The sequence below is a fragment of the Paenibacillus septentrionalis genome (genome assembly GCF_042659865.1).
Lineage (GTDB): Bacteria > Bacillota > Bacilli > Paenibacillales > Paenibacillaceae > Pristimantibacillus > Pristimantibacillus septentrionalis.
In genome coordinates this window covers 576717-807402 of sequence record NZ_JBHSTE010000001.1, presented here as the reverse complement: position 1 = coordinate 807402, position 230686 = coordinate 576717, and the positions used below count along the sequence as shown (strand labels likewise).

Annotated in this window: 209 protein-coding genes, 1 tRNA gene, 1 riboswitch and 3 other annotated features (2 of these 214 only partly in view); of the genes, 165 read left to right on the top strand and 45 right to left on the bottom strand. The window is 44.2% G+C overall.

What is annotated here, in order from left to right; genetic code table 11:
* Together ilvB and ilvN are read left to right on the top strand one after the other, a co-directional pair.
* On the top strand, positions 1 to 290 hold the end of the coding sequence (ilvB, locus tag ACFP56_RS03725; RefSeq protein ID WP_379231252.1) for a biosynthetic-type acetolactate synthase large subunit. It extends 1456 nt beyond the left edge of the window; 290 of the gene's 1746 nt are visible here — the last part of the coding sequence; its start codon lies off the left edge, out of view; the stop codon is at positions 288 to 290.
* Complete coding sequence (gene ilvN, locus ACFP56_RS03720) at positions 287 to 772, top strand: acetolactate synthase small subunit (protein ID WP_379231250.1); 486 nt, start codon at positions 287 to 289, stop codon at positions 770 to 772. Before ilvB ends, ilvN begins: the two co-directional genes overlap by 4 nt.
* Before the next feature lie 18 nt (positions 773 to 790).
* On the opposite strand, the gene ACFP56_RS03715 is transcribed toward ilvN, so the two are convergent.
* Complete coding sequence (locus ACFP56_RS03715) at positions 791 to 1237, bottom strand: hypothetical protein (RefSeq protein WP_379231248.1); 447 nt, start codon at positions 1235 to 1237, stop codon at positions 791 to 793.
* Positions 1238 to 1420: 183 nt separating this feature from the next.
* Here ACFP56_RS03715 and ilvC point away from each other — a divergent pair, with 183 nt between their 5' ends.
* The 6 genes from ilvC (at position 1421) to ACFP56_RS03685 (ending at position 11606) form a co-directional block, all read left to right on the top strand.
* The gene (ilvC, locus tag ACFP56_RS03710; protein ID WP_379231246.1) at positions 1421 to 2413 is read left to right on the top strand and encodes a ketol-acid reductoisomerase; all 993 of its coding nucleotides are present in this window, start codon (positions 1421 to 1423) and stop codon (positions 2411 to 2413) included.
* A 251-nt stretch (positions 2414 to 2664) separates the two neighbouring features.
* The gene (gene leuB / locus ACFP56_RS03705) at positions 2665 to 3744 is read left to right on the top strand and encodes a 3-isopropylmalate dehydrogenase (RefSeq protein ID WP_379231244.1); all 1080 of its coding nucleotides are present in this window, start codon (positions 2665 to 2667) and stop codon (positions 3742 to 3744) included.
* Positions 3745 to 4046: 302 nt separating this feature from the next.
* Positions 4047 to 5558 (top strand): leucyl aminopeptidase, encoded by a 1512-nt coding sequence (locus ACFP56_RS03700; protein WP_379231242.1) that lies wholly within the window; start codon positions 4047 to 4049, stop codon positions 5556 to 5558.
* Positions 5559 to 5770: 212 nt separating this feature from the next.
* A complete protein-coding gene (locus ACFP56_RS03695) occupies positions 5771 to 8671 on the top strand; it encodes a 2-oxoglutarate dehydrogenase E1 component (protein ID WP_379231240.1) in 2901 nt (966 codons plus the stop codon).
* A gap of 6 nt (positions 8672 to 8677) precedes the next feature.
* On the top strand, positions 8678 to 9946 hold the full coding sequence (gene odhB / locus ACFP56_RS03690) for a 2-oxoglutarate dehydrogenase complex dihydrolipoyllysine-residue succinyltransferase (protein WP_379231238.1): 1269 nt from the start codon (positions 8678 to 8680) through the stop codon (positions 9944 to 9946).
* Between the two features lie 106 nt (positions 9947 to 10052).
* Entirely contained in the window at positions 10053 to 11606 is a 1554-nt protein-coding gene (locus tag ACFP56_RS03685) for an ATP-binding protein (protein WP_379231236.1), read from the top strand.
* Between the two features lie 136 nt (positions 11607 to 11742).
* Here the strand turns inward: ACFP56_RS03685 and ACFP56_RS03680 are convergent, their stop codons facing one another.
* A complete protein-coding gene (locus ACFP56_RS03680) occupies positions 11743 to 12591 on the bottom strand; it encodes a helix-turn-helix transcriptional regulator (RefSeq protein WP_379231234.1) in 849 nt (282 codons plus the stop codon).
* A 159-nt stretch (positions 12592 to 12750) separates the two neighbouring features.
* Between ACFP56_RS03680 and ACFP56_RS03675 the strand changes: the two genes are divergently transcribed.
* From ACFP56_RS03675 to uxaC, 3 genes are all read left to right on the top strand, one after another.
* Positions 12751 to 13881 (top strand): Gfo/Idh/MocA family protein, encoded by a 1131-nt coding sequence (locus ACFP56_RS03675; protein ID WP_379231232.1) that lies wholly within the window; start codon positions 12751 to 12753, stop codon positions 13879 to 13881.
* Complete coding sequence (locus ACFP56_RS03670; RefSeq protein WP_379231230.1) at positions 13881 to 14981, top strand: Gfo/Idh/MocA family protein; 1101 nt, start codon at positions 13881 to 13883, stop codon at positions 14979 to 14981. Before ACFP56_RS03675 ends, ACFP56_RS03670 begins: the two co-directional genes overlap by 1 nt.
* A gap of 111 nt (positions 14982 to 15092) precedes the next feature.
* Positions 15093 to 16499, top strand: coding sequence for a glucuronate isomerase (uxaC, locus tag ACFP56_RS03665; RefSeq protein ID WP_379231228.1), 1407 nt, complete (start codon positions 15093 to 15095; stop codon positions 16497 to 16499).
* A gap of 95 nt (positions 16500 to 16594) precedes the next feature.
* Here uxaC and ACFP56_RS03660 read toward each other — a convergent pair whose 3' ends face one another.
* Positions 16595 to 16819: a hypothetical protein gene (locus ACFP56_RS03660; protein ID WP_379231226.1), complete on the bottom strand. Its 225-nt coding sequence runs from the start codon at positions 16817 to 16819 to the stop codon at positions 16595 to 16597.
* A 145-nt stretch (positions 16820 to 16964) separates the two neighbouring features.
* Positions 16965 to 17873 carry a LysR family transcriptional regulator gene (locus ACFP56_RS03655; RefSeq protein ID WP_379231224.1) on the bottom strand — a complete coding sequence of 303 codons (909 nt, stop codon included), beginning with the start codon at positions 17871 to 17873 and terminating at the stop codon, positions 16965 to 16967.
* Positions 17874 to 18005: 132 nt separating this feature from the next.
* Between ACFP56_RS03655 and ACFP56_RS03650 the strand changes: the two genes are divergently transcribed.
* Positions 18006 to 19073 (top strand): branched-chain amino acid aminotransferase, encoded by a 1068-nt coding sequence (locus tag ACFP56_RS03650; protein WP_379231222.1) that lies wholly within the window; start codon positions 18006 to 18008, stop codon positions 19071 to 19073.
* Between the two features lie 77 nt (positions 19074 to 19150).
* Here ACFP56_RS03650 and ACFP56_RS03645 read toward each other — a convergent pair whose 3' ends face one another.
* On the bottom strand, positions 19151 to 19585 hold the full coding sequence (locus ACFP56_RS03645) for a hypothetical protein (RefSeq protein ID WP_379231220.1): 435 nt from the start codon (positions 19583 to 19585) through the stop codon (positions 19151 to 19153).
* Positions 19586 to 19588: 3 nt separating this feature from the next.
* A riboswitch (cyclic di-AMP (ydaO/yuaA leader) is annotated at positions 19589 to 19735 on the bottom strand.
* A gap of 167 nt (positions 19736 to 19902) precedes the next feature.
* Between ACFP56_RS03645 and ACFP56_RS03640 the strand changes: the two genes are divergently transcribed.
* Positions 19903 to 20862: an aldolase catalytic domain-containing protein gene (locus ACFP56_RS03640; RefSeq protein ID WP_379231218.1), complete on the top strand. Its 960-nt coding sequence runs from the start codon at positions 19903 to 19905 to the stop codon at positions 20860 to 20862.
* Positions 20863 to 20919: 57 nt separating this feature from the next.
* On the opposite strand, the gene ACFP56_RS03635 is transcribed toward ACFP56_RS03640, so the two are convergent.
* A complete protein-coding gene (locus tag ACFP56_RS03635) occupies positions 20920 to 21156 on the bottom strand; it encodes a ferredoxin (protein ID WP_379231216.1) in 237 nt (78 codons plus the stop codon).
* 314 nt (positions 21157 to 21470) lie between these two features.
* On the bottom strand, positions 21471 to 23072 hold the full coding sequence (locus ACFP56_RS03630; protein ID WP_379231213.1) for a bifunctional metallophosphatase/5'-nucleotidase: 1602 nt from the start codon (positions 23070 to 23072) through the stop codon (positions 21471 to 21473).
* A 189-nt stretch (positions 23073 to 23261) separates the two neighbouring features.
* On the opposite strand from ACFP56_RS03630, the gene ACFP56_RS03625 reads away from it, so the two are divergent.
* From ACFP56_RS03625 to phnE (ACFP56_RS03610), 4 genes are all read left to right on the top strand, one after another.
* The gene (locus ACFP56_RS03625) at positions 23262 to 24365 is read left to right on the top strand and encodes a phosphate/phosphite/phosphonate ABC transporter substrate-binding protein (RefSeq protein WP_379231211.1); all 1104 of its coding nucleotides are present in this window, start codon (positions 23262 to 23264) and stop codon (positions 24363 to 24365) included.
* Positions 24366 to 24474: 109 nt separating this feature from the next.
* Positions 24475 to 25257 carry a phosphonate ABC transporter ATP-binding protein gene (gene phnC / locus ACFP56_RS03620; RefSeq protein ID WP_379231208.1) on the top strand — a complete coding sequence of 261 codons (783 nt, stop codon included), beginning with the start codon at positions 24475 to 24477 and terminating at the stop codon, positions 25255 to 25257.
* The gene (gene phnE / locus ACFP56_RS03615) at positions 25247 to 26062 is read left to right on the top strand and encodes a phosphonate ABC transporter, permease protein PhnE (RefSeq protein WP_379231206.1); all 816 of its coding nucleotides are present in this window, start codon (positions 25247 to 25249) and stop codon (positions 26060 to 26062) included. The genes phnC and phnE (ACFP56_RS03615) overlap by 11 nt, the downstream gene beginning before the upstream one ends.
* A 14-nt stretch (positions 26063 to 26076) precedes the next feature.
* Complete coding sequence (phnE, locus tag ACFP56_RS03610) at positions 26077 to 26883, top strand: phosphonate ABC transporter, permease protein PhnE (RefSeq protein WP_379231204.1); 807 nt, start codon at positions 26077 to 26079, stop codon at positions 26881 to 26883.
* 78 nt (positions 26884 to 26961) lie between these two features.
* Here the strand turns inward: phnE (ACFP56_RS03610) and ACFP56_RS03605 are convergent, their stop codons facing one another.
* Complete coding sequence (locus ACFP56_RS03605) at positions 26962 to 28332, bottom strand: Glu/Leu/Phe/Val family dehydrogenase (RefSeq protein WP_379231202.1); 1371 nt, start codon at positions 28330 to 28332, stop codon at positions 26962 to 26964.
* Positions 28333 to 28503: 171 nt separating this feature from the next.
* On the opposite strand from ACFP56_RS03605, the gene ACFP56_RS03600 reads away from it, so the two are divergent.
* The 4 genes from ACFP56_RS03600 (at position 28504) to zapA (ending at position 36450) form a co-directional block, all read left to right on the top strand.
* Positions 28504 to 29667, top strand: coding sequence for a copper resistance D family protein (locus ACFP56_RS03600; RefSeq protein ID WP_379231200.1), 1164 nt, complete (start codon positions 28504 to 28506; stop codon positions 29665 to 29667).
* 359 nt (positions 29668 to 30026) lie between these two features.
* On the top strand, positions 30027 to 31061 hold the full coding sequence (gene pheS / locus ACFP56_RS03595; RefSeq protein ID WP_379231198.1) for a phenylalanine--tRNA ligase subunit alpha: 1035 nt from the start codon (positions 30027 to 30029) through the stop codon (positions 31059 to 31061).
* A 37-nt stretch (positions 31062 to 31098) separates the two neighbouring features.
* Complete coding sequence (gene pheT / locus ACFP56_RS03590) at positions 31099 to 33540, top strand: phenylalanine--tRNA ligase subunit beta (RefSeq protein ID WP_379231195.1); 2442 nt, start codon at positions 31099 to 31101, stop codon at positions 33538 to 33540.
* A gap of 108 nt (positions 33541 to 33648) precedes the next feature.
* The gene (gene zapA, locus ACFP56_RS03585) at positions 33649 to 36450 is read left to right on the top strand and encodes a cell division protein ZapA (RefSeq protein ID WP_379231192.1); all 2802 of its coding nucleotides are present in this window, start codon (positions 33649 to 33651) and stop codon (positions 36448 to 36450) included.
* A gap of 50 nt (positions 36451 to 36500) precedes the next feature.
* On the opposite strand, the gene ACFP56_RS03580 is transcribed toward zapA, so the two are convergent.
* Together ACFP56_RS03580 and ACFP56_RS03575 are read right to left on the bottom strand one after the other, a co-directional pair.
* Positions 36501 to 36896 carry a cytochrome C oxidase subunit II gene (locus ACFP56_RS03580; protein ID WP_379231190.1) on the bottom strand — a complete coding sequence of 132 codons (396 nt, stop codon included), beginning with the start codon at positions 36894 to 36896 and terminating at the stop codon, positions 36501 to 36503.
* A gap of 163 nt (positions 36897 to 37059) precedes the next feature.
* Complete coding sequence (locus tag ACFP56_RS03575) at positions 37060 to 37416, bottom strand: phage holin family protein (protein WP_379231188.1); 357 nt, start codon at positions 37414 to 37416, stop codon at positions 37060 to 37062.
* A 209-nt stretch (positions 37417 to 37625) separates the two neighbouring features.
* Between ACFP56_RS03575 and ACFP56_RS03570 the strand changes: the two genes are divergently transcribed.
* The 19 genes from ACFP56_RS03570 (at position 37626) to ACFP56_RS03480 (ending at position 55260) form a co-directional block, all read left to right on the top strand.
* Positions 37626 to 39986: an endonuclease MutS2 gene (locus ACFP56_RS03570; protein WP_379231186.1), complete on the top strand. Its 2361-nt coding sequence runs from the start codon at positions 37626 to 37628 to the stop codon at positions 39984 to 39986.
* A 24-nt stretch (positions 39987 to 40010) separates the two neighbouring features.
* Positions 40011 to 40433 (top strand): DUF350 domain-containing protein, encoded by a 423-nt coding sequence (locus tag ACFP56_RS03565; RefSeq protein ID WP_379231184.1) that lies wholly within the window; start codon positions 40011 to 40013, stop codon positions 40431 to 40433.
* A 135-nt stretch (positions 40434 to 40568) separates the two neighbouring features.
* On the top strand, positions 40569 to 41087 hold the full coding sequence (locus ACFP56_RS03560; protein WP_379231182.1) for a hypothetical protein: 519 nt from the start codon (positions 40569 to 40571) through the stop codon (positions 41085 to 41087).
* A gap of 89 nt (positions 41088 to 41176) precedes the next feature.
* A complete protein-coding gene (locus ACFP56_RS03555) occupies positions 41177 to 42451 on the top strand; it encodes an MFS transporter (protein ID WP_379231180.1) in 1275 nt (424 codons plus the stop codon).
* Between the two features lie 3 nt (positions 42452 to 42454).
* The gene (gene cysK / locus ACFP56_RS03550; RefSeq protein ID WP_379231177.1) at positions 42455 to 43372 is read left to right on the top strand and encodes a cysteine synthase A; all 918 of its coding nucleotides are present in this window, start codon (positions 42455 to 42457) and stop codon (positions 43370 to 43372) included.
* Positions 43373 to 43478: 106 nt separating this feature from the next.
* Positions 43479 to 43694 (top strand): hypothetical protein, encoded by a 216-nt coding sequence (locus ACFP56_RS03545; RefSeq protein WP_379231175.1) that lies wholly within the window; start codon positions 43479 to 43481, stop codon positions 43692 to 43694.
* A gap of 24 nt (positions 43695 to 43718) precedes the next feature.
* The gene (locus tag ACFP56_RS03540) at positions 43719 to 44078 is read left to right on the top strand and encodes a spore coat protein (protein WP_379231173.1); all 360 of its coding nucleotides are present in this window, start codon (positions 43719 to 43721) and stop codon (positions 44076 to 44078) included.
* 146 nt (positions 44079 to 44224) lie between these two features.
* Positions 44225 to 44725 carry an Lrp/AsnC family transcriptional regulator gene (locus ACFP56_RS03535; RefSeq protein ID WP_379231171.1) on the top strand — a complete coding sequence of 167 codons (501 nt, stop codon included), beginning with the start codon at positions 44225 to 44227 and terminating at the stop codon, positions 44723 to 44725.
* A gap of 15 nt (positions 44726 to 44740) precedes the next feature.
* Positions 44741 to 45955, top strand: coding sequence for an aminotransferase class I/II-fold pyridoxal phosphate-dependent enzyme (locus ACFP56_RS03530; RefSeq protein WP_379231772.1), 1215 nt, complete (start codon positions 44741 to 44743; stop codon positions 45953 to 45955).
* Between the two features lie 79 nt (positions 45956 to 46034).
* The gene (locus ACFP56_RS03525; protein ID WP_379231169.1) at positions 46035 to 46613 is read left to right on the top strand and encodes a cob(I)yrinic acid a,c-diamide adenosyltransferase; all 579 of its coding nucleotides are present in this window, start codon (positions 46035 to 46037) and stop codon (positions 46611 to 46613) included.
* Positions 46606 to 47655, top strand: a complete 1050-nt coding sequence (locus ACFP56_RS03520; protein WP_379231167.1) for an RluA family pseudouridine synthase — start codon at positions 46606 to 46608, stop codon at positions 47653 to 47655. Before ACFP56_RS03525 ends, ACFP56_RS03520 begins: the two co-directional genes overlap by 8 nt.
* Entirely contained in the window at positions 47652 to 48014 is a 363-nt protein-coding gene (locus ACFP56_RS03515; protein ID WP_379231165.1) for an arsenate reductase family protein, read from the top strand. The genes ACFP56_RS03520 and ACFP56_RS03515 overlap by 4 nt, the downstream gene beginning before the upstream one ends.
* A 1-nt stretch (position 48015) precedes the next feature.
* Positions 48016 to 49212: an aminotransferase class I/II-fold pyridoxal phosphate-dependent enzyme gene (locus tag ACFP56_RS03510; RefSeq protein ID WP_379231163.1), complete on the top strand. Its 1197-nt coding sequence runs from the start codon at positions 48016 to 48018 to the stop codon at positions 49210 to 49212.
* A gap of 14 nt (positions 49213 to 49226) precedes the next feature.
* Positions 49227 to 50120, top strand: a complete 894-nt coding sequence (locus tag ACFP56_RS03505) for a 5'-3' exonuclease (RefSeq protein ID WP_379231161.1) — start codon at positions 49227 to 49229, stop codon at positions 50118 to 50120.
* Positions 50121 to 50361: 241 nt separating this feature from the next.
* A complete protein-coding gene (locus tag ACFP56_RS03500; RefSeq protein WP_379231159.1) occupies positions 50362 to 50820 on the top strand; it encodes a chemotaxis protein CheX in 459 nt (152 codons plus the stop codon).
* 78 nt (positions 50821 to 50898) lie between these two features.
* Positions 50899 to 51684 carry an SDR family NAD(P)-dependent oxidoreductase gene (locus ACFP56_RS03495; protein WP_379231770.1) on the top strand — a complete coding sequence of 262 codons (786 nt, stop codon included), beginning with the start codon at positions 50899 to 50901 and terminating at the stop codon, positions 51682 to 51684.
* A gap of 43 nt (positions 51685 to 51727) precedes the next feature.
* On the top strand, positions 51728 to 53146 hold the full coding sequence (locus tag ACFP56_RS03490; RefSeq protein WP_379231157.1) for a DEAD/DEAH box helicase: 1419 nt from the start codon (positions 51728 to 51730) through the stop codon (positions 53144 to 53146).
* Between the two features lie 114 nt (positions 53147 to 53260).
* A complete protein-coding gene (locus ACFP56_RS03485; protein ID WP_379231155.1) occupies positions 53261 to 54016 on the top strand; it encodes an ABC transporter ATP-binding protein in 756 nt (251 codons plus the stop codon).
* On the top strand, positions 54016 to 55260 hold the full coding sequence (locus tag ACFP56_RS03480) for an ABC transporter permease (protein WP_379231153.1): 1245 nt from the start codon (positions 54016 to 54018) through the stop codon (positions 55258 to 55260). Before ACFP56_RS03485 ends, ACFP56_RS03480 begins: the two co-directional genes overlap by 1 nt.
* 130 nt (positions 55261 to 55390) lie before the next feature.
* On the opposite strand, the gene ACFP56_RS03475 is transcribed toward ACFP56_RS03480, so the two are convergent.
* A complete protein-coding gene (locus ACFP56_RS03475; protein ID WP_379231151.1) occupies positions 55391 to 56698 on the bottom strand; it encodes an aminotransferase class I/II-fold pyridoxal phosphate-dependent enzyme in 1308 nt (435 codons plus the stop codon).
* Between the two features lie 286 nt (positions 56699 to 56984).
* On the opposite strand from ACFP56_RS03475, the gene ACFP56_RS03470 reads away from it, so the two are divergent.
* Positions 56985 to 57770, top strand: a complete 786-nt coding sequence (locus ACFP56_RS03470) for a helix-turn-helix domain-containing protein (protein WP_379231149.1) — start codon at positions 56985 to 56987, stop codon at positions 57768 to 57770.
* A 123-nt stretch (positions 57771 to 57893) separates the two neighbouring features.
* On the opposite strand, the gene ACFP56_RS03465 is transcribed toward ACFP56_RS03470, so the two are convergent.
* The 7 genes from ACFP56_RS03465 to ACFP56_RS03435 all read right to left on the bottom strand — a co-directional run bounded on the left by ACFP56_RS03465 (position 57894) and on the right by ACFP56_RS03435 (position 65502).
* Positions 57894 to 58685 carry a phosphatidylserine decarboxylase gene (locus ACFP56_RS03465; protein ID WP_379231147.1) on the bottom strand — a complete coding sequence of 264 codons (792 nt, stop codon included), beginning with the start codon at positions 58683 to 58685 and terminating at the stop codon, positions 57894 to 57896.
* A 146-nt stretch (positions 58686 to 58831) separates the two neighbouring features.
* On the bottom strand, positions 58832 to 59935 hold the full coding sequence (locus tag ACFP56_RS03460; RefSeq protein ID WP_379231145.1) for a YheC/YheD family endospore coat-associated protein: 1104 nt from the start codon (positions 59933 to 59935) through the stop codon (positions 58832 to 58834).
* Positions 59895 to 60386 carry a GNAT family N-acetyltransferase gene (locus ACFP56_RS03455; RefSeq protein WP_379231143.1) on the bottom strand — a complete coding sequence of 164 codons (492 nt, stop codon included), beginning with the start codon at positions 60384 to 60386 and terminating at the stop codon, positions 59895 to 59897. Before ACFP56_RS03455 ends, ACFP56_RS03460 begins: the two co-directional genes overlap by 41 nt.
* 31 nt (positions 60387 to 60417) lie before the next feature.
* Positions 60418 to 61545, bottom strand: a complete 1128-nt coding sequence (locus ACFP56_RS03450) for a YheC/YheD family endospore coat-associated protein (RefSeq protein ID WP_379231141.1) — start codon at positions 61543 to 61545, stop codon at positions 60418 to 60420.
* Positions 61542 to 62918, bottom strand: a complete 1377-nt coding sequence (locus tag ACFP56_RS03445; RefSeq protein ID WP_379231138.1) for a YheC/YheD family endospore coat-associated protein — start codon at positions 62916 to 62918, stop codon at positions 61542 to 61544. The genes ACFP56_RS03450 and ACFP56_RS03445 overlap by 4 nt, the downstream gene beginning before the upstream one ends.
* 60 nt (positions 62919 to 62978) lie before the next feature.
* On the bottom strand, positions 62979 to 64109 hold the full coding sequence (locus tag ACFP56_RS03440; RefSeq protein ID WP_379231136.1) for a YheC/YheD family endospore coat-associated protein: 1131 nt from the start codon (positions 64107 to 64109) through the stop codon (positions 62979 to 62981).
* The gene (locus tag ACFP56_RS03435) at positions 64069 to 65502 is read right to left on the bottom strand and encodes a YheC/YheD family endospore coat-associated protein (RefSeq protein ID WP_379231134.1); all 1434 of its coding nucleotides are present in this window, start codon (positions 65500 to 65502) and stop codon (positions 64069 to 64071) included. The genes ACFP56_RS03440 and ACFP56_RS03435 overlap by 41 nt, the downstream gene beginning before the upstream one ends.
* Positions 65503 to 65656: 154 nt before the next feature.
* On the opposite strand from ACFP56_RS03435, the gene ACFP56_RS03430 reads away from it, so the two are divergent.
* Both ACFP56_RS03430 and ACFP56_RS03425 read left to right on the top strand, forming a co-directional pair.
* The gene (locus ACFP56_RS03430) at positions 65657 to 65959 is read left to right on the top strand and encodes a hypothetical protein (RefSeq protein ID WP_379231132.1); all 303 of its coding nucleotides are present in this window, start codon (positions 65657 to 65659) and stop codon (positions 65957 to 65959) included.
* A 190-nt stretch (positions 65960 to 66149) separates the two neighbouring features.
* Positions 66150 to 67514 (top strand): DRTGG domain-containing protein, encoded by a 1365-nt coding sequence (locus tag ACFP56_RS03425; protein ID WP_379231130.1) that lies wholly within the window; start codon positions 66150 to 66152, stop codon positions 67512 to 67514.
* A 9-nt stretch (positions 67515 to 67523) separates the two neighbouring features.
* On the opposite strand, the gene ACFP56_RS03420 is transcribed toward ACFP56_RS03425, so the two are convergent.
* Entirely contained in the window at positions 67524 to 67835 is a 312-nt protein-coding gene (locus ACFP56_RS03420; protein ID WP_379231128.1) for a YtpI family protein, read from the bottom strand.
* 139 nt (positions 67836 to 67974) lie between these two features.
* On the opposite strand from ACFP56_RS03420, the gene ACFP56_RS03415 reads away from it, so the two are divergent.
* Positions 67975 to 68736: an SDR family NAD(P)-dependent oxidoreductase gene (locus ACFP56_RS03415; RefSeq protein ID WP_379231126.1), complete on the top strand. Its 762-nt coding sequence runs from the start codon at positions 67975 to 67977 to the stop codon at positions 68734 to 68736.
* 193 nt (positions 68737 to 68929) lie between these two features.
* On the opposite strand, the gene ACFP56_RS03410 is transcribed toward ACFP56_RS03415, so the two are convergent.
* Positions 68930 to 69442: a hypothetical protein gene (locus tag ACFP56_RS03410; RefSeq protein ID WP_379231124.1), complete on the bottom strand. Its 513-nt coding sequence runs from the start codon at positions 69440 to 69442 to the stop codon at positions 68930 to 68932.
* Positions 69442 to 69771, bottom strand: a complete 330-nt coding sequence (locus tag ACFP56_RS03405; protein ID WP_379231122.1) for a YtrH family sporulation protein — start codon at positions 69769 to 69771, stop codon at positions 69442 to 69444. The genes ACFP56_RS03410 and ACFP56_RS03405 overlap by 1 nt, the downstream gene beginning before the upstream one ends.
* 308 nt (positions 69772 to 70079) lie before the next feature.
* Between ACFP56_RS03405 and ACFP56_RS03400 the strand changes: the two genes are divergently transcribed.
* The 13 genes from ACFP56_RS03400 (at position 70080) to ACFP56_RS03340 (ending at position 85395) form a co-directional block, all read left to right on the top strand.
* A complete protein-coding gene (locus ACFP56_RS03400) occupies positions 70080 to 73757 on the top strand; it encodes a DNA polymerase III subunit alpha (protein ID WP_379231120.1) in 3678 nt (1225 codons plus the stop codon).
* A 72-nt stretch (positions 73758 to 73829) separates the two neighbouring features.
* A complete protein-coding gene (locus tag ACFP56_RS03395; protein WP_379231118.1) occupies positions 73830 to 74327 on the top strand; it encodes a phosphatidylglycerophosphatase A family protein in 498 nt (165 codons plus the stop codon).
* A gap of 86 nt (positions 74328 to 74413) precedes the next feature.
* Positions 74414 to 74602, top strand: a complete 189-nt coding sequence (locus tag ACFP56_RS03390; protein ID WP_379231116.1) for a glutamate decarboxylase — start codon at positions 74414 to 74416, stop codon at positions 74600 to 74602.
* Positions 74603 to 74640: 38 nt separating this feature from the next.
* Positions 74641 to 75507 (top strand): acetyl-CoA carboxylase, carboxyltransferase subunit beta, encoded by an 867-nt coding sequence (gene accD, locus ACFP56_RS03385; RefSeq protein WP_379231114.1) that lies wholly within the window; start codon positions 74641 to 74643, stop codon positions 75505 to 75507.
* A complete protein-coding gene (locus tag ACFP56_RS03380; RefSeq protein WP_379231112.1) occupies positions 75500 to 76480 on the top strand; it encodes an acetyl-CoA carboxylase carboxyltransferase subunit alpha in 981 nt (326 codons plus the stop codon). Before accD ends, ACFP56_RS03380 begins: the two co-directional genes overlap by 8 nt.
* Positions 76481 to 76660: 180 nt before the next feature.
* On the top strand, positions 76661 to 78415 hold the full coding sequence (pyk, locus tag ACFP56_RS03375) for a pyruvate kinase (protein WP_379231110.1): 1755 nt from the start codon (positions 76661 to 76663) through the stop codon (positions 78413 to 78415).
* 245 nt (positions 78416 to 78660) lie between these two features.
* A complete protein-coding gene (locus ACFP56_RS03370) occupies positions 78661 to 79122 on the top strand; it encodes an acyl-CoA thioesterase (protein ID WP_379231108.1) in 462 nt (153 codons plus the stop codon).
* A gap of 16 nt (positions 79123 to 79138) precedes the next feature.
* Positions 79139 to 79531: an FxsA family protein gene (locus ACFP56_RS03365; RefSeq protein ID WP_379231106.1), complete on the top strand. Its 393-nt coding sequence runs from the start codon at positions 79139 to 79141 to the stop codon at positions 79529 to 79531.
* Between the two features lie 115 nt (positions 79532 to 79646).
* Complete coding sequence (locus ACFP56_RS03360) at positions 79647 to 81716, top strand: RNA degradosome polyphosphate kinase (RefSeq protein ID WP_379231104.1); 2070 nt, start codon at positions 79647 to 79649, stop codon at positions 81714 to 81716.
* 320 nt (positions 81717 to 82036) lie between these two features.
* The gene (locus tag ACFP56_RS03355) at positions 82037 to 82993 is read left to right on the top strand and encodes a sensor histidine kinase (RefSeq protein WP_379231102.1); all 957 of its coding nucleotides are present in this window, start codon (positions 82037 to 82039) and stop codon (positions 82991 to 82993) included.
* Positions 82944 to 83639, top strand: a complete 696-nt coding sequence (locus ACFP56_RS03350; RefSeq protein WP_379231100.1) for a response regulator transcription factor — start codon at positions 82944 to 82946, stop codon at positions 83637 to 83639. Before ACFP56_RS03355 ends, ACFP56_RS03350 begins: the two co-directional genes overlap by 50 nt.
* An 81-nt stretch (positions 83640 to 83720) precedes the next feature.
* Positions 83721 to 84647, top strand: a complete 927-nt coding sequence (locus tag ACFP56_RS03345) for an ABC transporter ATP-binding protein (RefSeq protein ID WP_379231097.1) — start codon at positions 83721 to 83723, stop codon at positions 84645 to 84647.
* Complete coding sequence (locus ACFP56_RS03340; RefSeq protein ID WP_379231095.1) at positions 84640 to 85395, top strand: ABC transporter permease; 756 nt, start codon at positions 84640 to 84642, stop codon at positions 85393 to 85395. The genes ACFP56_RS03345 and ACFP56_RS03340 overlap by 8 nt, the downstream gene beginning before the upstream one ends.
* A 136-nt stretch (positions 85396 to 85531) precedes the next feature.
* Here ACFP56_RS03340 and ACFP56_RS03335 read toward each other — a convergent pair whose 3' ends face one another.
* Complete coding sequence (locus ACFP56_RS03335) at positions 85532 to 87055, bottom strand: Ppx/GppA phosphatase family protein (RefSeq protein WP_379231093.1); 1524 nt, start codon at positions 87053 to 87055, stop codon at positions 85532 to 85534.
* 284 nt (positions 87056 to 87339) lie between these two features.
* Here ACFP56_RS03335 and citZ point away from each other — a divergent pair, with 284 nt between their 5' ends.
* From citZ to fni, 6 genes are all read left to right on the top strand, one after another.
* Positions 87340 to 88452 carry a citrate synthase gene (citZ, locus tag ACFP56_RS03330; protein ID WP_379231091.1) on the top strand — a complete coding sequence of 371 codons (1113 nt, stop codon included), beginning with the start codon at positions 87340 to 87342 and terminating at the stop codon, positions 88450 to 88452.
* A gap of 64 nt (positions 88453 to 88516) precedes the next feature.
* The gene (gene icd, locus ACFP56_RS03325; RefSeq protein ID WP_379231088.1) at positions 88517 to 89815 is read left to right on the top strand and encodes an NADP-dependent isocitrate dehydrogenase; all 1299 of its coding nucleotides are present in this window, start codon (positions 88517 to 88519) and stop codon (positions 89813 to 89815) included.
* Positions 89816 to 90078: 263 nt separating this feature from the next.
* Positions 90079 to 91032, top strand: a complete 954-nt coding sequence (gene mdh, locus ACFP56_RS03320; protein WP_379231086.1) for a malate dehydrogenase — start codon at positions 90079 to 90081, stop codon at positions 91030 to 91032.
* A 126-nt stretch (positions 91033 to 91158) separates the two neighbouring features.
* Positions 91159 to 93276, top strand: a complete 2118-nt coding sequence (gene recQ, locus ACFP56_RS03315; RefSeq protein WP_379231084.1) for a DNA helicase RecQ — start codon at positions 91159 to 91161, stop codon at positions 93274 to 93276.
* Between the two features lie 104 nt (positions 93277 to 93380).
* The gene (locus ACFP56_RS03310) at positions 93381 to 94337 is read left to right on the top strand and encodes a sugar kinase (RefSeq protein ID WP_379231082.1); all 957 of its coding nucleotides are present in this window, start codon (positions 93381 to 93383) and stop codon (positions 94335 to 94337) included.
* Positions 94338 to 94378: 41 nt separating this feature from the next.
* Entirely contained in the window at positions 94379 to 95437 is a 1059-nt protein-coding gene (gene fni / locus ACFP56_RS03305) for a type 2 isopentenyl-diphosphate Delta-isomerase (RefSeq protein ID WP_379231079.1), read from the top strand.
* A gap of 53 nt (positions 95438 to 95490) precedes the next feature.
* Here fni and ACFP56_RS03300 read toward each other — a convergent pair whose 3' ends face one another.
* Genes ACFP56_RS03300 through ACFP56_RS03290 form a run of 3 tightly spaced genes read right to left on the bottom strand, consistent with a single transcriptional unit; the run spans position 95491 to position 99024 of the window.
* Positions 95491 to 96594, bottom strand: a complete 1104-nt coding sequence (locus tag ACFP56_RS03300) for a Ger(x)C family spore germination protein (protein WP_379231077.1) — start codon at positions 96592 to 96594, stop codon at positions 95491 to 95493.
* Positions 96572 to 97690, bottom strand: a complete 1119-nt coding sequence (locus ACFP56_RS03295; protein WP_379231076.1) for a GerAB/ArcD/ProY family transporter — start codon at positions 97688 to 97690, stop codon at positions 96572 to 96574. The genes ACFP56_RS03300 and ACFP56_RS03295 overlap by 23 nt, the downstream gene beginning before the upstream one ends.
* Positions 97687 to 99024, bottom strand: a complete 1338-nt coding sequence (locus tag ACFP56_RS03290; RefSeq protein WP_379231075.1) for a spore germination protein — start codon at positions 99022 to 99024, stop codon at positions 97687 to 97689. The genes ACFP56_RS03295 and ACFP56_RS03290 overlap by 4 nt, the downstream gene beginning before the upstream one ends.
* 96 nt (positions 99025 to 99120) lie before the next feature.
* Here ACFP56_RS03290 and ACFP56_RS03285 point away from each other — a divergent pair, with 96 nt between their 5' ends.
* Positions 99121 to 99861 carry a class I SAM-dependent methyltransferase gene (locus ACFP56_RS03285; RefSeq protein WP_379231073.1) on the top strand — a complete coding sequence of 247 codons (741 nt, stop codon included), beginning with the start codon at positions 99121 to 99123 and terminating at the stop codon, positions 99859 to 99861.
* Between the two features lie 12 nt (positions 99862 to 99873).
* Positions 99874 to 100920 (top strand): MBL fold metallo-hydrolase, encoded by a 1047-nt coding sequence (locus ACFP56_RS03280; RefSeq protein ID WP_379231071.1) that lies wholly within the window; start codon positions 99874 to 99876, stop codon positions 100918 to 100920.
* Between the two features lie 178 nt (positions 100921 to 101098).
* Here ACFP56_RS03280 and ACFP56_RS03275 read toward each other — a convergent pair whose 3' ends face one another.
* The 3 genes from ACFP56_RS03275 to ACFP56_RS03265 form a co-directional block, all read right to left on the bottom strand.
* Entirely contained in the window at positions 101099 to 101695 is a 597-nt protein-coding gene (locus ACFP56_RS03275; RefSeq protein ID WP_379231069.1) for a DUF1349 domain-containing protein, read from the bottom strand.
* 66 nt (positions 101696 to 101761) lie between these two features.
* Positions 101762 to 102676, bottom strand: a complete 915-nt coding sequence (locus ACFP56_RS03270) for a class I SAM-dependent methyltransferase (protein ID WP_379231067.1) — start codon at positions 102674 to 102676, stop codon at positions 101762 to 101764.
* Positions 102677 to 102997: 321 nt separating this feature from the next.
* Positions 102998 to 103537 carry a phosphatidylglycerophosphatase A family protein gene (locus ACFP56_RS03265; RefSeq protein ID WP_379231065.1) on the bottom strand — a complete coding sequence of 180 codons (540 nt, stop codon included), beginning with the start codon at positions 103535 to 103537 and terminating at the stop codon, positions 102998 to 103000.
* A 124-nt stretch (positions 103538 to 103661) separates the two neighbouring features.
* On the opposite strand from ACFP56_RS03265, the gene ACFP56_RS03260 reads away from it, so the two are divergent.
* The 3 genes from ACFP56_RS03260 to ACFP56_RS03250 all read left to right on the top strand — a co-directional run bounded on the left by ACFP56_RS03260 (position 103662) and on the right by ACFP56_RS03250 (position 106325).
* On the top strand, positions 103662 to 104720 hold the full coding sequence (locus ACFP56_RS03260; protein ID WP_379231063.1) for a GerMN domain-containing protein: 1059 nt from the start codon (positions 103662 to 103664) through the stop codon (positions 104718 to 104720).
* Between the two features lie 213 nt (positions 104721 to 104933).
* Positions 104934 to 105674: a ribonuclease PH gene (gene rph, locus ACFP56_RS03255; protein ID WP_379231061.1), complete on the top strand. Its 741-nt coding sequence runs from the start codon at positions 104934 to 104936 to the stop codon at positions 105672 to 105674.
* Positions 105675 to 106325 (top strand): XTP/dITP diphosphatase, encoded by a 651-nt coding sequence (locus ACFP56_RS03250; protein WP_379231059.1) that lies wholly within the window; start codon positions 105675 to 105677, stop codon positions 106323 to 106325.
* Between the two features lie 71 nt (positions 106326 to 106396).
* Here ACFP56_RS03250 and asnB read toward each other — a convergent pair whose 3' ends face one another.
* A complete protein-coding gene (gene asnB, locus ACFP56_RS03245) occupies positions 106397 to 108241 on the bottom strand; it encodes an asparagine synthase (glutamine-hydrolyzing) (protein ID WP_379231767.1) in 1845 nt (614 codons plus the stop codon).
* Between the two features lie 141 nt (positions 108242 to 108382).
* Between asnB and ACFP56_RS03240 the strand changes: the two genes are divergently transcribed.
* Together ACFP56_RS03240 and ACFP56_RS03235 are read left to right on the top strand one after the other, a co-directional pair.
* The gene (locus ACFP56_RS03240) at positions 108383 to 108724 is read left to right on the top strand and encodes a hypothetical protein (RefSeq protein WP_379231057.1); all 342 of its coding nucleotides are present in this window, start codon (positions 108383 to 108385) and stop codon (positions 108722 to 108724) included.
* A gap of 72 nt (positions 108725 to 108796) precedes the next feature.
* The gene (locus tag ACFP56_RS03235; protein ID WP_379231055.1) at positions 108797 to 109384 is read left to right on the top strand and encodes an AAA family ATPase; all 588 of its coding nucleotides are present in this window, start codon (positions 108797 to 108799) and stop codon (positions 109382 to 109384) included.
* A gap of 76 nt (positions 109385 to 109460) precedes the next feature.
* On the opposite strand, the gene ACFP56_RS03230 is transcribed toward ACFP56_RS03235, so the two are convergent.
* Complete coding sequence (locus ACFP56_RS03230; RefSeq protein WP_379231053.1) at positions 109461 to 110093, bottom strand: pyridoxamine 5'-phosphate oxidase family protein; 633 nt, start codon at positions 110091 to 110093, stop codon at positions 109461 to 109463.
* Positions 110094 to 110197: 104 nt separating this feature from the next.
* Here ACFP56_RS03230 and pdxR point away from each other — a divergent pair, with 104 nt between their 5' ends.
* Entirely contained in the window at positions 110198 to 111709 is a 1512-nt protein-coding gene (pdxR, locus tag ACFP56_RS03225) for a MocR-like pyridoxine biosynthesis transcription factor PdxR (protein ID WP_379231051.1), read from the top strand.
* Positions 111710 to 111930: 221 nt separating this feature from the next.
* Here the strand turns inward: pdxR and ACFP56_RS03220 are convergent, their stop codons facing one another.
* The 3 genes from ACFP56_RS03220 to ACFP56_RS03210 are packed head-to-tail and all read right to left on the bottom strand — an operon-like array spanning position 111931 to position 115101.
* Positions 111931 to 112980 carry an ABC transporter permease gene (locus ACFP56_RS03220; RefSeq protein WP_379231049.1) on the bottom strand — a complete coding sequence of 350 codons (1050 nt, stop codon included), beginning with the start codon at positions 112978 to 112980 and terminating at the stop codon, positions 111931 to 111933.
* Positions 112955 to 113941 carry an ABC transporter ATP-binding protein gene (locus ACFP56_RS03215; RefSeq protein WP_379231047.1) on the bottom strand — a complete coding sequence of 329 codons (987 nt, stop codon included), beginning with the start codon at positions 113939 to 113941 and terminating at the stop codon, positions 112955 to 112957. Before ACFP56_RS03215 ends, ACFP56_RS03220 begins: the two co-directional genes overlap by 26 nt.
* 2 nt (positions 113942 to 113943) lie before the next feature.
* Positions 113944 to 115101 carry a COG1470 family protein gene (locus ACFP56_RS03210; RefSeq protein ID WP_379231045.1) on the bottom strand — a complete coding sequence of 386 codons (1158 nt, stop codon included), beginning with the start codon at positions 115099 to 115101 and terminating at the stop codon, positions 113944 to 113946.
* A 421-nt stretch (positions 115102 to 115522) separates the two neighbouring features.
* Between ACFP56_RS03210 and ACFP56_RS03205 the strand changes: the two genes are divergently transcribed.
* Positions 115523 to 116131, top strand: a complete 609-nt coding sequence (locus tag ACFP56_RS03205; protein ID WP_379231043.1) for an RNA polymerase sigma factor — start codon at positions 115523 to 115525, stop codon at positions 116129 to 116131.
* Positions 116115 to 116927 carry an anti-sigma factor gene (locus ACFP56_RS03200; protein ID WP_379231041.1) on the top strand — a complete coding sequence of 271 codons (813 nt, stop codon included), beginning with the start codon at positions 116115 to 116117 and terminating at the stop codon, positions 116925 to 116927. The genes ACFP56_RS03205 and ACFP56_RS03200 overlap by 17 nt, the downstream gene beginning before the upstream one ends.
* 53 nt (positions 116928 to 116980) lie before the next feature.
* Here the strand turns inward: ACFP56_RS03200 and ACFP56_RS03195 are convergent, their stop codons facing one another.
* On the bottom strand, positions 116981 to 117322 hold the full coding sequence (locus tag ACFP56_RS03195) for a WGxxGxxG family protein (RefSeq protein ID WP_379231039.1): 342 nt from the start codon (positions 117320 to 117322) through the stop codon (positions 116981 to 116983).
* Positions 117323 to 117533: 211 nt separating this feature from the next.
* Positions 117534 to 117610: transfer RNA gene (locus ACFP56_RS03190), tRNA-Arg, on the bottom strand.
* Between the two features lie 203 nt (positions 117611 to 117813).
* Between ACFP56_RS03190 and ACFP56_RS03185 the strand changes: the two genes are divergently transcribed.
* The 26 genes from ACFP56_RS03185 (at position 117814) to ACFP56_RS03060 (ending at position 150109) form a co-directional block, all read left to right on the top strand.
* Entirely contained in the window at positions 117814 to 118689 is an 876-nt protein-coding gene (locus ACFP56_RS03185; protein WP_379231037.1) for a hypothetical protein, read from the top strand.
* A 99-nt stretch (positions 118690 to 118788) separates the two neighbouring features.
* The gene (gene tig, locus ACFP56_RS03180) at positions 118789 to 120078 is read left to right on the top strand and encodes a trigger factor (protein WP_379231035.1); all 1290 of its coding nucleotides are present in this window, start codon (positions 118789 to 118791) and stop codon (positions 120076 to 120078) included.
* A 237-nt stretch (positions 120079 to 120315) separates the two neighbouring features.
* Positions 120316 to 120903, top strand: a complete 588-nt coding sequence (gene clpP, locus ACFP56_RS03175) for an ATP-dependent Clp endopeptidase proteolytic subunit ClpP (RefSeq protein ID WP_379231033.1) — start codon at positions 120316 to 120318, stop codon at positions 120901 to 120903.
* Positions 120904 to 120927: 24 nt separating this feature from the next.
* Entirely contained in the window at positions 120928 to 122190 is a 1263-nt protein-coding gene (gene clpX, locus ACFP56_RS03170; RefSeq protein WP_379231031.1) for an ATP-dependent protease ATP-binding subunit ClpX, read from the top strand.
* Between the two features lie 87 nt (positions 122191 to 122277).
* On the top strand, positions 122278 to 123387 hold the full coding sequence (gene ispG, locus ACFP56_RS03165; protein ID WP_379231029.1) for a flavodoxin-dependent (E)-4-hydroxy-3-methylbut-2-enyl-diphosphate synthase: 1110 nt from the start codon (positions 122278 to 122280) through the stop codon (positions 123385 to 123387).
* 372 nt (positions 123388 to 123759) lie between these two features.
* Entirely contained in the window at positions 123760 to 125466 is a 1707-nt protein-coding gene (lonB, locus tag ACFP56_RS03160) for an ATP-dependent protease LonB (protein WP_379231027.1), read from the top strand.
* Positions 125467 to 125504: 38 nt separating this feature from the next.
* A complete protein-coding gene (lon, locus tag ACFP56_RS03155) occupies positions 125505 to 127838 on the top strand; it encodes an endopeptidase La (protein ID WP_379231025.1) in 2334 nt (777 codons plus the stop codon).
* A gap of 6 nt (positions 127839 to 127844) precedes the next feature.
* Positions 127845 to 128525, top strand: a complete 681-nt coding sequence (gene yihA / locus ACFP56_RS03150) for a ribosome biogenesis GTP-binding protein YihA/YsxC (protein ID WP_379231023.1) — start codon at positions 127845 to 127847, stop codon at positions 128523 to 128525.
* A gap of 302 nt (positions 128526 to 128827) precedes the next feature.
* On the top strand, positions 128828 to 129418 hold the full coding sequence (locus ACFP56_RS03145) for a non-ribosomal peptide synthetase module (protein WP_379231021.1): 591 nt from the start codon (positions 128828 to 128830) through the stop codon (positions 129416 to 129418).
* 369 nt (positions 129419 to 129787) lie between these two features.
* Complete coding sequence (gene speD, locus ACFP56_RS03140) at positions 129788 to 130186, top strand: adenosylmethionine decarboxylase (RefSeq protein WP_379231019.1); 399 nt, start codon at positions 129788 to 129790, stop codon at positions 130184 to 130186.
* 220 nt (positions 130187 to 130406) lie between these two features.
* On the top strand, positions 130407 to 131783 hold the full coding sequence (gene hemA, locus ACFP56_RS03135) for a glutamyl-tRNA reductase (RefSeq protein ID WP_379231017.1): 1377 nt from the start codon (positions 130407 to 130409) through the stop codon (positions 131781 to 131783).
* Between the two features lie 68 nt (positions 131784 to 131851).
* A complete protein-coding gene (gene ccsA, locus ACFP56_RS03130) occupies positions 131852 to 132670 on the top strand; it encodes a cytochrome c biogenesis protein CcsA (protein WP_379231014.1) in 819 nt (272 codons plus the stop codon).
* An 18-nt stretch (positions 132671 to 132688) separates the two neighbouring features.
* On the top strand, positions 132689 to 133348 hold the full coding sequence (locus tag ACFP56_RS03125) for a precorrin-2 dehydrogenase/sirohydrochlorin ferrochelatase family protein (protein WP_379231012.1): 660 nt from the start codon (positions 132689 to 132691) through the stop codon (positions 133346 to 133348).
* Positions 133338 to 134285 (top strand): hydroxymethylbilane synthase, encoded by a 948-nt coding sequence (gene hemC / locus ACFP56_RS03120; protein WP_379231010.1) that lies wholly within the window; start codon positions 133338 to 133340, stop codon positions 134283 to 134285. Before ACFP56_RS03125 ends, hemC begins: the two co-directional genes overlap by 11 nt.
* Before the next feature lie 2 nt (positions 134286 to 134287).
* On the top strand, positions 134288 to 135850 hold the full coding sequence (cobA, locus tag ACFP56_RS03115) for a uroporphyrinogen-III C-methyltransferase (RefSeq protein WP_379231008.1): 1563 nt from the start codon (positions 134288 to 134290) through the stop codon (positions 135848 to 135850).
* Position 135851: 1 nt separating this feature from the next.
* The gene (gene hemB / locus ACFP56_RS03110) at positions 135852 to 136850 is read left to right on the top strand and encodes a porphobilinogen synthase (RefSeq protein ID WP_379231006.1); all 999 of its coding nucleotides are present in this window, start codon (positions 135852 to 135854) and stop codon (positions 136848 to 136850) included.
* Position 136851: 1 nt separating this feature from the next.
* Positions 136852 to 138144 (top strand): glutamate-1-semialdehyde 2,1-aminomutase, encoded by a 1293-nt coding sequence (gene hemL / locus ACFP56_RS03105; RefSeq protein WP_379231004.1) that lies wholly within the window; start codon positions 136852 to 136854, stop codon positions 138142 to 138144.
* Between the two features lie 17 nt (positions 138145 to 138161).
* Complete coding sequence (locus tag ACFP56_RS03100) at positions 138162 to 139127, top strand: RluA family pseudouridine synthase (RefSeq protein ID WP_379231002.1); 966 nt, start codon at positions 138162 to 138164, stop codon at positions 139125 to 139127.
* An 87-nt stretch (positions 139128 to 139214) separates the two neighbouring features.
* Positions 139215 to 140960, top strand: coding sequence for a LysM peptidoglycan-binding domain-containing protein (locus ACFP56_RS03095; protein ID WP_379231000.1), 1746 nt, complete (start codon positions 139215 to 139217; stop codon positions 140958 to 140960).
* 68 nt (positions 140961 to 141028) lie between these two features.
* Positions 141029 to 141270, top strand: a binding site (T-box leader).
* A gap of 50 nt (positions 141271 to 141320) precedes the next feature.
* Positions 141321 to 143957: a valine--tRNA ligase gene (locus ACFP56_RS03090; protein WP_379230998.1), complete on the top strand. Its 2637-nt coding sequence runs from the start codon at positions 141321 to 141323 to the stop codon at positions 143955 to 143957.
* A 29-nt stretch (positions 143958 to 143986) separates the two neighbouring features.
* On the top strand, positions 143987 to 145360 hold the full coding sequence (locus ACFP56_RS03085) for a bifunctional folylpolyglutamate synthase/dihydrofolate synthase (protein WP_379230996.1): 1374 nt from the start codon (positions 143987 to 143989) through the stop codon (positions 145358 to 145360).
* A 7-nt stretch (positions 145361 to 145367) separates the two neighbouring features.
* Positions 145368 to 146762, top strand: coding sequence for a UDP-N-acetylmuramate--L-alanine ligase (gene murC, locus ACFP56_RS03080; protein WP_379230994.1), 1395 nt, complete (start codon positions 145368 to 145370; stop codon positions 146760 to 146762).
* Positions 146763 to 146905: 143 nt separating this feature from the next.
* Positions 146906 to 148435: a hypothetical protein gene (locus tag ACFP56_RS03075; protein WP_379230992.1), complete on the top strand. Its 1530-nt coding sequence runs from the start codon at positions 146906 to 146908 to the stop codon at positions 148433 to 148435.
* A 75-nt stretch (positions 148436 to 148510) separates the two neighbouring features.
* Positions 148511 to 148753, top strand: a complete 243-nt coding sequence (locus ACFP56_RS03070; protein ID WP_379230990.1) for a DUF4321 domain-containing protein — start codon at positions 148511 to 148513, stop codon at positions 148751 to 148753.
* 27 nt (positions 148754 to 148780) lie between these two features.
* Positions 148781 to 149542, top strand: coding sequence for a Maf family protein (locus ACFP56_RS03065; protein ID WP_379230988.1), 762 nt, complete (start codon positions 148781 to 148783; stop codon positions 149540 to 149542).
* Positions 149543 to 149650: 108 nt separating this feature from the next.
* Positions 149651 to 150109 carry a PAS domain-containing protein gene (locus tag ACFP56_RS03060; protein ID WP_379230986.1) on the top strand — a complete coding sequence of 153 codons (459 nt, stop codon included), beginning with the start codon at positions 149651 to 149653 and terminating at the stop codon, positions 150107 to 150109.
* A 1-nt stretch (position 150110) separates the two neighbouring features.
* Here ACFP56_RS03060 and ACFP56_RS03055 read toward each other — a convergent pair whose 3' ends face one another.
* Positions 150111 to 150479 (bottom strand): helix-turn-helix domain-containing protein, encoded by a 369-nt coding sequence (locus tag ACFP56_RS03055; protein ID WP_379230984.1) that lies wholly within the window; start codon positions 150477 to 150479, stop codon positions 150111 to 150113.
* A 574-nt stretch (positions 150480 to 151053) separates the two neighbouring features.
* Here ACFP56_RS03055 and ACFP56_RS03050 point away from each other — a divergent pair.
* The 34 genes from ACFP56_RS03050 to yajC all read left to right on the top strand — a co-directional run bounded on the left by ACFP56_RS03050 (position 151054) and on the right by yajC (position 184461).
* Positions 151054 to 152100: a protein-glutamate methylesterase/protein-glutamine glutaminase gene (locus tag ACFP56_RS03050; protein ID WP_379230981.1), complete on the top strand. Its 1047-nt coding sequence runs from the start codon at positions 151054 to 151056 to the stop codon at positions 152098 to 152100.
* A 55-nt stretch (positions 152101 to 152155) separates the two neighbouring features.
* Positions 152156 to 152581 (top strand): chemotaxis protein CheW, encoded by a 426-nt coding sequence (locus ACFP56_RS03045; RefSeq protein WP_379230979.1) that lies wholly within the window; start codon positions 152156 to 152158, stop codon positions 152579 to 152581.
* A 13-nt stretch (positions 152582 to 152594) separates the two neighbouring features.
* Positions 152595 to 154592 (top strand): chemotaxis protein CheW, encoded by a 1998-nt coding sequence (locus tag ACFP56_RS03040; RefSeq protein WP_379230977.1) that lies wholly within the window; start codon positions 152595 to 152597, stop codon positions 154590 to 154592.
* 20 nt (positions 154593 to 154612) lie between these two features.
* Positions 154613 to 156202, top strand: a complete 1590-nt coding sequence (locus ACFP56_RS03035; RefSeq protein ID WP_379230976.1) for a methyl-accepting chemotaxis protein — start codon at positions 154613 to 154615, stop codon at positions 156200 to 156202.
* Between the two features lie 108 nt (positions 156203 to 156310).
* Complete coding sequence (locus ACFP56_RS03030; RefSeq protein ID WP_379230975.1) at positions 156311 to 156733, top strand: DUF4183 domain-containing protein; 423 nt, start codon at positions 156311 to 156313, stop codon at positions 156731 to 156733.
* Positions 156734 to 156810: 77 nt separating this feature from the next.
* Entirely contained in the window at positions 156811 to 157194 is a 384-nt protein-coding gene (locus ACFP56_RS03025; RefSeq protein WP_379230974.1) for a DUF4183 domain-containing protein, read from the top strand.
* A 281-nt stretch (positions 157195 to 157475) separates the two neighbouring features.
* Positions 157476 to 158159, top strand: a complete 684-nt coding sequence (gene radC / locus ACFP56_RS03020) for a RadC family protein (protein WP_379230973.1) — start codon at positions 157476 to 157478, stop codon at positions 158157 to 158159.
* Between the two features lie 41 nt (positions 158160 to 158200).
* Positions 158201 to 159229 carry a rod shape-determining protein gene (locus tag ACFP56_RS03015; RefSeq protein ID WP_379230971.1) on the top strand — a complete coding sequence of 343 codons (1029 nt, stop codon included), beginning with the start codon at positions 158201 to 158203 and terminating at the stop codon, positions 159227 to 159229.
* A 23-nt stretch (positions 159230 to 159252) separates the two neighbouring features.
* Positions 159253 to 160179, top strand: coding sequence for a rod shape-determining protein MreC (mreC, locus tag ACFP56_RS03010; protein ID WP_379230969.1), 927 nt, complete (start codon positions 159253 to 159255; stop codon positions 160177 to 160179).
* Positions 160176 to 160700, top strand: a complete 525-nt coding sequence (gene mreD / locus ACFP56_RS03005; RefSeq protein WP_379230967.1) for a rod shape-determining protein MreD — start codon at positions 160176 to 160178, stop codon at positions 160698 to 160700. The genes mreC and mreD overlap by 4 nt, the downstream gene beginning before the upstream one ends.
* Positions 160701 to 160758: 58 nt before the next feature.
* Positions 160759 to 161415, top strand: coding sequence for a septum site-determining protein MinC (locus ACFP56_RS03000; protein WP_379230965.1), 657 nt, complete (start codon positions 160759 to 160761; stop codon positions 161413 to 161415).
* A gap of 3 nt (positions 161416 to 161418) precedes the next feature.
* A complete protein-coding gene (minD, locus tag ACFP56_RS02995; protein WP_379230963.1) occupies positions 161419 to 162210 on the top strand; it encodes a septum site-determining protein MinD in 792 nt (263 codons plus the stop codon).
* 5 nt (positions 162211 to 162215) lie between these two features.
* Positions 162216 to 163361, top strand: a complete 1146-nt coding sequence (locus ACFP56_RS02990) for an FtsW/RodA/SpoVE family cell cycle protein (RefSeq protein WP_379230961.1) — start codon at positions 162216 to 162218, stop codon at positions 163359 to 163361.
* Between the two features lie 165 nt (positions 163362 to 163526).
* Complete coding sequence (locus tag ACFP56_RS02985; RefSeq protein ID WP_379230959.1) at positions 163527 to 164243, top strand: peptidoglycan DD-metalloendopeptidase family protein; 717 nt, start codon at positions 163527 to 163529, stop codon at positions 164241 to 164243.
* Complete coding sequence (locus ACFP56_RS02980) at positions 164236 to 165111, top strand: site-2 protease family protein (RefSeq protein ID WP_379230957.1); 876 nt, start codon at positions 164236 to 164238, stop codon at positions 165109 to 165111. The genes ACFP56_RS02985 and ACFP56_RS02980 overlap by 8 nt, the downstream gene beginning before the upstream one ends.
* A 31-nt stretch (positions 165112 to 165142) precedes the next feature.
* Entirely contained in the window at positions 165143 to 166354 is a 1212-nt protein-coding gene (locus ACFP56_RS02975) for an Rne/Rng family ribonuclease (RefSeq protein ID WP_379230955.1), read from the top strand.
* A 48-nt stretch (positions 166355 to 166402) separates the two neighbouring features.
* Positions 166403 to 166476: a sequence feature (ribosomal protein L21 leader region), on the top strand.
* A 16-nt stretch (positions 166477 to 166492) separates the two neighbouring features.
* Complete coding sequence (gene rplU / locus ACFP56_RS02970) at positions 166493 to 166804, top strand: 50S ribosomal protein L21 (RefSeq protein ID WP_379230953.1); 312 nt, start codon at positions 166493 to 166495, stop codon at positions 166802 to 166804.
* A gap of 9 nt (positions 166805 to 166813) precedes the next feature.
* The gene (locus tag ACFP56_RS02965; RefSeq protein WP_379230951.1) at positions 166814 to 167158 is read left to right on the top strand and encodes a ribosomal-processing cysteine protease Prp; all 345 of its coding nucleotides are present in this window, start codon (positions 166814 to 166816) and stop codon (positions 167156 to 167158) included.
* A gap of 16 nt (positions 167159 to 167174) precedes the next feature.
* Positions 167175 to 167483, top strand: a complete 309-nt coding sequence (rpmA, locus tag ACFP56_RS02960; protein ID WP_379230949.1) for a 50S ribosomal protein L27 — start codon at positions 167175 to 167177, stop codon at positions 167481 to 167483.
* 95 nt (positions 167484 to 167578) lie between these two features.
* Positions 167579 to 168304: a Spo0B domain-containing protein gene (locus ACFP56_RS02955; protein ID WP_379230946.1), complete on the top strand. Its 726-nt coding sequence runs from the start codon at positions 167579 to 167581 to the stop codon at positions 168302 to 168304.
* Between the two features lie 19 nt (positions 168305 to 168323).
* Positions 168324 to 169661 (top strand): GTPase ObgE, encoded by a 1338-nt coding sequence (obgE, locus tag ACFP56_RS02950; protein WP_379230944.1) that lies wholly within the window; start codon positions 168324 to 168326, stop codon positions 169659 to 169661.
* A 130-nt stretch (positions 169662 to 169791) separates the two neighbouring features.
* Complete coding sequence (locus ACFP56_RS02945) at positions 169792 to 170229, top strand: ACT domain-containing protein (protein WP_379230942.1); 438 nt, start codon at positions 169792 to 169794, stop codon at positions 170227 to 170229.
* 32 nt (positions 170230 to 170261) lie between these two features.
* On the top strand, positions 170262 to 171548 hold the full coding sequence (locus tag ACFP56_RS02940; protein WP_379230940.1) for a homoserine dehydrogenase: 1287 nt from the start codon (positions 170262 to 170264) through the stop codon (positions 171546 to 171548).
* Between the two features lie 4 nt (positions 171549 to 171552).
* Positions 171553 to 172536, top strand: coding sequence for a homoserine kinase (thrB, locus tag ACFP56_RS02935; protein ID WP_379230937.1), 984 nt, complete (start codon positions 171553 to 171555; stop codon positions 172534 to 172536).
* On the top strand, positions 172536 to 173432 hold the full coding sequence (gene pheA, locus ACFP56_RS02930) for a prephenate dehydratase (protein WP_379230935.1): 897 nt from the start codon (positions 172536 to 172538) through the stop codon (positions 173430 to 173432). The genes thrB and pheA overlap by 1 nt, the downstream gene beginning before the upstream one ends.
* Before the next feature lie 210 nt (positions 173433 to 173642).
* Entirely contained in the window at positions 173643 to 176645 is a 3003-nt protein-coding gene (locus ACFP56_RS02925; protein WP_379230933.1) for a LysM peptidoglycan-binding domain-containing protein, read from the top strand.
* A 131-nt stretch (positions 176646 to 176776) separates the two neighbouring features.
* Positions 176777 to 177400, top strand: coding sequence for a BofC C-terminal domain-containing protein (locus ACFP56_RS02920; protein WP_379230931.1), 624 nt, complete (start codon positions 176777 to 176779; stop codon positions 177398 to 177400).
* A 238-nt stretch (positions 177401 to 177638) separates the two neighbouring features.
* Complete coding sequence (gene ruvC / locus ACFP56_RS02915) at positions 177639 to 178142, top strand: crossover junction endodeoxyribonuclease RuvC (protein WP_379230929.1); 504 nt, start codon at positions 177639 to 177641, stop codon at positions 178140 to 178142.
* The gene (gene ruvA / locus ACFP56_RS02910; RefSeq protein ID WP_379230927.1) at positions 178139 to 178765 is read left to right on the top strand and encodes a Holliday junction branch migration protein RuvA; all 627 of its coding nucleotides are present in this window, start codon (positions 178139 to 178141) and stop codon (positions 178763 to 178765) included. The genes ruvC and ruvA overlap by 4 nt, the downstream gene beginning before the upstream one ends.
* A gap of 20 nt (positions 178766 to 178785) precedes the next feature.
* Positions 178786 to 179790: a Holliday junction branch migration DNA helicase RuvB gene (gene ruvB / locus ACFP56_RS02905; protein WP_379230925.1), complete on the top strand. Its 1005-nt coding sequence runs from the start codon at positions 178786 to 178788 to the stop codon at positions 179788 to 179790.
* Positions 179791 to 179802: 12 nt separating this feature from the next.
* Positions 179803 to 181902, top strand: a complete 2100-nt coding sequence (locus tag ACFP56_RS02900; protein WP_379230922.1) for a SpoIID/LytB domain-containing protein — start codon at positions 179803 to 179805, stop codon at positions 181900 to 181902.
* Between the two features lie 3 nt (positions 181903 to 181905).
* Positions 181906 to 182952: a tRNA preQ1(34) S-adenosylmethionine ribosyltransferase-isomerase QueA gene (gene queA / locus ACFP56_RS02895; protein ID WP_379230920.1), complete on the top strand. Its 1047-nt coding sequence runs from the start codon at positions 181906 to 181908 to the stop codon at positions 182950 to 182952.
* 22 nt (positions 182953 to 182974) lie between these two features.
* On the top strand, positions 182975 to 184108 hold the full coding sequence (gene tgt / locus ACFP56_RS02890; protein ID WP_379231765.1) for a tRNA guanosine(34) transglycosylase Tgt: 1134 nt from the start codon (positions 182975 to 182977) through the stop codon (positions 184106 to 184108).
* Positions 184109 to 184155: 47 nt separating this feature from the next.
* Positions 184156 to 184461 (top strand): preprotein translocase subunit YajC, encoded by a 306-nt coding sequence (gene yajC, locus ACFP56_RS02885; RefSeq protein ID WP_379231763.1) that lies wholly within the window; start codon positions 184156 to 184158, stop codon positions 184459 to 184461.
* A gap of 57 nt (positions 184462 to 184518) precedes the next feature.
* Here yajC and ACFP56_RS02880 read toward each other — a convergent pair whose 3' ends face one another.
* Entirely contained in the window at positions 184519 to 184899 is a 381-nt protein-coding gene (locus ACFP56_RS02880) for a TIGR04086 family membrane protein (protein WP_379230918.1), read from the bottom strand.
* Positions 184900 to 185077: 178 nt separating this feature from the next.
* On the opposite strand from ACFP56_RS02880, the gene ACFP56_RS02875 reads away from it, so the two are divergent.
* Complete coding sequence (locus ACFP56_RS02875; protein WP_379230916.1) at positions 185078 to 185806, top strand: DUF421 domain-containing protein; 729 nt, start codon at positions 185078 to 185080, stop codon at positions 185804 to 185806.
* Here ACFP56_RS02875 and ACFP56_RS02870 read toward each other — a convergent pair.
* On the bottom strand, positions 185803 to 187491 hold the full coding sequence (locus tag ACFP56_RS02870) for a putative polysaccharide biosynthesis protein (protein ID WP_379230914.1): 1689 nt from the start codon (positions 187489 to 187491) through the stop codon (positions 185803 to 185805). The two genes, ACFP56_RS02875 and ACFP56_RS02870, sit on opposite strands and share 4 nt — an antisense overlap.
* A gap of 153 nt (positions 187492 to 187644) precedes the next feature.
* On the opposite strand from ACFP56_RS02870, the gene ACFP56_RS02865 reads away from it, so the two are divergent.
* From ACFP56_RS02865 to ACFP56_RS02805, 13 genes are all read left to right on the top strand, one after another.
* The gene (locus ACFP56_RS02865) at positions 187645 to 187884 is read left to right on the top strand and encodes a post-transcriptional regulator (RefSeq protein WP_379230912.1); all 240 of its coding nucleotides are present in this window, start codon (positions 187645 to 187647) and stop codon (positions 187882 to 187884) included.
* An 85-nt stretch (positions 187885 to 187969) separates the two neighbouring features.
* Positions 187970 to 189205 carry a protein translocase subunit SecD gene (gene secD, locus ACFP56_RS02860; protein WP_379230910.1) on the top strand — a complete coding sequence of 412 codons (1236 nt, stop codon included), beginning with the start codon at positions 187970 to 187972 and terminating at the stop codon, positions 189203 to 189205.
* On the top strand, positions 189195 to 190130 hold the full coding sequence (secF, locus tag ACFP56_RS02855; RefSeq protein WP_379230908.1) for a protein translocase subunit SecF: 936 nt from the start codon (positions 189195 to 189197) through the stop codon (positions 190128 to 190130). The genes secD and secF overlap by 11 nt, the downstream gene beginning before the upstream one ends.
* A gap of 198 nt (positions 190131 to 190328) precedes the next feature.
* Positions 190329 to 190721 (top strand): cation transporter dimerization domain-containing protein, encoded by a 393-nt coding sequence (locus ACFP56_RS02850; protein WP_379230906.1) that lies wholly within the window; start codon positions 190329 to 190331, stop codon positions 190719 to 190721.
* Between the two features lie 30 nt (positions 190722 to 190751).
* On the top strand, positions 190752 to 192755 hold the full coding sequence (gene recJ, locus ACFP56_RS02845) for a single-stranded-DNA-specific exonuclease RecJ (protein WP_379230904.1): 2004 nt from the start codon (positions 190752 to 190754) through the stop codon (positions 192753 to 192755).
* A gap of 41 nt (positions 192756 to 192796) precedes the next feature.
* A complete protein-coding gene (locus tag ACFP56_RS02840) occupies positions 192797 to 193324 on the top strand; it encodes an adenine phosphoribosyltransferase (RefSeq protein ID WP_379230902.1) in 528 nt (175 codons plus the stop codon).
* Positions 193325 to 193511: 187 nt separating this feature from the next.
* Positions 193512 to 195698 (top strand): RelA/SpoT family protein, encoded by a 2187-nt coding sequence (locus ACFP56_RS02835; protein WP_379230900.1) that lies wholly within the window; start codon positions 193512 to 193514, stop codon positions 195696 to 195698.
* A 15-nt stretch (positions 195699 to 195713) separates the two neighbouring features.
* Entirely contained in the window at positions 195714 to 196166 is a 453-nt protein-coding gene (dtd, locus tag ACFP56_RS02830) for a D-aminoacyl-tRNA deacylase (protein ID WP_379230898.1), read from the top strand.
* Between the two features lie 213 nt (positions 196167 to 196379).
* Positions 196380 to 196627: a binding site (T-box leader), on the top strand.
* Between the two features lie 287 nt (positions 196628 to 196914).
* Positions 196915 to 198165, top strand: coding sequence for a histidine--tRNA ligase (gene hisS / locus ACFP56_RS02825; RefSeq protein ID WP_379230896.1), 1251 nt, complete (start codon positions 196915 to 196917; stop codon positions 198163 to 198165).
* Between the two features lie 61 nt (positions 198166 to 198226).
* The gene (gene aspS, locus ACFP56_RS02820) at positions 198227 to 200029 is read left to right on the top strand and encodes an aspartate--tRNA ligase (RefSeq protein WP_379230894.1); all 1803 of its coding nucleotides are present in this window, start codon (positions 198227 to 198229) and stop codon (positions 200027 to 200029) included.
* A gap of 30 nt (positions 200030 to 200059) precedes the next feature.
* Positions 200060 to 200797, top strand: coding sequence for a tRNA threonylcarbamoyladenosine dehydratase (locus ACFP56_RS02815; protein ID WP_379230892.1), 738 nt, complete (start codon positions 200060 to 200062; stop codon positions 200795 to 200797).
* A gap of 261 nt (positions 200798 to 201058) precedes the next feature.
* Positions 201059 to 201841, top strand: coding sequence for a class I SAM-dependent methyltransferase (locus ACFP56_RS02810; protein WP_379230890.1), 783 nt, complete (start codon positions 201059 to 201061; stop codon positions 201839 to 201841).
* A gap of 56 nt (positions 201842 to 201897) precedes the next feature.
* The gene (locus tag ACFP56_RS02805; RefSeq protein ID WP_379230888.1) at positions 201898 to 203211 is read left to right on the top strand and encodes a replication-associated recombination protein A; all 1314 of its coding nucleotides are present in this window, start codon (positions 201898 to 201900) and stop codon (positions 203209 to 203211) included.
* Positions 203212 to 203354: 143 nt separating this feature from the next.
* Here ACFP56_RS02805 and ACFP56_RS02800 read toward each other — a convergent pair whose 3' ends face one another.
* The 5 genes from ACFP56_RS02800 to ACFP56_RS02780 all read right to left on the bottom strand — a co-directional run bounded on the left by ACFP56_RS02800 (position 203355) and on the right by ACFP56_RS02780 (position 208099).
* The gene (locus ACFP56_RS02800) at positions 203355 to 203948 is read right to left on the bottom strand and encodes a DUF4362 domain-containing protein (protein WP_379230886.1); all 594 of its coding nucleotides are present in this window, start codon (positions 203946 to 203948) and stop codon (positions 203355 to 203357) included.
* A 277-nt stretch (positions 203949 to 204225) separates the two neighbouring features.
* Positions 204226 to 205098, bottom strand: a complete 873-nt coding sequence (locus ACFP56_RS02795; RefSeq protein WP_379230884.1) for a tetratricopeptide repeat protein — start codon at positions 205096 to 205098, stop codon at positions 204226 to 204228.
* A 34-nt stretch (positions 205099 to 205132) separates the two neighbouring features.
* Positions 205133 to 206095: an ATP-binding protein gene (locus tag ACFP56_RS02790; protein ID WP_379230882.1), complete on the bottom strand. Its 963-nt coding sequence runs from the start codon at positions 206093 to 206095 to the stop codon at positions 205133 to 205135.
* 311 nt (positions 206096 to 206406) lie between these two features.
* Positions 206407 to 207519 carry a copper resistance D family protein gene (locus ACFP56_RS02785; protein ID WP_379230880.1) on the bottom strand — a complete coding sequence of 371 codons (1113 nt, stop codon included), beginning with the start codon at positions 207517 to 207519 and terminating at the stop codon, positions 206407 to 206409.
* 1 nt (position 207520) lies between these two features.
* Positions 207521 to 208099, bottom strand: a complete 579-nt coding sequence (locus tag ACFP56_RS02780) for a copper resistance CopC family protein (protein WP_379231761.1) — start codon at positions 208097 to 208099, stop codon at positions 207521 to 207523.
* Positions 208100 to 208351: 252 nt separating this feature from the next.
* Between ACFP56_RS02780 and ACFP56_RS02775 the strand changes: the two genes are divergently transcribed.
* Positions 208352 to 209506, top strand: a complete 1155-nt coding sequence (locus ACFP56_RS02775; protein ID WP_379230877.1) for a hemolysin family protein — start codon at positions 208352 to 208354, stop codon at positions 209504 to 209506.
* Positions 209507 to 209586: 80 nt separating this feature from the next.
* On the opposite strand, the gene mnmA is transcribed toward ACFP56_RS02775, so the two are convergent.
* Positions 209587 to 210687, bottom strand: coding sequence for a tRNA 2-thiouridine(34) synthase MnmA (mnmA, locus tag ACFP56_RS02770; RefSeq protein WP_379230875.1), 1101 nt, complete (start codon positions 210685 to 210687; stop codon positions 209587 to 209589).
* Positions 210688 to 210861: 174 nt separating this feature from the next.
* On the opposite strand from mnmA, the gene cymR reads away from it, so the two are divergent.
* The 16 genes from cymR to ACFP56_RS02690 all read left to right on the top strand — a co-directional run bounded on the left by cymR (position 210862) and on the right by ACFP56_RS02690 (position 228949).
* Entirely contained in the window at positions 210862 to 211290 is a 429-nt protein-coding gene (gene cymR, locus ACFP56_RS02765) for a cysteine metabolism transcriptional regulator CymR (protein WP_379230873.1), read from the top strand.
* 15 nt (positions 211291 to 211305) lie between these two features.
* Positions 211306 to 212463 (top strand): cysteine desulfurase family protein, encoded by a 1158-nt coding sequence (locus tag ACFP56_RS02760; RefSeq protein ID WP_379230871.1) that lies wholly within the window; start codon positions 211306 to 211308, stop codon positions 212461 to 212463.
* A gap of 129 nt (positions 212464 to 212592) precedes the next feature.
* Positions 212593 to 213129, top strand: coding sequence for a PRC-barrel domain-containing protein (locus ACFP56_RS02755; RefSeq protein WP_379230869.1), 537 nt, complete (start codon positions 212593 to 212595; stop codon positions 213127 to 213129).
* Between the two features lie 12 nt (positions 213130 to 213141).
* The gene (locus tag ACFP56_RS02750; protein ID WP_379230867.1) at positions 213142 to 213345 is read left to right on the top strand and encodes a hypothetical protein; all 204 of its coding nucleotides are present in this window, start codon (positions 213142 to 213144) and stop codon (positions 213343 to 213345) included.
* A 114-nt stretch (positions 213346 to 213459) separates the two neighbouring features.
* Positions 213460 to 214530 carry an AI-2E family transporter gene (locus ACFP56_RS02745; RefSeq protein WP_379230864.1) on the top strand — a complete coding sequence of 357 codons (1071 nt, stop codon included), beginning with the start codon at positions 213460 to 213462 and terminating at the stop codon, positions 214528 to 214530.
* A 342-nt stretch (positions 214531 to 214872) separates the two neighbouring features.
* Positions 214873 to 217506, top strand: coding sequence for an alanine--tRNA ligase (gene alaS, locus ACFP56_RS02740; protein WP_379230862.1), 2634 nt, complete (start codon positions 214873 to 214875; stop codon positions 217504 to 217506).
* Positions 217507 to 217552: 46 nt separating this feature from the next.
* Complete coding sequence (locus tag ACFP56_RS02735) at positions 217553 to 217816, top strand: IreB family regulatory phosphoprotein (protein ID WP_379230860.1); 264 nt, start codon at positions 217553 to 217555, stop codon at positions 217814 to 217816.
* 13 nt (positions 217817 to 217829) lie between these two features.
* Positions 217830 to 218237 carry a Holliday junction resolvase RuvX gene (gene ruvX / locus ACFP56_RS02730; protein ID WP_379230858.1) on the top strand — a complete coding sequence of 136 codons (408 nt, stop codon included), beginning with the start codon at positions 217830 to 217832 and terminating at the stop codon, positions 218235 to 218237.
* 16 nt (positions 218238 to 218253) lie between these two features.
* A complete protein-coding gene (locus ACFP56_RS02725; RefSeq protein ID WP_379230856.1) occupies positions 218254 to 218544 on the top strand; it encodes a DUF1292 domain-containing protein in 291 nt (96 codons plus the stop codon).
* A gap of 1 nt (position 218545) precedes the next feature.
* Positions 218546 to 218860 (top strand): DUF1292 domain-containing protein, encoded by a 315-nt coding sequence (locus ACFP56_RS02720; RefSeq protein WP_379230853.1) that lies wholly within the window; start codon positions 218546 to 218548, stop codon positions 218858 to 218860.
* 80 nt (positions 218861 to 218940) lie between these two features.
* Complete coding sequence (gene mltG, locus ACFP56_RS02715) at positions 218941 to 220074, top strand: endolytic transglycosylase MltG (RefSeq protein ID WP_379230851.1); 1134 nt, start codon at positions 218941 to 218943, stop codon at positions 220072 to 220074.
* Positions 220075 to 220105: 31 nt separating this feature from the next.
* A complete protein-coding gene (locus ACFP56_RS02710; RefSeq protein WP_379230849.1) occupies positions 220106 to 221038 on the top strand; it encodes a peptidase U32 family protein in 933 nt (310 codons plus the stop codon).
* A gap of 26 nt (positions 221039 to 221064) precedes the next feature.
* On the top strand, positions 221065 to 222321 hold the full coding sequence (locus ACFP56_RS02705; RefSeq protein WP_379230847.1) for a peptidase U32 family protein: 1257 nt from the start codon (positions 221065 to 221067) through the stop codon (positions 222319 to 222321).
* Between the two features lie 186 nt (positions 222322 to 222507).
* Positions 222508 to 224604 carry a methyl-accepting chemotaxis protein gene (locus tag ACFP56_RS02700; protein WP_379230845.1) on the top strand — a complete coding sequence of 699 codons (2097 nt, stop codon included), beginning with the start codon at positions 222508 to 222510 and terminating at the stop codon, positions 224602 to 224604.
* Between the two features lie 217 nt (positions 224605 to 224821).
* Positions 224822 to 227005: a methyl-accepting chemotaxis protein gene (locus ACFP56_RS02695; protein WP_379230843.1), complete on the top strand. Its 2184-nt coding sequence runs from the start codon at positions 224822 to 224824 to the stop codon at positions 227003 to 227005.
* 108 nt (positions 227006 to 227113) lie between these two features.
* Positions 227114 to 228949: a peptidoglycan D,D-transpeptidase FtsI family protein gene (locus ACFP56_RS02690; RefSeq protein WP_379230840.1), complete on the top strand. Its 1836-nt coding sequence runs from the start codon at positions 227114 to 227116 to the stop codon at positions 228947 to 228949.
* 57 nt (positions 228950 to 229006) lie between these two features.
* Here the strand turns inward: ACFP56_RS02690 and ytvI are convergent, their stop codons facing one another.
* Positions 229007 to 230122, bottom strand: coding sequence for a sporulation integral membrane protein YtvI (ytvI, locus tag ACFP56_RS02685; protein ID WP_379230837.1), 1116 nt, complete (start codon positions 230120 to 230122; stop codon positions 229007 to 229009).
* Positions 230123 to 230285: 163 nt separating this feature from the next.
* On the opposite strand from ytvI, the gene ACFP56_RS02680 reads away from it, so the two are divergent.
* A protein-coding gene (locus ACFP56_RS02680) for a polysaccharide deacetylase family protein (protein ID WP_379230834.1) crosses the window boundary here: on the top strand, positions 230286 to 230686 show its beginning. The gene runs 934 nt beyond the window's last position; 401 of the gene's 1335 nt are visible here — the first part of the coding sequence; it begins with the start codon at positions 230286 to 230288; its stop codon lies beyond the right edge, outside the window.

Genomic DNA, 230686 nt, shown 5'->3' with positions numbered 1-230686 from the left:
ACAACCAGGTACTGGGTATGGTTAGACAATGGCAGGAGCTTATTCACGAAAACCGCTTCAGTCATATCGACCTAGCGGGAAGTCCTGATTTCGTGAAGCTTGCAGAGGCTTACGGAGTAAAAGGCTTCCGTGCAACAGGAAAAGACGACGCACGCAAGGTTTGGGAGGAAGCGATGAATCATCCGGGACCTGCTGTCGTTGAGTTTGTTGTACGACGCGATGAAAATGTATATCCGATGGTTCCTCAAGGCGGCACAATCGATCAAATGATTATGGGGGATGCAGAATGATGAAGCATACGATCGCAGTTATTGTGAACGATCAGCCAGGCGTTCTGCAGCGCGTGTCTGGTCTATTTGGTAGACGTGGTTTCAATATTGAGAGCATTACAGTGGGTGCCTCTGAAGAGGTTGGCTTATCACGTATGGTTATCGTCACTTCTGGCGATGACCATACGCTAGAGCAAATTACGAAGCAGCTGTACAAATTGATCGATGTCATTAAGGTTATCGATCTTAGTGCAAATCCGATGGTGTCACGTGAGCTGGCGCTTATTAAGGTACAAGCTGAGCATTCAGCTCGTCCAGAAATTTTAGGCGTTGTGGATACGTTCCGCGCCTCAGTAGTCGATATTTCCACTCATTCCTTAATGGTTCAGGTGGTAGGCGATACTGAGAAAATCGATGCTATGATTGAACTGCTCAAGCCTTACGGCATTCGTGAAATTTCACGAACTGGGGTTACAGCATTGAACCGCGGAAACGTAAAGTAAGTGGAAGAGGAAGTTCAACTATACGACTTTGATGACGATGTGCATTCGATGTAGTGGATTCGACATCGAAGCTTGAACGCTAGCGAAAACTCCGGTACTCACGTACCAAAAACGTACGCTGCGTTCCTCGATTTCTACTAGCGGCCAATCTTCTTGGTCCTGAAAGCCGAATAGTTGAACCTCTATTGGAAGAGGAAGTTCAATAGTCCGAAGTTGATTGCGAAGTAACGCGTTGACGTATACTCGGCATCGAATATGGAACGCTACCGAAGGGCAATGCTTTCGAAGTATGTTTTCTGCGAAAACATTGTAGCTCACGTACCAAAACCGTACGCTGCGTTCCTCGATTTCTACTAGCGGCCAATCTTCTTGGTCCTGAAAGCCGAATAGTTGAACCTCTATTAGAAGAGGAAGTTCAATAGTCCGAAGTTGATTGCGAGCTCCAGCGGAGCTTACTATCTCCATAAGCGCACCTCATTCCAAAAGAATGTTAAGCGATGGAGAAAGTAAGCGGAGCAATGAAGAAACTCTAGTAAAAACATGATATGATAGCTATAACCCCATTTTTGAACGGGGATGTAAGAGGGAGAGTGTCTCTTTCTTACATACCCGTTCAAAAGGGTCAACTTAAAGGAGGCAATTATAGAAATGGCAGTTACATTGTATTATGAAAAAGACGCTGATTTTAGCGTACTAAATGGAAAAACAATTGCGGTTATCGGTTACGGTAGCCAAGGTCATGCACAAGCACAAAACCTTCGTGATAGCGGTGCGAAAGTTGTTATCGGTCTTCGTCCTGGTAAATCTGCAGACGTTGCTAAAAAAGACGGTTTTGAAGTATTAACTGTTGCTGAAGCTACTAAAATTGCTGACATCGTTCAAATTCTTCTTCCAGACGAGACTCAAGCTCGTGTATACAAAGAAGAAATTGAGCCTAACCTTAAACAAGGCGCTGCGCTTATGTTCTCTCATGGCTTCAACGTTCATTTCGGACAAATCCAGCCATCTGCAGACAAAGACGTGTTCTTGGTTGCTCCAAAATCTCCAGGTCATATGGTACGTCGTACGTATGAAGAAGGCTTTGGCGTTCCTGGTCTAATCGCAATCTATCAAGATGCTACTGGTAAAGCAAAAGATCTAGGTCTTGCTTATGCTAAAGGTATCGGTTGTACACGCGCAGGCGTTATTGAAACAACTTTCAAAGAAGAAACAGAAACTGACCTATTTGGTGAGCAAGCTGTTCTTTGCGGTGGTGCAACTGCACTAGTTAAAGCTGGTTTCGAAACATTGGTTGAAGCTGGCTATGCACCAGAAATGGCATACTTCGAGTGCTTGCATGAGCTTAAGCTTATCGTTGACTTGATGTATGAAGGTGGACTAGCTACTATGCGTGATTCCATCTCCAACACAGCTGAATACGGCGACTATGTAACAGGTCCTCGTATCGTTACAGACGAAACGAAAAAAGCAATGAAAGCAGTATTGGAAGATATCCAAGCTGGTCGCTTTGCACGGGACTTCATCCTTGAGAACCAATCTGGTTTTGCAATGATGAACGCAACTCGTCGTAACGAAGCAGCTCATCCTATCGAGCAAACAGGTAAACAGCTTCGTGAATTGATGCACTGGATCAAAAAGTAATAACTACTAAACTTTGATTCCATATAGAACGTCCAGCCATATGCATATAGTGCGTATGACTGGACGTTTTTTTCGATGATCATTCAATCGTCCCTTTATAGTTGGAACCTATAATCTCAATAGATTTTATATCTTAGTCAAGTCTAGTACTTTAAGGTTATAATGGATAAAAGCATTCATATGAAGTTCGAAACGATTAAGCAATACGCTTAGCCAGAAAATGAACTAATAATGATTAAGGAGTGTCACACATGTCTGAAGTGAAAAAAATTGCTGTTCTTGGCGGAGACGGCATTGGTCCTGAGGTTGTAGGGGAAGCGCTTAAAGTTCTAAAGAAAACAGAAGAGCTATTTGGATATAAATTCGAAACGGAGCAAGCGTTGTTTGGCGGTATCGCGATTGACGAAAAAGGTACACCGCTTCCGCAGGAAACGTTGGATCTATGTCTTGCATCTGATGCGGTATTGCTTGGTGCTGTAGGCGGACCTAAATGGGATAGCAATCCGGCTGCACTACGTCCTGAAACAGGCTTGCTAGGCATTCGCAAGGCGTTGGGTCTATTCTCCAACATTCGCCCTGCAACTGTATTTGACTGCTTGAAGGATGCATCAACACTAAAACCGGAAGTGCTTGAAGGTACGGATCTAATCGTTGTTCGTGAGTTGACTGGCGGTATCTACTTCGGTGAAAAATCCCGTCGTGACACAGAAAATGGTCAAGAAGCAATTGATACTTGTGTATACAATGAGAAAGAAGTAGAGCGTATTGTGCGTCAAGCTTTCGATATTGCGATGACACGCAGCAAACGTCTTGCTTCTGTTGATAAAGCAAACGTGCTTGAAACTTCACGCTTGTGGAGAGAGGTTGTTATTCGTGTAGCAGCTGATTATCCTGAGGTGGAGCTTGAGCATGTATTGGTTGACAACTGTGCCATGCAGCTGCTTCGCCGCCCGGCAAGCTTTGATGTAATCGTTACTGAAAATATGTTTGGTGATATCCTTTCTGATGAAGCAGCAATGCTTACAGGCTCGATCGGAATGCTGTCCTCCGCTTCACTTGGTGAAGGCAGCTTTGGTCTTTATGAACCAGTACACGGCTCTGCACCGGATATTGCAGGTCAAGGCATCTCTAATCCGATTGCCACAATTCTGTCTGTAGCGCTTATGTTCCGTTTAACATTTGGCTACCACGATGCGGCTCAAGCTATTGAAGATGCGGTGAAAGAAGTGCTGGATGCTGGTCATCGTACTGGCGACATCGCCGTTGATAAGAGCAAGGCAATTGGTACAACAGCAATGGGTGATTTGATCATTGCAGCTATGAAAAAATAATAAGCTTTCCTATTTAAAAGGGTAATCATGTGCGCAGCATGATTACCCTTTTTTATATGTCTTCAGCTGCTCGTTCGGAAAAAGTAATGTGTAAGCACTAGTCATAAAGTGCAAACACGACTCGGCTCGAGTAAAAGACGTGTCATAAATCCATCATAAATGATTTGTATTTTTCAGCATAAGCCGCGTAAGCTATTATTAAGTAGGAAAATTTAAGCAAATTGCCTTATGATAAAAGAAGACGTACAATAGTATGGCATTATTATATTTATAGCTACTTACACTGGTTTAATGTTGGAGGGATGTTATTGGCTACATATAGATATGAAGATATGGCTTCTAAAGCAGATGGATTGATAATACCTGTTACGATAGCTGAGCTGGAAGCATTAAAGCAAGGACAGACGCTTGTCCAAGCAGCAATTGATGAACAATTAAAGCATATGCTGACAAATGGAGTATTGAAAGCAAAAACAGGGCAAACTGCGGCTATTGCTACGCTAGGCTTGCTGCCGCAGCAGATCGTTATTGTGCTTGTTATAGACGACGGGGCGGTGGAGCTGCGCGAAGCATTCGCACAAGCAGCCGTTCATGTTAGGAGCAACAAGCTGCACACGATAGCGATTGATATTAGTTCGAATGCTGTTTCCGAGGCATTGCAACAACAAAATGGTCTTCGTCATGGAGTGAAGGCTGCGCTGGAAGGGTTGAAGCTGGCGTTGTATGAGCGTTCATGGCTGCGTAAGGCAGAACAGACGTTTTTTGATCTGAAGCAAATTAATTTTGTACTAAATGACGATCAACTAAAACAGCAAAGCGATATTGAAGCAGCCGTGCGAGAAGCTGACCATATGATAGAAAGTGTAAAGCTCGCAAGAGACTTGACTAATATGTCGGGTAATGACTTGACGCCTGAACGACTAGCGTTTTATGCAGAAGAGATGGCGCAAAAGCTTGATCTCGATATTGAAGTACTGGATGAGTGGAGCTGCGCGGAGGAGCAAATGGGTGGCTTGCTTGGCGTCGGTCAAGGCAGTGTCAACCCACCGCGAATGATCGTTATTCATTACGAGGGCGATCCAGATTCCTCAGAAAAATGGGGACTTGTCGGAAAAGGCATTACGTTTGATACAGGCGGTATTTCGTTAAAGCCGTCTGCCAGCATGGAGGAAATGATTTCGGATATGGGTGGTGCCGCAGCTGTACTTGGTGCGATTCATGCGATTGCATCGATGAAGGTGAAGGCCAATGTGCTGGCTGTCATCCCTACTGCGGAAAATATGCCTTCTGATCGCGCGCTTAAACCAGGGGACGTGATTCGTACGATGAGCGGTTACACCGTTGAGGTTGTGAATACCGATGCAGAAGGACGATTAGTGCTTGTTGATGGAATAACGACAGCGATTAAGCGTGGTGCAACCAAGCTGATTGATGTGGCAACGCTAACTGGTGCTGTACTCGTTGCACTAGGAACAGAAGCGACAGGCGCGGTAACGAATAACGAGGAACTGTTCGCACAACTTGTTGCTGCATCGGAAAAAAGCGGAGAACGTGTATGGCAGCTTCCTGCATATGCTGATTACAAGAAATTAATCGAAAGTGACGTTGCTGATCTTAAAAACAGCGGCGGTCGCTACGCTGGATCGATTACAGCCGGATTGTTCATTGGACATTTTGTGGAGGATAAGCCATGGGTGCATTTGGACATTGCGGGCACTGCTTATCTTAAAGGTTCACGCAGATGGGAGCCAAAAGGAGCAACAGGTGTGATGGTCCGTACACTTTATGAATTAATATCTGAAAAAGATCGATAGAGCGAAAATAGGCTAGAAATCATTAGAATCTATACGTGATTTCGATGAAACCGATGCCAAAAGAGCTATTGAAGCCTTTTCATTATTGTACTAGAATATAGAGAAGTTACGAACCTGTGACAAGGTTTCGAGCTTCTCTTTTCAATATTAGTGCGTGAGCACGAATAACAATATCAAGATCGAAAAGTATAGAGAGGGTGGAATATACTGCAATGAGCATCCATGATGAGCGCAATTCTTCTCCTTGGAAGAGTTACTATGGTCCTAACTATGGTTATGTGCAGGAGCAATATGAGCTTTATTTGCAAGACCCGAATCTGGTAGACCCTTCCGTTCGTGAGCTATTTGTACGATGGGGCGAGCCTCCAAGCGAATTTGTTACTGAATCTGTAATCGATTCAGCGAGCAATGGCTCTTCAGCGCGAGCTTCGCTAATAGGAAATAACATCCAGCTAGACAATCATTTGATCCAAAAGGTAGTAGCTGCACACCAATTGATGCTGAATATTCGCCGTTATGGGCATCTTGGAGCAGATATTAATCCTCTTGATTTGAGCCCGAAAGCTGATACAAAGCTTTTGGAGCCGAAAACTTTTGGCTTAACAAAGCAAGATCTTGAAGCTATTCCTGCGTCACTTATTTGGAATAACGCACCTAACACGATTTCAAATGGTTGGGAGGCTATTTTGCGCCTGCGTGAAATTTACGCTCGTTCCGCTGCGTATGAATTTACTCATATCCATGATGAACAAGAGCGCGAGTGGCTTTTCAAACAAGCAGAATCAGGCTCATTCCCTGCGCCGTTATCTGCTCGTGAGAAGGAAGCGTTGCTTGAAAGACTTCTACAAGTTGAAATGTTCGAAAACTTTATTCATAAAACATTTGTTGGTCAAAAACGATTCTCCATTGAAGGATTAGACATGCTGGTTCCTGTACTTGATGAAATTGTTCGTACAGTTGCACACGATGGAGCACAGCATATTTTGATGGGCATGGCGCATCGCGGTCGTCTTAACGTATTGGCGCATGTTCTTGGAAAACCGTACGAAACGATTTTTTCTGAATTCCATCATTCACCGAATAAAGCGCTTGAAAGCGCTAAAAACCTAAATTATGGATGGACCGGTGACGTCAAGTATCACCTTGGTGCAGATCGCGCCGTTCGTGAAGGCGAAACTGTTCGCGCCAACATTACACTAGCGAATAATCCGTCACATCTGGAGTTTGTCAATCCGGTTGTAGAAGGCTATACGCGTGCTGCGCAAGAAAACCGTACAGCACCAGGATATCCGAAGCAAGATTTGCATGCTGCTGTGACAATTTGCGTACATGGCGATGCTGCATTTATCGGTGAAGGCATTGTTGCCGAAACGTTGAACTTTAATAATTTGGATGGATATCGTAACGGTGGTACAATTCACATTATTGCAAATAACCGTCTTGGCTTTACAACGAATAGTAACGATTCTCGCTCTACTCATTATGCGAGTGATCTAGCGAAAGGCTTCGATCTTCCGATTGTGCATGTAAATGCGGATGATCCAGAGGCTTGTCTTGCTGCGGTCAGATTAGCATGTGAATATCGTCTGCGCTTTAACAAGGGCTTCGTTATCGATCTAATCGGCTATCGCCGCTACGGACATAATGAAATGGACGATCCAGAAGGAACGCAACCATTGATGTACAAGGTGATTCGCAATCACCCAACGGTTAGTACGTTGTATGCGAACCAGCTTGTTGAGAAAAATGTAATGACGAAGGAGCAGGTTGAAGGCTTGCGCAACAAAACAGCGGACGTACTTCAACAAGCTTATGCTGCTATGAAGGCGAAGGAAGGCAAAAGACCGAAGCGTGAGAAGGCAGAGGGCTTTATCGTACCTGAGGATGTTAAAACGTCCGTTCCGATCGAGCAGCTTCGTGAAATTAATCTTGAAATGCTAAACCGTCCGGAAGGATTTAACGAATATAGCAAGCTGCAGCGTATTTTGCAGCGCAGAGCAGTGAGCTTGAACGATGGTGAAAAGGTAGACTGGGCGCATGCAGAAGCACTTGCATTTGCAACGATTCTCGCAGACGGAACACCGATCCGTATGAGCGGTCAGGATTCTGAGCGCGGAACATTCTCACATCGTCATATCGTCCTAAATGATAATGTCACAGGAGAGAAATTCTCACCTCTGCATTATATACCGCAAGCAAAGGCATCATTTGCGATTCATAACTCACCGTTATCGGAAACAGCGGTGCTGGGCTTCGAATATGGCTACAACGTGTTCTCTCCAGAGACATTTGTAATCTGGGAAGCGCAATATGGCGATTTTGCGAACGTAGCACAAGTTATTTTCGATCAATTTATTAGTGCAGGACGAGCAAAATGGTCACAAAAATCAGGAATCGCGATCCTATTGCCTCATGGCTATGAGGGGCAAGGTCCTGAGCACTCCAGTGCGCGTCTTGAACGTTTCTTGCAGCTTTCAGCTGATAACAACTGGACAGTTGCCAATCTGACTAGCGCTGCTCAATACTTCCATTTGCTGCGCAAACAAGCGAAAATGCTTGGCAGCGAGAACGTTCGTCCGTTGGTGCTGATGGCACCTAAGAGCTTGATCCGAAACCCGCGTGTTGCAGATCACGGCGTCGAGTTTAGCGAAGGCTCATTTAAGCCAGTACTGCCGCAGTTCAGCTTGACAGAAGCGAAGGCACAGCGTGATAAGGTTAAACGATTGGTGCTTGGTACGGGTAAGGTGATGGTTGATCTGGAGGAAGCAATGTCTTCTGGAACTCCAGCAGACTATGAATGGCTGCGTACTGCTCGCATCGAACAATTGTATCCATTCCCTCAAGCTGAAGTGGAACGCATTATCAAGTTGTTCCCGAATCTGGAGGAGATCGTTTGGATACAGGAAGAGCCTAAAAACATGGGCTCATGGTGGTACATGGAACCGAAACTTCATGCACTAGCTCCAAGCAAGGTGAAGGTAGGCTATATTGGACGCCAGGAACGTGCAAGTACGGCAAGCGGTCATCAATCGGTTCATGTAAGAGAGCAGCAAGAAATTATTTCAACGACGTTAAATGGCCAGCCATTTGAATCGAATATCGTTAGGGGGTAGCAACACATGGCAGATATTATTGTACCAGAGTTGGGAGAATCCATTTCCGAAGGAACGATTACGAAGTGGTTTGTTAAAGTTGGAGATACCGTAAATCAGGGAGATGTTTTGCTAGAGCTGGAAACAGATAAAGTAAACATCGAAATTAGTGCCGAAAGCAGCGGTGTTGTTGGCTCCATTCATAAACAAGATGGTGATGTAGTTCTAGTTGGAGAAGCAATCGGTTCAATCGGAGAAGGCTCCGGTGCTCCAGCTGCAGCACCTGCAGAGGCACAACCAACTGCAGAGGCAGCACCTTCGCCAGCACCTGCAGCTGAGCCAGCTGCGGCGGCAGTAGCAGTTGCAGCACCAGCTGCACAAGCTGGAGGCTCTTCAGCAGCGGTTACAGCGTCTCCAGCGGCACGCAAGCTTGCACGTGAGCAAGGCATTGATCTTAATCAGGTTCAGAATACAGATGCGATTGGTCGTATCTATCCAGACAATGTTCGTACACATAATCAAGCGCCAGCAGCTGCGCCAAGCGCTGCTGCCTCAAAGCCGGCTGCGGCGTCAGCTGCGGTATCCGCTGAAGGCAAGCAAGTAGAGCGCAAGCGCATGTCTCGTCGCAGAGCTACCATTGCGAAGCGTCTTGTTGAAGCCCAACATACAGCTGCTATGCTTACAACGTTCAATGAAGTTGACATGACGGCGATTCTTGACCTGCGCAAGCGCCGCAAAGAATCCTTCTTTGAAAAGAATGAAGTGAATCTTGGCTTTATGTCCTTCTTCACAAAAGCGGTAGTAGGTGCACTTAAGCAATTCCCATTGCTTAATGCAGAAATTGATGGTGAAGATATCGTTGTGAAAAAGTTCTACGATATCGGTATTGCGGTTGCAGCTAAGGAAGGATTAGTCGTTCCGGTTGTTCGTGATGCGGACCGTCTTGGCTTTGCTGAAATTGAAAGAAACATTAGCGAGCTTGCGAAAAAAGCACGTGCCAATACATTGACGTTGGATGAGCTGCAAGGCGGAAGCTTCACCATTACAAACGGTGGCGTATTCGGTTCCTTGCTATCTACTCCAATCTTGAATACACCGCAAGTCGGCATTCTCGGCATGCATAAAATCCAAATACGTCCAGTGGCAATCGACGAAGAGCGCATGGAAAATCGCCCAATGATGTACATCGCTTTGTCTTATGATCATCGTATTGTCGATGGCAGCGAAGCAGTTCGATTCCTCGTAACGGTTAAGGAGCTGCTTGAAGATCCAGAGCAGCTGCTGCTTCAAGGCTAATACTCATTTTCTATTAAAAAACCTCTTGATTTTTCCAAAATCAAGAGGTTTTTTGTGGTTAATAGCAAATATATATAGTGTGATAGGTTTGAAGGAGGTTTAAATTATGGAATTCTCGAATCATGCGGTAAATGCGAATAGAAATGCTTCTATGAAGCAGGCAGCAGGTCGCCAGTATCCATACTCCTACAATCAATCGAGCAGCTATATGAAATTTGAAGCATTAATTAAGGAACAATCAAATTTTTATTCTGTTTTGATGGATCATGTAGTTGCAGGTGTGTTTGTTATTTATGACAATACTTTTATTTACGTCAATTCTTATTTCGCTCAGCTACTCGGTTACGGCGTCGATGAAATAGTCGGTCAGCAGGTAGATCGCTTTATTGAAGAGGAGGATTGGCTCCTTCCCCAATCATTCGATAACATACTGGACAGTGAGATAACGAAGCGCCAAATTTTTAGATGGAACGGGAAACATAAAAATTCATCTATCGTATATTTTGAGGGCAAGAGCACATCCATCAAGCATGATGGTGTCATATACTTCCTATCAACGGTACAGGATGTGACGATCAAATACGAAAAAGAGCGCGAGCTTATTCGTAACGCAAAAATGTATCAGCGTATGCTGATGACTATACCTGAACCTATCTATATTACGGTGGACTACGCCATCATATTTGCGAATCGACACGGACTGGACTTGCTTGGCAAGCGTCATATTAGCGGCTTGTCCGAGCAGTCGTTTTTGGAGTATTTCGATATTAAGGATCGGGAAGACGTTATTCACGATTTTCAAAACGCATTGCTGCTTGAGGAGGCTACGCCATTTCGTCAGCAGCAGATGAAAATCAATGATCGAATTATCGAAGTTGAGCATTCAAGCGTTAAAATTGAAAACTACATTGGCCGCACCGCTATCCTAACCGTACTGCGTGATTTGACTGAGCGAAGACAGGATGAAGAGCGGCTTGTTCGCTCTGAGAAGTTGTCGGTAATCGGGCAGCTGGCAGCAGGAGTTGCTCATGAAATTCGTAATCCATTAACGGCGCTTAAAGGCTTCACCCAACTGCTGCGAAACAAGTATGCTGAGCACAGCTATTATTTTGATATTATGGGAACAGAAATTGATCGCATAAATTTGATCGTAAATGAGTTCATGACACTGGCTAAGCCGCACTATAATTCCTTTCAATTTAATGATATTGTTCATATTGTTCAAAGCGTGCTGTCTATACTTGAAACACAAGCTGCTCTGTATGGTGTTGAACTCGATTTTCAAGCACAAGAAAATTTGCCTAATTTATACTGCAATGAAAATCAGCTAAAGCAGGTTTTTATCAATGTGATAAAAAACGCAATTGAAGCGATGCAGGACGGAGGACGTGTGGAGATTACTATACGTTACGAGCCTGCCGAGCAAATCCTGCATGTAAAAATACAGGATCATGGCATGGGAATGCCAGAGGATGTGCAGAAACGGATCGGAGAGCCGTTCTTGACGACAAAGGAAAAAGGAACTGGACTTGGTCTGATGGTAAGCTCCCGCATCATTGAGGAGCATAAGGGTACGATGCTTATTACAAGCAGATCTGGAGAAGGCACATTAATCGATATCCAGCTGCCGCTTCAGATGGAGTATATGAACAATAACTAAGCGCTTTGCTTGTGCAATAAATTGAACAAGCTGGCAAGTAAGCTCAGTACGGCTTAGGTCGGAGAAAAGAACAGGAGTACTCAGAGAGTCAATCGTTGACTACTGGGCACTCCTGTTTTTATTGTCGATTTTCGGCCTAGAAGTTTGTGACCTGATTCTGTTTGCGGTACTGCTCGGCTGTTACACCTGTCGTTTGCTTAAAAGCTCGAGAAAAGTGAGCTAAGTGCTTAAACCCAACCTCCAAGCTGATGTCGGTTATTTTCGCCTGACTATCTACGAGCAGCAGCTTGGCCGCGTATATTCTTCGTTCTAGCAAATATTGAAAAATCGTAGTGCCTGTAACTTCCTTAAACGTTTTGCTCAAGTAATATTTATTGAGATGAAGCGCCTGCTGCAGATGGTCAAGCGACATATCCTGTGCATAATGCTGCTCGATGTACGTAATGACGTCTTGCGCATGCGTTTCCTTTGTTGAGGTATGAACGAGTCGTTCATTATCCATGGGCTGCTGGCATTGCTCATTAATAAACAACATGAATTCAACGAAAACGATATGACTTTTTTGATAGGAGTAAGAATCGTCTACTTGCTTTTCTAACTGAGTAAGCTTGTCCAGCAGCGATTCGCATTCCACCCTAGCCTCATCGGATAACGATAGATAGATATTTTTCAGCTGAGTAAATGGCGCCAGCAGGTTGCTTGTATAGCTGGGCTGCATATGCTTTTCGAAATACAGTGGATCAAAATGAATAATTGTTCGTTTATAAACATCCTGCTTTTCAAGCAGCGCTTTATGCAGCGTCATCCCATGCATAAGGATTAGATCGCCAGGTGTCAGCTTGTATATTCGATCATTTATAAGATAGCTGACTTGACCTTCATGGAAGTAGTAAATTTCATATTGATAATGAGTATGATAGACGAGCTTCTTCGGAATGTCTGTTAAGCAATTTACCGTAAAAGGCTTGGCTTGAATGACCTTCAAGCGATTCACTCCTTCCACATAGTCGATGCCCTAAGTATACACCAATCTCGGTTAAATGGATCTGGAAATGTGATAAATTGCAGCAAAGTTTCAACAAAATGAAAGTGCTATCATTAAAGTGTTATTGAATGAGGAACGAATAATAGCTGGAGGTTGAAGATGAAAAACGTACGCGTTGGCATAATCGGCTTGGGAAATATGGGAAAAGGGCACTTGTCTTATATTTTAGAAGGAAAAGTAAGTGGACTTGAGCTTGTGGCAGTAGCCGATGTAACAGACGCTGCCAAGCAATGGGCAAAGGAGCATTTGCCGCAGGAGGTAGCATTCTTTGAACAGCCACAGCAACTTATAGAATCGCCTACAGTCGATGGCGTTATTGTCTGCACACCACATTATTCTCACCCAGAGCTGGCGATTGAATGCTTCAAGCATAACAAGCATGTTTTGCTGGAAAAGCCTGCTGGCGTTTATACGAAGCAGGTTAGAGAGATGAATGAGGCAGCAGCCGGCAGCGGCGTTGTGTTCAGTATGATGTACAACCAGCGAATGAACCCTTTGTATCAAAAGCTCAAAAATCTAGTAGATAGCGGTGAGCTTGGAGATATTCGCCGTACCAACTGGATTATTACTGATTGGTATCGCTCTCAGCATTATTATGACAGCGGCTCATGGCGAGCCACTTGGGAAGGAGAAGGCGGCGGAGTGCTGCTGAATCAGTCACCTCATCAGCTTGACTTGTGGCAGTGGACAGTTAGCTTAATGCCAAAGCGTCTTCGTGCGTTTTGCTATTTTGGCAAGGCACGCAATATTGAAGTGGAAAATGATGTGACAGCATTTGTAGAATATGAAAATGGCGGAACAGGAGTCTTTATTACGACAACGATTGAGGCACCTGGTACGAATCGTTTTGAAGTAGTTGGAACACGTGGGAAAATTGTTATAGAAAACGACAAGCTCGTATTCAGCAGACTGCGAGAATCAGAAACAGAATATAATGAGCGCACGACAGAAAGCTTTGGCAAACCGGAATGCTGGACAATTGATGTGCCAATCCAAGGCGAAAATACAGGTCATCGCGGGATTACGCAAAACTGGATTGATGCGATTTTGCATGATACACCGCTCATCGCTCCAGGAGAAGAGGGGATTAATGGATTGATGCTATCCAATGCGATGCTGCTGTCTACATGGAACGACGATTGGGTAGAGCTTCCAATTGATGAGGATCAATTTCTTGAGCAGCTTCAGCAGCGTATTGAAGAATCACGCAAAGTGAGAGGTGAGCAATGATGAGTTCTGTCAATATGAAGGATGGCATGAATTATGCGCCGATTAGTCAATCTAAGCCAGTTGTGAAGCCAGGAGAATATTGCTTCGCAGCAGCTTGCTTGGATCACGGTCATATCTATGGAATGTGCAATGGCTTAATTGAAGCGGGTGCAACCTTGAAATGGGTGTATGACCCTAGTCCGGAGAAAGTAGCTGCATTCATTTCCAGATATCCTCAAGCTAAGGCAGCTCGAGATTTGCAAGAAATTCTGGATGATCCAGCTATCCAGCTAGTGGCAGCAGCTGCTATTCCGAATGAAAGAGCATCCTTAGGAATCCAGGTTATGAAAGCGGGCAAGCATTATTTTACAGATAAAGGTCCTTTCACGACATTGGAGCAGCTGGAGCAGGTGAAGCAGGTCTATGCAGAGACAAAGAAGAAGTATGCAGTCTATTATAGCGAGCGTCTTCACGTGGAAAGCGCGGTATATGCGGATCAGTTGATTAAGCAAGGAGCAATCGGGAAAGTTGTACAGATGATCGGGTTTGGTCCGCATCGTCTTAACGCGCCATCTCGCCCGGACTGGTTTTTCAAGAAGGAGCAGTATGGGGGCATTCTTGCAGATATCGCATCGCATCAGATTGAACAATTTCTCTATTTCTCGGGAAATAATGATGCGAAAATCATTAGCAGCACGGTAGGTAATTTCAACAATAAGCAATACCCGGAGCTGGAGGACTTTGGCGATGCTCATTTGATCGGAGAGAATGGTGCGGTTGGCTACGTGCGCGTTGACTGGTTAACGCCAGATGGATTGCGTACTTGGGGAGACGGCCGAACGGTGCTTTTAGGGACAGAAGGCTATATTGAGCTTCGCAAATACGTTAATATCGGCGCAGGTGATGGCGGAGACCATGTATTTCTTGTAAATCAGCAAGGGGAGAAATATATCAAAGTTTCGGGCTTAACAGGCTATCCGTATTTCGGGCAGCTAATACTTGATACTTTGCAAGAAACAGAGTACGCTATGACTCAAGAGCATGTGTTCAAGACCGCAGAGTTGACGCTTCTTGCACAAAATCAGGCATTACGTATCGAGCATAAGGCTCCGCTTATATAATTAAAGAACTCATCCTGTTGTACACTGAAAAGATTAGGCTTGAAGACATCGCTTGATTACAGATCATATAGAGGGTCGGCAAGGCATACAGATTGAAGGAGTGTAGGAACATTGAAGCCATTTTTAGATGAACATTTTTTACTGCAAAATGATGTAGCACAAACGTTGTATCATAACTATGCAAAATCAATACCAATCATTGACTATCATTGTCACTTAAGTCCGAAAGAAATTTATGAAAATGCCAGCTTTTCCAATCTAACTGAAGCATGGCTTGCTGGCGATCATTACAAATGGCGTGCCATGCGCGCGAATGGCGCAGTAGAGGAGCTTGTAACAGGAGGCGAAGGCGTTTCCGATTATGATCGCTTTGCAGCGTATGCTGCAGCACTTCCTCAAGCCATCGGCAACCCATTATATCATTGGTCGCATCTTGAGCTTCAGCGTTACTTCGGAGTGGATGACGTGATTAATGCGTCCAATGCACCGCACATATGGGAAAAGGTGAATGCCAAGCTTGCAACGGGGAAGTATCAGGTTCGCGATCTGATCCATATGTCGAATGTAAGCGTCATCTGTACTACGGACGATCCAATTGATTCGTTGGAATACCACAAAAAGATTAAAGAGCTTGAGCATTTCGATGTTCAAGTATTACCGTCCTTCCGACCTGACAAGGCGCTTGAAATCAATAAAGAGGGGTTTAGCGAATGGATTTCAGCCTTAGGTGAGGTTGTTGGAAGAGAAGTACACACTTACGATGTCTTGCTTGGTGCGCTTAGCGAACGCATTGACTACTTCCATGAAGTAGGCTGCAAAGTTTCTGACCACGGCATGGACTATGTGCCATATTGTGAAGCGACAAAGGAAGAGGCTGCACAAATTTTCTTACGCAAGCTTAACGGAGAGGCAATCAGCTTGAAGGAAGAGCAGCAATACAAAACGGTTACGTTTTTACATATGGCAAAGCAATATGCAAAGCTTGGTTGGGCGATGCAGCTGCATATGAATCCTACACGTAACAACAACACCCGCATGTATAAGCTGCTTGGTGCTGATCGAGGCTTTGATGCGATTAACGACGCGCCTGTTGCTGCTCCACTTAAAGGGTTGCTCGATGCGTTAGAGCAAGAGGATTTACTGCCTAAAACGATCGTGTATTCTCTTAACGCCAATGATAATGAAATTCTTGCTGCTCTTATCGGATGCTTCCAGGGCGGCGGCGTAGCTGGCAAGATGCAGCTTGGCTCGGCGTGGTGGTTCAACGATACGAAAAAAGGAATGATAGCTCAGCTGGAAAGCTTGGCTAGCTTCGGCTTGCTCGGACAATTTGTCGGTATGCTGACAGATTCCCGCAGCTTTTTGAGCTTTACGCGTCATGAATATTTCCGCAGAATTTTGTGCAATGTGATCGGTACCTGGGTTGAGCAAGGCGAGCTTCCTTATGACGAGGAGGAGTTAGGTAAGCTGGTACAAAATATTAGCTATTATAACGCTAAACGCTATTTTAATTTCTAAGCGATAGACTATAGACAATAAAGAAAGAAGGGCGTGTTCAGAATGTCGGAGAGCTGACTTCTGTTCACGCCTCTTCTTTTATGTAGGCTATTCAACTATGATGTTGCAGTAGGAAGAACATAGTTCAGCATTTGCGAGGCAATAATATTGCAAGCGAGACAGAGCAGATCACTATGGAACAATATTCGTCCAAGCATAAAGAAAGCTGTGCCTCCAACGATTTCAATCAAAAAGTAACGTTTAATCGAGCTCAATGTAAATACGAATACTTGAAATTCAGAAGTAGGCAAGCTGGTCAAGCTCGATGACAAGCCAATCACACATGACTCCTCCTAACATAATGTTCATACCTTCTAAGTGTATGATGAACAGGACGTCCAACATGTCAGCTACTTCGTGCATTGGATGTTAATATTCTGTCTCTTCAAGTGCTCACGCAGTCAGATGATTTCATAGCCAAGGGACTTAACGCTCAATTGCATAGACATCCTTGACGGTCTCAATAAAAAACTGAGCGCGCTTGGGGACATAATGGTCCTTAAGCCACACAATCCCGATATCGGACTGCAGCGCGTCATGAGATAGAGGAATCATTTTGACACGCGGGTCCATAAAGGAGCTCATGACAGAGCGGGGAAGCAGTGCAATGCCAAGTCCATCAGCAATCAACGCAATGGTAATCGCGACAGACGAGCATTCACAGACAATATTAGGCTTTACGCCATAACGATGACACGCTTCAATCAGCTGCTCATGCATATGTGTCGTTTGATCTGTTTTTAATGTAAGCAGCGGGTAGTCCGCTAGCTCCTCCAGCTGAAAGCTGGACTTCAGCTCGAACTGCTTCCAGCTTGTCGGTACAATGACGACAAATGGATCAGAGGGCAGCGGCATAATAACGAGATGTTTAGGGTCCATCAGCGCTTCAAAAGGCAAGCGTGCAAAAACCAGATCAATCGCATGTTTTTCGAGCTGCTCACCAAGATAATAATGGTCGCCCTCTAATATTTTGTAGCTAACTTGAGGATATTTTTTCCGATATTGTTCGATCGGCAGCGGCAATAAAGAGCTGCAGGAAAATACAGCACCGATAGACAGTACGCCGCGCACGCCCTGCTCAAGCTCTTTCATTTCTTCAATCGTTTCGTTAAACTGCGAATATAACGATTCTGCACGGTGCTTCAGATGCATTCCCGCATCAGTTAGCTTAAGTCCTTTTCCATGACGATCGAATAGCTTGACGCCAAGCTCGTCTTCCATTTGTTTGAGTTGACGGCTAAGAGGAGGCTGCTCCATATTCAATAGCTTCGCTGCACGGGTAATTTGACCTTCACGGGCAATCGTTAAAAAGTACTTTAATTGACGCATATCCATGTTAACGCTTCCCTTCAATACTTCCATACCTAAAAGGTATAACAAAAAAATCTAATAGATATTATAAATATACGTTAAAGCATGGTATCATTCAAATAACAATATCAATCGTTAAGAGGAGAGTACTTGATTATGGCACTGGAAATTACAATCGAGCGTTCGGCTCAATTGAAGCAAAAGCCTGATGAAAACAAGCTTGGCTTTGGACAATATTACACCGATCATATGTTTATTCTTGAATATACAGAAGGCAAGGGCTGGCATTCAGGACGTGTTGTACCTTATCAAAATATTTCACTGGACCCTGCCGCAAAAGTATTCCATTATGGACAGACTGTGTTTGAAGGCATGAAGGCATACCGTACAGAAGATGGCATTAAGCTTTTCCGTCCGAAGAAAAACTTTGAGCGTCTAAACAAATCAAATGCTCGTCTTAGCATTCCTCACTTGGATGAAGAGCTTGCTTATGAAGGCTTAATCAAACTTCTGGATGTGGATCGTGAATGGGTTCCATCTGCTGAAGGCACAAGCCTATATATTCGCCCATTTATTATTGCGACTGAACCAGCACTCGGCGTTAACCCATCGTTAAACTACTTGTTTATGATTATTATGTCACCTGTAGGTGCTTACTACGCTGAAGGTGTTAACCCGGTTAAAATCCATGTTGAGTCGCACTTTGTTCGTGCAGTAGCAGGCGGTGTAGGAGAGGCTAAAACAGCTGGCAATTATGCTGCTGGACTAAATGCGCAAGAGGAAGCAAAGGATCGTGGCTACTCGCAGGTGCTATGGCTGGATGGTGTTCATCGCAAGTACATTGAAGAAGTTGGAAGCATGAATGTATTTTTCAAAATTAACGGCGTGGTTGTTACACCGCAGCTTAACGGAAGCATTCTCAATGGGATTACACGTAACTCTGTAATTACGCTTCTTAAGCATTGGGATGTGCCGGTGGAGGAGCGTCGAATTTCAATCGATGAATTAATTGAAGCCCATCGTAATGGTCAGCTAGAGGAAGCATTCGGTACAGGTACAGCGGCTGTTATTTCTCCAATTGGCGAGCTTAGCTACAACGATGAGAAGTATGTCATTAATGAGGGTAAGACAGGCGAGCTGTCGTCGAAAATTTACGATACAATTACGGGCATTCAAAAAGGAACGGTCGAAGACCCATTCGGCTGGCTCGTATCTTTAGACTAGTATAGCAATCTAATAAAAACCCCTTACAGGCTTCGTGAACGACACACGGCAGCTTTTTGTAAGGGGTTTTCGTTTTTTTAGTACAAAGATAAATAGGATATGGCACGTCTTCGAAGTATTAATTCTTCATCGGCCTCCGCTTGTTGATGACCATCAGGCAAAAAGTTCAGCTGATGCAAAGCATTGGTAAACAAATAGATTGCTCTTTGGTCATAGGTAACAGATTGCTGCAGCGTAATAGAAATATGCTCGGTTAGAGTTGAGATTGTGGTAGGACCAATAAAAGGGGTAAGTTGATGCTCCCAATCCTGGAGATCAAAGGAGATATCAGAATCGTCGATAAAGATCTCACTCCAGCCATAACCGCGATTGCTTGATATTCGCAAGCATACGCGATAGCCATTCGCATCTACTGCAAGTGCCGGGATTACAAATACTTCGATACGTTGGATCTGAAGCATATCCGCTTCAGAATGCACATTTTGAAAATCATTCGATGGACAAATAGACATTGCACATCTCTCCTTTCACGCTGACGAGGTTAGCTGTCGGGTTCGGGCTAGAGAGTAGGCCCTACCTTCTGCCGAGCGGCATCTGGATTCACCCCTTAAGACGTTTGGTTCCCCCGCTTTTTCAATCGAAAAATTAAGCGAAATATACCTTTATTTTAAAGGTTTTGATCCAGTTTGTAAATGAAACCGTTTCTCTAATAAGATATACATATCAGGTGCAATCATGTGCACAATTATTTTTATTTTGCGTTATTTTTCAATTTCAAGTATGATGATAGAAAACAGAACTGACGTTCAGAGTAAAAGGAGTAACAGATATGCAGTCCAAAACGACACATTGTAAGATTGTTGATTGTACGATTCGTGATGGTGGTCTTGTTAATAATTGGGATTTCAGCGTTGAATTCGTTCAACATTTGTATAATAGCTTGAATGAAGCTGGCGTGGACTATATGGAAATTGGCTATAAAAATTCTCCTAAGCTTCTGAAGGGAGCAGATTCTGCAGGTCCGTGGCGTTTTCTAGATGATGATTTTCTACGTAAAGTCATTCCTAACAAAGGACAAACGAAGCTGTCAGCGCTTGTAGATATTGGTCGCGTAGATGAAAATGATATTTTACCACGTAGCGAAAGCATGATTGACCTAATTCGTGTAGCTTGCTACATTCAAGATGTAGACAAAGCGCTTGAGTTGGTGCAAATTTTCCATGATCGCGGCTATGAAACAACGATCAACATTATGGCGCTTTCCAACGTGCTGGAAAACCAGCTAGTTGAGGCGTTTAACCTGATTAATGAGAGCGTTGTTGATTTTGTATATATCGTAGATTCCTACGGCAGCTTGAAGCCAACGGATATGAGCTATCTTGTTGATAAGTTCCAGGAGCATTTGCCGAATAAGCGTTTAGGTGTACATGCCCATAACAATCTACAGCTCGCGTTCGCCAATACATTGCTAGCTGCTGGAAAAGGCGTAGAATTGCTTGATTCCTCTGTTTACGGCATGGGACGTGCTGCGGGCAACTGCAATACGGAGCTGCTTGTAACAGAGCTGCAAAACACGAAATACAACGTACGCCCTGTACTTGATATGATTGAAAAACATATGATTCCATTGCGTGATAAAGTGGAGTGGGGTTATATCATTCCATACATGATTACTGGCATTCTGGATGAGCATCCACGCTCAGCGATGGCTTTGCGCAGCTCCGATCAGAAGGATCAATTTGTTGATTTTTACGACCAGCTGACAACGCCTGAAATGGCCAGCAAATAACGTAAACGTATAAGCAGAACTACATGCTTACAAGTAAAAGCCCCTCATTTTGAGGGGCTATTTATTAAAGGGATGATTTGCAACCTTAACTGCAAGAGTAGGACAGCCATCATAGGCATCTTGCAAATCTTCATAAAGATAGCTTGGAATTTCCATAATCCCACGGTTTGAATCCCCATTGAAGATCACTTCAGCGTAACCATTATCATCTGCACCGTATATAGCAGGTGCTGCGGCATAACAGCCAGCGCATGCGATGCAAATATCTCTATCAATCCATGTATATTTACTCATATGATATTGCCTCCCCCTAAAATGGACACTAACCCTTTTTCTACTATCTCAAAATTAGAAGAGGGATTCATTTGCAAAATCGAACAATTCCTTCCTCATTTCTCCAAATTATATGGCATGATCTAGGTAATTACAACTAGAAAAAGGCCTTGACCAGAAAAAGACGAAGGTACAAAGGTCCAATAAAAGCCCCCGGTTATTATGGGACGGTTAGTTTCGGGAACTGGCTGTGCGGCAACTTGTTGTTCAACGTACGTATGCTAAGCAATTGATTAGTCAGATGTGAAGATCGCTCATTGGCTAGCAGCTCCCGTCTATATAATTCCGGTCTGATTGCTATTAACGATATGCCAGTTATGATTGACAGAGGCTCGTATATGACGTCTTTCTCGTATATAGTCAGCTATAAGCTCTACCATATCAATGGCAATATCCTTGACAACAGGCTTGCCTTGAAACATGTCGAATTCGCCGCCGCCGCTAGCGCGGTAGTTGTTCATGACCACTTCATACAGCTGCTCCTTTACTAATGGTTGATCGTTCTGCTTAAGTGTAATAACGCGTTGCCCAATAGGTTTCGAGATATCCAACGTGTAGGATATACCTTCCCACATATCGTAATTGTAATGCTGTGGCTTTGGTTGAAGGTAGGCATCATGAACGATTATATTACCTGTTTCGTTAATATCAAAATATTGTGCGGATTTCTCCAAAGCGGATCGAATATCAGCTCCTGAAATTCGCAGCACCTTTAAAGTGTTTGGATATTTGTAATTTGAAACGATATCACGCATCGTGATTTGCGTGTCAAAGCCTTGAGATTCGTTATCAAATAAAGCTGTACAGGAAATAGAAGCGCCAGAGATATCCATCTGTAGACGATTGATGAATTCTATGAATGGATGCTCACGTAATCGTACCTGTTCAGGCGTTGTTATACGCATATCGCCTTCTACGAAGCCAATCGGTTGATCGAGCCATGCTTGGGTTAAGGCTTCAACAGGGGCTACAAGCTGTTCAAAACGTTCATCTGGATCGAAATGTGCGGCTTCAATCAGCTCAGACTGACGCTCTGTTAATAGCCAGCCAGCCTCATTTTTTTCAAGCTGCAGCGTAACCTTTCCCAAATACCTGCCTTCACTAGCAGGCTGAACAATACATACTCCGTTGATTTTTGCGCCACAGATGGCCCGATGCTGATGACCAGTAAGCAATACATCGATTCCTTGCACCTGTTCACACAGGGCATATCCAACGTTTTCTCCCGTCAAAGCTTCCGTAGGCTTACCCGTTTCAATATCGCGCTCAAAGCCTCCGTGGTAGGCAACAATCACAATATCAACTTGCTCCACTTGCTTCATATGCTTAACCCACCGCTTTGCGGCTTGGATAGGATTATCGAAACGCAATCCTGCAATATGATCCGGCTGCTCCCAATTTGGAATATGGGAGGTAGTTAAGCCTAAAATACCGATGCGCACACCATTATCTAAAATTCGCACGATATAGGGCTTATCAAACAAAGGCTCCTCTGTTGCATAATCTATTATATTGGCACTCAGCCAAGGGAATGAGGAGGCTTTGGCTGCCTGCTGCAAATAGGAAAGCCCATAGTTGAACTCGTGGTTGCCAGGTACGGCAGCATCATAATTCAGTTCATTCATACAGGCAATGACAGGGTTCTCTAACTGAGAGCTTATTTTGGCATGATAGTAGGTAAGTGGTGTCCCTTGCAAGCAATCGCCATTATCGATAAGAAGCGTATTGGGCTGAGTTTGCCTTATTTCTCTTATAAGATTGGCAATTCGCGCCAACCCATAGCTGACCTCACGATGGTCTGCATAGCTTCGAGTCAACATAAAGCCGTGCAGATCACTTGTTTCTAAAATAACAATCTCGCAGGTATCATTCTGCATCGAGCATCTTCCTCAGTTATATTTTTTAACACCCACATTCTATCATATTCGGATAGCGAAACTACCAAAATAATATCTAATTTACAATATATTAACTTTATTTTGATATATAGTTAATTAATGACCCTTACACTGCTAGAGTGCAAGAAAACATAACATAGAAGATATGAATAGGTGGAGGGGTTTTTAATGAAAAAGAGATTTACACTATTATTGGCATCGGTGCTTACAGTAGGCTTACTAGCAGGCTGTGGCGCAAACAACACGCAAAATCAAAATACGAACACTACGAATAATGCAGCTACTCAACAGCCATCTACATCACCAGAAAGTACACCAGAAGAGACGAAGAAAGTGATCGATACTTTAAAAGTGAGCTTTGTACCTTCTAAGGATCCGGATGAAATTATTACGACGACAGAGCCACTGAAAAATCTATTAATCGAACAGCTTGGAGAGCAAGGCTATGAAGTTGGCAATGTGCAAATTGATGTTGGGACAACGTATGAAGCAGTAGGTGAGGCTCTTAGTGCGGGCACGACAGATATCGGGTTGATTCCTGGTGGAACATACGTGTTGTATGACGATGGTGCAGAGGTCATTCTAACTTCTACACGTAAAGCATTGTCCAACGACTCTGTTGACCCGAAAGAGTGGAACGAAAATAAGCCAACAGTTGGCCTAGACGATCAGCAGGCTACGTATTACCGTTCGATCTTCATAGCTGGTCCTTCTGAGAAAGGTCAAGAGCTGGCTGCGAAAGTAAACAATGGCGAAGAGCTGACGTGGGAAGACCTGAATAGTGCAAACTGGTCCGTGATGTCGACTTCTTCTTCTGCTGGATATATCTATCCTACGTTATGGCTGCAAGAAAACTACGGAAAAAAAATTACGGATCTAGCTCAAGTTACTCCAGCTGATTCATACGGTACATCATTCGGTCGTCTAGCAACAGGAATGTCTGATATTATTGTTGCCTTTGCAGATGCTCGTCGTGATAACGAAGAAAAGTGGACAACTGAATTTGGTCGCACAGCTTCGATCTGGGATGAAACGAATGTTATTGGTGTAACGGCTCCAATTTACAACGATACGGTAAGTGTAAGCAAAAACTCTCCAATTATGGATGATGAGCTGAAAAAAGCTATTCAAGAGGCATTCATCGCGATTGCTCAAACAGAAGAAGGCAAAAAAGTTATTGCAATTTATTCTCATGAAGGCTACCAAATCGCACAATCCTCTGACTACGATAATGAGCGTAAAGCCCAAGAGTTTATCCGTAGCATGAAATAATTAGCGTTCGCTAACATATCAAGCATGAATCATTAATGAGAACATCATCATTTCATGATGTTCTCATTTTATTACTCAAACTATATAGCTAAAGGAATGAAGGTTCCAAATGATTGAATTTATCGATGTTGAGAAGAAGTACAACAATGGTACAACAGCGCTATCCAATGTTAATCTGCAAATTAAACAGGGTGAATTTGTCGCGGTAATAGGGCTGTCCGGAGCAGGGAAATCAACCCTTATACGCTGTATCAACCGTATACATGATATTACAAAAGGTAAAATTATGGTCGACAATGTGGATGTGTCCAAGCTTAGAGGGAGACATATTCGAAAGTTTCGAAGAAGAATAGGGATGATCTTTCAATCCTTTAATCTAGTAACTCGCACAACAGTTATTAATAATGTCCTCGTTTCTTTTGTACCGGAGCTGCCAATGTGGCGCAAGGTGACGGGGATTTTTACGAAGCAGCACAGAACAAAGGCGTTGGAAGCGCTTGATAAGGTAGGGATTTTGGACAAGGCGTTCGTTCGAGTAGATCAGCTGTCTGGAGGACAGCAGCAGCGTGTTGCACTGGCCCGTACGCTTGCACAACAACCAGATATTATATTGGCTGATGAGCCTATCGCTTCCCTTGATCCCGTTACATCGAGAATTGTTATGGACGACTTCAAAAGAATTAATCAGGAAATGAATATATCCGTCATTATGAATATTCATCATGTTGAGATCGCGCTTGAATATGCAGATCGAGTGATTGGAATACGTAAGGGTGAGGTCGTATTTGACGGAAAAGCATCAAAGGTTACGCAGGCTATTTTACAGGAAATTTACGGTGGCAAATGGGAGTCGGATCAAGCGACGGAGGAGTTGACTGCTCATGTTCAATAAAATTTTTCCGCCTAAAAAAATAACACTTTCCAATGGCAAGGTCGTACATCAACAGCGTTCTCAAGTGCCGTTAATTATTTTGTTTTTAGTTGTATGCACCGTATTGTCTGCACAATTTACAGGCTTTAGCTTTGAAGTGTTATTTAGAAGAATCCATCAATTTTTCGTCATTATCCGGCAAATGATTCCGCCTGATTGGAGCTCTTTCCCAAGTGTTTGGAATCCGCTGATGGACACGATCAAAATGTCATTGCTCGGGTCGATGCTAGGGGCTTTTATTGCCTTACCTGTAGCGGTAGCAGCATCGTCTAATGTAACAACGTCTAAAGTTATTATTGTGTTTTTCAAAACGCTGCTTAGTTTAATGCGTACACTTCCAACACTAGTAAGTGCGTTAATCGCAACCTTTATTTTCGGTCTCGGGTTACTGGCAGGTACGGTAGCCATTATGTTATTTACAATTTCTTATGTCGGAAAGCTGCTTTATGAGCAAATTGAAAGTGTCGATATGGGAGCGTTCGAAGCGATGCAATCAATCGGGATGACAAGAGTTCAAGCCTTTCGCTATGCCATTTTGCCACAGGTGCTCCCGAGCTATATCTCTACATCGCTATACTGCTTTGAAGGAAATGTAAGGTATGCAGCTATACTTGGGCTTGTAGGCGCAGGGGGAATTGGACTGCTTATCAATGAGGGACTTGGCTGGCGAGATTATCCGGCTGTCGGCTTAATTATATTAGTGCTGATCATTACCGTATATGTCATTGAACGTGTCAGCGAGTATTTCCGAAAAAAGCTTATTTAAGGAGACTTTAAGCAATGAACCACATTGAAAAGCAATTGTCAGCAGCCCCTCGAAATCATTTGTATATTGGAATGATCGCGAGTATTTTAGCTGCTTTATTTATATGGTCGTTAACTGCAATAAATTTTAACAATATTGGGCAAGGCGGCCTCGTCATTGCCAAAAACATCATGTATGGGCTCACCCATCCGAACACTGATTTACTTTTTAATTTCACAAAAAATAGTGTACCTTATCTATTGCTTGAAACGGTAGCCATAGCATTTCTAGGTACTATTGTCGGTGCAGTTTTGGCTGTTCCGCTTGCTTTTTTGGCAGCGTCTAACATAGTGCCTAAACCCGTTTCCTGGGTTACAAGGCTGTTGCTGATTACGATACGAACCGTACCAGCGCTTGTATATGGTCTAATGTTTATCCGTGTGACAGGAACAGGAGCCTTTGCCGGTGTCCTAACCGTTGGGTTAACATCTATCGGAATGCTGGCCAAGCTATATGTAGATACGATTGAAGAGCTTGATACGCGTGTTCTGGAATCGATGTCATCTGTGGGCTGTTCCACCTTTGAAAAAATTCGATTTGGTATTATTCCTCAGCTCATGCCAATTTTTCTATCGGTCATCATTTATCGTTTTGATATGAATATGCGAGAGGCCTCGATACTAGGGCTTGTCGGTGCAGGTGGAATAGGCGCGCCGCTTATTTTTGCAATGAGGAGCTATAAGTGGGATCAAGTTGGCTCTATTTTGATTGGTTTAGTCATTCTCATTTTAATAATCGAGTTTATTTCCAATAAGCTGCGGTCCAATTTGGTTAGAGGCTAATTTGTTTGCTAGTCTGCTGCCTATTATATACATGTAAAGTGAAACAGGAGGAGATGCAATGGCACCTCCTCCTGTTCATTAATACAGCTTTCCTTGGCGATATAGAATGTTGCTTAATCTAGTAACCGCATGATTGTAGCAGCATTGACGCAGCTGCTGAGGTGTTCGGAAGTAATATGGAAGCACTTGATCCAGTGTCGTTTTCATTTTATCATAGAGCAGCTCGTAGACCTGCTCCTCGCTGAAAAACCGCGTATCCTTGCCCTGCAGCCATTCAAAATAAGAAACGATTACGCCTCCAGCATTAGCCAGGATGTCCGGAATGACGATTGCTTGACGCTGTGCAAGCACCTCATCTGCTTCACCCGTAATGGGCGCGTTGGCGCCTTCGACGATTACGTTCGCTTTCACGTTATGGATATTGTCCACACGCAGCTGCTCCTCTAATGCAGCCAAAAACAGTACATCTACGTCGCTATATAATACTGCCTCGCGATCCAGCACCTCTGCCTTCACATCAGCAAGTTGGAGCTGTTCCTCATTCGCAGGCAATTCCCCTTGATGAAGCTGACAATAATTAATCAGCTTATCGATCGGCAAGCCTTGCTCCTGATATAAGGTGACATTGCGATCACTAACAGCTACTACACGATGCTTGCCCTCACGAAACGCTTCAGCCGCAATAACAGACCCGACATTGCCGAAGCCCTGTATTGCCAGTGACAAGGGCTTGTTCATATATTTTTTCGCAGTTTCGACATAAGGATTTTGATGCAAATCAAGCAATGACAAATGTTCATTCACATAATCTAATACATATCTAAAGGAGAAATAAACGCCTTTTCCTGTTGCTTCTCTTCTACCAAGAGAGCCGCCGCATGAAATGCTTTTGCCAGTGAAAGAGCCAAGATAAGGCTTGCCTGGATGAATGCTTTTGTATTCTGCTGTCATCCAGTCCATTTCTCGTTCGCCTGTTCCCATATCGGGAGCAGGGATATCCTTGTCAGGACCTAAAATATCTGAGAAATACTGCACGTATTTTTTGCAAATCATGTACAATTCGCGCTCCGAAAATTGACGCGGACTAATGCTGACACCGCCTTTTCCGCCACCAAATGGAACGTCATGCAGCGCGTTTTTTAATGTCATTAGCGCGGCCAAATTCGTAACCTCATCCTCATTTACCGTTTCATGAAAACGAATCCCGCCCTTGTAAGGACCCAGTGCATCATTATGCTGGATGCGATAAGCAGGTATTCGTACAACAACGCCGCTGTCTAACGTGATGCGCAGAAAAGCTTTATGCATTTTGTTAGGAGTAGAAAGAATCGCTCCTAATGATTGAAACGCCTGCTCTCGTTTTGTACCATCAAGTTGTGGTAAGATAGTATTGTTTTCCAATAGCATACGCAATGATTGCTCTACAATTGCACTTGTTTGTCTGCCCAACGTATTCAGCTCCTTTTGTTCTTATGTCACATCTTTCCTTTAGCATATACGACAAAGCAGGAAAGATACACAGCTGCACAAAATGGATAGCGTCAAGTGCAGCATTAGTAATATCATACAATATTTCATGTCTATGTTGCGAAGCGAATTATAATTAAAGGGAGTGTCGAAGTGGACATCATCATGTACATATCCAATTTGTTGGTCTACTTGCTGCTAATTTTGTTTTCTGGTCTGGTTCTTGTTGACAGCTTTATTTCTACCGCAGTTAATGAGAAGCAGAGAGCATGGCATACTCGCCTGCTAAACAATATGAATAAAGGATTGGTGCTCGCAGTATTGTTAGCATTATTCTTACAGCTCATACAGTGGGTCGAGCAATTTGGCGGCAACCAGCTTACCGTTTTGCTGCTTGAAGGCGCAACAGGACGAGTGTGGCTCGCACTTATGGTCATAAGCACGATCAGTTTGTTTGTTGTTAAGAAATATATCCAAGCTCGTCTATTAGCTGCGCTGCTCCTGCTTTTGGTTGAAAGCATGAATGGTCATCCTGCAACAAGCAGCTTTTTAGTGCTCGTCGATTTTGTGCATCTCGCTTCTATTTCGATATGGGTTGGCGGCATTGTTTATTTCATCCTTCAGATTAAAGAAGGAAAAGATGCGGTGATTGCGTTTATTCAGCCATTTACGAAGCTGTTATGGCTGACGATAGCGCTTGCCAGCGTAAGTGGTGTCGTGCTGACGGTATTTATTTTGCCAGATGCAAGCTACCTGTTCTATACAAGCTGGGGGCAGTTATTGTTGATAAAGGTGGCAGCAGTATTGCTTGCCCTATGGTTTGGCTACAAGGCAAAAACCTATGTCGTTGCTAACGAGAACGTGTCAAGACCACGGGCACTGCTCTATGAGTTTGCTACAATGGCTGTCGTGATCGCGCTTGCAGCAATAATAAGCTCGATTAGCCCAATGCCAAGCTTTGATCGTGCGATTAATGTACATCAAATGGGGGATGAACTACATTACACGGTGAAGCTGTCACCCAATGCGCCTGGTCCCAATTCGTTAAGCGTGACATTATGGTCGCTTAAGGAGGAGGGCGAAATTGCGAATGTGCAGCTGTCAATCGTAGCGAAGGATAAGCCGCGAACCTCTGAGCGACTATTTGAGCTGGATTCGATCGAGTTAGAGGATCATATCGAATTTCCCGGCTTTAACGAAAGCAGATTTGTTTTGGAGAACATGAGGCTGCCTTATCCGACGAAATGGCAGGCAGAGGTTGTCATCAGCTTCGTAAGCGGACAGCAGCGACAGTTTAGTTTTGAATTTGAAAATTAATTCAAATATTCGATAGTTGCATGACCATCTGCTTTTGCATATAATATTATTCATACTTACCTATATTGTGAACGCGTTGAAAGAGATAAGTACGCAACTGCAACCTATACAGGAACGCACAGCCATAGATTGAGAGCTGTACGATAGTCATTGCCTGCGGAAATTCACTCTGGAGCATGTGCTTGAACCTTCTATTGCTGTAGAAGTATTAGAGCGACACGTCCCCCTACGATACAGGGAGCTAAGAGATGACTCAAAAACAGGTCATCTGAATTAGGGTGGTACCACGGTTCTTCCGTCCCTTCGGGGAGGAGGAGCCTTTTTTTGTATACTGGTATAGCATAATGGAGGGAATCGCGATGAAGGAAAAATTAGAAGCTTTACGAATCGAAGCGCTTGCTGCGTTGGAGCAGATCGACCAAGCAAGCTCGCTTCAAGAGCTGCGCGTCAAATATTTAGGTAAAAAAGGTGCGCTGACGGAAGTGCTGCGCGGCATGGGAGGTTTAAGTGCTGAGGAGCGTCCTGTCATTGGTCAGGTAGCCAACGATGTGCGTGCTGCGATTGAAGAGGTAATTGAACGCAAACAGAACGAAATTCAGCAAGCGGAAACCAATCGCAGGCTGCGTGAAGAAACAATCGACGTCACGCTGCCAGGCCGTCAGCTTCCTGCTGGCGCTGTTCATCCATTGAACAAAGTAGCGCAGGAGATTGAGGATATTTTTGTTGGCCTGGGCTATTCCATTGCCGAAGGTCCAGAGGTAGAAACAGACTACTACAACTTCGAGGCTCTGAACCTGCCGAAGGATCATCCTGCCCGCGATATGCAGGATACGTTTTACATTACTGAGGAAATTTTGATGCGTACGCAAACGTCTCCTGTACAGGTACGTACGATGCAGGCGCATCGAGGTGAAACGCCAATCCGCGTCATTTGCCCAGGCAAGGTGTATCGCCGTGATGATGATGATGCAACGCATTCCTTCCAATTCAATCAGGTTGAAGGATTGGTAGTCGGGAAAAACATTCGTATGAGTGATTTGAAAGGTACACTGCTTCAGTTTGCACAGCAAATGTTCGGTGAGCATACGCAAATTCGCCTTCGTCCAAGCTTTTTCCCATTTACGGAGCCTAGCGCTGAGGTTGATGTAACTTGTGCGCAATGCGGCGGTTCTGGCTGTCGGATGTGCAAAGGGACAGGCTGGCTGGAGATTTTAGGTTGCGGCATGGTGCATCCGCGCGTGCTGGAGATGGGAGGCTATGACCCAGAGGAAGTAACAGGCTTTGCTTTTGGTATGGGGATCGAGCGTATTGCATTGCTGAAATACGGCATTGACGATATCCGTCACTTCTATACAAATGACACGAGATTCTTATCTCAATTTGCACGAATGTGAGTACCATACCAACGCGATGAAGAAGGGAAGATAATGAATGAAAGTCTCATATAAATGGTTGGAGCAATACGTTGATCTATCAGGCGTAACAGCCTCTGAGCTAGCTGAAAAAATGACGCGTGGCGGTATTGAAATTGATATCGTGGAAAGCAGAAACAGCGGAGTATCTGGAGTTGTTGTAGGTTATGTGAAAGAAAAGCAGAAGCATCCAGATGCCGATAAGCTTAATGTATGTAAAGTTGATGTAGGCAGCGGTGAGGAGCTGCAAATCGTTTGCGGCGCTCCTAATGTCGATGCTGGGCAGCATGTGCCAGTCGCAGTTATTGGAGCCAAGCTTCCGGGCGATTTCAAAATTAAGCGCGCGAAGCTACGTGGTGTGGAATCACAAGGCATGATCTGCTCGGCGAAGGAGCTAGGCTTAAATGACAAGCTATTGCCGAAGGAGCAGCAGGAGGGGATTCTTGTATTGCCTTCAACATTAGCACTAGGTACGCCGATTGAACAGGTGCTAGAGCTGGATGATGAGGTGCTTGAGCTAGATCTTACGCCGAATCGCTCTGATGCGCTAAGCATGCTGGGGGTTGCTTATGAAGCAGCAGCATTGCTTGGACGCGAAGTGAAGCTGCCTCAAGTTGTTATTGTGGATACAACTGCTCAAGCAAGTGAGCATGTTTCGGTAACGATTGAGAATAAAGAGCTATGCAGCCACTATTCTGCTCGTTATATTCAAGGCGTGAAGGTAGCAACGTCACCGCTATGGCTGCAAAACAAGCTGATAGCTGCAGGCATTCGCCCAATTAACAATATTGTAGACGTTACGAATTTTGTAATGCTTGAATACGGACAGCCGCTTCATGCCTTTGACGCCGATAAAATTCCTGGTGGACGCATTATCGTGCGTTCTGCTGCTCAAGGGGAGCTTCTGGTCACACTTGATGATCAGGAAAGAAAGCTTGAGCCGCATATGCTTGTCATTGCAGATGAAACCTCGCCAATTGCGCTTGCCGGCGTTATGGGCGGTGCAAGCACGGAGGTAACAACTGAAACCGTGAATATCATATTAGAGTCTGCCCGTTTTGCTGGCAGCACGGTTCGCAAAACATCACGTGATCTAGGGCTTCGTTCAGAATCAAGCCTTCGTTTTGAGAAAGAGGTAGATCCAGCGCGTGTTATCCCTGCGTTAAACCGAGCTGCGGCACTAATCGCTGAGCTTGGAGAGGGCTTGGTGCTTGAAGGAATCGTCGAAGAAGTTGTGAGCGACATTCAACCGAAGAAAATTGAGGTATCTCTGGAGAAAATCAATCGCGTACTTGGAACTTCTTTATCAGGCTTAGAGGTAAAAGCGATTCTGGCACGCCTCGGCTTTGCCTATGAGAGCAACGATAATGAGCAATACGTCGTGGAAGCGCCGACTCGTCGTGGCGATATGACACTAGCAGTCGATGTGATTGAGGAAATTGCCCGAATCTATGGTTATGACAACATTCCGACTACTCCGATTCACGGTGAGGTTATCCCAGGTGCATTAACGAAGCCGCAAAGCATTCGCAGAGAGCTTCGCAAGCGCTTGTCAGATTCCGGCATGCTTGAAGTGATCAGCTATTCCTTCACAAGTCCGAAGCATACGACACTGTTTCCTGATTTGACGCCAAATGAGAATGCAGTGAAGCTGCTCATGCCAATGAGTGAGGAGCGCAGTGTGCTGCGTACGAATTTGATTGCTCAGCTTATTGATATTGCAACGTATAACCGCAACCGCAAAAATGAATCATTAGCATTGTTCGAGCTAGGATCTGTTTTCCACACGGATGAAAACGAGTTGACTAAGCTGCCGGATGAAAAGCATCGTTTTGCTGCATTGTTAACTGGCAATCGCACACATGCTGGCTGGAACAGCCAAGCTGTTGCTTACGATTTCTATGATGCCAAAGGTGTTGTAGAGACTATTGCGGAGGCACTGGGCATTAGCGAGCTCATTAGCTATGAAGCAGCTCAACCTGAGCAATTCCATCCGGGTCGTACTGCTGCAATAGTATTACTGGCAAATGATGAGAAGCAAGTAATCGGTTATATCGGCCAGCTGCATCCAGAGCTTCAGCGCGAAGCTGATTTGGATGATACCTATGTTGTTGAGCTGGAGCTTGCTCCATTGTATGAACAGGCGAGCAGCGATATTGTGTATAAGGCTCTTCCTCGTTATCCTGCGATTACGCGCGATATAGCTGTAGTCGTTGAAGCTGGGGTACAAGTAGGAAGCTTGATTTCGACTATTAAACAAACAGCTGGTGAGCTTCTCGAGTCTGTTCAGGTGTTTGATATTTACACAGGCGAGCGCCTGGGAGCAGGCAAGAAGAGTGTTGCAATCTCTCTTGTTTATCGCCACAAGGAGCGCACGCTGACAGATGAAGAAGTAACTGAGCTGCATGAGTCCGTTGTTCAATTATTAGAACAATCTTTTGCTGCAGAATTGCGCAAATAGGCAGGAAACTATAGAAGCCGCATCGAATAAGTTCCAAGTGAGCTTAAGATGCGGCTTTTTGCTGTGGATACAGCCTAGCTACGGACAAGATGGAATGGGGGTACAAGCATGGACACAGAACAGATCGTGGTACATGTTGATATATTTGGTAGTCAGTATAAATTAAAAGGACACTCCAGTGTTGAATATATGAAATCAATCGCTACTTCGATTGATGAAATTATGCATAAATTAGCTAAAAATTTTCCCGTTCTGGATACACATAAATTAGCGGTTCTTGCCGCTGTTCAAATAACAGAAGAGGTTTTTCGGCTTAGAAGGGAAAACAGTCGTCTGCAGGCAGAGGAAGCACGACTTCATATAGCTGAGAAGCAGCTGGAGGAAGAAAAGCTGAAATGGCAGCAGCTTCACGAGCAGTATGAGCTTTATATGAAGCAGTCGGCCCAAGAATTGAACCAGCTGAAGGAAATCCACCAGCAGCAGCTGGAGCAGGAAAGGCATTTGCTTGATGCACGATTGGAAGAGGAGCGTAAGCTGTTTGCAACAGAAAAAGACGAACTAACTGCTGAATTTACAACAGAGCGTGCTCAGCTTGAGGCGTCTCATGCAGAGCAGCTGCAAGAAGTTATTGCCAAGTCAGAGCAGCTTCATACTGCGCTGGAGCAAACAATCGCACAGCTGAAGCTAGAGCATGAGGCTTCGCTTGTTGAGCTTCATAAGCAATATGATGAAGAAAAGCGTATCGCGCTTGTCAATCAAAAAAGCAGGTTCGAGGCTGAGCTTGCCAAGCAGAAAACAGATTATGAAACGTTAGCAGCAGAAAAAAATCAGCTGAAGCAACAGCAGGATGAAAAGGTTGCGACATTATCTGAGCAGCTGAAGCAAGCGCAAGAGCAGCTATTAGAAGCACAATTATTGCATGAGCAAAACATAGAGGCATTAAAGCAGGAGCTGCTGGTTAAGGAGCAGGAGCTTGCGCTTGAGAAGGAGCAGCTGCAGCTGCAGACGGAGCAAGTGAAGCGATCGCTGACCGATGAACAACAGCGTTGGCAAACTGAAAAGGAGCAGCTGCAAGCTCTGATCGAAGAGACTAAGCAGCAGCTCCATCAGCAGAAAGACAGCTTTGAACGTCGCCTCGCTCAGGCTGATGAACAAATTTTGGCGGCAATGGAGCAGGAAGAGGCGCTTCGCTCTGATCTGAATGAGGCTTCACGCGCTTACGCGGAGCTGGAAGAGCAGCGAATACAGCTTAATGAGAAGTATGAGCAGGAGCTAGAGCAGCTGAAGCAAATACAGCAAGAAGAAATAGAGCGGCAGAAGCAAGTTTTAGCACAAGAAAAGGAACAGCTGCTCCAGCAAGAAAGAGCAGCACAGGAAGTTGAGCTTGAAGCGCTTCGCAAGCAGCTGGAACAAGCTCATCAGCAGGAGCTGGAGCGACGGAAGCAAGCTTATATGCAGGAAAAGGAACAGTTGCTGCATAAGGAGAAAGACGCTAAGCAGCAAGAGCTCGAAGAGCTGCGTGTGCAGCTTAAGCTATCTCATGAGCAGGGGCTACAGCAGCTAAGCGAGCAGCTCAAGCTGTCGCATGAGCAGGAGCTGCAGCAGCTAAGCGAGCAGCTCAAGCAGAAGCATGCACAGGAGCTGCAGCAGCTAAGTGAGCAGCTTGCGTCTGTCAAGGAATACAATGAGCTGCAAGAACTTGAGCTGCAAGAAGCTCAGCAATCTTTGCAGGCTGTCGAGGCAAAGTGGCAAGCTCAGCTGGCGGACGAGCAGGCGAAGACCGAGCAGCTTATAAACAAGCTGTCTATAGTAGAATCAGCAGAGCGTGAAGCACAACAAACGATAGAAGCATTGAAGCAGCAATTAATAGATGAGGGTTTAAAGCTGCTGGCGATAGAAGAGCAGGAGGAGCTGCTTAGGAAGTCGGAACAGCAGCACAAGCAACAAGTTGATGAACTGCGCGAGCAAGTGAAGATTCTTCAATTCAACATAGCCGAGCAGACTGCAGCATATGAAGCAAGACTTAAAGCAGCCAGCGAAGAGGCAGAGCAGAAGCTCGGAGAACAGCAGCATATGCACCAAAATGAACAGGAGCTGACATTGCTTCTCATTCAAGAGCTGGAAGAAAAAGCAGCACAGCTTGAGGCCAAGCTTCAACAACAAACATTAGAGGCGCGTGAGCGTATCCAGTATAATGAGCAGCTTGCGGAGCAGTTGCAGGAAGAGTTGAATGCTGAACGAGCGAGCGCAAAGCAGCAGCTTGAAGCAATTGAAGCAGCCAAGCAGAAGCTAGTGGAAGAATTGCAAAGGCTGGAGGAAGAATTGGAATTCAGCGCAGCTGTTCAAGCAGATCTTGAGAAGCAGTTAGCTGAGCAGCAGGCGGTCTCGCAGCAGATTGAGCAATATAAGCAAGCGATACAAGAGCAGGAAGTTCGTATTGCAGAGCTTCAGCAAACGCATGAACAGTTGGAGAAAAAGCAACTGCAGGATGCAGCCAAGGCTGAGGAACTGCTGCAGTATTTGGAATTGAATGCTGCGAAGGAACGAATGACCGCAAATCAAGTTGAGATGGCACAAGAGCGCATCCAAGAGCTGGAGGCAAGCTTGAACAGCCATCGACAGCGAGATCAAGAGCTTCAAGAAGAAGTCAAGCAGTTGGAGGCACAGCTGCACCAGCAACAACAACGTGTAAAGCAAGTTGAACAGCAGGCAGCTCTATACGAGGAGCAGTTGGCGTTGCAGGAAGAGGCTGCTGCTGCATTGGCCGAGCAGCAGGCTGCTACAGCAGATACAGATCGATTGAGTCAAGAGCTTAGTGAGCTTAAGAGTCAATATGAGCATCTTCAGCGTGAGTATGCGAAGCTGCAAACAGAGTATAATGAGTGGATTGAGCTGATCGAGCAGGGCTAAGAGAGCGCATAAAATGCTCCTGTCGCAGGACAGGAGCATTTCTTGATTGATTAACCAACTACGACCAGCTTTGTAATCATCGTGCGATGTCCTTGTCCACAAGGGATCGAGCAGCGGATTTCATATGTACCTGGTTCATTTACTGTAATTTCTGTTGGCTTGTTGTTTACAATATTGTTGTATTGGGTATTCAATATTTCGATGCCATGAACGCCCTCAATAGAGTTCACGTTCAATTCGATTGCTTCACCAGCACGAATCGCATAGTATTCCTTATCAAACTCCCAGTTGGAAGCAACAATTTCTAGTGATCCGGTGGCGATTTCTTCTTCTGAAACTTGAATTGGAGCTTCTGGCTGTGATTTGCTTCCACCTGTATCTGAACCGCACGCAATAAGCACGCACATCATAACAGCAGCAAAAACAAGGACTAACCATTTCTTCATACAATATAACCCCTTTGTTTGTATTATCAATTATCATTGTATCTCATTACAGCACTTTATGTAATGATTGCCAGTGAACAGCTATTGACAAAGTGTTGAACTTTTTATAAAGCAAGGTCCTTCAACCGCAATAGGCTGAAGGACCTTGTCATTGTTGAAATGGTTACTTTTTACGATCAGCAGCTTCATAAGGGTTGCCGCTTGGAATAAAGAGATCGATAATCCCGATCACAAGCGCGGCTAAAATCGCGCCCAAAATGGAGACAGAAACGCCGCCAACAATAAATTGTGCAAGCCAGATGACTAAGGCGCTGACGATAAATCCAACGATTCCACGACCAAATGGGGTAACCTTTTTACCGAAGACTCCTTCAATTATCCAGCCAAGTGCAGCAATTACGAGTGCAAGCAGTAGTGCGCTCCAAAATCCACCGACTGTAAATTGAGGAACAATCCAGCCAACTAGCATAAGCACTAAAGCAGAAACTACAAATCGAACGACATGTCCAAGAAAGCTCATTTTAACTACCTCCATGATTTCTTTGTAAACTTCATGTTGTACGAAAAATCTATAATCAGTGTTGCCAAAATACAAAATAATATGTATCGCATAGTACAAGAAATGAAACTTTAAGCTATAATAATAAAGCGTGAGAATGCTTCGATACACTTTTCAATTGGAGAAAAGATGCTTATTGAAGGTTAATGAAACGTTTAAGGAGTGTTATCGTGGATTCTAAAATATTGACAACACTTGAGTATTCCAAAATAATCGATCGGCTTAAGGCGCATGCTGCAACTTCACTGGGCAAAAGCAAAGTTGAGGCGCTTTTCCCTGAAACTGATTTGGAACAAGTGAAGCAATTGCTGCAGCTTACTGATGAAGCTTATGCTGCTGATCGTCTTAAAGGTGCAGCCCCGTTTGGCGGCATTTTCGATTTATCATCTTCACTACATCGTGCACGGATTCACGCAACTTTGAACGCCTCTGAGCTAATGGAGGTAGCTTCTACCTCACGAGGATCGCGTCGCGTGAAACGTTTTATAGAGCAAGTGAATGAGGAACATCCAATTCCTTCTTTATTGACGTATGCTGAGCAAATTAGCGAGCATCGTGAGCTGGAGGAAGAAATTTTAGCCTGCATCGACGAGCAGGGGGAAGTAATGGATTCCGCAAGTAATGAGCTGGCTGCTATTCGAAGAGAACTACGCGGTGGAGAAGCGCGTATAAGAGAAAAGCTCGAGACGATGATTCGATCCTCGTCTGTTCAAAAAATGCTTCAGGAATCGATCATCACGCTTCGTAATGACCGATTTGTTATTCCGGTTAAGGCGGAGTACCGTTCGAGCTTTGGCGGTATTGTTCATGACCAATCAGGCTCAGGAGCAACGCTATTTATTGAACCAGAGGTTATCGTTGCAATGAACAACCGTCTGCGTGAGCTGCGCGTACAGGAGATTCGCGAGATAGAAAAAATACTACAGCGACTGACTGCACTCGTTAGTGATTGTGTAGAAGATTTTTTATATGATCAGGATCTAATCGGTCATATCGATTTCACGTTTGCCAAGGCAAGACTGGCACATGCACAGCGTGCGATTATGCCAAAAATGAATGATCGGGGCTACATGAAGCTTAAACGCGGCCGTCATCCGTTGCTTGATCCGAAAAAGGTTGTACCGCTTGATTTGGAGCTAGGTAATCAATATCATTCCATCATTGTTACCGGTCCTAATACTGGTGGTAAGACCGTTTCCTTAAAAACAGTTGGACTTTTAAGCTTAATGGCGATGTCCGGCTTATTCGTACCAGCCGATGAAGGAAGTCAGCTTTGTGTATTTGATGCGATATTTGCCGATATTGGAGATGAGCAGAGCATTGAGCAAAGCCTAAGTACATTTTCCAGTCATATGACCAATATTATTCGAATTTTGGAACAGATGACCTCTAAAAGTCTCGTATTGCTGGATGAGCTGGGAGCGGGGACAGATCCTTCAGAAGGCTCGGCGCTTGCAATCGCTATTCTTGAGCATATTCACGCGAAAGAATGCAGAGTGATTGCGACGACGCATTACTCTGAGCTTAAGGCATATGCCTTTAATCGCAAGGGCGTCATTAATGCCAGCATGGAGTTTGATATTGCAACCTTAAGTCCTACTTACCGCTTGCTTGTTGGTGTACCTGGACGAAGCAATGCATTCGCTATCGCCGAGCGACTTGGCTTAAGCACAGCTATTATAGAGCGTGCCAAGGGAGAAGTAAGCGAAGAGGATACGAAGGTCGAAAATATGATCGCTTCCCTTGAAGAGCATCGATTATCAGCAGAGTCTGATCGAGAAATAGCCGAAAAGTTGCGACTTCAGATGGAGCAGCAACGTATTAAGCATGAGCAGGAGCTTGCTCGCTTTGCCGAACAAAAGGAAAAACTTCTTGAAAAAGCCCAAGCTGACGCGGATGCTGCCGTTAGCAAAGCTCGCAAGGAAGCCGAGCAAATTATTACTGATTTGCGCAAGCTTGCTATGGACGAAGCCGCTTCTATTAAGGAGCATAAGCTGATTGAGGCGAAGCGTAGATTGGATGAGGCTCGGCCTGAGCTTAAGATGAAGCCAAGACCACCGCGAGACGGGAAAAAACAAAAGCTGTCTGCAGGTGACGAGGTCAAGGTATACAGCCTGAACTCCAAAGGACATATTGTAGAGCTACATGGCGAAGAAGCAACCGTTCAGCTCGGCATTATGAAAATGAAAGTGAAGCTTGACGATCTGGAGCTTCTACAGGCGAAAAGCCAGCAGCCTGTGCAACAGCAGAAGCAAGCTGCAAGCCTGAAGCGGACAAAGGATGATACCGTTCGTATGGAGCTTGATCTGCGCGGTGAATCCTTGGAAGAAGCGATTATCGAGGTCGATCGCTTTCTAGACGAGTCTTATCTGGCAGGGATGGGACAGGTATATATCATTCATGGAAAAGGCACAGGCATATTGCGTGCAGGCATTCAACAATACTTGCAGCGTCATAGCCTAGTCAAGTCTTATCGCACAGGCAATTATGGGGAAGGTGGCAATGGTGTTACCGTTGCTGAGTTAAAATAGTCGAGATGAAGTGAGGGGAGAAACATGGATCCGGAAATCGACTGGTTGTTGGAAAATGAATATTTAACATCCATCGTGTACGTATCGGTTGCAGTATTGTCATTAATTGTGTTTTTATCGATTTTCGAGCTAGTCGCAAGGTATCGCTGCTGGCATGAAATTAAAAATGGCAATTTGGCAGTTGCAATGGCAACAGGCGGGAAAATCTTCGGTATCTGTAATATTTTCAGATTTTCTATTTCGATGAACAGCTCGATCTACGAACAATTGCTTTGGGGCGCATATGGCTTTTTAATTTTAATGATAGCGTACTTTTTGTTTGAGTTTTTGACGCCGATATTTAAGATTGATAAAGAATTGGCTAGTGATAATCGTGCAGTTGGCTTTATTGCCATGGTCATTTCCATTTCGTTATCGTATGTCATCGGTTCGACCATTTTAATTTAATGAAGGCAGGTGTTCATGTGAAGTACTTACCTAAGGTACTAACGATCATATCGATCCTGTTCTTTTTAATAGGAATAATTTATGTATCGAACATGAACTAATCGTGTTTATGTTCCAGAGAGGAAGTAATGAGTAATGGAAACAACAACAATTTGTCCTTGGTGTGAGTCAGATATTGTATGGGACCCGGAGATTGGACCTGAAAAATACTGTCCGCATTGTGATAACGAAATTAGCGGTTATCGCACACTTGAATTTGATGCCGATTTTGACAACGAAAATTCTGAACAAGTCGATCCAATGGACCATGATCTTGAGGACGAAGATAACTGGGATGATGATGATCGGGGCATTTTACGATCCAAGCGCGAAATCGCTGCAAACAGTGCTATTCAGAACTTGCTTAATGAGCAGTACGAGATGCCCGAATGCGTCAACTGTCGTGAATATATGCTTGAAGCAGGGCAGCAAGTGATTGGACAGCAAGGAGAATTTGAAGCAAAGATTGCGCCTGAAACGGAAATGCCGCTCGTCCGTTCTACGATGAAAGTCATATGGTATGTATGTCCTTCCTGTTATCGCACGGACAGCTACTTAAGCTTGGAAGACCGCAAGCAAATGCTAGATGCGTTGTCTCCGGCTGAAGAGCAATAAAATATTGGAAACGATGTGCCAAGGGTATGAGCACTTTCGTTGAGGGGTAACTTATTGTGAGCAATTACAATAAGTGAGGAGCGATAGACATGGCAAAAGTGTTAGATCGACAGGCTCTGCTCTTGCTCGCAATTTATGTATCCTTCGGTTTTGCAAATGCCCTTTCAGGCACCTTTATTCCGGTATACTTATGGAAAGCAAGTGGATCATACTTAACAGTAGCATTATTCGCACTCGCGCAATACAGTATAGGGGGACTGACCTTCTATCTGTGCGGCAAATGGATTAAAGAAGGGAATAAACTTAACTGCCTGCGAGCGGGATGTTTGCTCTCAGGCGTTTTTTATTGCTTAGTATTATGGATGCAAGAATCAGCAAGTCAGCTTCCTTTTATACTTGGAATAATTAGCGGGGCAGGTCTTGGCTGCTACTGGGTAGCTTATAACCTCATTTATTTTGAAATTACAGAGCCAGATACGAGAGATCGCTTCAATGGAACACAAGGGCTGCTAGGAGCGGGCTCAGGTATTATTGCGCCTTGGATGTCAGGCTTGCTTATTAGCTGGCTAGCGGGTCAGAGAGGCTATACGCTTATATTTACCGCTTCTTTACTGATTTTTGCCTGTTGTGGTGCATTAAGCTTTTTCATTAAAAAGCGTCCGCCGCAAGGAACCTATGATTGGCTGTATCCTCTAAAGCGGTGGCGCAACCATACTGAGGAAAACAAGCAATGGCGATATGTATTTGGCGCAGTAACGATGCAGGGCATACGCGAGGGTGTATTTATGTTCCTCATTAATCTGGTCGTATTCGTGGCCACTAGAGACGAGGCCAAAGTTGGTACCTATACACTCGTGGCTTCTCTTACTTCACTTGTAAGCTTTTGGCTTGTAGGTCGATTTATTAAGCCAAGCTTTCGAAAGTACGCTATGCTAATTGGTGTAATTTTTTTAAGTCTTGTCATCATTCCATTTTTTTGGAGAATCGACTACCGCGCATTGATTATGTTTGGTGTAGGGACTTCGTTGTTATATCCGCTCTATATTATTCCAATTACTTCAAAGGTATTTGATATGATTGGTTCAACCAAGGAATCGGTAGCGCATCGCGAAGAGTTGATTATCTTCCGAGAAATTGCCCTTACGTTAGGTCGTGTCGTAGGCCTAATTCCATTTTTTATTTACGTGTTATGGGTTAATACTGAAGTAGGATTGGTATGGGTCTTGCTGTTGGTTGGCTGTGCTCCTATTATTGGCTGGTTTTTTATGCGCCCGTTATTTCATATACAGCACAAACGCTATAGTGGAGATGACGTCGGAAAAACCCAAGCAGTATTAAAGCCAAAACCACAATCGGAGGCTTAATATATGGTAAAAGTAGTAACCAATGTTTTAGAACTTGTCGGCAATACGCCAGGTGTAGTTCTTCAGCGAATTACGCCAGAGAACTGTGCCGAAATTATTGTAAAGCTTGAATATATGAATCCGAGCGGAAGTGTGAAGGATCGTGCTGCTTATAATCTGATTGCAGAAGCAGAAAGACTAGGCATATTGAAGCCTGGTGCTACGATTATCGAGCCTACTAGCGGCAACACGGGGATCGGTCTAGCGATGAATGCTGCCGTCAAAGGGTATCGCATGATTTTAGTTATGCCAGACAATATGACCAAGGAAAGAATTGCCTTGTTGAAAGCTTATGGCGCTGAAGTTGTACTTACGGATGCTTCTAAGCGCATGCCTGGAGCGATAGAGAAGGCGGAGGAGCTGCAAAAACAGATTGAGAACGCATTTATTCCGAATCAATTTCAAAATGAAGCCAATCCAGACATTCACCGTAAAACGACTGCGCTTGAAATTTTAGAGCAATGTGAAGGCCGACTGGATGGCTTTGTTGCTTCTTCCGGTACAGGAGGAACCATAACTGGTACAAGTGAAGTACTTAAGGAGAAGCTCCCAGAGCTGTATGTAGCTGTCGTTGAACCAAAAGGCTCGCCTGTGCTGTCTGGCGGTCAACCAGGACCACATAAGCTTGTAGGCACGAGCCCAGGCTTTATTCCAAAAATACTTAATACAGCTATATATGATGAAATTATACAGGTTGCTGATGAGGACGCGCTCCAAACGATGCGTGCACTGGCTATGAAAGAAGGACTATTGCTAGGCCCTTCCTCAGGAGCTACCGTATGGGCAGCAATAGAGCTAGGCAAGCGACTTGGAAAAGGGAAGCGGGTTTTGTGCGTCGCGCCCGATACGGGAGAGCGGTACTTAAGCATGAATATATTTTAAGTACACTGGCACGAGGTGTGCCGGCCTTCTAACTATTGTCAGCATAGAGATTTGCCTTGGAGCACAAGCTAAAGGAGTAGTATATGCACAATAGTGAGGAGGGCTTATGATGCAGCCAATGACGAATAAAGAGCTTGAGTATGTAATTGACTCCATGTCTAACGAAGACTTATTGATGAAAACTTCTGCAGCTGCTGCAGCAGCATCCACCCATCCGGAAGTGAAGCGCTGCTGTGAGCAAATGACAAAATTGCATCAAACAAATTACAACACACTTATGCAAGCACTGCAGCAGCATCAATCTGTTGCTCCAATGAACTAATTTCAAGATTTGGAGGGTTAAACGATGGCAAATAATCAATTACAGCTAACGGAAGATGATTTGGTTGGAGTAGTATTGTCGGATCTTAAGCGTGTGGTGCGCGAATATGCTACCGCTGCTACAGAATCGTCGTGTCCAGAAACACGTCAAATGTTTACGAATCTGCTTAACAGCACGCTAATGATGCAAGGTCAGCTTTTTACAGCAATGTCGCAAGCAAACATGTATGAAGCGCCAAGCACAGCACCTAAAAAAGAATTAGACAAGCAAATTCAATCCTATACACAAATGGCTCAACAAACACAATCGTGGCTTCAGCAAGGCATGCAGGCTGGTGCGTTTAGCATGCAGGAAGGCAACCAAATGCAGTCTACAACGCATTAATGTGTCATTCTCAGTTAAAATGAAGCTCATGCAGCATAAAAAAGACCCATTAGGGTCTTTTTTATCTTTGCAGGATTAACCTATTCGGTGTAAAATAACGTACATAGCGTTTTGCTATACCACAAAACGTGGGAAGGGGTAATTTCATGACAGGTATTTCAGATTTTCAATTAAAAGTGCTAGCGCTTCTTCAAGAAGACGCCAGAATCAAGCCAGAATTAATGGCCACAATGCTAGATGCATCAGTTGATGAGGTCAAGGATGCGATTGCCGCCTTGGAGCAAAACCATGTGATCGTGAAGTACGCTACAATCGTAAACTGGAGTAAAATGCATGATGAAAAGGTTACGGCCTTAATCGAGGTACAAATCACACCTGAACGCGGTCGCGGCTTTGACAGAATTGCTGAATCGATATATTTATATCCTGAAGTAAAATCGTTATATCTAATGTCGGGTGCTTACGATCTTCAGGTCGAAATTGAAGGAGATAGCCTGAAGGAAGTTGCCTCATTTGTATCGAATAAGCTGTCAACAATTGAAGCAGTTCTTTCGACTAAAACTTATTTTATTCTAAAAAAATACAAACAGGATGGCATTATCTTCGAAGAGCATGAAAGTGATCATCGGATGATGGTGTCCCCTTAAGAAGGGTGAAACGTGATGACAAAGGAAGCATCGCAACGATCATCCGTACCTGTGCAAACACGGCAAATGTCTGATTATCTTAATCCAGCAGTTCGCAATATTAAACCATCAGGGATTCGTCGTTTTTTTGATCTTGTTAGCACACGCAAGGATGTCATAACACTTGGTGTAGGAGAGCCAGATTTTGTTACACCTTGGCATGTACGCGAAGCGGCAGTCATGTCTTTGGAACGAGGAAAAACACAATATACCTCTAATGCAGGTATGCCAGAGCTTAGAGAAGCGATTTGCAATTATTTAGATTCTAGCTTTCATGTGCAATACGAGCCAAGCAATGAGGTAATTGTCACCATTGGTGGCAGTGAAGCGATTGATCTTGCGCTGCGCGCATTAATCACACCAGGCGATGAAATTTTGATTCCAGAGCCTTGTTATATTTCTTATTCGCCAATTACAACGCTAAGTGGCGGCGTGTCTGTAGGAATTGAAACGTATGCCAAGGATCAGTTCAAGCTGACGGCTGAAGCATTGGAAAAGACGATTACACCGCGATCTAAAGTCCTAATTTTATGCTATCCAAGCAATCCTACTGGTGGAATCATGACCTATGAGGATTGGCTGCCAATTGCTAAAGTTGTAGAAGAACATGATTTGATTGTTATTAGTGACGAAATTTATGCAGAGTTGACCTATGGCAGCAAGCATGTTAGCTTCGCTGCAATGCCTGGCATGAAGGATCGCACCATTCTGGTAAGCGGCTTTGCCAAAGCCTTTGCCATGACAGGCTGGCGCTTGGGCTATGCATGCGGACATCCAGATCTTATAGCTGCCATGCTGAAAATTCACCAATACACGGTAATGTGCGCACCAGTAATGGCTCAATATGCTGCAATCGAGGCTTTAACGAACGGACTTGAGGAAAAGGACCGCATGGTTGAATCGTACAATCAGCGTCGTCGCCTTGTCGTTCAGGGCTTCAGAGATATTGGACTTGAGTGCCATGAGCCGCAAGGAGCATTTTATGCCTTCCCTTCTGTTAAGTCGTTAGGTTTGACGAGTGAGGAGTTTGCACAGCGTTTGCTGGAGGAAGCAAATGTTGCTGCAGTTCCAGGTGATGTGTTTGGTCTCGGAGGAGAAGGACATCTGCGATGCTCTTATGCAACGAGTGTCGCTAACCTTACAGAGGCGATTGATCGAATTGGACAATTCGTATATAAGCTGAAGCAATAGTTTCAGCATCAAGCTGCAATAGGCTCGACATCATTGTCGAGCCTATTGCCTATCATAAAGATAATAAGGAGGCACTAGAATGAAGCTGTATACGCGTGGTGGGGATAAAGGAATGACAAGCTTGATTGGCGGACGAGTATTGAAAACGGATCCGAAAATTGAAGCATATGGCACGATAGATGAGCTCAACAGCTTTGTTGGGCTAGCAGCAGCTAAGGCAGGAGCCAATGAACAGACAGCCTTCATTGCAGAGCAGCTTGAAGACGTTATGCATGAGCTATTCGATTCAGGCTCTGATTTGGCCTACGCCGTTCAGAGTCATCCATACAAGGTGGGTGAGGAGCCAATCACTCGCCTGGAGGCATGGATTGATGAGCATACGGCTGCAAGCCCCGAGTTAACGAAGTTTATCCTGCCTGGTGGCTCTGAATTATCGGCAGCCCTTCATGTATGTCGAACGGTATGCCGCAGAGCAGAACGACAGACGGTAGCGCTGGCTCAGCAAGAACCAATCAATGAGGCTGTTCTGGCCTACTTAAACCGCTTGTCTGACTATTTTTTTGCTGCGGCAAGACGTGCGAATGCTTTACTGCATGTTGGGGATACACAATATATTAGAAGTGCGGACGTATTTAAAGGGAAGAAAAAGAATGAGTAAATGGACAGGGCGAGTAATCAAGCATTTATCAGATGATGACAAGCCCGCGCGTCAATGGGGAACAGCAGAAAATAGAGAATTATTGAAGGATTATTATCCACCGCTAACGGTAATTGCCACTCCTGAAGATGAGGGAAAGACAATCCGCGACGTCCTTGAGCGAGCATTTGGCGTTTCAAGCAAGCTACTTGCAGCTGTGCGCATGACGGACTATGGTTTGACAATCAATGAGGAACGTGTATATATTTCTGCCCCCGTTCAAGCAGGAGAGGTAATAAGGCTTCGTATGCTAAAAGAATACTCAGAGGATATTATGCCGCAGCCTATGCTACTTTCCATTGTATACGAGGATGATTTTTTGTTGATTGTGAATAAGCCCGCAGGAATCGTTGTACATCCAACTCATGGACATTATACGAATACACTTGCTAACGGCGTGACTGCCTATTGGCAGCAGCAAGGCAAGCAATACCGATTTCGTCCAATTCATCGTCTGGATGAAGAAACATCAGGGCTTGTAGCGATAGCTAAAAACCCGTATATCCATCAGCAGCTATCAGAGCAGCTACAGCAGGGCAAGGTGGACAAGCGTTATGCTGCAATCGTATACGGCGCCCCGATTCCTTCAGAAGGCTGTATTGAGGGCCCTATCGCGCGTGACCCTAACAAACCCCATTTGCGTATTGTGACGAGTAACGGAGCTCCATCCAAGACGATCTACGAACTAAAGGAGTCTTATTGTGGGGGGAATGCCGATTCTAATGTAGCAAGTCTCATCTCTCTTAAATTGCTGACAGGGCGAACACATCAAATTCGAGTACATATGCGAAGCATCGGACACCCTTTAATAGGCGATAAATTATATGGAATCGAGAGTGTGAAAAAGGAGCAGCTAGAGCACCTGATGACCAGGCATGCGCTTCATGCTGAGCAGCTTGGATTCTACCATCCGATGACAAAGCACTATATGAGCTGGCAGGCTCCAATGCCAGAAGATATGGAACAGCTTATACGATATATGAAGAAAGGAATAGAGCAATGAAAAAACTGACGATCTATGAATATCCGAAATGCGGAACCTGCCGCAATGCCGTTAAAACTTTAAAAGCGCTAGGCCGTGAGCTAGACCAGCGGCATATTGTTGAGAATCCGCCCACAGTGGAAGAGCTGAAAAACCTGCTCGCGATCAGCGGAGTTGAATTAAAAAAGTTTTTTAATACATCAGGTGATGTATATCGTTCTATGGGGTTAAAGGACAAGCTGGCATCATTATCCGAACAGGAACAGCTTGAACTGCTGTCTTCCAATGGCATGCTTATTAAACGTCCTATTGTAACCGACGGTGTGAAGGTAACGATAGGGTACAAGGAAGAGCTTTATAAGGAAGCTTGGGGGGAATAGTATGGTCCAATTGTTATCGCAGCTCGGCTCTTCGATTTTTTCTGAGGTAGCAGCGTGGAAACGTCAGGCGATTGCCAACGGAATGGATGTTATTGATCTGGGAATCGGCAGCCCGGATCAAGCCCCTTCACTCAAGGTCAGAGAGGCACTGTCGCAATATGTGCTGAAGGAAGACATGTACGCCTATCCTGCGCTGAAAAGCGGACTCCCGTTCCGCAGCAAGGCCGCTGAATGGATGGAGCATCGTTTTCAGGTGAAATTGGATGCTGCTACTGAAATATGCACGCTGGCAGGCTCGCAGGACGGTCTGGCTCATTTGGCAATGGCGATAGCGGAACGAGGCAGTCTTGCCATCGTTCCAGATCCAGGCTATCCGATCTATACGGCTGCTTTAGCATTAGCAGGCGTTGAGCCATATTTTATGCCATTAGTAGAGGAGCACCAATATTTGCCGCAATTGGAGTGTATCCCAGAAGAAGTATGGGAGCGAGCATCCTTTATATTGCTGAATTACCCAAATAATCCGATAACGGCAGTTGCTGATCTTGCTTTCTTCGAGAAGCTTGTCGCATTTGCCAAGCAAAAAAAGATATTGATCGTACATGATCTAGCTTATTCTGAAATGGGATATGACGGATTTCTTCCCCCAAGCATTATGCAGATTGATGGAGCAAAAGAAATCGCGGTTGAATTTCACTCCTTATCCAAGAGCTTTAATATGGCAGGCTGCAGAATTGGATTTATGGTCGGACAAAAGCAGGCGGTTGCGGCTTTAAGTGAATTGAAGGCCAATATTGATTACGGGGTTTTTGATCCAATACAGGATGCAGGCATCGTTGCCTTGGATGAAGCGATGTACGATACTCAATTTGTACGAGCAGGTGAAATCTATCAACGAAGAAGAGATGCATTTATTGCTAGATTGCATCAGGCTGGCTGGAACGTAGCTCCGCCATCGGCCACGATGTTTGTATGGGCAAAGCTGCCTAGCTTGCAGAATGGCGACCGTCCGGATGGAAGCTGGAGCGCACGCGTATTTGCCAAGCGCTGTCTGGATGAAACGGGAGTTGTTGTAATTCCAGGAGATGCCTTTGGCAGTCAAGGGGATGGATATGTTAGAATTGCTTTAGTAGAAAGCGAGCAGCGCTTAATAGAAGCCGCGGAGCGTTTGGCGGCATTTGTTTCAGTGCACGCTTGAAGGGGAGATGAACAATGACCGGAAAACGTCGTTATTTATTGGTAGACGGTATGGCTATTTTATTTAGAGCTTATTTTGCTACATCATTCACCGGGAAGATTAGAAGGACAAGCAGTGGCATACCTGTTAATGGTGTACATGGCTTTGTTCGTTATTTCGTAGATGCGATTCAAACCTATCAGCCAACTCATGTTATATGCTGCTGGGATATGGGGTCTACGACGTTTCGTACGGAGCAATTCGGTGATTACAAGGGAAATCGCCCACAGGCTCCTGAGGATTTGATTCCTCAATTTGATCTGGTTAAGGAAGTCGTTGAGAGCTTCGATGTTCCGAATATTGGATTAGAGGGCTATGAAGCAGACGATTGCATGGGCACACTTGCTGTTAAGCTAGGTCAGGAGCATGAGGTCGTTATTGTGACGGGAGATCACGACATGCTTCAGCTTGTAGCAGATAAAGTACATGTAGCGATTATGAAAAAGGGGATCGGCAACTACCAGCTATATACACCTCAGTTTTTACTAGATGAGAGAGGACTTACACCTGCTCAGGTTATTGATGTTAAGGGGTTGATGGGGGATTCAGCCGATAACTATCCGGGGGTAAAAGGAATTGGCGAGAAAACAGCTTACAAGCTTATTCAGCAATTCACCTCGATTGAAGGCTTGTTGGGTAATTTGGATCAGGTATCTCCTACTATTCGCAAAAAAATAGAAAGTGATCTGGATATGCTTCACTTGTCTCGAAAATTGGCGACCATTCATTGCGAAGCACCGCTTGATGAGCTTGATGATGCGCATTGTGCATGGTGTATCAATAGGGATAAAATTAATCAAAAGTTTACAGAGCTGGAGTTTGGCAGCTTAGTGAAGCTAGTTGATCAACTAGAACCAATCGAAGTATAACGAATATATTAATATGGATTTTACGCAAACAGCTAATTCTTATGTCATGGCTATATTGACAGAATTAGCTGTTTTTATTGGTTTTTCATGAGACAAGCATAGGTATTTAGTGCGTAATCTTGCGCTTTTCTTCGAGGGTCAAGCCCTAATGTTCGGAAAAATTAGTATACTTGACCTAAATGATAGAGTATAATACAGGTATTAGGCTTGATCGCAGATTTGATAGAGGGGAGTAACTAAGGTGAAGGCAGAGTATATTAACCCGTTTTTGGAATCCGCTCAGTCGGTTATTGAGCAAGTCGTTCAAGTGCGTCCCTCAACTGGCGCAGTCTCAGTTAAGGACATCAAGTTTGTTGAGCAATACATTTGGATTCATATTGGTGTGAACGGTCATATGAATGGAGATATTATTTTTGGATTAAAAGAAGATGTTGCCCTGAAGATGATATCAGCAATGATGGGTGGATATGCGATTTCGGAGCTTGATGAAATGGGTAGAAGTGCAATTTCAGAGCTTAGCAATATGATTAGTGGCAATGCAAGTACTATTCTGTATAATCAGGGCTTAGCGGTTGATATTACGCCTCCGCGGATTGTAGAGATGGCGCAAGCTGCTGGCTTTGAATCATCGAAAGCACTGGCTGTTCCATTAATTATTGATGGGATTGGCGAACTGGATATTCAAGTGCTCGTTTCATAGTGAAAAGCTCCCCAGAGGAGCTTTTTTTATTGGATATTTTGCTTAATAGATTGGAATGAAGTACACTGTTGAAGGGTGATGCTATTGTTGGACCATAAAGTAATCGTCATTACAGGAGCCTCAAGCGGAATTGGCGCATTATTGGCTAAAGAAACAGTCAAGCAAGGCGCAACAACGATTATTACAGGCAGAAATGAAGAGCGTCTACAGAAAATTGCTTCGCAGCTTGGTGAAAAAGGTCGATATTATGTTATGGATGTAAATCATGCTGCGCGTATTCAGGAGGTTTTCGAACAGATTTTACATAAATATGGTCGCATTGATATTGTTGTAAACAATGCGGGCTATGGACAGTTTGCCAATATTGAAGAGCTTAGCCTTGAGCAATATGAACATATGATGGACACGAACTATATGGGCGTTGTTCGCTGCACGAAGGCTGTGTTGCCGCTGATGGAAGCAGCTGGTTCAGGACATATTATTAATATAGCATCTCTTGCGGGTATGATTGGATCTGCCAAATCAACCTCATATTCTGCAACCAAGCATGCCGTTCTCGGATTTACTAATTCCTTACGAATGGAGCTTCGTGGTCGGAACATTCCAGTTGCAGTTTCTGCGGTTAATCCAGGTCCAATTCGTACGCCATTTTTTCAAATCGCGGATCCAGGCGGAACGTATGTCAACAATATTGATTGGCTGATGATGGAGCCGGAATACGTTGTGAAAAAGATTATAAAACTAATGCATACCAGAAAAGCAGAGCTTAATTTGCCTCATCTTGCAGGGATCGGATTAAAGCTGTATGGGTTGTGTCCTCGCTGGATTGATAGCTTTGCCGGGAAATGGATGAACAAAAAATAGTGAGTCGCTCAATATGGATCGAGCAAAAAGGAAGGAAGTTATGATGTCTAGTCGTACGTGGTCGGAACTTGGTATTAATGAACCATTAGTAAGGTTGCTTGAGGAGCAACAAATTATAGAGCCAACTCAGGTGCAGCAGGAAGCGATTCAGGCGCTGCTTGCTGGCAAGGATATAGGCGTCAAGTCACAAACGGGAAGTGGAAAAACACTTGCGTTTTTATTGCCGATGCTCCAGAAAATCGATATCTCTTCGAAGGCGATTCAGGCGGTTGTACTGGCACCCACACAAGAATTAGCCATGCAAATTGTAAGAGTTGCAGATACGTATGCTGATGCTCTAGGTGTCAAAGTACAACAGCTGATCGGGGGTGCAGCGGTAAAGCGTCAAATTGAGAAGCTTAAGCTCAATCCGCATTTAGTCGTTGGGACACCAGGTAGAATGAATGAGCTCGTTAAAAGCAAGAAGCTTAAGCTGCATGCCGTCAAATTTCTAGTTATTGATGAAGCTGATCAAACCTTCGAGCTTGGTTCGCCTGCAGATATCGAGAATTTGCTGTTCAGTATTAACAAGCAGCGTCAGACTGCATTTTTCTCAGCAACGTATCCAGATCTTATGGAGCGATATGAACGAAGATGGATGAGTGAGCCTGAACGAATTGTTATTTCCCCTGCGGAAAAAGTGGCATCGACAATTGAACATTATTATGTTGTATGTGATCAACGCTCAAAGCTTGATTACACTCGGCGTTTGCTGCGTACGGTAGATGCTAGACCAGCATTGTTGTTTGTCAATGATACGAACCAAATTTCAAACTGGGAAGCAAAGCTGAAGTTTGAAGGATTTAAAGTTGAGGCGTTGTATGGAGAAGCAGACAAGCAGCGTCGTGCTTCAACCTTAACGGCTTTTCGTGAAGGAAAGCTGGATGCTATTCTTTCCACGGATGTAACAGCTAGAGGGATTGATATTGCTGATTTGCCGCTAGTTATTCAGATCGAGCCGGCGATTGACGCTGATCATTATGTGCATCGTGCTGGGCGCACGGGAAGAATGGGGAAACAGGGACTAATGATCTCTATTGTGACTTCGAAGGAGAAGTTCATAATGGACAAATTTATGAAGCAGCTCGATATTACGATAGAAGAGCGCATGCTGTTTAGAGGCAAATTACTAAATGAATCGCAAGTATCAGAAGCTACACGTTATGTGCCGAATAAATCAGGTAACGCGAAGCGGCCAGCTGCAACGACGCCTTCTGTCTCAGCCAAAGCAGTTGAGGGTGCTTCTATGCAACAAAAGGCGGAGATTAAAGGGCAGACAGAACAGAAAAATCGTGTGAAAATCGACAAAAAATCCCCAAAAGCTCCAACAAAAGCTCCAACAAAAGCAAAGAAGAAGAACGAAGGTAAAAACAAAGGTGCGCCTAAATGGCTAAAGGAAAAAAGAGAGAATAACGGACAATAAGATGAGCTACATCAAAAAGAGACTCGTCCAAGGCGCGTATATGTTTGCGTTTGGACAAGTCTCTTTTTGATATTGTTCAAAAAATTCGTTAAACTTAACATTAGAGGTGAGCATATGAGTGCAGTTTTGCGTGTTGAACAATTAAGTGGAGGCTATAGCCCCAAGCGTTCAATTATTCATGATCTTGATATCGAGATCAATGAAGGAGAAATGGTAGGACTGATCGGTGTTAATGGGGCAGGTAAAAGTACGACAATCAAGCATATATTAGGATTAATGACGCCACATCAAGGCAGAATTACGATTAATGGTACAACTTTGGACGAGCATGTAGAGGATTATCGGAGCAGCTATACCTATGTGCCGGAAACACCTATATTGTTTGATGAATTAACCGTAGAAGAGCATCTAAGATTAACCGCGATGGCTTATGGAGTTCCTGAGCAGCAATATGTGGAGTTGACTGAAAAACTGCTAGAACGCTTTCATATGGTAAAAAAGCGCAAGGCTCTTTCAGCGCATTTATCAAAAGGAATGAAGCAGAAGGTAATGATTATGAGTGCACTGCTTGCAAAGCCATCGTTGTTCATTATTGACGAGCCTTTTTTGGGCCTTGATCCATTAGGGATTCGCTCATTGCTAGAGGATCTTGTTGAAGTGAAAAGGAATGGTTCAGCGATATTAATGAGCTCTCATATTTTATCTACTGTGGAGCATTATTGTGACCGTTTTATTATGCTGGATCAAGGCAGAATCATCGCACATGGTACACTAGACAATATGCTCCAGCAGGCTTCTGAACATTCCAAGCGTGCCGTTTCAACATTAGAGGAGGCCTTCTATGCAATGCTAAACGGAGGCGAGGCCTAATGACGGACCAATCAATTTCTATAGAGTTGTGGCGTAAGCGAAAGCATGAGTTTGCCAAAGTGATCGTGCCTTATCTCATGTACATGGCACGAAGCGGCTTCCCAGCCGTTTTGGCGCTTGTTGGAATACTTGCCGCTCTGCAATATGTGGATTTGATTCAAAATGTCCCGCCTGATTTGCCTATTGCATGGATTGGGGCAATTATTTTAACACCACTTGTTTGTTATAGCCCGTTTCGCAGTTATTTGAAGGAAGCGGATGTTATCTTTTTGATGCCTATGGAGCATAAGCTGAAGTCCTATCTGAAAATGGCTCACATTCGCTCATTTCGAAACAGCAGTGGACTGCTTCTTTCCGTCTTGTTAATTTTTTGGCCATTATATCGCCAGAGCGATGGATATATCGGAATATGGATTGCAGTTATTCTGGTGCTGGTCAAGCTCATCAATGCGAATTTTGCTTGGCAGGAAAGACGAATGGCATGGGACCAGCACCGGACAATCATTCGTTTGCTGCGCTGGCTGCTGATGTTTGTTGTCGTTCTAGGATGGCTCATGCGTGTATCTATTTTAACGACTGCTATCGTAACGATCAGTGTTGTTGCGCTCCTTTTTACGCTTTACAGAAGCTTTAAGAAGCAAGGATTTCCATGGAGAAGGCTAATTGAAGAAGAGAAGCTGTCGCTGCGCCGCATCTATTCTTTTTTTAGCTGGTTTATTGATATTCAGGGAGAAGCGCCAAATGTGAAGCAGCGCCGATATTTGGGGTGGCTGATTCGGTTGGTGCCATATCGTAAGTCTTCAACATTCATCTATCTGCATGTCATTACATTTGTCCGTACGGAGATAGGCGGAATTTGCATTCGTTTAGTGCTTCTAGGCGCACTGGTTAATTATATGATTGCCGATAATGATGGCATGATGGGCTGGGGAGCAGTAATCAGCTTTGTGCTTTTTGGGCTAATCGTATCGCTGCAGCTAAGTACGCTAAGAAAGGCGCATCGTCATGCGATATGGAAAGATATTTTTCCGCTTTCCGTTCATTTGCAACAGCGACAGTTAATCGCGGTTGACCAAATACTATTGTATATTATGCTCGCTATCCTGCTAGTTGGTACGTTCCCGATGTGGAATATCGGCTATGCAACACAACTTATATTAATGCTCATATTTTTGCTTGCATACCCAATGCTTCGTGCAAAGCGATTGCAAACCGTACTTCGCAAGGAAGAAGAGCTTGATTAATTAAAAAAATAGTTGAGACATTGAGTAAACAAAAAACCGAACTATCATACGAAATGGCTAGTACAGCATTTCGTTATAGTTCGGTTTTCATTATGACCTAATCAGAAGTCGCAGCTTAATGCTCGGCTTACTACGCTTTAGCTGAAACCTCTTGCACCGCTTTATAGATACTATCATACAACTCTTCCAGTTGTTCAGCTTCAATACATGAAAAGGCAACACGCAAATCCGTTTCGCCTAAAGCGATTGTTCCGATTCCATAATGATCCAGCAAATGCTTGCGTACAGCATCAGCTGAAACTTCTGTAAGCTTTAAGCACATAAAGTAACCAGAGTTAAATGGATAGTATTGCAAGGTATCGCCATAGCGACCGCTATCAAGCAAGTCCTTTACAATATTAGCCCGTTTTTTCATAATTTCAAATTTCTCAGCCTTTTGCTGCTCAAATTCAGGCGATTTCAAAGCATGCAGGACAAAAGTTTGCGATGGGTGCGGACCACTAGAAATGGTTGCGCGAATAACGCCCAGCGTTTTTTGCTCTAGAGCAGCAAGAGCTGCATTGGAGGAAGAGGCGTACGTAATAAAGCCAACACGGAAGCCCCATACATATTCTTCTTTCGTTGCACCGTCAACTTTAACAGCGAGCACATTGCTGTGCAGGTCTGCCAGCTTGCTGAACAATGACTCTTGCAAGGAGTTTTCAAAAAACAGACCAAAGTAAGCGTCATCTGTTACAGCGATTACTTTAATGCCTTCTTCGGCTGCGGCCTTAATTGCAGCAACGATCGCATCGCCATCCTCTAAATCAGGCGTATAGCCTGTAGGGTTGTTAGGGAAGTTCAAGATTACAATCGCTTTTCCCTTGTTTTTTTGAGCAAGCAATGCCTGCTTCAAGCCTTCACTGTTGAAGCGTTGAGCTTCATTATATAGAGGATATTCCACGATTTCAGCATTTCGACGAATGCTGAAAGTCAATTCGTAGTTCTCCCAGTTTTTATCAGGAATAATAACGGCATCGCCTGCATCAGCAAACAGATCCGCTACTATGCTTAATCCATGTGTTAATGCGTTCGTTACAATTGGATTGCTAAACTCCGCTTTGATCGATGCCAGGGAAGGATTATCCTTCAACATTTTTTCACGCCATGCGCTGCGAAGCTCTGGCTTGCCTGCAGGTGGAGCATATTCGTAAATATCTTTTGGATTGTATGCGCTCAATGTATCCTGAATTACCTTAAGATGCATAGGCATGCCGTTTTCAGTAGCAATACCGATAGTAGCATTGTACTTGTTTGCTTTCGCCTTTGCTTCTGCTGATTGGCTAAGAATACCTTCTTTTGGGAAATAGATCGCCTTCCCAAGACTGGACAACATGTCATAGACAGCAGGAGTTTCTTGCTGCAAAGTCTCATTAAGTTGTTGAGCTAATGGGTTCATGGATTTCATTCCATCCTTCCGAAATCAATCATAATTATAGGTTAGTGCAGTCGCCCATAATTATACCATTAAACAAGCACCCAGACCATTGAAACACAAAATTTATTTTGGAATCGTAAATTTGCAGTATTTATCTATTGGTAGATAAAACTGATTCATAATGATGAACTAGTTATGGATTTTTTTTTGCACAATTTGTATACTAAAAGTAGTTGAATTCATCTGTGTCAGTATTCACAACATCATAAGGCAAATTATTTACTAATACCAATAGGAGGGTTCAGCAATGCTTGATATATCGCCGGAGAAGCTTATTCTAAAGCCTGCATTTGCAAAGATAGTTTGTGAGCCGGGCTGGAGATGGGCAAGACGTGAAAAGCCGATGCCAAACTTTGATTTATTTTATGTATGGAGCGGGGAAGGCGATGTCGAGGTTAATGGCGTACATCATGAGGTAGGTCCGGGAAGCTGCTTCCTTTTCCGTCCTGGTGATTACACAAGTGCGACACATAATCCGCAAAAGCCATTAGTGTTAACGTATATACACTTTGCAACGGAGGACCCTGTAGAGGTCATTCCAAAGCGTTACCGCGTGTTAAAGGATACGATAGATTTTGAGTTTTTATTGTCTCGCTACGTACGGTTGTTTTTAATTCAAACCTTTGCAGCTGAGGAAGAGGCTAAGCTCGTACTCAAGCAAATTATGATTCATTTGTTGCGTGCAGATTTTCAAACACCTGTTGAGAAAAAAGCAAGCAATCAATTGACAGAGTCAATTCATGAGGTTGCAAACTTTATTCGCCAAAATCCAAGCGTCGCCCATCGGGTAGAGGACCTTGCCATGCGAGCACAGCTATCGCCGCGTTACTTCTCAATGAAGTTTCGAGAGGTACTGGGTATGTCGGTGCAAACCTATATGATCCGAACAAGAATTGATCGCGCGCAATACTTGCTAACACATGCGGGGATGAATGTAACTGAAGTGGCTGATGCGCTCGGTTATCGCGACATCTTTTTCTTTAGCAGACAGTTTAAGCAATACACAGGGAAAAATCCTTCGGAAATTAGATAGAAAAAGCTGCTTGCTTGTTAAGCTGTTGATTAACAGTTAGGCGTAACCTGATTGTCAATCGGCAGCTTATGCTTTGCATGCAGCTTTTTTGTTACTGAACATTTCGCTTGCTTTCAGCACAGATCATGATTTGCGATGAAGCATTCCCAGTCTTTGTCCCATTTTAACCTTTGTATTTGGCACGATAGCAGGATCAACATCAAACGTTCCTGTTTCCATAAGAAGGACAACCGTGGAGCCGAATGCGAAGTATGCAAGTTCCTCTCCGCGCTCAATCTGCTTCTTATTGGCATCTACATAATATATGCTGCTCACATTCATTGCCCCAACCTTCACAGCTGCGACGGTGCTGTGCGCTGTCTCAATATATGTAATGAGTCGTTCATTGCGACTTAGCACAGACTTCATATGGGTCAGCCCAAAATGATTGACAGGATATACCTTCCCAGGCAGATGTACGCTGCTTACAATGCGTCCTGAGGCAGGTGAATGAATGCGGTGATAATCAGTAGGGCTTAAGTACAGCACCATGTAATAGCCATGCTCATACTGCTTGCTTCGCTGATCGTCTGCGAGCAGCTCGCTAATCGAGTAATCCTGTCCCTTTACATTCAGCAAAACGCCTCTCTCGATAGGTCCGCAGCTAGTAACGAGAGCATCTACAGGAGAGATGAGTGCAGATTGGTCTGAATCAATGCTCCTCATGCCATCTTTCAGACGACGAGTAAAAAATTCATTCAACGTTCGATACTGCTCAATCGGCTTTTCTGCCTCGTCAACGTTAATGCCGTAGGTACGTGCGAACGTGGGAATAAGGAAGCGGCTTAATGGGGATTCAGCGAAAGCGCCAGTTATTTTAGAGATCCATTTACGAGAGGTCAGCTCAGTCATAGATCGGAACAGCCAAATTTTCATAGAAACATCCCTTCAATTCAATTCAAACATATGAATTCAGTCTGACATATTTACCGTTTCTTTTCAATGGGAAAAGCCAGCATAGATTAAGAAGTTTCAACTGAACGCGTCCAGTTAAAAGCATTCTTTTGCTGGCTTTGCCTTAATTACTGCTTGACTCGATACAGGTGTTCATATCGTGCATACTCTAGCGGGCGTCTAATCGCCTCTAAATAACGGTCATGCTCGCCAATCTGACGAAATACTTCACGTGATGGCTTCGGATTCAGTTCAATTATCCATATTTTTCCGTTTCGGTCAATGGCGATATCGATGGCGAGCTCGCATAGATGGTAGCCTTGCTGCTCAAGAAAAACGGCTAGCTCGATGGATAATAGATTTATTTCGTCCTGCACTGTTTGCAGGTCTACACTTGAATCAACAAAAGCTTGCATGAGCTTTGTCATTGAGATTGCTGAACCGCCTCCATGCAAATTAGCGGTGATGCTGCGTGCCGCACCTATACGACCAGCACCTCCCGTAACACTCCAGCTCCCATTCCCGTCCTTCTGAACAAGGATTCGATAATCATGAACACGACCATTTTTTAGCGTTAACGGGATGCCCTGCTGAATAAGATAGGAGGTAGAGGTGACATTCCATTTATTAATAAATTCCTTTAAGGCAATAATCGAAATGATACGCGGTGAGATGATGCGTCGATCGTGATCTCGGCCTTCGACCTTTACGCTTTGCGCTGAGTGCTGCTCAATACGCAAAATCCCTCGTCCGCCAGTTCCATTAACCGGTTTTACGTAGACAACATGGTACTTCTTCAGCATCTGAATTAAGTCGCTGTTTCTTGTATATTTAATCGTGTGTGGTAAGTATTTCTCAATGAGCGGCGAGCTTAACAGCTTTTGATGCATCGTCCATTTATTGCCGAGCGGACGATTTAGGAAATAGAGACCTGTGAATTTGCTCTTGAATTCTCGCAGCTGCTTCATGCGAGGGCTTCTTTGGATCCGGCAGCGGTCAAATATAAGCTGGGGAATTGCTGTCCATTTGCGAAGCCATTTTTTGGTTTTTATATTATAAATATGAGCTCGGACCTTTTTTTCTTCTTCATTGACGTCCGCAGGCGTGAATACGATCACTTGCATATCGAGCTTTTCACCTTCAATAATCATCTGCTCATAAATTTTGCGTTCTTCTATTAAGCCTGCATCGTTAAGATACAGGGTTAGAATTCCTAATATTAGGCGAGGCATTCATGGATCTCCTTTCAAAACGAAGGGTAGCTTTTCCAGTAGGACCCTTGAACATTGCTACAGCATGAAGGTCATTATTAAAGCATAAGGAAAGGCTTGCTAGGTTATCGATTGCAACCTGACAAGAAAATGTAGGTAGAGCCTGGATGAGTGCCTTCATAAGTTTGCTGCCAATTCCTCTTCGTCGTGCTTCAGGGTGTACGACGACGATGCAATGGCCGCTTCCATCTGCAATTGCGTAAGCAACGCCAAGCAGAGCTCCTTGTTCAGTATAGGTAACAATGGAGGCAGGTGGAAGATTCTCCACCTGCGGATTTAATTGCTCGTTGGATAATGCACGTAAACTATGAAGGGCTGCCAGCGTGATCCGTTTTTCACCGTATCTGGTAATAAAATTAAGAATTCTGGCTCTATGCTTGCTCCATGATTGATTGGTCAGTTGACGTAGCATTATTCATCGACCTCCTCTTATTGTCTTGCCATCAAGATTCAAGCAAGTATTGACTGTACTGGAAAATACGCTGTAGCGATTTTTGGCGAATATGAGGTTCATCGAATTTCATTGGCTTGGAGTTGGCTTCAAAAAACCATACATTTCCGTTTGTGTCTACACCGATATCCATCGACATTTCACCAAGCCGGTATTTCGCTTGCTTTTCAATCTGTGAAGCGATCGTTACTGCCGCTTTCGATACCTTTTCTACAATAGTATGAGATTCACTTGAATTGAATGCGTATGAGAGCAATTTCGCTGGCTCATCAATGCGTCCACCACGCGGTACGTGAGTCGTGATGCTGGTGCTGCCAGCTACACGAGCCCCTAGTCCAGTCATTTCCCATTGACCTGACATATTCTTTTGTATAAGTGCGCGCAAATCAAATTTTCGGTTGCGATATGTGGCAAGATTAATGCCCTGCTGAACAATATATGGTGTCTTATCCATTTCCTCAGAAATCCTTGCCCACAGCTTGCCGAAATTCACACAATTATACGTGGTCGAACTCGTTTTTTCTTGTATATTCAGGCGATATGGTAAGGTGCTGCCAGGCTTATACGAGATCGTCATAATACCTTTGCCGGCTTTTCCGCTCTCTGGTTTTAAATACAAAAATTGATGACGCTCTAGCATTCGCTCCAGTGTCGCCGGCCCAGACAATCTGCGTGTATTCGGCAAGTAGTGCTTCGCGGTAGAGGATGCTTTCAGCCATTTGAATAATTCCCATTTGTTGAAAAAGTAAGGATTGAAGATGGTGATTCTAGCATCCTTTTGACAGGCGGCAAGTTTTTTTCTCACTGGGCTGGTGCGTTCTGCTTCCCGATTTGGAATGCGGTTGTAGATAATTTTGGGAAAAGGCATTAGACGTTGCACCCAGCTTTTGGTAGCCCGATGATAAATATAGCCGCGTTGTTTTTTTCGTTTAAGAGACAGTCGTTCTACTGGCAGCACATAAACGGTAAACCCCATCTGTGTACCGACATTAATGAGATCAATAAAATTTTGCCGATTGCCTCTTAAATTACCGGACTCATCCGAGGAGGTGAGGATGGCGAATACTTTATCCGATGGATTAAGAGCTGGCACAACAGGTTCAAGTGCAGCATCAATCACGATGCGCCACCTCCTTGAAATCGGCTAAGATATAAGCAATGATCCATAATGTAGTTTAATGATTTTTTGCCTTCTATCTTCAGCTCAGGATGCTTGAAGATGGAACGGCCCGGTTTGGCGTTGGCTTCGAACATCCATACATTTCCATTTTGATCGATGCCAATATCGAGTCCCAGCTCTCCGATTCGATGTGGATAATTGCGCTCGATTGCTTCAGACAGCTTAATGGAAACGGCCTTTGCGTGTTCAAGAACAGCTTGGGTTTGACTGCCGAACGTTAGTCGCAAAGCCTGCTCGGGTGTAAGCAGCGTACCGCCGTTTTTCATATGCGTCGTTACACTGCCACGGCCTGCTTTTTTTGCCCCGATCCCAGCAGGTCGCCATTCATTGTTCCCATCCTTATGCATATGAAAGCGAAAGTCTACCGGGCATTTATCGATCTCAATCAGGCGAATTCCTTGCTGAGCGACATAGTTTTTCATGCCAGATCCGTGTTTAAGGGAAAGGGTACGGTACATTTTTTCAAAAGTTGGAAACTTGAGAAGTGTGTTTGCTCCTTTGCTGCGATAACGTATAAAGTATCCTTTTTGCGGGCGATACGTTAAGCGATATATACCATAGCCCAAGCTTCCTGTTCCTGGTTTGAAATAAACAAATGAATATTTGTGAAGCAGCTCCTTTAGTTTTTCAGGAGAAGGATTCGTAATGGACTCTGGTAAATGAGCCAAAGCCTCAATATCATTGCCAAGCAGCTCATAGACGTCAGCCTTGTTAAGAAAGCTCCAATTGAAGATCGGGATGCCTTCATTAACAAGGCGCTCGCGCAGCTGGGTCATTTCCTCTCCGATTTCAGCGCGACGATTAGGCAATCGATTATATATCACGTCTGGAAACGCAACTTTTCGTCTGAACCAGTTGCCGTTGGAATTTAGGAAGTAGCCATTAATAGACTTTTCCTTCCAGTTGATATCACTAGGTGTAAAGCCGAAGGTATAGGCCTTGTTGTGTCCTGCCTTAATGACTTGCTTCACGAAGGAGGAGCGAGAAGTAAAGGGGGATGATTCACCGGGCTTCAACGTATCGGTTAAAATGCCGACAAGCGGGCCTAGCTGAATGTCATTGCTGCCATTGTTGAGCACATGAATGATGCCGCTGGCAGGTACTTTTATTTTTTGACGTATTTCTACAGACAGATAGAGATGACGCCCGGAACGCTTTAATGGTTTTATTAATGCTTTTATTTGCTCTTGCCCAAGTCGTATATGAAGCGGCTTTGACGTATTCAGCTCTAGCTCCTGGATGAGTGGTCGTGAAGCATAAACAACCTGATCGGGCTGCTGTGAAAAGTGTATGTTGCACGTAATAAGACTCATCGATGTACCTCCTGATTATTTGGGAGCGGTCTGAAGATCAGCTCGCTCTATTACTCATTGTTATATTACTTTTTGACTCGATGCCACGCGCTGCTGCAAATACAAGGCATATGCGAGTGGACGCTCGTGAGCGTGACGATAAGAATCTGCTTTATCTTCTGAAAAGGCTAATCGGCCTGGCTTGCTGTTGCATTCCAGCAGCCAAATGCTGCCTTGAGCTGTCACGCCAAAGTCAAGTGCCAGCTCGCCAAAACGTCCAAAGTGGCCTTCAATTGCAGAAACAGTTTGCCCACTTATCATATGGATTTTTTTTAGCAAACGTTCTGCCTTGTAGCTGCCCATTTTTTCAGCGAGAAGCGGATAAGGCTCATAGGCTTCACCACCGCCGTGCATATTGGAGGTAAGCCCGTGCGGGTGGCCAACTCTTGCCATGCTGCCAGTTAGCCGCCATTGTCCAGTATGATCCTTTTGCATTAATACTCGAATATCGAACGGTTTTTGGTCCTTGGTTCGAAGAGCAAGGTATGGCTGTATCATATACGACAGCTCTTTTTTAAAACGGTACAGCCACTTTAGTGCATTAAGCTCATTGCTGAAGCTTATCTCGATGCTTTCATTGCGCAAGTTTCTACCACGTATATGAAATTGTTTGAACTCAGCCTGATAGGAGACATGAAGCACTCCTTTGCCATGCATGCCGGCTGCTGGCTTAATGACAACGCCTTCCGGATAGAGCGACAGCCACTTGGTTACACTTGCCATCGAATTTAACGGTTCAGTGTGCGGCAAATAAGGGATAAGCTCTTCAACTGTGCTAAGAGAGTCATAGACAATGAGTTTGTTTGGTAGAGTGTTATTGAAGCTTTGATAGCCTTTTCGATGCTTGAATGCCGCCAGCATGTTTTCATAGGCTTGACGTTGCTTGGCATGGCTGAAGAAACAGCGGTCATAGATAATGTCGGGCAATGGGACAGGCTCTCTGTGCCAAGCATCACTATGCCATCGATAGCCAAACAAGCCTTGCTCTGCCCATTCCATAGCAGAGATGATAAAGAGGTCGATATTATGCTTGCGTGACGCTAATGCTAATTCTTTGAAATAAATCGGCTCCGGCATAAGATAAGAAGTACCTTGCGCTTGCTGTTGAATATCAATTTTTGCGACGACGACGCCCAGCTTTAGCTTTTTCATGTGAACCTCTCCCTTCCAGGAAGCCAGTTAAAAAATTGGCATAGGCAATAAGCATTCGTACAGACGGCCGAATCTTTTTGCTCAGTGATGTTTTATCCTTTTTTGAAGGTTTGGAATTGACTTCGATTAGCCAGACCTTTCCTTGCGTATCAACAGCGAGATCGACACCGAATTCAGCAAAATGCTCCTCAACTTGTTCGTCAAGTGCTATAGCAATCGTAAGTGCCGCTGCCTTTAATGAATCGAACACACTGGCATAGCTGACTTGCGGGGGCAGATTGGTATGAGGCAATATGTTCATTACAGAACTGATCGTCCCACCTCTAGCCAGATTGGCAACAAACTGCTCATTGCCAGCTGTTCTTGCAACGATTGATGTTATGGTCCATTCACCGCTGCCGTTTTTTTGCACAAGCGCACGAAAATCTACAGGTCTATCACTCACTTTAATGACAGACAGACCCTGCTGCAGCTGGTATTTTCGTTTTGCAAGCTTGGGTCGAAGTGCTTGATACAGGCGTTTCAAGCTGGTATATTTGCTTGCCCGCTGAGAGGACGTTACAGCTCGCTCAAGAATGTAACTCTTGTTATCTTGTAAAATTAGTCTGTAAATTCCTCGGCCCAGACTTCCTTGGACGGGCTTAATATATAGAACATGATGCTTGTTCAACAATCTATGCAGCTGTTCGTAGCTGCTTAGCAGCTCTGATTCAGGCAAATAGCCTTTTGCTGCCTCATGCTCGGCAAGCAGCTCAAACACCTCGTGCTTATCGATAAAACGTTCATTAAATATCGTGATCTTGTAGTAACGAGACGTTTCACGAATCAAGGTTTGTACCTGGGGCAAGTTCTCTACTTTGCGATTCGGTAGTCGATTATAGATCACTTCTGGAAGGGGAAGGTTAAGCTTTCTCCACTCCCCGTCATTCACCCATCCGGGGATGAGTGTTCCTTTCTTGACGAGCGCTTCTGGGGTGAAGAAATAGACAAATGCGCCGTTTGTTGCACATGCTTCAGACAGCTCGTGACAAAATGCGCTTATTCCGCCAAATGGTCGCTCTGGATCTTCCATCGTATCATTATTAATGAGGACTGCCAGCAGCGGACCCAGCTTAAGTTTTGCTTCTTTTTCTTGATAATGCAGCGCAAGCTTAAGTCCTTGCTTCATTAAAGGAATGCTGAGCTGCTGCGCAAGCCTCGAATGCATCACGAGCCCTTGCTTTTTTTGTTCTGGCAGCACTTTAATGGTTTGCTTATATATGCCAAACTGAAGGCTGATATGCCGTGCCTTAGGGATCCTGTGCTCCTTCATCAGCTCTTCTCCGATCAACACAGTGTCAGGCGAGAGCGATTGTACGACATGTATAGGTACTGGCGTTTTGGATTTCAGCATACATGAGCTCCTTTCGGACTAGCTCCGTATTCAAGAGCTTGAATGCTGTATCATATGAAATATCCCCTAGGTTGGTGCTAATAACAGACATAACAGCTGCCCAAGGCGCATATCTATTACTAGAATTGAACTTGTACGATTGGGAGGGTTGAGGATGAAGCGTAAAATACTGCCATTTATAAACTTGGGACTAGCTGTTGTGATGTTGTTTTTCGCATTGCCTAAGCTAGGTACTGCAGTAGAACCGATTGGCAATGCCTTTTGGATTGCTTGGACTGCGCTGGCAGGTCTTGCGATTGCAGCCAATGGCAACACGTTATTAATGAGCGAGGAGAAGCGTGAACGCCTTCTAGCTATTAAGCGCCATCGTGCACTTCGCTTTGAACGAAAGCTTGCTGCAATCGGAGTAAAAGCTGCGACACGCAAAAAAAAGGAGCGCGTTAACGAGACGGCTTAGGCGGCATAATTTATTCGTTATAACACTTATATGCTAAACTGGGGATGTCCAAAAAGTCTTTCACGAAGACTTTTTAACATCCCTGTTTATGTTGTCTACCGAGATGAAGAAGTGATCTGCTCTGTTGATTTTGTTTATGTTCGCTTAAAATAATGATATAGGTTTAATTTGCTGAGAAAGGGTGAGGAATATGTCTGCCAATGATGATCTCAAACAAAGCGCCTCGGAAACGATGACCAAGCATGAAATGATCATTCATTACATTCAAAAGCTGCCGATTGGTACCCGAATATCAGTGCGTGCAATTGCCAAGGAGCTGCAGGTAAGTGAAGGCACAGCTTATAAGGCGTTCAAGGATGCTGAGACTGCAGGTCTTGTATCTACGAAAGAAAGAATCGGGACCGTTCGAATTGATCGCAAGCGGCGAGAAGCCATGGATCAGCTGACATTTCGCGAGGTAGCTGAAATCGTGGACGGCAGGCTGCATGGCGGCTTAGCAGGCATTGAAAAGACACTTCAGAAATTTGTTATAGGAGCGATGGAGCTGGATGCGATGCTGCGATATATCGGCGAATCGTCCTTGCTAATTGTAGGTAATCGTAAAAACGTCCACCGCAAGGCGCTTGAGCACGGAGCAGGTATTCTGCTTACGGGCGGCTTTGAGCCTGAGCGAGAAGTGATCGAGCTGTCGAACGAGCTGAAGTTGCCCGTGCTTTCGACTCGGCATGATACGTTTACAGTAGCCTCTATGATTAATCGGGCAATGTATGATCGCTTGATTCGCAGAAAAATAATATTGCTTGAGGATATTGTTACCTTCACGAAACCAGCCGATGTGATGTACGTTGGACAAACGGTAGCCGAATACCATGCATTGTTCAGAGAAACAGGCTCGGCACGCTTCCCGGTGCTTGATGAACGCGGACGAGTAGTTGGCATGATGACTGCCAAGGATGCTGCGGGAGCGGAGGATAGTGTTAGCGTCGATAAAGTAATGAGCAAGCATCCGATTACGGCAGCGCCTAATATCACCGTTACTTCAGCGGTACACACGATGGCGCTTGAAGGCATTGATTTGCTTCCGATCGTTGATCGTCATCGTAAGCTGATGGCTGTGGTAACACGTCAAGAGGTACTGGATGCGATGCGCTTTGCCGGAAAGCAGCCTGAAAGTGGGGAAACGTTCGAGGAGCTGATCTGGACAGGCTTTGTCTTGCATTCTGAGGTTGTGCCTGATGATGCAAGCATGGTGTACTCTGGTAAGATTACACCTCAGATGTCAGGAGCGCTTGGGATGGCATCGGAAGGACTGCTCAGCACTCTGATGGGTCAGGCAGCCCGCAATATGATACGTGAAACAAGCAAGCGAGACTTTTTACTGGACAATGTTAATACGTATTTTTTGCACCCAATACCGATTGAAAGCGAAATTACGATTATGGCTAAGCCGCTTGAGCTGAGCCGAATGGTGACAAAAATCGAAATTTCGATACATGATAATAAAGGACTAGCCGCCAAGGCAATCCTGGCGGCTCAAATGATCGATCCTTATTAAGGGCTGACTTCACTGCGTGTGCGAGCGAGCCTCCTTGTTGCGGTAAAAGCTTAAGTTGCGCAAGCCTGCGAACAGGTTGAACAAGCCTAGCAGGAGAAATACGGCCCCAAGTACAATGCGGAGCGTCGATTCGTTGGAATAAAGCAGCTGAATGATCGATATTAAAATCAGCATGACCCCCATGCTGATGTTCAGTTTTCCACCTAAAATTCCTTTGCGAATCGGTTCCTTCGCTTGTCTTGAGCGCACGCTGTAAAAAAGCGAGAATAACAGGCTAATAAAGATAAGCACTGATGCAATTGAGGAAATGATCGTCTCCATAGGGTATGTATCCTTTCTATGTCGGTTTTCTGACTTTCAAAATTATAGCATACTTTGAACAAGTTGCATGCTGCAAGTGACAGGTTTGGCTGAATACGTTCAAATTTATATAAAAAGTAATAGGGAAGGGTTGGCAAAGATGGGTCATAAACAGATGTTTCAAGACCATACCGTGCTCATTACCGGAGCAGGGGCAGGGATCGGCAAGGTGCTTGTGCAAAGCTATGCGAGAGAGGGCGCTTGTGTGATTGCAGTTGATCGCGATCAGCAGAAGCTGGAGGAAACAGCAGCAATTATGGAAGCAGAGGGGCTTGACGTGCTTTGCTATACGGTTGATGTTAGTAAACCAGAGCTTATTGAGCCGATGTTTAGCGATATTGATGAGAAGCAAGGCAAGCTCGATATCGTCATTAATAATGCAGGTCTCGGGATTTGGAAGCATCCTTTTGATCTAGGGCTGGACGAGTGGGATTATGTGCTGAATACAAATTTGCGAGGCACTTTTTTGTGCACTAGAGAAGCAGCCAAGCTGATGCGCAAGTACAAACGAGGCGGTTCGATTATTAATATGTCTTCAACGAGAGCGCTGATGTCAGAGCCTAATTCTGAGGCATACGCTGCATCCAAGGGTGGGATATTGGCACTGACGCATGCCATGGCAGTATCGCTTGGCAAGGAGCGGATTCGGGTTAATGCGATTTGTCCTGGCTGGATTGAAACAGGGGAGTACAACGATTTGCGGCAGGTCGACCATGATCAACATCCTGCGCATCGTGTGGGCAGACCAGAGGATATTGTGAAGGCGTGCTTTTATTTAAGCGATCCTGACAACGATTTTGTAACAGGCACTCAGCTTGTTGTCGATGGCGGCATGACTCGAAAGATGATGTATGAGGAATGATAACTCTACTGCTGTGAGTGGGCATTAACATGGAGCTTATGCAAATATAAATTAAAAAAAAGCATTCGGCTGCACGCTGCGCGAATGCTTTTTTGTCGTGGAGTGTGAAATTAATATGGTTTAGAGAGGTCTAATCACAACTGGTTTTTTACTGATAACTGAGCTATAGAGCTTATTGTTGATGGCATGATCCTTAAGAAGGTGGAGGTGTATATTTCCGAACACTCATCCAAACCTGAAGGGTGTTGTCAACAAGCAGAACTGTTTTAAGCTCAATCGTATAATCATGTCCCAAAATATCGCGGTACACTTTTTTTTCGAGAATTTTTCGGGCGAATTGTGCGTTTGAGTCAATATCATAAATGCTTTGGCCGATTAATATCGATAAATCCTCTCGTACCAGCTTCAAAAGCTCGCTTTGTGCCAACGCATCAAGCTTTGGTCTGGCAGCCTCATTGCTTTCTTCTTCAATTCGAAGCGTTAAGCTTTTGATGACAGTATGCTGGGATTTGTATTGCGACAAGTTATGAATATCCTGCTCATATTGCATCATCTTGGCCTGGAGATTCACTCGTTCGTTGTAGTAAGCTTCAAACTGCACGGCATGCAGAGTGTTCAATATAATAGCACCAACAATCGCGCCAACAATAAAGGAGCCTGACATGCCCAAAAAATGAACATAGCGTTCAAAGGGTGGAAGGCGCATTACGCAACCGCTCCCTTGCAAAATAGTTTAATGAGCTCTGTTGCTGTGTGTGCGCCTAGGAAGGCAAATACGATAAAGCATACCTGTTGAAGGGCAGGAGAGATCTGACCAGCGCTAATATTGCTTTCAATAACTCTCACAGGATCGATTGAGCCGCCAATCGCGGCGACAATTGCCCATATTTTCAAGCGAGTAGCAGTATCCAGAATAACCGTTGCTGGAGGCATCAGCATAAAAACAGCACCAACACCAGCAATGAGCGAGCCGCCTAAAACTACGCCAAAGGCTATAAAAAAGTCCAATCCTGCCTTCGATAGAAATTCGTTCATGATTCACCCCTCCATAAGTCAAGCCTTATGATTCATTGTATGGGCGTGTCCATGTAAAATATGATAAAATAATAGGAATAAATAGAGGTTGTTCAAAAGTACGACTTTGATGACGATGTATTGCGTCGATAGCAATATCGACGTCGAACATGTCCGTCTACCGAAAGCTTCGGTGCTCACGTAGTTACTACCTACGCTGCGCTCCTCGCTTTCTAGTATCCGGCCATTTTCTCGGTCCTGAAAGCCGAACTATTGAACCTTTATTGAAAGATTATTCAAACAGCTTGTAGTTAGGAGAGTGACAATTGATGAGCCATACACTGGCGGCGGACTTTGTCCATTTGCATGTTCATAGTGAATATAGTTTATTAGATGGCGCCGCGCGCATCCAGGAGCTCGTTAAAACAGCTGCAAGCAAAGGGATGAAGGCGCTGGCGCTCACAGACCACGGGGTCATGTACGGGGCAGTCGCTTTCTATAAAGCATGTCAACAATACGGAATCAAGCCGATTATCGGCTGCGAAATCTATTACACCGCTGGCTCTCGCTTTGAAAAAGGGAGTCGCAAGGATAATCCAATCTATCATTTGATCTTGCTTGCTATGAATGAGCAGGGCTACCGCAATTTAATGAAAATTGTCTCGATCGCTCAGCTAGAGGGCAATCATTATCGTCCCAGAGCTGATGAGGAGACGCTTAGGGCTCATGCCGAAGGAATTATCTGTCTAAGCGCATGTCTAGGCGGCGAGGTTAATCAAAAGCTGCTGCACGGAAGCTGGGAGGATGCAGTAGCAGCTGCTATGCGATATAAGGATATATATGGCGATCGCTTCTACTTGGAGCTGCAAGATCATGGATTGCTGGACCAGAAGCGGGCAGGGAATATGATGATTGAGCTTTCTAAGCAGCTGAACATCCCGCTCGTTGCAACCAATGATGTGCACTATGTCGCCAAGCAGGATGCAGAGGTGCAGGAGGTGCTGATTTGTATCGGCACAGGCAAAACGCTTAATGATGAAGACCGCTTGAAAATGGATAACGACCAAATGTACTTGAAAAGCGGCGAGGAAATGGCTGAACGTTTTCAGCATATTCCGCAAGCAATTGCCAATACGAAGGCAATCGCCGATCGCTGCGAGCTTCAGCTTTCGCTTGGAAGAGCCAAGCTGCCGCAGTTTTGGCCAATTCCTGAAAAACATTCATCGGCAAGCTTTTTGAAAGCTTTATGTGAGGACGGACTTCTACTTCGATACGGGAATCAATCGAGGTGGAAGGAGGATGCAGCTTATCGCAGGGAAATCGAAGAACGGTTAGCTTACGAGCTGTCAGTGATTGAGAAAATGGGGTACAGTGATTACTTCTTGATAGTGTGGGATTTTATCCGATTTGCAAAAGAGAGAAAGATTGCAGTAGGACCGGGACGTGGTTCTAGTGCGGGAAGTCTTGTTGCCTATACGCTGAATATTACGGATGTTGATCCGATAAAGTATAAATTGATCTTTGAGCGTTTTCTTAACCCGGAACGTATCAGCATGCCGGATATCGATATTGACTTTGATGACGAGCGGCGAGACGAGGTTATTCATTATGTAGCTGCGAAGTACGGCGAGGAGCATGTTGCACAAATTATTACGTTCGGAACGATGGCAGCCAAGGCGGCTATTCGAGATGTAGGACGCGTTATGAACATCTCGTTCCAGGAGGTAGATCGTGCTGCGAAGCAAATTCCGAATCATGTTGGGGTTACGATTGCTCAAGCACTACGTACAAACAGTCAGTTGAACATCGCGTATGAGCAGCAAGCGTCAACAAAACGATTGATCGATATGGCGATGAAAGTAGAGGGAATGCCACGACATTCCTCCACGCATGCGGCAGGCGTTATTATTGCCTCAAAGCCGTTAACTGATTTTACTCCGCTGCAGTATGGGAGCGATCAGCTAGCGCTTACCCAATACTCTATGGAGCATTTGGAAGCAATCGGTCTATTGAAGATGGATTTTCTGGGCTTAAGAACACTGTCGATTTTGGAGCGTTCCCATCGCTGGGTCGAGCTGCTGCATGGTAAACGGGTTGATTTTAGTACAATCCCTGATGATGATCCAGCAACCTATGAGCTGCTCGGTAAAGGGGAAACGACAGGCATATTCCAGCTTGAATCTGCTGGCTGTCGTAGAGTGCTAAAGGAATTGAAGCCGTCTGATTTTGAAGATATTGTATCGGTCCTAGCCCTATATCGACCAGGCCCGATGGAATTTATACCTAAGTACATCGATGGCAAGCATGGCAAAATAAATGTCGAATACCCGCACGACGAACTTCGGCATATTTTGCAGGATACGTACGGTATTATAGTATACCAGGAGCAAATTATGCAGATTGCTTCTCATATGGCGGGTTTTTCACTTGGAGAAGCCGATCTGCTGCGCCGAGCGGTATCCAAGAAAAAACGCGAGGTGCTGGATGAGGAAAGAGCCCACTTTGTAAAAGGCAGTCTGAATATGGGGTATGACGAGCGGGCAGCTAACGAGGTGTACGATATGATTGTTCGTTTTGCCGATTACGGTTTTCCTCGTGCTCATGCGGTAGCCTATGCGGTGCTCGCTTTTCGTACAGCATGGTTCAAGACGCACTATCCAGCTATATTCATGGCATCTATGCTTGCATCAGTGGCGGGCAACATGCAGAAGACTGCGCAATATGTGGATGAATGTAGACGAATGGGTATAAAGGTGCTGCCGCCTAGTGTTAATGAGAGCCAATTGAATTTTGCACCTGTTCAGGATGGCATCCGCTTTGGCTTGTCTGCCATAAAAAATGTAGGAACACAGGCGATTGAATCCATAATTGTCAATCGCGAAAAAGGCCCTTATGAGAGCTTGGTTGATTTTTGTAAGCGTGTAGACCTTCGAGTAGTGAACAAACGCGTAATGGAATCATTGATTTCAGCTGGTGCTTTTGATGAACTGGAAGGACATCGAGCCCAGCTTCTGGCTGCACTTGACGATTGTTTGGAGGCCGTCGGCAAGTGGAAAAAGGAGCGGGACGAGCTTCAGCTTGAGCTGTTCGGATTTGAGGAGATTCAGAATTGGAGTGTTGAGCTGCCTGATATTCGCCCTTTTACGAAACAAGAGCAGCTTGAGCTCGAATACGAGCTGCTAGGGATGTACTTGTCCGGGCATCCACTGGATGAGCTGCTTAGAGCGGTCGAAGATGTGAGAATAGATCAGCTTATTGAGTTGCTGGAGCGAGAAGATGGAAGCTATGCCGTCGTACCTGTACGTGTGGCGTCGCTGCGTCCGTTTGTTAGCAAGCGTGGACAAGCGATGGCATTTGCAGAGGTCGAAGACACGCTTATTCGACTGGAGGCTGTCATCTTTAACAGAGTTTGGACGAAGCATGCACAGCAGCTTAGCAAGGACAAGCTGGCTATGATGCTCGTAGAACTGCAGAAGCAGGAAGAAGAGCTGAAGCTGATTGTTCACGATGTAGCACTCGCCTCAGGCGACAGCTATGAAACACTTCGCATACCTGCTGAGCGCCTTGCCGCGCAAGCGAATTCGCGAAATCTAGCCTTGCAGCGCAAAAATTCACAAATGGTTGTAAAGGATAGTACGCTGCAACGTACTGCAAGTAGCACATCAGCTATACAGAACATAGCAAGTGAACTGTTGGAAGAAACTGCTGTTCCTGCAGCTGCTAAACGAGCTGCTTCACAAGCTGCTGAGACAACTAGCGGCTCTAATGAGACATCTTCAGCGCCAAGGGTGTATATCAAGCTACGCAGCCACTTACAAAAACAGAATGTACTAGCCAAGCTGCAGCGTATTCTGCTGGCGCATCATGGTGGTCAGCCGACTGTATTGTTCTATGAAGGCACAGGTCAGATCGTTGCGCTTAGTCAGCAGTATTATGTGCATTACAATGAACAGCTGGCTGAAGCGATTAGCCAACTGCTGGGAGAAGGCAGTATTGCGATAAAGTAAATAGGCACATTTAGAGCGATCGCTGCATATGCTTACCCTACAATACTAGAATGAATGTAGGGAGTGAGAACGATGAGCTTGGCATACATTGAATCTTTATTGTTGTCACGCGGAGTTCGATTGCAGCAAATTGCTGAGATTGCCTATCAATTGCAGTCGCCATATCAAGCGTCCTTGACGGTTAAGGATTGTGAAAATAGTGTAAAGGCTGTTCTCTCTAAACGGGAAGTGCAATATGCGCTGTATACTGGAATTGCGCTGGACCAGCTTGCTGAGCAAGGTTTGCTGCCGCAGCCTTTGCAGGCCATTATGGAAAGCGATGAGCCATTATATGGCGTAGATGAAACGCTGGCGCTAGGGATTACCAACGTGTATGGCATGATTGGATTAACTAGTTTTGGTTATCTCGATAAGGTGAAGCCTGGCATATTGCAGCAGCTTAATGCAAAGGGAAACAACGTCCATGTATTTCTTGATGATTTGGTTGCTGGCGTGGCCGCAGCGGCCTCTGCAAGAATCGCACATCAGGATAAAAAGGCTCAGCAATATGATTTGCCCGATCGTCCGTAGTTATGTTATCATGAGTTCATCATACGGCCTTTGACGGGGATTGTTGCTTGATCAATTGCTAATGTGATGTTGTAGGAGGTAAACCCATGTGGACGGTATTCTATATTGCACCGAGTGAGAGAGCAGCAGAAAACATAAAAACCAAACTAACACAAGAAGGATTTCTCGTTAAAATCCGTCCTGTCAATTTGTCCAAACAGCAATTCGAAATTCTAGTTCCATCAGGTGAAGTAGAAGAGGTACGAGAGATATTTGACAGCATCATTCGCCCATAGAGCTATGCATTTCGATTGCGCCCAAAGAGGTGTGAAACGTGCAAATTAAAGATCTGTTTTCCAAAAAAAAATACGCCACAATTCCAACGGAACGTCCGAAAAGAGAAGTTCCGGAAGGACTAATGAACAAATGTCCTAAGTGCGGCAATATTCAGTATAGTAAAGAGCTTGAGAAAAATCTTAAGGTCTGTTCTTCGTGTGGCTATCATGGTCGCTTGAATGCTAGAGAAAGAATAGCGATGACTCTGGATGACGGCATTTTTGTTGAATACGATGCTACAATGGAATCAGTAGATCCATTGAATTTTCCGGGCTATAAAGCAAAGCTTGAGCAGCAGAAAGCCAAATCCAATTTGCATGATTCCGTTGTAACTGGCGAAGGCAAAATTGGTGGTTTTCCGGTTGTTATTGCTGTCATGAGCTTTGACTTTTTTACGGGTAGTCTAGGCTCGGTTGCAGGTGAAAAAATTACACGTGCAATTGAGAGTGCGCATCTAAAAAAATTACCGCTTATTATATTTTCCACATCTGGTGGAGCAAGAATGCAGGAGAGCATCTTAAGCTTGATGCAGATGGCGAAAACTAGCGCAGCTTTGGCAAAATTCCAAGGCGATGGCGGCTTATACATATCTGTATTTACCGATCCTACCACTGGTGGTGTCTCGGCAAGCTTTGCAAGCTTAGGAGATTATAATCTTGCAGAACCAGGCGCATTAATTGGCTTTGCAGGTAGAATCGTTATCGAACAGACGATTCGTCAGAAGCTTCCTGAAAATTTCCAAACAGCAGAATTCAATTTGCAGCACGGTCAGCTGGATAAAGTGGTGCATCGCAAAGATATGCGCTCTATGCTTACCAAGCTGCTGGACATGCACGATATAAAGGAGGTTTCTTCGAATGAGTGAATTGCCATTTGAAAAGCCGCTAAATGAGCTTCGCAACAAAATTAAGGAGCTTAAAAGCTTGAGTGATGGCACTGGTCTTGATTTCTCAGAGGAAATCGCCAGACTGGAGGAACGCTGCAAGGAGCTGGAGGATACGATGTACCGAGAGCTTACTGCTGCACAGAAGATGCAGCTTGCACGTCATCATCAGCGTCCAACCTCACTAGACTTTATTGGTGCTATATTTACAGATTTCATCGAGCTGCATGGCGATCGTTTATTTGCTGATGATTTGGCCATTGTCGGTGGACTAGCTAAATTTAACGGAAGGCCTGTAACGGTAATTGGTCATCAGCGCGGTAAAGATACGCGTGACAATATTGCTCGTTTCTTCGGCAGCCCTCACCCTGAGGGGTTCCGCAAAGCACTACGTTTCATGCAGCAAGCCAACAAATTCAACCGACCGATCATTACGTTTATTGACACGAAAGGTGCCTATCCCGGAGATACTGCGGAAGCGCGGGGACAATCTGAAGCGATTGCCCGTAACTTACGGGAAATGGCAGGCTTTGGCGTGCCAATTATTTGTGTCGTAATCGGGGAAGGCGGAAGTGGTGGCGCGCTGGCGCTTGGCGTAGGGAATCGCGTGCTTATGCTGGAAAATGCGATTTACTCTGTTATTTCGCCTAACGGTGCAGCATCGATTCTATGGAAGGATGCATCACGAGCAGACGAGGCAGCTGAAGCGATGAAAATTACCGCGAAGGATTTGCTGTCAATGGAAATTATCGAGGAGATTATTCCGGAGCCGCAAGGTGGTGCTCACCGTAATCTGGAGGAGCAGGCTGAATCTATTAAGGTTTCTCTTGCCAAGCATTTGGACGAGCTGCTTCAAATGAGTGCGGAAGAGCTAATAGAGGACCGTTATCATAAATTCAGAAAAATTGGTCACTATCGTATGGCGGAAGCAGAAGCTGGTCAAGCTATAGAATAGCATGTTCAACTATAACAATAGCGATGCTATTTTTCAGTTGCAAAGCTGTTATAAAAAATATAAAATTATAGATTGTGAACCATTGAGTGAAAGGCTGTTCACTGTCATAATTTGTATTTAATTATGATCTACTGATGATACTAAAAAATGAATCTCAGGCATTAAACGGAGGAACCTATCATGCGTAAAACTAAAATCGTTTGTACAATTGGACCATCCAGCGAATCGTTGGAAAACACGAAAAAATTAATTCAAGCAGGAATGAACGTCGGTCGTTTGAATTTCTCTCATGGAGATTTCGAAGAGCAGGGCAATCGTATTAAAAACATTAAAGCTGCAAACAAGGAGCTTGGCACATCTGTTGCTATACTGCTTGATACTAAAGGTCCAGAAATTCGTTTGGGCAAGTTGAAGGAAGAACCGATTGAGCTTGTGCAAGGCGAAACCATTACGTTAACAACAGAAGATATTTTAGGAGACCGCAATCGAATTCCTGTGACATACAATAATCTTCCTAACGATTTGTCAGTTGGTTCAACAGTATTAATCGATGATGGTTTAATAGGCTTGAAGGTTGAAGGTATCGAAGGTACGGAAATTCATTGTCGTATTATTAACAGCGGTCCGATCAAAGGGAAAAAAGGTGTTAATGTACCAGGAGTAAAAATTTCACTTCCAGGTATTACGGAAAAGGATAGAAACGATATCATTTTTGGTGTTGAGCAAGGCATTGACTATATTGCAGCTTCCTTCGTACGAAAAGCAAGCGATGTGCTAGAAATTCGCGAGCTGCTAGAGCAACACAATGCAAATCATATCCAAATCATTTCTAAAATCGAAAACCAAGAAGGCGTAGACAATCTGGATGAAATTCTTGAAGTGTCTGACGGTCTTATGGTTGCACGTGGTGACCTTGGGGTAGAAATCCCAGCGGAAGAAGTACCACTTGTACAAAAGCTAATGATTAAAAAATGTAACCTGGCAGGCAAGCCGGTTATTACAGCTACACAAATGCTTGATTCCATGCAGCGCAACCCTCGTCCGACTCGTGCAGAGGCAAGTGACGTGGCTAATGCAATTTTTGATGGAACGGATGCAATTATGCTTTCCGGTGAAACAGCTGCTGGTAAATATCCAGTTGAATCTGTACAAACGATGTCCCGCATTGCACAGCGTGCAGAGGAAGCTCTTGAGTACCGTGAAATTTTCTTGAAGCAAGCAAGCGCTCAACAAAATTCCGTTACTGAAGCAATTAGCCAGGCAGTAGCGAATTCTGCATTGGATCTAAATGCTAAGGCAATCGTTACTTCGACGCATAGCGGCTTTACAGCACGTGTAGTTTCGAAATATCGTCCAAAAGCACCAATCATTGCCGTTACACCGACCGAACAAGTAATGCGCGGTTTAGCGCTTTGCTGGGGCGTATTCCCTGTTCAAGGACCAGAAGCAGCAACAACGGATGAAATGTTCGATTATGCTGTTAACGGTGCAATGAATACGGGCCTGCTAGCTGCTGGTGATACTGTTGTTATTACTGCCGGCGTTCCTGTGGGACGAGCTGGCACAACGAATTTGATGAAAATTCATCATATCGGTGAGCTACTAGCTACAGGACAAGGTGTAGGAAGCCAAAACGTTACAGGTAAAATTGTTGTTGCGCGTAATGCTGAGGAAGCAAACGCGAAGGTTCAACAAGGTGATATTCTCGTAACTGTGGCTACTGATAAAGAGCTTATGCCTGCATTCGAACGTGCAGCAGCTGTTATTACTGAGCAGGGCGGCATTACAAGTCATGCGGCAGTATGCGGAATCAACCTTGGTACGCCAGTTATTCTAGGTGTGAAAAATGCTATGGACATTCTTAAGGATGGTATGGAAGTAACCATCTATGCAGAAACAGGCTATATTTACTCAGGCCAATCCAAAGTACTATAATTGCTGCTAGCATATATACAAAGATCGCGACCTTATTGGTTATCCCAATAGCTCGCGATCTTTTTTATTGCGTCAATTTGTTTCACTATCAATAGCAGCCGAAATTGATGAATAAGTATGATAGATCAGGGGAATACAATAAATCTGCCGTTAACAATGGACTTGTTCATGGGTTGAACTTTGCATGCGATGCATAACCTTATTATAATCATAGTATTACAAGGTTAACTAAAGGAGTTATCGTTATGGCAGGAGAATGGGTCGTTCATCCGATTCGTGTTCGATATCAGGAAACGGATCAAATGGGTGTTGTGTTTCATGGGAATTATGTAACCTGGTTCGAAATTGGCCGTACAGAATGGGTAAGAAGTTTAGGAGTAACCTATCGAGATATCGAGGAAAAAGGATTGCTATTTCCTGTAATTGACTTGATGGTCAGTTATGTGCTGCCAGCAAAATATGATGATAGGGTTATTGTGTGCACAAGATTGAAGCAGTGCTCTCCTTTACGAATGGAATTTGAATCACAGGTAAGAAGAGTGACAGAGCAAGAATTTAGAGATAACCATTATTCAAATGAGGAAGAACTGCCTGGTGAGTTGCTCGTGCATGGTGGAACGAAGCATGTTTGGGTTAATCAAGATTTCCATCCCGTACGTCTATCCAAGGTAATGCCTGAACTATTTGAGAAGCTGCAATCGATGTAGATGGGAGAGAGCGGTGATGAAGAAATGGATACCCGCATTCATAATTTTGTTTCCTTTGTTGGAAATATGGGGAATATTGCTTGTTGGCGATTGGATTGGAGGATGGAACACATTTACGCTAATGATATTTTTAAGTTCGATTGGGGCAATAGCCGCAATCTATGAAGGACGCAAGGTGCTTTATCAGGCAAGAATACAAATGAATCAGGGACAAATTCCTGGACGTTCCTTCGTGAATGGAGTTTGTGTGCTTGCTGGCGGTTTGCTATTGCTTCTGCCTGGTTTTATTTCTGATATTGCAGGGATTTTATTGCTGGTTCCTTTTACTAGACGTATGTTTGAAGGGATCATTCTAAAATGGATCGAAGCCGCTATGAATAGCGGTCGTTTTACGATGCGACGGTTTTAATTTAACAATTCCTTTACATTTCAATGCAATATAATTAATGATTATTCGTTATAGTTTGAATGTTGCAGTATAGCTGATGTAAGAGTAGATGAAACGCTGCATAGGAGGAACGTCTATGACGAAGCAAGTATCACCTTACTTAAATAGAGATCTAAGCTGGGTTGAATTTAATCGTAGAGTGCTTCAGGAAGCACAGGACCCGCAAAACCCATTGTTGGAAAGAGCGAAATTTTTGGCGATCGTATCCAGCAATTTAGATGAATTTATGAGTGTTCGCGTAGCAGGCGTCCATGAGCAAATTAGAGCAGGCCTGATGAAGATGGATTTTACAGGATATTCGCCATCAGGACTGTGGAAAAGACTGCTAAAGCGAACTAAAAGTATGGTGACAGAGCAATATCGTACGTATCGCGAGCTAATGAAATGTCTGCACAAGGAAGGCATTTACATACGGGAGTATGCGGAGCTTACACCAACTGCGCAGAAGGCAATGGCGGAATATTATAACGAGATTGTATTTCCAGTCATTACTCCAATGGCAGTTGATCAGAGCCGTCCGTTTCCTCACGTGCATACGAAGGAGCTTTATCTTGCAGTAACACTACGTCTTGAAGGTGAGGACGAGTCAGAAGAACCGTTGTTTGCTATTATTCAAATTCCTTCCATATTACCTCGATGTATACCTGTTCCAAGCCGCAGCAACAGTAAAAAACAAGAGTTTGTTTTGCTGGAGGAATTAATAACGACCTTTATTGACTCCTTGTTTGCAGGCTACAATATTTACTCCGTAAGCTCGTTCCGCTTAACACGAAACTCGGACTTGTCGATTGACGAAGAAGGGGCAGAAGACTTGCTGGAGGAGATTGAAAAGGAGCTTCGACGCAGGAAATGGGGAATTCCAGTTCGTCTTGAGGTAGAATCTGATATTGATCCTTACGCGCTAGAGATGCTTAAGGAAGAACTGGAAATCAAGGATGCACTGTACATGATTGATGGTCCGCTTGATCTAAGCTATATGATGAAGTTTTCAGCTATGGTGAAAGGTCATGAAAATTTGCGCTATAAAAAATTCGAACCTAGCTACCCGACAGAGTTCGATGAAGATAAAGATATTATGAGTGTGATTGCAGAGCGTGATGTACTGCTGCATCATCCATTTGAGTCATTTGAGCCAGTGAATGACTTCGTATGGCAGGCTGCGAAGGACCCTGATGTTCTTGCAATCAAAATGACCATGTATCGTGTCAGCGGACAATCGCCGCTTGTTAAGGCGTTAGAGCATGCAGCGGCAACTGGCAAGCAGGTTACGGTCATTGTAGAACTGAAAGCTCGATTCGATGAAGAGAATAATATTGCGTGGGCTAAGCGTCTGGAAAAAGCGGGCTGCCATGTTGTCTATGGTCTTGTTGGGTTGAAAATTCACGCCAAGCTTTTACTGGTCGTACGACGTGAAAAATATGGACTGAGGCGATATGTACATGTCGGAACAGGCAATTATAACGAAAATACTGCCAAGCTATATACCGATATCGGGTTAATGACCAGCAATGATATTATTGGTGCAGATACATCAGCATTGTTTAACGAGGTGACGGGCTATTCCGCTCCGCGTGATTGGGAAGCATTTGCCGTGGCGCCTACTGGATTGAAAACCAAGCTGTTGAAGCTGATTGATCGCGAGATCGAGCATGCGAGAGCAGGGAAAGAAGCTAAAATTATTGCGAAAATGAATAGCCTGTCCAATCAGGAAATGATCGATAAGCTGTACGAGGCTTCTATAGCTGGTGTAAGCATTGAGCTTATTATTAGAGGTGTATGCAGCTTAAGACCCGGGGTGCCTGGCGTTAGTGAGAACATCAAGGTTATTAGCATTGTTGATCGGTACTTGGAGCATTCCCGTATTGTTTATTTTTATAATGATGGCAAGGAAGAAGTCTACTTATCAAGTGCTGATTGGATGACAAGAAATTTGGAGAAGCGTGTGGAACTGTTATGTCCTGTCTTCGATCAGGAGCTTAAAAATATTCTAATTGTGCTGTTGCAATTAAGTCTTGCAGACAATGTAAAAGCGCGATTGTTAAAAATGAACGGACAGTATGAACAGCTAAGAGAACTAGTTGGAATTGCTCCTTTCCGCAGTCAATTTGAGGCTCAGTATGTAGAGCGATGGAAAGGCTTAAGTTAATCTTGTCTTAACTAAAGGGCATGATCGTCAGGAGTTCATTATTGGGATTTCCTGTCGATCATGCTTTTTCTGCTTATTTAGTAAATTCCCCCTTTAAAGCCTTTCAGATCGTATAGGTTTTTGGTAAGGTTAGCATATATATGGATATCTAGGACGTGTCAAAACCCGTTCAGTATTTCGCCCCCTTTTGCTTTAGTTTGCTTGACGTACGCTCGGTACGCCTTTACAAACGCGCCTTGCATGGAGCAAAAATTCGGCAAAATGTTCTGTCTTCAGAGTTCTCAGACACGTCCTAATTTACAGGTCAAGGAAGTGAAATAGTGATTATTGCCATCATTTTATTATCTGCTGCGTTAATCGCCCAGACGTTATATATGCTGATTTACAGAAATCAGATTAAGGATATTGGCAATCAGCTGTCATTTATATCTGAACATCAATCCTTTAAGTTTATTCACATGCATATGCGAAACAAAGAAATGTATCAACTCGTGCAGTCCTGTAATCACCTCCTCCGCAGTCAGAGGGAACTTAATCAAAAGTTTATACAGAAAAATGAAGAGGTTAATACCACGATTGTAAGTTTGTCACATGATATTCGAACTCCGCTTACCTCACTTGGCGGATACCTTCAACTAGCTGAACGGGCTGAGGATTGTGAAGAGAAATCAAGTTATATCCATCTGGCTCTAACTCGCATGAAGCAAATTACCTCTCTAGTAGATGAGCTTTTTTACTATACGAAGCTGCAAAACCGGCAATATGCCCTTGAGCTTGAAGCATTAGATGTGATCGACATGCTTCATAAGCGTTTATTTTCCGTCATCGATGAATTTTCCCGCTTAGGCAAGGAGCCGGATATGTATTTGCCGGAATCTCCTGTTTATATATTTGGCAATGCCAAAGCATTGGAGCGTGTATTTGAAAACATTTTAAGCAATTACTTTTTACATGGAAACGGTAATCTCTGCATTCGTTATGAAGATAAGCTAGGAGAGGCCACCCTTCATTTTACGAATCAGGTGGGAGAGAACCACAACATTGAAGGCGATAAAGTCTTTACCCGTTTTTACAAAGTGGATCCTTCCCGTACGTTGCACTCTACTGGATTAGGACTTTCTATCGTTCAATCCTTAATGGAAAAAATGAATGGCAACGCTAAAGTACAGGTAGATGGAAATCTTTTTTGCCTAAGCGCAACATTTAAGAAGAATGGGGGTGCTGAACATGAACATTCAACAGGAACAACATCATATACTGGTCATCGAAGACGATGAGCATATTAACAAGATCATCTCTGATGTACTCCGTAGGGAGAATTACATATGTACCTCTGCCTTTTCAGGCAGTGAAGCTAAACTTCTCGTATCGCAATACAACTATCAGCTTATTATATTGGATCTCATGCTTCCTGGTTTATCTGGTGAAGCATTCATGCACTATGTGAGAGAGGAGTTGAAGTCACATATACCGGTCATTGTTTTATCAGCAAAAGATGAATTGGATCATAAGCTGCAGTTATTTGATTTAGGTGCCGTAGATTATGTGACAAAGCCGTTTGAGGTCAGGGAGCTATTAGCCAGAATCAATGTTCATATTGGGAAAAATGGATTAGTAGAATCTACTCACCAATACAAGCATAAGAAATTGATCTTGGACTGTAATGCACGAAGTGTTACGGTGAACAAACATTTATTGAATCTGACCAGACAAGAATATAGAATCCTTGAATTGCTTCTTAAAAGCCCAACACGTGTATTTACAAAACGTGATCTGTACGAGCTTGCTTGGGACGACGTTTATTTGGGTGAAGATAAAACGATTACGGTACATATCAGCAACATTCGGAACAAAATTAAGCAATACGACGATCAAGCGTATATCGATACGGTGTGGGGCATCGGATTCAGGATCAGCCCATAGACATTCTTTGACGTTTCTTATCCTTTTCTTTGCGAAGGCTTGGTATGTCTTTTATATACTACTTCACAAGGAGGTGCGACGATGACCAGTACAATAATTGAAGTTGAGGGACTCACCAAAAAGTTTGGACAAAAAACGGTCGTGCATGACGCCAATTTCAAAATCACAAGAGGTGAAATATTTGGCTTGATTGGTCAAAATGGCGCTGGTAAATCGACTCTATTAAAGATGATCGGTGGACTAATGTACCCAACCTCGGGAAACATACATTTTTTTGATCGGGCAGCAACTGATTATGCTTCCTGCTTTGAACGAATGGGCTTACTTATTGAACACCCTGGATTATACCCGCAGTACACTGCTTATGATAATCTTAAGCTTTTAGCGATCTCCTATGGCTTGAAGCAGTATAAACAGTATATATCGGAGCTTTTGGAGCTTGTCGGATTGGATGCTTCCAACAAAACGAAGGTGAAGCATTATTCAATGGGCATGAAGCAGCGACTAGGTATAGCTATCGCTCTGCTCGGCAGTCCGGATGTGTTAATTCTCGATGAACCGATTAATGGATTAGATCCGCAAGGGATCGCTGAAATAAGAGAGCTTATTCTAGATCTCAACAAAAAGGGACTGACCATTGTTATTTCCAGTCATATTTTAGAAGAACTCTCAAAAGTAGCGAGCAAATATGCGATCCTTCATAAAGGTGAAATTATCGAGGTGATTTCCAAGGATGATTTGCTGCTTCGGTGCGAAGAACGTATTGAAGTTGTAGTGGATGATGTAAGCAAGGCATTGCCTGTTCTAGAGCAGGAGCTGAGGATGAAGCAGTTTAAGGTTATCGATACGCATACTTTACATATCTACGATACCCATATGAATAACCAACAGATTGTTAAGCTTTTAGCTAGCCACGATCAATATGTCCGATCCATAACAAACCATAAAACGAGCTTGGAGCAGTATTTCTTAGAACGGACAGAGAAAGTGGGTGGATCACTTGATTAATATATTCAAAATGGATCTGCATCGCTTTAGAACGAACAGAGTTGTCTATCTGCTTTTGCTCGTATTTAGTGCATTTCAAATTTTCGGAATATTTATGATTAAACAGTACGAGCAGCCTGGGGATGGGGGACTAAGCATTGGCACAATGAATGAAAGCCAGTTTATGCAGTATATGCTTTCTCAACCTCCGTCCTGGGTGCTGTTTTATATAGTAGTGTTCACTGTTTATTTTTATATGAGTGAGTACAACTCGAGATTTTACCGAAATTATATTACGATGAAAAATTCAAGACTTTACTCGGTATTGTCTAAAGCCTTAATCCTCGCACTTTTTACTTTATTCATTCTTATTGTTTTGACGATCTCCAACATAGTCGGAAAACAGTTATTTTTTGGACATACAGAGCTGGGGGATATCGGGTATTTCGCGAAGCTGTTGCTTGGACAGTTTTTACTTCATTGGTCGTTTTCCGTTCTGATCCTGTGCGTTGCGGTGCATACGAGGAACATTGTTATTGGTTTAAGTTTAGGATTTGTTTTTGCTCTAAATGTATTTGGCATGCTCTTCAGTGCTCTGGAATCTTTGCAGGATCAGGTTCAATTCACCAAATATATGCTTGTTAATACGATCATGAGTCATCTTGACTATAATACGGAGGATTTCATCCATGTTATTGCCGTATCAATCATTTCGCTCCTGTTATTTGCTGCAGTGGCTGTTCGTTTCAAGCTGAAAGAGGACCTATGATCGTATAAATCTCAAATACATGAAAAAATAGTAGGACCGCTCGATGAGGGCGGTCCTTTTTTTTGTGCTGTTATTCTTCCAGCTTATGTTACGTTATGCAATGGAATTTTTATTGTTGAGGGGACTCGTAACTGTGCTACAAATGGTTCAGTTGAAGAACCGGCTTGATCCCCCATTGCTTTTTGAAATCAGTAGCAATTTCTTTCACTTTATGCGATTCCAGCTCCAGATCCGTCTGGGCAGCAGTAACCGAAATGATCAGCTTGTCCTGCTCTAGCTTAAGCTCCATCTGCTGAATGCTTTGGGTTTCACTTCTGTCTAAAGCAGCAGCCAGCTGCAGCACGTAGCCTAATCGAAAGATTGTATCCAGTTCTTCGTTGCTAATAAGCTGGCCATAGTCCTTAAGCTCTGCTTTAGCCTTGCCTTTACTGCGGAAGGAGGCGATTGAAGCAACAAGCAGGATTTCCTTATGCGTTAAGCCATTCAAATGAGAATGGACAATCAGATAAAACGTATGCTTTTCATAATGATAATATTCAATCGTTGCACCAATGCGATAAAGGCGTGCGGCTGTATTCAAGTAAACTCGAAAAATTTCTTTGCTTGAATCATGCTGCATAAGACACGATAGAAGCTGGTCTGCCAGCTGGCTAATATGCTTCGTATGAGCATGCGGAATAGCGGTATGCAAGGCGATAATATTTTCGACGCTGTAATCAAGCGGATTTTGCTGCAGTGGCTGCTCAGGGAAAAACAGCTTATGGAATACACCATCGCGAAGACCTGCGCCGCAAATAATATAATGAGTAGCTTGGATGTATTGAAAAACAGTCGTTAAGATTGCAAAGCCCGGGATAATGACATCCACACGATCCTTGCTTAGTCCAGCGATCTTTTTCCGTTTGTCCTGCGGCAGCAAGCGAAGTTCATGGAACAGCTCCAGCACGCTTTGACTTGCTAGCGGATAATTATGCGTCTGGGAAAATGGATAGTCAGTTGCAGCTTGATGTATTTTGCCTAACGCCCGTGCTGTTCCGCCTACAGCAATTAACGGCAGATGAGCATAGCGTGTAATCCATTCATGGTCGCTCATCGCTTGCAACACTTCACTTTTTAGTGCATCCAAATCAACATCGCTAAGCCCATTTTTGCTGTCAAACCGTTTATTGAAGCTAACACAGCCGAATGGGAACGAAAAGGTATGTACTATTTTTCGATTTAAAAATAACGTCAATTCAGAAGAACCGCCGCCGATATCTAACAAAAATCCGCTTTGAACAGACAGGGAGTTGATCATGCCTAGAAAACCGTACTCCGCTTCCTCGCGTCCAGTCAGAACGCGAATAGCCAGGCCGGTTGCCTGCTTTACCTGTTCAACAATTTCCGCTTGATTGCCTGCATTGCGAATAGCTGCGGTCGCGAGCGGAACAAGAGCATCCAGTTGATGCTGCTTAGCCAGCAGCTGATAAACTTTTAGCGTTTCGATCAGCACGTTAATGCCTTCTTGACTTAATTCGCCTCGTTCATTTATTTTGCTGCTAAGACGAGCAGAACGCTTGCTGCCATCTACAACCCGATGTGCGCCATGCTCGGTTTTTTCATAGATCACAAGTCGGATAGAGTTCGAACCTATGTCAATAATGCCATAACGTTGTGACATTTTATTCCTCCAGTATCATTACTTGTTCAATAGTTTATCATAATTTTCTAAAAGTTATTAGTTTTCGACATTCAGTTTTCTTTTGAAAGCGCAAATAACTATGCTATAATGAACGGGCTATGAAAAAAACACCTGATACATTTTATCAATGAAGGCGATAAAGCATTTCTATCCTTGCTTATGTTCACTTTTTTGACAAAATCCTATATCATTGATGATAATGAGACTAGGATGGTATATCGGTTTCTAGCATTTATACATTGAATAATAAAGGAGAGGGAACGATGACAGCAACAAAAGGTCTTGAAGGTATTGTAGCAGCGCAATCCTCTATCAGTTCAATTATTGATGGAGTTTTAACATACCGTGGTATCAATATTGACGAACTTGCTGAAAAAGCTTCTTTTGAGGAAGTTGCATATTTGTTATGGTATGGAAAATTGCCGAATCGTGCAGAGCTTGCTGATTTGCAGCAAAAACTGGATGAGTATGCTGTGATTCCGAACGAAGTGATTGAAGCAATCAAGCTGTATCCAAAGAATACGAATTCTATGGCAGCACTCCGTTCAGCAGTATCAAGCTTGGCACTTTATGATCCGCTAAGTGGGGATATGACTACAGAAGCGAATCAACTGAAAGCGATTAAATTGCAAGCTCAGCTTCCAACAGTAGTTGCCGCATTTGCTCGTATCCGTGAAGGGAAAGAGCCGATTTCACCGAAAAAAGGCGTGTCAATAGCACATAATTTCTTATATATGCTAACTGGTGAAGAGCCTGCGAGCGTTGCCGAGAAAGCTTTGGATCAAGCGCTAGTCCTGCATGCAGATCATGAGCTTAACGCCTCAACCTTTGCTGCTCGTGTTACAGTCGCTACTCTGTCTGACATATATTCTGGTGTTACATCCGCGATCGGCGCTTTGAAAGGCCCATTGCATGGCGGCGCCAATGAAGCTGTTATGGTTATGCTGGAGGAGATTGGTTCCAAAGATAATGTAACGGCTTACATTGAAAACGCACTTGCTAACAAAGTTAAAATTATGGGCTTTGGTCATCGCGTATACAAAAACGGCGATCCGCGCGCGAAGCATCTACAAAAAATGTCTTATGAGCTTGGCAAATTAACGGGTAATCTTGAGCTGTATGAAATGTCTACACAAATTGAAGAGCTTGTGACAGGCCGTAAGGGCTTGAAGCCAAATGTTGATTTCTACTCAGCATCTGTATACACAGCACTGAAAATTCCTCGCGACTTGTTTACACCGCTGTTTGCAATTAGCCGTGTGTCTGGTTGGACCTCTCATATTTTAGAGCAATATGAGAATAACCGTTTAATTCGTCCTCGTGCTGAGTATGTAGGGCCAATTCAAGCTGTTTATGTACCAGTAGATGAGCGTTAATGTGCAAATATGGTAAAATAGCTTATGATAATAATTGAATCACATTTAAGGAGGAAAAATATTCATGTCTCTATTTGAAAAGTTCGCAATGCCAACTGAAGGTGAAAAAATTACGATTGATAACGGGGTATTGCAAGTACCTAACCAACCAATTATCCCATTTATCGAAGGTGACGGAACTGGTCGCGATATTTGGAAGGCTTCCAAGCGCGTGCTTGATGCAGCTGTTGAGAAAGCTTACAAAGGCGAGAAACAAATTGCATGGTATGAAGTATTCGCTGGTGAAAAAGCATTCAACCAATACGGTGAATGGTTGCCAGCAGATACGCTTACTGCAATTCGTGAATATATTGTTGCAATTAAAGGACCTCTTACTACGCCAATCGGTGGCGGTATCCGCTCTCTAAACGTTGCACTTCGTCAAGAGCTGGATCTTTACACTTGCCTTCGTCCTGTTCGTTACTTCGACGGTGTGCCTTCTCCGGTTAAACGTCCTGATCTCGTAGACATGGTTATCTTCCGTGAAAATACTGAGGATATTTATGCAGGTATCGAGTATCAATCTGGTTCTGAAGAAGTGAAAAAAGTAATCGAGTTCTTGCAAAAAGAAATGAACGTGAACAAAATTCGTTTCCCAGAAACTTCTGGTATCGGTATTAAGCCAGTTTCCTCCGAAGGTTCTAAGCGTCTTGCTCGTGCTGCGATTGAATATGCAATCAAGCATGGTAGAAAATCTGTAACGCTTGTTCATAAAGGCAACATTATGAAATTTACAGAGGGTGCTTTCAAAAACTGGGGCTACGAAGTAGCTGAGCAGGAGTTTGCTGAGCAAACCTTTACATGGGGTCAATATGATCGCATTAAAGACGCTGAAGGCGTTGACGCTGCAAACAAAGCGCAAGCTGAGGCTGAAGCAGCTGGCAAAATTATCGTGAAGGATGCAATTGCTGATATCGCATTGCAGCAAGTACTTACACGTCCAACTGATTTTGATGTAATCGCAACACTTAACTTGAACGGTGACTACCTATCCGATGCTCTTGCAGCACAGGTTGGTGGTATCGGTATCGCTCCAGGCGCGAACATCAACTACTTAACAGGTCATGCAATTTTCGAAGCAACTCATGGTACTGCTCCGAAATATGCAGACAAAGACGTTGTTAACCCGGGCTCTGTTATCCTTTCTGGCGTTATGTTGCTTGAGCATCTTGGCTGGCAAGAAGCAGCTAACTTGATCTACAAAGGTATGGAAACAGCGATTAACAACAAAACAGTTACTTACGACTTCGCTCGTCTAATGGAAGGCGCTACAGAAGTGAAGTGCTCTCAATTCGCAGACGAAATTATTAAACACTTGGCATAAGCAGCAAGCAGCATGCACACATAAAGAGAGCCTGCAATGGCTCTCTTTATTGGTGTCAGCTGCTTGATTTGTATATGCGTACATACATAGAAGCAGTGCTCAAAGCTAAACCGCAAGCGAATACTTCCGATGTAGGGTTTTAGCTGCTAGGAAGTAAATCCAGAAGAAGCTAAACCGCAAGCGAATGCTTCCGAAGCAGCGTTTTAGCTGCTAGGAAGTAATACTAAGAAGAAGCTAAAACGCTTTAGGAGGGTCCAAAAAAAGTGGCGATTACTCGTAAAAAGATTACGATTGTTGGAGCAGGGTTTACTGGTGCAACAACGGCTCTTATGCTGGCGCAGAAGGAGCTTGGCGATGTCGTTCTAGTTGATATACCTCAGCTTGAAAATCCGACTAAGGGTAAGGCGCTTGACATGCTTGAAGCTACTCCTGTTATGGGCGTCGATGCGCGGGTCATTGGAACGTCCAGTTATGAGGATACGAAAGATTCTGATATCGTCATCATTACTGCAGGTGTTGCTCGCAAGCCTGGCATGAGCCGCGATGATCTAGTGAATACCAACGCAGGCATCGTAAAAGCTGTGTGTGAGCACATCAAAACGACAAGCCCTGAAGCGTATGTGCTTATTTTAAGCAACCCCGTTGATGCGATGACTTATGCCGCGTATCAAACGCTTGGGTTTCCTAAAAACCGCGTTATTGGCCAGTCAGGTGTACTCGATACGGCGCGTTACTGCACCTTTATTGCCCAAGAGCTGAATGTATCGGTTGAGGATGTTAGAGGTTTTGTTTTAGGTGGACATGGAGACGATATGGTGCCACTGGTGCGTTATTCGAATGTAGCAGGCATACCGATCGAAAAGCTACTCCCGGCGGACCGTATCGAGGCGATTGTGCAGCGAGCCCGTGTCGGAGGCGGCGAAATCGTTAGTCTTCTCGGTAATGGAAGCGCCTATTATGCTCCTGCAGCATCACTAGTGCAAATGACAGAAGCAATCCTTAAGGATAAGAAACGGATTATTCCGGTTATTGCCTACCTTGAAGGCGAATATGGCTATACTGATCTATTTATGGGGGTACCGGCTATACTGGGCGGCGACGGTATTGAAAAAGTGATCGAGCTTGACCTAACCGCTGAAGAGAAAGCCGCGCTTGATCAATCCTCAGCATCTGTATCGCAGGTTATCGAGGTTGTAAAATCTGGTCTCGGCATCTAATACAGCTTGATCAGGAGGACCCTGTCATTCCATGTACGGATCGGCTTTTTGCTGTTCCCAGACTTAAGGAGGGCAGGGTTTTTTAATTGTAGTAACGTGTATGGTTAGTGAAAGTGAGGTGCAGCAATGTCGGCACATGCGATATTGAAAAAGATTTATGGCTATGATCAGTTTCGTCCTGGGCAAGAGGAGATTATTGACAGCATTGTTTCAGGGAGAGATACACTTGCCATTTTGCCAACAGGGGGCGGAAAGTCGGTCTGCTATCAAATTCCTGCGCTTATGTTACCAGGAACGACGTTAGTTATATCTCCGTTAATTTCGCTGATGAAGGATCAGGTTGATGCATTAACACGTTTAGGTGTTTCTGCTGCTTTTTTGAACAGCTCCTTATCGCAGGAGCAGTATAAAAACGTGCTGCGTCGAGCATTTAACGGTGAATATGAGCTGTTATATATCGCGCCTGAACGCTTCGATGCGCCGATGTTTCAACAGCTGACCGAGCATTTGCAAATTCCGCTTATCGCGATTGATGAAGCTCACTGTGTGTCACAGTGGGGGCATGATTTTCGCCCAAGCTATCGCCAGCTGGCGCTTGCTATTAGTAGAATGGAGGATCGCCCGATAGTCGCGGCGTTTACTGCAACTGCTACAAAGGAAGTAGCAGAGGATATCGTAGCAATGCTTAATTTGCAGCAGCCAGCAACATTTGTAACGGGGTTTGCCAGACCTAACTTATCGTTGTCGGTTGTAACAGGGGTTCACAAGCAGGATTTTCTAACTCAATTTTTGAAGGAGCGAGCGGAGCAATCAGGCATTATCTATGCTGCTACTAGAAAAGAAGTAGAAGCGGTTCATGAACGCATTCATTTGCTAGGCTATCAAGCAGAGCTTTATCACGGCGGTCTATCTGATGCTGCTCGAGCGGAAGCGCAGGAAAACTTCCGCTTTGATCGGACGAAAATTATTGTAGCTACTAACGCCTTCGGTATGGGAATTGACAAGCCGAATGTAAGATATGTGCTGCATTGGCAGGTGCCGGGCGACCTTGAGTCTTACTATCAGGAGGCAGGTCGAGCGGGGCGTGATGGAGAAGAAAGTGAATGTGTGCTTCTTTTTGATGCCAGCGATTTATTTATCCATCGCTTTTTAATCGAACAAGGGCTCGGGGATGAGCAGCGGAAAGCGGTGCAAGCGAGCAAACTGCATGAAATGACCAGCTATTGTCGTACGGATGCATGTCTTCAGCAATTTATCGTCGATTATTTTGGAGAGCGTGCTGTTGAACCATGTGGAAAATGCAGCAGTTGTCTCGATACAAGTGAAAAGGTTGATCGCACGCAGGAAGCGTTAATGGCAATGTCCTGTGTCGCTCGAATGCGTGGCAGATTTGGAGTGACCATGGTGGCTAAGGTGCTCAAGGGCTCGTCAGACAAAAGACTGCTTGCGGCAAAGCTACAATCGTTATCGACCTACGGTCTATTGAAGCAGACGTCAGAAAAGGAAATTGTCGATTGGCTTAATTGGTTGGTGGCAGAACAGTATTTACAGCTGAGCGGAGGCCAGTATCCCGTTGTAACTCTCGCAGAGCGCTCGCGACTGGTGATAGAGGGCAAGGAGCAGGTGTGGCAAAGACGCCGCAGCACGGTGAAGCAACTGCTTAGCAATAGCTCACAGGATGCATCACCGATCTTTGCCGCGTTGAAGGAGTGGCGAAGAAAACAGGCTGCGCATGAGAATATTCCACCCTTTATGGTTTTCTCTGATGCGACTCTGCGTCATATTGCTGAAGCGGCACCACATACAACAGGTGAGCTAATGCATGTCAAAGGTATAGGACAAGCCAAGCTTCAGAAATATGGCGATGCAGTCATTCACCTCATACAAGAGTTGAAGCGGTCTATAGATGCTGCTCCGTCTATGAAAGCAGAAGCCACTGCTGATCAGGAGAAAAGACCAAGCCATCTGCTATCATATGAAGCCTTTGCAATGGGGCAAACAATCCAGGAAATTCGAACAGAACGTAATGTGTCTCAACAGACGATTGAAAAGCACATTCTGCGAGCAATTGAAGAGGGAAATCCCATTGATTGGTCGCGAATTTTTGATCAGGAGACAGAGGAGCAAATTTTACAGGTGGTGTCGGAGGTTGATGCCAGTCTGCTACGGAATATAAAAGAGGCATTGCCTGAAGCTATTACGTATTTTCAAATTCAAGCTGTGCTGTTGAAATCATTGCAATAGTACGCCAGACCAGCATCATAATGCAGTTTCTTTTATAGTATGAATCTTGGAAATCTATTGTATAATCTTGATTATAACGATAAATGAACACGGAGGCCTTTATTATGAAACAACATTCCCCTCAAGTTGTAACATTTGGCGAGTCTATGGCACTGTTTCTCCCGTCTCAGCAGCAATCTATTGAACGAGCAGACAGCCTGCAGCATCGTTTTGGCGGAGCTGAGAGCAATGTTGCGATCGGACTTGCCAGACTTGGTATTGACGTTGGCTGGTTTAGTGTTATGGGTGATGATCCGCTTGGAAAACGTATTGTCAAATCAATACGTGGAGAGGGAGTCGATGTATCACGGGTGCTGTACAGCAAAGATGCACCAACTGGTATGATGTTCCGCGAACAAGTTAGTGGTAGAAATGCGGTGCATTACTTCCGAAAAGGCTCAGCGGCAAGCACTATGACTCCTGATCAGCTGGATGAGACCTATATTCAAGGAGCCAAGCTGCTGCATATTACAGGGATCACGCCAGCACTAAGCGAAAGCTGCAAGGCTACAATCTATCGTGCAATTGAACTTGCTAAAAAGCATCAAGTGACGGTTTGCTTTGATCCAAATTTGCGTTTAAAGCTATGGTCGATCGAAGAGGCTAGAGAGGTCATACTATCAATTGCGAAGGAGGCTGACTACTTCCTGCCAGGATGGGATGAGTTAAAGCTATTATACGATACCGAGAATGAAGCACTTATTGACGAGAAGCTCAATGAATTGAAGGCAATTTGTATTGTAAAGGGCAAAGGAGACTATAATGTCATATACGAGCAGGGAAATCAAACGGAGGTTCCGTTCTATCCTGCTGAAAAAGTAGTCGATACGGTTGGTGCAGGTGATGGCTTCTGTGCTGGCTTCCTTGCAGGGATTATTAAAGGCCTAAGCAGCTATGAGGCGGTTCGTATGGCAAGCATCAATGGTTCGCTAGCTGTCCAAACCTATGGTGATTGGGAGGCGCTTCCAGAATGGGAGCAGCTGCAGCAGCGCCTAAGCGCTCAAGCCTGGATTGAGCGCTAGTCATTTCTAGCTCTGCCGTTATTGGTTAGAAGGAGAGGTATATGGATATACAGAATGAACATGAAACGCAGCAACGCAAGGATGAACATATTACGATCTGTCTAGACAAGCCTGTACAGGGAAAAGGCATAACGACAGGGCTAGAAAAGTGGAGATTTAAGCATTTATCTCTTCCTGAAATTGATTTTAACGCGATTGATCTCTCCACGACTATGTTTGGAAAAACAGTTAAGACCCCACTGTTAATCAGTTCCATGACCGGGGGAACGGAACGAGCGTTTCAGATTAATCGCTCGCTAGCGATTGCAGCTGAGCAGCAAGGCTGGTCGTTAGCGCTTGGTTCGATGAAGGTGGCGCTCGAAAAGCCGGAGCTGGCCTACAGCTTTCAGCTTCGTCAGTATGCACCTAGCATCCCGATTATAGCGAATATCGGACTCGTTAGCTTGAACTACGGAATTAATACGAAGGATTGTCAGCGAATAGTTGAGCTTGCCGAAGCAGATGCGCTAGTGTTTCATCTAAACAGCATGCAGGAAATTTTTCAACCGAAGGGTGATACAAACTTTTCAGGCTTGCTTCAGAAGCTTGAAGAGGTTGTAAAATACCTGGACGTACCTGTAGGGATTAAGGACGTTGGTTGGGGAATAGATGCAGAGGTTAGAGACAGGATGCTGGAAATTGGCATTGAATTCGTTGATGTTGCAGGTGCGGGCGGCACATCGTGGAGTCAAGTTGAGCATTTTCGAACAACTTCTGCTATTCAATACGCTGCATCGGAGAGCTTTATTGATTGGGGTAATACAACTGCCGATTGTCTGATTGAGCTGAGAGATGGTATGCAGAAACGAATGTTGATTGGAAGTGGTGGACTTCGAAATGGCGTTGATGCTGCGAAGGTAATGGCATTAGGTGCTGATTCAGCTGGATTTGGTCGTACGCTGCTGGCTCATGCAATTGAAGCTCCTAACCGTCAGCAGGAGTATTCCATCATTGAGCGATTGGCTACGATAGAATATGAAATGAAAGCAGCTATGTTCGGTATTGGAGCTCGTCATATTGAGGCGCTAAAACGTAATCAACGCTTAATTCGCATACCGTGAACTAAAAAAATCGAGCAACAGCTTGAAGTATTGAAGAAGCTGCTGCTCGATTTTTATTTTAGCAGGCCCGTACCACGAACTTCAATTTTAGTTTTTACATTGAAATTCATACTTTGATAAATAGCTGGCCATTCCCGATCAAAATTTTCAAGCTGATATTTTGCACGATACCGCAAGCCAAAACCAATTGGGTCTACACCAGCCTCTTGTATTTTCTCTAAGAGCTTTGTAACGGCTTTTGAGTAAGCAGTTTCAAGTTGTTGAGTAATTTCCTCAGGATGATCGAAATAAGCGTTAGTTGGCATTTCCTCGAATGTTACTGCCAATTTAATCGACATATCTATATTAGTACCTTGCTCGTTTTTTTGAATTTTGTATTTCATTTTCGTTTCATGAATAGATATGACGTAGGGATCGTTGCGAAATGAGCCATACAAGTTAGAGCGATTCAACTTAAACATAAGCTGATTTAATAGCTGTGTATCTTCAGGCTCTAGGGTAAGCACGACCTTTTCCTTATTGAGCAAAGCGACTTTGTTTATGTTATATGTAATATCCTCCTTGTCTATCTCTACGATAGGAAGAATAGGGTCAAGCCCCTTTTCATCGAGACGTCGTGTAAGATCCGTTAATAGCTCGACGAATGTATAGGAAGATTCTGTTGCATCTGTGCTAAAAAACAGATACAGTGAGTTGCCAGGAAATCGCTCTACCGCGGGCTGTTCCTTAATGATGTCTCCAGCAATAGGGCTTCCGATACCAATTGCAGCAATGTTTTGGATATCTCTTCTGCGAGACATCCAATGAACGGCTTCGCGAATATTGTCTTGACTGAGTGAATCACCAAGTAAAAAAACATTGCAATGGCCAAAATCGATCTCTTTATCGACTTGTGCCTTTAGCATTCGTACTCCTTCTGCAATGCTCGCTGTATCTATTTTTTCAACCTGTGTTTTGCTTTTGCCTGCATCGATCTCAATTGATGGAACACCAAACTTTAAGGTAATACGGTACGGCTTTTCCTCGTTTTCTGTTTTGTCGATTGCCATAGCAACAACAAAATATCGTTTATCAATATCTTTAAATCCGCATCCTGACAACAAGCTGCATGCAATGAGACTGAACGCAAGCATGCTAAACACTAATTTTCTTTTCATATTTTCTCACCTTTTTTTTGCTCAGTGCATATACCCACAGTGTAATTACAATTTCGGAGATCATACGGATAATTAAAAATATCCCGCCTATATAGATGACATTCAGCTCATTTGTCAGATACATAAAAATAAGCGTAAGAACCACCAAAACAGCAACAATCCAGTAGCTGCGTCTTGGCGGTTTAGGTTCGTCAGGATCGACCTTGTTGTTAGGAAACAGCGTTCGAATATACTCGATCACCATATGCCAGCCTACCATTGTAAACGCTAGTGAGAGATTGATGAGCACAATTAAAAATATAAAAAGCATTCGCTCGATAAATCCAAAGATCATTCGAGCAGAATCGGCTGTCGCACTCCAAACGTATACATAGTTTGCTACCCCTTCAGTTCCATGAATACCGATAGGAACAAAAAACGTAATAAACTGGACAACGAATGCGATTAATGGGAATGTCCAGCGATATTTAAACCGGAAATTAGGAGGCAAGATACGGTTAAATAAGCCAAGGTTCAGAAATCCCGTGAAAACAAATGTTGCACTTGCAAATGCCAGTAAAGAGGGCATTCTATCATAATGATTCAGGACAATTTGTACAGCGTCCCACTTCAAGAATGGATTATTGATCGTTTTATACATAATGAAAGCGATAGCTGGGATACACAGAATAACGACAATCTCAAGCACAAAATTGACAGTAACCGTAGACCTAGTCGCACCAAATGCACATACGAGCATGAGTATGGTCAATATGACATAAGGATTTCCTTCAGGATTCAAAAACCTTGTAATAACGATCGCATAAGATGCTATGACAAGCGTAGAAGACATTCCAACAATTAGAGCTTTATAGGTTACTACTGCTCCGACAAGCCAACGCGGATAGAAGTGGCTTAAAATTTCCGGAAGTCCCTGATTTGGAAACTTGCTTAATCCAGCTGTAAACAGGTATAACATGATTACCCCAAAAATTGGACTTAGAAAGATCGCCATTACAGATCCATCAAATCGCTCGGCCATTAAATGATATGGGACGAGTATCATCAGATTCGAAAAGCATACGATTAGGTAATGGTAGAATACATATCGATTCATGCTGCGTCTGCTCCTCCAATATCTCCTTGTTGTGAGCTAACATCTCCCCTAAAGCGGAAGTAATATTCACCAAAGCTGCGTGTGCTGCACAGGCAGATAATATAGAAAAACAATCCTAGAAAGATACCTGCTACGCCAAAAAATATCGCGACGACCATAATCGGATACTTTAAGAACCGAATTGCCAGCGACATCGTATGAATCGGCAATACGAAATTGCTGATCGCGACCAGTGAGGTAACGATGATCATGATACTGCTGACTAAGCCAGCCTGCTGAATAGCTGAACCTAATATTAGCCCGCCGACCGTTGTTGATGTAGAACCGATTAATTTAGGGATGCGGATACTGGATTCGAGCAGCATCTCGATCATCACAAGCATAATGAGAACCTCTATGAACGACGGATAAGGTACAATTGAGCGACTTGCCACTAAGGAGAAAGCAAGCTGCAACCGAGCAAATTCAGGGTTGTATGAGACGATCGCGATGTACAAGCCTGGCAGGATTGTCGTAATGAATAGAGCGATATAGCGGAGCACAATAAGCAGCTTTGTCATCCATATAGACTCATAGTGATCCTCGACCGCGTGCATAAAATCAAAGAAAGTAACTGGAAGTATCAAGGCGTATTGCGAGCCCTTCATAACCATCACAATTTTACCGAACGATAAGGCGCGGCCAATGCGATCGATACGCTCTGTAATAAGCAAGGTAGGAAAGAGCTGATACTTTTTTCCGTTAAGCAGGCGCTCTAGCTCCCCTACTGATTGAACGAGATCAAGGTGGATGCTGGCAAGCTTGTTCATTACTAAATCTAACGTATGTTTGTTTACTTTTCGCTGATCATACAAAATAAACAGACTTGTCTGGGACAAGTTACCAACGGTCATCTTATCGCACACAAGCTCTGGCGACATATAAGCATTTCGGATCACATTAAGTGATGTAATCGGATCTTCACTCAATGAATGCTGAGGTCCAGTGATGGACGTTTCTAGTTTCGCTTCAGGCAGGTCATTATAATTATACTTAATTGCATCAAATGAAAAGACAGTTTCTTGGTATTCAATTAGCACCTGACCACGCATCAAGAGATCGTTCCATGTCGCTGGATCTGTAACCTTTGTAAAATTGGGATTGGATTGAAGCAACGTCATAAAAGGATATTCATTTTTTGAAAAAGGCACGGTAATGAACGAATGGATTTTGGGTTCATCACAAATGGGCAAATAATAAGCGATCTCCAGCTTCTGGCCTGTTATCGGGTGAGTCATTTCCTTCTGTATAAGATCTTCAGCCGGAGACAAAATTATTTTTAGTCGATCAAGCACCATGATCCCCCTCTTTCAAGAATAGTAGTGATAGTATGACCGAATTTACCAAAACTATGCTAAAATGAGCTTGACTAGAAAAGGAAGGCATGCAGAATGGAATGGTTTAAGCAAAGCTTCAATCAGGATTATATGATGGTATATCGCCATCGAAATGCAACTGAGGCACGCGAGCAAGTTATTAAGATGATTGATTGGCTCGATTTGGACGATAAGAAAGAGATGTCACTGCTTGATTTAGGGTGCGGAACAGGCCGGCATTCCCTGTCTCTTCAGCAGATGGGGTTTAAAGTGACAGGTCTTGATTTGTCTCCTCATTTGCTACAGGAAGCAAAAATCCATGATCCTGACGAACGCATTACATGGGTGGAAGGAGATATGAGGCAGCTTCCGTTCGAGGATTGTAGCTTCGATCTTTCACTTAATTTATTTACGTCTTTTGGCTATTTCGTTCAGCAGCTTGATAATGAAGCGGTACTATCGGAAATTAGTAGAATATTAAAAAAACAAGGCAGCTTTATTATTGATTTCTTGAATCCAGCACATGTTAGAACGCAGCTTGATGCATTTTCTGAACGATTTGACGAAGAAATGTCATGTACGATTACAGAACATCGAACTATACACGGTGATGTTGTAGAAAAAACGATTATCATCACGCCAACATTTGGCATAAAACGAATATATAAGGAAAAGGTTATGTTGCTGCCATTGGAGTGGTTTATAAGCTGCTTCGAGCATCTTGGATTAGAGCTGAAGCAAGTCTACGGTAGTTATGATGGGGAAACGTACCATTCGAAATCGCCTCGAATGATTATCATTGGATTAAAAAAATAAGGAGCAGTGGGAGTGGACAATCTACACAATAAATTACAAAAGAAACATAATCGAGCTGAACGAAGCTGGAGTCAAGTCGCTCCTTTCATTATTCAGGTGCGCGTGCCAGTGCCATTCTCGCTAAAATGGGTGAATAGCTATTTGTTATTGGAGAACAAAGGGACGTTCACGATTGTAGATCCTGGTCTTCGTACAGCGGAAGCCGAACAGCTTTGGGAAAGTACGATGAATGAATTATCACTGGATTGGAAGCAATGCTCTCAAATTATTGTAACGCACCAGCATCCGGATCATTATGGTCTTGCTGGCTATGTACAGCAAAAAAGCAAAGCGCCTGTTCTAATTACGAAGGCGTCCAAGGATTACACGGATAAGCTGTGGGGAGCAGGCCGTCCACACTTTGAACGGGAAATGAGAGAGCTGCTAATCGCTCATGGAACGCCCGATACAATGGTTGATGCGATTATTAACAACTTGAGAGAATTTCAGGAACGAGTTGAACCGCAGCCGCAGGTTGTATACATAGAAGCGGGTCAAGTGCTAATGGCAGGTGATCGATACTGGGATTTGATTCATACTGAAGGTCACGCTTTTGGAGGAATCATGCTTCATGATAAGCAGAATGGCTTGCTAATATGCGGTGATCAGGTGCTATCCAAAATTACGCCGCATGTTGGGGTAGTTGCAGGCGAGCATCGACCAGTACTTGCTCAATTTATGGAAAATCTAAAAAAGATTTCTACGCTGAACGTTTCATTAGTGCTGCCAGGCCATCGTGATGTGTTCGCAGAATTTGCAGAGCGTATTGAATCGATACTTCAGCATCATGAACGACGCCTGAGTGCAATGCTGACGTATGTCGAGCAGGAGAAAAAGGTTGATGCTTATACATGCTGTGAGTGGCTGTTTGGCAAGCATTTGCGTAACCAGCCTCATAACTTGCGATTTGCCTTAACCGAAACGATCGCTCATCTGCAATACTTGCAACAACGGAACCTTATTGTTGAAACGACCGATAGCCGTGGAATGATTCATTACTGTAATAATGAACGGCGATAACAAGCCTAAATGTTTGAATTAACAGGTGGCAAATATCACGGAGGATTCGTATGCGATGACCCGCACACGAATCTGAGAGAGGCCCATGCAAATGCGCATGGGCCTACTCGATTAACTGTCCATATGAACTTCAAGCTCGCCGATCTAGTCAATCGATGCGAGCTTACGCTTCGAAGTATTAAAATCTGCTGCCTGCCTCTGGATTCGTTATGCTGAGGCTTTGAAATACAACGCGGCAGCCCCTTCCTTGCGGAGATTGAGCAACTACACCCGCAACATATGATCTAGCCTCATCTACGCCAAAATATCGAACAAGTGTCCAGCGCTCGCCATTCTCTGAGTAATAAAAGGATACGACCTTGCCCAGCTTCGTAATCCGCAAAAACGGAGAAGGGGTTGTTACCCGCATAGAGTTGCAATCATCGGACGAGCCGTCCTTTGTTACGACTGAAACAATGGTTGGGTATTCGCCATTGAATTCATAACATAGCTTTGCCCAGTTATTATCATCTGCCATTAGCATCAAACAGCCGGAATCATAAATGTGGTGCATATCCACCTGAAGCTGAACGGTAAGCTCACAGGATGCTTCAATCTGCTTAAATAAGAAAGGCGCAGAGCTGACCATATGCTTTTGTGCTGGGTCCTTGAAAAAATCAGCAGCTGCGGGCGCTTCAACATGCAGCTCGCCTCGTTCAGTAAACGCCCAATGCTCAGGCTCGTTCATCCATTCTAACTCATTTCTAGCTTCACTTGAAAAAATATTGCTGCTCATAACGGCATATTCCTTTCGATTTAAATGAATTAACCAAATCATTGCTGATTCTACATTTTTACAAGCTCACCGTTTTACGGCCAGACAATAATTCACATTGTCGAACGCCGTAATCGGATGCTGCGGATTGTTTTCGTTATAATGCTTGAATAGCTGATCGGTAATTTCTGCTGGCGTTAAGTGCTCATAAATGAGCCAGCCTGCTTGCTCCAGCAATGATTCCAGCTCCAAATAGGAATAGCTGGCCTGCATCGGCTCGCCTGCGCTTGCCGCCATCATCACCTGCTTTTGCGCTCTGCTTCCAGCCTGAGGCGTAAAGGTTAGCTCATCTGGATAGTCAAACACAACACTGCTTCCAGCAGGCATACTATTAGCTAACGCTGTTAGCAGCTCACTAAATGCTTCCTTCGTTAAGTAATAGCTAATGCCAAGCATACTGGCAAAGCTGCGTGCCGATGTACTGTAATGGGTATTAGCAAGCAGCTTTTGTGTCCAGCTGCTGTCATTGAAATCAGCGGCAATTAGCTGCAGGTTTGCAGGGACATCCCATTGCAGCCTGGAAATTCGGCTTTGCTTGTCTGCTGCCGTATTAGGGTGGTCGATTTCAAAAATGGATAGCTGCTCAGCCCAAGCTGGCTGACGATAAGCAAACGTATCATAGCCTGCTGCCAGTATTAAATATTGTCTTGCACCAAGCACTGCTGCCTGCTGTAGCGCTCGCTCAGTAAATGAGGATCTCCCTAAAGGAGATGGAGAAAGCTGATTGTTTACAACATAACGCAATGCTTCTTGCTCTGAGCCGGTAAAGTCGGGCTGGAAAAATTGAATGGCTTTGCACATATTGCTGGAAATAGTGTCATATTCCTGTTCCGTCATTAACTGCCTGGCAAGCGAGTCCTTAAAAATAGTAGCTTCGTATTGCTCCGAATGGTATACTCTAGCAAAAGCGCTAACAAGAGCGGTTAAGCTTTTATTGGACATCTTGTATCACCTCATTGCTAGTTATAACATGGCGGGATAAAATAAACACTACTTGACAAATGACTGAAAATATGGTATAATATAGGTGTTAATTTATGAAAGTTCAGAAAATCGCCACAATTATCGGCGGTTTTTTTGTTTTAAAAAGTTTATTTACGCGATGCCGAATAAATGGTTTGAAGAATTCGGTCTATGCAGTCTTTATGCGATCTACAAGGAACGTCATCTCCAGCGAGGATAATCACGGAGGAGCCATGATGAACTGCACGTACGGACCTGAGAGAGGCCCATGCAAATGCGCATGGGCCTACTCGATTCGTTTTAATCTAATGGTGGAGTCGTCACACCTTCACGCTCTGCTTGTTTGCGGTGCGCCAGTCGGCTAGCAGCCGATGCTGCAATAGCACCAACAATATCGTCCAGAAAGGTGTGCGTTTCTTTATCGCTCTTCTCATTAAGCTTGACAAGAATACCAGGCTTTACTTTATCGATATAGCCAAAGTTAGTAAAACCTATGCTTCCATATACATTGACGATTGACAATGCCAATATTTCATCACATCCGTAAAGGCCCTCATCATTTTCAATCATTGCCTGGAGCGGCTGCAGCAGTTGACCTTGTTCGGCTAAAATATCAAGCTGAATACCAGTAAGGATAGCATTTTGCACCTCGCGCTTCGAGAGCACTGCTTCTACATGCACAATGCAATCTTCGACCGTCAGCTCCGGTATGTAATGGGATTGCAGAAAATGAACAAGCTCCGCGATATGATTCGTGGTTACGCCTCTCTCCTCTAGCAGCTTGTAAGTGGCCTGAGCAACTTCATTACTGTTCAAACTATATTTGCCTGTTTGCGTCATTGTACATTCCTCCGTATATTTTTCTGGACAAAACTGGTCTAAAAATTAGAGGGGCTCGTATACATATTACTATAAAAGACAAGTTGTACAAAGTTTTCAGTGATAATAGGGGAGGATTTTAACAATGAATGCGAAAACATGGTTACGTTCAACAGCAATAGTGGGGGTTATGGCAATTCCGGTGGTATTATCAGGATGTGGAATTTTCTCCAAATCGGTATCGGAGCCTATTGATCCTCCGCAAACAGAAGTGATTGAAGGACAAGAAGAGCAGACAAGCAGTTGGTTGGATGATGCAGCGACAGAAGGCGCATTGCAATATACAGTATATTTGCAAGATAAAAATGGATATCTTGCACCAGTAACGTTGCCAATGGCTATTGCCGAGGAAGAAGATCCTGCAATGAAGATGCTAGAGGTGATGGTTGATCAAGGGATGTATGCAGGCTCTCTGCCGGTCGACTTCCGTGCTATGATTCCACAAGGAACAGAAATATTGAGTTATGAACTTACAGAAAATGGTACAGCAGTCGTTAACTTCTCTGAGCCGTTTGTCGATTATAACAGTTTGGATGAGCGCAGCATTGTAGAAGCTATTACATGGACACTTACATCGCTTGAAGGGGTCAATGGCGTTGAGATTCAAGTGAATGGCGAAAAATTGGAAGAGATGCCGGTCGCACAATTCCCACTTGATCAAACACTGACGCGTGCAATAGGTATTAACATTGAAATAGCAGAGGGTGTTAATTACTCCTATGCTGCCCCAGTCACGTTGTATTTCTCTGCAATGACGTCGAATGATGAGGAATACTTTGTACCTGTAACGCGTATGATCAATCGCAGTGAATCCTCTCAAGCAATTGCGGCAATTGAAGAGCTGATTCAAGGACCGATGGATTCGAAGTCTCTTATTCCTGTAATACTACCTAATGTAGAGGTAACAGGGATTGAGGAGTATGATGGTGTTGTGCATATCGATCTGCAGGATGAATCCTACGAACCAGGCCACTTTGTTCCATCTGAGCTACTTAATGCGGTTATCTTGTCTGTTGCTGAAAATACAGGTGTACAATCTGTTCAAGTGCGTGTGAATGGAGATATTAACATTTTTGATGAGAATAATGTATCCTACAGTGAGCCAGTCAGCAAACCAGTTCATGTAAATGCATTAAAACTGTAGGCTAATATAGATGGGCAGAGTTAGCTGCCTAAAGATGAAGGGACTTCAAGCGCATAATCAGCTTGAGGTCCCTTTTATATGTGATGTGAAAAAAAAGAGTAATTGGTCCGATTTGTGGCAACGATGAAGAAGGGTGCAATTAGTTAATGCATTTGATGGATGGCTTTGATACAATAGGAACGTTACATTACGGTTTCGGGAGGCAATTTTAACATGAGAAATGATAGTCGCCAGCCTAATATGCTTCGTGACGTGAACATAACGACTAACGTAAATAAGCATGCAGAAGGCTCAGTACATATTCAATTTGGCGATACAAAGGTAATTTGCACAGCATCTATAGAAGAACGCGTACCGCCATTCATGAAAGGACAAGGCAAAGGCTGGATAACAGCAGAGTATTCCATGCTTCCTAGAGCAACACATACGCGAAATCAGCGTGAAGCCAATCGCGGCAAGCTGTCTGGACGCACGATGGAAATTCAGCGTCTAATTGGCCGCGCTTTGCGTTCAGTTGTAGATTTGCATGCATTAGGCGAGCGGACGATTACGCTTGATTGTGATGTCATTCAAGCAGATGGAGGCACGCGTACAACGTCTATTACAGGAGCGTTTGTTGCATTGTGCCTGGCAGTCGAGCATATAGCTAAACACCATAAATTTGATCGTTATCCGATTACGGACTTTTTGGCATCTGTTAGCGTAGGCATTATTGACGAGGTTGCAATGCTTGACTTGAATTACGAGGAGGACTCTCGTGCAAAAGTCGATATGAATGTTGTGATGACCGGAAGTGGCAAGTTTGTTGAGGTTCAGGGAACGGGTGAAGAGGCTCCTTTCTCAAGAGAGGAACTGAACGAGCTGTTAGCACTTGCAGAACAAGGCATCCATCAATTAATCGATGCTCAAAAGCAAGCGATCGGAGCTGCAGCCTCCCGTATTAGAGGTGAATAGATGAAGACTATTGTCATTGCAACAAAAAACAGTGGAAAAGTGAAGGAATTTGCCCATGCTTTTGCGAAGCTGGGGGTCGATGTAAAAAGCTTGCTCGATTATCCGGACATTCCCGATATTCCCGAGGATGGTAGCACTTTTGTTGAAAATGCGAAGATTAAAGCGAAGGCAGCAGCAGATATTTTGAATGTTCCTGTACTAGCTGATGATTCAGGTTTAACAGTCGAAGCGCTAGATGGTGCTCCAGGAGTATATTCTGCTCGTTACTCAGGAGAAGGCGCAACGGATGAGCGCAATAACAGCAAGCTGATCACGGAGTTAACAGCGCTCGGCGCATCAATGAATGAAGAGCTGTCAGATGGGACGCAGCTGTTGAGTGCAGCACAGTTTCGCTGCGCATTGGCATTATACGATCCAGCATCAGCAGAGTTTATTGTTGCGGAAGGTAATGTGGATGGTGTAATTGCCGACCGTCCTCATGGTGATGGGGGCTTTGGATATGATCCGTATTTTTACGTGCCTGCGCTGGGATGCAGCATGGCAGAGCTGACGAAGGAAGAAAAGGGGCGTATTAGCCATCGTGGCGAGGCGCTTCGCAAGCTTATTCCAATTGTAGAGCAGCTGCTGCAAGATAGTGCATTAGAAAAATAATAACAAGGGTTAGTACTTGACGGCAGTAAGCAGTCAAGTACTAACCCTTTAATTTTCGTTACATAAGTGAATTACACGATACGCACGCGGTAATGGGTGAGCCATACATGCACTTGATAAAGATAGGCATACAGCTGAGGGCCAGACATTAATTGGCCAAACCAAGGCACCAGTGAAGCCGATTGCTCGGATTTCATGAGCTCCTCGATTTTTTTGCGGGAGATCAGCTTGAATATTTGCGCGTCCTGCTCGCTAAGCACTTCCTCCATAAGCTGTCTTACTGCTTTCAAATAGGCAGGATTATGTGTTTTAGGATAAGGACTTTTTTTGCGGGTAATAATCTCATCTGGCAAAATGCCCTTTAATGCTTTGCGCAAAATGCCTTTTTCTCGGTCACCGGATGTTTTGAACTCCCACGGAATGTTAAATACATACTCAACGAGACGATGATCACAAAAAGGAACGCGAACCTCAAGTCCAGCAGCCATGCTCATACGATCTTTGCGATCTAGCAAAGTGGGCATAAAGCGGGTTATGTTCATATAGGACATACGACGAATCGCCTGTAAATCGTGTGTCTCTTGCTGCAGCTGTGGCACTTCAGCTACCGCTTCTTCAAAACGCTGACTGACATACTGCTCCGGCTTTATCCATTGGCGTACATCCTCCTCTAGCAGCTCGCTGCGGAATGCTGTTGCGAGCGACCATGGGAATTGCTTGGCTTGCAGAGTTTCCTCCTTATGGAACCATGGATAGCCCCCGAAAATTTCATCAGCTGCCTCGCCCGAGATTGCAACTGTTGCATTCTTTTTAATCTCACGGCAGAACAGCAGCAAGGATGAATCGATATCAGCCATACCTGGGAGATCGCGAGCAAGTGTAGCATCATGCAAGGCATCAATTAGCTCAGGGGTATCAAATTGCAAATAGTGATGAACAGTGGACAGATGCTTCGTCATCAACTCGATAAAAGGTGCATCTGAGTTTGGTTGAAAGGCATGTGCTTTAAAATGCTTATCATTATCTACATAGTCAATCGAGTACGTATGCAGCGGGCTGGCAGCTGCATCTCGATAATATTGAACCGCCATTGCTGTTAGCGCGCTAGAGTCAAGCCCGCCTGATAGCAATGTGCATATTGGCACATCACTAATCATTTGACGATTCATTGTATCAAGGAGCAGCGAACGAACCTGCTCGACTGTCTCATCCAAGGAGTGTTCATGCTCGCGAGCTTCCAGCTGCCAGTAGGTGCGAACCTGCTTGCCTGCTCTGGAGACGGTCATGCATTGACCAGCCTTCAGCTCGGTAAAGTGTTCGTAGATGCCTTGCCCGGGAGTTCTTGCTGGACCTACGGCAAACACTTCAGCCAAGCCTTCAGCTCCGATAATAGGCTGAGCATTTGGATTAGCTAATATTGCCTTTAGCTCAGAGCCAAATATGAGCTGGCCGTCCTTTTCATAATAAAAGAAGGGCTTAACGCCAAGTCGATCTCGTGCTGCAAACAACTCTTCTGCTTGAACATCCCAAATTGCAAAGGCGAATATGCCGTTAAGTCGGTCCAGACATTCCTTACCCCACTGCATATATGCAAGCAGAAGTACCTCTGTATCACATGTCGTCGAAAACTTCCAGCCATGCTGCTTCAGTTCGTTTGTCAATTCCATCGCATTATAGATTTCTCCATTATATACGATGACATATTGATCACTCCCCTTATAACGAACCATCGGCTGTGCTCCGTTGCTGGGATCCATCACTGCGAGTCTTCGATGCCCAAGTGCGCAATGAACAGAAAGCCAAGTGCCGCCTGCGTCCGGGCCTCTTGCTGTTAGCGTTTCTGTCATGGCTTCAAGGGTATCGCTATGCTGCAATAAATTTTGCCGCCAATTTATCCATCCAGTAATTCCACACATCGGCATCAATCCTCTCTTCATCGCTGAACCGTCACATATTATAACGTATATGTGCAAATAGGAATAAAATGTCTGTCCTCATGAGATGCTAAGCAGGAGTGATTATCGATAAAAACTGTTAAATAGGAGAGAGGCCTTGCTATGAATGGAAAATATCAAGATAGTAATGGGACGCAGCGACAGGTGTATTATGTTGATGTGCAGGCTCGTCAATTGTATACACAACCAGATATTGCATCCTATCACCTTGTAATTACTGCAAATGATTATGAAGTGCAACAAATTGAGGAACAATTCAACAATATAAACGAGCGCTATGAAGGGGCATTGGACCTCATGATCAAGAGCACATATCGCGGCGGGGAGAATATCGGCTATAATAATGATGCGCAGGATGACGATATGCGCCAGCTGTTTCAAATGCTGTATAATTGCGGCACAGATGAGACAAGAAAGCACATTGAAAGCATGAATATCCTGTAAGGCTTGCAACTTGAAACACAATTTCCTATAGTATAGAGAGATTGAACTTTACATACGATGGGGGATTTCAAGTTGCAGAAGCTAGTATTTTTCGTAGGTGTAGCAGGAACGGGCAAGACAACTGTAGCTAAAGTGATCAGCAAGGAAATGCCAGCAGCATTTCTGGATCGTGATACGGTTGGCGGGCGTTTTGTTGAAGCCATTTTGGAAATGAGAGGGCTTGATAAAAACGATCGCGATTCGCAGTTTTATAAGGAAAATTTACGGGATTTGGAATATGACACAACGAAGGATATTTGTATCGAAAACTTGGCAGCAGGTCAAAATGTGTTTATGATCTCGCCTTTCACAGCTGAGCTGAAAAACAAGCAATGGATCGAAGATGTGCTTGCGGCAGCTGGTCTCACGAAAGAGCAGGTTGATGTAAAAGTCATCGTTGTTACGCTGCAGGACATCGAGCTGCAGCATCAGCGTATCGTTGATCGCCGTACAGAGCGAGATCGTTGGAAGCTCGATAACTGGGGCGACTTCGAAAAACGTGTCGACTTTGTGCCGCAAATTAATTGGGACTTGCCTGAGAGCTCCGTGCTTGTTTTCGATAACAGCGGTGAGCTGACAGAGGAAAAGCGGCAGCAGTTGATTCGCTTTGTATCGAATTAACATGTTATATCGTTCGTTAGAAAAATTAGCTGGATGACTTAAGGCCGTATGCTGCATGGAGCATACGGCCTTTTTTCTATTCCTGGTTGGTGCCGGCATGTGGACAGTATCGCTGCATCAGCTCTACGGTCTCTCTATCAAGCTCTTTGCCGCGCAAGGCGAGCTGCTCGCCAATGCTCTCCAGCTGAGCTTGCTTCCAGTTTTGTCCGAATTTGAACTTGGCTGTCATACTATCAATGTCAATCCTTACAATCGCAGTTGCACCGACTCTGCTGACATAGCCATTGTGCTCCAAGGAAATTGGCTCGTAACCGCCTTCAGGCTGGAGCTTGTTCATTAATGCATTTAATACATCGCATTTCTCCTGAAGCTCGTCTACAATAATGGCCTTTCCATGAATCAGAACGGATTTGAAAAAAACAGTGGCTGGACAAGCATAAAAGGGGTCGCTCATGTACGAAGGAATTAATGAGTATTCCTTGGCTATGGCAAAGCTCACTTCCGGCTGCAGCTTAATGGTATTCATTTTTTCTCCAATTCTGCTGCCATGGAAATACAGCGCATCATTCAGATAAACATAATTGATCGGCAGAACGCCTGGATATTCTGCTGCGCCCTTTGTTGCTAAAAAGCCATAGCTCATTTCGTGCAAAAATGCAGTTACATCCTCTAGCTGTTCTCCGTGCAATTGAAACTCTTTTCTTCTCATTTGAATCACCTCTTCTACATTTGAAACTATTGTAAAAAAGACATTGACATGAAAAAAGAGCCAATTTATATTATTTTTATTATACCAGTTAGGGGGCGCGTCTATTGGAGCTGTATATTCCACTCGAAGTGTATATCGACAGCTATAAGACAAAGCAGTCAGCCTTGTTTCATGCACTTCGCGATGCGATTATAAGCGGCAAGCTGCAAATGGATTGGAGACTACCATCCAGCAGACAGCTAGCCCAGCAATATCGCCTGTCGCGCGGTACTGTTCATACGGTGTATGAAATGCTTCTAGCGCAAGGATTTTTATATACCAAAGGAGGAAGCGGAACGTTTGTGAGCAGCTTGCCACCGCAGGCCAAGCAAGGAATGGAGCAGCAGCAAGCGGCGCCGCTTTCCAGATGGGGACAGAGGGTACATGGTTTATTTGGCACAGGGGCGAAGCTATCAGCTTCCAGGACAGAAGCAAAAACGGGGCGTTCTGTTCAGCAGCAGGACATCATTGAATTCAATATTGGCCAGGTGGAGCTTCAGCAATTTCCAATTAAGGAATGGAATCGATGTCTATATGAGCAGGCTCGTCAGCAGTATCAATATGAGATGCGTGATGCCTACTCCAGTGAAGGACATGATGAATTAAAGCAATGCATTGCAAAGCATGTGCGCAGTCAGCGAGGTATTATCGCTGATCCTGATGATATTATGATTGTGAATGGATCACAGCAGGCAATTACGCTGCTTGTACAGCTTTTGATGGATGAAGGAGATTATGCGGTACTGGAGGACCCCCATTATGTAGGAGCAAGGCACGCTGTTTTATCCGCTGGCGGGAAGGTGCATGCTTGTCCCGTCGATGAGCAAGGGATATGCTTTCATCCCAAAGCACATAATTACAAGCTGATGCTGCTTACACCGAGCAGACAATTTCCAACTGGCGTCGTGTTAAGCATGAAGCGCAGAATTGAGCTGCTGCAATGGGCAGAGACTTCAAACGCATTTATTATAGAGGATGATTATGATAGCGAGTTTCGTTATGTCGGTCGCGCGATTGAACCGCTTAAATCACTGGATACAGGCGATCGCGTCATATACATTGGAACGTTCTCGAGAACGATGCTTCAGGATATTCGAATAGGATATGCGATTCTGCCCAAGTCTTTAAGAGAAGCGTTTCGCAGTGCGAAGCGAGTGTATGAGCGGCATCCGATTTCGATCATTCAGCAGCGAGCATTAGCGACGTTTATGGCGACGGGGCAATATGATCGTCATTTGCGCAGGTTAAAGCGACTATATCGCAGGCGTGCAGAGCTAGTTCAGCAGCGTGTAACGGAACTGCTTGGGCAAGTATTGAAGCTATACCCTACACAATCAGGACTCCATTTTTATGCGGAGTGGACGAAGGATGAAACGCTCTTTGAACAATTTTTACAAACTAGTGTTCAAGCTGGCGTTAAAGTAGTGGACGGGCGCAGTTATCAGCTTAATGTGAATCAGCCAGCTATATGCATAGGGTTTGCTCATTTGTCTGAGGAGCAGATTGAGACCGGGATTGCTCGATTGCATGAGGCCTGGGAACATGTTAAGATGAATGGTAAGGTTAAGGGAATATAAGGAAAAACTGTAACCGATATGAGGTGAGTGGATGAGTTTTTACTGGACAAGTACGCTGTTTACGATCATTGCTGCATTAGGTGTAATATCCATCGTAGCATTTATTATTATCGTGATTGCTGTTGTGCGCAAAACACGTTCTAAGGATTAATCTGCTATTATATAATCGTCCAATAAAATAGAAGCTCGACCCGTCGCCGGATCGAGCTTTTTTCATGCAATTATGATCTGGCCCGAATTTCTTGACGCATAAACCAATAGTAGGATAAGCCAAAGCATACAACAGTTAGTGCAATTAAAGCAGTGAGCTGCGGCCATACAAGCAAAATGCTTTGCCCGATAGCAAGTGGGCTTTCGAGCGCGAGTGTAACCTGCTCCATCGTCAACACCCCGAGCGAGCGTACATTAGGCATAAGCAGGGTTGTTGTAATATCGCTGAACAGCTCGGCAGGCGAGACGCGAGCGAGCAGGTTCATTTGACTATAATAGCGAAGCAGCTCGTCAGTTGTTCCGTTTTGGCTTGGGACAATCGCTCTTGAAACAAGATTGATGATGATGCTGTAAAACACGGTAAAGAAGATCCATATCGAAATCGCCGATAGGGCGCTTGTCGCTGCCTGCTTAAAACGCACAGAAAGCAATATCGACAGATTCAGCCAAAAGCCTACATAGACAACTGCTGTAACGAGAAACAGCATCACTCTGAAAAACTCCTCAGGCGTAGGAGGAAAGCCTATCACTATTAATCCGAGCCCCATGACTAGCAGCCCAAGTGAGAAAATAACGATCGCTACTAGCAAAAGCGAAGCTGTGAATTTGGCCTTCAAGAAATCATCACGGTAGATGGGCTGTGAAATTAGTCGGCTTAGTGTGCCTTTACTCCGTTCTGTGTTGACTGCATCAAATCCTAAAGCGATGCCCATTAATGGACCTAGAAATGCAACAAATTGCGTAAATTGCGGAATTGATCCATCTGATAAAGTAAATATTTTCAAAAAGTGAAAGCTCTGTGTGCTGCCGGAGCTTCCTTGTGCTTGAAGCGCAGTAATCGCGGAATAGATCGAGCCTATGCAAGCGAGTACAATGATTGCAAGCAGGATTGAAAAGCGCCAGGAGCGAATATGATCGCTAAATTCCTTTTGAACCATGACCCAAAATGCAGCTCTTGATGCTTGTAATTGTGATTGATCACCTCTGGATGGCAGCTGTAGCGCTTGAAGCCACCGCTTGATTGAGGGTCGAGCTTCATTTAGCTTTAGCAGCTGTTTCATGAGTCTCGCCTCCTTCAAAATATCGATGGTAAATATCGTCCAGCCCATAGCTGAGACGATGGATTTTTATAAGCTCTGCATGCTCAGTGGCAAGCTTGGCGATAGTTGATGTTATATCTTCTGTGCAGCGTACGCTGAATGCAGTCGTTGACGAATTAGCTTTAGCAGGCTGAGAAGATAATTGGACGCTCACAACTTGATCGAGTGCTTCCAAGGCCGCGCTTAATGTATTGGAATCGCCATGAACCTCAAGCTCAACGGTAATATGATTGTCCTGGTTCAATGTATTGGATAGCTGCTCAATATTGCCGCAAGCGACCAGTTCTCCTTTAACAAACAGCCCAACACGATCGCAAACCTGCTGAACCTGATGCAAATGATGAGAGCTGAGCAATACCGTAATGCCTTCTTCCTTGCTTAGCTGCGATATCAGCTCTAGCAGCTCCCGTACGCCTTCCGGATCGATACCAAGTGTCGGTTCATCCAGAATAATAATCTCCGGCTGTTTAATTAGTACATCTGCAAGCCCCAATCGTTGGCGCATACCACGAGAAAAGGCGCTTACCTTTTTCTGGGCAGCTTCTGATAAACCGACTCGAGCAAGCAGTTGCTCTGCCTGCTGCCTTGCCTGTTTTTCTTTAATTCCATTTAATTTTGCAGTATACACCAAATTATCGAGTGCCGTTCGGTCATCGTAGAACCCAATATCGTCGGGCATATAGCCAACCTTAGATTTGATTGTAATGGCATGGTGGTTAGGGTCCAGGCCGAGTACCTTTACTTCTCCATCAGTACGTTCTGTAAGGCCAAGCATCATGAGAATGGTGGTTGTTTTCCCGGCACCATTGGGACCAAGCAATCCAAATACTTCACCTCGATAAATCGTAAGGTCAAGCTGATTGACTGCTGTATATTCGTCATATTTTTTGGTCAGACGATGTAGCTCAATAACGGATTCCACGATTATCTCCTCCCATAACGACGGAACAAGCTGTAGATTGCGATGATTACAGCTGCTATAATCGCTACTCCAATCCAACCCCACAGTACAGATGATTTGACCGTGACCCGTAGCGATGCATCGGCCGATTTTTGGTCGCTGCGAGCTGTAACACTCATCGCATAGTCACCAGGAAGCGAATCCTCATTCGATGTTATGATGGCTTGCACAGAGGCGGTTTTGCCAGGCTCAAGACTGGCAATTGTTTTTGGTTCGAACTGAACCTCCCAATTTGTTGGTGTGATGGATGATACATTAATATCCTCGAGTGCAGCTGTGCCTGTATTTTCAACAATAAATTCCAACGTACGGCTTCCTCCCGCCCGAATGGTCGTATTCAAGCGTTCATCACTCGTTTTAATCGATAGATTATAGGAGCCTATAATAGATACTTCGATGCTTGCTTCTGCTTGTGTAGCGTTGTTATATGCCGCAATAGGAATGCTATAGTCTCCAGCTTCCACTCCCTCAGGGGCGGTTACTTTCACGCTGATCGTTTGTGACGCATTTGGATCGATCGTTACCGAAGAAACATAATTGCTGCTGGACATGAAGCGCACCTCCCAGCCATTTGCAGGGGAAGCAGACAGCGCATAGGTTTGTTCTTCTGCGGTTTGGTTGCGCAATGTTGCTGAGAAGGTGAAGTCTGATCCTGCATAGCCTTCCATATTGCTTTGTTCAAGCTCAAAGTTTGAATTGAACGTTCCTTTTTCGGCAACAGTCACCGTAAGCGGCAAGCTGGCATCACCTGCCGATACAGTGAACGTGTAATTTCCAGGATCGATTTGCAGCGGCACATCAAGTCGAAGGCTAAGCGACTGTGAATCGTGTGCTTTCACCGCTATTTCTTGTACATTTTTGCCCCCTGTTGTTAGGTCATAGCTCCAATTTTGATGATTCGTTCTGAATGAGAGATTGGCTAGTTGAGTTGTGCCTGACAAGTTGATTAGATCAATAGAGTACGTTATGGACTCACCTGGCGCAGCAGTCAATTGCCTGTATGGTGTATACAATTCCAGATCGCCAGCTGCCTCTGCGGAGCCAGGTTTCCACGAAAAAGCTGTACATAGCAAAGCGATCGTTAATGCCAGCACTAAGGCTTGGCGGCATGCTTTTTGCATGCTAATCCCTCCTGTTCATGTTTGGTTTTCAATTAACATTACGTCATGAGGGGAATAGTTGGATTTATAGCTGCAAAATTTTTTTTTGTTTTTTAATCGTTGAACAGCCAGAAGGAATGTTGAGAAAATGACAGTTTTTGCATTACTATAATTACAAGATGAGGTACGTTGGTCTAATCATGATGTAAGGAGGAGAGCCGTTACAGATCAGCGGCGTTTCATTCCTATGGATGTGCTGCTGATTGTACCCTGAACGGGGAATTAACGCCTTGGGAGTGTAAGGACCACTTGAGTAGCTGACCAATGATCGCAGCGAAAAAGCACACGTTGAACAAGGAAGAAATCGACTGGGTATTGCACTTCATTGATGTTGTTGTAATGGAAAACGTGCAAGCCTGCTTCGATTTGTAACGGAAAACAGATGCCAGATCGACTGTCCAGTTCAGAACTGCTGTTGGCGATTCGTGAAGGATCGATTGAGGCTTTTAATGAGCTGTACCGACAGTATATGCCGCTGGTGATGCATATTGCGCTGCATATTGTACAGGATCGCATGGAGGCTGAGGAAGTCAGTCACGATGTATTTCTTGAAGTGCTTCGCAGGTCTGCCCAATATGACAGCAGCAGAGGCTCGCTGGATGCCTGGATTGCGGTAATTGCCAGAAGTCGCAGCATGGATATGCTGCGGAAAAAGCAGCGGAGAGCAGCTGGGGAAACTGATATGCAGGAACAGGAATTGTATGCAAGCACAGCGTCGGTTACGCCTGAAGTGGCAGCTTTGCGTTCACTTGATCGGGAAGTGCTGCAGGAAGCGCTGGCCGAGCTGCCCATAACGCAGAAGAAAGCCATCTATGCTGCCTACTATGAGGAAAAAACACAGAAGGAAATGGCGCTGGATTGGAAGGTTCCGCTAGGGACTGTGAAATCATGGGTGCGATATGGCATCGGCAATTTGCGCAAACAGCTTGAACGAAAGGGCTGGCATGAAGCCACGAATGAAAGGAGTGATTCCTATGACCGTCATTCATGAAAGAAGCAATCAGCGGTATTGCACAAGTGGCTATATAGAGGAGGAATGGGTCGATTTTGTGCTTGGAAACCTGTCACATACAAAACGTCAGCAGCTTGAAAGTCATTTGGAATCATGTGCGGCTTGCAGACAGCAGATGGAGGAATGGAGTGCAATTTTAGCTGCGGAGCCAATGCCTTCGGTCAGCAGTTCGAGCTCTGATCTCTATGCAATTGATAAGGAGCATATTATCGCGGATTTACCAGATCAAAAACATTTGCTGTCCTTGCAGCGAACGGTGAAACAACAAGCGAGAAAGCTTCATCTTAAAAGAAAGCTTAAGGAACACAAATATATAATAGCGGGAGCGGCTGCTGCGTTGCTGTTGCTTAGCATCACCTTAAAACCGCTTAATGATAAACTCGTTACGCCTGAATATGTTGATGACTATGTCCTGCATTACGAACCAGGTGCTGCGTCGTTCGTGAATGCGAAGGAAAGTGCAAGGTATCGTGTGGAAGCTGCTGAAGGACAAACCGGAAGCGGTTATATATGGATGAAGGAGGATTGGAGCGAAGTTTTTCTTTGGCTTGAAAATTTACCTGTTATTGACCGTCAGGATTATCAGGCTTGGGCTGTTTCTGGAGAAGTGGCTAATAGCTTGGGCATTATTCAAACTGTCGGGTCAGAAGGACATCTATACATTCAAACACCATATCATCAACCGACAGATTTTATTTCAATAACGGTAGAACCCAAAGGAGGAAGTATGGTACCTACCTCCAAACAAATTGTGCTAATTGTAAGGCAACAATAATCTCAAACAACCTTTAAAGCAAAAAATCCCCCCAAAGGGGGGATCAAAACTTGTTAGGTACGTTCTCTTTGACGACTTCTTAAACCTAACAAACCAGTTAAACCAAGCAGTCCAAGCCAGCCCCAATTGTTGCCTCTATCGTTATCAACAGCATTTGTACGATAGTTATTGGCAGTAGCTCTGTACCTGTCAGATTGGTTGTTTGTTGTGTTGTTTGCTCGGAAATTATTAGCTGCACCATCATTTGTTTGATAATTATTCACATCGTTGATGGTTGAGTCCGTCATTCTTGATTGCTTAGCATTCGTTTGATTGTTGGTCATCGCATGAGCAGATACTGACGGCAGAGTGAATAGTAAAGCGAAGGCAAAAGCTAAAGAAATTAGTTTTTTCATTATGTTAATCCTCCTATTTTCATTATACTGCCCTCATAATGTGCCCGTTATATTGGGCGAATATTCAACACTTTATTGGAATTAAAACAGCACTGCGGGTGAGAAATGCAATCGTATTAAATTACATTTAAACAACAAAAAATCCGAAATCCTTGTTAAGCAAGAATTTCGGATTTTTCTATATGTATGAATCGCACGTAAAGTCTTCTCATGGCGTCCCAGGAGGGACTCGAACCCCCGACAACTCGCTTAGAAGGCGAGTGCTCTATCCAGCTGAGCTACTGAGACGCATGAGTAATAATATAGCAGACATTTTTCTGATTGACAAGAGCTTTTTAAGAAAAAAATTAAAAAAGTTGATTTTTTATTTTCATCCCAGCATGTTATAATTTGACGATAGATGGAATAAAGTCCTAGTTTATAAGTGGTTAGGCGGTGTTAGTATCACAGATCAACCTAGTAAAAAACAGGATCAGCCGGATAATGTATATTTGTTTCCTTCGATGCTCGATCAATATCAGGTTCAGCTGACTCAATGTTTGGAGCGGGAGCAATATGAAGAAGCGAAAGATCTGCTGCGTTTTTTGCTGCAATGCCAAGGAGATGAGCGCCAGCATGCGATGGAGTGGGGGAACTTGCTTACCTGGCTGGAGCAAGCATTTCCAAGCTCGGACGCGGTAGATGAGCTGGATCAGGCAGAGGATATGGAAAAGCAATTTAGACGCGCTGCGTTAGGTGATTATGGTTCTGTAAGTTCGACTCAGGCAACAGAAAAAATTATGAAACAGCTGCAAAGCGCAGTTGCCATTGATCAGCAAATGCTTGCGCTGGAACGAGCGGAATTTATAGAATCTGAAGATCTGAACCAACGATTAATGGAATGGCTCGAAGGGCAGCAGCTGCATCCTGCGCTGCAATTCAAAGCACTGCAAACGTTGAAAAAGCGGGGCGTATCTGGCGTTGTCACCATGACGCGGTTGGGTGAGGTTGTTCAGCTTGAAATTGAGGCAACTCCGCTATCATTGAATGAATTTCCAGATTCGGTCAATGCTATATTAGACAAAGCTGTTATGGCGCTTGAGGCTGTAGATGTAACGATGCCGATTTTAGTGACGGAATTATGGATGGAATGTCTGCATTGTTTATATGGAACACGAAGCTATGGCTGGCTGCTGCATGAGGAGCATTACATCGAGGATTGCTTTGCAGCGGGTTTGCATACAACCATTCAGCTTATTGTGTATGGACAAGCAGTGGAGGATGACATTCGTGAAATATATGGCATCACTGACGAATACCGTTTTCGATATGAGCAAGCAAGCCGAATAATTCGGGACATTACACTTTACCTCCAAGAGCTCGGCTAATTCATGCCTTGAAATGTGGTTGTAACTTGTATATAATAGAGTGGTTTATTAGACGTGAAAACATGTAATGCATGAGCATTTTGGAGGGGAAAGCATAAAATGAAAGCAACTTGGGAAAAAATAGAGCAGAACACTGTATCACTAAATGTTGAGGTTGGTGCGGATAAAGTTTCTGAAGCTCTAGATCAAGCATTCAAAAAAGTTGTAGCACAAGTTAATGTACCAGGATTCCGTAAAGGCAAAGTGCCTCGCAACATTTTTGAAGCAAAATTCGGCGTAGAAAGCCTGTATCAGGATGCAATTGATATTCTATTGCCAGAAGTATATACTGCTGCTGTAAACGAAACAGGTATTCAGCCTGTTGATCGTCCGGAAATCGATGTAACACAATTCGGTAAAGGACAAGCCTTTATTTTCACTGCTAAAGTGACTGTTAAACCAGAAGTTACACTTGGCAACTATAAAGGTATCGAAGTAGCAAAGGTATCTGCTGAAGTAACAGAAGAGGAAATTGCTGCTGAGCTTGAGCGTTTGCAACAGCGTCACGCTGAGCTTACAGTTGTGGAAGAAGGCGCGGCTCAAAATGGCGACATCTCGATTATTGATTTTGAAGGCTTTGTTGATGGCGAAGCATTCGAAGGCGGTAAAGCAGAGCGTTATTCACTAGAGCTTGGCTCTAACTCCTTCATTCCTGGTTTCGAAGAGCAAGTAGTAGGTATGGAGCTTGGAGATTTCAAGGATATCGAAGTTACTTTCCCTGAAAGCTATCATGCTGAAAACCTTGCAGGCAAACCTGCTGTATTCAAGGTTAAGCTTCATGAGCTAAAACGTAAATCGTTGCCAGCTCTTGACGATGAGTTCGCTAAAGATGTAAGTGAATTCGATACGCTTGAAGAATACAAAAAGGATTTGGCTAGCAAGCTTCAAGCAACAAAAGAGCAGGAAGCTAAGCAAGCACAAGAAACAGAAGTAATCAATAAGGTAGCAGAAGCTGCAACAGTTGAGGTTCCTGCTGCAATGGTTGCTACTGAGCAAGATTACATGCTTAAAGACTTTGAAAACCGTCTTCGCATGCAAGGCATGACGCTAGACCTGTATTACCAATTCTCTGGCCAAAACGAGCAAGCGCTTCTTGACCAAATGAAAGGCGATGCAGAAAAACGCGTGCTTAACAACCTAGTTCTAGAGGCTGTTGCAAAAGCAGAAGCTCTTGAAGTTTCCGAAGAGGAAATGAACGAGGAGCTTGAAAATCTGTCTAAAGCATACAACCGCCCTGCAGAAGAAATTCGCAGCATCTTTGCGCAAAATGGCAACCTTGAAAATCTTACAGAAGACCTATTGCTTCGTAAAGCAATCAAATTCCTTGTTGACAACAGCGTAGCAGTTTAAGCGAAGCTAACATACAGAACATGAAAAATAAGGCACGTGTCCATGCGTGCCTTATTTTTAAACTGTGCATGTTCTGAATAAGATGTAATGCACCATACATATCGTAGTTGAAAGAAAGTATACATATATCGTTGAATGTTTGACTTGTTGCCAATTTGATGAAAAAATGACATCAACTCAGCAACGTGGTACAATAGAAGGTGTTCAAAAAGTCTAAACTGAAAGAAGGTTGATCGCATGAATTTAGTTCCAGTCGTTGTTGAACAGACGAATCGTGGAGAGAGATCTTACGATATTTATTCTCGCTTGCTGAAGGATCGTATTATTTTTCTCGGAAGTGCGATTGATGATGATGTAGCTAATGCTGTTATTGCACAGCTGCTGTTTCTTGCTGCCGAAGATCCTGATAAGGATATTCATCTTTATATTAATTCGCCTGGTGGTTCTGTAACTGCAGGGATGGCAATTTACGATACAATGCAGTATATTAAACCTGATGTAAGTACGATCTGCATGGGTCTTGCAGCGAGCATGGGCTCTTTGCTGCTTACAGCTGGTGCAAAAGGCAAGCGTTTTGCGCTGCCTAACGCAGAAGTAATGATCCATCAGCCGCTTGGCGGAGTAAGAGGTCAGGCATCTGATATTAAAATCCATGCTGATTGGATTTTGAAAACAAAACAAAAGCTAAATGAAATCTATGTGGAGCGTACAGGGCAACCATATGATAAAATCGACCGTGACACCGATCGTGATAACTTCATGACGGCTCAGGAAGCTTTGGAATATGGCTTGATTGATAAAGTAATTACTGCGCCAATAGGTTAACCGAAGAGCTGAAGGGGTGAATCGATGTTTAAATTTAATGATGAGAAGACACAATTGAAGTGTTCTTTCTGCGGAAAATCTCAAGAGCAGGTGCGTAAGCTTGTAGCTGGCCCTAGCGTTTATATATGTGACGAATGTATTGATCTGTGCTCTGAAATCGTTGAGGAGGAGCTAGGTCAAGAGGAAGAAGTGGATTTGAAAAATATTCCTAAGCCGACGGAGATCCGCACTACACTGGACTCTTACGTAATTGGTCAGGATTTTGCGAAGAAGTCATTGGCGGTTGCAGTATACAACCACTACAAACGCATCAATACTGGAAGCAAAATCGAAGATGTTGAATTGCAAAAGAGTAATATTTTGCTATTAGGACCTACAGGTTCTGGTAAAACATTGCTTGCTCAAACAATGGCCAGAATATTGAATGTGCCGTTTGCAATTGCTGACGCTACGTCGTTAACGGAAGCTGGTTATGTCGGTGAAGATGTTGAAAACATTCTTCTTAAGCTGATCCAGGCTGCAGATTACGATGTAGAGAAAGCAGAACGCGGTATTATTTATATCGATGAGATTGATAAGGTTGCTCGTAAATCTGAAAACCCATCGATAACACGTGACGTTTCTGGTGAAGGTGTTCAACAGGCACTATTGAAAATTCTTGAAGGAACGGTTGCTTCCGTGCCTCCACAAGGTGGACGCAAGCATCCACATCAAGAATTTATCCAGATCGATACAACAAACATTTTGTTTATTTGCGGTGGTGCATTTGATGGACTAGAGCAAATTATTAAACGCAGAATTGGTAAAAAGGTTATCGGATTCAATTCTTCAGGCGAAGTACAAAAGGATATGAAGCCAGGCGAATATTTGTCACTGGTGCTTCCTGAAGACTTGTTGAAATTTGGCTTGATCCCTGAATTTGTAGGTCGTTTGCCAGTCATTTCGACTCTAGAGCCGCTTGATGAAGCTGCACTTGTTCGTATATTGTCTGAACCGAAAAATGCGCTTGTGAAGCAGTATCAAAAGCTGCTTGAGCTTGATAATGTTAAGCTTGAGTTTAAGCAAGAGGCACTTGAGGCCATTGCCAAAGAAGCGATTAAACGTAATACTGGCGCTCGCGGTCTTCGTGCGATAATCGAAGGCATTATGCTTGATCTTATGTACGAGGTTCCTTCGCGTGAAGATGTTACGACATGTGTCATTACGGAAGAAACGGTTACAAATAAAATTATGCCTGAGCTTAACAAATCAGATAATAAGAGCGATAAGAAAGAAGAAAGTGCTTAACGCTACTTGAATACTGCCAAGGAAGCCACCTCAAGCTTGCTTTATTTAAGCTAGGGGTGGACTTTGGTATTTATGGGAGAGATAAGTATGTACTTACGTCAAGACACTGTACCTGTTAAAGTTGGCAATCTAACAATAGGCGGGAGCAATGAGGTACTCATTCAAAGCATGTGCACAACAAAGACAGCGAATGTAGAAGCGACAGTAGCAGAGATTCTTCGTCTTGAGGAAGCAGGCTGTCAGCTCGTTCGTGTCACAGTCAACAATATTGAAGCTGCAGATGCAATAAAAGAAATTAAAAAACATATTCACATTCCTCTTGTTGCAGACATTCACTTTGATTACCGTTTGGCGCTGCGTGCCATCGAAAATGGGATTGACAAGGTACGTATTAATCCGGGTAATATCGGTCGCCGTGAAAAAGTTGAGGCTGTCGTTAAAGCGTGCAAGGAGAAAGGGATTCCGATTCGTATCGGTGTAAATGCAGGCTCTCTAGAAAATCACTTGCTAGAGAAATACGGCTACCCGACGCCAGAGGCGATGGTCGAAAGCGCACTCTATCATATTGGCATCCTAGAAGAACTAGACTTCCACGACATTATCGTCTCTTTGAAAGCATCAGATGTGCCTATGGCGATTCAAGCCTATTCTATGGCTGCGAAAGTGATTAAGTATCCACTTCATCTTGGTATTACAGAGGCTGGAACGCTGCATGCTGGGACAATTAAAAGCTCAGCTGGTATTGGGGCGCTTCTATCCTTAGGCATCGGTAATACTGTGCGTATCAGCTTGTCTGCAGATCCTGTAGAGGAAGTGAAGGTGGCGCGCGAGCTATTGAAAACATTTGGACTTATTTCTAATGCAGCTACGCTCGTTTCTTGTCCAACTTGCGGACGTCTGGATATTGATTTGTTCTCTGTTGCCAATGAGGTTGAAGAGTATATTTCTAAAATTAAGGTGCCATTGAAGGTATCCGTATTAGGCTGTGCCGTTAACGGACCTGGTGAAGCGCGTGAGGCTGATATCGGAATTGCTGGCGCACGTGGCGAAGGTATGCTGTTCCGCTATGGCCAAATGATTCGTAAAGTACCAGAGGCGGATCTCGTATCGGAGCTAAAAAAGGAAATCGATGAAATTGTACGAGTCTATGAAGAGACAGGAGAAATTCCTGGACGCAAAGAGCATGTTAAGCACTAATCTATATCATATGATACAGCCAGGTAAGATCAATATGATTTGATCTTCCTGGCTGTTGCTGTTTACAACGACTCCATACTCGTTTAAGAAGAGCTAAAATAGACAAAAGGCTCTTCATTTTCCAGTCGAAAAGATTAATATGCCCCAAGAAGGGCAATAATATGTCTATTCAAATACTAGGGCGTGCTCTGAAAACTCGCTCAAGGTCATCTCGTACCGCCTAATCATCCCCTGCTGTGTTACTTTTTCTTACCTTACGTCAAGTAAGCTTGCGAAAAAGTGCCTTGCATGGAACGAACATTCGGCACGATCTGTTCCCTGCTGACTTTTCAGACACACCCTTGAAAGACTGGAAATGGAGTGAGGTTCAACATGGATATGAGCATATTGCTAATGATCATTCAGGTGTTTTTTGCTGTAGTAATCGGATTATATTTTTTCAACCTGCTGCGTAATCAAAAGATGAATAAGGCAGCAGTTGATCGCGAATCCAAAAAAGAGATGGAAAAGCTGCGCAAGCTGCGTTCGATTTCATTGACTAAGCCGCTTGCTGAAAAAACTAGACCGCAATCTATGGATGATATTATCGGACAAAAGGATGGTCTAAAGGCGCTCAAGGCAGCGCTATGCAGCGCAAATCCGCAGCATGTTATCATCTACGGACCTCCGGGAGTTGGGAAGACAGCAGCTGCACGCGTCGTACTGGAAGAAGCGAAGCGCAATGCTGCATCTCCATTTTTACCAAGCGCTAAGTTTACAGAAATTGATGCTACGACAGCACGATTTGATGAACGAGGCATTGCCGATCCGCTAATTGGGTCCGTGCATGATCCGATTTACCAGGGAGCAGGCGCAATGGGGGTAGCAGGCATTCCACAGCCGAAGCCTGGTGCGGTTACGAAGGCGCACGGGGGGATTCTGTTTATTGATGAGATCGGTGAATTACATCATGTGCAGATGAATAAACTATTAAAGGTGCTTGAGGATCGCAAAGTCTTCTTGGAAAGTGCGTATTATAATTCGGAGGATTCCAACATTCCGACTTATATCCATGATATTTTTCAAAATGGACTTCCGGCTGATTTTAGACTTGTAGGAGCAACGACACGTTCTCCTCAAGAAATACCTCCTGCGATTCGTTCTCGTTGTATGGAAATATATTTCCGACCGCTGCTTGCGGATGAGGTTGTAGAAATCGCCAATAATGCAGTTATGAAGATTGGTTTTGCACCATGTCCGGAAGCTGTTGAAGTTGTAAAGCAGTATGCAACAAATGGACGTGAAGCGGTTAATATTATTCAGCTCGCAGCAGGTCTTGCATTATCTGAAAAACGTGACAAAATTAATGCGACTGACATTGAATGGGTGGTCAATTCCAGTCAAATACCGCCACGTCCAGAACGCAAGGTGCCTTCACAGCCGCAAATTGGTTATGTGAATGGGCTTGCGGTATATGGTCCGAGCATGGGGGCGTTGTTGGAGATTGAAGTGAGCGCCATTCCTGCTGCTAAGGGGAAAGGTACATTTACGATTACTGGTGTTGTGGATGAAGAGGAGCTGGGAGGCGGATCGCGTACGCTTCGTCGTAAAAGCATGGCGAAGGGCTCGATTGAAAACGTGTTGACTGTGCTTCGCTTAAAAGGGCTCAACACGAAGGATTATGATCTACATATCAACTTTCCGGGAGGCTCGCCAGTTGATGGTCCATCAGCAGGCATTGCAATGGCGACAGCCATTACATCAGCGATCTTACAGGTTCCAATTGACAACCGCTTGGCTATGACGGGGGAAATTGGCATTCATGGCAATGTGAAGCCAGTAGGCGGCGTGCTTGCAAAAGTTGAAGCAGCCTTTCAAGCAGGCGCAGTTCGTGTTATTATTCCTAAAGAAAACTGGCAAGAAATATTTTCCGATCTAAATGGGCTGCAGGTCATTGCAGTTTCCAGAATTGAGGAAGTGCTTGCCCATGTATTCCCAGATCTTGCAAAGTGGAAGGAAGAAGAGCAGGCCGAGCAGTGGAAGCTGAATTTATTTAGCCAACCAACCTATCCGTATTTGCAGGCAGATTCATTAGAATGATAAGATGTAGGGAAAGTATATAGAATGGAGGTGCTGGAATGGGATCTAGCAAATCAAAGACTCGACGTATTCCATTGCTCCCGCTAAGGGGCTTGCTTGTCTATCCCAGCATGGTGCTCCACTTAGATGTGGGAAGAGAAAAGTCTATCCGTGCACTGGAGCGTGCGATGGTCGATGATCAAAATATTCTGTTAGTATCTCAGGCGGAGGTTAATATCGAGACACCACTTGAGGACGATATTTTCCGCGTTGGCACGATATCGAAAGTTAAGCAAATGCTGAAGCTGCCTAATGGAACAATACGAGTTTTGGCAGAAGGCCTGATGCGTGCAGAAATTGTAGATTATGTAGGCAATGACGATTATTACGAGGTGCTTGTTAAGGAGTTGCCTGAACCAACGGAGCAATCATCTGCTATCGATGCACTGATGCGTTCAGTGCTGAGCCAGTTTGAAAATTATGTCAGCTTATCGAAAAAAATTACGGCTGAGACGTATGCTGCTGTATCGGATATCGATGATCCGGGTCGACTAGCCGATGTTATTACGAGTCATCTATCGCTAAAAATAAAAGATAAACAGCTAATTTTGGAAACGGTTGATGTAGAGAAGCGTCTTGAGGCGCTTCTTGATCTGCTTAATAATGAACGCGAAGTGCTTGAGATGGAGCGACAGATCAATTCTCGTGTTAAAAAGCAGATGGAGAAAACGCAAAAGGAATATTATTTGCGTGAGCAAATGAAAGCGATCCAGAAGGAGCTTGGCGAGAAGGAAGGACGTCTTGGTGAAGTGGAGGAGCTGCGCAAGCAGCTTGAAGAAGCTGAGCTCCCTGAAACTGTAGCGGACAAGGTCAATAAGGAAATCGATCGTCTTGAAAAAATGCCGCAATCTTCAGCAGAAGGTGGAATCATTCGCAATTATATCGATTGGCTGCTTGCCTTGCCATGGAGCAAGATGACCGAGGATGATCTTGACATTGCTCGTGCTGAGCAAATATTGGATGCTGACCATTACGGACTGGAAAAGCCGAAGGAGCGGGTGCTGGAATATTTGGCTGTACAGAAGCTTGTTAAAAAGCTGAAGGGCCCTATTCTATGCCTTGTAGGACCTCCTGGCGTTGGTAAAACCTCGTTAGCCAAATCCATAGCCAAATCACTTGACCGCAAATTTGTACGCATTTCACTCGGCGGTGTGAGAGATGAAGCAGAAATTAGAGGTCATCGACGTACGTATGTCGGGGCAATGCCAGGTAGAATTATGCAGGGAATGAAGACGGCAGGAACGAAAAATCCGGTATTCCTGCTCGATGAAATTGACAAGATGGCATCGGATTTCCGAGGGGATCCTTCAGCAGCATTGCTGGAGGTGCTTGATCCAGAGCAGAATAACACATTTAGTGATCATTTTGTTGAGGTACCGTTTGATTTGTCCTCAGTAATGTTTGTCACAACGGCAAATTCGCTGCATACGATTCCGCGTCCGCTGCTGGACCGGATGGAGGTGCTGCAGGTTGCAGGCTATACCGAGCTTGAGAAAAAGGAAATTGCCAAGCGTTACTTATTTCCTAAGCAGCGCAAAGACCATGGCCTGACGGAGGAACAGCTCTCTCTTGAGGATGATGCGATTAGCATGATCATCCGTCAATATACGCGTGAGGCTGGTGTTCGTAATCTTGAACAGCAGGTAGCTTCTTTGTGTCGCAAGGCGGCAAAGGCATTTGTGTCCGATGAGGAGCTTAAGCATATTGGCATCGATGTAGATAAAGTAAAAGAATGGCTTGGCAAGCCGATTTTCCGCTACGGTACTGTTGATGCCAGCAATCAAATAGGGGCTGTCACAGGTCTTGCATGGACTGAGGTAGGAGGAGACACGCTTGTGATCGAGGTTTCGACAATGCCAGGCAATGGCAAGCTGAACCTGACAGGCAAGCTTGGCGATGTGATGAAGGAATCGGCTCAAGCGGCATACAGCTATATTCGCTCACATGCAACGGAGCTTGGCATTGATCCTGCCTTCCATGAAAAGCTGGATATTCATATCCATATCCCAGAGGGTGCTATTCCTAAGGATGGACCATCTGCTGGCATCACAATGGCTACCGCGATTATTTCTGCCCTAAGCGGCCGTTATGTATCGAAGGAAGTAGCAATGACTGGTGAGATCACGCTGCGTGGTCGAGTGCTGCCAATCGGCGGATTAAAGGAAAAATCACTTGCAGCGCACCGTGCAGGCATTAAAAAGGTATTGCTGCCAATTGACAATCAGCGCGATCTGGATGATATCCCGGAAAGCATTAAGCAAGAGATGGAATTTGTACCTGTTGCTCATCTGGATGAAGTGCTGAAGCATGCCTTACTTGAGCAGAGGAGCTAGTAAACGATGAAAATTAAACAGACAGAGTTTGTAATCAGTGCAGTACGACCAGACCAATACCCAGTAGACGGCTTGCCAGAGATTGCTTTGGCAGGTCGTTCGAATGTTGGCAAATCATCGCTTATCAATCGGATGATGATTCGCAAAAATTTGGCAAGAACAAGTTCACAGCCAGGCAAAACGCAGCAGTTGAACTATTACCGTGTAAACGAGCGAATTTATCTTGTTGACTTTCCCGGCTACGGCTATGCGCGTGTTTCCAAAAAGCAGCGCGAGCAATTTGGCGTGATGATTGAAACCTACTTGCGCGATCGCGAGCAGCTTGTTTTGCAGCTGCTAGTCATTGATATCCGTCATGAGCCATCCAAGGACGATGTGCTGATGTATGAATGGCTGAAGCATTATGAAATTCCGACCTGCATCGTGGCAACGAAGGCGGATAAAATCCCGCGCTCGAAGTGGGATAAGCATCTAAAAGTCATTAAGCAGACGTTAGGCGCTGACAAAAGCGTCCCTGTAGTGCTGTTTTCATCAGAAACAGGTCTTGGACGCGAGCAGCTATGGGATACGATCCTGGAGGCGATAGATGCGGCTGGGATGAATATAAATGAGCAGGATGAAGCAGGAGATCTAAATGCCTCTCAATCGAATGAGGAGCAGGCTGGAGAAGTCTCACAAGCTGAATAAGAACCAGCACAGCACAGGCTCCACTAGCAGGAATACAAAAACACAGCAGCTAACTGCAATTATAGGTTTGATTCATAAATGAGGTAGCATAACTGAGAACTTCTCAAAAGATTGCAAGGATGTTAAGTGATTGCTTAGCTTTTTTTTAGATAATTCCGTTATTTCGAGAAATATGCTCGAAAATCGAGGCTGATTGGCAGGAATATCAGAGTAAAATCTCGTATAATATAACCTATAAGCGTGTATTCGGCCTTTCCAGGCAAAGATAATGGCATGGAAAGCGAAGAATTGAGGAGATTTTTATGGCTAAGCGGATAGCCACAGAGTATGTCAATGCCAGATTTCAGTTGAGCAGTACAGAACTTCAGTCTTTTATGCAGTTTATGGAGCAACAACAGCTCCGTCTTCAAGTGCTAATTCTTGAGAATGGCAGTCAGTCACTCGTAGTAGAGGATGTAGCAGGACATGAAACGATCAAGATGACCTTTGAACGGCACATTGATCAATACGTGTGCGAAATGTCGTGCACCATTGTCCAGTTGAAGCTGACGAATGCAATGCGCAAGGCGGTTTCCGTATTCCGCGGCAATGCAGTCGTTAATCGCATTTATGGTCAATATACGATGCAATATCACTATAAGCAAGGTGCCGTTCAGCTTATCGTTGAAATAAACGATAAGGGAAAACGTGTCGTGTTCGAAAAGAAAAATACAGTACAAATGCTACAGCAAGTATTCGACAGCCGTATGGTTGAGCGAGAAATCAATCTGGTACAGCAAGAAATTGACAGTCTGCTTGATGAACGCAATATGAGCAGCTCTGATGAGCTTGCGCATATCGATACGAAGCTGAAGGCATTAACATTCAAGCTGTTTAAGCTTGAAGCGAACTAATTTATGCGAATGGAGCGGGCTGAGCCTGCTCCTTTTTTTTGTGAAATGCCTATGAATCGGGGCAAGAAAAATTAGGTAAATAAAAATTAAATTTTTAGAAATAAGTAGCAATCCGGCGTAATCGTGAGTAAATTGGAGAGACGATAGTTCAAAGCAAGCCTGCTCCTAAAAAAACAGTTGCATTTATCGTCATAAGATGTTATTTTTATTCTCGTTGAATTACACATTAGGTTGTTCAAAATTAGGAACCAGGATTCACTCAGGACATAGTAATGTTGCGAGAGATTAATCCCTCGAGAAGTGAATGACGTAGGTCCTAGCGGATGAAATTTGTAAAACATTTTATTCCTAGGAAGGGGGAACCGAAGGATGGAATATTCTACTTTCGGAAGACACGTTGCTGTTGATGCATGGGGTGTTGATTTTGATTTACTAAATAGCGCAGAGGCGCTGCAATCTCATATGGTGGAGGCTGCAGAAGCTTGTGGAGCTACGGTACTATCTGTTCAATCGAAGCAGTTTGAACCTCAAGGCGCTACAGTACTTGTACTGTTGTCAGAGAGTCATCTCTCAATTCATACGTATCCTGAGAAAGGTTTCGCGGCACTTGATTGTTATACGTGTGGAGAAACTGTAGATCCTCAGCTTGCGATCGATTACATGCTAGCTGTATTAAAACCGACATCTGCTCATGCGAAAAAGCTAGTTCGTGGTATGGGTGAATTAAAAGTAGTTGAGCCTGAATTAAAGCGTATCGAGCTTGTTTAACTAAAAAAAGTATATCTATGTATATATCGTTATAACCATAGGCAAACTGTCTATGGTTATTTCTTTAAATTTCAAGTTTTAGCAGCATCTAGAAGTGCCATATTTCAAATATTAGTCAAAAGTATTCGTATTGTAGATTTAGATTTATGCTATAATTAGAATTATTATTAAGTAGAGAACGATCACTTATTGGATAGTTAGTTGTAGAAAGGAGATCACCATGCATATTGTCGTTGTTGGCTTGAACTATCGTACTTCACCCGTAGAGGTTCGTGAGCGCTTTGCTCTTGCCGAAGAACAATTCAGTGACGCCCTAACTAAATTAAAGGCAACAATGAGCATTATGGAGTGTGTGATTGTCGCTACGTGCAACCGTACGGAAATTTATGCTGTAGTGGAGCGTCCGCAAATATGCGGTCATGATGTGCGATGGTTTATGGAGCAATGGTTTGGGTTGCCGCGTGAGCAATTTACGAGCCATTTATATATGTACGAGGATCAGCAGGCAATCGAGCATCTTTTCAAGGTTGCTAGCGGTCTGGACTCTATGATTATTGGCGAGACGCAAATATTAGGACAAGTTCGCTCAGCATTTTTAACGGCGCAAAGCCTGAAAACTACGGGCAAAATATTTAACATGCTGTTCAAGCAGGCTGTTACACTCGCAAAACGAGCGCATTCCGAAACGAAAATCGGTGAGCTGGCTGTCTCTGTCAGCTATGCTGCAGTAGAGCTGGGCAAACATATCTTCGGCAGCTTTAACGATAAAAATGTATTTGTGTTTGGTGCAGGTGAAACAGGAGAGCTGACAGCCAAGCATCTTCACAGCAATGGAGCTACCAAGATTCAGGTAGTCAACCGGACACTGGAAAAGGCACAGGAGGTAGCTGCACAATTTAGCGGTGTTGCCTACACGTTTGAACAGGCGCAGTCGGCGCTTGAGCAGGCGGATATCATGATTAGCTCAACCGCATCGAAGCAGTACATTCTAACGAGAGCAGATGTCGAGTCGCTAATGAGAAAGCGTCGCAACAAGCCGCTGTTCATGATTGATATTGCTGTACCTCGTGATTTTGATCCTAGCATTGCAGATATCGACAACGTATTTCTGTATGATATTGATGATTTGAAGGATATTGTGGAAAGCAATCTAGCGCAGCGCAAGCAAGAAGCAATTAAGATCGAAGCCATGATTAAGGAAGAGATTGAGCAATTTGTCAGCTGGTATCAGACATTAGGCGTTGTGCCTCTTATCCGAGCATTGCACAGCAAGGCTGCTGACGTGCATGAATCAACGATGGATAGCTTGACGAAAAAGCTGCCTGATTTGACCGATCAGGAGTTGAAAGTAATTCGCAAGCTAACAAAAAGCATGGTGAATCAAATGATTCAAGAGCCTGTTGAACGGATTAAGGAGATGGCGGGGGAAAAAAGGGCTGATGAGGCGATGGCTTTATTCACCCAGCTGTTTGATCTGGAAGAGGAGCTTGCTGAGCTAGCAAGTGGACAAGATATGAAGGAAGCTCAAAACGCCGCGCCTGAGCGTAAAGCGATTGTTCGCTCTGCGAAAAAACTGGCAGCATTGGTACGTTCATAGCCTTTCGAATGTTAGTGCCCTCAAGTTTCGAACATACACATTGAAGTAGAACGCAGGGTGGTGCAAAGATGAATTGGGAATTGTGGATATATGACACCGTTGTCTATATATATGCCCTGAGTCTGTTGTTTTACTTTTCGGATTTTATTTATGAAAATCGAAGAGCGAAGCAGCTAGGCACAGGGCTGCTTGTTTTTGTATGGATGCTGTCCGGCGGATTTTTAATTATCCGATTTTTTTCAGAGCTGCAAGCGCCTGCTTTTGCATTTACGAATGTCGACTTGATGCAGCTGTTTTCTTGGATCATGATCACACTTTCTTTTATCATTAGCCGATTTTATAAAATTGAGCTAATTGTGTTTTTTGTAAATATCATTGGCTTTTCACTGTTTGCCTTAAATATATATAGCAGCTCTACTGAGGGCAATACGTTAGATATGTGGCATGCGACACGTGAGCTATTGTATGTACATATCAGTCTGGTCATAAGCGCGTATGCGATTCTTACAGTTGGAGCGCTGCTTGCCATCATGTATCTCATTGTTCATTATTCATTGAAGCGGAAGAAAGGGATTAGGTGGCTGCGTCGTTTCCCTAGTCTCGAGGTGATCGCGAGCACAATGGAACGTATGGTTATTTTCGGGTTTCCGCTGCTGGTCATGTCGCTTGCAATTGCGTTAATTCCGATACTGCTGGAAGGCAAGACGATGCTGCTGTTTGATGTTCAGATCCTGATGAGTATTTTAGCGTTAGCGGTATACGGTTATTTCATCTATCAGCGAGCTGTACACAAGAAACCGGGTTATGAAATTGCCAGGCTGTATCTCCTTGCTTATGCGATCCAAATTATTAACATGCTATCGGGCGAATATTCGTCCTTCCATTAGTGTAAAAGAGGCGGTTATATGACAGGTTATTATCCAATTATGCTGAAGCTTGAACGACAGCGTATTGCTGTAATTGGCGGAGGTAGTATAGCAGCACGAAAGGTTAACGGACTGCTTGCTGGCGGAGCATCGTCTATTCAAGTCATTGCACCTCATTTATGTGAAGAGCTTCAGCGCTTGCTGGAAAGCGGTCGTATCGGTTGGGTAGCGAAGCAGGCTGAACTTGATACGCTGAGAGACTACACCCTTGTTTTTGCCGCGACAAGCGATGTGCAGTTGAATGCCCGTATTAGCAATGAGGCTATGAAGTACGATATACTGGTTTGTAATGTAAGTGATGGACAGCAGGGAAGCTTTCTTACACCTGCTGTGGCACGACATGGTGAGCTAATAACAGCAGTTTCTTCTGCTGGGGTCAGTCCCAGCCTTGCGAGACATATGAAACAGGAGCTGGAGAGCAATTTTTTGCCAAAATATGAAAAAGCGCTGCGACTCATGAAGCAGCTTCGCGAGAAAGTTTTGCAGAGCAAACTAACCGAGCAGCAGCGCCAGCGTCTGCTTCGTCTCGCGGCAAACGAAGCGTCAGATGTAGAAGAGGCGCAGGTTGAACAATGGGCTGCAGCGTTGCTGGATAGAATTGTACTGGATGAAGGTGAGGATACAGAAGATGGAAGCTAGAGTAATAAAGGTTGGAACGCGTCAGAGTCAGCTGGCGCTTACGCAAACTGGTCAAGTCATCAGACAGCTTGAGGAGCTATGCAAGGAGCATCAGCTGCCGTATAGCTTTGAGATTCATAAAATCGTTACAAAAGGGGATCGCATTCTTGATGTGACGCTTTCTAAAGTGGGCGGCAAAGGGTTGTTCGTTAAGGAAATCGAGCAGGCGCTGCTGAATAGCGATATCGATCTGGCCATTCACAGCATGAAGGACATGCCTTATGAGCTGCCGGAAGGACTTGCAATTGGGGCAGTGCCAAAGCGTCTAACGCCCCAGGATTGTCTTGTATTAAAGGATGGATATTCCTTCGAGGATTTGCCGCAGGGCGCCAAAGTCGGAACGAGCAGCCTGCGCCGCAGCAGTCAATTGAAATATGCGCGTCCTGATCTTGATATCCAGTGGATTCGCGGCAATATTGATTCAAGAATACGAAAGCTGGAAACAGAAGGCTTTGATGCGATCGTGCTCGCTGCAGCAGGTTTGGCACGTATGGGCTGGGAGCATAAAATATCGACACTTCTGCCTGCTGACGTATGTGTGCCGGCTGTAGGACAAGGGGCGCTAGGCGTACAATGCCGCAGTAGCGACAAGTCTGTTATGGAGCTGCTTGCACTGCTGAATGACCACGACTCTGAGGTAACCGTTGCTGCCGAGCGAAGCTTCCTTGGGACGCTTCAGGGCGGCTGCCAGGTGCCTATTGGCGCTCATGCTACGATTGTGGAGCGCGTTGACTCCAAGGAAGTACTGGAGCTTACAGGGATTGTCGGATCTCCCGATGGCGCGACGTTGTTGAAATCGGTACAGCAAGGAACAGATCCAGTTCAATTAGGGATAGAGGTAGCTCGTCAATTGCTTGATGATGGAGCGCGCGACATACTAGCAAAGATTGAGGGATAGCGATGAAAATGGGGAAAGTATTTTTGGTTGGCGCTGGTCCGGGTGATCCGCGCTTGATTACGGTTCGAGGTATGCAGTGTATTAAAGAATGTACAGCCATTGTGTATGATCGACTTGCAAGTCCCAGATTGCTGCGTTATGCGCGTCCTGATGTAAAGCGTGTTTATGTTGGCAAGCTGCCTGATCGTCATACGATGAAGCAGGAGGAGATAAACCAGCTGCTCGTTGATTTGGCACTTGAAGGTCATGTTGTTACACGATTAAAGGGCGGGGACCCTACCATCTTCGGACGCGTAGGCGAGGAAGCCGGCTTGTTAAGGCAACATGGCATTCAGTATGAAATTGTCCCAGGGATTACGTCAGCGATTTCGGTTCCTGCTTACGCAGGCATTCCTGTTACGCATCGTGATCATGCATCGTCTCTATCGATCATTACTGGTCATGAGAGCCCTGAAAAGCTGGACCGATCTATTTATTGGGATAAGGTAACCAATGCGACAGGAACCCTTCTTTTTTTGATGGGCGTTGCCAAAATTGATTATATTTCGAAACAGCTGATGCAACATGGACGAAGTGCAGACACACCGGTTGCGCTTGTGCGCTGGGGGACAACACCCGAACAGAAGACGCTGGTAGGCACGCTTGGTACGATTGCCGAGCTTGTACGGGTGAATAAGTTTGAATCGCCTGCCATTATTATTGTAGGTGATGTAGTGAAGCAGCGTGAAGAACTGCAATGGTATGAACAAATGCCGCTGTTTGGCATGCGTGTACTCGTTACTCGCGCACGTGCTCAAGCAAGTGAGTTTGCAGAGCTGATCGAAACGCTAGGTGGCGAGCCTTGCGAATTTCCGGTTATTGAGGTTCGCAAGCCTTCAGAAGAAAATCAGTTGAGACTCATCTCTTTTTGTCTAAAGCAGGCTGAACAATACAACTGGCTTGCCTTCACAAGTGTGAATGGCGTCGAGTTTTTTTATGAACAGCTCATTGAACACGGCATTGACATACGGCGTTTCCACCGTGCTCGAATTGCAGCGGTTGGACCAAAAACGGCTGAAGCGCTCCAGCAGCGCGGATTAACGGTTGATCTGCAAGCTTCTCGCTATGATGCGGAAGGATTGGTGGAGGCCCTTGGCAATGTGGTGCAGCCAGGAGAAAGCGTGCTTCTGCCGCGAGGTGATTTGGCACGTTCTGTATTGCCAGATCAGCTTCGGGAAAAAGGCATTCAAGCTGATGAGATCAGCGTATATGAAACGATCGTAGCCGATCAGCAGGAGCCTATAGTCATTGAATGGTTAAAGGAGAAGCATATTCATATGCTTACTTTTACAAGCTCCTCGACCGTTCACAATTTGATAACAGTGCTGGAGCGTTCAGGCATTGAGAATCCAGTTGAATTGCTATCACAAATGCCAATCGCCAGCATTGGACCTATAACATCGGAAACCATTAGAAGCTATGGAATGAACGTTACGATTGAAGCGGAAGAAGCGACAATTGAATCGCTGACAGCGGCTCTGGCAGGCTACAATGCCTCACAGCGAATGAAACAGGAGGAGAAGTGAGATGACATTTCCAATTACACGCAATCGCAGACTACGCCGTTCTGCGTCTTTGAGAAGCATGCTGCGAGAGCATGCTGTACGGGTTGAAGACTTTATTTATCCGATATTTGTAACGCATGGCGAAGGTGTAAGAGAGCAAATTCCATCAATGCCGGGCGTCTATCATTTATCGATGGACCAATTGAAGCTTGAAATAGAAGAGGTTGTGTCCTTAGGGATCAAATCGGTGCTTATTTTTGGGGTTCCGAGCTACAAGGATGCAGTAGGCAGCTCCGCTTACGATGATCAAGAGATTGTTCAGCAGGCAATTGCTGCGATCAAGCAATGGGCACCGCAGCTTGTCGTGATTGCAGATACTTGTCTGTGTCAGTTTACCGATCACGGTCATTGCGGCGTCATTCATATGAACGAATCAACAGGTGTTGCAGACATTAACAATGATGAATCGTTGCAGCTATTGGTGAAAACAGCGGTGTCGCAAGCGAAGGCTGGTGCTGATATTATCGCTCCTTCCAACATGATGGATGGCTATGTAGCGGCAATCCGTCAAGGACTGGATGAAGCGGGCTTCTCGGATATTGCGATTATGGCTTACTCTGTGAAGTACGCCTCAGCCTTTTATGGACCTTTCCGTGATGCAGCACATTCCGCTCCGCAGTTTGGCGACCGCAAAACGTATCAAATGGACCCTGCCAATGCGATTGAAGCGCTGCGCGAAGCAGAAAGTGATGTTGAGGAAGGTGCAGATTTCTTGATGGTTAAGCCTGCGCTTGCATATCTGGACATTGTACGTACACTGGTAGATCAGTTTGATTTGCCTGTTGTTGCCTACAACGTTAGCGCTGAGTATTCGATGGTGAAGGCAGCTGCTGCAAACGGATGGGTAGACGAGAAGGCGATTGTGCTTGAGACGCTGCTTGGCATGAAGCGAGCTGGCGCACAGTTGATCATTACGTATCATGCCAAGGATGCTGCAAGATGGTTGAAGGAGGAGGCGTAATATGACAAAACGTATTGATACATTATCCAAGCAAGCTTTTGAACGTGCAAAAAAGGTTATTCCTGGTGGTGTGAACAGCCCGGTTCGTGCATACAAATCTGTTGGCTTGACTCCCGTATATGTTGAACGTGGTGCAGGCAGCCGAATCTATGATATCGATGGCAACAGCTATATTGACTACATCCTGTCCTGGGGGCCGCTAATTGCTGGTCACGCGCATCCTGAGGTTGTGCAGGCGCTCCAGGAAACTGCGGCTAAAGGAACCAGCTTTGGTGCTCCGACAGAGCTTGAAACGCTTATGGCTGAGCTTGTTATTGAGCGTGTTCCATCTGTAGATATCGTTCGCATGGTCAACTCCGGTACGGAAGCAACGATGAGCGCATTGCGACTGGCGCGCGGCTATACGAAGCGTTCGAAAATATTGAAGTTTGAAGGCTCTTATCATGGACATGCAGACAGTCTGCTGATCAAGGCTGGATCGGGAGTTGCTACATTAGGATTGCCAGATTCTCCGGGCGTACCTGAATCAGTCGCGCAAAACACGATTACTGTTCCTTACAACGATTTTGAAAGTGTGAAGCTCGCATTCGAGCGCTACGGCGAGGAGCTTGCCTGTGTCATTGTCGAGCCGATTGCAGGAAATATGGGGGTAGTGCCTCCGCTTCCTGGCTTCTTGGAGGGCTTGCGAGAGCTGACTACGCAATATGGCAGCTTGTTGATTTTCGATGAGGTTATGACAGGCTTCCGCGTGGATTATGCATGTGCACAAGGTAGATTCGGTGTGACGCCTGATTTGACTTGCTTCGGTAAAGTAATTGGCGGCGGTCTTCCTGTAGGCGCTTATGGCGGTCGGGCGGACATTATGGAGCAGATTGCTCCAAGTGGTCCAATATATCAAGCGGGCACGCTATCTGGAAATCCGCTTGCGATGGCTGCAGGCTATACGACGTTAAAGCTGATGACCAAGGAGGCTTATGCGGAGCTTGAGGTTAAGGCAGCGCGCTTGCAGCAGGGCTTCGAGGCTAACGCTCGCAAGTATGGTGTTCCGCTGACGGTTAATCGAGTAGGTTCGATGGTATGTCCGTTCTTTACAGATGAGCAGGTCATTAATTTTGAAACGGCAAAAACATCTAATTTAGCGTACTTTACAAGTTATTTTGCTCATATGCTTGATCAAGGCGTTAGTGTTCCTCCTTCACAATTTGAAGGACTGTTTCTGTCTATTGTGCATAGCGACGAAGATATAGAGCAAACGATTGCTGCTCAAGGCTATGCATTGTCACAGCTATCATAATTGTTGAGGTGAATGCGATGTTAGAAGGATTGCTCACGCGTGAAGGCACGGATCTCGTATTGAATTATACAGCTTTGAGTGAGCGGCTAACGAAAGAGCAAGCGCAATATCAGCCAAAGGCTGGCAGCCATCCACATCTTGTACGGCAGTGGCTGCTTGCATGCTCGATTTTTCCAGCTAAGTGGCTGAACCGAATTTTTTCAGTAGGGGGCATTCGCTTCGTAGGAGAAGACCTGCACTTACTTGCCTATACATATGCTGATCTCGAACAGGATGCCGATTACCGAGCAGCGCAAACGGAGGCTAAGGTCGGCGCTCCGCGCTTGGAGATCTTGTACGAGGATGACCACCTGCTTGTTGCGAACAAGCCTGCTGGCATGCCTGTTCATGGCGCCAACAAGGGGCAGCGCAACAGTCTTGATGTCGCAGTTGCGGTCCATATGCTTCGTAGCAACGATCCGATTATCGTGCGACATATTCATCGGCTGGATGATGATACGTCAGGTCCTGTGTTGTATGCGAAAAACGAACTGGCTCAGCAGCGTCTGGATGAAGAAATGCGCAATAAAGAAATTGAACGTCAATACTTGGCAATCGTTCATGGCAAGGTCCAGCCGAAAAAAGGCGTTATCCGCGAGCCGATTGGCAAAGACCGTCATCAGCCAAAGCGCAGACTGGTTACACCCAAGGGCGAGCACGCGGTTACGCACTACGAGGTTGTTGAAAGCGGAGATCTGTACTCTGTTGTCAAGCTTTCTCTTGAAACAGGACGTACGCATCAAATTCGTGTGCATATGAGTCATATTCGACACCCGCTCGTAGGCGATTATTTGTATGGCGGCAACACAGAGCTGCTTAGTCATCAAGCACTTCATGGAGCCAGCTTGACCTTTACTCATCCAGTAACAGGAAAGAACATGGTCATTGAATCAAATCCGCCTCAATGGTATGCGGAAATTAAAGCGTATATTACAAAAAGTTAGTCATAACATAGCCTCCCTTCACCATATAGATAGATAGTGAAAGCTTATGTAAAACAAGCATTCATTATTGTGAAGGGAGGCTTTATCGTGTCTAATGGACTTCGATTTGATATTTATGAGCGTGTGCATTTACCAGAAAATGTAGCGGCCATTGATGAGCTGGAGGAAATTGAGCTAGTACCTCGGATTCAAGTAATAGATCAGGGTGAAAATGCGGTTTTACAGGGTCAGCTTGTATTGAACGGTATTTATCGAGCTCAAGGAGCGGGGGACGAGCAAGTTGCACTTGAGCATTGGATTCCAGTGGAAATTACACTTCCGATGAATCGTGTAACGAGGCTTGATGAAATTACAGTTGATATTGATACGTTTGATGTCGTGCTGCTTTCATCGCGAGCACTGAACTTAACCGGCATCCTATCGCTGCGCGGCATCTCGCTTGAACAGGAAGAGGAAAGTGACAGCTGGAATATGGAGGCCTTTACTGCTTCTCATTCACTCGGTGAAGACGGTGAGTATGCGGCTCAGGATTCAGGCCAATTTGATAGCCAGCAGGATGCGTATGCACAGCAATATGGCGAGCAGCAAGAGGCTTTTGCTAGTCAATACGAGGCGCGCTACGGTTATGAGGCGCAGAATGAGCAACAGGATAATGGACAGCAGTTTGTGTCAGCTGAACAGTATGGTGCACAGCAGTATGGCGAACAGCAGGAGGCGTTTGCAGGTCAATATGAGGCACGCTACGGATATGAGGAGCAAAACGACGAGCAGCAATATGAGCCTCAGCAGTTTGAAGGGCAGGATGAAGTCCAGCTCTATAGAGATCAATCAGGGGATGCCCAACAGGGTCAGCTTGCTCAAAATTACTCAGAATTCGTGTCCGCTGCCAATTCATACTTACATCATGATCATACTCAAGGCGAGCAGTCGTCTTCTGAATTGTATCAGCAGGAGGAGCTGTACCGTGCTGAACAGGATAACGGACAAGTGAGCCAGTGGGGGCAAGCAACTGATCAGTCGAGCTTCGTCCAGTTTATTGAGCAAAAGTATGGAGCGCCTCAAGAGCCAGCTGTTTCTGAAGAGGAGCTAAGCTATCCAGATCGTCAGCAGGCTGAACAAGAGGAAGAGCAAATTGCAGCTGACAGTGCTATAAGCTGGCATGAACAATCAGCATTAGAAGAGTCGCTTGAAGCAGTACAGCAAGAGGAGCCTGAGCGTATCGAAGCTCAAGAGCAATCAAGTGCAGCAGCTGTGAGTGAGACAGAACAGCAGGAGCAGTGGAGTGCATGGGAGCCCGTAGAAGCAGAACAAGCCGAACAGCAAGATGAAGCATCAGCTAACGATGAACCTGCGCGAGATGAACAGGATGCCGATCAGGAAGAAGCTCACGAAGAAGCTGTCGATTCGGAGCAAGAACAAGAGGAGCAGCAAGCGCCTGAGTCTCCTGCTGCTGAACGTGAGCTTCATATAGCGCTTAATGGGAAGCAAGATGAAAACGAAACACAAGGAATACGTACGATATTGAATTCCAGCTTGAGGGAGCAGGCTGCTCAGCAGGCAGCAACTCTGCAAAAGCAGGAGGAAGACCGTCAGCAGGCTGAAGCAGCAGCCAAGCAGACAATAGATGACGATATTGAGTGGCAGCAGCTGTTTTTAAGCAAGCGTCCAGAGCAAAATGAATTTAAGCGGATTCGTATGATTATTGTACAGAAGAATGACACGTTGGAGGAAATCGCATCACGTTACAGCATTAGCCCGCGTGATTTGCTTGTTCGCAACAACCTGCATGAATCTGCGATCACAGAGGGACAACTGCTTTACATTCCATCTTAAGTTCTTAAAGTACCTACTTGTTATAAATTGACTAGTTCCTCATCATGCGTTATTATATTAGTATATGTCTAATAATGTTGATGAGGAATAATATACAATTGTTGCCTTCAGAGAGTAGAGCTGTTCGCTGAGAGGTTCTACAGGATAACAAGTATATGGGTCGCCTCTGAATTGCCAAGCTGAACTCAGCTATGATGCTGGAAGTAGGTGCGGCCGGCAACAGCCGTTATCTGTATGAAGTGCCATACGACGGAAATTCGTTGTGTGGAATGAAGGTGGTACCACGGAAGAATAGCCTTTCGTCCTTTTTAAGGATGAAAGGCTTTTTTATTGCATAATTTTCGTATGGAGGATGAAAACATGTCAGAGTCTAAACCAAGCATGCCTACGACGTATGATCCAAAGGCTGCTGAACAAAAATGGTATGAATATTGGACTAGCAACAACTTCTTTCAAGCTGGTCAGCGTAAGGATGCTGAGCCGTTTACAATTGTAATCCCACCGCCTAACGTAACAGGCATGCTCCATATTGGTCATGCGCTTGATTTTACGCTGCAGGATATTATTATCCGTACAAAGCGTATGCAGGGCTATGATGCGTTATGGCTGCCTGGTACGGATCATGCGGGAATTGCTACTCAGACGAAGGTTGAACAGAAGCTGCGCGAGCAAGGCGTCTCTCGTCATGATCTAGGACGGGAAAAGTTTCTTGAGCAGGTATGGGAATGGAAGGATCAATATGCGAACACGATTCGCGAGCAATGGGCGAAAATGGGATTGTCGCTTGATTACTCCCGTGAGCGCTTTACGCTGGATGAAGGCCTTTCTAAAGCTGTACGCGAAGTGTTCGTACGTTTATATGAAAAAGGCTTGATCTATCGCGGCAAAAAAATTATTAACTGGGATCCTGCTGCGAGAACGGCACTTTCTGACATTGAAGTAGAATATAAGGAGCTTAACGGACATCTGTATCATTTGCGTTATCCGTTGAAAAACGGTTCCGGTTATATTACGGTTGCAACGACGCGTCCTGAAACGATGCTTGGCGATACAGCGGTTGCAGTGCACCCCGAGGATGAGCGCTACAAGCATTTGATCGGTGAAATGCTCGTGCTTCCGATTGTGAACCGTGAGATTCCGATTATTGCAGATGAATATGTAGAGAAGGATTTCGGATCTGGCGCGGTAAAAATTACGCCTGCCCATGACCCGAATGACTTTGAAGTGGGCGAGCGTCATCAGTTGCCGCAAATTATTGTGATGGATGAAACGGGCACGATGAATGAAGAAGCGGGTCCATATAAAGGGATGGATCGCTTTGATTGCCGCAAGCAACTTGTTGCTGATTTGCAGGAGCAAGGCGTATGTGTGTTGATTGAGGATCATGTTCATCAGGTTGGCCACAGTGAGCGCAGCGGCGCAGTAGTAGAGCCGTACTTGTCCACACAATGGTTTGTAGCGATGAAGCCGCTGGCAGAAGCTGCGATTGCTGCTCAAAAATCCGGAAAAGGCGCACATTTTGTGCCTGAACGATTTGAGAAAACATATCTCAACTGGATTGAAAATGTACGCGATTGGTGTATTTCCCGTCAGCTATGGTGGGGGCATCGTATTCCAGCCTGGTACAATGACGAAACTGGAGAGCTGATTGTATCACGTGAGGATCAGAATGATCCGAATCTTCGTCAGGACAATGACGTTTTGGATACATGGTTCAGCTCTGCGCTATGGCCGTTCTCTACACTCGGCTGGCCTGAGCAAACAGAGGATCTAAAGCGTTACTATCCTACTAATGTTCTTGTAACAGGTTACGATATTATCTACTTCTGGGTTGCTCGCATGATCTTTACTGCTCTTGAGTTTACGGATGAAATTCCGTTTAAGGACGTACTGATGCATGGTCTTGTACGCGATAAGGATGGACAAAAAATGTCCAAGTCGCTTGGCAACGGTGTAGATCCGCTTGAAGTTATTGAACAATATGGCGCTGATGCGATGCGCTTTATGATCTCGACAGGCAGCACGCCAGGACAGGATTTGCGTTTCCGCTATGAGAAGGTTGAGCAGGCGCGCAACTTCGCCAACAAGATCTGGAACGCATCTCGCTTTGCCTTGATGAATCTTGAAGGCTTCAAGTATGAGGATATAGATCTAAACGGCAAGCTGGGCACAGCTGACCGATGGATTTTGCATCGCTTGAATGAAACGGTGCGTGATGTCACTCGCTTGATGGATAGCTATGACTTTGGCGAGACAGGACGCTTGTTATACAATTTCATTTGGGATGATCTGTGCGATTGGTATATCGAATTTTCGAAGCTTAGTTTGTATGGAACAGATGAAGCGGCTAAAAAAGCAACGCAATCCGTTCTTGCTTACGTGCTCGATCGTACGCAGCGTTTGATTCATCCGTTCATGCCATTTATTTCTGAGGAAATTTGGCAGCACCTTCCTCATCAAGGCGAAACAATTACACTTGCTCCTTGGCCGGTGTATGAGGAGTCGCTTGCTGCTCCACAAGCTGTTACGGAAATGGAGCTGCTGATGGAAATGATTCGTGCGATTCGCAACATTCGTGCTGAAGTGAATGTTCCGATGAGCAAAAAGGTTGAGCTGCTTGTTAAGCCATCAGGAGAAGCGGAATATGCCATCCTGTCGTCCAATGAAGAGTTTATTCAGCGCTTCTGCGGAACTTCCTCCTTGGAAATTGCAATCGATATGGCAGCGCCGGATAAGGCTATGTCTGCGATTGTAACAGGTGCTGAGCTTTATTTGCCGCTTGCTGGTCTGCTTGATATTGGTCAAGAAATCGCTCGTCTTGAAAAAGAGCTGGAGCATTTGAATAAAGAGGTTGAGCGTGTTGAGAAAAAGCTTGCTAATCAAGGCTTTGTTGCAAAGGCACCTGAAAAAGTAATTGAAGAAGAACGTGGAAAAATGAAGGATTATGCTGAAAAGCGTGACAAGGTTGTTCAACGTATTGCTGAGCTTCGCGGTTAAACTATCGCAGGAAGAGAGGAAGAATGGATATGAGCAAACTTCAAGATGTCGCTGCTATGCAGTCCTATTCAGAGGCTGTCGAATGGATTAATGGACTAATTCCGTTCGGCATACGTCCTGGCTTAGAACGTATTGAGCAATTGTTGCAGTCACTTGACAATCCACATCGCAGATTGCGTTTTATCCATGTTGCAGGCACGAATGGTAAGGGCTCGGTATGCTCTTACCTTTCGCATGTTCTGCTCAAGGGTGGATATGATGTAGGAACATTTACTTCGCCATATATTACGAAGTTTACGAATCGCATGCAATATAATGGTCAAGATATAGAAGAGGAAGTTCTGCTGCAGCTTGCCAATAAGGTACGGCCGTTCGTAGAGGAAATGGCTCAGACAGAGCTGGGTTCCCCTACGATGTTCGAGGTTACTGTACTAATTGCGATTTTGTACTACGGAACAGTAACTTATCCTGATTACGTAGTATGGGAAACTGGGCTTGGCGGACGTCTCGATGTGACCAATATTGTAAATCCTGTTGTATCTGTCATTACGAATATCGGTCATGATCATATGGATAAGCTAGGCGATACGCTGGAAGCGATCGCGTATGAAAAAGCAGGCATTATTAAAGCGGGCACTCCCGTCGTGGTAGGTGTGACTCAGCCTGAGGCGCTTCGTGTCATTACCGATGTTGCCAAGGACAAAAAGAGTACATTATATCAGTATCAGAAGCAGTTTGATCAGATGCCGCTTTATGTAGATGAACACGAGCAGCAATTCCGTTTTGAAGGGATTTTCCGTAATATTGAAGAAGTGACGATTACGATGAAGGGCGCACATCAACGACAAAATGCTGCAGTAGCGCTTATGACGATTGAAGTGCTTCGTCAATATTTTGCTTTAGTTATAGATGATGAGGATTTACTTGAGGCAATGAAGGAAACTACCTGGCCTGGACGTCTGGAGCAAATTAGCGACCAGCCTCGTTTGCTGCTTGATGGGGCGCATAATCCCGAAGGAGCAGAAGTGCTTGCGCAAGCCCTCTCTACAACGTTTAAGTATGAAAAATTGCATCTTGTTATGGGAATGATCGAGAATAAGAATCACCGTGACACTTTGAAGCATATATTACCATTAGTGGATACACTAATACTTACAGAGCCTAATTATCGAATGGCTAAAGACGCTGAGCAGCTACGTGTCTTAGTTGAGGATCTTGTGCAAGAGCTTGCATTAACGTCCTTTCCCAACATTATTGTTGAAAAAGACTGGAAAAAGGCGCTAGAACGATTACTTGAAGCAACGAAGGAATCAGATCTTGCAGTAGTTACTGGTACATTGTATTTGATAGGAGACGTGCGCTCGTATATGCTACACAACAAGGATGCAGAAAAAGGCTGGTGAATTCTCTTTGAAAGCAAATGAACAAGTTCATTTCATCGGTATTGGCGGGTATGGTATGAGTGCTATCGCCAAGGTCGTTTTGGAAATGGGCTATAAGGTAACGGGGTCTGATGTAGCACAATCAGCTTTATCCAAAAAGCTTGCTGAACAAGGCGCAATTGTGAAGCTTGGGCATGATGCATCACATATTGATGGCGCTACACTCGTCGTTTATTCTACGGCGGTTAATGCTGATAATGAAGAGCTGGTGGCAGCGAAGCAAGCCGGAATTCCAGTCCTTCATCGCTCAGAAATGCTAGCCAAGCTTCTCAATGCAACCAACGGCATTGCAGTGGCAGGCGCACACGGAAAAACGACAACGTCATCCATGATCGCGCTTGTCATGGAGCTAACGAATCAGGATCCTACCTACATTATTGGCGGAGAGATTGTTAATCTTGGCACCAATGCAAAGGCAGGAAAAGGAGCTTATTTGGTAGCGGAGGCAGATGAAAGTGACGGGTCCTTCCTGCAATATCATCCATCGATTGCAGTTGTTACGAATATTGAAGCGGACCATTTGGAAAATTATGATGGAGATTTCGAAAATATTAAAAAAGCATATGTTCAATTTTTAAAGCAAGTAAAGCCAGAGGGTAAAGCAATCGTTTGCTTGGATGACGCCAATGTAAGAGAGCTGCTGCCAACGGTTTATACGGATCATGCATTACAGCAGACGCAGCTAATTACGTATGGAATTGATCAGCAAGCCGATTATGTGGCATCTTCAATCGAGGAAGGTGATCGCTGTGTAAGCTTTGAATTGAGCTATAAACAGCAATCACTAGGTACATTTAAGCTTTCTGTGCCAGGTCTTCACAACGTTTACAATGCAATGGCAACCATTATATCGGCCATTGAGGCGGGCGTTGACGTAGAAGCCATTCGTGATGCGATTAAGAAGTTTGAAGGTGCTAAGCGCCGTTTTCAGGTGCTGGCTGATACAAATGATATGCTGGTGGTAGACGACTATGCGCATCATCCTACAGAAATCTCAGCTACGATCCGAGCCGCTAAAGCTACAGGAAAAAAAATTACTGCTGTATTTCAGCCACAGCGTTTTACGCGTACTTATTTTTTATTGGATGAATTCAGCAAAGCCTTTCCAGAAGCGGATCAGGTAATCATTACTGATATATATTCACCGGCAGGAGAGACCGCGATTGAAGGTGTTTCTTCACAAAAGCTGGTTGAATTGATTGCCGCAAGTGGGCAGCAAAATGTTGCCTATATTCCGACAAAGGAACTGGTGCTGGAGCAGCTTAAGCAAACGATCTCACCAGGCGATATTGTCATTACAATGGGCGCGGGCGATATCTGGAAGGTATCGCATGAGCTAGGTGCCTTTATACAACAGCAGTAGAGGCATAAGGGCGAAAGACCTTTTCTCATTCATCAAAGTGAATGAGAAAAGGTCTTTTTTGTATTTCTATCTATTTTTTCTATCATATTTGAAACCTGCGATTCATAGAATGATAGTGTGATAGATGAAAAGGAGTGAGCATCGTGACGAAAAGCAATCGTATAACGTATCGATTTGATCGCCGAGGCAATAAAATAGATGAAGTACTGCCTGCTCGTGAAGCTGATTCTAGTATTGAACCGTCAGTTGTTGAACAGCCTGAGACTTTGATAGAGCACCAAGCTGAGGATGCTAGAGAGGATGTTTCATTAACAGAGCCTTCACACTTAGTTGAATATGAGCTTGATTATGACAAGCTTGAGCGACTTATTCGTGAAAGCAATGGAAGCGAGGCAGCATCTGTCTTGAGCGATGAGGTGAGCCCTCAGAATGCGGTAGAGGATACTTTTGATCTGAAGGCATCTGCTACGCTGTCAGACACGTTTCATAAGGCGGATCATGCAGAGGATATGAGTCAAAATATGTTGGAACATCAATCGCATCTAATGAAAGATACGGATAGTTCTACATATGCAGGAAATGGCCATGATTCGCATGAGCAGCAGCGGTATGTAGAACCATCGATGGTTCCAACTACAACTAAAGCTGCAGCGCAGTCCATCAGTTATGGTGAGCGCGAGCAGCAGAGGCTCTATGAGCTGGATCAATATGAAGATGAACTGCTGGAACGGAATTTCAGCTCAAGGACAAAAAATTTCGAACCTGATATGATAGAGGAGACACCGCGCAGATCTGACAGACGCCAGACATTTACCTGGGTAAATGGAGCGGTTTCTGTTGCGAGTGCGATTGTAACGGGTGTGTGCATAGGCTACTTGTTGCTTTCGCTTGTGTTTGGAATGTCAGTGTGGCCATTCTCTAGTCTGAACAAGTCAGCAGCGTCTGGGCAAAATGCTGTTCATGAAATAAAACCCAACACGAATGAGCAAGCTGAGGAACAGCTCGCAACATTGCCCGTGCAGTCGTCTGAGTCGTCTCAACCGGCTGTAGCAGGCTTGCAGCTTGATGGTGCACATTATAGCTATCAGGTGTTGCAGGCAGGTGTGTTTACCCTGGAGAAAACTCGGGATGAGGTGCTTGCTACGTTAAGTCATGCGGGCTATGAAGGTCATTTTATTAAGGACGACAGTGATCGTTACTTTGTTTATGCAGGCGTTGCTACTTCACCGACCAATGCAGCTCCTGTTCAAAGCGGTATTAAAGGGGTTGAAACGTATCGCAAGGAGCTAACGGTTACTTTACCGTCACAGATGCCATTTCTCGGTGAGGCTGACCAGCTGGAGCAATATGTGAACGAAGCCAATACGCTTATTGCGATGTATGCTGATCTAGTGACAGCGCAGCTTGAGCAAACAAGCTTTAGTGCAATAGGTGAAGCGGCTCAGCGCTCTTGGCAAGCTTCTCATGAACAATGGTTAAAGCTTGCTGATGCCATTGAACCTAAGTGGGCGAGCTCAGAGGATAATCAGCATGCGCAGGCACTCAAGGAGCAGCTGATCGAGGCAGACAAGCAGCTGCAAGGCTATCAGGAGCAGCCTAGGTCCAACTACCTATGGAAGGTGCAGTCCGCCCTTGTAAAATCTGTACTTATTCAAAAAGAGTGGTTTGAGTAAGAAAACTCATTGTCAGGTTCTGACGTGGTGCGTATAATATGTAAATGTAGAACGCATACAGAGAGGACTGGACCAATGAAGAAAAACAAATGGACGCTTTTTCTGCTCGTTTTGCTTGGATTGTTGGCGGGATCATTAGTTTCATATTGGCTGGAGGCTGTTCCAGGTCTATCCTTTTTGACCAATGCAATTACGACTAGCTGGTCGCCATCCTTTGATTTTCATGTTATTGCACTTGATTTGTCGCTGCACATAAATGTCAGCTTGCTCAGCATTATTGGTATGATTGCGGCAATCTGGTGGTATCGTAAGTTGTAAACATGATCGTTAAGGGAGAATGAACACATGCGCAAAGCGACTCAAACTTATACCTCTTCTCATATACACCAGTTAATATTGGCATCGTCATCACCACGCCGGAAGGAATTGGTCGCTTTGCTTGACCTTCCTGTTCCGGTTTCTGTTTTTTCTATAGATGTAGATGAGCATATTCATTCAGCATGGCAGCCAGATGAGGCTGTTGAACAGCTTAGCTTGGCGAAGGCAAGGGCTGTTGCTCAAGCGATCAAGAATGGAGAAGCTCCACAGGCATTGCCTTCGAACAATGCTCTAATTTTGGCTGCTGACACAATTGTTGTGCTTGAGGATCAAATATTGGGCAAGCCAATATCACATGAAGATGCGGCAGCTACATTAAGAAAACTGAGTGGTCGTAGTCATCATGTCTATACGGGTGTAGTTCTCCAGCACATCGCTGTGGATGAAAACATACTTAACCATTCTGATGATCATGATAGACTTCCAATCATACCGCTTGGTGATATAGGGCAGTACCGAATTCAGCACCATAATGACTCACTGGAGTGTATTATCGGGTATAGCTGTAGCAAAGTAACTTTTAAATCGCTAAGTGAAGAAGAAATTCAGGCCTACATTCGGACAGGCGAGCCATTGGATAAAGCCGGTTCATACGGTGTTCAGGGTATCGGCTCTGTTTTTATAGAGAGAATTGAAGGTGACTTTTACAGCATTATGGGACTACCTTTAAATTTACTATATCAGATGCTATTAAAATTTGGGGTAAGTCCGTTCGATTCATATTATTAGTATTCGTACCGCTTAGGGACGAATACTTTTTTAGTTGGTTGAATTACATGCAATTAACCTGCAGAAAAACAGCTGGGACTCGCAACTAGAATCAGGGGGAGTTCATGCATGTCGAAGGAAACAAAAGTAACGTATGAGTACTTAAAACGAATGAATGTAGAACAAAGCGATGCTGTTATTAAAGTTGATCTCAATAAAATCATTAGAAAAATGCTAACGAATTATGCGGACTTGCTGATGGCAGATCGTTTTTATAATAAATATGTACTGCTATGCTGCTTGGATATGAACGGTGAGTTTATTTATCTGTGTCCAAATCATTCGAAGGTGATCGGGTTTGCGGCAGAGGAATTGATCGGTAAAAAAGGCTACGACATGATTCACCCGGATGATGTGAAGCGGGTGAATCATTTTATCGTTGAAGTGCTTAGCAGCAAACAGCCCAAAGAAATAACGTATCGAATTAAGCATAAGCAAGGGGGCTATGTCACCGTGCAAAGCGTCTGCATGCCTTATTTGGTTGAAGACAGAGCGGCTGCAATTATCTGTTTTTCAAATAATTTGTAGGCTAATTGCTTCTCTTTAATTCATGAAGCGTTTTAATAAAGGCTAATATGGCTCGCTTATCGTCGTCTGAAAAGTCCAGCTTTTCTCCCATAAATTCTAATGGGTATTTTTGTAGTATTTCATCCAGTGGGACAGAAGTAACATCTTGTAAAAATTGCTGCTCCTGTTGATTTAATTCCGATTCACTACGGCCGAGCAAATAGTCAATAGAAACGCCATGCAAGTCAGACATTTTTTGCAGGAGTTCATTGCTCGGTTGTACGTGATTATTTTCATAATGAGAATATCTGGCTCTTGAGATTCCTAGTAAACTGGCAATTTGTTTTTGTGTTCGTTTTCCTCTCAGCTTGACTAAACGCTCTCCTAACATGGCTTTCATCCTTTCTATTTATGTAAACAGCAGTATTGTATTCTGTACTTTTTACGTTCCCCCAACTTATAGCTTTATCGTAGGGAATTCTCGAATATATTTTAGATAAAAAATTTATCATTGACGATAAAAAAATTATCTAATATATTGTTAGTAGATTCGGCAAAATTCTACAAAAAGCGCAATGAACTGGTGATGAATTTATTTAGAGTATTCTGTCGCAACACGTTTAGGTCGATGTATTGAGTTAAGATGTGCGCGGGACGGCTAATGGCCATCATACGAAATGCAAAATGAATTTGTATTGCTTGAGTATGTTGGGAAAAAGGTCTGCCTCGAAGCAGTAAGGAAGCCACTTTGCCTTGGCTTTTTGTGCATGATTAGTTATTAAACGATGTTAACAATGCTCGAAAGCTAAGTCAAGCTATTGTGATGGTGGTTCCATATCTGTGCTAGAATTGTCAATTGTCAGGAGGGTCAGAACAGCAAGGGGAATTGTTGTCAGAATCGTTTGAATGTTCAGAGTTTTAATGAAGTGTGATATAAGGACAATGACTCTTCAGGAGTGTTAAGTATGAAAATCAAAGTTTTAGCTGTGGACGATTCAGCGTTTATGAGGAAGTTGATTGGGAAAATCGTACAATCGGATCCAATGCTGGAGCTTGTAGATACAGCGGTAAATGGGCAGGATGCCATTGAAAAAACAATAAAGTATAAGCCCAATGTGATTACGATGGATGTTGAAATGCCTGTGATGAATGGCATTGAAGCAGTGCGAGTATTGATGAAGAAGCAGCCAACTCCAATTATTATGCTTAGCTCACTGACACAAGAGGGAGCAAGTGAGACAATCGAGGCTCTTGAGGCAGGAGCGATAGACTTTGTACATAAGCCATCTGGTTCAATATCCATCGATATTCATAAAGTTGAACAGGAACTTCTTCTGAAAATAAAAACTGCTGCAAAAGTAACGCCTAGAAGCCCGCTTGCCATGAAGCGAGTGCCGATCACAACAAAGCATAATCATGCAGCTAGCTCGATAGTTAGACAGCTTGTTGCAATTGGTGCTTCAACGGGAGGACCACAAGCTCTCACGAGTTTATTGTCAAGCTTGCCAGCAGACTTCTCACACCCACTTCTCATTGTTCAGCATATGCCGCAAAAATTTACGGCAATTTTGTCTGAGCGGCTAAACAATTTGTCATCCCTTCATGTGAAAGAAGCTTCTCATGGCGATGTTGTACGTAATGGATGGGCATATATTGCGCCAGGAGATTACCATATGAACGTGGTACGAACGAACGGGAGGCTAACGATTGCTTTGCATCAAGAAGAGAGACGAGGCTTGCATCGACCTTCTGTTGATGAGCTGTTTGCGTCCGTGAACAAGCTGACTGATTTGAAGCGGCATTATGTACTATTGACTGGTATGGGACGTGATGGTGCTGAAAAAATGCATGAGGCGAAACAGCTAGGAGCAGCTTCTACGATTGCTGAGCATAAAGATAGCTGCATTGTGTATGGAATGCCTAGAGCTGCGGTTGAGCTTGGCGCAGTGGAGCATATTGTGCCGCTTGAGAAGATGTCTGAGAAAATTCAAGAAGTGACAAGCCGCCAATAACAATCACGTTAAGAAGCAAAAGATAGCCAATAGCCGGAAGAAGAGAGGAAAGCATATGCAGGCGTCAGATGTAATACAATACGTTGAATTTGGCATTGAAGATGAAACGTATGCCTTAAAAATATCCGACATTCAAGAAATTATTAAAGTGCAAGAGATGACGGAAATTCCGAATTGCAGAAGCTATGTGAAAGGCGTCATTAATTTAAGAGGGAAAATCGTCCCGATTATTAGCCTGCGATTGCTTTTTGAACTGAAAGAAGATGAGCTGACAAAAGCATCACGCATTATTGTTGTTAATCATAAGGAAGAGGCGGTTGGCATCGTCGTCGACCGCGTGAATAAAGTAACAACATTTCCTGACATACAGCCCCCGCCAGAGCGGATTGGAGGAATAAGCGGATCTTATTTTACAGCTATTGGAGTTTCCGAGAGTGGTCTAGTTGGAATTCTAAAGCTCAATGAAGTGCTTCTTCAATAGCAGGAGGGAACGTATGGTGGATTTATCAGATTTTCGTGATGTGTATTTGGAAGAACTGGAAGAGCAGCTTCAAATGCTGGAGGAAGAAATTTTGCGTCTCGAAGGCGATGGAGGTAGTGAAGAAGGCATAAACCGCATGTTTCGAGCCGTACACACATTAAAGGGCTCATCCGCAGCTATGGGCTATCAAATGATGAAATCGTTGGCACATGAGATGGAGCATTGTTTAGATTTGATCCGTAACCATCATACGACATTAACCAGGCAAATGATTGATTTATTCTTTTCGTTTCTGGATCGCATGAAAAAGCTTCAGTACGAGATTGTTACATATAATGTAGAGCATTCCCATATTGAAGATCTCGTTGAAAAATTAAAAGCAGTAATGGATGATCCGGGCAAGGACCTGGAGCCTATGACGCTTCCAGAGCACATTTTAATATCGATGTCCTCGCCCGTTATTGAAGACTCGCCACTTCTTTATATTCGCATTTCTTTAGTGAAGGAAGGGGTTATGAAGCTTGCTCGATTGAATATGATTGATGCGGCACTGCTTCAACTAGGCGAAGTTTTGTGGAGAAGTCTGGAACCGGGGATTGAGAAAGATGATGAGCACATCGAGCAAGAGGATTGGTTGTTGGCATCCAAACAAAGCTTGAATGAGATTGAAGCAACAATAGCTGCGATAACGGATGTCGAGCATGTAGAAGTTTACCCTGTCTTGCTGAACGATGTGCAGACGAAGCGCAGTCGATCAAGCAGTACGGACGAAGAGCTGAATGCCTATACGTATGAGCAGCAAGAGAAGTACAAATCGAATACGATTCGGGTGAATGTGAGTCGACTGGAACGACTTATGGATTATGTCGGGGAGCTTGTGATCGAACAGACACGTATTGAGCAAATTCAAAAGCAGTTTATTCAAAAATACGGATCAGATGGACTGATTGAGGAATTAACAAGCATATCTGATCACTTGCATCGTGTTGTTAAGGAAATTCAGGAAAGCGTGATGGAAGTGAGAATGCTTCCGATTGAGCAGCTGTTCAATCGATTTCCGAGAATGGTAAGAGATCTTGTACAAGCACTTGATAAAAAAGTGGAGCTTGTGATGGAAGGCAAGGAGACGGAATTGGATCGCTCCTTAATTGAGGAGATTGGCGATCCGATGATTCATCTTATCCGAAATGCAATTGACCACGGCATTGAAGCTCCAGATATTAGAAGATCACTAGGAAAACCTGAAACGGGACTGCTGCACATAGCAGGATCACATGAGGACAGTTCTGTACTCATTACGGTGAAGGATGATGGAGGAGGAATTGATACAGATAGACTGCGACAAAAAGCAGTGGAAAAAGAGCTGTTAACCTATGAGGAAGCAGAAGCTCTGTCTGATCATGAAGCGATTCAGTTGATTTTCCATCCAGGTTTTTCAACTGCGAACCGATTGAGTGATGTCTCAGGTCGTGGAGTTGGAATGGATATTGTACGAACGGACATTGAACGTTTGAACGGTATGATTGATATTGAGACAGAAAAAGGCAAAGGGACAACGTTCAAAATTAAATTGCCATTAACGCTTGCGATTATTACAGGACTGCTCGTGAAAATTGGGAAATGGACTTTCGTGCTTCCGATGAGCAATGTGGCGGAAATCGTTAGATTGAAACAAGAAAAAGTAAAGAAAGTTAAGGGTATACCAGTCATTTATTTACGAGATCAAATTATCCCGTTATTGTGGCTTCATGATCATTTTAATATCGCCAGATCTAATGCAACAGAAGGTTTTTTGCATGTCGTCATCATTGGCCGAGCAGAAAAAAAGCTTGCAATTGTAGTAGATGAACTTAAAGGAAACCAGGAAATTGTCATCAAATCGTTAGGTTCATTTATCGGGAAAATGGATGGCATCACTGGGGCGACTATCCTTGGTGATGGAAGTGTAGCATTAATACTTGAAATCGGAAGCATGTTTCAGCCAATGAATAACAGCGTAATTACAATATAGTTGAAAAAGAGGGAAATATAATGAGTTGGTATAATAACCTAAAAACGAGCACAAAGCTGATTTCTGCATTTTTAATTATGGCAATGATGGTGGCGACTGTTGGGATTTACGGGCTTTTCAGCTTAGACAAAATGAATAATAGCGCGCATCGCATGTATACGGACGTTGCCGTGTCGACCTATAATCTGCAATCAGCTCAAGTTAGCTATACGAATCTCCGTGTTGCAGTGAGAGATCTACTAACCGTAAGCTCGCAGGAAGAGATGGATTCTGTTAAAGAGAGAATCGAAGAACATAAAGCGAATTTAATTAGTAAGATTGAAGACTACCGCGACGGGTATCTGTCTGAATTCGAGCAGCAAGCCATTCAAACGTTTGACCAAACATGGAGCAACTATCAAGTCACGTTGAACCGTTCATTGGAGCTAGCAGATTCCGATCAGAATGACGCACTGATCTTGCTCATTAAAGGCGATTTTACAGTAGTAGGAAACCAATTGAGAGATGTCATTGACAATACAGTTGATGCTGCAATGAAATTTGGTGATACTTCAGATCAGGATAACGCTGCGTTGTACAAGCAAGTACAGCTTGTAACGATTATCGTTATAGTTCTTGGTGTCGCTCTAAGTATTGGACTTGGCCTAATTATCTCGCTTATTATTTCCAGACCGCTTGGACGAGTAGTTGAGCTAGTTAAAAAAGTAGCGAATGGCGATCTAAGAGAAAACACTGAAATTAGCAGAAAGGACGAAATAGGTCAATTGGCGGCTTCTGTTAATTTAATGGTAGATAACTTGAGAGCAACGATCGGCAATATTCTGCTTTCCGCACAGAGTGTATCCGCGGCATCTGAACAGATTTCTGCCAGCACTCAGGAAATAGCAAGCGGAAGTACCAATCAGGCTAACGATGCCCAAATGATCAGTGAGCTTTTCAATGAGCTGTCCACCGTCATTCATTCTGTTGCGCAAAATACTGAAGAAGCATCTGAGCTGTCAAGCAAAACAGTGGAAGTGGCTAAAGTTGGTAATAGTGTCATAACCGCGTCAATGAAAAGCATGGGTGCTGTCAACGAGCAAATGAAAAAGCTTGAAAGCGATTCGCAGAAAATTGGCGAGATTACACAAGTTATCGAAGATATCGCTGATCAAACAAATTTGCTCGCTTTAAATGCGGCTATTGAGGCTGCAAGAGCCGGTGAGCAGGGACGTGGTTTTGCCGTGGTTGCAGATGAAGTGCGCAAGCTGGCAGAGCGAAGCGGTGAAGCAACAAAGCAAATAACGATAATTATTAAAGGAATGCAGGAGAACACGAAGCAAAGTGCTGGTGTTGTACAGGAAAGTGTCGACCTCTCCATTAAAACAGGTGAATCCTTTAAGGAGATTACAGAGATCGTTGAAATTACCGGGCAAAAGGTTACGGAAATTGCAGCAGCTAGTGAACAGCAGGCAGCGCAGGCTTCAACGGTGCTTCAATCTGTAGAAAGCATCTCTGCCGTAACCGAGGAAACGGCAGCAAGCAGTGAAGAGACAGCCTTAACAGCACAGTCGTTAGCGCAGCTTGCTGAGGATCTTAACAAATCGGTATCGATCTTTAGAATCAATTAATAAAATGCTTTTTACAGTCCTATGAAACAAGACTATTCATTTGTCCATATCGCGATGTATGCTGACCTCATATTGTATTCCAAATAGAGTGTACTGGAGGTCAGATAATTGCGGCTGCACAGGAAATGTAACCTGGTCTGGCATGCTAAAGATGAGGCTAGCCATGGTAACCGAAAAGCTTGTCAGATCAATGGAATACATGTTAATAGGTCTGCGTGTTCTCCGGCAATTAGAGTTGTTGTAGAACGATATTTTTTTGTATCACCGCATGATATTGTGTTAACGGATCAAAAGCAAACCATAGAATGTTCGCAATTTGTAAATGATGAAGGAACCGTTGTTGGGAAATTTCGTGATTTTGGAAAATCAGGCTATTTTAATTTGTACGTCAATGGCATGATGCAAGGGGCGAGCGTTTATCGTATTAAGTCGACAGGTGTAACGTTGGCGGCTACAGGACAGATTATTTATCAAGGAACACCAATCATAATTGAGTCGATCGGTTTTTATTTAAGCAAGAAAAAATACTGAAATAGGTAACGTTAACACTGGCAATGGATAAGCTTTGAAATATATATATAGTATCTTATATATAAGGAGGGCTTAATATGGCATTACAGCTAATGAAGCTCCAGGTTCTCGCAACGACTTCGGTCGAAGCTAATCCACAGCCTCAAAAGTTTTTTTATGTAACGACTGGCGAAACTGCAGCTGGAGCTGTACTGACGATTGATGCGGCGGACTTTTTCGGAGACACTGGCGAAGCTGCTGATTCATTACCTGAGCTTGAGGCCAACAATAGTATGTACAGCGTGTATGTGAATGGTGTGTTGCAAATGGAGGGCATTACGACGTATACGCCAGGTGCTACTTCAGTTGGTTCATTAGCCATTAACGTTCCTGCTGGTGGCGATCCTATATTGGCCAATTCACCGATCGTTTTATCCGTTGTCAATTATGTACCGACATCTACTGTTGATATCACCACATAATGAAAAAAGTCAAAAGTCCGAGAAGCGTTCTCGGACTTTTTTCTATAAATAATTTTTAATGTATTAATTATTTTTTATTATTTGTTACTTGTACATAGCCGGCTCGTAGATTACGATTGTTGATGCCGATAAGATTAGTACATTCAGTCTGTTGTCATAATCGGTCTTTCAGCTGTTGTGCAACGCTTTTCTGGGTACTATAATGATAAGATATGCTTCTCGTGTAATGACATGTTACGGCTTTATATATCAACTATTATAGCTGAAAGGCGGGAGCCAAGATGCAACATCAGACGCTGCGTCAGCTTCCTCATAATCAACGTCCTAGAGAGCGCATGATGGCATATGGGGCAGATGCTTTAAGTCATGCTGAATTGTTAGCAATATTAATTAGAACAGGAACGAAGGATCAATCCGCTGTACAATTATCCACTAATTTGCTTCAGCAGTGCGGCTCATTGCGGGAGCTTGTGGATATGAGCGTTGAAGAGCTTACAGCTATTAAAGGAATTGGACAAGCTAAAGCGCTGCAGCTTCTAGCTGGTATTGAGCTGGGCAAAAGGGTTGCCAAAAGCATGCTTGGCGATGTCGTTACAGTACGAAGCCCTTATGATGCGGCAATGTATATGATGGAAGAGCTGCGATATTTGAAAAAAGAACATTTTGTATGCCTATTTTTAAATACAAAAAATCATATTATAGGTAAAGAAACGCTATCGATGGGTACATTAAATGCATCGCTTGTGCATCCTCGTGAAGTGTTCCGAGCAGCAATAAAAGTGAGCAGTGCATCCATTATCTGTATGCATAACCATCCAAGTGGCGATCCTTCGCCTAGTTCTGAGGATATACAAATTACAAAACGTTTAGCTGAAGCGGGATCCTTGCTTGGTATTGAGGTGCTTGATCACATCGTGATTGGCGATGGAAGATTCGTCAGTTTGAAGGAGCAAGGCCATCTATAATATAATGGATAGGGATTGACCGACAAGAAGGGAGTTACATCATGTTTGGAAGTTTTACAAAAGATTTAGGAATTGATCTAGGTACTGCAAACACATTAGTATATATTAAGGGGAAAGGTGTCGTTGTACGCGAGCCTTCCGTTGTTGCAGTGCGTAACGATACAAAGGAAGTTGTGCAAGTTGGTGAACATGCCAAACTGATGATAGGACGCACACCAGGCAATATTAGCGCAATTCGTCCAATGAAGGATGGCGTAATCGCTGATTTTGATACTACGACAGCGATGATCAAATATTTCATTAAGAAGGCACAAAAAAGCAAATCATGGTTTGGGAATCATCCTAATATAATGATCTGTGTGCCATCAGGCATTACGGCAGTTGAAAAGCGTGCGGTAGAGGATGCAGCGAAGCAAGCGGGAGCAAGGGATGCTCAGACGATAGAAGAGCCGTTCGCAGCCGCGATTGGTGCTAATTTGCCAGTATGGGAGCCTACTGGTAGCATGGTCGTTGATATCGGCGGTGGGACAACTGAGGTGGCAATTATTTCGCTGGGCGGTATTGTTACCAGCCGTTCGATTCGTGTAGCTGGCGATAATATGGACGAAGCGATTATTCAATACATTAAAAAAGCGTATAATCTGCTAATCGGTGAACGCACAGCTGAGCAGCTGAAGATGGAAATTGGTTCTGCGACCAAGCTTGATCAGCCGCTATCCATGGATATTCGTGGTCGTGATATTTTGTCAGGCTTGCCTAAAACGATGACCATTTCATCAGATGAAATTACTGACGCGCTTGCTGATACAATTAATCTTATTGTAGAAGCTGTGAAAATCACGCTTGAAAAAAGTCCCCCTGAATTGTCTGCGGATATTATGGATCGTGGAATCGTGTTAACTGGCGGTGGCGCACTTCTTAAAAATTTGGATCAACTACTAAAAAAAGAAACGGGAATGCCGGTAATGGTGGCTGATAACGCATTAGATTGTGTTGCGATTGGTACAGGTCTTGCTCTGGAGCACATGGATTTATTCAGATCTAAATCCACATTGAAATCTAAACGTTAAGCCTGCATACCGACATATGGCGGGTGACTCATTTGTTTAATTTTTTGAAGAATAAACGCTTATTTATGCTAATGGTCGGCTTTTTAGTTCTAATTGTTATGATTGGTCTAACAATTGGAGGTCGCGAAAAAATTACTTGGCCCGAACGATTTTTGAAGGATGCTGTAGGCTTTATGCAGCAAGTTATTTATAGGCCCGCTGGAGCAGTGGCGGGCTTCTTTCAGGATATTAGACAGCTTGACGAAGTCTATAAGGAAAATGAGGAGCTTCGTAAGCTGGCAGCTGCATATGCACGTGATAAAATCGAATATAACTTTGTAAAAAGTGAAAATGAGCGCTTGAAAGAGGATCTGAAGTTCACTGAGCATCAGATGGTAATGAATGATTACACATTTAAGATCGCTCAAGTCATATCGGTAAACAACGACGCGCACAATCGTACGATTAATATTAATCTAGGCTCCAAGCATGGCGTGCAAAAAGAAATGGCTGTCGTGACCGTTGATGGATTAGTAGGGTTGGTGAACTCAGTTTCTCCTTTTACCTCGTCGGTTACGCCATATACGGAACTAAGCTCAACGGCAGCAACGTTTAATGCAATCTCTGCAACGGTAATGGGCAAAGAATCGGACTCATTCGGAATTTTATCTTCGTATGATGCAGAAATCGAACGCTTGATTATGACTAAAATTGGCGAGAAGGACCCAATGGTTGAGGGCGATATCGTTATTACTTCAGGTATGGGTAACATCTATCCACGCGGGCTGCGTGTTGGTGAGATTGAATCGTTGAAGGTAGGAGATTTTGGCTTAACTTACGTCGCGACGATTAAGCCTTTCGTTGATTTGAATAAATTAACGGAAGTTTTTGTTGTGTCTGTACCCCAGTTCATGGATGATGAGGCAGACCATTCAGACAATCCTGACGTAGAAGAGGAGACGACGCCATGAGCATGAACCGAATCGTAGTGCTCATGCTTGCGATTTTTGTATTGGAAGGTTCCTTAATGCCCTGGCTGATCCCAACAACCTATAGTGATCGAATTATTCCACACTTCACGTTTGTTCTCGTTATTTTTTCCGCGTTGTATGGGAGCAGATATCAAGCATTAATTCTTGGCATGAGCTTTGGCCTACTTCAGGATATTATCTATTACGGGCACGTAATAGGACCTCACTTCTTTTTTATGGGCTTGCTTGGCTACACGATTGGTGTTTTGCTTGAACGAAGAAAGGCGACGCTTTTACTAGCCATATCTGTCGTAGGTTTTGCTTGCTTGGCTTATGATTCCGCACTTTACTTTGTATATGCAACCTTTAAGATTACAAATGGTACTTACCCCTGGGCGCTTATACAATATATATTACCTAGCTTGTTTCTTCAGCTTGTATTTACACTGTGTGTCTATGTCCCTATTCGCAAAATGTTTGAAAAGCTTATGCGATCTGCAGAAACGTCTGATGAAATGTAGGACGTTAGCAGGAAAGTCGTACGCTTAGCTAGAATACATTAGGTTGGGAGGGGCTTAGATGACTGTAAAACAACATATTATGATCAAAGGTGTTAAGGATGGTTTGCTTTTCCTTCTCGACGATCAATGTGATTTCGACGTTATAATTGAAGAGCTTAAACATAAAATCGAAAAAACACATCAACAGCTATTATCTGGGCCGCTGATTCATATAACCATAAAGCTGGGGAATAGAACGATTAGCGAGGAGCAGTCCAAACAGTTAACTGAAATTATCCGTTCACAGGGGAATTTAATTATACATGCAATTGATAGTAATGTCCCTGCTGTTTCCAAGGCACATGCCGAGCTTAAGGTGTTGTCTGCCATCGTAAGAGCTGGACAAGAAATCGAATATGATGGGGACTTGCTGCTGCTTGGCGATGTGCATCCTGGAGGTGTTCTTCGCAGCACTGGAGACATATATGTACTGGGTGCTTTAAGAGGTACAGCCTATGCTGGAATAAAAGGGAGAACAGAATCTATTATTGCTGCCTCAGTACTCAGGCCGACTCAGATGAAAATAGCAGATATCCTGAGTAAGCCATTAGATGAATATGAATTATGTGATGGACTAATGGAATATGCATATTTAGAAAACGAGCAGATAAGCATACAGAAGCTGACGTTACTGCATAGAGAAAATAGAATGCCAGTTATTATGAGAGGAGTGTAGCAAATGGGAGAGGCGATTGTCATCACATCAGGCAAAGGAGGCGTTGGGAAAACCACGACGTCTGCAAATATTGGAACAGCGTTAGCTCTGCTTGGCAAGAAGGTTGTTTTGGTTGATACTGATATCGGATTGCGCAATCTTGATGTTATTATGGGCCTGGAAAACCGAGTCATTTATGATTTGATTGATGTAGCGGAGAAACGCTGCCGTTTGGAGCAAGCGCTCATTAAAGACAAACGTTTTGATGAACTATATATGCTGCCTGCTGCTCAAACAAAGGATAAGGATGATATTACACCAGATGCGATGCTGAAAATCATTACGGAATTGAAGCAAACGCACGATTTTGTCATTATTGACTGTCCTGCTGGTATAGAGCAAGGCTTCCGCAATGCGATTGCAGGCGCTGAACGCGCCATTATTGTTACAACTCAGGAAACAGCTGCTGTACGAGATGCTGATCGTGTAATCGGCTTACTGGAGCAGCACAAAATTCCTTCGAAGCTAATCGTAAACCGGGTCCGTCCTGCTATGATGAAGCGTGGAGAAGTGCTTGAAATTAACGATATTTGTCAAGTGCTGGCCATTGATTTGCTAGGCATTGTACCAGAGGATGAAAAGGTAATTGCAGGCTCTAATTTTGGTGAGCCAGTAGCAATGAATCCGACATTCAAATCAGGACTTGCTTATCGTAATATTGCAAGACGCATGCTGGGGGATATGGTTCCTCTTATGACATTGGATGAAAAAACGGGAACATTGACGAAGATTCGCAAGTTTTTTGGAATGGGTTGATTGACGTGCTTAACAAGATTAAAAAAATTGACTGGATTATTATCTTCATTCTTGTGGCACTTATGCTTATTAGCTACTATATTGTGCATAGTGCAACCGCGCACACCATCCTTTATGCTGGGTTTGAAAAAACTCAGCTTCTGTATTTTGGACTAGGTTTTATGGTTGTGCTAATGATGGTTTTCATTGACTATCGCATTTTTTTGAAGCTTTGGTGGCTGCTTTATCTCATCGGTGTGATTTCCCTCGTACTTATATTAACCATTGGCGGTGAGAAAAATGGAGCCAAGGGCTGGTTTGAAATTGCTAGTATATCCGTTCAACCAGCTGAGATTGTTAAGGTGTTCCTTATTATTGGAATAGCATATTTGCTTGGACGAAGACAAGGCGAGTCGCTCGGCTTCCGAAACGATATCTTGCCGATCGGTATTTTTTCCTTAATTCCCTTTATTCTAGTTATGGCGCAGCCGGACCTTGGAAATGCGATTATTTATTTTGTAATCGTAGTAGGCATGCTCTGGATGGGGAATGTGAAATATTGGCATGCCTTGATCGGAGTTGGCGCCATCGTCGGCATGCTGTTCCTGTTTCTGTTTATATTTACGAATTTTAACGATGAAATTAAAACGTACTTGGTCGATCACGGAAAAACCCACTGGTATGATCGTATTAATACATTCGTCCATCCAGAAGAGGCGAGCTATGATGCCAGATTGCAGTCTGAAAATGCACAGCAGGCCATTGGTTCAGGTGGGCTTTCAGGTCAGGGGTATTTGCAGGGGAGCATGAAGAACGGCGGTTTTATTCCTTATACGTACTCGGATTCCATCTTTGTCGTCATTGGCGAAGAGTTTGGCTTTCAGGGGGCTGCCTTATTGCTGCTGCTCTACTTTTTATTGATTTACAGGATGATTATCGTCGCGTTCAGCTGTAACGATCGTCGTGCCTCCTATATCATCATTGGTATTGTGTCTATGTTCGTGTTTCAAATCTTTCAAAACATTGGAATGATGATTGGGATTATGCCGATTACAGGCATTACGCTTCCATTCATTAGCTACGGCGGTACATCTTTGATGATTAACATGTTTTCAATTGGTCTTGTATTCAGCATACGTGCTCATCAGCATGTCTATGAGGTTGAGGATTAAGAAGGCGAGATCTGCTCAATGAAAATTGAAGCAGGCTCGCTTTTTCTGCATTTATGCAAGTTAATCAGCAGGTTTAATTTCATCGTTCGGAGCCTCTCTCTCAGCATACTTGTCCCCTTTTCATCATATGGATAAGTAAAGCTTAAATGATGGAGTTGATGCGAGATGAATCAAGTTGAACGTGATCCGGAAAAAATGTGGAAAAATGATCGTAACCATTGGAATCATGTTGGAGTCGAAGAGCATGAGGGGATCGAGGAGGAGCATCGATCTTACAGCTTTTTTAAGCATATGAAAATTCAATTTGTACTAGCTATTTTACTGTTTGGTTCCATGCTGGCTATGAATCAGTTGGATCATCCGATTGTGAACAAGACCAAGACATGGATAAAGCATGAATTGCAGCAATCGTTTGATTTTGTCGCGATAGCGGCTTGGTATGAACAAACCTTCCAAGGCTCTCCTTCATTTATCCCAAACTTTGGCACGCAAAGTGAGCTTGTCATTGCCAATCATCCGGAAACGGCGGTAGAAACGAGCTCTCCAGTCGAGGGTGGTGTGCTGCTGCATTCCTTCGCCGAGCTGCTTAATGGGATTGAAGTAGCAGGTGCGGCAGGTGCAGATGTTCGAGCAGTTGAGAAAGGACGAGTTATTCTAGTGCCTGAACAACAGGACAGTGTTATTATTCAGCATGCCAATGAGCGCATGTCTATTTATACGAGATTAAGCACTGTGGAGGTTGAGGTGAGCGACTGGGTGGAAGCAGGCACAGTGATCGGGAAATTAGCACCTATAGCGGGTGAGGATTACAGTGTGCTGTTTTTGGCGATGAAGCAGAAGGATCGTTACATTGATCCATTGGAGCTGATTACGCTTGAATAAATGGCGGCAGATTAAATGGAGCTTGCATCCATTGTTTGTGATCATCTTGATGCTCTCCGCATTAACTGGTTATTTTATTGAGCTAATGACATTGTTTGTTATTGTGCTCGTACATGAGCTTGGTCATGTATTTATGGCTCATGCAGTAGGGTGGAAGGTGACAACGGTTAAGCTGTTGCCCTTTGGTGGAGTCGTTGAGGTAGATGAATCGGGTGGAAGCTCTGCAAGAGATGAACTGCTCGTTGCTGCTGCGGGGCCACTGCAAAATGTTTGGATGATTGCTCTTGCCTATTTCTTTTCTGAGACGGGGTTGTGGTCGCATGAATGGTCAAAGTATTTTATTGAAGCTAATATATGGATTGCATTATTTAATATGCTGCCAGTCATGCCGTTAGACGGCGGGAAGATTGTACAGGCTTTGCTTAGCTATCGATTCAGCTATTACACGACCTTGCTGTGGTCTGCTCGCATTAGTGTTGGTTTCAGCTCATTGCTTATTCTGTATGCACTTTCTCCTCTATTGATTGGACAGCTGGGAGTGAAGCTCAACGAACTGATGATTGGGATATTTCTGCTTTTATCGAACCTGACAACGCTACGTCATATCCCTTTTTTATTTTACCGCTATATTCTATATCGAAATGCCAGAATCGAGCAGCTTGAAAAAAGAAGTGCCCCAATATTACCTATTCTTGTATCTCCGACCCAATCCTTATATGAAGCGATGAAGCATTATCGTAGAGAGCGGTTGAATATGCTTTGCGTAGTGGATGAGCTCGACCGATCGTGTCAGGTCATTACAGAAAAAGCATCTATTCAGTATAGTTTGACGGATGTTCATCGTGCAGTCGGAGAACTTTTGCGTTAAAATAAGAAGCAGGGAGAGGTGGTGGCACAAAATGAAGCAATTGCTTATTCATCGGGATCAATCGCATACTCAAGCAGCTGTTGTTGCGGATGGCATACTAACCGATTACTTTGTTGAACAAACGAAAGCGCGAAGCCTCGTCGGTAATATTTATAAAGGCATAGTAAAAAATGTTTTGCCTGGTATGCAGGCAGCATTTATTGATATCGGTTTGACGAAAAACGCATTTATATATGTAGATGATTTGCTGAATCCGAATATGGATAAGCAGCCGCAGAAAAAGCCAGCAATTTCTCAGCTTGTATATCCAGGACAAGCATTAATTGTACAAGTCGTTAAAGATGCCTTGGGTAATAAAGGGGCACGTGTGACTACTCATTTTAATTTGGCGGGGCGATGGCTCGTTTATATGCCAAATGCGGATTATATTGGAATCTCTAAAAAACTCGTTGATGAAGGTGAACGAGAGCGACTACGCAGTATGGCTGAATTGCTGCTAAGAGCGCCAGAAGGCATTATTTTGCGTACTGCAGCTACAGGTGAATCACAAGAAGCGCTTGAAGGTGATATTGTGCATTTGCGCGAGCTGTGGAATTCGATTTTGGATAAGGCAGAAACATTGCAGGGTCCTTCCTTGCTGCATAGCGAGGAGCAGCTGCTTCATCGTGTGTTTCGAGACCTGTACAGCGCTGAGGTAGAGGAGGTGTGGGTTAGCTCGAAGGAGCTTGAAGCAGAGGTCAGGATGAGTCTTAAGCTGATTTCTCCTCAACACACCCCTTATATTCGCTGTTACATGCAGCCTGAGCATGCGATTATTTCACAATTTTCGGTTAACAGGCAGCTGCTTGCTGCGTTTGAACGCCGCATTCCATTAGCAAGCGGCGGTTATATTATATGGGAAGAAACTGAAGCATTAACAGTCATTGATGTCAATACAGGAAAATTTGTGGGGCATAATGATTTGGAAGAGACATTGTTTCAGACAAATAAGGAAGCAGCGGAGCTTATCGCGCGATTGCTTCGCATACGAGATACAGGTGGCATGGTCATTATTGACTTTATTGATATGGAGCTTGAAGACAACCGATCGAAGATCTATAAGCTGCTTAGTCAAGCTGTGAAGGTGGATATAGCCAAATGTGTGGTGTTTGGTTGGACAAGACTAGGCCTTATGGAGCTGACCCGCAAAAAAACGAGAGACAGCTATACAGCGAAATATTTGCAGGAAATTGAGTTGAAGTGATAGATTTAGTATGATATAATCATTTGGTGCGTTGTTCATAGTGAATTCGCACAGGTACCGCACGAAACGGGTTTAAGCACAGCATCTGCTGTCACCTGGATGAGGCGAGTCTTCGAAAAATAAGGAGGTGCACCAATCATGTTCGCAATTATTGAAACTGGTGGTAAACAGTACAAAGTTCAAGAAGGAGATGTACTTTACATCGAAAAGCTTGAAGGAAGCGAGGGCGAAAGCGTTGTTTTCGACCGAGTTCTAGCTGTATCCGGTAGCAACGGTTTTGTAGCAGGTACTCCATTTGTATCTGGCGCTAAAGTGTCTGCAACTGTTGAAAAACATGGCAGAGGTCAAAAAATCATTGTTTACAAATACAAAGCGAAAAAGAACTACCGTCGCAAGCAAGGTCATCGTCAGCCGTACACTAAAGTAACGATCGGCAAAATCGAGGCTTAATGAGCTAAGATGATTACAGTTACTATAGAACGTGACGAAGAAAGCAATCGCATTGTATCGTTTGCCGTCGAGGGACATGCTAATTATGCGAAGCACGGCAAGGATATTGTCTGTGCTGGTGTATCTGCTGTATCTGTCGGTACAGTAAATGCGATTGAAGCGTTGGCGGGAGTTGAGCTTCCAGTCAAGATGAAGAACGGGTGGCTGTCCTCTCCTATTCCGCGCATAGCGGATAAGAATGCGGAGGACAAGGTTCAACTGCTTCTTGAATCTATGATTGTAAGTCTTGATACAATCGCTCAATCATACGGAGATCATGTCGTCGTACATGATCAAAATTCAAATCATCATTAAGAAGGAGGGACACGAGATGTTGAAATTAAATCTTCAGTTGTTCGCATCCAAAAAAGGTGTAGGTTCTACTAAGAACGGTCGTGATTCTCACGCGAAGCGTCTTGGCGCTAAACGTGCTGATGGTCAAGTCGTTACTGGTGGAAGCATTTTGTATCGTCAACGCGGTACGAAAATTCATCCAGGTACTAACGTTGGTATCGGTAAAGATGATACACTTTACGCTAAAATTGACGGCGTAGTTAAGTTCGAGCGTTGGGGTCGTGATCGCAAAAAAGTGAGCGTATACCCAGTTGAAATGGCACCAGTTGCCGCAGCAGAAGCTTAATAAAGAAATAGCCCCTTCCAGCATTGCATGGTGGGGGCTTATTTTTTGATTTATTAATAATTGGCAAGTAGGCATTGTATGAAAGGTTGGTATAGATGAAAGATTGGATGAAATGGCGGCGCTGGTATTGGCTAACAGCAATCATACCTGCAATAATCATCATCTTATGGCCAAGCAACAGCATCATCAATCTGCTTGCACTACTTTGGATAGCCTTGCTAGGGCTGCTAAACGTAAGAGCACAACAGGATCAGCATCAACAGCAGCTGGCGAATACGATACGATCAATACATAAGCAATGGATCAATGTAATGAATCATCACCGTCATGATTGGATGAATGATCTTCAAGTATTATTTGGCTATATAAAGCTTGGCAAGCAGGAAAAAGTCTCTGAATATGTGGAACGGATTAAGGTTAAAATGTTAGCTGAGAGCAGCATATCCAAACTTGAGGAACCGCATCTGGTCAGCTATCTGTTTGGCTTTCGCAGCGTTCCGAGCAGCTTTCAGCTTGAGATTGGTTTTGAATATGAGCATGATCGTGAATCGATTCATATAGATGAGCAGCAAACAGGTGAATTCATTATCGAGCTGTTAACAGCGTATCGTCTCTATGCGAGCAAAACAGGCGAGGAGCAGCTGCTAAGATTATTGTTTATAAGGAAAGAAAATGGACTACATATACAAATTGTATATTATGGAAGCTTGATAAACGAAGCGCTGTGGAAAGAAAAAATAGAACAGCAGTTGACTGGCAATAGGTCTGTACAGCTTATCGGAGTACTGCAGCCGACACAGCTTGAATTTCAGATAACTTAGGCATGAACGGAGGCAAGACATGTTTGTCGATAAAGCGAAGATATTTGTAAAAGGCGGCGACGGGGGCGATGGTCTTATATCGTTCCGACGGGAAAAGTATGTGGAAAACGGTGGTCCATACGGAGGCGACGGAGGCAAGGGCGGAGACCTTATATTCCGCGTTGACGAAGGTCTAAGAACACTAATGGATTTCCGTTATCAAAAGCATTTTAAAGCAGATCGCGGAGAACGCGGCAAGGTCAAAGGGATGCATGGTGCATCAGCTGAAGATATGGTTGTTCGTATTCCTCCTGGTACTGTCGTAACGGATGACGATACTGGTGAAGTGCTCGCAGACCTTACTCGTCATGGGCAAGAGGTGGTCATTGCCAAGGGCGGACGAGGCGGACGAGGCAATATGAGATTCGCAACACCAACCAATCCGGCTCCTTATATTGCTGAAAATGGCGAATCTGGTGAAGAGCGCTGGGTAACTCTAGAGTTGAAAGTAATGGCTGATGTTGGGCTGGTTGGATTTCCAAGCGTTGGGAAATCGACACTGTTGTCAGTAGTTTCAGGCGCAAGACCTAAAATTGGGGCCTACCACTTTACAACAATTTCACCGAATCTAGGGGTAGTAGATGTTGGCGATGGACGAAGCTTTGTCATGGCAGATCTTCCTGGTCTTATTGAAGGTGCGCATGAGGGTGTTGGTCTGGGCTATGAGTTTCTACGACATGTAGAACGTACGAAGGTTATTATTCATGTTATTGATATGGCAGCAATCGATGGACGCGATCCATTCGATGATTGGATTAAAATCAATCATGAGCTGAAGCAATATAATGAGAAGCTGGCAGAGCGTCCGCAAATTATTGCTGTCAATAAAATGGACATGCCTGAAGCGCAAGAGAACTTCCCAGTTTTTATGGAACAATTAAAAGCACATGATGATAAAGCCCATATTATTATGCCAATTTCTTCTTTAACAAAGGAAGGCGTTAACGAGCTGCTTTATAAGGCGGCAGATGTACTGGACGAGGTTGAAAAGCAGCTTGCTGAAGAAGAAGAGCAAAATCTGGTGGTTGCAGACCAATCAGAACGAAAAGTATTCAAGTATGAGCGTAAAAAAGCATCAGAATTCATCGTCAAACGAGACAATGAAGATTACGTCGTAGAAAGCGAAGAGATTGAGCGTTATATGCAGCGCTTTAATATGACGAGCTACGATGCTGTCATGCGTTTTGCTCGTATGCTTCGCAAAATGGGTGTTGATGAAGAGCTGCGCAGACGCGGAGCAAGAGATGGAGACACCGTACGTATCGGTGATTTCACCTTCGAGTTTTTTGAGGGCTCGGATTATAATCCATATGATTAATAAGAGGCAAGGCGATGGTGGATGCAGTCCGCTATCGTCTTTTTTTGATTAAGCCTATTGAAAAACCTAAGTAGATTCGTTATAATGTCCACTATAAGAGAACATGTGTCTTTGTTGGGAGGACAATAACATGACGGCTCGATTTTATGTCGTCCGTGAGGATATTTTACCTGAAGCGATTGTTAAAACAATTCAGGTAAAGGATATATTGAAAAGCGGTGAAGCTCATACAATTAATGAAGCTGTAGAGCGTGTTGGTCTAAGCCGCAGCGCTTTTTACAAGTATAAAGATGGCGTATATGCACTGACTGAAATTGCCAAAGAACATATTATTACGGTTGCCATGGACTTGGAGCACCGATCTGGTGTATTGTCTAATGTATTAGCAATTATTGCAGCACAGGAAGGAAATGTGCTGACAATGAATCAAAGCATACCGCTTCAGGGATATGCCAACGTTGTATTATCGGTTGATGTATCGAAGCTGGCTATAGACGTTGAACCTTTTCTTGATCTGCTAAAGGCTCAATCTGGCGTTCGGCAGGCAGCCGTAATCGCACAAGGCTAGGTAAGCTTCTAAACATATATGGAGGGATAAGGATGAAACCAATTAAAGTAGGGTTGCTTGGATTAGGAACAGTAGGAACTGGTGTTGTTCGAATTGTTGAAAATCATCAGGAAGACTTGAAAAAACAGGTAGGCAGTGAAATCGAGATTGTAAAAATTGTTGTGTCTGACGTTAACAAGCAACGCAGCATTGCAGTTGCTCCAGATAAATTGACAGAGGATGCATGGGAAGTCATTCGCAATCCGGAAATTGATGTCATCATTGAAGTCATTGGCGGGACAACAACGACGAAGGAATATATTGTTGAAGCTCTTAATCTTGGCAAGCATGTTGTAACAGCCAATAAGGATCTGATGGCACTGTATGGTGGGGAGCTGCTTGAAATTGCTCAGCGCAATAGCAGCGATATTTACTATGAAGCAAGCGTTGCAGGTGGTATTCCGATTATACGTACACTGGTAGATGGCTTCTCGTCTGATCGTATTACGAAAATTATGGGTATTGTAAATGGTACTACGAACTACATTTTAACGAAGATGACGCAAGAAGGCGCTTCATATGCTGACGTATTAAAGGAAGCACAGGAGCTTGGCTACGCTGAAGCAGACCCGACGAGTGATGTTGAGGGCTTGGATGCTGCACGTAAAATGGCGATTTTGGCACGTCTTGGCTTCCATACTAATGTGGACTTGAATGATGTATCGGTAAAAGGGATATCCAGCGTGACGAAGGAAGATATCCAGTATGCTAAGCGTCTTGGCTATCAGTTAAAGCTGCTTGGTATTGCAGAATGCGACGAAAATCAAGTTAGCGTGTCCGTACAGCCGACTATGGTCAGCAACTCTCATCCAATCGCTTCTGTTAATGGCGTATTTAACGCGGTGCTTGTAACTGGTGAAGCAGTTGGTGAAACGATGTTTTACGGCGCAGGCGCGGGGGAGCTGCCAACTGCGACATCCATCGTTGCTGATTTGGTTGCCGTAAGCAAAAATATGAAGCTAGGCATTAGCGGCAAACGTGTGAATGCGATGTATAAACCAACCGTTCTTAAAACAGACGAGCAAATTTCATCGAAATACTTCCTACTGCTGGAAGTGGCAGATCGTGCTGGCGTATTGGCGCAAATTACACAAGAGCTTGCCAAGTTCGACGTAAGCTTGCAATCCGTGCTGCAGCAGGCCAATGAACATTCGAACACTGCTGAAATAATTGTGATTACTCATGATGCGAGCAAAGCCGCGATCACGAGCTTGCTAGAAACCTTTAATAGTATGGATGTTATTCATCAAGTGAAAAGCGTATATCGAGTAGAAGGATAGGAATATGAACAAAATTGTAAAAGAAACAGTCGTAGTAAAAATACCGGCAAGTACAGCGAATTTAGGTCCTGGCTTTGATGCACTAGGAATGGCGTTATCTTTGTATGCATGGCTTGAACTTTCGATTGCAGAAACAACAGAAGTAAATTTGTACGGTGATGGTATGGAAGAGCTGCCAACAGATACGAGAAATTTGGTTTACAAGGTCGCTCAAAGCGTTTTTCAAAAGGCTGGTATGACTGAGCAGCCGTTAAAAATCAGCATGTACAGCGAAGTTCCGCTTACTAGAGGACTCGGCAGCAGCGCTTCCGCCATTGTCGGAGCGCTTGTTGCAGCTAATGAAATGCTGGGTAAAGCCTTTTCGGATCAAGAGCTGTTTTATATGGCAACTGAACTTGAGGGGCATCCAGACAACGTAGGAGCCTCATTGTTTGGAGGGATTATCGTTTCCTCCTGGGACGGCGAGTCTGCTCCTTATGTTAAAATAACACCGCCGAATGCACTTGAAACATGCGTGATTATTCCTGATTTTCAATTATCAACAGAAAAGGCAAGACATGCTTTGCCTGAACAATATTCGAAGTCTGATGTCGTATTCAATATTGGAAAAAGCTCGCTGCTAGTGGCTGCACTGGCTAGTGGTCAGCTGCAGCTCATTAAACAAGCGATGCAGGATCGAATCCATCAGCCTTATCGTGCCGCACTTATACCAGGCATGAGTCATATTTTAGAGCAAGCCGTTGAGCAAGGGGCGCTTGGCGCAGCGTTAAGCGGTGCAGGACCTACACTTATAGCTTTTATTGATAGTCATAGTGAACATAAAGAACAGCTTGAGAATTTTATGGTGAGTACAATGAAGCGTGAAGGTATAACCGCAAAAACAATGTGGCTATCTCCGGATCATTTTGGAACTCGCGTCATATTTGAATCAAAGGAATTAATCCATGAGTTGCCATTTATGGAGTTAATTAAAGGGGACGGTTACTGATGAAGACGGTAGCTTTACTGCCAGCAGGATCGGTATCGGATGAAGCTGCAAAACTTTTTTTTCAAGATGAGCAGATTAATTATCGCTACCATCGCATGATTTCAGACGTTTTTTTATCAACAGTTAATGAGATTAGCCAATATAGTGTGATACCAATTGAAAATACGATTGACGGCTCGGTATCATTGCATTTGGACTGGCTTGTGCATGAAGTGGATTTGCCCATTCAAGCAGAGTGGATATATCCATCAAATCAGAATTTAATTGGCCGCAGAGATGAAGTGCTTAATGAATATGGTGAAATTGATTATTCACGCATTAAAAAAATTATTAGCCATCCTGTAGCGATGTCGCAATGCTTGAACTTTATTCGTGAATATATGCCACATGCTGAAACAGAGCATGTCAGCAGTACAGCGGAATCGGTAAGGATCGTTCGAGATTTGTCGGAAGAAGGAGTCTTTGCAATCGGTACGAAGACAGCAGCTGCAAACAATGGGCTTGACGTCATCGTTGAGTCTGTGACCGATCATAAAAATAATTATACGCGCTTTTTCTTAGTAGGCTCTGAGCCGTATCAAGGAACGGAAACGGGACAAATGCGCACAAGCATTTTAGTGACGCTGCCAGAAGACTATCCCGGTGCGCTGCATCAAGTGTTGTCAGCTTTTGCATGGCGTAAAATAAACCTGTCTAGAATCGAATCCAGACCAACGAAAAAAAAGCTCGGAAGCTATTATTTTTATATCGAAATCAAATACTCGCTTAATGAGCTGCTGCTGCAAATGGCGATTAAAGAAATTGAATCAATCGGCTGTCATGTGCGTGTACTTGGCTGCTACCCAAGCTTTACCTATGATCAGCTGCTTGCCAAGCAGCATGTATCTAATACCTAATCTAACGAAAATGTAGAGAGCTTCGTCAGTTGAGTTATAATAACTCACTTGCGAAGCTCTTTTTCTTTTGCATTTGTGATATGGGCGGATAAAACAGAAGATTTTTTGGGATTTTTGGTGACGACTGCCTACTTCCTGCATAGGATGTATAGACTTAAATACGGCAAAAGCCCGTATGAATGGTACATCTTGTATAGGAGGAATCAAGTAGTGAAGATACACATTATTAAGCAGGGTGACACCCTTTATCATCTTGCTCAAAAATATCATGTTACCGTTGACGCGTTAATGAACGCTAATCCTGGTATAAACCCAGACAACTTGCAAGTGGGCTCGAAAATAAGAATTCCATCAGGTCTCCATCATAACGGATCATCTCATAATGACATTATACATCAGCATGTTGTGAAAACTGGCGATACGATGTGGAAGCTTTCTCAAGAATGGGGCGTATCACTTGCTGAATTGATTGCAGCCAATAAGCATATTAAAAACCCGGACGTTTTAATGACTGGAGAAATTGTCAATATTCCAAAATCAGGATCGAATTCCACTGTGACGTCGCATGCTGCAACAACTCCTTCTTTACTAACTCCACAGTCTAGTCAAACGCTTCCTTCAGTAGTGGAACAAATGATGCCAGGCTTTAAAATTCATTCCGTTGTTGCCGGAGACACTCTAAGTGGAATTGCACAGCAGAATGGGATCAGTCTTGATAATTTAATGGCTCTTAACCCAAATGTAGATGCAAATAATCTACAAATTGGCTCCAACATTTTAGTACCGACTACATCGATGGAAAATATCTCACCGGGTCACCAAGCAAAAACGTATACAGTTCAATCAGGGGATACACTTTGGAAGCTTGCGCAAGCATGGGGGATTTCTTTTGACGCGTTAGTTGCAGCGAACAGTCAACTAAGCGATCCTAATCAACTAGTTCCAGGTCAAGTCATTAACGTTCCACACAATTTGACTGGCGGAGTAACAGCACAGTCTGTGTCTGGTGGAAATGCGAATATGATGGCAACAGCTACTGGCAAGAAAAATACAGGTGTTATTGGGAAGACCGATACAAGCATGAAGAAAACACCTACTGCTCCAATGCCTGCACCAGTAACGCCGCAGGCCGTCAAAAAAGTTGAAGCGCCGCAACCAAAAATCACTCCTCAAGCAACGAAAGTAGAACCTCAAGCAACGAAGGTAGCGCCTCAAGCAACGAAGGTAGTACCACAAGCAACTAAAGTAGCACCTCAAGCAACGAAAGTAGAACCTCAAGCAACCAAAGTAGCACCTCTTGCGACAAAAATGGAAGCACAATCGAATAAAGTAGCGCCGTTAGCCAATCAGAAGGTACAGCCGCTGGCAAATGCGAATGCCGTAGCACCGTTAGCCAATCAGAAAGTACAGCCGCTAGCAAACGCGAATGCCGTGGCACCATTAGCCAATCAGAAGGTACAGCCGCTGGCAAATGCGAATGCCGTAGCACCATTAGCCAATCAGAAGGTACAGCCGCTAGCAAATGCGAATGCCGTAGCACCATTAGCCAATCAGAAGGTACAGCCGCTAGCGAACGCGAATGCCGTAGCGCCATTAGCCAATCAGAAGGTACAGCCGCTAGCAAACGCGAATGCCGTAGCACCGCTAGCAGCACAGAAGGTACAGCCGCTGGCAAATGCGAATGCCGTAGCACCGCTAGCAGCACAGAAGGTACAGCCGCTGGCAAACGCGAATGCCGTAGCGCCATTATCAACAACGAAAGTACAGTCGTTGGCGAATGCGAATGCCGTAGCACCACTAGCAGCACAGAAGGTACAGCCGCTGGCAAATACAAACGCGATGTACTCTACAGCGAACCAGGTAGCACCAGCATCATATGGCAATCAAGTAGCGCCACTAGCGAATAGCAACATGGTATACCCTGCATCGAACACAAATGCGGTAGCGCCACTAGCGAATACCAATATGGTGTACCCTGCATCGAACACAAATGCGGTAGCGCCACTAGCGAATACCAACATGATGTATTCTGCATCGAACACAAATGCGGTAGCACCACTGTCCAATACTAACGCGGTATACTCAGCAGCGAATACAAATGCGGTAGCGCCACTAGCGAATACCAACATGATGTATTCTGCATCGAACACAAATGCGGTAGCACCACTGTCCAATACTAACGCGGTATACTCAGCAGCGAATACAAATGCGGTAGCGCCACTAGCGAATACCAACATGATGTATTCTGCATCGAACACAAATGCGGTAGCACCGCTGTCCAATACTAACGCGGTATACTCAGCGGCGAACACAAATGCGGTAGCTCCATACGCGAACAAGGTTGCGCCTCTAGCGTACGAAGCACCAGCAGCGAATAAGGTAGCTCCATACGCGAACAAGGTTGCGCCTCTAGCGTACGAAGCACCAGCAGCGAATAAGGTAGCACCGTATGCAAACAAGGTTGCACCTCTAGCGTACGAATCACCAGCAGCGAATAAGGTAGCTCCATACGCGAACAAGGTTGCGCCTCTAGCATACGAATCACCAGCAGCGAATAAAGTAGCCCCATATGCAAACAAGGTTGCGCCTCTAGCGTACGAAGCACCAGCAGCGAATAAGGTAGCCCCATATGCAAATAAGGTTGCGCCTCTAGCATACGAAGCGCCAGCGAATAAAATAGCACCTGCTGCAACAAGCAAAGGCTACGCTGGCTACAAGCCTCTGCCATCTGAGATTGAGGCACAGGGCTATGCTAACCATAATATGCTGTACCCATATCAAGCGCCAAATGCAGTAGCCTATACGTCTAATCAACCAGTTTATCCAACTGGCTTTCAACCCTACTACTATGGTGGATGCGGATGTCCGACAACGTATCCTGCTCAAGCAAACTGGGGCTATGTGCAGCCAATGAATGTGAACGTAAGCGGCAGTAATATGGCTGCAGCAAATACGATTAGTGCACAATCTGCAATGTATCCGCCAACAAGTATTGCTGGCAACGTTGGAGCATACAACAACGCTTGGCAAGCAGATTGCGGCTGTGGTGGCACGCAAGCTAATAAATATTCAGCTATGAATCAAGCAGCTGAAAAAATTGCGCCTGCAGCGGTATCGCCGAAAGTAAAGCGTGGCGGTAAAAAGGTAAATATTCAATCAACGAAAAAGTCATCGAAGAAGCATTCGGGAAATAAGCCTTGGTTGAACATTTAAGATCCAACTACGCATTTAAGCAGTATTCTGCACGTCAGAATACTGCTTTTTTCATTCATTTCAACGAATGGTAAATAAAAGCTTGAAAAATGATCACACTATGGGTAGGACAGGATGGAGGAGACAGCATCATGCACAACTTACTATGGAAAAAGATAAGAAATCAAATCAGGCGAAAGCTTAAAGGTCAGAGCAAACTGGTTTGGGGCGCAACCCGTTTAGCTGTTGCGCTCATGCTGATATCTGTACTTTCAGGTGTCATATACGAACATACAGTAGATGCACGCTATACGATGGAGGACAAGCTTACAACATGGTTTGAAGGTGGAAAGCAGCTTAGGGGCATCCTTCATAAAAAATATGTTTGCGGAGAAGAGATTGTTAATCTTGATCTCATTTCTTATGAGGATGCTGTAATTCTTGCGCAGCAAAATCCGCATTGGGAGCTTTCGGTGGATCAATTTCATAGTGTAATACGATTCGAGGAGCGCATTGAGGATCTATCTCCTTACTGCAAGCAAAATGCATTTTTCGGTATTGATGAAGGAGGATTGTTTTCACTGTACGATGGCGTACCTAAGCAGGAAAAAATAATGAAAACCTTTTTTCAACTGAATATTCCTTATTTGGAGAGCAGATTGCCGAAACAGGAATTCGAGCATTTGCAGCTGGGAATACGAGTGAAAGATATAGAGGAGTACGACAGTGTACTGTCCACATTCAATGAATTTCGTTTGGATCGAGTAAGCCAATAGTTACGTTAGGAGTCACTGATACATGAATGTAATGAATCGTAAGGATAGGCCTGGTTACTGGTATATCAACAGTAATCAGGCTTTTTTTATGCATTTGAGGGAATATAGAGAAAACTGAAACATTTGTTCTCATACTTACGTTGATTTGTTATAATGGAGAGTATACGCTTAGAGAGCAATTATCGATATGATCTTACAGCCTCTAGAGCCATGAATTTAATAGAGGTGAATTGATCGAATGAGAGTGCTAGGAATCGATCCGGGCATTGCAATTACTGGATTTGGATTCATTGATAAACAAGGCCACAAGCTTACCCCCGTACAGTACGGTGCGATTACGACTGAAGCACATACCCCGCAGGAGGAGCGCTTAATTCAAGTATATGACTCGGCATGCGCGCTGATGGATCGATATAAACCGGATGCGGTTGGTGTCGAGAAGCTATTTTTTAATAGAAACGTTACAACTGCCTTTGCTGTAGGGCAAGCCAGAGGTGTCATTATACTTGCTGCTGCTCAGCGCGGATTGCCAGTTGCGGAGTACACCCCTTTGCAGGTTAAACAAGCGGTAGTGGGCTATGGCAATGCGGAGAAGCGGCAGGTGCAGGAAATGGTTAAAATGTTTCTTAAGCTAAGTGCAGTCCCTAAGCCGGATGATGTTGCTGATGCCTTGGCTGTTGCGATCTGTCACGCACATTCTTCAGTGCTTACACAAAAAATCAATGAGGTGAAGCGAACATGATCGACTACTTAAAAGGAATGGTAACCTACGTCGAGCCAGAATACGCGGTTATAGAGGTTAGAGATATTGGCTATCGTGTTTTTACGCCAAATCCTTATGCGCTTCAGGCAGCGCAGCAGCCGGTTACGGTACATATTCACTATCATGTGCGAGAAGATGCAACATTACTGTTTGGATTTGAGTCGCGAGAGCAAAAAATGCTGTTTCGCAAGCTTTTAGATGTGTCGGGGGTTGGTCCGAAGGTAGCGCTCGGTATGCTCTCAGCAGGGACGCCAGAATCGCTTGTTCAAGCGATACAAATGGACAACCTGACGTATTTAACCAAGCTGCCAGGCATAGGGAAAAAGACCGCACAGCGCATCGTGCTTGATCTGAAGGACAAGCTTGGAGATATTGGCTTTGATACGTTTGCTTCTGGGTTTTCTTTGCAGTATGAAGACGCTCCACATGAACCAATACCGGAAGGCAAGGCATGGCAAGAAGCGAAAGAAGCGCTTAACGCACTTGGATACACAGAAGCAGAGCTTGATCGTGCATGGCAAGCTATGCAAGATAGCGTAGGAGCGGATGACAGTGTAGATGTATTAATGAAAAAAGCGCTGCAGCAGCTATTTAAAGGATAACGGAAAGGAGCTCAAGCAGCATGGATGAACGAATTATATCCGCAAACTTGATGATGGAAGAGCATGCGGTTGAGTTAAGCTTGCGCCCTCGTTATTTGAACGAATATATTGGGCAATCAAAAGCAAAGGAAAACTTGAATATTTATATCGAGGCAGCCAAAATGCGCAAGGAGGCACTCGACCATGTACTGTTGTATGGCCCTCCAGGGCTTGGAAAGACGACATTGTCCAACATCATTGCCAATGAGTTGGGTGTAAATCTGCGCACAACATCAGGACCCGCTATTGAGCGTCCAGGAGATCTGGCCGCACTGCTAACGAATTTGCAGGAAGGCGACGTGCTTTTCATTGATGAAATTCATCGTCTCCATCGCTCGGTAGAAGAAGTGCTGTATCCTGCTATGGAGGATTTTGCGCTAGATATTATGATTGGAAAAGGTCCAAGCGCACGATCCGTACGGCTTGATCTGCCGCCCTTTACCTTAATTGGGGCAACTACACGTGTAGGCCTGCTGTCAGCACCTCTTCGTGATCGGTTTGGCGTTGTAAGCAGACTCGAATACTACACAGTAGATGAATTGGCATTTATCGTATCACGCGCCTCTGAAATTTTAGACGTCGCTATAACTGGAGAAGCACCTTATGAAATCGCACTTCGTTCTCGGGGAACGCCGCGTATTGCCAATCGTTTGCTCAAACGAGTAAGGGATTATGCACAGGTAAGAGGCGATGGCATTATTACGCATGAAATTGCTCAATCCGCATTGGAACTGCTGCAAGTTGACCCAATGGGGCTTGATCACATCGATCATAAAATGCTTCATGCAATGATGACGACGTTTTCGGGGCGACCAGTGGGACTCGATACTATTGCGGCAACAATTGGCGAAGAGCCACAAACAATTGAAGATGTGTACGAGCCTTATCTTATGCAGATTGGATTTCTTCAGCGAACACCGCGTGGACGCATGGCAACAGAAGGGGCTTACCGCCATCTTGGACTTCCATTTCCAGAACAAAAATAAGGATGTGATCGTATGAATAAAAAAATCAGACAAATTACAGGTATGCTGCTCGCTATCATTTTGCTGCTGTCAGCAAGCTTTCCACAAGCTGTCCAAGCGGCCGTGCCTACGTTGGACACAATTAGAGTAGCGTTATTTGTCAATTTGCCAGGAAAGTATACAAGTCTTACCAAGGCGGCTACGTTAAGCTCTGATCGTGCCTTGAACCTTTCTGTTACTGCTTCCAGCAAAACAGTACAGTGGCTTAGCTTTCCTGAAAAAGATCAGTTTAGACTCGCTATGAATGATTATAAGGTCAAGGTATATGAAGGAACACAGTTCAATACAGCCAAGCAAGTATTCGATGCAGTCAAATCGGCGGGAGGCACTCCTTTTCTATTATCCTTAAGCAAGAAAAATGCTGTAACGTATCAGGTTGTTGAGGGCGGTTATCCTACAAATGCTGAAGCTCAAACTGCTCTGAACAAATGGAAAGGCACTGCTTCGATCTCCAGCCTCGCAGGCAGCAGCATGGTGATTTCAGGACCCTTTTCATTAAGCAGTGAAAGCTACTCGACAAAAAGCGATGCGTTAAAAGCAGCAACTAGCTTTGGTGCGCAAGGCTTGGATACGGCAATTGGCATGAAGCTATCGAGTGATGGAAAGCTGGAATATACGGTACTGATTGGACTTGCTGGTACAGAAAAAGAGCTGGAGCTTGTTAAAGCAGCAGCGAGCAAGGTTTCAAGCAAGTTAACAACAGTTAAAGGCAATGAAGATATGCTCATTATGCGTGTCGATCACAGTGCAACGGCGTCAGCCAACAGCTCAGATGAGCTCTATATGTATAATCCACAAATGGTTGTCACCGTTAATGCAGCTTCTAACGGAACTGTAACGGTTGCGGAGCGAAGCAATCGAAGCTACCGTGGAACGATTGAAGCAGGCGCACTGAACAGTCAGATGTATGTAGTAAACGAACTGCCGCTAGAGCAGTATCTATATTCAGTAGTTGCAATTGAAATGTATCCTTCATGGCCGATGGAGGCGTTGAAGGCACAAGCAGTAGCTGCCAGAACGTATGCGTTGTACGGTGGAAATGGCTTCACAGTCGCTCATGTTGTTGATACTACGACAAGTCAAGCCTACTATGGCGTTAATTCTGAACATGAAAACACTACAGCTGCTGTAAATGCTACTAAGGGCGAAGTGTTAATGCACAATGGCAGACTGGTAGAAACACTCTTTTCCTCCAGCGCTGGCGGCAGAACTGCAGACGCAACAGAAATATGGGGAAATCAAGTATCTTATCTGAAGAGTGTAACGAGTCCAGATGAAATCTCCGAAAGGGGGCTTCACAGTTGGTATCGTGTCGTGCTGCCTGACGGTAAAGTAGGTTATATTAGAGAGGATCTCGTGAAGGATTCCGGTCTGAAAAATGCAGCAGGCAAGCCGATTCTTGTTTCGACTACGAATGAAACCAATATTCGGCGCAACCCTCTAATTCAAAGCAATGTGACGCCAATTACACAAATCAATAGCGGAGTTCAATTGGTCGCGTTGGAAAAAGTCATTCAGTCTAATGCGATGAATTGGCGTAGAGGACCGTATACGGGCGATGAAATGCTGCAAACGATCAATGCCAGACTTTCAGTTGCTGGTCCGATTACGACAATGGAAGTAAGCAAGACAGGTAGCTCTGGCCGAGCGACTGAAGTTTCTGTAAATGGCAAAGCACTCCCTGTAAAGTCTCCTGTTGACTTGCGTGGTGTGCTAGGAGTAGACGGCTCGCTGCAAAGCACGTTGTTTACGATCGAGCAAACTGGACAAGTCATCGTTCTTGGTGCCGGTGACAATAGAAGAACGAAACAAGATGGCGCAGGAGGGCTGCAGGTGCTTGGTAGCAATGGACGAACAGCTACAGCAAGCGGCGATTATTTGTTTGTGCTAGACGGAAAGGGCAATGTTCGAGCTGCGACAAAACAAGCAGGCTTCCAGTTCGATGGAAAAGGAAATGGCCATGGAGTAGGATTATCGCAATATGGCGCTTACGGCTTAGCCAATCAAGGGTATGACTATCAATATATTCTGAAATACTATTATTCAGGATCAACAATTGCTAAGGATGAATAGACAATGAATGTAGATTTATTTGATTTTACACTGCCAGAGGAGCTTATTGCCCAGACTCCGCTAGCTCAAAGAACAGCTTCGAGATTGCTTATGCTGAACAAGAATAATGGAGCTACTGAGCACGGCACGTTTATGAATTTGGCGGATAAGCTTCAGGCTGGGGACGTGCTAGTGTTGAATGATACACGCGTTCTTCCAGCTCGTTTGCTAGGCACGAAGCAGGATACAGGTGCAAAAATTGAGCTGCTATTACTGAAGCAGCTTGAAGGTGATCGCTGGGAAGTTCTCGCGAAGCCGGCAAAGCGGATGAAGCTTGGCTCCATTGTTGTGTTTGGCGAAAATGAGCAGGGCGAGCCACTGCTGCAGGCGAAAGTGGAAGAAGAAGGCGATATGGGAGCCCGGATCGTAAGCTTTTCCTATAAAGGGATTTTCAATGAGCTGCTTGATCAACTGGGCGAAATGCCGCTGCCTCCATATATTAAGGAACGACTTGATGAAAAAGAACGCTACCAAACGGTATATTCCAAGCATGAGGGCTCTGCCGCTGCACCGACAGCAGGACTGCATTTTACTGAAGCGTTTCTGGCGGAACTGGAAAATAAAGGCGTGGAGCTGGCTTATATTACATTGCATGTTGGACTAGGAACCTTTCGACCAATGTCATCAGAAACGGTGGAAGAGCATGAAATGCACGCGGAGTATTACGAATTAAGTGAACAAACCGCAAAAATATTGCAACGCGCTCGCGAGGAGAAACGTAGAATAGTTGCGGTAGGCACAACCTCTGCCCGGACGCTGGAGACTGTAGGGCAACGATTCAAGGATCAGCCGCTACAAGCATGTAATGGTTGGACCTCAATCTTTATATACCCAGGCTATGAGTTCAAGCTTGTTCAAGCGCTGCTGACAAACTTTCATTTACCGAAATCAACATTAGTGATGCTCGTTAGCGCTCTGGCTGGACGAGATCATATTATGAAAGCATATGCTGAAGCTGTAGAGCACAAATATCGTTTCTTCAGTTTTGGGGATGCTATGTTTATATACTAAAGGAATAGGACGAGTGAACAACTTGGCGATTAAATACGAATTTATTAAACAATGCAAGCAATCAGGCGCACGCTTAGGGAGAGTTCATACACCGCATGGCATTATTGAAACGCCAACCTTTATGCCTGTAGGAACTCAAGCTACCGTAAAAACGATGAGTCCTGAAGAGTTGAAGGCATTGGATGCGCAAATTATTTTGAGCAATACGTACCATCTGTTTTTAAGACCAGGTCATGAAATTGTCAAAAAAGCGGGCGGACTTCATACGTTTATGAATTGGGATCGACCGATTTTAACTGATAGCGGTGGTTTTCAAGTATTTAGTTTAAGTGAGCGTCGTAAAATTACGGAGGAAGGCGTTGAATTTCGTTCACATTTAAATGGTGAAAAGCTATTCATTAGTCCTGAGAAGGCGATGGAAATTCAAAATGCGCTTGGTCCTGATATTATGATGGCGTTTGATGAGTGCCCGCCATATCCAGCGACCTATGAATATGTTAAGCAATCAACGGAGCGTACGTCTCGTTGGGCAGAGCGATGCCTGGCCGCGCATCAACGCAAGCATGATCAAGGATTGTTTGCGATTGTTCAAGGTGGAATGTTCGAGGACCTGCGTGTACAGAGTGCGAAGGATTTGACTTCCATGGATTTCCCGGGTTATGCTATAGGTGGCCTAAGTGTCGGTGAACCGAAGCACTTGATGTATGAAGTGCTTGATTATACCGTTCCCCATTTGCCGTTTGATAAGCCGCGTTATTTAATGGGAGTTGGTTCTCCTGATGCACTTGTTGAAGGCTCGATCCGCGGAATTGATATGTTCGATTGCGTGCTGCCAACTCGCATTGCACGAAATGGGACAACAATGACAAGTCAAGGTCGTCTTGTTATTCGAAATGCCAAATTCGCAGAGGATTTTGGTCCTCTAGATCCAAATTGTGATTGCTATACGTGCAAAAATTATTCGCGTGCATATATTCGTCACTTGTTAAAAGCTGATGAGACGTTCGGCATACGATTGACGACATATCATAATTTGCATTTCCTTACGCGACTAATGAAAAATGTAAGAGAAGCGATAATGAACGATTGCTTGCTCGACTATAGAGATCAGTTCTTTGCACAGTATGGGTTGTTGGATAACGACAAAGGATTTTAATATGATGTTTAAGATTACCAATGTTGAAAGGGGTGAAATTAATGTCAATGTACTTAGCTGATCCAGCAGCACAACCAGGAAGCATTTGGGGGTTGTTGCTCCCATTTGTACTTATGTTTGTTGTGTTCTATTTCCTGCTTATTCGTCCGCAGCAAAAGAAACAAAAACAGCGTAATCTTATGCTTCATCAATTGAAAAAGGGCGATAAAATCGTAACAATTGGTGGCTTGCATGGTACGATTGTTGAACTAACTGATGATACAGCGGTAATACGCGTAAGCGATACAATGAAGCTTACGTTTGACCGCAGTGCAATTAGTACAGTATCTCAATCTGCACCTTCTGCAGAATAGATACATAAGAAATGAAAAATGCCCCAATAGCGGTAATCATCCGCTATTGGGGCATTTTTATTTGCGTAGATTAACGCCGATCATGCCGCCGAATGCGCCTGCTGCGAGTACAGTTAACAGCAGAATGAAACTATGTAGGCTTAGCGATACATCGGTTGCCAGAAAACTGACAATAATAATGATGAGACCATAGAATACGCCTAAACTGCTTCCATAATACCAGCCTTTTGATTCCGCCCGTTTTCCTGCGCTAAACCCGCCCACAAAGGAAGCGAAACTATGTACAATAAAAGCCATCATGCCAAGATTGCTTTCCTTCATTGACGTAAAGTGAAGAAGGAGTGAGAGCAGCAGTGCGCCAATGGCGAGCCATATTAATGCAAATGTAATTCCTGCCATCAATGGCATAGCCATAAGTCTGCGTGTACTTGTATTCATGATATACCTCCTTTATTTCTTTATATTTACCATATGGCAACGCATTCCTAATTAGTACAAGTTCCCAAGGTTTTATTTCTTTGTGAGCATTCCCATATACTTCGTGCAACAGTTTGGTATGAACGATATAGGAAGGGGTCACAATAGCTCATACCTAAGACAGAAAGGGAGTAGGTTCATGGAATGGTTAGGATTGTCGTGGCGTACTGTTCTTATGTACATCATTGTGTTCATTGTGCTTCGACTAATGGGTAAACGTGAAATCGGTAAGCTTTCTGTTTTAGACCTTGTTGTATCGGTAATGATCGCAGAACTCGCTGTAATCGAAATTGAAGATCCTGATAATGATTTAATGCATGGCATACTGCCGATACTTATTTTGCTTATCGTACAAATACTGTCAGCTTATGCGTCCATGAAAAATCGTAAGCTTCGTCTAATGCTTGATGGCAAACCGTCGGTGATCATTGCGAAGGGACAAATTTATAGAGAAGAGCTAAACAAGCAGCGTTACAATCTGGACGACTTGATGCTGCAGCTTCGAGAGCAAGGCATAACGACCATTGATGATGTTGATTTTGCTATCTTGGAAACAAGCGGTAAATTATCAATTGTCCCGAAAGCAGATCAACAGCAACAGCAGCAACAACCATCACAGCAGCAAGATGACCAGTCACCTAAGCAAGAGCCGATCATTCCATACGGCTTTCGTTATGAAATGCTACCGATTCCTTTAATTATGGATGGCAAGGTACAGGATCAGAACCTTGAGAAGCTGAACAAAACACGTTTTTGGCTCAAAAATATTATCCAGGAAAAAGGCGCATCGCAATTTAAGGATGTGCTGCTGTGCACGATTGACCACAAAGACCGCATTTACATTGATATAAGCAACAAAAAGGATTAGTGCTGAACAAACCACTTGCCAATGTATGGAATACGGGTCAGGTCATCACGATCAATGATCCGCATAAGAAACATAAAATAAATATATAAAATCATCGTCGTGATGCAGGCTGCGAGCAAGCTAAGCCACTCTGGCTGTGCTGTAAGCAGCGATTTTACATAATGAGCAAATGCCCCTGCAATAATAATAGCAGCGCCCACCTTTACAAAATCAAGTATGTTCATATGGAAGCCTACGAAACGTTTAACACTAATCGCGTGAAGTACCGTAACAAGCACGGTGTTAACTGCAATTGCAATTAAAGCCCCTTTAATACCAAGCGCAGGGTTAGAGGCCAGTACAATAATGAGTGAGATTTTGACGACTGCGCCGATAAAGGTGTTTCCAAGCGCAACGCCCGGCTTCTCCAACGCTTGCAAGGTAGCTTGAAGCGGTGCCTGCAAATAGATAAAAATACCAATTGGTGCGATAAGCTGGAGCATAGGTGCATATTCGCCATGCGCATATAGCAGCTCGCAAATAGGCTCTGCAAACAAAAACATAATAATCGTAAACGGTGCACCTGCCACAAGTGAAATGCGCATGGATTGATGCAGTCGTTTATGAATGAGATGGTTTTGTTTTTGAGCAGCTGCTTCTGACAGCGATGGTACAAGCGAAACAGCTAATGAATAGGTTAATGCTGTTGGCAGAAGAATGAGCGGTAAAATCATGCCCTGCAATGCACCGTATTGTGCAGTCGCAATGCTCGTTACTATACCAGCTGCCGCAAGGCTTCTCGCTGTAAAGATGGATTCAAGCAAATAGCTGATAGAACCCACCAGTCTGCTTCCTGTAACAGGAATTGATAACGTGAGCAGCTTGCCTAGAATGGAATCCTCCTTGTTGTTGCTGAACCATTTCTTTTTTGACTTATGCTTGTTTGTATCCAGTGCCGTAGAATTGTAGTCGGACATAGATTCGTTAGAACTGCTGTTATTCATGTTGGCGCTATCACTCAATTCAGGCTCAGCTGCTTTTTGCTGCTCCAGTGATAGAGAAGAATTTCGTTTTTTTCGCTCACGATGATAATACAACAGCATTGTAACGAGTGCTGCCACCTCGCCAAGTACAACGCCAAGCATGGCGCCCGCAGCCCCCCAGTGGAGACCATAAGGAAGAAGCACATAGGATAGCGCTAGTGAGAAGATAATTCGGATAATGGTTTCGATCGTTTGAGACAAGGCGCTCGGAATCATATTTTGCTTTCCCTGGAAATAGCCTCGATACACCGCGCTAATTCCGATTATGACAAGCAGCGGTGACATGACGAGAAAGGATTGGTAGACGCGGGGCTCTGGTATGATGTACTTGATGATTAACGGTGCAAAGAAAAGCATCAAGCTTGTTAGCGCAAGGGCAATGGACACGCTGAGCACCATCGCAGTTCTAAAAATCCGTTTTACTCTAGCCGTGTCGCCAACGGATTCAGCCTCTGCAATCCATTTTGCGATAGCAAGTGGAATTCCGCCAGTAATAAATGTCAATAGTACAATGAGGAATGGATAGCTTAGCTGGTAAATTCCTACTCCTTCCGCACCAATAATGCGCGGCAATGTAATTCTTGGTATAAATCCCAAAATGCGATTAATCATTCCTGCAAGCAATAAAATCATAGCGCCCTTGATAAAGCTTTGCTTCGTCATACCTACACCTCTCTTAATAAGCCTGTACATTTCATCCTATGCTTGTCATCCTTCATTCCATGTCTAAATTGATACGTCAGCAGGAAATATGTTTTAAATGCCGAATTGTTATTGAGGTAGAGTACGTCTTAGCGCTATCAGGAGGTGAAGCAGTTGACACGCATCGAGTGGGATTCAGACTTAGAGGAGCTTTGCAAAAGCAAAGCAGAGGAATTAAGGCTGCTAGGATATGATCACGTTGAGGCATCTGAGGTTTGGAGCTGTGTAAGTGCAAAATACGCCAAGAATGGCAAGCCTGAGCTTCATCAGGTAGTCAGTGATATCTTGTCTTTGAAACCGAATCAATTCATGAATTTTCTCATGCTCAACGCATATAAAGGAGACTCCTTCTAATAGTTGGAAGGAGTCTCTTTTTTGACGGAGTTTTGTTCCATCTGTATAATAGGAATATTGAGATTTTAAGGGGGATATTAGACGTATGGTTATAAAAAGATTGCTTGCCTTTGTCGCAGTGGTTGTTGTTCTATTTGGCGCAATCATATGGACAAGCCCTTCAATACTAAAAGATGTAAAACTAGGATTGGACTTAAAGGGTGGATTTGAAGTGTTGTATGAAGCCTCTCCTTTTGACGAGGGAGGAGTAGTAACCCCAGAAAGCCTCAAGCAAACAGCGAAGGCGCTTGAAAAGCGAATTGACCAATCTGGAGTCGCAGAGCCTGAAATTTTACCAGAAGGAACAAATCGTATTCGCGTCCGCTTGCCAGGTGTTGAGAATGAAGAAGAAATTCGAGACCTGCTTGCTAAGCCGATTAATTTGACGTTCCGTGCCCCAGACGGCACCATCATGCTCGATGGAAGGGACTTTAAGGAAAATAGCGCAGGAGTTGCAAGAGATAATCTCAATCGTCCGATTGTTACGATTGAGTTGAAGGACAGCAATAAACTTTATGAAGTAACGAGTCAATTAGTCGGACAATCATTGTCCATTTATTTGGATGAGGAGCTCATTTCCGATCCACGAGTAAATTATCCAATTCCCGGAAGTTCAGCGCAAATTTCACTTGGTGATTCTAAAGTTTCAGAAGCCGAGTATTTGCGTGACCTGATTAATATGGGTTCTTTGCCATTGAAGCTGACTGAAAAATATACGCAAAGCGTTGGTGCGAAGCTTGGTTTGCAATCATTAAATGATACCGTTAAGGCTGGCGTTATCGGATCGTTAATCGTGTTGTTCTTCATGATGATCGTGTTTAGAGTTCCTGGTGTTGTTGCTTCTATCTCGATCATTACGTATGCGTGGCTGTTAGTACTCGTCCATAATTGGCTTGGCGCTACACTGACTCTGCCAGGTATAGCAGCGTTTGTCCTCGGCGTCGGGATGTCGGTGGACGCTAATATTATTACAGCTGAACGGATTAAAGAAGAGATTCGCAGCGGAAAAAGCATGGCATCCAGCCTGAAAGCGGGCTCGAAAAACTCCTTCCGTACCATCATGGATGCTAATATTACGAGTATTATTGCTAGCGCGGCACTATATGTAATTGGAGACGGTGCTATAAAAGGCTTTGCGCTTACGATGATTTTCAGTATTATTGTCAGCGTAATAACGAATATTTACTTGTCACGCTTCCTGCTTTCTATGCTTGTACACAGTAATGCATTCATGAAGCCAAAATACTACGGGGTAAAGGAGGAAGATGTGCGTGCGCTTTGAGACAAATATTCGGTATGATTTTGTAAACAACCGTAAAAAGTATTTTATGTTTTCAACGATTTTGATAATAATTGGTATCCTTTCGTTGCTAATTTTTCAGCTTAATCTAGGCATCGATTTCAAATCAGGTACAACGATGGATTCGGTGGCGGAGCGTTCTGTTCAGCAGGAAGAGGTTATTGCTGTCCTCGATGAACTTGGCTATAGCGAAGTGCCGACTGTTGGCGGAACGAACAATGATCGCATTTCGATCCGTTTTGGCGAAGAGCTGTCAAATGAGCAGACTCGTGATATTCAAACTGCATTCAAGACTGCTTTTGGTGAAGAAACGTCTTTCGAAATAAACGTTGTATCCGCTGATCTGGCTCGAGAGCTCGCGATCAAAACAATTTGGGCGATTTTAGCAGCGTCCCTTCTTATTATGCTATATGTTATGATTCGCTTTGAATGGCGTTTTGCTGTATCTGCCAATATCGCGATCTTATATGACTGCTTTGTCGTCGTGGCATTGTTCTCCATCTTTCGATTAGAGGTTGATTTACCATTTATAGCTGCGGTTTTAACCACACTTGGTTATTCAATTAACGATAAAATCGTTATTTTTGACCGAATCCGTGAAAACTTACGATTCAACCCAGCTAAAAACGAAAAGCAGCTTGTTGAGCTTGTGAATGCAAGTATTTGGCAGACAATGGCTCGTAACTTGTATACCGTATTGACGGTATTAATTGTAACGGTGTTTATTTTCCTATTCGGTAGCGAGTCAATCAGACTGTTCTCGCTTGCAATTCTAATAGGATTAATTAGCGGAGCCTATTCGACGATCTGTATTGCAAGCCCATTGTGGTTCGAATTTAAGAAAAGAGAGAAAAAGAAAAAGCCGACTGGCGGACCTGTTAGACAGCCAGATCAGCCAATCGTATAGCAGCTTATAAGTGATGGATGAGGACTGGCTATGGTACGAAAAACCATAGTCAGTTTTTTCTTGACGTCCCATATGTATAAAGTTGTGTATATGCGTACTGGTAATTGATGCAGACTTTCTTTGAAGCTATGATATAATTAGTAGTTGTAATACATGAATGATCATAAATATAAGTATCGAACGATCTAGGAGGATATTATGTCTACTGATGTTGATAAGGTGAAGCATCTACTACAGCGTCTGAAGCAACGGATCTGGAATAAGCCTCGCGCATCAAATGAGCAGGGAGCCGTTGAGAATAGCGAAGACATTAAAAATGTAGTGCTGAGAATGATGGGTGTAATTGCCGTAGAGTCCTGTGAGGCTCGAGAGCAAGGACATTATGTAGTGGCAACCTTAACGATCAATGTTAATCCGAAAATTACTGTGCAGGAAGGCTACGAGATCGGGCAGCGTGTACGCTGGCTGCTGATGCACCGCTTCACGCATTTGACCGATGTCGTGATTCATGTGAAGCCGTTCGCACCAGAATATCCTTATAAAAGCAATGAAACTGGCTCCCAGGAGGAGTTTTCTACAATCTTGCAGTAGTTTGTGTCTATAAAGAAAGGGGCTGTCGATATGGTGAGTCGAAAATCGCGTTGGCAGCTTGCATCATGGTCGGACGATTTAGAGGAATTAGCGAAGCGATTAAGTAAAAAGCTAAGCATACCGACGCTCGTAACGAAGCTTCTTATTCAAAGAGGTTATCGCGATGAAGCAAGCATAGAAACATTTTTATACGGTACGACTGCGCTGCTGCATAACCCGTTTGAACTGGCAGGGATGCAGGTAGCGGTAGAACGAATTAAGCAAGCATTGGATAGAAAAGAAAAGGTACGGATCTATGGGGATTATGATGCGGATGGCGTATCAAGCACCTCACTTCTATGCTACACCTTTGAACGGTTAGGTCTGGATTATGATTATTATATTCCGCACCGAATGCTGGAAGGCTACGGCTTGAATTGTGAAGCGATCGACAAGGCGAAGCAGGAAGGTGTGAACCTGATTGTTACGGTCGATACTGGTATTAGTGCATATGAAGAGGTAGAGTATGCCACTTCAATAGGCATTGATATCGTCGTTACGGATCATCATGAACCACCTGAACAGCTTCCGCAAGCGGTTGCGGTCGTCAATCCGAAACAGGGGCACTGCCCATACCCATTTAAGGGACTAGCAGGTGTTGGGGTAGCCTTTAAGCTAGCTACAGCGCTTTTGGAGAAGCCTCCGATGGAATGGAGCGGAATTGTTGCGCTGGGGACGATTGCCGATCTGATGCCGCTTGAGGGTGAGAATCGGATCTTAGTTTCCTATGGTCTAGCGGAGCTTCGTAAAGGAGAGCATATCGGTTTTAATGCACTGGCAGAAGCTAGCGGGGTGAATATTGTAGAATGCTCCGCAACAAAAATAGGTTTTGCACTTGCTCCGCGCATTAATGCTGCAGGAAGGCTAAAGCATGCCAAGCTTGCCGTTCAGCTGCTCACATCCAAACTTGAACAGGAAGCGATAGAGCTCGCGACACAGCTTGATTATTTGAATAAAGAAAGACAGCAGATTGTAGAGGATATGGTGCTAGAAGCTGAGGCACAGTGGCTTACAAAAAAACAGCTTGCAGAGAAAAACGGACAAGAGGAGCCACCTGTCATAGTTGTCGCAAAAGAGGGATGGAATGTAGGCGTAATCGGTATCGTTGCATCAAAGCTGCTTGAACGCTATTACAAGCCAGTTCTTGTATTTGGCATAGACAAGCAAGCAGGTTCTGCCAAAGGATCTGCACGCTCGATTGAAGGTTTTGATCTGCACGCTGCATTAACCGCATGTGAGGATCTGCTGCTTCATTATGGCGGTCACCAAGCGGCCGCAGGTATGACGCTTGAAACGGAAAAGCTGAAGCAGCTGGAGATTAGGTTAAGCGAGCTTGCCAAGCAGTGGCTTACTGAAGAAGACTGGATTCCTACATTAAGCATTGATCTTGCCTGTGAGCTGTCTGAAGTCTCAATTGAAACGATTGATCAGCTTTCCCTGCTTGAGCCGTTTGGCATGAATCATCCTTCGCCCCGCGTGCTGATTAAAAGTGCAACCTTAAGTGAACGCAAAGTGATCGGCAAGGAAGGCAAGCATTTGAAGCTGCAATTAAAGGATCGTGGAAAAACCCTCGATGTTATCGGGTTTGGAATGGGTGAGTACGAGCAGGCGCTGAAACAACATGATCGTCTTCAAGTTGTAGGTGAGCTGTCGATTAATGAATGGAATTCGATACGCAAGCCACAACTTCAATTATTTGATCTTCATGTCGAAAAAGATCGATTAAGAGTATTCCCTTCGAGAGAACAATTTGGTATCATTTATCAGTACATTCGTAAGCAAGGCATAATAGCAAAAGCAGGTTTAACAGAAAAGCTCAGCTCGTTGAGCGGGCTTGGCAGAGCTGAAATCGAGCTTATTATAGATGTGTTTGAAGAGCTGCACTTTATTGTTCGCACGCCTACTCATATTGAGGCTGTAACAACTCCACAAAAGCGTGAGCTGACAAGCTCAGCTCGATATAAACATGCGTGGCTTCAATTTGAAGCGAACTGACTCCTGCAAACAATTAGATGGCGAAGAAAGGATTGAATTCGTTGACCAATTCAACTGTTAATTTCAAAGATTATATTCGAGTGATTGAGGACTTTCCTACTCCAGGCATTTCCTTTAAAGACATTACAACGCTGTTAAAGGATGGAGAAGCCTACAAAGCAGCCATTCAAGCGCTTAAAAAGCAGGTTGAGCATTACAATATTGATGTAATCGCTGGTCCTGAGGCGCGCGGTTTCGTTATTGGAGCACCTCTTGCGCTGGAGCTTGGCGTTGGTTTTGTTCCTGTACGAAAAAGCGGCAAGCTGCCAAGCAAGACAATTAGTGCAAGCTATTCACTTGAATATGGAACAGACCAGCTTGCAATGCATGAGGATGCGATCAAGCCAGGACAGCGTGTGCTGATCGCAGATGATTTGCTTGCAACAGGCGGAACGATTGCAACGGTTGTTGATCTTGTGAAGCAGCTGGGCGGCGAAGTAGTCGGAACTGCGTTTCTAATTGAGCTTGAGGAGCTTCAGGGCAGAAAGAAATTTGAAGGCATTGACGTACAATCGCTGGTAACTTACTAGGTGATAATAGGATAATCGGAGACCGACTAAATTTTGTACCATTGGGTTTGCCATGTACATGATTTAGCGGTCTGTTTTTTTAATCGAGCGTTGACGTAATATGCTATTAGAAGGCATAATAATGAGATAAGTATTGATGAGCTCGGAGAAATGAGTGAATGTCTGGCTTGGAAAGGGAAATTGGATCATGGGCATTGAGCAATTAATTGAGAAAGCATCCGTTTATATGAAAGAGCAAGATCTCATGCTGATTAGAGAAGCCTATGATTTTGCTGATCAGGCTCATAAAGGGCAGGTACGCAAATCAGGAGAGCCCTACATCCTGCATCCACTTGCTGTGGCGGATATTGTGCTGGATATGCATCTTGATGTGATATCTATCGTTACGGCACTGCTGCACGATGTTGTGGAGGATACCACGGTTGATTTGCAAACCGTTCGAGAGAAGTTCGGCGAAACATGCGCGATGCTGGTTGATGGCTTGACGAAGCTGGAAAAGATTCGTTTCCAGTCACGTGAGGAGCAGCAGAACGAAAACTACCGCAAAATGTTTGTGGCGATGGCTCAAGATATTCGTGTCATTATTATTAAACTAGCTGACCGACTGCACAATATGCGCACGCTAAAATTTCAATCTGAGGAATCACAGCGTCGTATTGCATATGAAACGTTGGAGATTTTCTGTCCGATCGCGCACCGTCTAGGTATCTCCGCAATTAAATGGGAGATGGAAGATATTGCGCTTCGCTATCTAAATCCTCAGCAATATTATCGCATTGCAAATTTGATGAAGAAAAAACGTGTTGAACGCGAAGCATTTATTGAGGATGTTGTCAGCATGATTCGTGAAAAGCTGGCGGAAATGGGCATTGAGGGCGATATTTCGGGTCGTCCGAAACATTTGTATAGTGTCTATCAAAAAATGACGACGCGCAACAAGCAATTTAGTGAAATTTATGATCTATTTGCGATCCGTGTGATCGTTGACAATATTAAGGATTGTTACGCTACGCTTGGCATCATCCATACGTTATGGAAGCCGATGCCTGGCAGATTTAAGGATTATATCGCAATGCCTAAGGCAAATATGTACCAGTCTCTTCATACAACGGTTATTGGACCGAACGGAGAGCCAACAGAGGTGCAAATTCGCACATGGGATATGCATCGTACAAGTGAATACGGGATCGCCGCCCATTGGGCCTATAAGGAAGGTAATCTTGTTCCTGATGCCAGCTTTGGCGATAAAATGACCTGGTTCCGTGAAATTTTGGAGCTGCAGCAGGAAACGAAGGATGCAGCTGAATTTATGGAATCTCTTAAAATGGACTTTTTCTCGGATCTTGTATTCGTCTTTACGCCAAATGGCGAGGTGATCGAGCTCCCTGCGGGATCTGTTCCGCTGGATTTTGCATACCGCATTCATACAGAGGTCGGAAACCGTACAATAGGCGCTAAAGTAAATGGGCGGATTGTACCGCTTGATCATAAGCTGAAAACAGGCGATATTGTTGAGATTTTAACGTCGAAGCATTCCTATGGACCTAGCTCGGATTGGCTTAAAATTGCTCAATCCTCCCATGCAAGAAGCAAAATTAAGCAATGGTTCAAAAAGGAAAAGCGTGAGGAGAACGTTGCAAAAGGCCGTGATCTCATTGAACGCGAGCTGAAACGTCTAGGGTTGGAACCGCATATGTGGATGACCGACGAGAAGATGCAAGAGGCCGCAGCAAAGTTTACGTTTAACGATATAGAGGACATGCTTGCAGCGATAGGCTTCCAAGGCATTACTGCTGCTCAAATTGTGACCAAGCTTACCGAAAAGCTGCGCCGCGAGCAAGAGGAATCCAATCAAATTGAGTTGACGAATGAAGTTACTGAGATTAAAAGCAGCTCTCATGCTAAGCACAGTAAAAACAATAATAATGGCATAAAAGTAAAAGGCGTTGAAAACTTGCTTGTTCGTTTTGCACGCTGCTGCAATCCGGTTCCAGGTGACTTGATTATCGGTTACATTACCCGTGGTCGCGGTGTTTCTGTTCACCGTATGGACTGTCAGAACATTCCGTTTGGCACGGATCATGAGGAAGTGGATCGCGTTATCGAGGTAGAATGGGTTGATTCTATCAACGCCAACTATAGTGTCGATATCGAAATTACCGGCAGTGACCGTCGCGGCTTGCTGAATGAGGTGCTGCAGGCCGTTTCAGAAACGAAAACGAATATTAGTGCCGTTTCAGGCCGTACCGCAAAAAATAAGATGGCGGTTATTCATATGACCGTGCTTATTAGCAACACAGAGCATCTGACAAGTGTCGTAGAGAAAATTAAACGGATCAAGGATATATATTCGGTTCAGCGCATTATGCAATAAAAGGAGTTTTGGCTGGTGAGAGTTGTTGTACAGCGAAGCAAGGAAGCAAGTGTGACTGTTGAAGGCAAGCAAATAGGGGCAATTCCCTACGGGCTTGTGTTGCTTGTTGGAATTGCACAGGAGGATACTGAAAAAGACGTGAAGTGGATGGCGGACAAAATTGCGGGCTTGCGCATTTTTGAAGATGAGCCGGGTGTAATGAATTTGGACGTCACAGAGGTCGGAGGCTCTATTCTCTCGGTCTCACAATTTACACTATACGGAGATTGCCGCAAAGGACGTCGACCGAACTTCATGAGAGCAGCGCGTCCAGAGCAAGCGCTTAAGCTGTACGAGCATTTCAATGAGCTGCTTCGCGCGAAGGGGCTGACCGTTGAGACCGGACAATTTGGTGCAATGATGGATGTGCAGCTGCTTAATGACGGCCCGGTTACGATCATTGTGGAAACGCCAAGTGATGGTGAGTAGCGCTTTCTTTTTTGTAATCTGATTGTAATGTTACGATAATATATTATTAATATCGGGGATCTATAATAATAGTCGACCCCCTTTTTAATAATAAATTATTAATAGCCTGTGGAGATGCCACAGGTTTTTTTCTGTCTTTTTATTGATAGGCAAGCGTCCTGCTTGACTTTCCACTATGCGGCAAGTAAAATAGGTTATCAGATACAAGTGAATAGCTATTTGATGATAGGAAGAAGTAGCTCAGCAACCGATGTTGCCAGAGAGAGATGCCGTAGGCTGCAAGCATCTTAACAGCGATTGAGTGAATAACATCCTTGAGAACATGAAATGAACGGCATCGTCTTGATGAGCTAGTAGTTTTGTGCGCGTTACGGGCGATATTCGTATAGAGCGAACGTTGATGCAAGGCATCAAGTTCGGAATGTGGGTGGTACCACGGGAGCTACACTCTCGTCCCTTTTGATGATTCAAAAGGAACGGGAGTTTTTTTGTGCTTACTTACTATAAGCCAATTGGAAATTTCGCTTTAGTGCAGGGAAAAGTTTTGAGCTTATGCTTTCGGGGTAACTTTTCTTGCGAGAAGTTGCTCAGTGAAGCTAGAAAAGTTTAAGTTGATGCTTCCGAGGTAACTTTTCTTGCGAGAAGTTGCTCAGTGAAGCTAGAAAAGTTTAGCTTAGGCTTTCGAGGTAACTTTTTCTTGCAGAGAAGTCACTCGAAGAAGTAGAAAAAGTTTGTAGGAGGGTTTGTTATGTCTTTCCAAAGATCTCCTGGTACGCAGGATATATTGCCAGGTGTTGTGGAAAAATGGCAATATGTTGAGTCCAAAGCTCGTGATATTTGCCGCCGCTATAACTTTCGTGAAATCCGCACGCCGTTGTTCGAGTCTACTGAACTGTTCCATCGCGGTGTAGGGGAAACGACCGATATCGTAGAGAAGGAAACGTATAACTTTACCGATCGTGGCGATCGCAAGCTGACGCTTCGTCCTGAAGGTACGGCTGGCGTTATGCGTGCCTATGTCGAGAACAAGCTGTACGGTGAGCCTGATGTATCGAAGCTGTATTACATCGGTTCGATGTTCCGTTATGAGCGTGCGCAGGCTGGGCGATATCGTCAATTCAACCAATTCGGTGTAGAGGCTGTCGGTTCAGTTGATCCAGCGCTTGATGCTGAGGTTATTGCGCTAGGTTATACGTTCTACACGGAGGTTGGCTTGAAGGGTGTGCGTGTTGAGATCAACTCGGTTGGTACGCCTGAGGTTCGTGCTGCATTCCGCAGCAAGCTGCTTGCTTTCCTGGAGCCGATGCGCGAGCATTTGTGCAAGGACTGCCAAAGCCGTATGGACCGCAATCCGCTGCGTGTACTAGATTGCAAGGTCGATCAGCATAAATTCACTGATGCGCCGTCCATTCTTGACAGTCTCGATGAGGAATGCGAACAGCATTTTACGAAGGTACAGCAGCACTTGAGCGATATGGGTATTCCATTTGATATTAATCATCGTCTTGTGCGCGGCCTCGATTACTATACGCATACGGCGTTTGAATTCAAGGCTGAAGGAATTGGCGCGATCGACACAGTAGGTGGCGGCGGGCGCTATAACGGGCTTGTTGCGGATATCGGCGGTCCCGATCAACCAGGCGTTGGCTTTGGGATTGGCTTGGAGCGAACGGTTATGCTGCTAGAGCACCAAGAGACAGAGCTGCCTGACCTGACCTCCATTGATGTATACTTGGTTGCGCTTGGCGAGGCTGCAGATCGTGAAGTGACTAGGCTTGTCTATGAGCTTCGTACAGCAGGCATCCGAGCTGAACGTGACTACCAAGGCCGCAAGATGAAGGCGCAAATGAAATCAGCTGATCGCTTGAAAGCAGCGTATACCGCGATTTTAGGCGATGATGAGCTGGCTAATGGTGAAATAACACTTAAGAATATGGCAACTAGCGAGCAAAGATCGGTGAAGCTTACCGAGCTGGCGGCAGCCCTATCGAAAAACTAAATTCAGCATTATCCAATCCAGCAATTTTGGATTAACTATACAAATGAAAGAGGGACATGCAATGTTAAAAACAGCAAACTGCGGCACATTGTCGCTTGCAGATGTAGGCAAAGAAGTCATTCTAAACGGCTGGGTACAGCGTCGCCGCGACCTTGGTGGCGTACTGTTTATCGATCTTCGTGATCGTACAGGTATCGTGCAAATCGTATTCAATCCTGATTTTTCTGGTGAGGCGCTTGAAATTGCAGATCGTGCGCGCAGTGAGTACGTGCTTGCAGTTAAAGGTCAAGTTGTTGAGCGTGATCCAGAAACATTTAACGACAACTTGTTTACAGGTAAAATCGAAATTCGCGTAACGGAAATCGAAATTATGAATGCGGCTAAAACTCCGCCATTTGCAATTGAGGATGGCATCGAGGTTGATGAATCAATCCGCTTGAAATATCGTTACTTGGATCTTCGTCGTCCAGAAATGCAGCAAACGCTTATGCTTCGTTCGAAAGCGGCTAAAATTTTCCGTGATTATTTGGATGAAAACGGCTTTATGGATATTGAAACACCAATTTTAACGAAAAGCACGCCAGAAGGTGCACGTGATTATCTTGTTCCTTCCCGTGTTCATGAAGGGGAGTTTTTTGCCCTTCCGCAATCTCCACAAATTTTCAAGCAGCTGCTAATGGTTGGCGGTATTGAGCGTTACTATCAGATCGCGCGCTGCTTCCGTGACGAGGATCTTCGTGCAGACCGTCAGCCGGAATTTACACAAGTCGATATTGAAACATCCTTCTTATCGCAGGATCAGCTGCTAGACATGATGGAGCAATTGATGGCGAAGCTGCTTCGTGAAACAGTTGGCGTAGAGCTTCAGCTTCCATTCCAACGCATCACGTACAAGGATGCAATGAACAAGTATGGCTCTGACAAGCCAGACCTTCGCTTTGGTCTTGAGATTGAGGATATTACAGATATCGTGGCTGGCAGCGAGGTTAAGGTTTTTGCAACAGTTGCTTCCAAGGGTGGCGTAGTTAAAGCTCTTAATGCGAAAGGCTGTGCAAACTGGAGTCGTAAGGAGCTTGACGACCTTCAGCCGTTTGCAGCACGCTATGGCGGTAAAGGTCTAGCTTGGATTCAAGTGAAAGACGGCGAGTGGAGAGGTCCAATCGTTAAATTCCTTAAAGAAGAGGAAATCGCAGCGCTTACTGAGCGTCTAAACGTTGAAGAAGGCGATCTGCTTACGTTCTCTGCAGATAAACCCAAAGTCGTTGCTGATGTGCTTGGCAACCTGCGCTTGAAGCTTGGTAAGGATCTAAATCTTATTAACGAGTCTGAGTTCAAATTTGCTTGGGTCGTTGACTTCCCATTGCTTGGCTATGATGAAGAAGCGAAGCGTTATGTGGCTGAGCATCATCCGTTCACACGTCCAAATGAGGATGATATTGCTTACTTCGATACAGATCCTGGTCAAATTCGCGCACAAGCGTATGACTTGGTATTGAACGGCTATGAAGTTGGTGGCGGCTCGATGCGTATCTACAAGCGCGATGTACAGGAAAAAATGTTCAAGGCGCTTGGTTTTACGATGGAAGAAGCGCAAGAGAAATTCGGCTTCCTGCTTGATGCATTCGAATACGGTACGCCTCCACATGGCGGTATTGCTTTTGGTTTCGACCGTCTTGTGATGCTGCTTGCTGGTCGCACAAACTTGCGTGAGACGATTGCATTCCCTAAAACGGCTAGTGCAACAGATCTATTGTGCGATGCTCCGTCAGAAGTGGAACTGTCTCAGCTAGAGCAGCTTCATATTCGTACGGTTGTGAAGCCTAAGCCTGCAGCTCAACCTGCAGCTACTGGTCAAGCAGAATAGCAGCCTGGATAAAAGGGGGAGCTCATTAACATGCTACATCAATTTTCACGAACTGAGCTGGCAATCGGTCCTGAAGGGCTAGACAAAATGAAAAACAGTACGATTGCCGTTCTTGGCATCGGGGGCGTAGGCTCTATAGCAGCGGAGGCTTTGGCTAGAACAGGAGTTGGACGCATTATTCTGATTGATAAGGATGTCGTAGACATTACGAATATTAATCGTCAAATTCATGCGCTTACGACGACAGTGGGCCAGCCGAAGGCTGATCTGATGCGTGATCGCATTAAACTGATCAATCCTGAATGTGATGCAATTTCGCTTCGCATGTTCTATACGGAAGAGACGTATGAAAAGCTGTTTGAATATGAGCTGGATTATGTTGTAGATGCGTCGGATACGATAATTTACAAGGTGCATTTGATTAAGGAGTGCCTGAAGCGCAACATCCCGATTATTTCGAGCATGGGTGCGGCAAACAAGATGGACCCTACGCGCTTCCGCATCGCAGACATCTCTAAAACGCACACGGATCCTATTGCGCGTGTCGTTCGCACGAAGCTGCGCAAGGATGGCATTAAAAAAGGCGTGAAAGTGGTCTTCTCTGATGAGGAGCCAATTAAGCCGCGAGAGGATGTAACGCAGCGTATCGTACCTGACAATGCGCCAGAAATTCGCAAGGCGCAGCAGCCGCCTTCCAGCAATGCCTTTGTCCCAAGTGTAGCAGGGCTATGCATGGTAAGCGAGGTTGTGAAGGATCTATTGAAGTAACGGTTAAGCAACTCGAATGGAAATGGCTATTGCTTAACGTCACTCTAGGAGCTGACAAGTCAGGCATTTGCGGACATGTTGTTTAACTAGTCAAGCTGCTGCGGGTAGAATATGAAGTGTCTTAGAGACTATCTAAGCCAGGTATAGGAAATTTTCTTGCCTGTCACTTGGATAGTCTTTTTTACGTATATGAAGTTTATTGGACGAGAGCGAATGCATTCTGTACAATAATGGTATTGATAATGAAAAAGGGTGACCGCTATGCAATCAACTACTCGTTTTACAGGTCGTTCAAAGCAGTATGTGAAATTCCGTCCAAGCTACCCGCAGCAAGTGTTAAGCTACTTGCAGCAAACGATTGGCTGGACGAATGAGAAGCTCATTGCAGATGTTGGAGCAGGTACCGGCATCTTCACCAAGCTGTTATTAGATCAGGGAAGCCGAGTTGTCGCAATCGAGCCCAATGATGAGATGCGCCATGCATTGATTGAGTATTTAAAACCTTATCTCGTAGAAAAAGAAGCAGACAAGCAGCTGCAAGTGATGAATGGCTCCGCCGAAGCAACAGCAATTGCAGATCATGCGATTGATGGCATTGTATGCGCCCAGTCCTTTCATTGGTTTGATGCTGGATTAGCTAGAGCTGAGTTTATGAGAATGCTGAAGCCGCAAGGCAAAGTTGTACTGCTGTGGAATCAGCGTGATGTGGAGGCTTCAGCGTTCGTTCGCGATTACGAAGAGCTGTTTATGCGCTACGGCGATCAATACGACAAAGTCAAGCACAAGCAAGTAAACGTGCAGACGCTTGCTCCTTTCTATGGTGGCAAGCAGCCTAAGCTTGAGAGTTTTTATTATGAACAGGTACTGGATTATAAAGGATTGTTAGGACGAATCCAATCCTCCTCGTTTAGTTTAACGGAGCAAGATGCTCGCTATGATGCTTTTATTGAAGATTGTAAAGCGTTATTCGCAAGACATGAGCAGGCTGGCGAGGTTAAGATGATCTATCGCACAGATCTCTATTGGGGAACGCTGAGCGAATAAGCAGATTGATGTGTAAAATGGTTCACTTATGGGTTCACATATAAGGAAGTGATGACTTGGATTTATTCTCATTGGAGGAAGAGCAGGCTCCTGCCCAGCACAAGCTGCTGGCAGATCGAATGCGTCCACAAACGTTGGATGAATATATTGGTCAAGAGCATATCGTTGGTCCGGGGAAGCTGCTGCGGCGTGCAATCGAAAGCGACCAGATCAGCTCTATTCTGCTGTATGGTCCGCCGGGCTGCGGGAAGACGACACTCGCTCATATTATTTCACAGCATACGAAAGCTGAATTTGTTAGGCTGAACGCCGTCGATGCATCGGTTAAGGATGTAAGAGAGGTAATTGAGCGGGCCAAAAACAATAAGGCGTTGTATGGAAAACGTACGATTTTGTTTCTTGATGAGGTGCATCGCTTCAACACCTCGCGGCAGGATGCGCTGCTGCCAGCTGTGGAGCAGGGCATCATCATATTTATCGGAGCAACAACAGAGAATCCGTTCCATCATGTAAATGGCGCGCTTATGTCTCGCTCAACCCTGTTCCAGCTTGAGTCACTAGAGCCGAAGCATGCCAAGCTCGCCATGGAGCGGGCAATGAAGGATTCCGAGCGTGGTCTCGGCTTTATGAAGCTAAAGGTGGATGAGGAAGCGCTCGAGCATTTGGCCTTAATGGCAGGAGGAGATATTCGCCGTGCCTTAAATGCGCTTGAGCTGGCAGCGGTAACGACTAGCTCAAGCGCTGATGGAACGGTTCATATTACGCTTGATATCGCGCAGGAGTCGATCCGCAAGCGCACAATCCGTGCGGACACCTCCATGCAGTACGATGTATTGTCGGCTTTTCATAAAAGTGTTCGCGGCTCCAGCGACGCAGCGCTTTACTGGTTTTTGTATGCGGTGGAGAAGCTGGGCATGGACCCGATGACGTTTTTGCGACGTCTCATTGTCGCTTGCAGCGAGGATATCGGCCTTGCAAACCCACAGGCAATGGTGCAGGCGGTAACGGCAATGGATGCTTATCATAAGATTGGCTGGCCAGAGGCGAAATACAATATTGCCCAGGCAATTTTATTTGCAGTGGAAAGTCCAAAGTCCAATGCAACCGCAATGGCGATTGGTAAAGCCTATCAGATGATTGAGCAGTTTGGAGTCGATGAAGTGCCGCACCATTTGCGTGATACGCATTACAAGGGGGCGGAGCAGCTCGGCCACAAGGGTTATATGTATCCGCATGATTACCCTAACCATTATGTGAGGCAGCAGTATTTTCCTGATCAGATTGCCAATGTTGAGCTGTACAAGGCAACAGAGCAGGGTGCAGAGGCGAAAATTTTGATTAATCAAGAGAAAAGAAGAAGGCAGAAGTAATAGATATAATTTCAAGAGGCTGCCCAATACGTAGCTCTTACAAAAATACGCTAGGCTTAATTGGTGCTGCACCAATTAAGCCTAGCGTTTTGTGCGCATACCGCTTCCAATTGGTTGCAGGCTTAAGCCACTACCGCCCGTACTCAGCACATCGTACGTACGGCATTTGTAGACTTGCCTGTATAGATATCGATATAGTCAATTCCGGATTCGCAGGTTCCTTCTAACTCCCACTTTACCTCATACTGGTTTTCCTTTTTAGTTACCGATATGATCGTAATTGGTTTGTTAACGTATTTTATTACTGCATCCTCTGCTTCGGTTTCGGTTATTTCGTCAAGGAAAAACAATAAATATTCCTCCCGATCAGGGAAGCTAAACCCAATATCAGCGCTGCAATCACTTAGAACATATTCGGTGCGATTTGAAATTTCATTGCTAGGCCGTTTGTTAAAGCTGCTGCACGTTGTTGCTTCGATCCCTTTATGATTCCCACCAAACTTATCCCAGGTATTGTCCCGTTCATAGTGAATGTCCTGACCGTCAAATTTCAAGTCAAGAAAAATAGGATCACCCTCGTCAGTGAAGCTAACAATCGTTAGCTGGCTTTTTTTATGCTTCTGAATTCGATCGTGGAATAAATCGAGTCTATCAACGTTGGCAATCCCATCTGGTCCAATTGCGACATAACCAGCTTTTTCGGCTTCAGCGAAGGACATATCTCTATGATTTGACATTACGTTGTTATATGCTGGGCAAGAGGTGATAGCAAAGATCAGTATGAATACGAACAACCATTTTTTGAGCATTTCCATTCACCTCGCATTCCTTTAATGGAACAGACGTAATGTGCTTGGAAATGTTACAGTTATTTGTGAAAATATGTAATTTTCTGTTTCTATGCGTAAATTATACCTGAGACTAAAGCTGTTCTATTCCTCAAAGAACAAGCAAAAGCTGCCTCACATGTCATCGAAGTGACAGGAAGCAGCTTTACTGATGGTGAAGCAGATATTATTTATTGCGTCTAAACCTCCAGCCGAACACTTTAATATGGACCAGCCACTTGCTGAGCCAGTAAGCTGCAATATATAAAACTATAAATACAATAACAAGCGGTCGGAATACGATCCATGCTATGATCCAGCATAAGAAGACCTGCCACGGCTTCATGCGATTAATCCATTTGGTAGGAGTAAGAAGAATACGGTAAAAAACATACGTTTTTTGCAGCCCTTCCAAATATTCAGTGCGAATCTGTTCATTGTCTGGGTCAAGCTGAATCGCATTTTTAAGATAAAGCAGCTGGGCTTGATCGTCACCGCGCTTGTCAGCGGACCAGCTTAAATAGAGATAGACCATTTTGGATTCTGTCTCACGTTTTAGCGCTTCCTTCTCAAGCTGCTTAGCGGCATCAAAATGACCAAGCAGTGCCTCAATATAGCTTAAGGTTGCCAGATATAAAGCCTGCTCGGGCTCAAGCTCAAGGGCTATCAGAATGTGTTCATTGGCATCCTGAAACTTATTGCGTCTAAGCTCTCTGTTCGCTAACAAAAAGTAGTAGAAGGCTTCATCAGGATCAAGCTCCAGCGCCTGATCGATGATCGAATCGAACTGCTTCCAGTTTTCGGTATCATAATAGACAACAGTTTGAACATACCAGGCTTGCAGGTTTTCAGGATTACGCTGCAGCGCTTCTTTGCACCAATGAAGGGCTTGCTCATACTGCTCCTGATAGTAATGAATAAGTGCGATGGTTGAATAAGCTTCCGAGTCTTCAGGATCCTCTTGAATTAATTTTAAAGCTTCATCCAGTGCCTCTGAATATCTTTTCCATTCCATAAGCTGATGGACTCGGGAAAGCGTAACGGTATAAAGTAGTTCCACATTGATTCCCTCCTGCAATGGAGTAATAGTTTTCTTATTTTAATCCGTTGCCCTTCATATAAGCCAAAATGCTCTCATAATCACCGTTAGGATCACTGAAGGTCGCATAGTTTTTGGCAGTTGAGAACCATTCAACAGTTGTTGCTTTACGGCGTTTAGCGGCTTGCAGCAGGTCGCTTTGCTCAATCGGTTGAATGCTGCCTGTCTCAAGCGTCCGTTCAAGTGCTCGCTCAACAGCGTCGCGCACAAGCTGCTCAAGATCGGCACCAGAGAAATGCTTTGTCAGCTTGGCGATTTGATGCAGATCCAGTTTGCCTACAGGCTTGTTGTCAAGCTTAAGCTTGAGGATTAACTCACGTTCAGGCTCAGCGGGTGGCTGTACAAACATCATATGGTTGAATCGGCCAGGCCTGCGAAGAGCAGAGTCCAAATACCAGGGTATATTGGTAGCTCCGATTACAAATACGCCGCTATTGAGCGCTTGAATGCCATCAAGCTCTAGCAGCAGCTGATTAACGAGCATACGATCATGATGCTGACGCATTTGATTGCGGCTGCCTCCCATAGCATCCAGCTCATCTATGAAAATAACACAGGGCTTGTTTTCGCGGGCACGTTCAAAAATATCATGAAGATTGACTTCGCTTTGACCGACATACATCGATAGAATCGCTTGCAGCTCAATGTGCAGAAAATTGGCTTCGATCTCACCGGCAATCGAACGTGCAAGAAACGTTTTGCCACAGCCTGGTGGTCCATACAGCAGGATGCTGCCGCCAACTTCCTTTCCATACGCAGCAAAAACCTCTGGCTGCTTAATAGGCAGAATGAAATTGAGATTAATTTTTTTCTTGATGTCTTCCAAGCCACCGACGTCTTCAAAGGTTTCCTTAGGTTTTTCCGTGATGACGAGCTCCTGCTGGTCTTGATCAAAGCGCATGAGCTTGAGCTTATTGCGTCTACGTTCACTTAGTTCATCATGTCCATCATATGTCATTGAAGTATAAGCCTCCATTCACTACATTTGGTATCGTATGCTTTCATGATAGCCTATAATGGATCGGTTTGGTACTATTTGTTATTAGGGGCGGTCTGAGAACTCTGAAGAAAGCAAATGTTGCCTAAGACCATGCAAGGCGCATTGTGAAGGCGTACCGGGAGTACGTCATGCATACCAAAGCGCAGCAGGGGACGAAAAGGCGGTGAAAGGTGCCACTGTCCGACACGCCCTAAGTAAAGGAACTTGAAAAATAAAAAAGCTGCATGACATGAGTAGTATTCAAGTCATACAGCCAGTTATTGATTGATTTAGAGCATATCCAATTCTGTCGGAGCAGGTACAATGCCAAACATAACGGCAAAATATACAAAAACAATGAGCAACACACTTAGTACGACAATCCATAAGGCACTTCGCTGCTTGAAAGCAATCACAATAGTGTACAGCATTAACAGCGCAGCAGCGATAAGCAGCCCACTGCTTAAGTTCCACTGCCATATAAGCTTCAGGTCAGGTGTGAAGGAGCCCTGATAGATCATCGTAAATAAGCTTGATGGTGTTTCTGTTCGCAGCGTTTCCAGAACGTTATGCGGTGGAGCAGTCTGTCCCATAACTGCTGTAAAGCCTAGCACGACTAGAGCGAGTAGACTTTCTACCTTGAGCAACCTTCGCTGCGAGGGTAATGACCCGTTACGAGCGAGCCGCGGGTAGATGAAGCCGTTGCTGAGTGCCAGCCATAGAAGCGGCAGGATCGCAGCATGCTTTAGCAGCATCAGCTGTCCATAGCTGAGCATAAGCGCATTTGTATATTCTGGTGTTGTATAGGTCATTAGCGTAATGCCTGCGATTAGTGCGATTAGTACACATACAATTGCAAGCGGTGAAAACCACTTCAGGAAAGCAGACCAATTGGCATCATCTTGCGCAAACCAGCTTACTACAAACAAGATGCCGAGCCAGATCGCTACAGCTGTGAAGTGACCGGTATGCACAATTAGTCCATTCATAGCATCGAGTGTTGCTACATGACTACCATAACCAAGCCAAAACGTTAGCAGAAGCACTAGAATTAGTGCGACCTTCGGCATATGCCGATCTCGAGCGAATACAGGTACGCCCAAGATCGCAGCAAGACCGAGTGCGCCAAGCGTCGTCCATATCCAGGCTTCACCAATGGAAAGGTCAAGCAAAATGCTTTTCATCATGGCAGCATAGCTTAGCTTGAAGGATTCTGCGTATTCGATGGCCGTCATATGAAGCGGAATATACGAAAGCACCGGAATAGCAAGAACGGCTGTTAGGAGCAGCGCCTTAGGCACAACGACAGTTGGCTTATGGCGCTGCGGCACATTTTGCAGAATACAGCTTCCCATCGTAATGGCAAAGCATATATATAATAAAAACTCTGCGATATACGGCATGTTATTTGCGTTTACGCATTGCAAATGCAACTGCAGCTACAATAAGAATACCGATCACGACATATGGCCATACGTTGGTTGAATTGTCAGCAGCTTCGGTCTGCTCGGTAACCTGTTGATTGGAATCAGCAGCATTTGTTTCTTCTGGTTCAACATCAGTGTCTGGGGTAGGAGTAGCGGTTTCTTCCGGTTCAACAGCATCCGTTTCGGGCTCGACTGCAGCAGTTGGCTCTGGTTCAGCAGCCTGCACGGTGAACGAGTAGTTACCTTCAATCGGATGACCATCGGCTCCGATAATGTTCCATTCTACCGTATAGACACCATTAGCGAGCGGTGAGGATACTTCTCCTGTTAATTCATCATGGTTAACTGATATATTGTCAACTTGCTGAACTTCTCCTGCTTCATTTACGAGTGTAAAGGTGCTTACCGATGAAATAGTTGTATTATATTTCATTGATATTTGCGTTGGAGACTCAGCAATCGTTTCATCTGCGGCAGGCGTAGACTCGGTTAATTTGGAATGGGCGAACACCTGAACAGGCATTAACATAAAAAGTACACAGCACAACAACATCATTTTCTTCAACAGTATTTCCTCCTTAATTAGAGCGTGTCTGAGAGTCCTGATAACATTTTAGACACGCTTTATCACATTTCACTAGCATTATACCAAAGTTCTCTTCAAGAAAAGCATTCTAATCCATATAGAGTTCGAACAAGTTATGAACAAACTTAAAGAAAGTAACCTTAAAAAGGTTGTAATATCAAGCGAGCAGTACCGAATATATATGTCATAAATATGAGGAGTAGCTCAAAGGAAGGGAGGTGCGTGTCATCTGGTAATCTGGATGACATAAGAGAATTGGATGATCCCGCATCGATAGGTAGGACGTTATTGCTCATGACTCTGCTTATAACAAGCTACAGCCTAAGCGTTGTGATACAAGCATGGCTGGACAGGGGGATGATGCAGCATCGTGTAATAAATTGGATAAATCGTCACAAATGGCTGTTAAGCTTTGCTTGTTCCTTAAGCTTGCTTGCGTTAGGCATGACTGGTATGAAGCTCTCATTACAGCTGTATCAGCTTATATCGCATCAAGTTCATATTCGTTTCGAACTTCTAATGGCTGGCATGTTTTTTGCACTGGCAGGGTTGTTGCTAGTGGAGCTGCGCTATCGACAGCGGTGGATTCACTGGCTGCAGCACACGTCAACCACCAAAGAAAGTAAGACATCTTCCGCTCTGACATGGGGAGCTCCCCAAGCTGGAGACGGCATCGTTCGCGATAAAATCGCAAGAGAGGTGATGACTCCGAGAATTGATATGATCTGTCTTGAGCATCAGCAGGTTTTCGAGCAAAATATTGAGTTGGCGGTTCGACATATGCGCACGCGATATCCTGTTGTGAATGAGGATAAGGATGATATTATCGGTTTTATGCATATTAAGGATTTGCTGGCTATCTATGAGGATGAACAAGCGAGAAATGAGTGGCAAAAGTGGATTCGACCGATTATTACAGTGCCAGAGAGCATTGAAATCTCGCAGCTGCTGTCCATGATGCAAAAGCAAAAAACTCAGATTGCGTTGTTAATTGATGAATATGGCGGGACATCTGGCATGGTGACGATGGAGGATATTATTGAAGAAATTGTAGGAGATATTCAAGATGAGTTCGATCAGGAAGAGCTACGTATAGTAAAGCTGAAAACGGATGAATTTCAACTGAGTGCTATGCTTCTTATTGAAGAGGTTAACAGTTACTTTAATATTCACCTGGAGGCCGACGATATGGATTCCATTGGCGGATTTATGTATGCCAACATACAATTTCCACCTCATATTGGTCAAAGTGTCATCTATGAACAAGAAAATGAGTGCTTCATATTCACAATAACGGAAATGGATCAACTTCGAATAACTTCAGTAGGGGTAAAACGCTGCACGAACGATCTTCGCATTAATAGTCCCTTAAGGTAAAGGATATTCGATGTTGTTCAAGGATCGGTAACAAGAGTAGGCGTCATACCTCCTTGAACAACTATCGTATAGGAAATCGGTTAGCTTTTAATTTTATTGACGGTTTGGATGATACCGCCACCGAGGCAAACCTCGCCATCATACAGCACTACAGCTTGTCCAGGCGTAATTGCTTTTTGATGCTGAGCAAATGTGATAAGGGCTTCGCCATTAGGCAGCTTTTTAACCGTTACATTCTGATCAGGCTGACGATAACGGAATTTCGCAGTGCATGAAATCTCTTCAGCCTCAGATGGGACAATCCAATTCATATCGGTTGCGAGCAAGCTCTCGGAATAAAGACTTGGATGAGAATCCCCTTGAACTACATATAAAATATTGTTATCCAAATCTTTATCTGCTACGAACCATGGCTCGCCATTGCCGCTGCCGCCAATGCCTAAACCTTGACGTTGGCCAAGCGTATAATACATTAAGCCGTCATGACGGCCCTTAACCTCTCCGCTTACAATATCCACCATATTGCCTGGTTGCGCAGGCAAGTATTGAGACAGAAACTGTTTGAAGTTGCGCTCACCGATAAAGCATACGCCGGTACTGTCCTTTTTCTTGGCAGTGTACAGGCCTGCAGCTTCTGCGATTTTTCTTACCTCAGGCTTTGGCAAATGCCCAATCGGGAACATCGCTTTTGCCAGCTGCTGTTGATTCAATGCATTAAGGAAGTAGGTTTGATCCTTGTTGCTATCTACTCCACGCAGCAGTTTGGTTACGCCATCCTCTGAACGTTCGATTCTGGCATAATGACCTGTTGCCAAATAATCTGCATTAAGCTCCTCGGCTTTTTTCAAAAAATCACCGAACTTTATCTCACGATTACACATCACGTCTGGATTAGGCGTGCGACCGCGTTTATATTCCTCAAGGAAATAGGTAAACACTTTATCGAAATATTGCTTTTCAAAATTAACCGTATAATAAGGAATGCCAATTTGTTCACATACACGACGCACATCCTCTGCATCCTCTTCAGCCGTGCAATGCCCAAATTCATCGGTGTCATCCCAGTTTTTCATAAAAATGCCGATGACCTCATACCCTTGCTCTTTTAATAGAAGAGCAGCAACGGAAGAATCTACGCCACCGGACATCCCAATAACAACTCTTTTGTTAGAGTTAGACATTTTTCTCACCACCTTGTTCATTCAAGCAACACATATTGTATCATAGAACAGAAAGTTTTTCATTTAACATGTTTGAAAAGCAAGACGATTGTGAATAGATATGATACCATATATAAGAATAACCATATAAGAATAATGGGATTACAATGTTTTAACAAAGGAGTACAAAAATATATGAAAATTTCAACTAAGGGAAGATATGGTCTAACCATTATGATGGAGCTGGCTGCTAAGTTTGGAGAAGGACCTATTTCTCTCAAAAGCATTGCAGAGAAAAATAGCTTGTCTGAGCATTATTTGGAGCAGCTTATTGCACCGCTTAGAAATGCAGGCTATGTTAAAAGCATTCGTGGCGCATACGGCGGATATGTATTGTCTAAGGAACCTTCAGAGATTACAACTGGCGACATCATACGGATTTTGGAGGGACCAATTTCTCCTGTTGATTTTACAGAAGAGGATGATCCGGCTAAGCGTGATCTGTGGCTTCGCATTCGCGACAGCATTGCAAATGTTATGGATTCCACGACACTGGAGCATTTGATTAATTACAAAGAAGACGACAATAGCAACGGTGAAGAAAGCTATATGTTCTATATTTAATGGAGTGTGCGGATCATGTTGAAGACCTATTATTTTGATCATGCAGCGACAACGCCGATTCATCCTGATGTTGTAGCTGCGATGATCGACACCATGCAGCAGGGGCCGACCAATGCATCGAGCATGCATCATTATGGCCGGGCTGCCAAAGCACATTTGAATCGCTCACGGGATGCTATTTCAGCTCATTTGGGATGTAAACCAAATGAGCTTATCTTTACATCTGGGGGAACAGAAAGTGACAATCTGGCGATTGTTGGCGCCGCGCGTGCTCAAGCAGCCAAGGGAAGAAAAGGGTTGATTACTTCCTCAATCGAGCATCATGCTGTGCTGCATGCCATGCAGTGGCTGGCCGAGCATGAAGGCTTTAAGCTGCATATTATTGAGGTTGATGATACGGGCACGATTCTGCTTGATCAGTTGAAGGACAAGCTGGATGAGTCGATTGGGCTCGTTAGTGTGATGCATGCCAATAACGAAGTCGGTACGATTCAGCCAATTGTAGAAATAGGAAGGCTTGCTCATGAGGCAGGCGCATTGCTGCATGTTGATGCGGTTCAATCGCTAGGACATCTGCCGATGCAGCTCCATGAGCTGCCAGTTGATCTTATGAGCTTCTCTTCTCATAAAATCAATGGGCCGCAGGGCATAGGGGCATTATATGTTGCCCATGGAACTCCGCTAGATGCGATTGTTCAAGGAGGGTCTCAAGAACGAAAGCGCCGCGCAGGAACAGAAAATGTAGCGGGAATTGTCGGTTTTGCAAAAGCTCTTGACATTTGTGTGAACGAGCGTAAAAATTGGCAACCTTTTGTCGCCCAATTGCGTAATAAATGGGTAGAGCTGTTACAACAAGGATTGGACCAGCATCCTTTCATTATTAATGGACATGCGACAAATACGCTGCCAAACATAGTCAACATAAGCTTTATTGGAGTAGATACAGAAAGCATGCTTATGAATTTGGACATGGCAGGCATAGCTGCTGCGAGTGGTTCTGCTTGCACATCAGGTTCCTTGGAACGCTCTCATGTATTGAAGGCAATGAGCTTAAGTGAAGAACGACTGAATAGTGCAATTCGATTTAGTTTCGGAATGGGCAATACAATCGAGCAGCTGCAGGAGGCTGCCCCGATCGTTGCGAGCATCGTGAAACGTTTATCTGCATCCTAGATGCTTGGCTGGGCGAATTGCGCAGCCGGAAGCATCAGTAACATTTCAATAAATGGGCATGCTACGCTTAGCCAGACTGATTAGTGTACATCTTTTCGAACACGATGGAGTGGTTGGAGGTAGCATAACTTGATTCGATTACAGCAGCTGATTGGCTTACCCGTTATTGCAATGAATAGTGGAAAACAAATTGGAGTCGTTCAGGACGCATGGTTTGATGAGCATTGGCGCATGCAGGGTCTGGTACTTGAATATGCAAAGTGGTTTGCTATGAAGGTGCGGATCGTTCCGTGGAGCAGCGTGTTATCATGTGGCGAGGATGTTGTATTTGTAAAGGATGAATCGCAAATGGTAACAAGCAAAAGACAGCTTTTGCAGCGCGGCTTTAGTACAGGTGTCATTCATTTGAAGGATATGCCGGTCATAACGGTAACAGGATCGCAGCTAGGGCGTGTGTCAGATGTATATTTTCAGCCATTACAGGATACACAGATAGTAGGGTACGAGCTTACCGATGGTTTTGTTTCAGATCTAATAGAAGGTCGAAAGTGGCTAAAGGCTCCAAGGGATATGAATGATGTATTACTTGGACAAGATGCGATCATCGTTCCTGCTGTTAGTGAATCAGAATTGGAGCCAGTCGCAGCTTCCAATTTTAGAGGGTAGGGAGAAATGTGTATGAGATGTCCGAACTGTAATTCCAAAGATATAGGAAAAATTGGTTCCCATCAATTTTATTGCTGGAGCTGTTACATAGAGCTGACGGTGAACGGCGATAAAATGTCAGTTTATCAAGTAGAAGAAGATGGGACGCTGAGCTCGCTCGATGATTTGTTTTTTGACGAGCAGCCAGCAACTACAGATATGCATATTAACGGGTAAACGAGATCATTATATATTAAACGGCAGTCCATTTTGGATTGCCGTTTTTTGTGCTGAATAGGAATACTTGTACATATAATGACAAAGAATAGCTAGAATGAGGGTGGTGAGTATGTGGAGAGGTTTACAAAGAATAGATTATTCGTTGCATTAGTCTATACGATACTGCTGCTGTTTGTCATTTACTTTCTTCTGCTGTTAAAGCCGATTATCGTAACGATTTTTTCGTTCTTAAAGGCTGTACTTGGACCATTTATTATTGCGATGATTATTTCTTATATTCTAAATCCGGTTGTAAGTATGCTGCATGATCGAAAAGTGCCTCGGACTATGGCTGTACTGTTAATCTATGCCGTTTTTTGTACGATATTAACGGTGATTTTAGTTAACTTTATTCCGATGTTTATTGATCAGATGCAGGAATTAAACAAGCATCTCCCAGAGCTCACGATGCGAGCACAAAACCTGGTTATCGATATAAACAATAACTCATCCCTACCGGAAAGCTTCCGTGAAGGGGTAAACAAATTGCTTGTGCAGGTTGAAAAACGCGTGTCGGAAACACTATTAACCTTTGTAGACAATATTGGCGGCATGGTCAATGCATTGTTTATTGCCTTTGTTGTTCCGTTTCTTGCTTTTTATATTTTGAAGGATTTTGAAGTGTTCGAGCGAGCAATTATCAAGTATGTGCCGAAAACCCATCGTAAAAATACAATTCGTCTTCTGAAGGATGTGGATACCGCGCTTGGCAGTTACATACGCGGCCAGTTGCTCGTGTGCATTATTATTGGAACCTTTGCTTATATCGGTTATTTGTTTGTCGACATGCCTTATGCGCTGCTGTTGGCAAGTATTGTTGCAATTACGAATGTGATTCCGTATATTGGTCCATTTATTGGTGCAGCGCCGGCACTGCTTATGGCCTCTACTATTTCCGTTAAAATGATGATGATGGTCGTCATTGTCAATACAGTTTGTCAAATATTAGAGAGCAATATTATCTCTCCACAGGTCGTTGGTCGGACGCTGCATCTGCATCCGCTCATTATTATTTTAGCGGTGCTTGTAGGCGGCCATCTCGCAGGAGTGATCGGAATGATATTGGCCGTGCCGATCTTTGCCTCGGGGAAGGTCATTATTCAGCATATGTTTGCCTACTATGTCCGCCGCAAAATTATTTGACAACAGCATTTGACAGTATGTTTCGCTCTAGCTATAATTTGAAAAAGATGTATATGAAAAAACGTGGATGAAAACAAGTAGATCATAGCCCATTAGCCAGAGAAGGTGCTTCATTCCGAGCAGGAATGGTTGAGAGAGCACTACTAATGAAGAATGATGGAAAGCTATTTCTGAGTGTGAGTCAAGCTCATCGGTGGGACCCGTTATCGTCCATGAGGCGATTGCTTATGTTTGTCGAGCAATAACCAGGGTGGTACCGCGAACGATGATTCGTCCCTGTTTCTAACAGGGACTTTTTTATTATTTAAAACCACACATTCAATATTCAGGAGGAATTATGCAATGAAAGCTAGCGAAATACGTGCAAAATGGTTGGCATTTTTTGATAGTAAAGGACATGCAATCGAACCAAGTGCTTCACTTGTGCCGCACAATGATCCATCTCTGCTTTGGATCAATGCAGGCATGGCGCCGCTAAAGCCTTACTTCGACGGACGTGTGAAGCCTGAGAATCCGCGCATTACGAACTCGCAAAAATGTATTCGTACGAACGATATCGAAAATGTCGGCAAAACACGCCGCCACCATACGTTCTTCGAGATGCTGGGCAACTTTTCGATCGGTGACTATTTTAAAGAAGAGGCTATTACGTGGGCTTGGGAGTTTCTGACGGACAAAAAATGGATTGGCTTCGATCCAGATCGTTTGTCTGTTACGGTGTATCCAGAGGATGAGGAAGCTTTTAAGTTTTGGAATGAAAAAATCGGCTTGCCTGCTGAACGCATTTACAAGCTTGAGGAAAACTTCTGGGATATTGGAGAAGGCCCGTGCGGTCCATGTACTGAAATTTTCTATGACCGTGGAGAAAAATACGGTGATCTGAATGATCCTGAATGCTGGCCAGGCGGCGAAAATGAGCGTTTCCTTGAAGTATGGAACCTTGTATTTTCACAGTTCAACCATAATAAAGATGGCAGCTATACGCCGCTGCCTAATAAAAATATTGATACTGGTGCTGGCTTGGAGCGTTTTGCATCTATTTTGCAGGATGTTGACTCCAACTTTGACACGGATTTGTTTATGCCAATTATCGAGCGTACATGCGAAATTGCTGGCGTAACCTATAAAGCAAAAGAAGAACAGGATATCGCGCTTAAAGTGATTGCCGATCATATTCGTACTGTGGCATTTGCTGTTGGCGATGGCGTTATGCCTTCTAATGAAGGCCGCGGCTACATTATTCGCCGCTTGCTTCGCCGTGCTGTTCGTTATGGAAAAACACTAGGGATCGACAAGCCGTTTTTGTTTGGTTTGACAGAAGTAGTCGGTCAAATTATGGGCGAATACTATCCGACTGTTGTCGAAAAGCGTGAATTTATCGAGAAGGTGATTCGTACAGAGGAGGAGCGCTTTCATGAAACGCTGTCCGATGGCTTGGTGCTCCTGTCCAATCTGGTTGCAGAAGCGAAGGGGAACGGCATTACAGTAATTAACGGCGACGATGCTTTTAAGCTATATGATACATATGGCTTTCCGTTTGATTTGACTGAAGACTTTGCGGCGGAGCAAGGCATGACCGTTGATCGTGAAGGCTTTGATGCTGCGATGGAGGCACAGCGTGCAAGAGCTCGCGCTGCGCGTCAAGATACCGGTTCAATGAAGGTTCAAGGCGGACCGCTTGCTGATTTAACGGTAAGCAGTCAATTTGTTGGGTATACTGATCTTAAGACGGATGCAATCATCACCGCTATTGTGTTTGATGATCAGCTTGTCGATGAAGTTCCAGCTGGCAATAATGTACTGCTGCTGCTAGACCGTACGCCATTTTATGCTGAAAGCGGCGGACAGATTGGCGATCGCGGGATGATTAAGGGTGACGGCTTCGTTATCGAGGTTGAGAACGTCACGAAAGCGCCACATGGACAAAGTCTGCATCAGGCAACTGTAGTTGAAGGTATTGCAAAGGTGAATGCGAGCGTTGTAGCTGAAGTGGAAAAATCGAGCCGTGAGGATATCGTGAAAAATCATACAGCGACTCACCTGCTGCATAAAGCGTTGAAAGAAGTTCTTGGCGATCATGTTAACCAGGCAGGCTCATTAGTAGAAGAAGAACGTCTACGTTTCGACTTCTCCCACTTTGGCTCTATTACAGCTGAAGAGCTTGTTGATATTGAGCGCCGAGTTAACGAGCAGATTTGGCTGGGCACACCTGTAGTCATTGAGCAAATGCCAATCGATCAGGCAAAGGCAAAAGGCGCGATGGCATTGTTTGGCGAAAAGTACGGCGATATTGTTCGCGTTGTTCAAGTTGGCGGCTACTCTATTGAGCTATGCGGCGGCTGTCATGTTACCAACACATCAGAAATCGGAATCTTCAAGCTGCTGGGCGAGAGTGGAATAGGGTCTGGCGTACGTCGTATTGAGGCGGTAACCGGCAAGCAGGCGTATGTATATTATGAATCTCAGCTTGATCTATTAAAGCAGGCTGCTGCACAACTGAAGAGTAATGTTGGCGATGTTCCGAAGCGTATTGATGCACTTCATGGTCAAGTGAAGGAGCTTCAACGTGAAAATGAATCGCTGCAGAGCAAGCTTAGTCACATTGAAGCGGGTTCATTGCTTGATGGTATAGTAAAAATTGGAGAAATTTCTGTACTATGTGCAAAAGTAAATGCATCCAATATGGAAGCGCTGCGTACTATTGTAGATGAGCTGAAAACGAAGCTGCCTACTAGTGTGATCGTATTAGGCGCTGCTGCTGAAGATAAGGTTAATTTGGCAGCTGCAGTTTCTGCTGATCTAGTGAAGAAAGGATTCCATGCTGGGAAAATTGTGAAGGAAGCAGCTCAGCATTGTGGTGGTAATGGTGGTGGTCGTCCAGACATGGCACAAGCAGGCGGTAAGGATATCGAAAAACTTGAAGAAGCATTGAAACTTGCTCAAGAAGTAGTTGTGCAGCAAGCAAATGTGATATAGTAGAGATATGCCATATACCGTGGTTATGTTAGAGGGGGTGTTGCTGATGAGTTCAATGGATCAGACGATGAAGTTTAGTGTGAAGAGTGAAGGAGAGCATTCTTCAGAAGATGTTCTGCTTAAGGTATATGATGCCTTATTGGAGAAAGACTATAATCCGATTAACCAGATCGTCGGCTATCTGTTGTCAGGAGACCCCGCATATATCCCACGACACAATAACGCAAGAAGCATGATCGGCAAGAAGGAGCGAGATGAGCTTATCGAAGAGCTGGTGCGCTTCTATCTCTTGCACAAGAAACAAACTTAAGGGGCCGTACAATATGAGAGTCATGGGATTGGATTATGGTGATCGTCGGATTGGAGTTGCGGTTAGTGACGCACTTCGATGGACGGCACAAGGGCTAACCGTCGTTGAGAAAAGACGAGATGGCGGAGAACTAGACAGGATCGCTGAAATTGTCAAGGAACATGAGGTTTCTGAGGTCGTGGTTGGTTTGCCCAAAAACATGAACGGTACGATCGGTCCTCGCGGTGAGATTTGCCAAGCTTTTGCGGAACAAGTCCAGCAAAAGCTCGGTTTACCTGTCCACCTTTGGGATGAGAGATTAACCACTGTTGCAGCAGAGCGCACGTTGGCAGAAGCCGAAATTGGTCTGAAAAAACGAAAGCAAGTTGTTGACAAGATGGCGGCTACGCTTATCTTGCAAAATTATCTTGATTCTAAATGAAAAGGTGAGGGTTAATATGGCAAATAACGAGCAGAACTATGAAGAACCAGAAATTATCTACATTCCGGATGAGGATGGCAACGAGGAAGAGTTCGAAGTCATTATGAAGTTTGAAGTGGATGATTCCGATGCAAAATATATGATGGTCGTCCCTCTTATTTCAGAAAATGAAGATGAGGATGAAGTGTACGCATTCCGTTATACGGAAGATGGAGATGATCTTCAGCTGTATACAATTGACGACGAAGAGGAATGGGCGATCGTTGAGGAAACATTCAACACATTGCTAGGCGAGCTGGAGGATTAAGATGGCATTCGAATATCCGAAAGGTGCTCCTACGCGCTCATCAAGTCTTCATGAGCATTTTGGCAGTGAAGTCGAGTTGCTGAATGAAGATGGAGCAGCCGAGTCATTCACGATTAAGCAGGAGTTTACGTGGGGAGATATTACTTACGTTGCGCTGCAATCTGATGCGATGAAAGCAGAGGATGAGGTCGAATTCATGAGAGTGATCACTGAAGGTGACGACATCGAGCTGGAAAGCATTGTAGATGAAGATGAATGGGAAGCTGTGTCAGAAGCGTATGATGATTTATTGTTTGTCAATGAAGAGAGACCTTAATTGAAAAGCGTTCATCAAAAAGAGCGGATTGTACCGCTCTTTTTGATGATGTTATACAGAATAAGAGAGGTGCAGAGCTTTTGAATCATGTAGATGAGGAAGTGCTGGAATCAAAACCAGTAAAAACAAAAAAGCCGAAGCGCAAAAAGCCGCGAGTTTGGCTTGTTTCCTTCTGGGTTTGTTTCTCCTTGCTTTTTCTTATGGTGGTCGTTGCGGTAAGCGGCTTGTATTATGTCTGGAATCAGCTGAGTCCTACGAAAGCAGGCCCGCCTGTAGAGGTGACGGTAACAAAAGGGATGTCCGCCAACGGTGTTTCCAAGCTTCTTGAGGAACATGGAATTATAAAAAATAGCTTTATATTCGGATATTATCTAGTATTGAAAGACGAAGGAGCAAATTTTCAAGCGGGAAAATATCTTCTTACTCCGGGAATGGATAGAGCTGAAGTTATAGCTAAACTGAATGCAGGCGATGTCATTGCAGAAGAAACGATTACATTCACCATACCAGAAGGCTACAACATTGAGCAGATTGCGGACAAGCTCGCTGCAGAAGGTTTAGGGGATCGTGATACCTTCTTAAGTCTGGCGAATGAAGATCGCGCATGGGCTGGAGCAGAGACGGTACTGCTGCTTCCGAAGGAATTGAACAATGTAAAATACCGTCTGGAAGGGTATCTGTTCCCTGACACGTATGAGTTTGTAAAAGGGATTACGGAAGAAGAAATTGTGCTGCGATTGCTGAGAGAGCAGGATCGCAAGCTGGCGACCTTGCCAGAGGATTGGGTTGATCAGCTAGATGTTCTCAATATTTCAATGCACGAGCTGCTTATTATCGCATCATTAATTGAGCGTGAAGTAGTCGTTGATGCCGAGCGCCCTATTGTTGCCGGAGTCATTTATAATCGTTTGAAGCAGCCAATGAGACTGCAAATCGATGCTACGATTCAATATGCTCTGGGTGAGCAGAAGGATGTTCTATCATTCGTCGACACGGAGCTTGATAGCCCGTACAACACGTATTTGATAGATGGTCTGCCTCCTGGACCAATCGCAAATCCAAGTTTGGATTCTATTAAAGCTGCATTATATCCGGAAGAACATCGTTACTTCTATTATGTGACGAAGAAGGATGGTACGAACACACATCTATTTGCTGAAACGTATAGTCAGCACCAACGAAATATTGAAAATAGCAAGCGAACGGCTCAGTAATGGGCCGTTTCTTGAATGAGGTGAGGAAACAATGTCGTATACTCCTGAATTGCTGGCGACTGCTGCTAACATGGAGGAGCTGGAACAGCTGCTAGAGGCTGGTGCTAATGCGATTATCGTAGGCGAAGCAAAATTCGGAAGCAGGCTAGCAGGCCAATTTAACCTTGAAATGATTAAACAAGCAACCGAGCTTGCACATCGCAAGCAGGCAAAACTGTATGTATCGATGAACAATTTGATCGATAATGCAACGGTGGAAGAGCTGCCGCAATATATCCAATCGATTGATTCGTTCGGGGTAGATGCAATTGTTTACGGTGACCCTGCTGTTTTAATGACAGCAAAAGAAGTTGCGCCTGGCATGAAGCTGCATTGGAATGCAGAAATGACATCTACCAACTACGCAACAGCAGAGTATTGGGCGCGTCGCGGCGCTAGTCGATTTGTAATGGCGCGTGAGCTCAATATGGAGCAAATTATCGAAACGAAAGAGAACAGCAAGCTTGAAATTCAGGTTCAGGTGCATGGCATGACAGCGATCTATCATTCGAAGCGGTCGCTTGTTCAAAGCTATGCCGAGCATCATGGAAATGAGAAACGTTATGCCGAGCTGCAGCATGCTGCTGGCCTTTATCTGATGGAAAATGATCGTCCGGATGAGCGTTACCCGATCTTTGAGGATCATTACGGGACGCATATTATGAGCTCGGATGATATTTGCATGCTGGAAAATATGCATGAACTGCTAGAAGCGCAGGTTGATAGCTTTAAGATAGAAGGCATCTTGAAGCCCGTTTCATATAATGTAACCGTTGTGAAGGCTTATCGTGCTGTAATTGATGCGTATATGGCTGATCCTGAGGGTTATCAGTTTGATGAATCGCTGCTTGATTCGATTCGTGAGTTGCAGGATCCAGGTCGTGAGTTAAGTTTCGGTTTCTTCTTTAAAGAACAAGTATATTAATAGGTTTTGCTTTAGGAGGGTTAGGAATGAGTACGACAACGAAGAGAGTTCGCCGTTTTTCTGGGAAGCGTAATCGCTTGGAACGTCCAGAGCTGCTTGCACCTGCAGGCAATTTGGAAAAGCTGAAATTTGCTGTACACTATGGCGCTGATGCAGTATATATTGGCGGTCAGCAGTACGGTTTGCGCTCCAACGCCGATAATTTCAGCTTTGAAGAGATGAAAGAAGGCGTAGAATTCGCGAAGAAGTATGGTGCTCAAGTATTTGTCGCAACAAATATTTATGCGCATAATGAAGACTTGGCTGGTATTGAAGAATATTTGAAAAATCTCGAGGATGCTGGCATTGCAGCGATTATTGCAGCCGATCCGATTATTATAGAGACAGCGCAGCGTGTAGCTCCTAAGCTGGAGGTTCATCTTAGCACACAGCAATCGGCCTTAAACTGGAAGACCGTCCAATTTTGGAAGGAAGAGGGCTTGCCGCGTGTCGTTCTAGCACGTGAAACTAGCTTTGAAGAAATTCAAGAAATTAAGGAGCACGTAGATATTGAGATTGAAGCCTTCATTCATGGCGCAATGTGTTCTTCTTTCTCAGGTCGTTGTGTATTGTCGAACCATTTTACAGACCGTGATTCCAATCGTGGAGGCTGCTGTCAGTCTTGCCGCTGGAAATATGACCTGTTTCTTGAAGGGGCTCCTGTCAATGAAGAGGGGGAAGATCCATTCACAATGGGCTCCAAGGATCTATGCATGATTGAGCATATTCCTGACCTGATTGAGGTAGGAATAGATAGCTTTAAGATCGAAGGACGCATGAAGAGCATTCATTATGTCGCAACGGTTGTCAACGTGTATCGTCAGGCGATTGATGCTTATTTCGCAGATCCTGATCATTATGAACTGAAACAGGAGTGGCTGGACGAAATTCAGAAGGCAGCCAATCGTCCACTTAATACGGGATTTTTCTTGGATGTTCCTGGTGCTGAGGATCACATTTATACTGCGGAAGAGAAACCAGTACCTTATGATTTTGCTGCTGTCGTCCACGATTATGATGATGAAACGCAGTTCGCAACGATTGAACAACGCAGTCACTTTGTTGTAGGTCAGGAAATCGAATTTGTAGGTCCAAACGGCCGTTACTTTAAGCAAACGGTGACCGAACTTGAGGATATGGATGGCAACAAGCTCGATGTTGCTCGTCATCCACTGCAAAAGCTGCGTATTCGTACGCTGAAACCTGTTCAACCGATGGATATTATGCGCAAAAAAATTAGATAAGCAACATTGCTGTGCAGCCAGACCCATGTCGATAAATAGATATGGGTCTTTTTTACTTCTGCGCATTGACAATTCTCGCGGCTTAACAAATAATAGAGCTTAAGACATATGTTTGATTACATATGAAGGTCTTTTTAAAAAACTAAAAATGTAAGCGTTTAACTCATCTAAAAGGGCGGTGCTATTATGGGGACTAAATCGAAAGAGAAAGATTCAGCTAAAGCAGAGAGAAAGAAATCAGCATCACTTAACATGAATCCGCTTCGCTCAGTTGGGACGAAATTGTTTGTTTATATTTTTGGCGGGATACTGGCATGTGTGATCGCAATGGGTGTTATGGCTTTTAATGAATCGAAGCGCATCATCGAAACGAAGGTATCCGAATCAAGTCAGCAAACGATTAATCAGTTGGCGGTAAATCTGGACAACATAATGAAGAAATATGATGACATTACGCTTCAAGTTATGGTAGATTCAGATTTTCATAGTATGGTAGATACGATACTGAACAATCAGTCAGGTGAGTATGAGCGTTTTGAAGCACAGAAAGACATTTCAAGCAAGCTGCAAAGTATTATTTTCGGCAACGATCATATAACAGGCATTGCGCTTTTGCCAGTTCACACAGGACTCAATATTATTACGGCCGGAAGTGCTCAGCAATCTAAGGTAGAAGCTTTGCTTGAGGAGCCTTGGGTAGAAGAGGTAAAGGAAATGAACGGGCGTACATTATGGCTGGATAGTCGTCCTGCCGGATTGACTTCTGCGAATTCAACAGCAAGCTTCGGTGTTGCCCGGGTTCTTAAAAATACGACGAGCAGTGTTGCACAGTATATTTTGCTGCTTGATATATCAACTAGTGGAATTAAGGATGAATTGAACAAGGTATCGCTAGGCGAGGGCAGCCGTATCTCTATCGTTAATGCAGATCATAACTATATGATTCATAATGATAATAGTAAAGTTATGACAAAGGCTCCTTTTTCTTTGGATGGTTCAGATGCTAACAGTGTGAGTGCGAATATTGAAGAGGTTGGCGACGTTTTGCTAATACATAATAGGCTGGCGCATAATAACTGGTATTTGGTAGGCGATATTCCAGTACAAGAGCTGGTAAAGGATGCGGATGTTATTCGCAGCTTGACTATTAACCTTTCCATAATCGCAGCACTCATTGCAATCGGTATCGCAGCAATCGTAATTGTGACAATTGGACGTCCGTTAATCAAACTGCGTGATCTCATGCAAGAGGGCGCAAAAGGCGACTTGACTGTACGCTCAACAATTGCTAAGCGAAAGGATGAAATAGGGCAATTAAGCGAGAGCTTTGATCAGATGATGTCACAGATTAAACAATTGGCTGTACAAACAAAAAGCTCAGCCGATGCTGTATTGACAACCTCTACGACTTTAACAGAAGCATCAACTAAAACGGCTATTTCAGCAAAGGAAATTGCGGTTGCGACTGAAGAAATTGCGAAAGGTTCAACTAGCCTTGCAGTTGAAGCCGAACGCGGCAATGAAATTACGTTAATGATCAATGATCAGATGAAGCAGGTGCTTGCTGCCAATGAGCAAATGACACAATCCGTATATGAGGTCGAGCAGGCCAGCGGCAAAGGTACAGCGTATATGGCCGAATTAATTGAAAAGACGGGGGCAACGGAGTTTATGACCCGCGAAATGGTCAATAAGGTCGATGCCTTAAAGGAAAGTACGCGATCCATCGTTCAAATATTAGATGTTCTGAATGCGGTCACTAAACAAACGAATATTTTGTCACTTAATGCCACAATTGAAGCATCTAGAGCGGGGCAAGCTGGCAGAGGTTTTATGGTCGTTGCTAATGAAATTCGCGAGCTCGCTGATCAGTCTACTCAATCCATTGATGTTGTCGCTCAAATTACCGATCGAATACAGAGCGAAATTGTGGAGACGGTAGATGTACTATCCAAAGCATATCCAATGTTTCAGGAACAGATTCATTCTGTCAAGGAAGCTAATGTTATATTTGAAAATGTACAGCAGCAAATGGGAAGCTTGATTGCGAAACTAGAGGAAGTGACGAGCTCAGTAAATAAGCTGGAGGCTTCGCAGCTTGTGCTCAATGAAGCAATGACTAATGTAAGTGCCGTTGCCGAAGAGTCCTCTGCAACATCTGAAGAGGTTGCCAGCTTGAGTTCGGAGCAGCTAAGTGTAAGTGATAATTTAGTCGTACTGTCTACTGAATTAAGTCAAGTGTCGAACGCACTAAAAGAAACATTAGCTCAATTTAAAGTTTGATAGCAGGAAGTTGATAAGGGGCATTTGCGATGGCAAATGCCCTATTTTTATAGGCAAAAAGAATGAGGAGATTTGGAAGAAAACGAAAAATAATAATAAATTTGAGAATAGTCAATTAGAAAAATGTAGAATTTTGTCCAACATTGATGGTATGATAATAGAAGTTTATTCATGTACTTCATAAGTTGGACAATAATTTAAGGTGGTGCTAGACAGCATGAAGAAAGGCAAGCAAGATCATTCTTCTTCTACTCAGGAGAAAAAAGATGTTAAGGCAGGGATGAAAAACAGTTTTGAAGTTTTGCGCAATACAGCCAAGTCTCAACTTCGAATGATGAAGAGTACGAAAATTACCCAAAGCATTGGAACAAAATTACTTATCATTATGTTTGTCAGTATCCTGCTTTGTGTAACAGCAGTAGGTACTATTTCCTATCAAAAGGCAAAAAGCTTACTGGAAAGCAACGTATCTTTCGCCAATGCACAAACGATTAAGCAAGTTGGAAACAGTATCGATACTGTAGTAAAGAGTTACATAGATGTATCATTTCAAATTATGTTTGATTCTACCATTATTAATTCCATGAAAGTAATGCTTACAACGGATAAGGTGTTCGATCAATTGGAAGCGACTCGAAATATTAACGAGAGGCTTTCGAATTATATGGTTTCGAATACAACGATTAAAAACATTGTACTCATTCCAGTTACTGATAAATCTGAGCCCATCCTGAATGGAAGCTTGACGAATTCAACTCTTCCACGTAAAACGGGCGAAGAGTATCGTGCTACAGAATGGTATAAAGAAGCTGCAGATGCATCTGGTTCAGTGGTATGGATAGAACCACAAGCTAATGGAATTGTTGAACCTACTGCGTATCAGTCAGTTGCGCTTGCACGTCTTGTGAGAGATTTGTCCAATACGGATCTATCGTATTTGCTTGTGATGGAGTTTGATGCGAAAAACTTCTTCTCAGCAGCAAATAACTTGGATTTCGGTAGAGATAGTGAAGTTGTAGTGTATGACAATACGAACAATTTCGTGTTTAATCAAGATGAGACACTTTATGGAACTGAGCCGAATATTATTATAGAAGAATCAACTAAAGAAGTGACTGCAGACAATCGTACAGTTGTTGGTACGGATGGAGTAAGCTATCTTGCTGTATTCCAGACTCTTCAAAACAATGATGAGTGGCGAGTGCTCTTGGCAATACCTGAGGAAGTACTCGCAGAACAGGCTACACCAATCCGTGATATTACCGTTATTATTTGTTTTGTTGCTGCACTAATTGCAATCGCGGTAGGTATTTTCGTAGTACGCTATGTTGGTGCACCGTTATCGAAACTAAGCAGTCAAATGGAAAAAGGCGCAAGCGGTGATTTAACAGTACGTGCTTCTACTAAGAAGCGTAATGATGAAATTGGAGTTCTATCAAAAAGCTTCGATGAAATGATGGAGCAAATTTCAAACTTGGCAAAGCAGACTACATATTCTGCTGCAGAGGTATTAAAAACTGCCTCTGAGCTAAGCGATACATCGAACAAAACGGCAATAGCAGCTAAGGAAATCGCTGTTGCAACTGATGAGATAGCAGGCGGTGCTACCAGTCTTGCTGTTGAAGCTGAAAAGGGTACAGATTTAACGAATCGCATCAACGAGCAAATGGAGCAGGTTAACCAATATGCTGATCAAATGTCTAATTCAGCTCTAGAGGTTGAGCGAGCAAGTCAGCAAGGTACAAGCTATATGGCTGAATTGATTGATAAAACGGGTACGACAGAGCAGATGACCCGCGCTATGGTAGAAAAGGTTAATGCGTTGAAAGAAAGTACAACTTCTATCGTTAAAATTCTTGATGTGTTGAATGCAGTTACGAAGCAAACGAATATTCTTTCTTTGAATGCTACGATTGAAGCGGCACGTGCTGGAGCAGCAGGCAAAGGCTTTATGGTTGTTGCTGATGAGATTAGACAGCTTGCTGATCAATCGCGTCAATCGATTGAGGTTGTTGGACAGATCACAGCGAAAATCTCTGGTGAAATTGAAGAGACCGTTAATGTGCTCACTGAAGCTTATCCATTGTTCCAAGAGCAGATTGGTTCGGTTAAGGAAGCCAATCAACTATTCCTGACAGTACAGGCTCAAATGGAACAATTTAAGGAAAGTATGAATCTGGTGACAGATTCCTTTGTTGAATTGAATAAATCGCAAGAGGTACTAAGCGATTCTATGAACAATGTAAGTGCTGTTGCGCAGCAATCTTCCGCTACAAGCGAAGAGGTTGCATCGCTTAGCACGGAGCAGTTAGGCATCAGTGAGAATCTTGTACAGCTGTCGAATCAGCTGCAACAGGTATCTAATAGCTTGAAAGATACACTATCCAAATTCAAAATCTAAACATTCAAGCTTCCAGCAAAAGCAGGCTAATTATGATTAGCCTGCTTTTTTGTTATTGCTGTATAGGTATTCGGACATACTAATACTATACAGCAAGGGGGAAGGCAGATGATTAGGAGAGCTTATTTGATTGGTTTAACATTTACTATCGTTATCGTAATCTATCTTGCTCGCTTGTTTGTCATACAGGTAACACCTGTAACGATGCCAGGCACGAGCGAATATAGCAAATACAAGCAGCATAACTGGAAACGGACCGCTGTTTCGCAGCGAAGTAAAAGGCTCCAGTTGGACGATGGAAGGGCTGTTTTTTTTGACCAGCATCGAGTTCCACTGCATACTGAGCGTTATACAACGGCAGCATTTTTTCCAATCAAACATTGGCAGGAGATTTCGATAGGTGAAATTTCGGAGCTCGCATCAATATTGAAGCGAAATGCAGGGGAGCTTTCTACGTGGCTTCGTTCCTTGGAAACAGCTGATTTTTTATATGACGAAATGGAACTGCCCATTAAACTTACCGAAGAGCAATGTCTGAAGTTGAATCGTCTTTATTTTGAAGGTTTGGAGCTTGTACCATATACAGCGAGGAATGGTCATCACCGCGACTATTTGCATGTCATCGGTTTTCTTGGTGAGCATCCTGAATGGGTGGAAGAGCATTATAAAAAGGAAATTGAGCAACTAGCGAATTGGGATCGAAATAAAAAAATTGGTGCAAGCGGACTCGAGCGTTCACTTGACCGGGTCCTTCAAGGTGTTGGGCCAACGTATATTTCATACACGTTGGATGGTCAATCCAGGTACATGTCCGGGATTGGACCTAGAGTCGTACAGCCAGAGAATCCATATTACCCTATGCATGTAATTACTACGCTTGATGAACAGCTGCAGGCGTCGCTCGAACGAATAATCGATGAGCGCGGCATTGTCGAGGGTGCGGTTGTTATGCTTGATGCTCATAATGGAGATATTAAAGCGATGGTATCTCGCCCAGCGCTTGTTCCGGGGGAATGGAACGATATCGACGAAACGAGCTGGAAAAATCACGCCTTGACTGCTTATGAGCCTGGATCAGTATACAAGATCGTTACTGCAGCGGCTGCACTAGAATATGGCGTAGTAACCGAGGATGAAAGCTTTCACTGTGATGGAGAATACGGGAAGTATGGCTTATCCTGCTGGAAAAAGGGCGGACATGGCAAGCAAACATTGGCAGAAGCCTTTGCAAACTCCTGCAATATAGTTTTTGCCACGTTGGCTGAACGATTAACGCCTAAGCAGCTTCATGATACGGCTGCATCATTAGGAGTTATCTATCCTGTAGGCTGGCATCATGATCAGGCGACTGCTCCATTTTCAGGGCCAATACGCTTGCTTGAGGAGGAAGAGGGCGGCACTTCCGTGCTTGATCAAACTCGACATGATGGAGGAATCATGGCTCAGTCAGGTATCGGTCAACGAGATGTACGCCTTACGCCATTGCAGGCAGCCAATATGCTAGTTACGATTATTAACGGTGGGGTGCAATATGAAACAAGGGTGGTGTCGAGTATCGAATATGCAGATGGTCTTACTGCTGTGGAAATGCCGATTCATACAGGACATGAGCATCGATATCGCATTCACCCTTCAACTGCGCGTCGTCTAATGACTTATATGGAAGGTGTAACAGCTCGCGGTACGGCAAGTCACCTTGCCAAAGGAGCATGGCCGCTTGCCGGAAAATCAGGAACAGCGCAATTGAGCGGCAGCCTGGCAGGTCTGAATAACCAATGGTTTGTAGGGTATGCCCCAGCGAACAAACCTAGATACACAGCTGCTGTGTTGGTACGGAAAGCGAAGCAAGGTACGTCCAACCAAGCAGCGCTGTTATTTCGAGAGGTGATGGAAGAAGCTGCACGACACGATAAGCTTGAGCAGCAGCAGGGCAAAAAAAAGTAAAACATTGGAATGTGAAGGCAAAAGAGAGCACAGACGCCGCGACGTCTGTGCTCTCTTTTATTCATCTTTGTTTTTTTCAATCGTGTCATATTCACCAATTGGCTTGCGAATCCATCGCTGTATATAGCCTTGATCATATAATGCTTTTACTAGTATAAGCAGAATCGGTGACATAATCATCCCAGCAACACCAAACAGCGATAACGATACGATCATAAATGCCAGCATCGTAAAGGCTGATACGCCAAGCGAGTCCCCAGTGATCTTCGGCTCGAGCAATTGACGGGCAATAATGACGACTAGCCATATAACGGTAACCCAGCTACCTAATGTATAGTCGCCGACAATAAACAGATACGTAATCCACGGAATGAAGATCGTACTTACGCCGAGCAGTGGCAATATATCAAAAATAGCGGCTACAATAGAAATAATTAGAGCGTTATCTACGCCTAGTATGAGCAAGGAAAGCAGGATTACAAGGAAGGTGACGCTAATTAGCTTGCTTTGCGCTTTTATGTAAACCCATATCCCTTTTAATACATTATCACGTAGGAAGAAAAACGCTTGTTTAAAGGTATTAGGCGTTTTTTCATTAGCTATACGCTTCCAATCCACAATTTCAATGCTTAGGAAGTAAGCTAATATTAACCCGATTGCAGCATTAAACAAAAAGGATGTCAGTGATGTAATAGAGTTTACGAGAAACGTCAGGCCATTCATAAGCCAGGACTGAATCTGATCCGTTGCATTTTGCAAAATAGTCGCAATTTCATCGGCAATGTTGATCTCAAAAGGAAGTCTCCCTAGCAGCTCTTCAACATATAGCGTGCCGTTGGTAATATTCGCAGTTAATATTTTTTGATACTTAGGCAAATTAGAAATCAGCTCTGTTCCTTGCATAGCCGCAATAAAAATAATTGCGCCAATTGAACCTAAAATGATAAGAGTGAACAAAATGGCTGAAATTGCTGCTGCAATGCTTTTTTTCATTCCGAGCTTATGCAGCCGTTTGGCTAAGGGCTCAATACATACAAAGATAACGAAGGAAAAAAAGATCGGTTTAGCAATATTATAAATGAGACTGAATAGCCACATCGCTAAAATAACGGTAATGACAATTAAGCCAATATCGAAGATTGTCCTCCAATATTTTTTATAAAAATGTAGCAAGCGCGCACCCTTCCTTTCACCGAAACCAGAAATAGTTTACAGCTTTAAATTCTAATGAGAAAAATGAGAGATTATGATACAATGATAGCTAGTGCATTTTGCTTCATTCGTGAATTTTCAAGCTTATATAGACTATATCATTATTTGGGTGAGGAAGACAATCATGGAAAATCTCATTACATGGGGCTTTTATTTTATGACCTTCTACGCTTTTATTCCAGGATTGCTAAGCAGAGTGTTCGGATATCGTGTATTTAAAAAAGGGGATGTCACGCGGGAATTAGCGCTCACGTTTGATGATGGTCCTGACCCTATATACACAGAACAATTATTAGATCTCTTGAAGAAATACGATGCGAAGGCTACATTTTTTGTTGTTGGCGTTCATGCCAAGCAATATCCTGAGTTGCTCCGGCGAATGAAGCAAGAAGGGCATACGATTGGTGTTCATAATTACGAGCATAAAACGAATTGGCTTATGCGACCAAAGACGGTCAAGAAGCATATTCAATTAACGAACGATATTATAGAGGAAGTAACAGGCGAGCGTTCGATATACTATAG

Coding starts and splice junctions, on each gene's coding strand:
- ilvN (WP_379231250.1), top strand. CDS start 287: ATGATGAAGCATACGATCGCAGTTATTGTGAACGATCAGCCAGGCGTT.
- ACFP56_RS03715 (WP_379231248.1), bottom strand. CDS start 1,237: ATGGAGATAGTAAGCTCCGCTGGAGCTCGCAATCAACTTCGGACTATT.
- ilvC (WP_379231246.1), top strand. CDS start 1,421: ATGGCAGTTACATTGTATTATGAAAAAGACGCTGATTTTAGCGTACTA.
- leuB (WP_379231244.1), top strand. CDS start 2,665: ATGTCTGAAGTGAAAAAAATTGCTGTTCTTGGCGGAGACGGCATTGGT.
- ACFP56_RS03700 (WP_379231242.1), top strand. CDS start 4,047: ATGTTATTGGCTACATATAGATATGAAGATATGGCTTCTAAAGCAGAT.
- ACFP56_RS03695 (WP_379231240.1), top strand. CDS start 5,771: ATGAGCATCCATGATGAGCGCAATTCTTCTCCTTGGAAGAGTTACTAT.
- odhB (WP_379231238.1), top strand. CDS start 8,678: ATGGCAGATATTATTGTACCAGAGTTGGGAGAATCCATTTCCGAAGGA.
- ACFP56_RS03685 (WP_379231236.1), top strand. CDS start 10,053: ATGGAATTCTCGAATCATGCGGTAAATGCGAATAGAAATGCTTCTATG.
- ACFP56_RS03675 (WP_379231232.1), top strand. CDS start 12,751: ATGAAAAACGTACGCGTTGGCATAATCGGCTTGGGAAATATGGGAAAA.
- ACFP56_RS03670 (WP_379231230.1), top strand. CDS start 13,881: ATGAGTTCTGTCAATATGAAGGATGGCATGAATTATGCGCCGATTAGT.
- ACFP56_RS03655 (WP_379231224.1), bottom strand. CDS start 17,873: ATGGATATGCGTCAATTAAAGTACTTTTTAACGATTGCCCGTGAAGGT.
- ACFP56_RS03650 (WP_379231222.1), top strand. CDS start 18,006: ATGGCACTGGAAATTACAATCGAGCGTTCGGCTCAATTGAAGCAAAAG.
- ACFP56_RS03645 (WP_379231220.1), bottom strand. CDS start 19,585: ATGTCTATTTGTCCATCGAATGATTTTCAAAATGTGCATTCTGAAGCG.
- ACFP56_RS03640 (WP_379231218.1), top strand. CDS start 19,903: ATGCAGTCCAAAACGACACATTGTAAGATTGTTGATTGTACGATTCGT.
- ACFP56_RS03635 (WP_379231216.1), bottom strand. CDS start 21,156: ATGAGTAAATATACATGGATTGATAGAGATATTTGCATCGCATGCGCT.
- ACFP56_RS03630 (WP_379231213.1), bottom strand. CDS start 23,072: ATGCAGAATGATACCTGCGAGATTGTTATTTTAGAAACAAGTGATCTG.
- ACFP56_RS03625 (WP_379231211.1), top strand. CDS start 23,262: ATGAAAAAGAGATTTACACTATTATTGGCATCGGTGCTTACAGTAGGC.
- phnC (WP_379231208.1), top strand. CDS start 24,475: ATGATTGAATTTATCGATGTTGAGAAGAAGTACAACAATGGTACAACA.
- phnE (WP_379231206.1), top strand. CDS start 25,247: ATGTTCAATAAAATTTTTCCGCCTAAAAAAATAACACTTTCCAATGGC.
- phnE (WP_379231204.1), top strand. CDS start 26,077: ATGAACCACATTGAAAAGCAATTGTCAGCAGCCCCTCGAAATCATTTG.
- pheS (WP_379231198.1), top strand. CDS start 30,027: ATGAAGGAAAAATTAGAAGCTTTACGAATCGAAGCGCTTGCTGCGTTG.
- pheT (WP_379231195.1), top strand. CDS start 31,099: ATGAAAGTCTCATATAAATGGTTGGAGCAATACGTTGATCTATCAGGC.
- zapA (WP_379231192.1), top strand. CDS start 33,649: ATGGACACAGAACAGATCGTGGTACATGTTGATATATTTGGTAGTCAG.
- ACFP56_RS03580 (WP_379231190.1), bottom strand. CDS start 36,896: ATGAAGAAATGGTTAGTCCTTGTTTTTGCTGCTGTTATGATGTGCGTG.
- ACFP56_RS03575 (WP_379231188.1), bottom strand. CDS start 37,416: ATGAGCTTTCTTGGACATGTCGTTCGATTTGTAGTTTCTGCTTTAGTG.
- ACFP56_RS03565 (WP_379231184.1), top strand. CDS start 40,011: ATGGATCCGGAAATCGACTGGTTGTTGGAAAATGAATATTTAACATCC.
- ACFP56_RS03560 (WP_379231182.1), top strand. CDS start 40,569: ATGGAAACAACAACAATTTGTCCTTGGTGTGAGTCAGATATTGTATGG.
- ACFP56_RS03555 (WP_379231180.1), top strand. CDS start 41,177: ATGGCAAAAGTGTTAGATCGACAGGCTCTGCTCTTGCTCGCAATTTAT.
- cysK (WP_379231177.1), top strand. CDS start 42,455: ATGGTAAAAGTAGTAACCAATGTTTTAGAACTTGTCGGCAATACGCCA.
- ACFP56_RS03545 (WP_379231175.1), top strand. CDS start 43,479: ATGATGCAGCCAATGACGAATAAAGAGCTTGAGTATGTAATTGACTCC.
- ACFP56_RS03540 (WP_379231173.1), top strand. CDS start 43,719: ATGGCAAATAATCAATTACAGCTAACGGAAGATGATTTGGTTGGAGTA.
- ACFP56_RS03535 (WP_379231171.1), top strand. CDS start 44,225: ATGACAGGTATTTCAGATTTTCAATTAAAAGTGCTAGCGCTTCTTCAA.
- ACFP56_RS03530 (WP_379231772.1), top strand. CDS start 44,741: ATGACAAAGGAAGCATCGCAACGATCATCCGTACCTGTGCAAACACGG.
- ACFP56_RS03525 (WP_379231169.1), top strand. CDS start 46,035: ATGAAGCTGTATACGCGTGGTGGGGATAAAGGAATGACAAGCTTGATT.
- ACFP56_RS03520 (WP_379231167.1), top strand. CDS start 46,606: ATGAGTAAATGGACAGGGCGAGTAATCAAGCATTTATCAGATGATGAC.
- ACFP56_RS03515 (WP_379231165.1), top strand. CDS start 47,652: ATGAAAAAACTGACGATCTATGAATATCCGAAATGCGGAACCTGCCGC.
- ACFP56_RS03510 (WP_379231163.1), top strand. CDS start 48,016: ATGGTCCAATTGTTATCGCAGCTCGGCTCTTCGATTTTTTCTGAGGTA.
- ACFP56_RS03505 (WP_379231161.1), top strand. CDS start 49,227: ATGACCGGAAAACGTCGTTATTTATTGGTAGACGGTATGGCTATTTTA.
- ACFP56_RS03495 (WP_379231770.1), top strand. CDS start 50,899: ATGCTATTGTTGGACCATAAAGTAATCGTCATTACAGGAGCCTCAAGC.
- ACFP56_RS03490 (WP_379231157.1), top strand. CDS start 51,728: ATGTCTAGTCGTACGTGGTCGGAACTTGGTATTAATGAACCATTAGTA.
- ACFP56_RS03485 (WP_379231155.1), top strand. CDS start 53,261: ATGAGTGCAGTTTTGCGTGTTGAACAATTAAGTGGAGGCTATAGCCCC.
- ACFP56_RS03480 (WP_379231153.1), top strand. CDS start 54,016: ATGACGGACCAATCAATTTCTATAGAGTTGTGGCGTAAGCGAAAGCAT.
- ACFP56_RS03475 (WP_379231151.1), bottom strand. CDS start 56,698: ATGAACCCATTAGCTCAACAACTTAATGAGACTTTGCAGCAAGAAACT.
- ACFP56_RS03470 (WP_379231149.1), top strand. CDS start 56,985: ATGCTTGATATATCGCCGGAGAAGCTTATTCTAAAGCCTGCATTTGCA.
- ACFP56_RS03465 (WP_379231147.1), bottom strand. CDS start 58,685: ATGAAAATTTGGCTGTTCCGATCTATGACTGAGCTGACCTCTCGTAAA.
- ACFP56_RS03460 (WP_379231145.1), bottom strand. CDS start 59,935: ATGCCTCGCCTAATATTAGGAATTCTAACCCTGTATCTTAACGATGCA.
- ACFP56_RS03455 (WP_379231143.1), bottom strand. CDS start 60,386: ATGCTACGTCAACTGACCAATCAATCATGGAGCAAGCATAGAGCCAGA.
- ACFP56_RS03445 (WP_379231138.1), bottom strand. CDS start 62,918: ATGAGTCTTATTACGTGCAACATACACTTTTCACAGCAGCCCGATCAG.
- ACFP56_RS03440 (WP_379231136.1), bottom strand. CDS start 64,109: ATGAAAAAGCTAAAGCTGGGCGTCGTCGTCGCAAAAATTGATATTCAA.
- ACFP56_RS03435 (WP_379231134.1), bottom strand. CDS start 65,502: ATGCTGAAATCCAAAACGCCAGTACCTATACATGTCGTACAATCGCTC.
- ACFP56_RS03430 (WP_379231132.1), top strand. CDS start 65,657: ATGAAGCGTAAAATACTGCCATTTATAAACTTGGGACTAGCTGTTGTG.
- ACFP56_RS03425 (WP_379231130.1), top strand. CDS start 66,150: ATGTCTGCCAATGATGATCTCAAACAAAGCGCCTCGGAAACGATGACC.
- ACFP56_RS03420 (WP_379231128.1), bottom strand. CDS start 67,835: ATGGAGACGATCATTTCCTCAATTGCATCAGTGCTTATCTTTATTAGC.
- ACFP56_RS03415 (WP_379231126.1), top strand. CDS start 67,975: ATGGGTCATAAACAGATGTTTCAAGACCATACCGTGCTCATTACCGGA.
- ACFP56_RS03410 (WP_379231124.1), bottom strand. CDS start 69,442: ATGCGCCTTCCACCCTTTGAACGCTATGTTCATTTTTTGGGCATGTCA.
- ACFP56_RS03405 (WP_379231122.1), bottom strand. CDS start 69,771: ATGAACGAATTTCTATCGAAGGCAGGATTGGACTTTTTTATAGCCTTT.
- ACFP56_RS03400 (WP_379231120.1), top strand. CDS start 70,080: ATGAGCCATACACTGGCGGCGGACTTTGTCCATTTGCATGTTCATAGT.
- ACFP56_RS03395 (WP_379231118.1), top strand. CDS start 73,830: ATGAGCTTGGCATACATTGAATCTTTATTGTTGTCACGCGGAGTTCGA.
- ACFP56_RS03390 (WP_379231116.1), top strand. CDS start 74,414: ATGTGGACGGTATTCTATATTGCACCGAGTGAGAGAGCAGCAGAAAAC.
- ACFP56_RS03380 (WP_379231112.1), top strand. CDS start 75,500: ATGAGTGAATTGCCATTTGAAAAGCCGCTAAATGAGCTTCGCAACAAA.
- pyk (WP_379231110.1), top strand. CDS start 76,661: ATGCGTAAAACTAAAATCGTTTGTACAATTGGACCATCCAGCGAATCG.
- ACFP56_RS03370 (WP_379231108.1), top strand. CDS start 78,661: ATGGCAGGAGAATGGGTCGTTCATCCGATTCGTGTTCGATATCAGGAA.
- ACFP56_RS03365 (WP_379231106.1), top strand. CDS start 79,139: ATGAAGAAATGGATACCCGCATTCATAATTTTGTTTCCTTTGTTGGAA.
- ACFP56_RS03360 (WP_379231104.1), top strand. CDS start 79,647: ATGACGAAGCAAGTATCACCTTACTTAAATAGAGATCTAAGCTGGGTT.
- ACFP56_RS03350 (WP_379231100.1), top strand. CDS start 82,944: ATGAACATTCAACAGGAACAACATCATATACTGGTCATCGAAGACGAT.
- ACFP56_RS03345 (WP_379231097.1), top strand. CDS start 83,721: ATGACCAGTACAATAATTGAAGTTGAGGGACTCACCAAAAAGTTTGGA.
- ACFP56_RS03335 (WP_379231093.1), bottom strand. CDS start 87,055: ATGTCACAACGTTATGGCATTATTGACATAGGTTCGAACTCTATCCGA.
- citZ (WP_379231091.1), top strand. CDS start 87,340: ATGACAGCAACAAAAGGTCTTGAAGGTATTGTAGCAGCGCAATCCTCT.
- icd (WP_379231088.1), top strand. CDS start 88,517: ATGTCTCTATTTGAAAAGTTCGCAATGCCAACTGAAGGTGAAAAAATT.
- recQ (WP_379231084.1), top strand. CDS start 91,159: ATGTCGGCACATGCGATATTGAAAAAGATTTATGGCTATGATCAGTTT.
- ACFP56_RS03310 (WP_379231082.1), top strand. CDS start 93,381: ATGAAACAACATTCCCCTCAAGTTGTAACATTTGGCGAGTCTATGGCA.
- fni (WP_379231079.1), top strand. CDS start 94,379: ATGGATATACAGAATGAACATGAAACGCAGCAACGCAAGGATGAACAT.
- ACFP56_RS03300 (WP_379231077.1), bottom strand. CDS start 96,594: ATGAAAAGAAAATTAGTGTTTAGCATGCTTGCGTTCAGTCTCATTGCA.
- ACFP56_RS03295 (WP_379231076.1), bottom strand. CDS start 97,690: ATGAATCGATATGTATTCTACCATTACCTAATCGTATGCTTTTCGAAT.
- ACFP56_RS03285 (WP_379231073.1), top strand. CDS start 99,121: ATGGAATGGTTTAAGCAAAGCTTCAATCAGGATTATATGATGGTATAT.
- ACFP56_RS03275 (WP_379231069.1), bottom strand. CDS start 101,695: ATGAGCAGCAATATTTTTTCAAGTGAAGCTAGAAATGAGTTAGAATGG.
- ACFP56_RS03270 (WP_379231067.1), bottom strand. CDS start 102,676: ATGTCCAATAAAAGCTTAACCGCTCTTGTTAGCGCTTTTGCTAGAGTA.
- ACFP56_RS03265 (WP_379231065.1), bottom strand. CDS start 103,537: ATGACGCAAACAGGCAAATATAGTTTGAACAGTAATGAAGTTGCTCAG.
- ACFP56_RS03260 (WP_379231063.1), top strand. CDS start 103,662: ATGAATGCGAAAACATGGTTACGTTCAACAGCAATAGTGGGGGTTATG.
- rph (WP_379231061.1), top strand. CDS start 104,934: ATGAGAAATGATAGTCGCCAGCCTAATATGCTTCGTGACGTGAACATA.
- ACFP56_RS03250 (WP_379231059.1), top strand. CDS start 105,675: ATGAAGACTATTGTCATTGCAACAAAAAACAGTGGAAAAGTGAAGGAA.
- asnB (WP_379231767.1), bottom strand. CDS start 108,241: ATGTGTGGAATTACTGGATGGATAAATTGGCGGCAAAATTTATTGCAG.
- ACFP56_RS03240 (WP_379231057.1), top strand. CDS start 108,383: ATGAATGGAAAATATCAAGATAGTAATGGGACGCAGCGACAGGTGTAT.
- ACFP56_RS03230 (WP_379231053.1), bottom strand. CDS start 110,093: ATGAGAAGAAAAGAGTTTCAATTGCACGGAGAACAGCTAGAGGATGTA.
- ACFP56_RS03220 (WP_379231049.1), bottom strand. CDS start 112,980: ATGAAACAGCTGCTAAAGCTAAATGAAGCTCGACCCTCAATCAAGCGG.
- ACFP56_RS03210 (WP_379231045.1), bottom strand. CDS start 115,101: ATGCAAAAAGCATGCCGCCAAGCCTTAGTGCTGGCATTAACGATCGCT.
- ACFP56_RS03205 (WP_379231043.1), top strand. CDS start 115,523: ATGCCAGATCGACTGTCCAGTTCAGAACTGCTGTTGGCGATTCGTGAA.
- ACFP56_RS03200 (WP_379231041.1), top strand. CDS start 116,115: ATGACCGTCATTCATGAAAGAAGCAATCAGCGGTATTGCACAAGTGGC.
- ACFP56_RS03195 (WP_379231039.1), bottom strand. CDS start 117,322: ATGAAAAAACTAATTTCTTTAGCTTTTGCCTTCGCTTTACTATTCACT.
- tig (WP_379231035.1), top strand. CDS start 118,789: ATGAAAGCAACTTGGGAAAAAATAGAGCAGAACACTGTATCACTAAAT.
- clpP (WP_379231033.1), top strand. CDS start 120,316: ATGAATTTAGTTCCAGTCGTTGTTGAACAGACGAATCGTGGAGAGAGA.
- clpX (WP_379231031.1), top strand. CDS start 120,928: ATGTTTAAATTTAATGATGAGAAGACACAATTGAAGTGTTCTTTCTGC.
- ispG (WP_379231029.1), top strand. CDS start 122,278: ATGTACTTACGTCAAGACACTGTACCTGTTAAAGTTGGCAATCTAACA.
- lonB (WP_379231027.1), top strand. CDS start 123,760: ATGGATATGAGCATATTGCTAATGATCATTCAGGTGTTTTTTGCTGTA.
- lon (WP_379231025.1), top strand. CDS start 125,505: ATGGGATCTAGCAAATCAAAGACTCGACGTATTCCATTGCTCCCGCTA.
- yihA (WP_379231023.1), top strand. CDS start 127,845: ATGAAAATTAAACAGACAGAGTTTGTAATCAGTGCAGTACGACCAGAC.
- ACFP56_RS03145 (WP_379231021.1), top strand. CDS start 128,828: ATGGCTAAGCGGATAGCCACAGAGTATGTCAATGCCAGATTTCAGTTG.
- speD (WP_379231019.1), top strand. CDS start 129,788: ATGGAATATTCTACTTTCGGAAGACACGTTGCTGTTGATGCATGGGGT.
- hemA (WP_379231017.1), top strand. CDS start 130,407: ATGCATATTGTCGTTGTTGGCTTGAACTATCGTACTTCACCCGTAGAG.
- ccsA (WP_379231014.1), top strand. CDS start 131,852: ATGAATTGGGAATTGTGGATATATGACACCGTTGTCTATATATATGCC.
- ACFP56_RS03125 (WP_379231012.1), top strand. CDS start 132,689: ATGACAGGTTATTATCCAATTATGCTGAAGCTTGAACGACAGCGTATT.
- hemC (WP_379231010.1), top strand. CDS start 133,338: ATGGAAGCTAGAGTAATAAAGGTTGGAACGCGTCAGAGTCAGCTGGCG.
- cobA (WP_379231008.1), top strand. CDS start 134,288: ATGAAAATGGGGAAAGTATTTTTGGTTGGCGCTGGTCCGGGTGATCCG.
- hemB (WP_379231006.1), top strand. CDS start 135,852: ATGACATTTCCAATTACACGCAATCGCAGACTACGCCGTTCTGCGTCT.
- hemL (WP_379231004.1), top strand. CDS start 136,852: ATGACAAAACGTATTGATACATTATCCAAGCAAGCTTTTGAACGTGCA.
- ACFP56_RS03100 (WP_379231002.1), top strand. CDS start 138,162: ATGTTAGAAGGATTGCTCACGCGTGAAGGCACGGATCTCGTATTGAAT.
- ACFP56_RS03090 (WP_379230998.1), top strand. CDS start 141,321: ATGTCAGAGTCTAAACCAAGCATGCCTACGACGTATGATCCAAAGGCT.
- ACFP56_RS03085 (WP_379230996.1), top strand. CDS start 143,987: ATGAGCAAACTTCAAGATGTCGCTGCTATGCAGTCCTATTCAGAGGCT.
- ACFP56_RS03070 (WP_379230990.1), top strand. CDS start 148,511: ATGAAGAAAAACAAATGGACGCTTTTTCTGCTCGTTTTGCTTGGATTG.
- ACFP56_RS03065 (WP_379230988.1), top strand. CDS start 148,781: ATGCGCAAAGCGACTCAAACTTATACCTCTTCTCATATACACCAGTTA.
- ACFP56_RS03060 (WP_379230986.1), top strand. CDS start 149,651: ATGTCGAAGGAAACAAAAGTAACGTATGAGTACTTAAAACGAATGAAT.
- ACFP56_RS03055 (WP_379230984.1), bottom strand. CDS start 150,479: ATGTTAGGAGAGCGTTTAGTCAAGCTGAGAGGAAAACGAACACAAAAA.
- ACFP56_RS03050 (WP_379230981.1), top strand. CDS start 151,054: ATGAAAATCAAAGTTTTAGCTGTGGACGATTCAGCGTTTATGAGGAAG.
- ACFP56_RS03045 (WP_379230979.1), top strand. CDS start 152,156: ATGCAGGCGTCAGATGTAATACAATACGTTGAATTTGGCATTGAAGAT.
- ACFP56_RS03040 (WP_379230977.1), top strand. CDS start 152,595: ATGGTGGATTTATCAGATTTTCGTGATGTGTATTTGGAAGAACTGGAA.
- ACFP56_RS03035 (WP_379230976.1), top strand. CDS start 154,613: ATGAGTTGGTATAATAACCTAAAAACGAGCACAAAGCTGATTTCTGCA.
- ACFP56_RS03025 (WP_379230974.1), top strand. CDS start 156,811: ATGGCATTACAGCTAATGAAGCTCCAGGTTCTCGCAACGACTTCGGTC.
- radC (WP_379230973.1), top strand. CDS start 157,476: ATGCAACATCAGACGCTGCGTCAGCTTCCTCATAATCAACGTCCTAGA.
- ACFP56_RS03015 (WP_379230971.1), top strand. CDS start 158,201: ATGTTTGGAAGTTTTACAAAAGATTTAGGAATTGATCTAGGTACTGCA.
- mreD (WP_379230967.1), top strand. CDS start 160,176: ATGAGCATGAACCGAATCGTAGTGCTCATGCTTGCGATTTTTGTATTG.
- ACFP56_RS03000 (WP_379230965.1), top strand. CDS start 160,759: ATGACTGTAAAACAACATATTATGATCAAAGGTGTTAAGGATGGTTTG.
- minD (WP_379230963.1), top strand. CDS start 161,419: ATGGGAGAGGCGATTGTCATCACATCAGGCAAAGGAGGCGTTGGGAAA.
- ACFP56_RS02985 (WP_379230959.1), top strand. CDS start 163,527: ATGAATCAAGTTGAACGTGATCCGGAAAAAATGTGGAAAAATGATCGT.
- ACFP56_RS02975 (WP_379230955.1), top strand. CDS start 165,143: ATGAAGCAATTGCTTATTCATCGGGATCAATCGCATACTCAAGCAGCT.
- rplU (WP_379230953.1), top strand. CDS start 166,493: ATGTTCGCAATTATTGAAACTGGTGGTAAACAGTACAAAGTTCAAGAA.
- ACFP56_RS02965 (WP_379230951.1), top strand. CDS start 166,814: ATGATTACAGTTACTATAGAACGTGACGAAGAAAGCAATCGCATTGTA.
- rpmA (WP_379230949.1), top strand. CDS start 167,175: ATGTTGAAATTAAATCTTCAGTTGTTCGCATCCAAAAAAGGTGTAGGT.
- ACFP56_RS02955 (WP_379230946.1), top strand. CDS start 167,579: ATGAAAGATTGGATGAAATGGCGGCGCTGGTATTGGCTAACAGCAATC.
- obgE (WP_379230944.1), top strand. CDS start 168,324: ATGTTTGTCGATAAAGCGAAGATATTTGTAAAAGGCGGCGACGGGGGC.
- ACFP56_RS02945 (WP_379230942.1), top strand. CDS start 169,792: ATGACGGCTCGATTTTATGTCGTCCGTGAGGATATTTTACCTGAAGCG.
- ACFP56_RS02940 (WP_379230940.1), top strand. CDS start 170,262: ATGAAACCAATTAAAGTAGGGTTGCTTGGATTAGGAACAGTAGGAACT.
- thrB (WP_379230937.1), top strand. CDS start 171,553: ATGAACAAAATTGTAAAAGAAACAGTCGTAGTAAAAATACCGGCAAGT.
- pheA (WP_379230935.1), top strand. CDS start 172,536: ATGAAGACGGTAGCTTTACTGCCAGCAGGATCGGTATCGGATGAAGCT.
- ACFP56_RS02920 (WP_379230931.1), top strand. CDS start 176,777: ATGCACAACTTACTATGGAAAAAGATAAGAAATCAAATCAGGCGAAAG.
- ruvC (WP_379230929.1), top strand. CDS start 177,639: ATGAGAGTGCTAGGAATCGATCCGGGCATTGCAATTACTGGATTTGGA.
- ruvA (WP_379230927.1), top strand. CDS start 178,139: ATGATCGACTACTTAAAAGGAATGGTAACCTACGTCGAGCCAGAATAC.
- ruvB (WP_379230925.1), top strand. CDS start 178,786: ATGGATGAACGAATTATATCCGCAAACTTGATGATGGAAGAGCATGCG.
- ACFP56_RS02900 (WP_379230922.1), top strand. CDS start 179,803: ATGAATAAAAAAATCAGACAAATTACAGGTATGCTGCTCGCTATCATT.
- queA (WP_379230920.1), top strand. CDS start 181,906: ATGAATGTAGATTTATTTGATTTTACACTGCCAGAGGAGCTTATTGCC.
- yajC (WP_379231763.1), top strand. CDS start 184,156: ATGTACTTAGCTGATCCAGCAGCACAACCAGGAAGCATTTGGGGGTTG.
- ACFP56_RS02880 (WP_379230918.1), bottom strand. CDS start 184,899: ATGAATACAAGTACACGCAGACTTATGGCTATGCCATTGATGGCAGGA.
- ACFP56_RS02875 (WP_379230916.1), top strand. CDS start 185,078: ATGGAATGGTTAGGATTGTCGTGGCGTACTGTTCTTATGTACATCATT.
- ACFP56_RS02870 (WP_379230914.1), bottom strand. CDS start 187,491: ATGACGAAGCAAAGCTTTATCAAGGGCGCTATGATTTTATTGCTTGCA.
- secD (WP_379230910.1), top strand. CDS start 187,970: ATGGTTATAAAAAGATTGCTTGCCTTTGTCGCAGTGGTTGTTGTTCTA.
- ACFP56_RS02850 (WP_379230906.1), top strand. CDS start 190,329: ATGTCTACTGATGTTGATAAGGTGAAGCATCTACTACAGCGTCTGAAG.
- recJ (WP_379230904.1), top strand. CDS start 190,752: ATGGTGAGTCGAAAATCGCGTTGGCAGCTTGCATCATGGTCGGACGAT.
- ACFP56_RS02835 (WP_379230900.1), top strand. CDS start 193,512: ATGGGCATTGAGCAATTAATTGAGAAAGCATCCGTTTATATGAAAGAG.
- hisS (WP_379230896.1), top strand. CDS start 196,915: ATGTCTTTCCAAAGATCTCCTGGTACGCAGGATATATTGCCAGGTGTT.
- aspS (WP_379230894.1), top strand. CDS start 198,227: ATGTTAAAAACAGCAAACTGCGGCACATTGTCGCTTGCAGATGTAGGC.
- ACFP56_RS02815 (WP_379230892.1), top strand. CDS start 200,060: ATGCTACATCAATTTTCACGAACTGAGCTGGCAATCGGTCCTGAAGGG.
- ACFP56_RS02810 (WP_379230890.1), top strand. CDS start 201,059: ATGCAATCAACTACTCGTTTTACAGGTCGTTCAAAGCAGTATGTGAAA.
- ACFP56_RS02800 (WP_379230886.1), bottom strand. CDS start 203,948: ATGTCAAATCATAGAGATATGTCCTTCGCTGAAGCCGAAAAAGCTGGT.
- ACFP56_RS02790 (WP_379230882.1), bottom strand. CDS start 206,095: ATGACATATGATGGACATGATGAACTAAGTGAACGTAGACGCAATAAG.
- ACFP56_RS02785 (WP_379230880.1), bottom strand. CDS start 207,519: ATGCCGTATATCGCAGAGTTTTTATTATATATATGCTTTGCCATTACG.
- ACFP56_RS02780 (WP_379231761.1), bottom strand. CDS start 208,099: ATGATGTTGTTGTGCTGTGTACTTTTTATGTTAATGCCTGTTCAGGTG.
- mnmA (WP_379230875.1), bottom strand. CDS start 210,687: ATGTCTAACTCTAACAAAAGAGTTGTTATTGGGATGTCCGGTGGCGTA.
- cymR (WP_379230873.1), top strand. CDS start 210,862: ATGAAAATTTCAACTAAGGGAAGATATGGTCTAACCATTATGATGGAG.
- ACFP56_RS02760 (WP_379230871.1), top strand. CDS start 211,306: ATGTTGAAGACCTATTATTTTGATCATGCAGCGACAACGCCGATTCAT.
- ACFP56_RS02750 (WP_379230867.1), top strand. CDS start 213,142: ATGAGATGTCCGAACTGTAATTCCAAAGATATAGGAAAAATTGGTTCC.
- alaS (WP_379230862.1), top strand. CDS start 214,873: ATGAAAGCTAGCGAAATACGTGCAAAATGGTTGGCATTTTTTGATAGT.
- ACFP56_RS02735 (WP_379230860.1), top strand. CDS start 217,553: ATGAGTTCAATGGATCAGACGATGAAGTTTAGTGTGAAGAGTGAAGGA.
- ruvX (WP_379230858.1), top strand. CDS start 217,830: ATGAGAGTCATGGGATTGGATTATGGTGATCGTCGGATTGGAGTTGCG.
- ACFP56_RS02725 (WP_379230856.1), top strand. CDS start 218,254: ATGGCAAATAACGAGCAGAACTATGAAGAACCAGAAATTATCTACATT.
- ACFP56_RS02720 (WP_379230853.1), top strand. CDS start 218,546: ATGGCATTCGAATATCCGAAAGGTGCTCCTACGCGCTCATCAAGTCTT.
- ACFP56_RS02710 (WP_379230849.1), top strand. CDS start 220,106: ATGTCGTATACTCCTGAATTGCTGGCGACTGCTGCTAACATGGAGGAG.
- ACFP56_RS02705 (WP_379230847.1), top strand. CDS start 221,065: ATGAGTACGACAACGAAGAGAGTTCGCCGTTTTTCTGGGAAGCGTAAT.
- ACFP56_RS02700 (WP_379230845.1), top strand. CDS start 222,508: ATGGGGACTAAATCGAAAGAGAAAGATTCAGCTAAAGCAGAGAGAAAG.
- ACFP56_RS02695 (WP_379230843.1), top strand. CDS start 224,822: ATGAAGAAAGGCAAGCAAGATCATTCTTCTTCTACTCAGGAGAAAAAA.
- ACFP56_RS02690 (WP_379230840.1), top strand. CDS start 227,114: ATGATTAGGAGAGCTTATTTGATTGGTTTAACATTTACTATCGTTATC.